Origin of the sequence: Streptomyces sp. SCPE 10 (genome assembly GCF_051980735.1) — a bacterium.
GTDB lineage: Bacteria > Actinomycetota > Actinomycetes > Streptomycetales > Streptomycetaceae > Streptomyces > Streptomyces misionensis.
The window spans coordinates 2,313,895-2,537,097 of the sequence record NZ_CP197069.1 but is presented as its reverse complement, the minus strand read 5'-3'; the positions used below and the strand labels follow the sequence as shown (position 1 = coordinate 2,537,097).

Annotated in this window: 217 protein-coding genes, 1 tRNA gene, 1 other RNA gene and 1 pseudogene (2 of these 220 cut by a window edge); 108 read left to right on the top strand and 112 right to left on the bottom strand. The window is 72.6% G+C overall.

Annotated features, from left to right (window positions below):
- The 3 genes from ACSP97_RS11965 to ACSP97_RS11955 all read left to right on the top strand — a co-directional run.
- Positions 1-71: the 3' portion of a cysteine hydrolase family protein gene (locus ACSP97_RS11965; protein ID WP_355144392.1), read on the top strand. Its footprint begins 523 nt before the window's first position; the window shows 71 of its 594 coding nt (coding positions 524-594); the start codon falls outside the window, past its left edge; it ends in the stop codon at positions 69-71.
- Positions 68-787 (top strand): cysteine hydrolase family protein, encoded by a 720-nt coding sequence (locus ACSP97_RS11960; protein ID WP_355323854.1) that lies wholly within the window; start codon positions 68-70, stop codon positions 785-787. The genes ACSP97_RS11965 and ACSP97_RS11960 overlap by 4 nt, the downstream gene beginning before the upstream one ends.
- Positions 788-956: 169 nt before the next feature.
- Positions 957-2,084, top strand: a complete 1,128-nt coding sequence (locus tag ACSP97_RS11955) for a hypothetical protein (protein WP_358675363.1) — start codon at positions 957-959, stop codon at positions 2,082-2,084.
- A gap of 58 nt (positions 2,085-2,142) precedes the next feature.
- Here the strand turns inward: ACSP97_RS11955 and ACSP97_RS11950 are convergent, their stop codons facing one another.
- Both ACSP97_RS11950 and ACSP97_RS11945 read right to left on the bottom strand, forming a co-directional pair.
- Positions 2,143-3,120: an aldose epimerase family protein gene (locus tag ACSP97_RS11950; RefSeq protein WP_358271395.1), complete on the bottom strand. Its 978-nt coding sequence runs from the start codon at positions 3,118-3,120 to the stop codon at positions 2,143-2,145.
- 15 nt (positions 3,121-3,135) lie between these two features.
- Positions 3,136-4,047 carry an SGNH/GDSL hydrolase family protein gene (locus ACSP97_RS11945; RefSeq protein ID WP_355529330.1) on the bottom strand — a complete coding sequence of 304 codons (912 nt, stop codon included), beginning with the start codon at positions 4,045-4,047 and terminating at the stop codon, positions 3,136-3,138.
- 256 nt (positions 4,048-4,303) lie between these two features.
- Between ACSP97_RS11945 and ACSP97_RS11940 the strand changes: the two genes are divergently transcribed.
- Complete coding sequence (locus tag ACSP97_RS11940) at positions 4,304-4,798, top strand: DUF3145 domain-containing protein (RefSeq protein WP_355144382.1); 495 nt, start codon at positions 4,304-4,306, stop codon at positions 4,796-4,798.
- A gap of 66 nt (positions 4,799-4,864) precedes the next feature.
- Here the strand turns inward: ACSP97_RS11940 and fabF are convergent, their stop codons facing one another.
- From fabF to ACSP97_RS11915, 5 genes are all read right to left on the bottom strand, one after another.
- Entirely contained in the window at positions 4,865-6,127 is a 1,263-nt protein-coding gene (gene fabF / locus ACSP97_RS11935; protein ID WP_146467778.1) for a beta-ketoacyl-ACP synthase II, read from the bottom strand.
- A 95-nt stretch (positions 6,128-6,222) separates the two neighbouring features.
- Entirely contained in the window at positions 6,223-6,471 is a 249-nt protein-coding gene (locus ACSP97_RS11930; protein WP_070027634.1) for an acyl carrier protein, read from the bottom strand.
- A gap of 81 nt (positions 6,472-6,552) precedes the next feature.
- The gene (locus ACSP97_RS11925; protein ID WP_355144378.1) at positions 6,553-7,584 is read right to left on the bottom strand and encodes a ketoacyl-ACP synthase III; all 1,032 of its coding nucleotides are present in this window, start codon (positions 7,582-7,584) and stop codon (positions 6,553-6,555) included.
- A gap of 17 nt (positions 7,585-7,601) precedes the next feature.
- Complete coding sequence (locus ACSP97_RS11920; RefSeq protein ID WP_355144376.1) at positions 7,602-8,528, bottom strand: ACP S-malonyltransferase; 927 nt, start codon at positions 8,526-8,528, stop codon at positions 7,602-7,604.
- Between the two features lie 89 nt (positions 8,529-8,617).
- Entirely contained in the window at positions 8,618-9,823 is a 1,206-nt protein-coding gene (locus ACSP97_RS11915) for a PucR family transcriptional regulator (RefSeq protein WP_355144374.1), read from the bottom strand.
- Between the two features lie 190 nt (positions 9,824-10,013).
- Here ACSP97_RS11915 and ACSP97_RS11910 point away from each other — a divergent pair, with 190 nt between their 5' ends.
- Positions 10,014-10,667, top strand: coding sequence for a pirin family protein (locus ACSP97_RS11910; protein ID WP_355145082.1), 654 nt, complete (start codon positions 10,014-10,016; stop codon positions 10,665-10,667).
- A gap of 80 nt (positions 10,668-10,747) precedes the next feature.
- Here the strand turns inward: ACSP97_RS11910 and ACSP97_RS11905 are convergent, their stop codons facing one another.
- Together ACSP97_RS11905 and ACSP97_RS11900 are read right to left on the bottom strand one after the other, a co-directional pair.
- Entirely contained in the window at positions 10,748-11,575 is an 828-nt protein-coding gene (locus ACSP97_RS11905) for a serine hydrolase domain-containing protein (protein WP_440557434.1), read from the bottom strand.
- Between the two features lie 19 nt (positions 11,576-11,594).
- Positions 11,595-12,068, bottom strand: coding sequence for a GNAT family N-acetyltransferase (locus tag ACSP97_RS11900; protein ID WP_355144370.1), 474 nt, complete (start codon positions 12,066-12,068; stop codon positions 11,595-11,597).
- A 97-nt stretch (positions 12,069-12,165) separates the two neighbouring features.
- Between ACSP97_RS11900 and ACSP97_RS11895 the strand changes: the two genes are divergently transcribed.
- Positions 12,166-12,630, top strand: a complete 465-nt coding sequence (locus ACSP97_RS11895; protein WP_355144368.1) for a MerR family transcriptional regulator — start codon at positions 12,166-12,168, stop codon at positions 12,628-12,630.
- Positions 12,627-13,643: an aldo/keto reductase gene (locus tag ACSP97_RS11890; protein WP_355144366.1), complete on the top strand. Its 1,017-nt coding sequence runs from the start codon at positions 12,627-12,629 to the stop codon at positions 13,641-13,643. The genes ACSP97_RS11895 and ACSP97_RS11890 overlap by 4 nt, the downstream gene beginning before the upstream one ends.
- Here ACSP97_RS11890 and ACSP97_RS11885 read toward each other — a convergent pair whose 3' ends face one another.
- The 3 genes from ACSP97_RS11885 to ACSP97_RS11875 form a co-directional block, all read right to left on the bottom strand.
- Positions 13,644-14,492: a DUF4429 domain-containing protein gene (locus ACSP97_RS11885; RefSeq protein WP_358271401.1), complete on the bottom strand. Its 849-nt coding sequence runs from the start codon at positions 14,490-14,492 to the stop codon at positions 13,644-13,646. It abuts the gene before it with no gap.
- 65 nt (positions 14,493-14,557) lie between these two features.
- Positions 14,558-15,778 (bottom strand): alpha/beta hydrolase, encoded by a 1,221-nt coding sequence (locus ACSP97_RS11880; protein ID WP_358271403.1) that lies wholly within the window; start codon positions 15,776-15,778, stop codon positions 14,558-14,560.
- Between the two features lie 184 nt (positions 15,779-15,962).
- The gene (locus ACSP97_RS11875; RefSeq protein WP_355144360.1) at positions 15,963-16,589 is read right to left on the bottom strand and encodes a TetR family transcriptional regulator; all 627 of its coding nucleotides are present in this window, start codon (positions 16,587-16,589) and stop codon (positions 15,963-15,965) included.
- 253 nt (positions 16,590-16,842) lie between these two features.
- Here ACSP97_RS11875 and ACSP97_RS11870 point away from each other — a divergent pair, with 253 nt between their 5' ends.
- A complete protein-coding gene (locus tag ACSP97_RS11870) occupies positions 16,843-18,330 on the top strand; it encodes an MFS transporter (RefSeq protein WP_382011695.1) in 1,488 nt (495 codons plus the stop codon).
- A gap of 236 nt (positions 18,331-18,566) precedes the next feature.
- Here ACSP97_RS11870 and aceE (ACSP97_RS11865) read toward each other — a convergent pair whose 3' ends face one another.
- Entirely contained in the window at positions 18,567-21,314 is a 2,748-nt protein-coding gene (gene aceE, locus ACSP97_RS11865) for a pyruvate dehydrogenase (acetyl-transferring), homodimeric type (protein WP_355528368.1), read from the bottom strand.
- Positions 21,315-21,775: 461 nt separating this feature from the next.
- Between aceE (ACSP97_RS11865) and ACSP97_RS11860 the strand changes: the two genes are divergently transcribed.
- The 6 genes from ACSP97_RS11860 to ACSP97_RS11835 all read left to right on the top strand — a co-directional run bounded on the left by ACSP97_RS11860 (position 21,776) and on the right by ACSP97_RS11835 (position 26,203).
- On the top strand, positions 21,776-22,213 hold the full coding sequence (locus ACSP97_RS11860; RefSeq protein WP_070027621.1) for a DUF3052 domain-containing protein: 438 nt from the start codon (positions 21,776-21,778) through the stop codon (positions 22,211-22,213).
- 120 nt (positions 22,214-22,333) lie between these two features.
- Entirely contained in the window at positions 22,334-22,792 is a 459-nt protein-coding gene (locus ACSP97_RS11855; protein ID WP_440557429.1) for a peroxiredoxin, read from the top strand.
- A 140-nt stretch (positions 22,793-22,932) separates the two neighbouring features.
- The gene (locus tag ACSP97_RS11850) at positions 22,933-23,508 is read left to right on the top strand and encodes a TerD family protein (protein WP_355144352.1); all 576 of its coding nucleotides are present in this window, start codon (positions 22,933-22,935) and stop codon (positions 23,506-23,508) included.
- Positions 23,509-23,607: 99 nt separating this feature from the next.
- Complete coding sequence (locus tag ACSP97_RS11845; RefSeq protein ID WP_355144350.1) at positions 23,608-24,186, top strand: TerD family protein; 579 nt, start codon at positions 23,608-23,610, stop codon at positions 24,184-24,186.
- A 63-nt stretch (positions 24,187-24,249) separates the two neighbouring features.
- Positions 24,250-25,389, top strand: a complete 1,140-nt coding sequence (locus tag ACSP97_RS11840) for a DUF475 domain-containing protein (RefSeq protein WP_355323826.1) — start codon at positions 24,250-24,252, stop codon at positions 25,387-25,389.
- Between the two features lie 88 nt (positions 25,390-25,477).
- A complete protein-coding gene (locus tag ACSP97_RS11835; protein WP_355144346.1) occupies positions 25,478-26,203 on the top strand; it encodes a TerD family protein in 726 nt (241 codons plus the stop codon).
- Between the two features lie 15 nt (positions 26,204-26,218).
- Here the strand turns inward: ACSP97_RS11835 and ACSP97_RS11830 are convergent, their stop codons facing one another.
- A complete protein-coding gene (locus ACSP97_RS11830) occupies positions 26,219-26,956 on the bottom strand; it encodes a TerD family protein (RefSeq protein ID WP_355323823.1) in 738 nt (245 codons plus the stop codon).
- A gap of 178 nt (positions 26,957-27,134) precedes the next feature.
- Here ACSP97_RS11830 and ACSP97_RS11825 point away from each other — a divergent pair, with 178 nt between their 5' ends.
- Genes ACSP97_RS11825 through ACSP97_RS11815 form a run of 3 tightly spaced genes read left to right on the top strand, consistent with a single transcriptional unit; the run spans position 27,135 to position 31,592 of the window.
- Entirely contained in the window at positions 27,135-28,301 is a 1,167-nt protein-coding gene (locus tag ACSP97_RS11825; protein WP_440557427.1) for an HpcH/HpaI aldolase/citrate lyase family protein, read from the top strand.
- A 16-nt stretch (positions 28,302-28,317) separates the two neighbouring features.
- On the top strand, positions 28,318-30,777 hold the full coding sequence (locus ACSP97_RS11820; RefSeq protein ID WP_358303377.1) for a phosphoribosyltransferase: 2,460 nt from the start codon (positions 28,318-28,320) through the stop codon (positions 30,775-30,777).
- Positions 30,777-31,592, top strand: coding sequence for an HAD family hydrolase (locus tag ACSP97_RS11815; RefSeq protein WP_388310436.1), 816 nt, complete (start codon positions 30,777-30,779; stop codon positions 31,590-31,592). The genes ACSP97_RS11820 and ACSP97_RS11815 overlap by 1 nt, the downstream gene beginning before the upstream one ends.
- Before the next feature lie 42 nt (positions 31,593-31,634).
- On the opposite strand, the gene ACSP97_RS11810 is transcribed toward ACSP97_RS11815, so the two are convergent.
- Complete coding sequence (locus ACSP97_RS11810) at positions 31,635-31,844, bottom strand: FmdB family zinc ribbon protein (protein WP_440557425.1); 210 nt, start codon at positions 31,842-31,844, stop codon at positions 31,635-31,637.
- A 170-nt stretch (positions 31,845-32,014) separates the two neighbouring features.
- Here ACSP97_RS11810 and ACSP97_RS11805 point away from each other — a divergent pair, with 170 nt between their 5' ends.
- From ACSP97_RS11805 to ACSP97_RS11795, 3 genes are all read left to right on the top strand, one after another.
- Positions 32,015-34,219, top strand: a complete 2,205-nt coding sequence (locus ACSP97_RS11805) for a transglycosylase domain-containing protein (RefSeq protein ID WP_440558407.1) — start codon at positions 32,015-32,017, stop codon at positions 34,217-34,219.
- A gap of 48 nt (positions 34,220-34,267) precedes the next feature.
- Complete coding sequence (locus ACSP97_RS11800; protein ID WP_355144334.1) at positions 34,268-35,563, top strand: hypothetical protein; 1,296 nt, start codon at positions 34,268-34,270, stop codon at positions 35,561-35,563.
- A 174-nt stretch (positions 35,564-35,737) separates the two neighbouring features.
- Positions 35,738-36,919, top strand: a complete 1,182-nt coding sequence (locus ACSP97_RS11795) for an amidase domain-containing protein (RefSeq protein WP_440558405.1) — start codon at positions 35,738-35,740, stop codon at positions 36,917-36,919.
- Between the two features lie 64 nt (positions 36,920-36,983).
- Here the strand turns inward: ACSP97_RS11795 and ACSP97_RS11790 are convergent, their stop codons facing one another.
- Positions 36,984-37,595: a DUF4383 domain-containing protein gene (locus tag ACSP97_RS11790; protein WP_355528377.1), complete on the bottom strand. Its 612-nt coding sequence runs from the start codon at positions 37,593-37,595 to the stop codon at positions 36,984-36,986.
- 110 nt (positions 37,596-37,705) lie between these two features.
- A complete protein-coding gene (locus ACSP97_RS11785) occupies positions 37,706-39,133 on the bottom strand; it encodes a hypothetical protein (RefSeq protein ID WP_440557422.1) in 1,428 nt (475 codons plus the stop codon).
- A 385-nt stretch (positions 39,134-39,518) separates the two neighbouring features.
- On the opposite strand from ACSP97_RS11785, the gene ACSP97_RS11780 reads away from it, so the two are divergent.
- Positions 39,519-39,590: transfer RNA gene (locus tag ACSP97_RS11780), tRNA-Val, on the top strand.
- A gap of 45 nt (positions 39,591-39,635) precedes the next feature.
- Here the strand turns inward: ACSP97_RS11780 and ACSP97_RS11775 are convergent.
- The 3 genes from ACSP97_RS11775 to helR form a co-directional block, all read right to left on the bottom strand.
- The gene (locus ACSP97_RS11775; protein ID WP_440557420.1) at positions 39,636-40,376 is read right to left on the bottom strand and encodes a lysoplasmalogenase family protein; all 741 of its coding nucleotides are present in this window, start codon (positions 40,374-40,376) and stop codon (positions 39,636-39,638) included.
- Positions 40,377-40,430: 54 nt separating this feature from the next.
- On the bottom strand, positions 40,431-40,775 hold the full coding sequence (locus ACSP97_RS11770) for a hypothetical protein (RefSeq protein ID WP_355323796.1): 345 nt from the start codon (positions 40,773-40,775) through the stop codon (positions 40,431-40,433).
- Between the two features lie 68 nt (positions 40,776-40,843).
- A complete protein-coding gene (gene helR, locus ACSP97_RS11765; protein ID WP_440557418.1) occupies positions 40,844-42,988 on the bottom strand; it encodes an RNA polymerase recycling motor ATPase HelR in 2,145 nt (714 codons plus the stop codon).
- 387 nt (positions 42,989-43,375) lie between these two features.
- Here helR and ACSP97_RS11760 point away from each other — a divergent pair, with 387 nt between their 5' ends.
- The 3 genes from ACSP97_RS11760 (at position 43,376) to ACSP97_RS11750 (ending at position 45,117) form a co-directional block, all read left to right on the top strand.
- On the top strand, positions 43,376-43,630 hold the full coding sequence (locus tag ACSP97_RS11760; RefSeq protein ID WP_358271425.1) for a DUF2277 domain-containing protein: 255 nt from the start codon (positions 43,376-43,378) through the stop codon (positions 43,628-43,630).
- A gap of 275 nt (positions 43,631-43,905) precedes the next feature.
- Positions 43,906-44,364: a DoxX family protein gene (locus ACSP97_RS11755; RefSeq protein ID WP_355144318.1), complete on the top strand. Its 459-nt coding sequence runs from the start codon at positions 43,906-43,908 to the stop codon at positions 44,362-44,364.
- A gap of 138 nt (positions 44,365-44,502) precedes the next feature.
- On the top strand, positions 44,503-45,117 hold the full coding sequence (locus ACSP97_RS11750; protein ID WP_355323787.1) for a DedA family protein: 615 nt from the start codon (positions 44,503-44,505) through the stop codon (positions 45,115-45,117).
- Positions 45,118-45,202: 85 nt separating this feature from the next.
- Here ACSP97_RS11750 and ACSP97_RS11745 read toward each other — a convergent pair whose 3' ends face one another.
- Positions 45,203-45,847, bottom strand: coding sequence for an HNH endonuclease family protein (locus tag ACSP97_RS11745; RefSeq protein WP_355323784.1), 645 nt, complete (start codon positions 45,845-45,847; stop codon positions 45,203-45,205).
- Between the two features lie 376 nt (positions 45,848-46,223).
- On the opposite strand from ACSP97_RS11745, the gene ACSP97_RS11740 reads away from it, so the two are divergent.
- Both ACSP97_RS11740 and ACSP97_RS11735 read left to right on the top strand, forming a co-directional pair.
- Positions 46,224-46,805 carry a TMEM165/GDT1 family protein gene (locus tag ACSP97_RS11740; RefSeq protein ID WP_440557416.1) on the top strand — a complete coding sequence of 194 codons (582 nt, stop codon included), beginning with the start codon at positions 46,224-46,226 and terminating at the stop codon, positions 46,803-46,805.
- A gap of 170 nt (positions 46,806-46,975) precedes the next feature.
- The gene (locus ACSP97_RS11735; protein ID WP_355144312.1) at positions 46,976-47,644 is read left to right on the top strand and encodes an HAD-IA family hydrolase; all 669 of its coding nucleotides are present in this window, start codon (positions 46,976-46,978) and stop codon (positions 47,642-47,644) included.
- Between the two features lie 6 nt (positions 47,645-47,650).
- Here ACSP97_RS11735 and ACSP97_RS11730 read toward each other — a convergent pair whose 3' ends face one another.
- Positions 47,651-48,619, bottom strand: coding sequence for a peptidoglycan-binding protein (locus ACSP97_RS11730; protein ID WP_440557414.1), 969 nt, complete (start codon positions 48,617-48,619; stop codon positions 47,651-47,653).
- Positions 48,620-48,803: 184 nt separating this feature from the next.
- On the opposite strand from ACSP97_RS11730, the gene ACSP97_RS11725 reads away from it, so the two are divergent.
- Positions 48,804-50,843: an MDR family MFS transporter gene (locus tag ACSP97_RS11725; RefSeq protein ID WP_388289485.1), complete on the top strand. Its 2,040-nt coding sequence runs from the start codon at positions 48,804-48,806 to the stop codon at positions 50,841-50,843.
- On the opposite strand, the gene ACSP97_RS11720 is transcribed toward ACSP97_RS11725, so the two are convergent.
- Positions 50,836-51,333, bottom strand: a complete 498-nt coding sequence (locus ACSP97_RS11720; protein ID WP_382072501.1) for a GNAT family N-acetyltransferase — start codon at positions 51,331-51,333, stop codon at positions 50,836-50,838. The genes ACSP97_RS11725 and ACSP97_RS11720 overlap by 8 nt on opposite strands.
- Before the next feature lie 138 nt (positions 51,334-51,471).
- Here ACSP97_RS11720 and ACSP97_RS11715 point away from each other — a divergent pair, with 138 nt between their 5' ends.
- Positions 51,472-52,044, top strand: coding sequence for a hypothetical protein (locus tag ACSP97_RS11715; protein WP_355144306.1), 573 nt, complete (start codon positions 51,472-51,474; stop codon positions 52,042-52,044).
- 22 nt (positions 52,045-52,066) lie between these two features.
- On the top strand, positions 52,067-52,810 hold the full coding sequence (locus tag ACSP97_RS11710) for a hypothetical protein (RefSeq protein WP_440557412.1): 744 nt from the start codon (positions 52,067-52,069) through the stop codon (positions 52,808-52,810).
- 40 nt (positions 52,811-52,850) lie between these two features.
- Here the strand turns inward: ACSP97_RS11710 and ACSP97_RS11705 are convergent, their stop codons facing one another.
- Positions 52,851-53,273 carry a J-domain-containing protein gene (locus ACSP97_RS11705; RefSeq protein WP_355144302.1) on the bottom strand — a complete coding sequence of 141 codons (423 nt, stop codon included), beginning with the start codon at positions 53,271-53,273 and terminating at the stop codon, positions 52,851-52,853.
- Between the two features lie 100 nt (positions 53,274-53,373).
- On the opposite strand from ACSP97_RS11705, the gene ACSP97_RS11700 reads away from it, so the two are divergent.
- Positions 53,374-53,766 (top strand): FHA domain-containing protein, encoded by a 393-nt coding sequence (locus ACSP97_RS11700; protein WP_355144300.1) that lies wholly within the window; start codon positions 53,374-53,376, stop codon positions 53,764-53,766.
- Between the two features lie 9 nt (positions 53,767-53,775).
- On the opposite strand, the gene ACSP97_RS11695 is transcribed toward ACSP97_RS11700, so the two are convergent.
- A complete protein-coding gene (locus ACSP97_RS11695; protein WP_355144298.1) occupies positions 53,776-54,447 on the bottom strand; it encodes an O-methyltransferase in 672 nt (223 codons plus the stop codon).
- 95 nt (positions 54,448-54,542) lie between these two features.
- Positions 54,543-55,328 carry a TetR/AcrR family transcriptional regulator gene (locus tag ACSP97_RS11690; RefSeq protein WP_355528395.1) on the bottom strand — a complete coding sequence of 262 codons (786 nt, stop codon included), beginning with the start codon at positions 55,326-55,328 and terminating at the stop codon, positions 54,543-54,545.
- Between the two features lie 186 nt (positions 55,329-55,514).
- Between ACSP97_RS11690 and ACSP97_RS11685 the strand changes: the two genes are divergently transcribed.
- Complete coding sequence (locus tag ACSP97_RS11685) at positions 55,515-57,227, top strand: MFS transporter (RefSeq protein WP_355528397.1); 1,713 nt, start codon at positions 55,515-55,517, stop codon at positions 57,225-57,227.
- A 94-nt stretch (positions 57,228-57,321) separates the two neighbouring features.
- Here the strand turns inward: ACSP97_RS11685 and proP are convergent, their stop codons facing one another.
- Complete coding sequence (gene proP, locus ACSP97_RS11680; RefSeq protein ID WP_382072488.1) at positions 57,322-58,695, bottom strand: glycine betaine/L-proline transporter ProP; 1,374 nt, start codon at positions 58,693-58,695, stop codon at positions 57,322-57,324.
- A 393-nt stretch (positions 58,696-59,088) separates the two neighbouring features.
- On the opposite strand from proP, the gene ACSP97_RS11675 reads away from it, so the two are divergent.
- Positions 59,089-61,143 (top strand): bifunctional glycosyltransferase 87/phosphatase PAP2 family protein, encoded by a 2,055-nt coding sequence (locus ACSP97_RS11675; RefSeq protein ID WP_440557409.1) that lies wholly within the window; start codon positions 59,089-59,091, stop codon positions 61,141-61,143.
- Here the strand turns inward: ACSP97_RS11675 and ACSP97_RS11670 are convergent.
- From ACSP97_RS11670 to ACSP97_RS11635, 8 genes are all read right to left on the bottom strand, one after another.
- Positions 61,140-62,309 carry a steroid 3-ketoacyl-CoA thiolase gene (locus tag ACSP97_RS11670; RefSeq protein ID WP_358675307.1) on the bottom strand — a complete coding sequence of 390 codons (1,170 nt, stop codon included), beginning with the start codon at positions 62,307-62,309 and terminating at the stop codon, positions 61,140-61,142. The two genes, ACSP97_RS11675 and ACSP97_RS11670, sit on opposite strands and share 4 nt — an antisense overlap.
- Positions 62,310-62,487: 178 nt before the next feature.
- The gene (locus tag ACSP97_RS11665; RefSeq protein ID WP_440557407.1) at positions 62,488-63,189 is read right to left on the bottom strand and encodes a YoaK family protein; all 702 of its coding nucleotides are present in this window, start codon (positions 63,187-63,189) and stop codon (positions 62,488-62,490) included.
- 266 nt (positions 63,190-63,455) lie between these two features.
- Positions 63,456-63,869, bottom strand: coding sequence for a transglycosylase SLT domain-containing protein (locus ACSP97_RS11660; protein WP_355144286.1), 414 nt, complete (start codon positions 63,867-63,869; stop codon positions 63,456-63,458).
- 344 nt (positions 63,870-64,213) lie between these two features.
- On the bottom strand, positions 64,214-65,053 hold the full coding sequence (locus tag ACSP97_RS11655; protein WP_440557405.1) for an ECF transporter S component: 840 nt from the start codon (positions 65,051-65,053) through the stop codon (positions 64,214-64,216).
- Positions 65,050-66,759, bottom strand: coding sequence for an ABC transporter ATP-binding protein (locus tag ACSP97_RS11650; RefSeq protein WP_440557403.1), 1,710 nt, complete (start codon positions 66,757-66,759; stop codon positions 65,050-65,052). Before ACSP97_RS11650 ends, ACSP97_RS11655 begins: the two co-directional genes overlap by 4 nt.
- A complete protein-coding gene (locus ACSP97_RS11645; RefSeq protein ID WP_382072476.1) occupies positions 66,756-67,805 on the bottom strand; it encodes a CbiQ family ECF transporter T component in 1,050 nt (349 codons plus the stop codon). Before ACSP97_RS11645 ends, ACSP97_RS11650 begins: the two co-directional genes overlap by 4 nt.
- 215 nt (positions 67,806-68,020) lie before the next feature.
- Positions 68,021-68,680 (bottom strand): SCO2322 family protein, encoded by a 660-nt coding sequence (locus tag ACSP97_RS11640; protein WP_440557400.1) that lies wholly within the window; start codon positions 68,678-68,680, stop codon positions 68,021-68,023.
- A complete protein-coding gene (locus ACSP97_RS11635) occupies positions 68,677-69,888 on the bottom strand; it encodes a prenyltransferase/squalene oxidase repeat-containing protein (protein ID WP_355323751.1) in 1,212 nt (403 codons plus the stop codon). Before ACSP97_RS11635 ends, ACSP97_RS11640 begins: the two co-directional genes overlap by 4 nt.
- A 308-nt stretch (positions 69,889-70,196) precedes the next feature.
- Between ACSP97_RS11635 and ACSP97_RS11630 the strand changes: the two genes are divergently transcribed.
- From ACSP97_RS11630 to ACSP97_RS11610, 5 genes are all read left to right on the top strand, one after another.
- Entirely contained in the window at positions 70,197-70,868 is a 672-nt protein-coding gene (locus tag ACSP97_RS11630) for a phosphotransferase (RefSeq protein ID WP_422130206.1), read from the top strand.
- Positions 70,869-71,070: 202 nt separating this feature from the next.
- The gene (locus tag ACSP97_RS11625; protein ID WP_358271574.1) at positions 71,071-71,619 is read left to right on the top strand and encodes a toxin; all 549 of its coding nucleotides are present in this window, start codon (positions 71,071-71,073) and stop codon (positions 71,617-71,619) included.
- On the top strand, positions 71,616-72,752 hold the full coding sequence (locus ACSP97_RS11620; RefSeq protein WP_440557398.1) for an MAB_1171c family putative transporter: 1,137 nt from the start codon (positions 71,616-71,618) through the stop codon (positions 72,750-72,752). The genes ACSP97_RS11625 and ACSP97_RS11620 overlap by 4 nt, the downstream gene beginning before the upstream one ends.
- 16 nt (positions 72,753-72,768) lie before the next feature.
- Positions 72,769-73,950 (top strand): MAB_1171c family putative transporter, encoded by a 1,182-nt coding sequence (locus ACSP97_RS11615; RefSeq protein WP_440557396.1) that lies wholly within the window; start codon positions 72,769-72,771, stop codon positions 73,948-73,950.
- Positions 73,951-73,991: 41 nt separating this feature from the next.
- A complete protein-coding gene (locus tag ACSP97_RS11610) occupies positions 73,992-75,389 on the top strand; it encodes an FAD-dependent oxidoreductase (RefSeq protein ID WP_440557394.1) in 1,398 nt (465 codons plus the stop codon).
- A gap of 21 nt (positions 75,390-75,410) precedes the next feature.
- Here the strand turns inward: ACSP97_RS11610 and ACSP97_RS11605 are convergent, their stop codons facing one another.
- Both ACSP97_RS11605 and ACSP97_RS11600 read right to left on the bottom strand, forming a co-directional pair.
- Positions 75,411-75,860, bottom strand: coding sequence for a nuclear transport factor 2 family protein (locus ACSP97_RS11605; protein ID WP_355528414.1), 450 nt, complete (start codon positions 75,858-75,860; stop codon positions 75,411-75,413).
- Positions 75,861-76,037: 177 nt separating this feature from the next.
- On the bottom strand, positions 76,038-76,661 hold the full coding sequence (locus tag ACSP97_RS11600; protein ID WP_358271448.1) for a TetR family transcriptional regulator: 624 nt from the start codon (positions 76,659-76,661) through the stop codon (positions 76,038-76,040).
- Between the two features lie 221 nt (positions 76,662-76,882).
- On the opposite strand from ACSP97_RS11600, the gene ACSP97_RS11595 reads away from it, so the two are divergent.
- From ACSP97_RS11595 to ACSP97_RS11580, 4 genes are all read left to right on the top strand, one after another.
- Entirely contained in the window at positions 76,883-78,415 is a 1,533-nt protein-coding gene (locus tag ACSP97_RS11595) for a glycosyltransferase family 4 protein (RefSeq protein WP_355528418.1), read from the top strand.
- Positions 78,409-79,155 carry a class I SAM-dependent methyltransferase gene (locus ACSP97_RS11590; protein WP_355144263.1) on the top strand — a complete coding sequence of 249 codons (747 nt, stop codon included), beginning with the start codon at positions 78,409-78,411 and terminating at the stop codon, positions 79,153-79,155. The genes ACSP97_RS11595 and ACSP97_RS11590 overlap by 7 nt, the downstream gene beginning before the upstream one ends.
- Positions 79,152-80,222: a prenyltransferase gene (locus ACSP97_RS11585; protein WP_355144261.1), complete on the top strand. Its 1,071-nt coding sequence runs from the start codon at positions 79,152-79,154 to the stop codon at positions 80,220-80,222. The genes ACSP97_RS11590 and ACSP97_RS11585 overlap by 4 nt, the downstream gene beginning before the upstream one ends.
- A 108-nt stretch (positions 80,223-80,330) precedes the next feature.
- Positions 80,331-80,912, top strand: coding sequence for a hypothetical protein (locus ACSP97_RS11580; protein WP_355323731.1), 582 nt, complete (start codon positions 80,331-80,333; stop codon positions 80,910-80,912).
- A 116-nt stretch (positions 80,913-81,028) separates the two neighbouring features.
- On the opposite strand, the gene ACSP97_RS11575 is transcribed toward ACSP97_RS11580, so the two are convergent.
- The 3 genes from ACSP97_RS11575 to ACSP97_RS11565 form a co-directional block, all read right to left on the bottom strand.
- A complete protein-coding gene (locus ACSP97_RS11575) occupies positions 81,029-81,820 on the bottom strand; it encodes a hypothetical protein (protein WP_355144257.1) in 792 nt (263 codons plus the stop codon).
- A gap of 82 nt (positions 81,821-81,902) precedes the next feature.
- Positions 81,903-82,811: an N-acetylmuramoyl-L-alanine amidase gene (locus ACSP97_RS11570; RefSeq protein WP_440557390.1), complete on the bottom strand. Its 909-nt coding sequence runs from the start codon at positions 82,809-82,811 to the stop codon at positions 81,903-81,905.
- 431 nt (positions 82,812-83,242) lie between these two features.
- Positions 83,243-83,413 carry a hypothetical protein gene (locus ACSP97_RS11565; RefSeq protein ID WP_440557388.1) on the bottom strand — a complete coding sequence of 57 codons (171 nt, stop codon included), beginning with the start codon at positions 83,411-83,413 and terminating at the stop codon, positions 83,243-83,245.
- Between the two features lie 182 nt (positions 83,414-83,595).
- Here ACSP97_RS11565 and ACSP97_RS11560 point away from each other — a divergent pair, with 182 nt between their 5' ends.
- The 6 genes from ACSP97_RS11560 (at position 83,596) to ACSP97_RS11535 (ending at position 87,971) form a co-directional block, all read left to right on the top strand.
- Positions 83,596-84,327: a DUF6879 family protein gene (locus ACSP97_RS11560; protein ID WP_358675287.1), complete on the top strand. Its 732-nt coding sequence runs from the start codon at positions 83,596-83,598 to the stop codon at positions 84,325-84,327.
- Between the two features lie 10 nt (positions 84,328-84,337).
- Positions 84,338-85,177: a helix-turn-helix domain-containing protein gene (locus ACSP97_RS11555; RefSeq protein ID WP_355144249.1), complete on the top strand. Its 840-nt coding sequence runs from the start codon at positions 84,338-84,340 to the stop codon at positions 85,175-85,177.
- A gap of 285 nt (positions 85,178-85,462) precedes the next feature.
- The gene (locus tag ACSP97_RS11550; RefSeq protein WP_440557385.1) at positions 85,463-85,720 is read left to right on the top strand and encodes a hypothetical protein; all 258 of its coding nucleotides are present in this window, start codon (positions 85,463-85,465) and stop codon (positions 85,718-85,720) included.
- An 11-nt stretch (positions 85,721-85,731) separates the two neighbouring features.
- Positions 85,732-86,064: a hypothetical protein gene (locus tag ACSP97_RS11545; RefSeq protein ID WP_440557383.1), complete on the top strand. Its 333-nt coding sequence runs from the start codon at positions 85,732-85,734 to the stop codon at positions 86,062-86,064.
- A gap of 420 nt (positions 86,065-86,484) precedes the next feature.
- Positions 86,485-86,937, top strand: coding sequence for an NUDIX domain-containing protein (locus ACSP97_RS11540; protein WP_440557381.1), 453 nt, complete (start codon positions 86,485-86,487; stop codon positions 86,935-86,937).
- Between the two features lie 20 nt (positions 86,938-86,957).
- Positions 86,958-87,971, top strand: coding sequence for a hypothetical protein (locus ACSP97_RS11535; RefSeq protein ID WP_440557379.1), 1,014 nt, complete (start codon positions 86,958-86,960; stop codon positions 87,969-87,971).
- Positions 87,972-88,029: 58 nt separating this feature from the next.
- Here ACSP97_RS11535 and ACSP97_RS11530 read toward each other — a convergent pair whose 3' ends face one another.
- The 3 genes from ACSP97_RS11530 to ACSP97_RS11520 all read right to left on the bottom strand — a co-directional run bounded on the left by ACSP97_RS11530 (position 88,030) and on the right by ACSP97_RS11520 (position 90,790).
- Entirely contained in the window at positions 88,030-88,248 is a 219-nt protein-coding gene (locus ACSP97_RS11530) for a hypothetical protein (protein ID WP_355323716.1), read from the bottom strand.
- 47 nt (positions 88,249-88,295) lie between these two features.
- Positions 88,296-88,946, bottom strand: a complete 651-nt coding sequence (locus ACSP97_RS11525; RefSeq protein WP_440557377.1) for a class I SAM-dependent methyltransferase — start codon at positions 88,944-88,946, stop codon at positions 88,296-88,298.
- Positions 88,947-89,044: 98 nt separating this feature from the next.
- The gene (locus ACSP97_RS11520; RefSeq protein ID WP_355323714.1) at positions 89,045-90,790 is read right to left on the bottom strand and encodes an MFS transporter; all 1,746 of its coding nucleotides are present in this window, start codon (positions 90,788-90,790) and stop codon (positions 89,045-89,047) included.
- 222 nt (positions 90,791-91,012) lie between these two features.
- On the opposite strand from ACSP97_RS11520, the gene ACSP97_RS11515 reads away from it, so the two are divergent.
- Positions 91,013-92,443, top strand: coding sequence for an MFS transporter (locus tag ACSP97_RS11515; RefSeq protein WP_355144233.1), 1,431 nt, complete (start codon positions 91,013-91,015; stop codon positions 92,441-92,443).
- A 7-nt stretch (positions 92,444-92,450) separates the two neighbouring features.
- On the opposite strand, the gene ACSP97_RS11510 is transcribed toward ACSP97_RS11515, so the two are convergent.
- Genes ACSP97_RS11510 through ACSP97_RS11490 form a run of 5 tightly spaced genes read right to left on the bottom strand, consistent with a single transcriptional unit; the run spans position 92,451 to position 96,457 of the window.
- Positions 92,451-93,068, bottom strand: coding sequence for a response regulator (locus ACSP97_RS11510; protein WP_440557376.1), 618 nt, complete (start codon positions 93,066-93,068; stop codon positions 92,451-92,453).
- A 43-nt stretch (positions 93,069-93,111) separates the two neighbouring features.
- Entirely contained in the window at positions 93,112-93,513 is a 402-nt protein-coding gene (locus tag ACSP97_RS11505) for a GNAT family N-acetyltransferase (RefSeq protein ID WP_355144229.1), read from the bottom strand.
- 25 nt (positions 93,514-93,538) lie between these two features.
- Positions 93,539-94,765 carry a sensor histidine kinase gene (locus tag ACSP97_RS11500; protein WP_440557375.1) on the bottom strand — a complete coding sequence of 409 codons (1,227 nt, stop codon included), beginning with the start codon at positions 94,763-94,765 and terminating at the stop codon, positions 93,539-93,541.
- Between the two features lie 13 nt (positions 94,766-94,778).
- On the bottom strand, positions 94,779-95,495 hold the full coding sequence (locus ACSP97_RS11495; RefSeq protein WP_355144225.1) for an ABC transporter permease: 717 nt from the start codon (positions 95,493-95,495) through the stop codon (positions 94,779-94,781).
- Positions 95,495-96,457 (bottom strand): ABC transporter ATP-binding protein, encoded by a 963-nt coding sequence (locus ACSP97_RS11490; protein ID WP_440557372.1) that lies wholly within the window; start codon positions 96,455-96,457, stop codon positions 95,495-95,497. The genes ACSP97_RS11495 and ACSP97_RS11490 overlap by 1 nt, the downstream gene beginning before the upstream one ends.
- Before the next feature lie 140 nt (positions 96,458-96,597).
- On the opposite strand from ACSP97_RS11490, the gene ACSP97_RS11485 reads away from it, so the two are divergent.
- On the top strand, positions 96,598-97,458 hold the full coding sequence (locus tag ACSP97_RS11485; protein WP_440557370.1) for a MaoC/PaaZ C-terminal domain-containing protein: 861 nt from the start codon (positions 96,598-96,600) through the stop codon (positions 97,456-97,458).
- A 91-nt stretch (positions 97,459-97,549) separates the two neighbouring features.
- Here the strand turns inward: ACSP97_RS11485 and ACSP97_RS11480 are convergent, their stop codons facing one another.
- Positions 97,550-97,708, bottom strand: coding sequence for a hypothetical protein (locus ACSP97_RS11480; protein ID WP_355144219.1), 159 nt, complete (start codon positions 97,706-97,708; stop codon positions 97,550-97,552).
- A gap of 96 nt (positions 97,709-97,804) precedes the next feature.
- On the bottom strand, positions 97,805-99,079 hold the full coding sequence (locus tag ACSP97_RS11475; RefSeq protein ID WP_440557368.1) for a hypothetical protein: 1,275 nt from the start codon (positions 99,077-99,079) through the stop codon (positions 97,805-97,807).
- A gap of 186 nt (positions 99,080-99,265) precedes the next feature.
- On the opposite strand from ACSP97_RS11475, the gene ACSP97_RS11470 reads away from it, so the two are divergent.
- From ACSP97_RS11470 to ACSP97_RS11460, 3 genes are read left to right on the top strand one after another with little or no spacing between them, the layout of a single operon-like run.
- Positions 99,266-100,105, top strand: coding sequence for a Nif3-like dinuclear metal center hexameric protein (locus ACSP97_RS11470; RefSeq protein ID WP_355528451.1), 840 nt, complete (start codon positions 99,266-99,268; stop codon positions 100,103-100,105).
- Positions 100,106-100,118: 13 nt separating this feature from the next.
- Positions 100,119-100,862 (top strand): zinc ribbon domain-containing protein, encoded by a 744-nt coding sequence (locus ACSP97_RS11465; RefSeq protein WP_355145070.1) that lies wholly within the window; start codon positions 100,119-100,121, stop codon positions 100,860-100,862.
- 11 nt (positions 100,863-100,873) lie between these two features.
- The gene (locus ACSP97_RS11460) at positions 100,874-102,145 is read left to right on the top strand and encodes a bifunctional RNase H/acid phosphatase (protein WP_440557367.1); all 1,272 of its coding nucleotides are present in this window, start codon (positions 100,874-100,876) and stop codon (positions 102,143-102,145) included.
- Here ACSP97_RS11460 and eda read toward each other — a convergent pair.
- Both eda and yaaA read right to left on the bottom strand, forming a co-directional pair.
- The gene (gene eda / locus ACSP97_RS11455) at positions 102,120-102,752 is read right to left on the bottom strand and encodes a bifunctional 4-hydroxy-2-oxoglutarate aldolase/2-dehydro-3-deoxy-phosphogluconate aldolase (RefSeq protein ID WP_355144211.1); all 633 of its coding nucleotides are present in this window, start codon (positions 102,750-102,752) and stop codon (positions 102,120-102,122) included. The genes ACSP97_RS11460 and eda overlap by 26 nt on opposite strands.
- 105 nt (positions 102,753-102,857) lie before the next feature.
- Entirely contained in the window at positions 102,858-103,640 is a 783-nt protein-coding gene (gene yaaA / locus ACSP97_RS11450) for a peroxide stress protein YaaA (RefSeq protein WP_358271576.1), read from the bottom strand.
- 201 nt (positions 103,641-103,841) lie between these two features.
- Here yaaA and ACSP97_RS11445 point away from each other — a divergent pair, with 201 nt between their 5' ends.
- From ACSP97_RS11445 to ACSP97_RS11430, 4 genes are all read left to right on the top strand, one after another.
- Positions 103,842-105,272 (top strand): RNB domain-containing ribonuclease, encoded by a 1,431-nt coding sequence (locus ACSP97_RS11445; protein WP_440557365.1) that lies wholly within the window; start codon positions 103,842-103,844, stop codon positions 105,270-105,272.
- Between the two features lie 171 nt (positions 105,273-105,443).
- Positions 105,444-105,845: RNase P RNA component class A (gene rnpB, locus ACSP97_RS11440), an RNA gene on the top strand.
- Positions 105,846-105,931: 86 nt separating this feature from the next.
- Positions 105,932-106,288: a hypothetical protein gene (locus ACSP97_RS11435; protein WP_391869967.1), complete on the top strand. Its 357-nt coding sequence runs from the start codon at positions 105,932-105,934 to the stop codon at positions 106,286-106,288.
- 34 nt (positions 106,289-106,322) lie between these two features.
- A complete protein-coding gene (locus ACSP97_RS11430) occupies positions 106,323-107,444 on the top strand; it encodes an epoxide hydrolase family protein (protein ID WP_355144205.1) in 1,122 nt (373 codons plus the stop codon).
- 102 nt (positions 107,445-107,546) lie between these two features.
- Here ACSP97_RS11430 and ACSP97_RS11425 read toward each other — a convergent pair whose 3' ends face one another.
- From ACSP97_RS11425 to ACSP97_RS11410, 4 genes are all read right to left on the bottom strand, one after another.
- Entirely contained in the window at positions 107,547-108,182 is a 636-nt protein-coding gene (locus ACSP97_RS11425) for a TetR/AcrR family transcriptional regulator (RefSeq protein ID WP_355144203.1), read from the bottom strand.
- Between the two features lie 78 nt (positions 108,183-108,260).
- Positions 108,261-109,679: a pyridoxal phosphate-dependent decarboxylase family protein gene (locus ACSP97_RS11420; protein WP_358303466.1), complete on the bottom strand. Its 1,419-nt coding sequence runs from the start codon at positions 109,677-109,679 to the stop codon at positions 108,261-108,263.
- A 172-nt stretch (positions 109,680-109,851) separates the two neighbouring features.
- On the bottom strand, positions 109,852-110,151 hold the full coding sequence (locus ACSP97_RS11415; protein WP_440557363.1) for a putative quinol monooxygenase: 300 nt from the start codon (positions 110,149-110,151) through the stop codon (positions 109,852-109,854).
- Positions 110,152-110,528: 377 nt separating this feature from the next.
- Positions 110,529-111,083 carry a winged helix-turn-helix transcriptional regulator gene (locus tag ACSP97_RS11410; RefSeq protein ID WP_355144197.1) on the bottom strand — a complete coding sequence of 185 codons (555 nt, stop codon included), beginning with the start codon at positions 111,081-111,083 and terminating at the stop codon, positions 110,529-110,531.
- 151 nt (positions 111,084-111,234) lie between these two features.
- On the opposite strand from ACSP97_RS11410, the gene ACSP97_RS11405 reads away from it, so the two are divergent.
- The 7 genes from ACSP97_RS11405 (at position 111,235) to ACSP97_RS11375 (ending at position 120,565) form a co-directional block, all read left to right on the top strand.
- Positions 111,235-112,149 carry an NmrA family NAD(P)-binding protein gene (locus ACSP97_RS11405; protein ID WP_355144195.1) on the top strand — a complete coding sequence of 305 codons (915 nt, stop codon included), beginning with the start codon at positions 111,235-111,237 and terminating at the stop codon, positions 112,147-112,149.
- A gap of 8 nt (positions 112,150-112,157) precedes the next feature.
- Positions 112,158-112,925, top strand: a complete 768-nt coding sequence (locus ACSP97_RS11400; RefSeq protein ID WP_355323676.1) for an SDR family oxidoreductase — start codon at positions 112,158-112,160, stop codon at positions 112,923-112,925.
- An 86-nt stretch (positions 112,926-113,011) separates the two neighbouring features.
- Positions 113,012-116,527 carry a carboxylic acid reductase gene (car, locus tag ACSP97_RS11395; RefSeq protein WP_440557359.1) on the top strand — a complete coding sequence of 1,172 codons (3,516 nt, stop codon included), beginning with the start codon at positions 113,012-113,014 and terminating at the stop codon, positions 116,525-116,527.
- 13 nt (positions 116,528-116,540) lie between these two features.
- Complete coding sequence (locus ACSP97_RS11390; protein WP_440557357.1) at positions 116,541-117,098, top strand: hypothetical protein; 558 nt, start codon at positions 116,541-116,543, stop codon at positions 117,096-117,098.
- 231 nt (positions 117,099-117,329) lie between these two features.
- On the top strand, positions 117,330-117,938 hold the full coding sequence (locus ACSP97_RS11385; protein ID WP_355144191.1) for a toxin-antitoxin system, toxin component: 609 nt from the start codon (positions 117,330-117,332) through the stop codon (positions 117,936-117,938).
- Between the two features lie 40 nt (positions 117,939-117,978).
- Positions 117,979-119,169: an MAB_1171c family putative transporter gene (locus ACSP97_RS11380; protein ID WP_440557355.1), complete on the top strand. Its 1,191-nt coding sequence runs from the start codon at positions 117,979-117,981 to the stop codon at positions 119,167-119,169.
- A gap of 52 nt (positions 119,170-119,221) precedes the next feature.
- The gene (locus ACSP97_RS11375; protein ID WP_440558402.1) at positions 119,222-120,565 is read left to right on the top strand and encodes an NAD(P)/FAD-dependent oxidoreductase; all 1,344 of its coding nucleotides are present in this window, start codon (positions 119,222-119,224) and stop codon (positions 120,563-120,565) included.
- 10 nt (positions 120,566-120,575) lie between these two features.
- Here ACSP97_RS11375 and ACSP97_RS11370 read toward each other — a convergent pair whose 3' ends face one another.
- On the bottom strand, positions 120,576-120,917 hold the full coding sequence (locus ACSP97_RS11370; protein WP_355144185.1) for a MazG-like family protein: 342 nt from the start codon (positions 120,915-120,917) through the stop codon (positions 120,576-120,578).
- A 108-nt stretch (positions 120,918-121,025) separates the two neighbouring features.
- Entirely contained in the window at positions 121,026-121,589 is a 564-nt protein-coding gene (locus tag ACSP97_RS11365) for a DoxX family membrane protein (protein WP_355528471.1), read from the bottom strand.
- A gap of 131 nt (positions 121,590-121,720) precedes the next feature.
- Between ACSP97_RS11365 and ACSP97_RS11360 the strand changes: the two genes are divergently transcribed.
- On the top strand, positions 121,721-122,047 hold the full coding sequence (locus tag ACSP97_RS11360; RefSeq protein ID WP_355528473.1) for a nuclear transport factor 2 family protein: 327 nt from the start codon (positions 121,721-121,723) through the stop codon (positions 122,045-122,047).
- Positions 122,048-122,124: 77 nt separating this feature from the next.
- A complete protein-coding gene (locus ACSP97_RS11355) occupies positions 122,125-123,420 on the top strand; it encodes a D-alanyl-D-alanine carboxypeptidase family protein (RefSeq protein WP_440557352.1) in 1,296 nt (431 codons plus the stop codon).
- Between the two features lie 172 nt (positions 123,421-123,592).
- Here ACSP97_RS11355 and ACSP97_RS11350 read toward each other — a convergent pair whose 3' ends face one another.
- Positions 123,593-124,351 (bottom strand): SDR family oxidoreductase, encoded by a 759-nt coding sequence (locus tag ACSP97_RS11350; RefSeq protein WP_440557351.1) that lies wholly within the window; start codon positions 124,349-124,351, stop codon positions 123,593-123,595.
- A 157-nt stretch (positions 124,352-124,508) separates the two neighbouring features.
- Between ACSP97_RS11350 and ACSP97_RS11345 the strand changes: the two genes are divergently transcribed.
- The 4 genes from ACSP97_RS11345 (at position 124,509) to ACSP97_RS11330 (ending at position 128,924) form a co-directional block, all read left to right on the top strand.
- Positions 124,509-125,810: a multidrug effflux MFS transporter gene (locus tag ACSP97_RS11345; RefSeq protein WP_355144175.1), complete on the top strand. Its 1,302-nt coding sequence runs from the start codon at positions 124,509-124,511 to the stop codon at positions 125,808-125,810.
- Positions 125,750-126,931, top strand: a complete 1,182-nt coding sequence (locus ACSP97_RS11340; protein WP_355528478.1) for a serine hydrolase domain-containing protein — start codon at positions 125,750-125,752, stop codon at positions 126,929-126,931. Before ACSP97_RS11345 ends, ACSP97_RS11340 begins: the two co-directional genes overlap by 61 nt.
- Positions 126,932-127,004: 73 nt before the next feature.
- Positions 127,005-127,988 carry a small ribosomal subunit Rsm22 family protein gene (locus ACSP97_RS11335; RefSeq protein WP_440557349.1) on the top strand — a complete coding sequence of 328 codons (984 nt, stop codon included), beginning with the start codon at positions 127,005-127,007 and terminating at the stop codon, positions 127,986-127,988.
- Positions 127,989-128,189: 201 nt separating this feature from the next.
- Positions 128,190-128,924 (top strand): bifunctional DNA primase/polymerase, encoded by a 735-nt coding sequence (locus ACSP97_RS11330; protein ID WP_355144168.1) that lies wholly within the window; start codon positions 128,190-128,192, stop codon positions 128,922-128,924.
- A gap of 15 nt (positions 128,925-128,939) precedes the next feature.
- Here the strand turns inward: ACSP97_RS11330 and ACSP97_RS11325 are convergent, their stop codons facing one another.
- The 5 genes from ACSP97_RS11325 to efeO all read right to left on the bottom strand — a co-directional run bounded on the left by ACSP97_RS11325 (position 128,940) and on the right by efeO (position 133,954).
- On the bottom strand, positions 128,940-129,617 hold the full coding sequence (locus tag ACSP97_RS11325) for a TetR/AcrR family transcriptional regulator (protein ID WP_440557347.1): 678 nt from the start codon (positions 129,615-129,617) through the stop codon (positions 128,940-128,942).
- A gap of 114 nt (positions 129,618-129,731) precedes the next feature.
- Positions 129,732-130,724, bottom strand: a complete 993-nt coding sequence (locus ACSP97_RS11320; protein ID WP_355323652.1) for a hypothetical protein — start codon at positions 130,722-130,724, stop codon at positions 129,732-129,734.
- Complete coding sequence (efeU, locus tag ACSP97_RS11315; protein ID WP_355144162.1) at positions 130,678-131,556, bottom strand: iron uptake transporter permease EfeU; 879 nt, start codon at positions 131,554-131,556, stop codon at positions 130,678-130,680. Before efeU ends, ACSP97_RS11320 begins: the two co-directional genes overlap by 47 nt.
- A gap of 2 nt (positions 131,557-131,558) precedes the next feature.
- Positions 131,559-132,806, bottom strand: a complete 1,248-nt coding sequence (efeB, locus tag ACSP97_RS11310) for an iron uptake transporter deferrochelatase/peroxidase subunit (protein WP_355144160.1) — start codon at positions 132,804-132,806, stop codon at positions 131,559-131,561.
- Positions 132,803-133,954, bottom strand: a complete 1,152-nt coding sequence (gene efeO / locus ACSP97_RS11305) for an iron uptake system protein EfeO (RefSeq protein ID WP_358675230.1) — start codon at positions 133,952-133,954, stop codon at positions 132,803-132,805. Before efeO ends, efeB begins: the two co-directional genes overlap by 4 nt.
- 206 nt (positions 133,955-134,160) lie before the next feature.
- Here efeO and ACSP97_RS11300 point away from each other — a divergent pair, with 206 nt between their 5' ends.
- Positions 134,161-134,805, top strand: coding sequence for a PhzF family phenazine biosynthesis protein (locus ACSP97_RS11300; protein WP_355144156.1), 645 nt, complete (start codon positions 134,161-134,163; stop codon positions 134,803-134,805).
- 250 nt (positions 134,806-135,055) lie between these two features.
- Here the strand turns inward: ACSP97_RS11300 and ACSP97_RS11295 are convergent, their stop codons facing one another.
- On the bottom strand, positions 135,056-135,703 hold the full coding sequence (locus ACSP97_RS11295) for a heme oxygenase (biliverdin-producing) (RefSeq protein WP_355528485.1): 648 nt from the start codon (positions 135,701-135,703) through the stop codon (positions 135,056-135,058).
- A gap of 159 nt (positions 135,704-135,862) precedes the next feature.
- Positions 135,863-136,720 carry a type I methionyl aminopeptidase gene (map, locus tag ACSP97_RS11290; protein ID WP_355144152.1) on the bottom strand — a complete coding sequence of 286 codons (858 nt, stop codon included), beginning with the start codon at positions 136,718-136,720 and terminating at the stop codon, positions 135,863-135,865.
- A 59-nt stretch (positions 136,721-136,779) separates the two neighbouring features.
- On the opposite strand from map, the gene ACSP97_RS11285 reads away from it, so the two are divergent.
- Complete coding sequence (locus ACSP97_RS11285) at positions 136,780-137,010, top strand: hypothetical protein (RefSeq protein WP_355144150.1); 231 nt, start codon at positions 136,780-136,782, stop codon at positions 137,008-137,010.
- Here the strand turns inward: ACSP97_RS11285 and ACSP97_RS11280 are convergent, their stop codons facing one another.
- On the bottom strand, positions 137,011-138,288 hold the full coding sequence (locus tag ACSP97_RS11280; RefSeq protein ID WP_440557344.1) for an MFS transporter: 1,278 nt from the start codon (positions 138,286-138,288) through the stop codon (positions 137,011-137,013).
- A gap of 116 nt (positions 138,289-138,404) precedes the next feature.
- On the opposite strand from ACSP97_RS11280, the gene npdG reads away from it, so the two are divergent.
- Both npdG and ACSP97_RS11270 read left to right on the top strand, forming a co-directional pair.
- On the top strand, positions 138,405-139,109 hold the full coding sequence (npdG, locus tag ACSP97_RS11275) for an NADPH-dependent F420 reductase (RefSeq protein WP_355144146.1): 705 nt from the start codon (positions 138,405-138,407) through the stop codon (positions 139,107-139,109).
- 49 nt (positions 139,110-139,158) lie between these two features.
- Positions 139,159-139,398: a hypothetical protein gene (locus ACSP97_RS11270; RefSeq protein WP_180331348.1), complete on the top strand. Its 240-nt coding sequence runs from the start codon at positions 139,159-139,161 to the stop codon at positions 139,396-139,398.
- Here the strand turns inward: ACSP97_RS11270 and ACSP97_RS11265 are convergent.
- Positions 139,388-140,188 carry a site-2 protease family protein gene (locus tag ACSP97_RS11265; protein ID WP_355144144.1) on the bottom strand — a complete coding sequence of 267 codons (801 nt, stop codon included), beginning with the start codon at positions 140,186-140,188 and terminating at the stop codon, positions 139,388-139,390. The two genes, ACSP97_RS11270 and ACSP97_RS11265, sit on opposite strands and share 11 nt — an antisense overlap.
- A gap of 103 nt (positions 140,189-140,291) precedes the next feature.
- On the opposite strand from ACSP97_RS11265, the gene ACSP97_RS11260 reads away from it, so the two are divergent.
- Both ACSP97_RS11260 and ACSP97_RS11255 read left to right on the top strand, forming a co-directional pair.
- Positions 140,292-140,738 (top strand): DUF6578 domain-containing protein, encoded by a 447-nt coding sequence (locus ACSP97_RS11260; RefSeq protein WP_440557341.1) that lies wholly within the window; start codon positions 140,292-140,294, stop codon positions 140,736-140,738.
- Positions 140,739-140,772: 34 nt separating this feature from the next.
- Positions 140,773-144,216 carry an AfsR/SARP family transcriptional regulator gene (locus tag ACSP97_RS11255; RefSeq protein WP_440557339.1) on the top strand — a complete coding sequence of 1,148 codons (3,444 nt, stop codon included), beginning with the start codon at positions 140,773-140,775 and terminating at the stop codon, positions 144,214-144,216.
- 13 nt (positions 144,217-144,229) lie between these two features.
- On the opposite strand, the gene ACSP97_RS11250 is transcribed toward ACSP97_RS11255, so the two are convergent.
- The 3 genes from ACSP97_RS11250 to panB form a co-directional block, all read right to left on the bottom strand.
- A complete protein-coding gene (locus ACSP97_RS11250; protein WP_355323637.1) occupies positions 144,230-145,051 on the bottom strand; it encodes an ABC transporter permease in 822 nt (273 codons plus the stop codon).
- On the bottom strand, positions 145,048-146,073 hold the full coding sequence (locus ACSP97_RS11245) for an ATP-binding cassette domain-containing protein (protein WP_355144136.1): 1,026 nt from the start codon (positions 146,071-146,073) through the stop codon (positions 145,048-145,050). Before ACSP97_RS11245 ends, ACSP97_RS11250 begins: the two co-directional genes overlap by 4 nt.
- Positions 146,074-146,239: 166 nt before the next feature.
- Positions 146,240-147,106, bottom strand: coding sequence for a 3-methyl-2-oxobutanoate hydroxymethyltransferase (panB, locus tag ACSP97_RS11240; protein WP_355144134.1), 867 nt, complete (start codon positions 147,104-147,106; stop codon positions 146,240-146,242).
- A 228-nt stretch (positions 147,107-147,334) separates the two neighbouring features.
- Between panB and ACSP97_RS11235 the strand changes: the two genes are divergently transcribed.
- From ACSP97_RS11235 to ACSP97_RS11220, 4 genes are all read left to right on the top strand, one after another.
- A complete protein-coding gene (locus ACSP97_RS11235) occupies positions 147,335-148,921 on the top strand; it encodes an MFS transporter (RefSeq protein ID WP_355144132.1) in 1,587 nt (528 codons plus the stop codon).
- 104 nt (positions 148,922-149,025) lie between these two features.
- Positions 149,026-149,661, top strand: coding sequence for a TetR/AcrR family transcriptional regulator (locus tag ACSP97_RS11230; protein ID WP_355144130.1), 636 nt, complete (start codon positions 149,026-149,028; stop codon positions 149,659-149,661).
- 259 nt (positions 149,662-149,920) lie between these two features.
- Positions 149,921-150,889 carry an endonuclease/exonuclease/phosphatase family protein gene (locus tag ACSP97_RS11225; protein WP_382014902.1) on the top strand — a complete coding sequence of 323 codons (969 nt, stop codon included), beginning with the start codon at positions 149,921-149,923 and terminating at the stop codon, positions 150,887-150,889.
- Positions 150,890-150,980: 91 nt separating this feature from the next.
- Complete coding sequence (locus ACSP97_RS11220; RefSeq protein ID WP_440557336.1) at positions 150,981-152,195, top strand: MFS transporter; 1,215 nt, start codon at positions 150,981-150,983, stop codon at positions 152,193-152,195.
- A 69-nt stretch (positions 152,196-152,264) separates the two neighbouring features.
- Here ACSP97_RS11220 and ACSP97_RS11215 read toward each other — a convergent pair whose 3' ends face one another.
- From ACSP97_RS11215 to ACSP97_RS11205, 3 genes are all read right to left on the bottom strand, one after another.
- Positions 152,265-152,744 carry an RICIN domain-containing protein gene (locus ACSP97_RS11215; RefSeq protein WP_355144124.1) on the bottom strand — a complete coding sequence of 160 codons (480 nt, stop codon included), beginning with the start codon at positions 152,742-152,744 and terminating at the stop codon, positions 152,265-152,267.
- A gap of 183 nt (positions 152,745-152,927) precedes the next feature.
- Positions 152,928-153,413: an ATP-binding protein gene (locus tag ACSP97_RS11210; RefSeq protein ID WP_358304764.1), complete on the bottom strand. Its 486-nt coding sequence runs from the start codon at positions 153,411-153,413 to the stop codon at positions 152,928-152,930.
- Positions 153,410-153,631, bottom strand: a complete 222-nt coding sequence (locus tag ACSP97_RS11205) for a hypothetical protein (protein ID WP_355144120.1) — start codon at positions 153,629-153,631, stop codon at positions 153,410-153,412. The genes ACSP97_RS11210 and ACSP97_RS11205 overlap by 4 nt, the downstream gene beginning before the upstream one ends.
- A 163-nt stretch (positions 153,632-153,794) precedes the next feature.
- On the opposite strand from ACSP97_RS11205, the gene ACSP97_RS11200 reads away from it, so the two are divergent.
- From ACSP97_RS11200 to ACSP97_RS11170, 7 genes are all read left to right on the top strand, one after another.
- On the top strand, positions 153,795-154,628 hold the full coding sequence (locus ACSP97_RS11200; RefSeq protein WP_440558400.1) for a helix-turn-helix domain-containing protein: 834 nt from the start codon (positions 153,795-153,797) through the stop codon (positions 154,626-154,628).
- On the top strand, positions 154,600-154,818 hold the full coding sequence (locus tag ACSP97_RS11195; RefSeq protein ID WP_440557333.1) for a DUF397 domain-containing protein: 219 nt from the start codon (positions 154,600-154,602) through the stop codon (positions 154,816-154,818). The genes ACSP97_RS11200 and ACSP97_RS11195 overlap by 29 nt, the downstream gene beginning before the upstream one ends.
- Before the next feature lie 99 nt (positions 154,819-154,917).
- Entirely contained in the window at positions 154,918-155,352 is a 435-nt protein-coding gene (locus ACSP97_RS11190) for a MarR family winged helix-turn-helix transcriptional regulator (protein WP_440557332.1), read from the top strand.
- Positions 155,353-155,424: 72 nt separating this feature from the next.
- Complete coding sequence (locus ACSP97_RS11185; protein WP_440557330.1) at positions 155,425-156,348, top strand: SDR family NAD(P)-dependent oxidoreductase; 924 nt, start codon at positions 155,425-155,427, stop codon at positions 156,346-156,348.
- 218 nt (positions 156,349-156,566) lie between these two features.
- Entirely contained in the window at positions 156,567-156,989 is a 423-nt protein-coding gene (locus ACSP97_RS11180; protein ID WP_440557328.1) for a hypothetical protein, read from the top strand.
- A gap of 102 nt (positions 156,990-157,091) precedes the next feature.
- The gene (locus tag ACSP97_RS11175; protein ID WP_440557326.1) at positions 157,092-157,847 is read left to right on the top strand and encodes a hypothetical protein; all 756 of its coding nucleotides are present in this window, start codon (positions 157,092-157,094) and stop codon (positions 157,845-157,847) included.
- Positions 157,848-158,185: 338 nt separating this feature from the next.
- Positions 158,186-158,674 carry a hypothetical protein gene (locus ACSP97_RS11170; protein ID WP_440557325.1) on the top strand — a complete coding sequence of 163 codons (489 nt, stop codon included), beginning with the start codon at positions 158,186-158,188 and terminating at the stop codon, positions 158,672-158,674.
- A gap of 151 nt (positions 158,675-158,825) precedes the next feature.
- Here ACSP97_RS11170 and ACSP97_RS11165 read toward each other — a convergent pair whose 3' ends face one another.
- From ACSP97_RS11165 to ACSP97_RS11155, 3 genes are all read right to left on the bottom strand, one after another.
- The gene (locus tag ACSP97_RS11165) at positions 158,826-160,781 is read right to left on the bottom strand and encodes a S53 family peptidase (RefSeq protein ID WP_355144109.1); all 1,956 of its coding nucleotides are present in this window, start codon (positions 160,779-160,781) and stop codon (positions 158,826-158,828) included.
- A 238-nt stretch (positions 160,782-161,019) separates the two neighbouring features.
- Positions 161,020-161,655, bottom strand: coding sequence for a DUF305 domain-containing protein (locus tag ACSP97_RS11160; protein ID WP_355144107.1), 636 nt, complete (start codon positions 161,653-161,655; stop codon positions 161,020-161,022).
- Positions 161,652-162,356, bottom strand: coding sequence for a DUF3105 domain-containing protein (locus ACSP97_RS11155; RefSeq protein ID WP_358271511.1), 705 nt, complete (start codon positions 162,354-162,356; stop codon positions 161,652-161,654). Before ACSP97_RS11155 ends, ACSP97_RS11160 begins: the two co-directional genes overlap by 4 nt.
- A gap of 141 nt (positions 162,357-162,497) precedes the next feature.
- Between ACSP97_RS11155 and ACSP97_RS11150 the strand changes: the two genes are divergently transcribed.
- A complete protein-coding gene (locus ACSP97_RS11150) occupies positions 162,498-162,947 on the top strand; it encodes an RrF2 family transcriptional regulator (RefSeq protein WP_440557322.1) in 450 nt (149 codons plus the stop codon).
- Between the two features lie 109 nt (positions 162,948-163,056).
- On the opposite strand, the gene ACSP97_RS11145 is transcribed toward ACSP97_RS11150, so the two are convergent.
- On the bottom strand, positions 163,057-164,244 hold the full coding sequence (locus ACSP97_RS11145) for a globin domain-containing protein (RefSeq protein ID WP_440557320.1): 1,188 nt from the start codon (positions 164,242-164,244) through the stop codon (positions 163,057-163,059).
- Between the two features lie 267 nt (positions 164,245-164,511).
- On the opposite strand from ACSP97_RS11145, the gene ACSP97_RS11140 reads away from it, so the two are divergent.
- Positions 164,512-165,873, top strand: a complete 1,362-nt coding sequence (locus ACSP97_RS11140) for a glutamine synthetase family protein (protein WP_355144099.1) — start codon at positions 164,512-164,514, stop codon at positions 165,871-165,873.
- Between the two features lie 101 nt (positions 165,874-165,974).
- On the opposite strand, the gene ACSP97_RS11135 is transcribed toward ACSP97_RS11140, so the two are convergent.
- A complete protein-coding gene (locus ACSP97_RS11135) occupies positions 165,975-166,574 on the bottom strand; it encodes a hypothetical protein (RefSeq protein WP_358271517.1) in 600 nt (199 codons plus the stop codon).
- Positions 166,575-166,703: 129 nt separating this feature from the next.
- Between ACSP97_RS11135 and ACSP97_RS11130 the strand changes: the two genes are divergently transcribed.
- The gene (locus tag ACSP97_RS11130; RefSeq protein WP_440557318.1) at positions 166,704-167,333 is read left to right on the top strand and encodes a hypothetical protein; all 630 of its coding nucleotides are present in this window, start codon (positions 166,704-166,706) and stop codon (positions 167,331-167,333) included.
- A 54-nt stretch (positions 167,334-167,387) separates the two neighbouring features.
- Here the strand turns inward: ACSP97_RS11130 and ACSP97_RS11125 are convergent, their stop codons facing one another.
- Positions 167,388-168,272 (bottom strand): alkaline phosphatase family protein, encoded by an 885-nt coding sequence (locus ACSP97_RS11125; RefSeq protein WP_355145064.1) that lies wholly within the window; start codon positions 168,270-168,272, stop codon positions 167,388-167,390.
- Positions 168,273-168,397: 125 nt separating this feature from the next.
- Between ACSP97_RS11125 and ACSP97_RS11120 the strand changes: the two genes are divergently transcribed.
- A complete protein-coding gene (locus tag ACSP97_RS11120) occupies positions 168,398-169,288 on the top strand; it encodes a DUF72 domain-containing protein (protein ID WP_440557316.1) in 891 nt (296 codons plus the stop codon).
- Positions 169,289-169,376: 88 nt separating this feature from the next.
- Here the strand turns inward: ACSP97_RS11120 and ACSP97_RS11115 are convergent, their stop codons facing one another.
- Positions 169,377-169,829: a hypothetical protein gene (locus ACSP97_RS11115; RefSeq protein ID WP_440557314.1), complete on the bottom strand. Its 453-nt coding sequence runs from the start codon at positions 169,827-169,829 to the stop codon at positions 169,377-169,379.
- Positions 169,826-170,425, bottom strand: coding sequence for a TetR/AcrR family transcriptional regulator (locus ACSP97_RS11110; RefSeq protein WP_358304802.1), 600 nt, complete (start codon positions 170,423-170,425; stop codon positions 169,826-169,828). Before ACSP97_RS11110 ends, ACSP97_RS11115 begins: the two co-directional genes overlap by 4 nt.
- A gap of 118 nt (positions 170,426-170,543) precedes the next feature.
- Between ACSP97_RS11110 and ACSP97_RS11105 the strand changes: the two genes are divergently transcribed.
- The 3 genes from ACSP97_RS11105 (at position 170,544) to ACSP97_RS11095 (ending at position 175,309) form a co-directional block, all read left to right on the top strand.
- Positions 170,544-171,293: an SDR family NAD(P)-dependent oxidoreductase gene (locus ACSP97_RS11105; protein WP_440557312.1), complete on the top strand. Its 750-nt coding sequence runs from the start codon at positions 170,544-170,546 to the stop codon at positions 171,291-171,293.
- Between the two features lie 14 nt (positions 171,294-171,307).
- The gene (locus ACSP97_RS11100) at positions 171,308-172,057 is read left to right on the top strand and encodes an SDR family oxidoreductase (protein ID WP_355144085.1); all 750 of its coding nucleotides are present in this window, start codon (positions 171,308-171,310) and stop codon (positions 172,055-172,057) included.
- Positions 172,058-172,309: 252 nt separating this feature from the next.
- Complete coding sequence (locus ACSP97_RS11095; protein WP_440557310.1) at positions 172,310-175,309, top strand: bifunctional [glutamine synthetase] adenylyltransferase/[glutamine synthetase]-adenylyl-L-tyrosine phosphorylase; 3,000 nt, start codon at positions 172,310-172,312, stop codon at positions 175,307-175,309.
- A gap of 15 nt (positions 175,310-175,324) precedes the next feature.
- Here ACSP97_RS11095 and ACSP97_RS11090 read toward each other — a convergent pair whose 3' ends face one another.
- Positions 175,325-176,179 carry a phosphatase PAP2 family protein gene (locus tag ACSP97_RS11090; protein WP_382014808.1) on the bottom strand — a complete coding sequence of 285 codons (855 nt, stop codon included), beginning with the start codon at positions 176,177-176,179 and terminating at the stop codon, positions 175,325-175,327.
- 120 nt (positions 176,180-176,299) lie between these two features.
- Positions 176,300-177,334 (bottom strand): LacI family DNA-binding transcriptional regulator, encoded by a 1,035-nt coding sequence (locus tag ACSP97_RS11085; RefSeq protein WP_355144079.1) that lies wholly within the window; start codon positions 177,332-177,334, stop codon positions 176,300-176,302.
- 377 nt (positions 177,335-177,711) lie between these two features.
- Here ACSP97_RS11085 and ACSP97_RS11080 point away from each other — a divergent pair, with 377 nt between their 5' ends.
- The 6 genes from ACSP97_RS11080 to pulA all read left to right on the top strand — a co-directional run bounded on the left by ACSP97_RS11080 (position 177,712) and on the right by pulA (position 190,061).
- Positions 177,712-178,983 (top strand): extracellular solute-binding protein, encoded by a 1,272-nt coding sequence (locus ACSP97_RS11080; protein ID WP_355144077.1) that lies wholly within the window; start codon positions 177,712-177,714, stop codon positions 178,981-178,983.
- A 101-nt stretch (positions 178,984-179,084) separates the two neighbouring features.
- Complete coding sequence (locus ACSP97_RS11075) at positions 179,085-180,089, top strand: carbohydrate ABC transporter permease (protein WP_355323591.1); 1,005 nt, start codon at positions 179,085-179,087, stop codon at positions 180,087-180,089.
- A 19-nt stretch (positions 180,090-180,108) separates the two neighbouring features.
- Positions 180,109-181,014 (top strand): sugar ABC transporter permease, encoded by a 906-nt coding sequence (locus ACSP97_RS11070; protein WP_355144073.1) that lies wholly within the window; start codon positions 180,109-180,111, stop codon positions 181,012-181,014.
- A gap of 200 nt (positions 181,015-181,214) precedes the next feature.
- Positions 181,215-182,954, top strand: coding sequence for a glycoside hydrolase family 13 protein (locus tag ACSP97_RS11065; RefSeq protein WP_355528518.1), 1,740 nt, complete (start codon positions 181,215-181,217; stop codon positions 182,952-182,954).
- 134 nt (positions 182,955-183,088) lie between these two features.
- A complete protein-coding gene (locus ACSP97_RS11060) occupies positions 183,089-184,459 on the top strand; it encodes an alpha-amylase (RefSeq protein WP_440557307.1) in 1,371 nt (456 codons plus the stop codon).
- Between the two features lie 193 nt (positions 184,460-184,652).
- Positions 184,653-190,061 carry a pullulanase-type alpha-1,6-glucosidase gene (pulA, locus tag ACSP97_RS11055; protein ID WP_440557306.1) on the top strand — a complete coding sequence of 1,803 codons (5,409 nt, stop codon included), beginning with the start codon at positions 184,653-184,655 and terminating at the stop codon, positions 190,059-190,061.
- Here the strand turns inward: pulA and ACSP97_RS11050 are convergent.
- The 11 genes from ACSP97_RS11050 to glnII form a co-directional block, all read right to left on the bottom strand.
- Positions 190,058-190,747, bottom strand: coding sequence for a TetR/AcrR family transcriptional regulator (locus ACSP97_RS11050; RefSeq protein ID WP_355144065.1), 690 nt, complete (start codon positions 190,745-190,747; stop codon positions 190,058-190,060). The genes pulA and ACSP97_RS11050 overlap by 4 nt on opposite strands.
- Positions 190,748-190,815: 68 nt before the next feature.
- A complete protein-coding gene (locus ACSP97_RS11045; protein WP_440557304.1) occupies positions 190,816-191,865 on the bottom strand; it encodes a PDR/VanB family oxidoreductase in 1,050 nt (349 codons plus the stop codon).
- Positions 191,865-192,779 (bottom strand): metal-dependent hydrolase, encoded by a 915-nt coding sequence (locus tag ACSP97_RS11040; protein ID WP_355528524.1) that lies wholly within the window; start codon positions 192,777-192,779, stop codon positions 191,865-191,867. The genes ACSP97_RS11045 and ACSP97_RS11040 overlap by 1 nt, the downstream gene beginning before the upstream one ends.
- Before the next feature lie 78 nt (positions 192,780-192,857).
- On the bottom strand, positions 192,858-194,774 hold the full coding sequence (locus ACSP97_RS11035) for a hypothetical protein (RefSeq protein ID WP_440557302.1): 1,917 nt from the start codon (positions 194,772-194,774) through the stop codon (positions 192,858-192,860).
- Between the two features lie 49 nt (positions 194,775-194,823).
- Complete coding sequence (locus ACSP97_RS11030; RefSeq protein ID WP_440557300.1) at positions 194,824-195,330, bottom strand: tetratricopeptide repeat protein; 507 nt, start codon at positions 195,328-195,330, stop codon at positions 194,824-194,826.
- Positions 195,331-195,378: 48 nt separating this feature from the next.
- Positions 195,379-196,038, bottom strand: coding sequence for a response regulator transcription factor (locus tag ACSP97_RS11025; protein ID WP_355144055.1), 660 nt, complete (start codon positions 196,036-196,038; stop codon positions 195,379-195,381).
- A complete protein-coding gene (locus ACSP97_RS11020; RefSeq protein ID WP_440557299.1) occupies positions 196,023-197,282 on the bottom strand; it encodes a sensor domain-containing protein in 1,260 nt (419 codons plus the stop codon). The genes ACSP97_RS11025 and ACSP97_RS11020 overlap by 16 nt, the downstream gene beginning before the upstream one ends.
- Before the next feature lie 31 nt (positions 197,283-197,313).
- Positions 197,314-198,354, bottom strand: a complete 1,041-nt coding sequence (locus ACSP97_RS11015) for an NAD-dependent epimerase/dehydratase family protein (RefSeq protein WP_440557297.1) — start codon at positions 198,352-198,354, stop codon at positions 197,314-197,316.
- A 62-nt stretch (positions 198,355-198,416) separates the two neighbouring features.
- On the bottom strand, positions 198,417-198,992 hold the full coding sequence (locus tag ACSP97_RS11010) for a winged helix-turn-helix domain-containing protein (RefSeq protein WP_355144049.1): 576 nt from the start codon (positions 198,990-198,992) through the stop codon (positions 198,417-198,419).
- A 119-nt stretch (positions 198,993-199,111) separates the two neighbouring features.
- Positions 199,112-199,234, bottom strand: a complete 123-nt coding sequence (locus ACSP97_RS11005; protein WP_257585698.1) for a hypothetical protein — start codon at positions 199,232-199,234, stop codon at positions 199,112-199,114.
- 299 nt (positions 199,235-199,533) lie between these two features.
- The gene (gene glnII / locus ACSP97_RS11000; protein ID WP_355144045.1) at positions 199,534-200,565 is read right to left on the bottom strand and encodes a glutamine synthetase; all 1,032 of its coding nucleotides are present in this window, start codon (positions 200,563-200,565) and stop codon (positions 199,534-199,536) included.
- 196 nt (positions 200,566-200,761) lie between these two features.
- Between glnII and ACSP97_RS10995 the strand changes: the two genes are divergently transcribed.
- Positions 200,762-201,625 (top strand): alpha/beta fold hydrolase, encoded by an 864-nt coding sequence (locus tag ACSP97_RS10995; RefSeq protein ID WP_440557295.1) that lies wholly within the window; start codon positions 200,762-200,764, stop codon positions 201,623-201,625.
- 268 nt (positions 201,626-201,893) lie between these two features.
- Here the strand turns inward: ACSP97_RS10995 and ACSP97_RS10990 are convergent, their stop codons facing one another.
- Positions 201,894-202,268 (bottom strand): arsenate reductase family protein, encoded by a 375-nt coding sequence (locus tag ACSP97_RS10990; RefSeq protein WP_364724845.1) that lies wholly within the window; start codon positions 202,266-202,268, stop codon positions 201,894-201,896.
- Between the two features lie 165 nt (positions 202,269-202,433).
- Here ACSP97_RS10990 and ACSP97_RS10985 point away from each other — a divergent pair, with 165 nt between their 5' ends.
- On the top strand, positions 202,434-202,748 hold the full coding sequence (locus ACSP97_RS10985) for a hypothetical protein (protein ID WP_355144039.1): 315 nt from the start codon (positions 202,434-202,436) through the stop codon (positions 202,746-202,748).
- Here the strand turns inward: ACSP97_RS10985 and ACSP97_RS10980 are convergent.
- A complete protein-coding gene (locus ACSP97_RS10980; RefSeq protein WP_440557293.1) occupies positions 202,736-203,497 on the bottom strand; it encodes an alpha/beta hydrolase in 762 nt (253 codons plus the stop codon). The genes ACSP97_RS10985 and ACSP97_RS10980 overlap by 13 nt on opposite strands.
- A gap of 86 nt (positions 203,498-203,583) precedes the next feature.
- Positions 203,584-203,688: pseudogene (locus tag ACSP97_RS10975) on the bottom strand (aminotransferase class III-fold pyridoxal phosphate-dependent enzyme); the annotation flags it as partial.
- A 96-nt stretch (positions 203,689-203,784) separates the two neighbouring features.
- On the opposite strand from ACSP97_RS10975, the gene ACSP97_RS10970 reads away from it, so the two are divergent.
- Complete coding sequence (locus ACSP97_RS10970; RefSeq protein WP_391878510.1) at positions 203,785-204,015, top strand: hypothetical protein; 231 nt, start codon at positions 203,785-203,787, stop codon at positions 204,013-204,015.
- A 45-nt stretch (positions 204,016-204,060) separates the two neighbouring features.
- Here the strand turns inward: ACSP97_RS10970 and ACSP97_RS10965 are convergent, their stop codons facing one another.
- Positions 204,061-205,044 carry a GlxA family transcriptional regulator gene (locus ACSP97_RS10965; protein WP_440557290.1) on the bottom strand — a complete coding sequence of 328 codons (984 nt, stop codon included), beginning with the start codon at positions 205,042-205,044 and terminating at the stop codon, positions 204,061-204,063.
- Between the two features lie 69 nt (positions 205,045-205,113).
- Here ACSP97_RS10965 and ACSP97_RS10960 point away from each other — a divergent pair, with 69 nt between their 5' ends.
- Complete coding sequence (locus ACSP97_RS10960) at positions 205,114-206,430, top strand: MFS transporter (protein WP_440557289.1); 1,317 nt, start codon at positions 205,114-205,116, stop codon at positions 206,428-206,430.
- 33 nt (positions 206,431-206,463) lie between these two features.
- Here ACSP97_RS10960 and pspAB read toward each other — a convergent pair whose 3' ends face one another.
- From pspAB to ACSP97_RS10945, 3 genes are all read right to left on the bottom strand, one after another.
- Positions 206,464-207,048, bottom strand: a complete 585-nt coding sequence (pspAB, locus tag ACSP97_RS10955) for a PspA-associated protein PspAB (protein ID WP_440557287.1) — start codon at positions 207,046-207,048, stop codon at positions 206,464-206,466.
- 56 nt (positions 207,049-207,104) lie between these two features.
- A complete protein-coding gene (htpX, locus tag ACSP97_RS10950) occupies positions 207,105-208,031 on the bottom strand; it encodes a zinc metalloprotease HtpX (RefSeq protein WP_355144027.1) in 927 nt (308 codons plus the stop codon).
- 144 nt (positions 208,032-208,175) lie between these two features.
- Positions 208,176-208,433, bottom strand: a complete 258-nt coding sequence (locus ACSP97_RS10945) for an SCO2583/SCO2584 N-terminal domain-containing protein (protein ID WP_355144025.1) — start codon at positions 208,431-208,433, stop codon at positions 208,176-208,178.
- 325 nt (positions 208,434-208,758) lie between these two features.
- Between ACSP97_RS10945 and ACSP97_RS10940 the strand changes: the two genes are divergently transcribed.
- Positions 208,759-209,013, top strand: a complete 255-nt coding sequence (locus ACSP97_RS10940; protein ID WP_355323559.1) for a hypothetical protein — start codon at positions 208,759-208,761, stop codon at positions 209,011-209,013.
- 289 nt (positions 209,014-209,302) lie between these two features.
- Here the strand turns inward: ACSP97_RS10940 and glnA are convergent, their stop codons facing one another.
- Complete coding sequence (gene glnA, locus ACSP97_RS10935; protein WP_355323553.1) at positions 209,303-210,712, bottom strand: type I glutamate--ammonia ligase; 1,410 nt, start codon at positions 210,710-210,712, stop codon at positions 209,303-209,305.
- A 233-nt stretch (positions 210,713-210,945) separates the two neighbouring features.
- On the opposite strand from glnA, the gene ACSP97_RS10930 reads away from it, so the two are divergent.
- Complete coding sequence (locus tag ACSP97_RS10930; RefSeq protein ID WP_355144019.1) at positions 210,946-211,413, top strand: RDD family protein; 468 nt, start codon at positions 210,946-210,948, stop codon at positions 211,411-211,413.
- A gap of 81 nt (positions 211,414-211,494) precedes the next feature.
- Here the strand turns inward: ACSP97_RS10930 and ACSP97_RS10925 are convergent, their stop codons facing one another.
- The 4 genes from ACSP97_RS10925 to lipB form a co-directional block, all read right to left on the bottom strand.
- Positions 211,495-212,196: a DUF4191 domain-containing protein gene (locus ACSP97_RS10925; protein ID WP_355144017.1), complete on the bottom strand. Its 702-nt coding sequence runs from the start codon at positions 212,194-212,196 to the stop codon at positions 211,495-211,497.
- A 74-nt stretch (positions 212,197-212,270) separates the two neighbouring features.
- Positions 212,271-212,468 carry an SCO2195 family GlnR-regulated protein gene (locus ACSP97_RS10920; RefSeq protein ID WP_440557285.1) on the bottom strand — a complete coding sequence of 66 codons (198 nt, stop codon included), beginning with the start codon at positions 212,466-212,468 and terminating at the stop codon, positions 212,271-212,273.
- A gap of 242 nt (positions 212,469-212,710) precedes the next feature.
- Positions 212,711-213,676, bottom strand: a complete 966-nt coding sequence (gene lipA, locus ACSP97_RS10915; RefSeq protein ID WP_355144013.1) for a lipoyl synthase — start codon at positions 213,674-213,676, stop codon at positions 212,711-212,713.
- Positions 213,677-213,791: 115 nt separating this feature from the next.
- Positions 213,792-214,589, bottom strand: coding sequence for a lipoyl(octanoyl) transferase LipB (lipB, locus tag ACSP97_RS10910; protein ID WP_180331403.1), 798 nt, complete (start codon positions 214,587-214,589; stop codon positions 213,792-213,794).
- A 229-nt stretch (positions 214,590-214,818) separates the two neighbouring features.
- On the opposite strand from lipB, the gene ACSP97_RS10905 reads away from it, so the two are divergent.
- Positions 214,819-216,294, top strand: a complete 1,476-nt coding sequence (locus ACSP97_RS10905; RefSeq protein WP_355144010.1) for a regulator — start codon at positions 214,819-214,821, stop codon at positions 216,292-216,294.
- 18 nt (positions 216,295-216,312) lie between these two features.
- Here the strand turns inward: ACSP97_RS10905 and ACSP97_RS10900 are convergent, their stop codons facing one another.
- Entirely contained in the window at positions 216,313-217,677 is a 1,365-nt protein-coding gene (locus ACSP97_RS10900; RefSeq protein WP_355144008.1) for an NAD(P)/FAD-dependent oxidoreductase, read from the bottom strand.
- 278 nt (positions 217,678-217,955) lie between these two features.
- On the opposite strand from ACSP97_RS10900, the gene ACSP97_RS10895 reads away from it, so the two are divergent.
- On the top strand, positions 217,956-218,444 hold the full coding sequence (locus tag ACSP97_RS10895; protein ID WP_440557282.1) for an N-acetyltransferase family protein: 489 nt from the start codon (positions 217,956-217,958) through the stop codon (positions 218,442-218,444).
- 16 nt (positions 218,445-218,460) lie between these two features.
- On the opposite strand, the gene ACSP97_RS10890 is transcribed toward ACSP97_RS10895, so the two are convergent.
- Positions 218,461-219,642 (bottom strand): MarP family serine protease, encoded by a 1,182-nt coding sequence (locus ACSP97_RS10890; RefSeq protein WP_440557281.1) that lies wholly within the window; start codon positions 219,640-219,642, stop codon positions 218,461-218,463.
- Positions 219,643-220,007: 365 nt separating this feature from the next.
- Between ACSP97_RS10890 and ACSP97_RS10885 the strand changes: the two genes are divergently transcribed.
- Positions 220,008-220,766, top strand: coding sequence for a peptidoglycan recognition protein family protein (locus ACSP97_RS10885; protein ID WP_440558399.1), 759 nt, complete (start codon positions 220,008-220,010; stop codon positions 220,764-220,766).
- Here ACSP97_RS10885 and ACSP97_RS10880 read toward each other — a convergent pair.
- The 3 genes from ACSP97_RS10880 to aceE (ACSP97_RS10870) all read right to left on the bottom strand — a co-directional run.
- Positions 220,733-221,251: a DUF4240 domain-containing protein gene (locus ACSP97_RS10880; RefSeq protein ID WP_355144001.1), complete on the bottom strand. Its 519-nt coding sequence runs from the start codon at positions 221,249-221,251 to the stop codon at positions 220,733-220,735. The two genes, ACSP97_RS10885 and ACSP97_RS10880, sit on opposite strands and share 34 nt — an antisense overlap.
- Before the next feature lie 54 nt (positions 221,252-221,305).
- Positions 221,306-222,289 carry a helix-turn-helix transcriptional regulator gene (locus tag ACSP97_RS10875; protein ID WP_355143999.1) on the bottom strand — a complete coding sequence of 328 codons (984 nt, stop codon included), beginning with the start codon at positions 222,287-222,289 and terminating at the stop codon, positions 221,306-221,308.
- An 83-nt stretch (positions 222,290-222,372) separates the two neighbouring features.
- Positions 222,373-223,203, bottom strand: the end of a protein-coding gene (aceE, locus tag ACSP97_RS10870) for a pyruvate dehydrogenase (acetyl-transferring), homodimeric type (RefSeq protein ID WP_355143997.1). Its footprint extends 1,872 nt past the window's final position; the window shows 831 of its 2,703 coding nt (coding positions 1,873-2,703); its start codon lies beyond the right edge, outside the window; it ends in the stop codon at positions 222,373-222,375.

The window sequence follows — 223,203 nt, the reverse complement described above, 5'->3', positions numbered from 1 at the left end:
TCAGCGCCCTCGCCACCATCGCCGACCTGTACGGGGTCGTCGTCCCGTCCCAGGAGGAACTCGGCCGATGAGGTCAACGCGTCGCATCGCCGCGCTCGGCACCGCCGCCCTCCTCACCGCCACGCTCGCCGCGTGCGGCTCCGGCTCGCCGGACTCCTCCTCCGGGAAGCCGGCCGCCGCGCCCGCCGCACGGACGAACGCCGCCGCGGACACCACGACGCTGCGCGAGCTCAACGGCTTCGACGAGACCCCGGCCACGCTCTCCGACGCCACGCTCATCCTGGTCGACTACCAGAACACCTACACCGACGGTGTCATGGAACTCGACGGCTGGAAGCCGGCCGTGGCCAACGCCAAGGCCCTGCTGAACCGGGCCCGCGCGGCGGGCACGCCGGTCATCCACATCGTCGACAAGGGCTACGACCTCTCGTCGAAGGCGGGACGGATCATCCCCGACCTCAAGCCCGCGAAGGGCGAGCCGGTCGTCCGCAAGAGCGTTCCGGACGGCTTCCACGGCACCGATCTCGCGCAGCGGGTCGAGCAGGCCGGGCGCAAGAACGTCATCGTCGCCGGCTTCATGACCAACATGTGCGTCCTGTTCACCACGCAGGGCGCCTTCCTGGCCGGCTACCACCCCACCGTCGTCGCCGACGCCTCGGCCACCCGGCCGCTGCCGCTGAAGGGCGACCCCGAGGGCGTCCCCGCACGGCAGGTGCACGAGGCCGCCCTCGCCACGGTCCAGGACCTCTACGGCGTCGTGGTGCCGTCGCAGAAGTCCCTGACCTGAGCCGCCGCGGCGTACGCCGCCGGTGCCCCCGGGCACCCATGGACCGGCCGGCCCGCCGGCGACCGGACACACCGGCAGGCCGGCCCACCCCCACGAACCCCCCCCACGCCCCCCACGCCTTTCCCCCCACCCCACGAAGAACCGATCACCGATCACGGAAAGACGGGGCATGACCACTCGCAGAGGATTTCTGGGGACCGTTTCCGCCGTAGGGGCAGCCACCCTGCTGATGGAGACCCAGGCGGCCACCAACGCCTCGGCCGCGACCACCGCGACCGACGAGAAGGCCGCGCGGGACGCGATACGCGGCGTCAACTCCGGGATGCGCGCCAACTACGCGTCCCTGAAGGCAGAACTGATCAAGCATCTCAGCCCGGTCGTCGTCGTGCAGAACAACGCCGTCGGCGGGCGCTTCACCCTGATCGACAAGGGCGTCCAGGTCGAGACGGTGGACCCGGTGCCCGAGTACTTCGAACTGGCCAAGTCCATCGCCCACGTGCCCCTCGGCATCTACTCGGTGATCGCCGCCTACCTCGGCGGCAAGGTGCCGAACATCCCCAACGCCGACCGCATCGACCCGCACGACCTGGCCATGGTCGCCTTCAAGGCCGCGGGCGACACCGGCTGGATCACCCCGCTGACCAGCTTCCGGGCCACGCTCAACGCGGCCCGCACCAAGCTGCCCACGGCGAACCTCCCCGCCGACCTGGAGACCTCCAGCAACACCATCCTCACCGAGGCCATCCGGTTCATCGACACCGCCCTCGGCGCCAAGTCCTTCGACATGGTGGCCTTCAACCAGTTCGCCGCCACCGTGTACCCGTCCATCCGGGTCAACATGACCTTCGCCTCCACCGCGCAGATCACCGGCATCGAGGCGCTGATGAAACGGTGGCGGGCGCTGATCGGCGAAACCGCGTGGAGCGACCTGTACGTCATGGTGCTGTCGATCTGGACGACCGCCGAACTGAACCAGGCGTCCATCATCATCCGGCGCACCATGAACCAGGCGAAGGTGGACACCCACCTCGTCGACCTGCCGACCGCGGAGACCCCCGCGGACCCGATCGGCGTGGCCCTGGACAACCTCGCCCGCATCGTCCAGGACAACGTGGCGGCCGAGATGGTCTTCAACTCCGCCCTGGACGTCGCCGACGCCCTCAAGGGCAAGGAGGACCTGCTCTCCAAGGAGATCCTCAAGCAGCTCGACGGCACCGCGCCCGCCGCCAGGACCGCCGCCCTCGGCGCGGCGGCGGCCGCCACCTGCCCGGTCACCGGACGGACCGCCACCGTCTGACCGCCCCGGCGTCCCCCGGCCCGCACCGGCCGGGGGACACTCGGCGCGTTCCGCGCGTTCAGCGCGTCGAGAACGCGTACACCGTCTCCGAGCGGTACACCTCGCCGGGCCGCAACACCGTGGAGGGAAAGGCGGGGTGGTGCGGGGAGTCGGGGAAGTGCTGCGTCTCCAGGGCGATTCCGGCCCCCGGGCTGAACGGCTCCGGCAAGTGGTCGCCCGTGTAGAGCTGGAGGCCCGGCTCGGTCGTCGAGACGGTGAGCGTGCGCCCGGAGCCGGGGTCGTGCAGCTCGGCGACCTCCTGCGCCGTCCGCGTGACCCCCTTGTCCAGCACGTAGTTGTGGTCGTAGCCCGAACCCACCTTGCGCGCCGTACGGAAGTCGAGGCGCGAATCCGCCACGTCCCGCAGCTCGCCCGTCGGGATCAGCCCCTCGTCGACCGGGGTGAACCGGGAGGCGTCGAGCCGGAGTTCGTGCCCGCCCGCGGAACCGGACTCGGCACCGGCCAGGTTGAAGTAGCTGTGGTTGGTGAGGCTGAGCACCGTCGGCGCGTCCGTCGTCGCCTCGTACGAGATCCGCAGCGCGCCCGACGCGGACAGGGAGTACGTCACCGCCACCTCCACGGTGCCCGGGAAGCCCTCCTCGCCGTGCGGGCTCACCCGGCTCAGCCGCACCCCGTGCTCGACCGGCGCCGCCGCCCACACCCGCTTGTCGAAGCCCCGCGCACCGCCGTGCAGCAGGTTCGGCCCCTCGTTCGGCTCCAGGGCGTACACCCGGTCGTCCAGCGGGAACCGCGCGCCCGCCAGCCGGTTGGCGTAACGGCCGATCAGCGCGCCCAGATACGGGTCCGGATGCGCGAGGTAACCGTCCAGGGCGGCGAACCCCAGCGCCACCTCGGCCGGCCGGCCCTCCCGGTCCGGCACCCGCACCGACCGCACGACCCCGCCATAGGTCAGGACCTCCACCCGTGTCCCGCCCCGCTCCAGCGTCCAGCGATGGACCTCGGTGCCGTCGGGAAGTGTGCCGAAGAGTTCACTCATGCGGAAAACCCTAGGTCACCGTTGATCCAGGGCCTCTCGTTTGGATCGTGCCGGATCCGGTCCGGTGACGGTCCGGTAGGCGATCGCCGCGAGCCGCGCCTGGCCGTCCCTGCTGGGGTGGAACCAGTCCCAGTGGCTCAGCTGGTCGGTGCCGAACCGGTAGTCGTACACCGCGTTCCCGTCGAAGCGGCAGCGCCGGTCCTGGGCGCAGACCTCCTTGAGCACCTTGTTGTACGCCACCACCCGCTCCTGCACCCGGTCCCGCCGGCGCGCCGCCGACTCGCCCAGGTCGTCCGCGTCACCCAGCATCGAGGGGCAGATGCCGAGCTTCCAGACCTCCTTGCCCAGCGGATTGTCCCGCCCCTGCTCCCACAGCCGCTTCAGGTTCGGCACGCTCGCCACGTACACCTGCGTCGTCGGACGGGTCGCGCGCAGCGCCCGCAGCGCCTCCTCGAAGTCCGCGCGGAACCCGGCCACCGGCGTCATCGCCCGGGTGGAGGAACGGCAGGCGTCGTTGGCGCCCACCATCACCGTCACCAGCTCCGGGTCCCGCGCCGCCGCCTCGCGCATCTGCCGGGTGAGATCCGCCATCCGGGCGCCGGTCATCGCGTAGTTCCAGCTGTGCGTCGCCGCCCCGGTCGCACCGAGCAGCCGTACCGCGAGCGAGTCCACCCTGGCGTCGCTGCCCGTCGCCCACGACACCTCCGGACAGTCCGACAGCACCGTGCACGCGTCGAAGCCCCGGGTGATGGAGTCGCCCACCGCGGCGATCGAGGCCGGCGTGCGGTTCCACACCGGGGCCCGCACGGCCCGCGCCCTGGTGCCCTCGGCCGCGGGCGAGCCCCCGGCGTCACATCCGGCGAGGCCCAGCACGGCGGCCGCCGCGACGGCCAGCGCGGCCCGCGCACGGTGGCTTCGCTTCCGCATTCCCGCAGATCTCCTCGCTCGATGTCGGGTGTCTCCCCCCATCACAACGTGCGAGGGTTCCCGGCGCCCGGCCCGCTGGAACGAACGGACCCCGTACAAGCGTCCCCCTGGGTGAATGGCGGAGGATTCCTGGCGCCTGGACCGACGGTACGTCACACTCCTTGCGCCGCCGCAGGGTAGCCTCGCCATCAGTGCGGCCGTCGCGCCACGGCCGCCGGCCAGCCAGCAAGATGTCCCGCTCTGCCCGGAGGTTCCGGTGACGACACGTGGAGTTCTGTACGTGCACTCCGCGCCGCGCGCGCTGTGCCCGCACGTCGAGTGGGCCGTCGCGGGGGTGCTCGGCACGCGCGTCAACCTGGACTGGATCCGGCAGCCCGCGGCCCCCGGCACCTGGCGCTCCGAGTTCTCCTGGCAGGGCCGGGCCGGCACCGCCTCCCAGCTCGCCTCCGCGCTGCGCGGCTGGCACCTGCTGCGCTTCGAGGTCACCGCCGAGCCCTGCCCGACCGCCGAGGGCGAGCGCTACAGCTGCACCCCCGAGCTGGGCATCTTCCACGCCGTCACCGGCATCCACGGCGACATCCTCATCCCCGAGGACCGGCTGCGCGCCGCCCTCACTCGCGCCCAGCGCGGCGAGAGCGACCTGGCGGCCGAACTGGCCAAGCTCCTGGGCAAGCCCTGGGACGACGAACTGGAACCCTTCAGGTACGCGGGCGAGGGCGCCCCGGTGCGCTGGCTGCACCAGGTGGTGTGAGAGGGCGCGCGACCCGGACGTACGAGAAGGGCCCCCACCGGCCGGTGGGGGCCCTTCTCGCATGTCTCAGAGGGTGCGGAACGCCAGGGCCACGTTGTGCCCGCCGAACCCGAACGAGTCGTTCAGCGCGGCGATCCGGCCCTCGGGCAGCCGGCGCGCCTCGCCCACCACGATGTCCGCGTTCACCTCGGGGTCGAGGTCCGCGACATTGATGGTCGGCGGCGCCGTACGGTTCACCAGCGCCAGGATCGACGCCACGGTCTCGATACCGCCGGCACCGCCGAGCAGATGACCGGTCATCGACTTGGTCGCGGAGATCGCCATGTGCTCGACGTCGTCGCCGAACACCTTCCACAGCGCCTTGATCTCGGCGACGTCACCCTGCGGGGTGGACGTGGCGTGCGCGTTGACGTGCACGATCTCGGCCGGCTTCAGGTCCGTGTTGTCCAGCAGGTTCTGCAGCGCGTGCGCGATGCCGTTGCCGGACGGCTCCGGCTGCGTGATGTGGTGGCTGTCGGCGGAGATGCCCTGGCCGACGGCCTCGACGTAGATCCGGGCGCCGCGGGCCTTCGCGTGCTCCTCGGACTCCAGGATGATCACACCGGCGCCCTCGCCGAGCACGAAGCCGTCACGACCGGAGTCGAACGGCCGGGACGCGCCCGCCGGGTCGTCGTTGTTCTTGGACATCGCCATCATGTTGCCGAACGCGGCGATGGGCAGCGCGTGGATCGCGGCCTCGGTGCCACCGGCCACGACCACGTCCGCACGCCCGGTGCGGATCATCTCGATCGCGTACCCGATGGCCTCGGCGCCCGAGGCGCAGGCCGACACCGGGGTGTGCACACCGGCGCGGGCGCCCAGCTCGATACCGACGTTGGCCGCCGGGGAGTTGGGCATCAGCATCGGCACGGTGTGCGGGGAGACGCGGCGCACACCCTTCTCGCGCAGCACGTCGTACTGGTCCAGAAGCGTGGTCACGCCGCCGATCCCGGAGGCGATCACCGTACCGAGACGGTCGGGGTTCACGGACGCGTCCTCGCCGGCCCGGGCGGTGAAGCCGGCGTCCTGCCAGGCCTCCCGGGCGGCGATCAGCGCGAACTGCGCCGAACGGTCCAGCTTGCGGGCCTGCGGCCGGGGGATGATCTCACCCGGCTCGACGGCGACCCGGGCGGCGATGCGGACCGGGAGGTCCGCCGCCCAGTCCTCCTCCAGCAGACGGACACCGGACGTGCCGGCGACCAGGGCCTCCCAGAACGAGGATGCGTCGCCACCCAGCGGTGTGGTTGCGCCGATACCGGTGACGACCACGGTGCGATTGGTCGGGCTCACGGGAATTCTTTCTCCAACGGATGCGGGAATCTACGGCGCCACCGCCGGGTGGCGGGGCTGTACAGCCTGACGGCCGTGCGGCCTCAGCGAGTGGCTCAGGCCTGGTGCTTGAGGATGTACTCGGTCGCGTCGCCGACGGTCTTGAGGTTCTTGACGTCCTCGTCGGGGATCTTCACGTCGAAGCGCTCCTCGGCGGCGACGACGACCTCGACCATGGACAGCGAGTCGACGTCCAGGTCGTCGGTGAAGGACTTGTCCAGCTGGACGTCCTCAACCGGGATGCCGGCGATCTCGTTCACGATTTCGGCGAGACCTTCGACGATCTCTTCCTGGGTGGCGGCCATGTCAGGCGCTCCTTCTTCGATAATCCAGACGGTTTGTGGCAGTTGTCCCCTTGCCGAACCGCATGATCCGGCACGGAGTGCCTAGGGGAGGGTAACGACCGTGGCGGCGTAGACGAGACCCGCCCCGAATCCGATGACGAGCGCGGTGTCGCCGCTCTTCGCCTCCCCGGTCGCCAGGAGCCGCTCCATGGCGAGCGGGATCGAGGCGGCCGAGGTGTTGCCGGTGGTACGGATGTCGCGGGCGACCGTGACATGCTCCGGCAGCTTGAGAGTCTTCACCATCGAGTCGATGATCCGCACATTGGCCTGGTGCGGGATGAAGACATCCAGGTCGTCCGGCGAAAGCCCGGCGGCGTCCAGCGCCTCCTTGGCGACCTTCGCCATCTCGAACACGGCCCAGCGGAACACCGCCTGGCCCTCCTGCGTGATCGCGGGGAACTTGACGTTGCCCTCGCTGTCCACGGGAAGCTCGGACACGTCGCCGATCCGGAAGCGGTCCCACGGGACGGTCTGCTTGATGGTCTCGGCCTTGTCGCCCTCGGAGCCCCACACGGTCGGGCCGATGGCCGGCTCCTGGGAGGGGCCCACGACGACCGCGCCCGCGCCGTCGCCGAACAGGAAGGCGGTCGCCCGGTCCTCCAGGTCGGTCAGGTCGCTCAGCCGCTCCACGCCGATGACCACGACGTACTCGGCGGAGCCCTCCACCACCATGCCCTTGGCCAGGGTGAGGCCGTAGCCGAAGCCCGCGCAGCCGGCCGAGATGTCGAACGCGGCCGCCTTGTCGGTGCCGAGCTTGTCGGCGATCTCGGTGGCGATGGCCGGGGTCTGGCTGAAGTGCGACACGGTGGAGACGACGACCGCGCCGATCTGCGACGCGTCGATGCCGGCGTCCGCGATCGCCTTGCCGGCCGCCTCGACCGACATCGCGGAGACCGTCTCCTCGGGGCCGGCCCAGTGCCGGGTCTCGATGCCGGAGCGGGAGCGGATCCACTCGTCGGACGAGTCGATCTTCTCCAGGATCACCTCGTTGGGCACGACCCGGGTCGGGCGGTAGCCACCGACGCCGAGAATGCGGGCGTACGGGGCTCCCTTGCTGGGCTTGATCTTCGCCATCTACGGCTCCTTAGGCGTCAGGCGTCGACGTGCTCGGTGATGAGCGCACGGGCCGCGTCGAGGTCGTCAGGGGTCTTCAGGGCCAGCGTCTTGACGCCGGGCAGCGCCCGCTTGGCCAGTCCGGTCAGCGTGCCGCCGGGGCACACCTCGATGAGCGCGGTGACGCCCAGCTCCTTGAAGGTCTCCATGCACAGGTCCCAGCGCACCGGGTTGGCGACCTGACCGACCAGGCGGTCGAGGACCTCGGCGCCGGTCGCGACGGCCTTGCCGTCCTTGTTGGAGACGTAGGCGATGCGCGGGTCGGCGGGCGACAGCTCCGCGGCGGCCGTGGCCAGCGTCTCGACCGCCGGGGCCATGTGCCGGGTGTGGAAGGCGCCGGCGACCTTCAGCGGGACGACCTTGCGGACGCCCTCGGGCTTGTCCTCGTTCAGCGCGGCCAGCTGCTCCAGCGTGCCGGCGGCGACGATCTGGCCCGCGCCGTTGATGTTCGCCGGGGTCAGCCCCAGCTTCTCCAGGTGCGCGATCGAGGTCTCCGGGTCGCCGCCGAGCAGCGCCGACATGCCGGTCTCGGTGATCGCGGCGGCGTCCGCCATGGCCAGGCCACGCGTGCGGACCAGGCCCAGGGCGGCGGCGTCGGACAGCACGCCCGCGAAGGCGGCGGCGGTGATCTCACCGACGCTGTGGCCGGCCACCGCGCCGGGCGTGAACTCGGTGGTGGCACCGAGTGCCGCGCCGGACAGGATCCCGGCGGCGACCAGCAGCGGCTGGGCCACGGCGGTGTCCCGGATGGCGTCGGCGTCGGCCTTGGTGCCGTAGTGCACCAGGTCCAGACCGATGGCGTCCGACCAGGCGGCGACACGGTCCGAGGCACCGGGGAGTTCGAGCCAGGGGGTCAGGAAGCCGGGCGTCTGGGCGCCCTGGCCGGGAGCGACGAGTACGAGCACTCTCACACTCTCTCTTGGGGACGGGCGCGGCCGCCCGTGGGGACAGGGACGAATAACACGAAGGGCTTTTGTTGAGCTCCGACAAAACCCTATGCCTGGGCGTCGCCGTCGACCAGACGCCCCAGGATCAGCGCGATCCGCAACGTGAACGCGGATCGTACATCCGAAGGCGACCAACCGGTGACGTCTGTCACACGTCGGAGCCGGTAGCGCACGGTGTTCGGGTGAACGAAGAGCATCCGCGCCGCGCCCTCCAGGCTGCTCGCCTGCTCCAGGTAGACACTCAAGGTCTCCAGCAGCGCCGACCCGGCCTCTTCGAGCGGTCTGTAGATCTCCTCCACCAACTGCTCACGCGCGCTCGGATCACCCGCGATCGCGCGCTCCGGCAGCAGATCGTCCGCCAGCACCGGCCGCGGCGCGTCCGGCCACGCGGTGCACGCCTTCAGGCCCGCGGCGGCGGCCTGCGCGGACCGGGTGGCGGCCAGCAGGTCCGGCACGACGGGACCGGCCACCACCGGCCCGGCCGCGTACGGCCCGATCAGCGACTTCGCCACGGCCAGCGGGTTGGGGCTGCCGCCGGCGATCACCACCAGCCGGTCCCCGAGGACCCCGGTGAGGACCTGGAGCTTGGCGTGCCGTGCGGCCCGCCGGATCGCCTCCACGGTCAGTTCGCTGTCCCCGTCCGGGGCGGTCCCGAGCAGCACGCACACATGCTCGGGTGAGTTCCAGCCCAGCGCGGCGGCCCGGCTCACGGCACCCTCGTCGGCCTCGCCGCTGAGCACGGCGTTGACCACCAGCGATTCGAGCCGCGCGTCCCAGGCGCCGCGGGCCTCCGCGGCCTGCGCGTACACCTGGGCGGTGGCGAAGGCGATCTCCCGCGCGTACACCAGCAGCGCCTCGCGCAGCACCCGCTCGTCGCCCGGGGCGGCCACCTCGTCGATGGCGCTCTCCATGACCTCGATGGTGGTGCGCACCATCTCCACGGTCTGACGCAGCGTGATGGCCCGGGTCAGCTCGCGCGGCGCGGTCCCGAACACATCGGTGGAGATCGCCTGCGGGGCGTCCGGCCGCCGGAACCACTCGGTGAACGCCGCGATGCCCGCCTGCGCGACCAGCCCGATCCAGGAACGGTTCTCCGGGGGCATGGCCCGGTACCACGGCAGGGTCTCGTCCATCCGCGCGATGGCCTGCGCGGCGAGATTCCCGGAGGACTTCTCCAGCCGTTTCAGGGTCGCGGCGTGCGTATGGACGTTCGATGCTGCGGGATCACTGCTGTGGGATTCGGGTTCGGGCACGGGGACAAGAGTGCCTTATCCGGACGGCACCATGCGCCGCCGGGTCACCGGTGGAGACGGGCGGGGGACACGGGGGCGATCCCGGGGGCGGGTGGGGCCGGTGCTGCCGGGGCGGGGTGCGGGGGAGTCACCCCGGCCCGCGGGCCGGGGGTGATCCGGCGGGCGGCGCGGGGATACGGTGGTGATCGTGATGGACGTACGGCGCGCCGCCGAGCGCTACCCGGGCGGGGACCCGGCGGCCGGGATCGAGACCCGCCACGCCTTCTCCTTCGGCCCGCACTACGACCCGGACAACCTGGCCTTCGGCCCGCTGATCGCCTGCAACGAGGAGCGCCTCGCGCCGGGCGCCGGATTCGGCGAACACCCGCACAGCCACACCGAGATCGTCACCTGGGTGATCGAGGGCGAGCTGACCCACCGCGACTCCGCGGGCCACGAGACGACGGTGCGCCCGGGGGACGTCCAGCACCTGAGCGCCGCGGCCGGCGTACGGCACGTGGAACGCAACGACGGCGAGGGCCCGCTGGCCTTCCTCCAGATGTGGCTGACGCCCCGGGAACCCGGCGGCGACCCGGCGTACACCGTCGTTCCCGGCATCGCCGACGCCACCCCCTACGCCGTTCCGGCCGCCGGCGCGACGCTCCACGTCCGCCGCCCGGCCGAGGGCGCGCGCACCGCCCTGCCCGACGCGCCCTGCCTCTACGTCCATGTCGTGCGCGGTGAGGTGCGGCTGGCCGGCGAGCGGCTGCACCCCGGCGACGCGGCCCGGATCACCGGCGCCCGCGGTCTGACGGCGGTGGCGACGACCCGGGCGGAGCTGCTGGTCTGGGAGATGACCGGCTGAGGCCCGACGCGGCGTCCACGCGGAGGTGAACCGCCTCCCGGGCGGGCGGCGTTGGCGGACGCCGGCGGGCCGGGCGACGGTCAGCGGGCGGTGCGCGTCTCGGCCAGCACCGAGTCCGTGAACACCGGCCAGGCCTCGATCGCCCACGGACCGAAGGCGCGGTCGGTCAGGGCGGCGCAGGCGAGGTTCGCGTCCGGGTCGACCCACAGGAACGTACCGGACTGGCCGAAGTGCCCGAAGGTGCGCGCGGAGGACGAACCGCCCGTCCAGTGCGGGGACTTGGAGTCGCGGATCTCGAAGCCCAGCCCCCAGTCGTTCGGGTTCTGGTGCCCGTACCCCGGCAGCACGCCCTTGGTGCCCGGGAACTGCACCGTCATCGCCTCCGCCACCGTGCGCGGGTCCAGCAGCCGGGGCGCCTGCAACTCCGCCGCGAACCGCAGCAGGTCCTCGACCGTCGACACCCCGTCCTTCGCCGGGGAGCCCGCGAGCGAGGTGGCCGTCATGCCCAGCGGCTCCAGCACCGCCTGCCGCGCGTACTCGGCGAACGGGATGTCCGTCGCCTTGGCGACATGGTCCCCGAGCTGCTCGAACCCGGCGTTGGAGTACAGCCGCCGCTCCCCGGGCGGGGCCGTCACCCGGTGCTCGTCGAAGGCCAGGCCCGAGGTGTGCGCGAGCAGATGGCGGACCGTCGCCCCGGGCGGGCCGGCCGGCTCGTCCAGCTCGATCGCCCCCTCCTCGTACGCCACCAGCGCCGCGTACGCGGCCAGCGGCTTGGTGACCGAGGCGAGGGGGAAGCGGTGGGCGACGGGGCCGTGCGTCCCGAGGACGGTCCCGTCGGCTCGTACGACACCCGCCGCCGCGGCGGGCACGGGCCAGTTCTCGATCGACGCCAGGCTGCTCAACGACATGCGCACGAGCCTATGCGGCTCACAGCGACAGCCGCATCGCCGGGTCGGGCTTGCGGACGAAGCCGAGCGACGCGTACAGGGACTCGGCCTGCGCGGACGCGGTGAGGTCGACCTGCCGCACGCCCTGCGCCCGGAACCACTCCAGCAGCTCTTGGACGCACGCCCGCGCGTACCCGCGCCGCCGCGCACCGGGGTCGGTGGCCACGCTGAACACGTGCCCGACCCGCCCCTGCGGGTTCCCGGCCCGGCCGATGCGGTACTCCACGGTCCCGCAGGCCAGCGCGGCCAGCGCGGCCGGCCGGTCCGGATGGTCCACGACGAAGGCCGCGAAACCGCCGCCCGGGTCGGCCAGCCGGTCCCGCAGCACCGGAAGCGAGTCGGCGTGCCAGTCCGTCGGCCCGCCGCCGTCCGCGGACATCGAGTCGATCATCACCTGCCGCAGTCGCAGGACTTCGCCGGCCTCCTCGGGCAGTGCCCGCCTCACTGGACTCATGAACCCGTACGCTAACGACCGGCACCGCCGCCGGTCCTGCGGTTTTCTTACCGGCTCCGCTTGCTTGGAGTGCACTCCAAGGTCATAGCGTTGAGGCATGACGGTGATGCAGACCACGCCTGCGACGCTCGAGGAATCCCACCCCGCCGACATCTGCTCCGCCCGGCCCGCGCGCCACCCGCGCCCCGACGGCCAGGACCGCTACACGATCAGTGAGGTCGTCGCCTTCACCGGTCTGACCGCGCACACCCTGCGCTGGTACGAGCGGATCGGGCTGATGCCGCACGTCGACCGCTCGCACACGGGACAGCGCCGCTACAGCAACCGTGACCTGGACTGGCTGGACCTGGTGACCAAGCTGCGGCTGACCGGCATGCCGGTGGCCGACATGGTCCGGTACGCGGAACTGGTGCGCGCGGGCAGCAGCACGTACCGGGAGCGGCAGGAACTGCTGGAGCAGACCCGCCGGGACGTCCTCGGGCGGATCGCCGAACTGCGCGACACGCTCGCCGTACTCGACCGCAAGATCAGCTTTTACGCCACAGAGGGGACCACTCGATGACCGACGCCAGGATTCCGACGGCACGCCTGGGAGCGCAGGGGCCGGAGGTCGGCGTGCAGGGCCTCGGCTGCATGGGCATGAGCTTCGGCTACGGCCCCACCGACACCGAGCAGGCCCGCGCGGCCCTCGACCGGGCGCTGGAGCTGGGCGTGACCCTCTACGACACCGCCGACGCGTACGGCGCCGGGGAGAACGAGCGGTTCCTCGCCCCCTTCTTCCGCGCCCACCGCGACGAGGTGGTGATCGCCACCAAGTTCGCCCTGTCCATCCCGAAGGACGACCCGACCAAGCGGATCATCCGCAACGACGCCCCCTACATCCGCGAGGCCGTCGAGGGCAGCCTCCGGCGGCTCGGCGTGGACGTGATCGACCTTTATTACATGCACCGCCGCGATGTGAACGTGCCGATCGAGGAGACCGTCGGCACGATGGCGGAGCTGGTGCGCGAGGGCAAGGTCAAGCACCTGGGCCTCAGCGAGGTCACCGCCGAGGAGCTGCGCGCCGCGCACGCCGTGCACCCGATCGCTGCCGTGCAGTCGGAGTGGTCCCTGTTCAGCCGGGACATCGAGGCGCACGTGGTGCCGGCCGCGCGGGAGCTGGGCGTCGCCCTGGTGCCGTACTCGCCGCTCGGGCGGGGCTTCCTCACCGGTGCCTTCGCCAATGCCGACCAGGACCTGACGGCCGACGACTTCCGCCGTCAGCAGCCCCGCTTCACCGGCGACAACGCGGCGGCCAACGCGGCCCTGCTCCAGCCCCTGCGCGCCATCGCCGAGGCCCACGGCGCCACCCCGGCCCAGATCGCCCTGGCCTGGGTGCAGCAGCGGGCGGCCGTCGACTCGCTGGCGGTCGTCCCGATCCCGGGCACCCGCAAGGCGAGCCGGGTGGCGGAGAACGTGGCCGCCACCCGCATCACCCTGACCGAGGCGGAGCTGTCCCAGCTGGAGCCGATCGCGGGCAAGGTCGCCGGCGAGCGGTACGCGGACATGAGCTTCACCTCGGCGGGCCGGGAGTAGTCACAGTTCCGCGAGCAGCTGCGCCTTCTTGCCGGCGAACTCCTCGTCGGTGACCAGCCCGGCCTGGTGCAGCTCCCCGAGGTGGCGGATCCGTTCGGCGATGTCCGCTGGGTCGCGGCGGCACGGCGGCACCGCCGCCGGCACCGGACGGCGCGAGCGGATCGCCGCCAGCACCGCGGCGGCGAACGGCAGCGACTCGTGCACCGGACCGTAGCCGAGCCCGAACACCACCGCCGCCGGATCCTGGTCGGGCTCGGGCGTCTCGTCCGGTGCCGGACCGGCGGCGCGCAGCCGGAGATAGCCCGCCAGGGCCTCCGGTGAGCGCCACTCCACCCCGCACAGGTCGGCGACCGGATAACTCTGGTCGCCGGCCTTCCACTTGGCCGACGACGCGCCCGTCCACGACCACCGGAACCGCACCGACGTGCCGTCGAAGGCGGCCTTCCCGTCGTACGCCTTGAACTGCAGCGGCGCCTCGGGCGCCGCCACCAGATAGCGGTCCGCCGGCCCCGACTCGGTGAGCCGCGACGTCAACTCCTCGGCGCGGGACGCGGCCTGCGACTCCCGCTCGGCCGGCAGGACCAGCCGGTAGGGATCGGAGCCCTCCTTCAGCTGGCCGTCGGCCGCCTCCATCAGCGGATCGGCACCCGCGCGGGGCAGCAGCCGCAGGACCACGGTGCCGCGCCGGCCCGGAGCGAGCCGCACCTCCTCGACCGCGGACAGCGGGATCCGCCGCTCCCCGAGCGCCTGGAACAACTTCGGTGTTCGAATCCCCCGTTCGTAACGGATGAGCACGGAGTCGGACTCGAACTCCCAGACGGCATGAAAACCCGCCAGTACGTCACCCATGCGGCTCATCGTATGCGGCACGTCCCCCTCCGTCGCCTCCTTCGCGGACCGCACTTCCTGCTGTTTTACGCGCGTTGGGCCGTCTTCGTGCCGGGCAGGTCCGCCCGGCACGCGGCGGTACCGCCGGCGCAGATCACGTCGTCGTAGGCGCCCGTGCCGACGTCGGCGAGGTTGCGCAGGCTGTCCGTGCCCGGCTGGAAGTAGCCGGCGTGACCCTGCGCGTCCTCGGCGGACAGCACCCGGGCGCCGAAGGCGGCGGAGACCGGGTCGGCGCCGTGCCCGAGCCCGCCCAGCTCCAGGTAGGGCACGTCCTGGATCCAGTCGGTGGCGTCCCGCATGGCCCACACCCGGGCGGCGGTGTCCAGGTGGGCGGCCTTGGAGACCCGCATGCCGGGGCTGGCGGCGACCGCTATGTCGGTGACCCGCCGGGGCATCCCGGGCGCGGCCACCCCGCAGAGCACCGAGCCGTAGCTGTGGCAGAACATCGACACCGGGGCGCTGCCGGGCAGGGCCCGCAGCAGCGCGTTCAGCCGCAGGGAGCCCTCCGCCGCGCGCAGCCCGGTGGCCGCGTCCACGCCGAGGCCGTCGGGGGAGGTGTAGTCGGCCCAGGCGATCACCGCCGTACGCACCGCGGGACGCGTCGCGCGCTCCTGCGCGTACAGCGCCTTGGCCATGCCGACCGGGGCGGTGTACGGGCGGTTCGTCTTCTGGAAGGTGAGCAGGTCGGTGTCGACACCGGGGACGACGACCGAGATCCGCTCGGCCCTGGTCAGGTTCCCGAAGACCTCGGAGATGCGGCCGGTGCCCTCCGGGTCGAAGGAGAGGATCTGCCGGCCGGGGGTCAGCAGCGACTCGTAGCGGCGCATACGGCGGCCCGCGTCCTGCTGGCCGGCCGTGCTGAGCCGGCTGTCGTGCATGCGCTCGCGCTCGGTGTCGCGCTCCTGCTCCAGTGCCAGGTGGTTGGCCCGGTAGCGCAGGTCGACCGGCGCGCCGTTCATGTTGCCGACGGCGAGCGGGTAGCGGTGGACGAGGCGGCTGCGGTCGTGGGCGGAGAGGGTGGCGAAGAAGCGGGTGAGCCGCGTGGGGCCGGCCTCCGGATCGGGCAGGCGCAGCCCGTGGAGGCTGCCGTGTCTCCACTTGTCGAGCGAGGCCTGCAGCTCGCTCGACTCCCGGTGGGTGCGCATCGCGGTCCATCCGGTGGTGGCGAGCATCACGAACACCACGGCCAGCGCCAGCATCGCGCGCCAGACGTTGAGTTGCGGGGAGGAGGTGTCGAAGGAAGTCACTGGGAGGACACACTAGGAGAACGAGACGGTCTCGCGGTAACCGGGTGACCGGGATCACGTTTCGGCGGAAGTCGAACACGCCGTGAACGATCTTTCGAACCCGGCGAAGTGGATCTGCCGGACACCGCGTCGGCGCTCGCCCGGGCCCGGTTCGGACGATCTTTCCGGCGTGCCGTCAACGGCCTCAGGCCGAGCGCCAGTTCCCCCTGAGCGCCGAAGTCACCTGATCGAGGTACGAGACGGTGAGCTTCCGGACGGCTTCCAGGCTGCAGTCACGCCCCGAGCACCACTGGCGCTCGGTGACCCTTATCACCCCGCCGAACACCGCCACCGCGAGCCGCGGCCGGGGATCCGTCTCCACGTCCACGCCCTCCCGCTCGGCCAGCAGCCGCGCCATCGTCTCCTCGGCCGCGGTCGAGCGGCGCAGATGGGCGGCGAGCAGCGCGGGCGTCGACTCGATCGTGCGGTACATGCGCAGGTACAGGTCGACCGGCACGGCCGACTCCAGGTTGCCCCGGACCGCGTCCCAGCCCTCCAGGACCGCCTGCCGCAGCGCCTCCATCGGCGGCTCGTGCGGCGGTCGCGCGCGCAGGGCGGCGAGGAAGAGCGCCTGCGCCCGCTCCTGCAGGGCGAAGGCCGCGTCCTCCTTGCCCGCGAAGTAGCGGAAGAAGGTGCGCTGGGAGACGTCGCAGGCCGCGGCTATCTCGTCCACGGTCGTGTGCTCGTACCCCCGGGTGGTGAACAGCTCCAGAGCGGCCCGCAGCAGCGCCTCCCGGGTACGCCGCTTCTTGCGCTCGCGCAGCGTCTCCATGGCCCTCGACGGCCCCTCTCATGACGTTCGGCCAGCTCAGCAGTCTATATGTGCTCCTTGTCAGTTACCGACTTATGAAATTGTTTGTCAATTGTCAGTGGCTGTCACTAGTCTCGAACGCATGACTGGTCAGACCACCATCGACACGACAGGGCCGGGTGACGGAGCCCCGGCGGCCCCGGCGGAGCGGATCCCGGACGCGGGGCTGCGCGGCCACCCCTGGCTCACCCTGATCACCGTTGCCGTAGGGGTCATGATGGTGGCCCTGGACGGCACCATCGTGGCCATCGCCAACCCGGCCATCCGCGACCATCTGCACGCGAGCTTCGCCGACGTGCAGTGGATCACCAACGCCTACTTCCTCGCCCTCGCGGTCACCCTGATCACCGCGGGCAAGCTCGGTGACCGCTTCGGCCACCGGCAGACCTTCCTCATCGGCGTGACCGGCTTCGCCGCCGCCTCCGGGGCGATCGGCCTGTCGCACACCATCGCCACCGTCATCGTCTTCCGGGTCTTCCAGGGCCTGTTCGGCGCGCTGCTGATGCCGGCCGCGCTCGGCCTGCTGCGGGCCACGTTCCCGGCCGAGAAGCTCAACATGGCCATCGGCATCTGGGGCATGGTGATCGGCGCGTCCACCGCGGGCGGCCCGATCCTCGGCGGCGTCCTCGTGCAGCACGTCAACTGGCAGTCGGTGTTCTTCATCAACGTGCCGGTCGGCGCGATCGCGCTGGTCCTCGGTCTGCTGATCCTGCTCGACCACCGGGCCCAGAACGCGCCGCGCTCCTTCGACGTGCTCGGTATCGCGCTGCTGTCCGGTGCGATGTTCTGCCTGGTCTGGGCGCTCATCAAGGCCCCGTCCTGGGGCTGGGGCGACGGCAAGACCTGGGGCTTCATCGCCGCCTCGGTGCTGCTCTTCGCGTTCTTCGCGTTCTGGGAGACCAAGGTCGCCGAGCCGCTCATCCCGCTCGGCCTGTTCCGCTCGGTGCCGCTGTCGGCCGGTGTGGTCCTGATGGTCCTCATGGCCATCGCCTTCATGGGCGGCCTGTTCTTCGTGACGTTCTACCTGCAGAACGTCCACGGCATGTCCCCGGTCGACGCGGGTCTGCACCTGCTGCCGCTCACCGGCATGATGATCGTCGCCTCGCCGCTCGCCGGCGCCGCGATCACCCGGTTCGGCCCGCGGGTGCCGCTGGCCGGCGGCATGGCCGCGACCGCGATCGCCATGTACGGCATGTCCACCCTCAAGGCCGGCACCGGCAGCGGGGTGATGTCCCTCTGGTTCGCCCTCCTCGGCCTCGGCCTCGCGCCGGTCATGGTCGGCGCGACGGAGGTCATCGTCGGCAACGCCCCCATGGAGCTGTCCGGTGTGGCCGGCGGTCTCCAGCAGGCGGCCATGCAGATCGGCGGCAGCCTCGGTACGGCGGTGCTCGGCGCGGTGATGGCCTCCAAGGTCGACAGCTCGCTGGAGGGCAACTGGAAGGCGGCCGGACTGCCGCCGCTGACCCCGGCCCAGCTGGACCAGGCATCCGAGGCGGTGCAGGCCGGTGTGGCACCGGTGCAGAAGGGGATCCCGGCACCGATCGCCGCGAAGATCACCGAGGTGGCCCACCACACCTTCATCTCCGGTATGAGCCTCGCCTGCCTGGTGGCGGCGGGCGTCGCGGTGGTCGCCGTCCTCGTCGCCTTCCTCACCAAGCGGGGCGACAACGCGGAGGCGGGGGCGGGCGTGGGTCATATCTGACCGCGGTCGCCCGGCCGGGTGACTCGGCCGGGGTTCCCTGGCGCGGCGCGCATCGCGCGCCGCAGAGTGGATCACGCCCGGGCGCACGCTGCAGGAGGGGAACAGCGTGCGCCCTGCGGGCCTTTGACCGGGCACGACTCGCCGCCGGGGGCCCACCGGCGGGTGCCGCCGGGGCCGGCCTGTGAGGGCAGCCCCTCCGGGGTGCCCCTTGTCGCGGGGCACCCCGGCGCCGGCGGTCAGGCGTCGCCGCCGGCCGCTCCCGGATGGGCCGCCGTGACGTCCAGGACCTGGTAGCGGTCGAGCGCCTGCTTCAGGGCCGAGCGGTCGATACGGCCCTCCCGCGCCAGCTCCGTGAGCACGGCCACCACGATCGACTGCGCGTCGATGTGGAAGAACCTGCGCGCCGCGCCCCGGGTGTCGGCGAAGCCGAAGCCGTCCGCGCCGAGCGACTGGTACGGCCCCGGCACCCACCGGGCGATCTGGTCCGGCACCGACCGCATCCAGTCGGACACGGCCACGAACGGCCCCTGAGCGCCGCTCAGTTTGCGCGTCACATAGGGGACGGTCTGCTCCTCCTCCGGATGCAGCAGGTTGTGCTGCTCGCAGGCGACGGCCTCCCGCCGCAGCTCGTTCCAGGACGTCGCGGACCACACGGCCGCCCGCACGTTCCAGTCCTCCGCGAGGATCCGCTGCGCCTCCAGCGCCCACGGCACCGCCACCCCGGACGCCATGATCTGCGCCGGGATCTCCCCGCCGGGACCGTCGGAGAGCTTGTGGATGCCCTTGACGATGCCCTCGACGTCCACGTCGGACGGCTCCGCCGGGTGCCGGATGGGCTCGTTGTAGACGGTGAGGTAGAAGAAGACGTCCTCGCCGTGCGGGTGTTCGGGCGAGCTGCCGTACATCCGCCGCAGACCGTCCTGCACGATGTGCGCGATCTCGTACCCGTACGCCGGGTCGTAGGCCACGCACGCCGGGTTCGTCGAGGCCAGCAACTGCGAGTGCCCGTCGGCGTGCTGGAGGCCCTCGCCGGTCAGCGTCGTACGGCCCGCGGTCGCGCCGAGGACGAATCCGCGCGCCAACTGGTCGGCCATCTGCCAGAACTGGTCACCCGTGCGCTGGAAACCGAACATCGAGTAGAAGACGTACACCGGGATCAGCGGCTCGCCGTGCGTGGCGTACGCCGAGCCCGCCGCGATCAGCGAGGCCGTGCAGCCCGCCTCGGAGATGCCGTCGTGCAGCATCTGCCCGGTCGGCGACTCCTTGTAGGCGAGCAGCAGTTCCCGGTCCACCGACTCGTACTGCTGCCCGAGCGGGTTGTAGATCTTCGCGCTCGGGAAGAAGGAGTCCATGCCGAACGTGCGGTACTCGTCCGGCGCGATCAGCACGAACCGCCGACCGATCTCCTTGTCCCGCATGAGGTCCTTGAGCAGCCGCACAAAGGCCATCGTCGTGGCGATGGACTGCTGACCCGTTCCCTTCTTCACGGTCGCGTACGTCTTTTCGTCCGGCAGCGCGAGCGGCTTGGAGCGTACGACGCGGGTGGGGACGTAACCACCGCAGCCCTTGCGGCGGTCGTGCATGTACTGGATCTCCTCCGAGTCCCGGCCCGGGTGGTAGTACGGCGGCAGGCCGGACTCCAGCTCCCGGTCGGAGATCGGCAGGTGCAGCCGGTCCCGGAAGCGCTTGAGGTCGTCGACCGTCAGCTTCTTCATCTGGTGCGTGGCGTTGCGGCCCTCGAAGTTCGGGCCCAGCGTCCAGCCCTTGATCGTCTTGGCCAGGATCACCGTCGGCTGGCCCTTGTGCTCCTTGGCCGCTTTGAACGCCGCGTAGATCTTGCGGTGGTCGTGCCCGCCGCGCCCGAGGTGCAGGATCTGGTCGTCGGTCATGTTCTCGACCATGGCGCGCAGCCGGTGGTCGTCGCCGAAGAAGTGCCGGCGGATGTAGGCGCCCGACTCCGTGGCGTACGTCTGGAACTGCCCGTCCGGGGTCATGTTCATCTTGTTGACCAGGACGCCGTCGCGGTCCTGCGCGAGCAGCGGGTCCCAGCTGCGGTCCCAGATCAGCTTGATCACGTTCCAGCCGGCGCCCCGGAAGACCGACTCCAGCTCCTGGATGATCTTCCCGTTGCCGCGCACCGGCCCGTCCAGGCGCTGGAGGTTGCAGTTGACCACGAAGGTCAGGTTGTCCAGGCCCTCCCGGGCGGCCAGCGTGAGCTGGCCCAGCGACTCGGGCTCGTCCATCTCGCCGTCGCCGAGGAACGCCCACACGTGCGACCTGGAGGTGTCCGCGATCCCGCGCGCCTCCATGTAGCGGTTCATCCGCGCCTGGAAGATCGCGCCCAGCGGGCCGAGGCCCATGGAGACCGTCGGGAACTCCCAGAAGTCCGGCATCGAGCGCGGGTGCGGATAGCTGGACAGGCCGTTCGGGTACTTCGACTTCTCCTGGCGGAAGCCGTCCAGCTGCTCCTCGGTGAGCCGGTCCAGCAGGTAGGCGCGCGCGTAGATGCCGGGGGAGGCGTGGCCCTGGAAGAAGACCTGGTCGCCGCCGTCGCCCTCGTCCTTGCCGCGGAAGAAGTGGTTGAAGCCGACGTCGTAGAGCGAGGCGGAGGAGGCGAAGGTGGCGATGTGGCCGCCCACGCCGATGCCGGGCCGCTGGGCGCGCGAGACCATCACGGCCGCGTTCCAGCGCGTCGCGTTGAGGATCTTGCGCTCGATCTCCTCGTTGCCCGGGAAGAACGGCTCGCTCTTGGTGGGGATGGTGTTGACGTAGTCCGTGCTGCGCATCTCGGGCACGGCCACGCGCTTCTCGCGGGCCCGCTCGATCAGCCGCAGCATGAGGTAGCGCGCCCGCTCCCGGCCGCGCTCGTCCACGACCGCGTCGAGGGAGTCGAGCCACTCCTGGGTTTCTTCGGGATCGAAGTCAGGAACCTGACTCGGAAGGCCGCCAATGATGATCGGGGTGCGATCGGATCCGGAAGCCACGCTGTTCCTTACCTGTCGGAGGGCCGGTTGTCGCTCGTAACTCTGCTCGCTGCTCGTACCGCTACTCGTGCCTACTGTTCGTGCCCGCGCCGTTCCCCATCGTGTACCGGCGGAGCACGCCCGTCATCTCCACCGGCGGCTCCCCGGCGTACCGCCGGAGCACACCGCCGGTCAAAACGCAACGATACGCCCGGGGTGTGACGCGCTTGGCAAAGTTGTTCGATGGTTCCATCCATGGATGATTCCGGGCCGTGCAAACCGGGCACATCGGGGTGATGTGGGTGGAGCGGAATCGAGATACGGTGCCAGGAGTTGCGGCGACACGGCCGGGATCGTCACCGTTTCGGCGGTCGGGACCGCCGGGTACTTGCGCGATCCGCCCCGCCCGTGTGGACTACGGCCAATGCTTCGCGCACGCGCGTGGCTGAGATACTCACCAAGACATGATCAGGAGGCACCCCGTGAGCGCGACCGCGGACCACGCGGAGGAGCGGACGAACCCTGCCGCCAGGCTGGGGTTCCAGCCCGGGCAGGTGGTCCAGGAGATCGGCTACGACGACGACGTCGACCAGGAACTCCGCGAGTCCATCGAGGAAGCCATCGAGGGCGACCTGATGGACGAGGAATACGACGACGTGGCCGACGCCGTTGTGCTGTGGTTCCGTGATGACGACGGCGACCTGACGGATGCGCTGGTGGATGCCACCACGTACATCGAGGAGGGCGGCGCGATTCTGCTCCTCACGCCGAAGACGGGTCGTGACGGGTACGTGGAGCCGAGCGACATCCAGGACGCCGCCACGACGGCCGGGCTGACCGCGGCCAAGAGCGTGAGCGTCGGCAAGGACTGGAGCGGCAACCGGCTGGCCACGCCGAAGGCGGCCAAGTCGAAGCGGTGACCGCCGCCCGGGCGGGCCGGATCCCACCGGCCCGCCCGGAACCCCGGTGATCGCTGCGTAGGGTGGATCCGAGCGTTTGCTGTGCTCTCACCCGAACAGCCCACCGAAGGGAAGCACGACATGGCGATCCAGGTCGGCGACAAGGCGCCCGATTTCGAGCTCAAGGACAACCACGGCCGCACCGTGCGGCTCGCCGACTTCCGCGGCGAGAAGAACGTGGTCCTGCTCTTCTACCCCTTCGCCTTCACCGGCGTGTGCACCGGCGAGCTGTGCGCGCTGCGCGACAACCTGCCGAAGTTCACCGACCGCGACACCCAGCTGCTCGCCGTCTCCAACGACTCCATCCACAGCCTGCGCGTCTTCGCCGAGCAGGAGGGTCTGGAGTACCCGCTGCTCAGCGACTTCTGGCCGCACGGCAACGTCTCGCGCGTCTACGGCGTCTTCGACGAGGACAAGGGCTGCGCGGTGCGGGGCACCTTCGTCATCGACAAGGACGGCGTGGTGCGCTGGACGGTGGTCAACGGTCTGCCGGACGCGCGCGACCTGAACGACTACGTGAAGGCGCTCGACACCCTGTAAATCGGCCGGTCGGCCTACATCCGGGAACCTTCGGGTCCAGGGTCTGCGGGGGGCGGGAACCCGTCACTAGGATCGGTTCGTTGATCCCATATCCGAAGCACGACGGGGCTCCCCGCCCCTCGACACCACATGGAGGACTCGTGGGAGTCAGCCTCAGCAAGGGCGGCAACGTCTCGCTGACCAAGGAGGCCCCGGGCCTGACCGCCGTCATCGTCGGTCTGGGCTGGGACGTGCGGACCACGACCGGCACCGACTTCGACCTCGACGCGAGCGCGCTGCTGCTGAACACCTCCGGCAAGGTCGTCAGCGACCAGCATTTCGTCTTCTTCAACAACCTCAAGAGCCCCGACGGCTCCGTGGAGCACACCGGCGACAACCTCACCGGTGAGGGCGAGGGCGACGACGAGGCCATCAAGGTCGACCTCGCCGCGGTCCCGGCCGACGTGGACAAGATCGTCTTTCCGGTGTCGATCTACGACGCCGAGAACCGCCAGCAGTCCTTCGGCCAGGTCCGCAACGCCTTCATCCGCGTCGTCAACCAGGCCAACCGGCAGGAGATCGCCCGCTACGACCTCAGCGAGGACGCCTCCACCGAGACCGCCATGGTCTTCGGCGAGCTGTACCGCAACGGCGCCGAGTGGAAGTTCCGTGCCATCGGCCAGGGCTACGCCTCCGGCCTGCGCGGCATCGCCCAGGACTTCGGCGTCAACGTCTGACGCCCGCGGTCGCGGCACTCCGTCCGGCGCCGAGCCGTTTACGGCCGGCGCCGGACGCGCAGGACAACAGGGAAGCACCGTCAGGGGAGGACCAGCATCATGGGCGTCACGCTCGCCAAGGGAGGCAACGTCTCCCTCTCCAAGGCCGCACCGAACCTCACCAACGTCATGGTCGGGCTCGGCTGGGACGCGCGGTCCACCACCGGCGCCCCCTTCGACCTGGACGCCAGCGCGCTGCTGTGCGGTGCGGGCAACCGGGTGCTGGGCGACGAGTGGTTCGTGTTCTACAACCAGCTCACGAGCCCCGACGGCTCCGTGGAGCACACCGGCGACAACCTCACCGGTGAGGGCGAGGGCGACGACGAGTCCATCCTGGTGGACCTCGCCAAGGTGCCGCCCCAGTGCGAGAAGATCATCTTCCCCGTCTCCATCCACCTGGCCGACGAGCGCGGGCAGACCTTCGGCCAGGTCTCCAACGCCTTCATCCGCGTGGTCAACCAGTCCGACGGCCAGGAACTCGCCCGCTACGACCTCAGCGAGGACGCCTCCACCGAGACCGCCATGATCTTCGGCGAACTCTACCGCTACCAGGGTGAGTGGAAGTTCCGTGCGGTGGGCCAGGGGTACGCGTCCGGATTGCGCGGCATCGCTCTAGACTTCGGAGTCAACGTTTCGTAAAGCCGTGCTCGGCGCGGGGGAGACCCTCATGGGAGGCGCCCCCACAACACGATGGGGTAACCAGTGCTTCTGAAAACCTTCGGCTGGTCGTTCGCGGTGACCGCGCTCGGCCTGGTCGCCGCCGTCTTCTACGGGGGCTGGGAGGCCTTCGGGGTCGTGGCGATCCTCGCCGTCCTGGAGATCTCGCTGTCCTTCGACAACGCGGTGGTCAACGCCGGGATCCTGAAGAAGATGAACGCCTTCTGGCAGAAGATCTTCCTCACGGTCGGCGTGCTCATCGCCGTTTTCGGCATGCGACTGGTCTTCCCCGTCGTGATCGTCGCCATCACCGCCAAGCTCAACCCGGTCGACGCGGTCCACCTGGCCTTCGCCGACAAGGACCGCTACCAGCAGCTGGTCACCGACGCCCACCCGGCGATCGCGGCCTTCGGCGGCATGTTCCTGCTGATGATCTTCCTGGACTTCATCTTCGAGGACCGGGACATACAGTGGCTGCGCTGGATCGAGCGGCCCCTGGCCAAGCTCGGCAAGGTCGACATGCTGTCGGTCTGCATCGCCCTGATCGTGCTGCTGATCACCTCCTTCACCTTCGCCACCCAGGCCCACCAGCACGGCGGCATCCACGCCGACAAGGCGCAGACGGTCCTGATCTCCGGCATCGCCGGCCTGATCACCTACATGGTCGTCGGCGGTCTCTCCGGCTTCTTCGAGGAACGCCTGGAGGAAGCGGAGGAGCGCGAGCACGAGGAGGAGGAAGAGGCCGCCCGCACCGGCAAGAAGAAGTCGGCCGTCCTGCTGGCCGGCCAGGCCGCGTTCTTCATGTTCCTCTACCTGGAGGTCCTGGACGCGTCCTTCTCCTTCGACGGCGTGATCGGCGCCTTCGCCATCACCAACGACATCGTGATGATGGCCCTCGGCCTCGGCATCGGCGCCATGTACGTCCGCTCGCTCACCGTCTACCTGGTCCGCCAGGGCACCCTGGACGACTACGTCTACCTGGAGCACGGCGCCCACTACGCGATCGGCGCCCTCGCCCTGATCCTGATGGTGACCATCCAGTACGAGATCAACGAGGTGATCACCGGCCTCGTCGGCGTCATCCTGATCGCCCTGTCCTTCTGGTCCTCCGTGCGCCGCAACCGGGCCCTCGCGGCGGCCGGTGCCGGCAGCGGGGAGAAGGCCGAGGTCTCCTCCGGGGTGTGACACCCTGACCGGTGAGGAACGCTTCGTTCGGGGCGGCGGGCACGGCCGGCCGCCCCGACGGCATGCGGACGACGACCTGGGGGCGGCAATGGGCTTCTTCGACGGGCTGCTGGGCGCACGCGCGGTCGACTTCGACTCGGGCGGCGCCGGCAACGCCATCGAACTCACCAAACGGCACCAGACGGTGTCCCTCAGCAAACAGGGCGCGGCCACCGGCCATCTGCGCGTCAACCTCACCTGGCGGATGCGCAGCTCCGACTTCGGCATGCAGCGGCCCAGCCTGCTGCGCCACCCCCTCAAGGCCCTGAAGCCGCCGGAGATCCAGGGCCACGGGCAGAGCATGGTCGACGTCGACCTCGACCTCGGCTGCCTGTACGAGCTGGCCGACGGCACCAAGGGCGTCGTCCAGCCGCTGGGCGACTACCTGGGCGACGTCAACGCGGCCCCGTACATCAAGATCAGCGGCGACGACCGGTTCGGCTCGGGCTCCGGCGAGACGATGTACATCAACCTCGACCACCGCGAGTCCATCAAACGCGTCCTGGTCTTCGTGTACATCTACGACCAGACCCCCGCGTTCGACCGCACGCACGCCATCGTCACCCTGTACCCCAGCAGCGGCCCCCGCCTGGAGATCAGCCTGGACGAGCGCCACCCCCAGGCCCGCTCCTGCGCCGTCCTGCTCATCGAGAACGTCAAGGGCGAGCTGATGGTGCGCCGCGAGGTCAAGTTCGTCTACGGCTTCCAGGCCGAGCTGGACCGCCTGTACGGGTGGGGCCTGCAATGGGGCCGCGGGTACAAGACCAAGGCGTAGCCCCGGGCGTGCCGATCACCGCCCGATGAACTGCGGCCCCTGCGGCGGCAGCCGGAACCCGGGGTCGGGCGCCGACGGCACCGGCTGCGGATACCCGTACGCGGGCGCGGACGTCGGCTGCGGGTAGCCGTAGGCCGGCTGGGGCGGCACCGCCGTCGCCGGCTGCTCCGGAGGCAGCGGCCGGGACACCGTCGCCGGCTCCTCCGGCTCCGACTCGTCCACCGAGATGCCGAAGTCCGTGGCGAGGCCCTTGAGCCCGTTGGAGTAGCCCTCGCCCAGCGCGCGGAACTTCCAGCCCTCACCGCGCCGGTACAGCTCCCCGCAGATCATCGCGGTCTCCGCGCCGGTCTCCGGCTTGATCTCGAACGTCGCCCACGGCTCACCGTCGGCCACCGCCGCGTCGTACACCAGGATGCTCAGGTCCGGCACCCGGTCGAAGGCGACCCCGTCCGCCGAGGCGACCAGCAGGATCCGCCCGATCTCCGGCTCGACGCCCGCGAGGTCTGTCTGGATCGTGTCGGTGAGGCCCTCGGTGATGCGCTTCTTGCCCAGCCGCCACACCGTTCCCGACGGATGCCGGGGCTGGTTGTAGAAGACGAAGTCCTCGTCCGAGCGCACACGGCCGTCGGGGCCCAGCAGCAGCGCCGAGGCGTCCACGTCCGGGACCGACTGCCCCGGTGTCCAGCGCAGCACGGCGCGCACCGTGGTGGCCTCCAGCGGGACGTTCGAGCCCTTCAGCATCGCGTGCGTCATGCCGTCATCCTGCCCTCTCGGCCCTGGCCACGACAATGCGGGGGGTATCGGCCGCCGACACGGCCGGGTCACCGGAAATTAACGTCCACAGGGAACTCCGGACAGGTGTTCCTACGTACTATTACCGGCCACCTTTTACCGAATCCAGGGGTTCGGCACGCGTCTTCGAGGGAGTCCTATGCGTCATTTCGGGCACGTCGCCCCCGAGGTGCGGCAGCGCCTCTTCCACCGGGAGCCCCGCGCCTTCACCGCGGACTCCCCGGCCCGGCTGCTCGCCACCGCCCTCGGCGCCACCCTCTACAGCCCCGCCACCCGGCCCAGCCTGGCCGACGACATCCTCAAACAGGCGGGCAACGGCGTGGTCTCCATGGTGCTGTGCCTGGAGGACTCCATCGACGACGCGGACGTGCCCGCGGGCGAGGAGAACCTGGTCCGGCAGCTCGCCGACCTCGGCTCCCGGCCCGCCGCCGAGCCCCCGCTGCTGTTCATCCGGGTGCGTGCCCCCGAGCAGATCCCCGACCTCGTGCGCCGCCTCGGCGACTCCGTGCGGCTGCTGTCCGGCTTCGTGCTGCCCAAGTTCACCGAGGAGCGCGGCCTGCCCTTCCTGGAGGCCCTGACCGCCGCCGAGACCCACACCGGCCGCCGCCTGTTCGCCATGCCGGTCCTGGAATCCCCGGAGCTGCTGTACCGCGAGTCGCGCGTGGACACCCTGGAGGGCATCTCCCGCGCCGTCGACAAGTACCGCGACCGGGTCCTCGCGCTCCGCCTCGGCGTCACCGACTTCTGCTCCTCCTACGGGCTGCGCCGCGCCCCCGACATGACCGCCTACGACGTCCAGGTCGTCGCCTCCGTGATCGCCGACGTGGTGAACATGCTGGGCCGCGCCGACGGCACCGGATTCATCGTCACCGGCCCGGTGTGGGAGTACTTCCGCCACTCCGAGCGCATGTTCAAGCCCCAGCTGCGGCAGAGCCCCTTCCTGGAGGTGCAGGCCGTCGAACTGCGCGAGAGGCTGCTGGAGCACGCCATGGACGGGCTGCTGCGGGAGATCTCCCTCGACCAGGCCAACGGCCTGCTCGGCAAGACCTGCATCCACCCCTCCCACGTCCTGCCGGTGCACGCGCTGTCCGTGGTAAGCCACGAGGAGTTCAGCGACGCCCAGGACATACTGCGGCCCGAGCGGGGCGGCGGAGGCGTCCTGCGGTCCGCGTACACGAACAAGATGAACGAGGTGAAACCGCACCGCGCCTGGGCCGAACGGACCCTGCTGCGCGCGGAGGCGTTCGGCGTCGCCCACGAGGACGTCGGCTTCGTGGAACTGCTCGCCGCCGGCATACCCGGCTGACCTCTCCAAGGAACGCATGAACAACGCAGTGAACGACGCGGTCTGGTCCGGCAGTTGGGTCGCCGAGCGGCTCGGGGTCGAGCTCCGCGGCGACGCGGGGCTGCCGGCCCTGCTGGGCCTCGCCCTGCGCCGCAACCCCAAGCGGGCCCACCTGCTGGTCTCCAACGTCCTCGGCAAGCACGTCCCGCAGGCGCCCTCGGTGGTGTACGGCCACGGGGTGCGGCTGGGCCGGCGGGTGGCCGAGCGGCTCGGCGGGGAGGCGGCCCGCGCGGTCGTCCTCGGCTACGCGGAGACCGCGACGGGACTCGGGCACGCCGTGGCCGACGGCCTCGGTACGGCGCCCTACCTCCACTCCACCCGGCGGCCGGTCGCCCGGGTCGCCCCCGCGGGCGGGTTCGAGGAGTCCCACTCCCACGCCACGTCCCACCTGCTGCTGCCGGCGGACCCCGCACTGCTGGCGGGCGAGGGGCCGCTGGTGCTGGTGGACGACGAGTTCTCCACCGGGAACACGGTGGTGAACACCATCCGTGACCTGCACGCGCGACACCCGCGCCGCCGGTACGTGGTGGCCGCGCTCGTGGACATGCGGTCGGCCGAGGACACCGCCCGGATGGCGCGGTTCGCCGAGGAGATCGGGGCACGGGTGGACCTGGTCGCCGCGGCCTCGGGCACGGTGCTCCTCCCGGAAGGCGTACTGGAGAAGGGGCGGGAACTGGTGGCCCGCCACGAGTCCGCCGGACCCCGGCCGCACGCGCGGCCGGCCGCCGCCGCGCGCCGCGCCCCCGTGACGGTGGACCTGGGCTGGCCCGCCGGCCTCCCCGACGGAGGCCGGCACGGGTTCACCCCCGCCCACCGCGCCCGTCTCGAAGCCGCCCTGCCCGCCATGGCCGAGCGGATCGCGCAGGCGCTGCCCGCCGGGGCCCGGCGGGTGCTGGTCCTCGGCTTCGAGGAGCTGATGTACGCCCCGCTGCGGCTCGCCCACCAGCTGGAGCGGACCGTGACGGCCCAGGTGCGGTTCTCGACCACCACGCGCTCGCCCGTGCTCGCGGTGGACGACCCGGGGTACGCCATCCGCAGCCGCCTGGTCTTCCCGGCGCACGACGACCCGGCCGACGGGCCCGGCGAGCGGTACGCCTACAACGTCGCGGGCGGCGGCTTCGACGCCGTCGTCGCGGTGGTCGACTCGGCCGGCGACACCCCCGCGCTGCACGCGCCCGACGGACTGCTGGCACACCTCGCGGCGCAGGTGCCGCACGTACTGCTCGCGGTCGTCCCCTCCTACGTCCCCGCGCCCCCGCGCGCTCCCGAAAGGCCGGCCATGCTGCCCGAGCCCCTCCGCGGCCCCGCGTTCTCCTCGTACGCCCCCGAGGAGGTCGGCTGGCTGCTCCAGGACCTCTCGGACGTCGCCCTGGAGGCGCCGACCGAGGAGCGGGAGGAGGCCGTGCAGAGCGGCGGGGCGCACTACGCCGAGTCGCTGCCCGTGGAGTACCAGCCCAGCGCCCGCTACCAGGAGCTGTTCCACGCGGCCCTGGACGCCTCGGCCGCACGGATCGCCCGGGCCGTCGGCGTGGTGACCGAGACCGTCCTCGGCGAGCGGTCGCCGCGCCCGGTGCTGGTGTCGCTGGCCCGCGCCGGGACCCCGGTCGGCGTGCTGATGCGCCGCTGGGCCGCGTTCCGGCACGGCCTCGAACTCCCGCACTACGCCGTGTCGATCGTGCGCGGGCGGGGCATCGACGCCAACGCGCTGCGCTGGCTGGCCGCCCACCACGACCCCCGGGACGTGGTGTTCGTGGACGGCTGGACCGGCAAGGGCGCCATCACCCGCGAACTCGCCGCGGCCGTCGAGGAGTTCGCCCAGAAGACGGGCGTCACCGGCTTCGACCCGCAGATCGCCGTGCTCGCCGACCCGGGCTCCTGCGTGCGCACCTACGGCACCCGCGAGGACTTCCTCATCCCCTCCGCCTGCCTCAACTCCACCGTCTCCGGACTGATCTCCCGCACGGTCCTGCGCGCCGACCTGGTCGGCCCGGACGACTTCCACGGCGCCAAGTTCTACCGCGAACTCGCCGGCGCCGACGTCTCGGTGGCCTTCCTCGACGCCGTCGCCGCCCGCTTCCCGGAGGTCGCCGACACCGTCGACGAGGCGGTCAAGGAGCTGTCGGCCGAGGACCGCACCCCGACCTGGGCGGGCTGGCGGGCCGTGGAGCGGATCAGCGAGGAGTACGGCATCCACGACGTGAACCTCGTCAAGCCCGGTGTTGGCGAGACCACCCGGGTGCTGCTGCGCCGGGTGCCCTGGAAGATCCTCGCGCGCGAGGGCGCCGGCCGCGACCTGGACCACGTCCGGCTGCTCGCAGGGCAGCGCGGGGTACCGGTCGAGGAGGTCGCCGAACTGCCCTACAGCTGCGTCGGGTTGATCCACCCCAGGTACACGCGCGGGGCCACCGGGGCCGACGGCAGGGCGGTGCGCGTCTGATGCCGGTGCTGGTGGCGAGCGATCTCGACCGTACGCTGATCTACTCCTCGGCGGCCCTCGCGCTGACCATGCCGGACGCGCGGGCCCCCCGGCTGCTGTGCGTCGAGGTGCACGAGGGCAAGCCGCTGTCGTACATGACGGAGACGGCGGCGCGGCTGCTGGGCGACCTCGCGGACACGGCCGTGTTCGTGCCGGCCACGACCCGGACCCGCAAGCAGTACCAGCGCGTCAACCTGCCCGGCCCGCAACCCCGTTACGCGATCTGTGCCAACGGCGGCCATCTGCTGGTCGACGGGGTCACCGACCACGACTGGCACGCCCGGGTGCTGGCCCGGCTCGCCGAGGAGTGCGCGCCGCTGGCGGAGGTCCGGGACCATCTGACGCGCACCGCCGACCCGGTGTGGCTGCGCCGGCAGCGGGTCGCCGAGGACCTGTTCGCCTACCTCGTGGTGGAGCGCGAACTGCTGCCCGAGGAGTGGGTGAAGGAGCTGACGGCCTGGGCGGACGGCCGCGGCTGGACGATCTCCCTCCAGGGCCGCAAGCTCTACGCCGTGCCCGGACCGCTCACCAAGAGCGCCGCGCTGCGCGAGGTGGCCCGCCGTACCGGCGCCGGCCTCACCCTCGCGGCGGGCGACTCCCTGCTGGACGCCGACCTCCTGCTCGCCGCCGACCAGGGCTGGCGCCCGGGCCACGGCGAACTGGCGGACACCGGCTGGTCGGCCCCCGGGATCGGCGCGCTGCCGGAGCGGGGAGTCCTCGCGGGCGAACGAATCCTGGGCGAATTCCTGAGGGCGACGCGCGCCGCGACTTCCTAGACGCGCGCCGCGACTTCCCAGGAGAGACCGGCGCGCGGGCCGTCAGCCGCAGCAGCCGCCGCCGCAGCAGCCCCCGCCCTGGGGCGCCGGGGCCGTGGCGCCCGCGGTACCGCCCACCGCGACCGTGGACAGCAGCTTGACGGTGTCCTCGTGCCCGGCGGGGCACACCGCGGGCGCCGCCGACTCGGACATCGGCCGGCTCAGTTCGAACGTGTCGCCGCAGCTGCGGCAGCGGTACTCGTAGCGAGGCATGAGGTCAGGGTAACCGGGGCGCCGAAGGTGGCGTCTCAATGTTTGATGAGTGTTGGGATACACCCGACACTCGTGCGGAGGAATCGAAAACTTCGCTGATAACTTGTGAACGCCGTTGCGAGGACGCTCAGCTCACCGCGCGAGCAAGAGCGAGTGCGGAGGGGAGACGCATAGTGACCGATGCGTCGCAGGGGGAGGGCCGTTCCACGAGGGGCGGCGGCGATGAGCAGCCGCTCGACTCCGACAGGACCCTGCATCTGAGAGTGGAGGGCCTGCGGGCCGACGAGACCATGCAGTTGCGCGTGCCCGCGCCGCCCGAGCCGCCCCCGGCGGGCGGCCGGGCCGAGCGCCGGCGCAGCACCCGGCCCTCGGGGAAGAAACGCGTCGAAGGCGCGGCCGTCCGCGCGCTGGGGCCGCTCGCCCCGTACGCGCGCCGGCTCGCGCCCTACGCGCGCCGCCTCAAGCCGGCCTATCCGCGCCCCGGCCGGAGCGGCTGGCGGCGCTGGGTGCCCTCCTGGCGGCAGTGGCTGGGCGGCGTCCTGGCCTCGTTCGGCCTGCTCGGCGCCTTCCTGGTGACCGCGTACGCGGTCACCGACATACCCACCGACCTGAACACGTACGCGACCCAGCAGGACAACGTCTACTTCTGGTCCGACGGCACCCCGATGGCCCGCACCGGATGGGTGCAGCGCCAGGCGATGCCGCTGAAGGACATACCCCCGGACGTCCGCTGGGCGGTCCTCGCGGCGGAGAACGAGACCTTCTACTCGGACCCCGGCATCTCCGTGAAGGGCATCAGCCGGGCGCTGTTCCGCACCGTGGGCGAGGGGGACACCCAGGGCGGCTCCACCATCACCCAGCAGTACGTCAAGAACGTCTACCTCAACCAGAACCAGACGGTCAGCCGCAAGTTCACCGAGGCGATGATCTCCCTCAAGCTCGACAACAAGATGAGCAAGGACAAGATCCTCGAGGGCTACCTCAACACCAGCTGGTTCGGCCGCGGCACCTACGGCATCCAGCGCGCCGCCCAGGCCTACTACGGCAAGGACGTCAGCGAACTCAACGTCTCCGAGGCCGCGATGCTCGCCGGGCTGCTCAAGGGCGCCGGGCTGTTCGACCCCACCCTGAGCAAGGCCAACCACCAGCGGGCCGAGGAGCGCTGGTCCTGGATCCTCGACCGCATGGTCAAGATCCACAAACTGTCGCCGCAGGAGCGCGCCAAGTACACGACGTTCCCCGAGCCGCTGAAGTCCAACCCGCTGTACAACACCGGCGAGCAGAGCGACTACCTGGTGGAGCTGGCGTCCCAGTACGCCAAGAAGGCCGCCCACCTGACCGACCAGCAGTACGACCTGGGCGGCTACCAGATCTACACCACGTTCGACCGCAAGCGGGAGAACGCGCTCACCGGCGCCGTCACCAAGGCCCGCCAGCAGGCGAAGCAGGACAACCCCGTCGCCGCGAAGAACGGCCACTACGGCGCCGCCTCCGTCGCCACCGACGGCCGGATCCTCGCGGTCTACGGCGGCCCCGACCACCGCACCCAGGGCTACAACGAGTCCAACGCGACCACCGTCCCGGCCGGTTCCGCCTTCCTGCCCTTCGTGTACGCCGCCGGGCTCGAACACGGCGTCCACAAGACGCGCGGCGGGCCCGCCACCCCCGTCACCCCGGACAGCGTCTACGACGGCGACGACGGCGTCCCCGTGACCACCCCCGAGGGCCCCTACTGGGACCGCAGCGGCAAGAAGGTCGCCGCGCACAACGACGGCAACAGGTCCTACGGGAAGATCACCCTGCGCGAGGCCCTCGCCAAATCGGTCAACACCCCGTTCATGCAGCTCGGCATGGACACCGGCCTCGCCCAGGTACGGCAGACCGCCCAGGCCGCCGGACTGCTGTCCTCCAGCATCGGCCCCCAGGTGCCCGCCCTCTCCCTCGGCAGCTCCACCCCCAGCGCCATCCGGATGGCCAGCGGATACGCCACCTTCGCCGCCGACGGCACCCACACGGAGCCCTACTCGGTCAGCCGCATCACCCGCAACGGCGCCCCCGTCGCCCTCGCCACCCCGCGCCCGACCCGAGCGGTCGAGCCCCAGGTGGCCAAGGACGTCGACCAGGCCCTCACCGACTCCTTCCGCGCGGCCCACCCGGACGTGACCGAGCCGGGCCTGTCGGGGAAGGCCGGCACCGCCGACAAGGACACCGCCGCCTGGTACGCCGGCACGGACGACTCCGTGTCGACGGCGGTCGTCGTCTACCGCATCGACCTGGCGAAGTCCCTGGAGCCACTGCCGCTGAAGGGCCTCGCGGGCAGCTCGCCGGACAACGTGCCCTACCGCCTCTGGTCGGCCGCCATGGGTCTGGACTGACCGCCCGGACCCCCGACCCCCCTCGCCCACACGGAGATTGAGCCGCGCATGTCCCGCAAGAAGTCACCGAAAGGCCGGCGTCGCGCCCCCGGCCGCCGCCGCGTCCCCGCCGCCACCCGCCCGCAGGTCATCACCCTCGCCGCCCTCCTCGTCGTGGCCTCCCTGGTGGCCGGCTACCTCGCCCTGAGCCGCCCGGACGACACCACGCCGACCGCCGCCTCCGGCAAGGGCGCGGGCACCGCCGTCCCCAAGCCCTCCGCCACCCCGAAGTGGGACGGCAAGACACACGTCCTCGGCGACGGCTCCACCTCCTACACCGGCCCGCAGAAAGGCACGTTGAAGCCCGTGCCGCTCAAGCCCGGTGAGAAGCCGCCCCAGTTCGTCGTCTTCTCCTGGGACGGCGCCCTGGAGGGCGACGACCACCTCTTCTCGCACTACCGGGAGATGGCCAAGGAGTACAACGCCCACATGACCTTCTTCCTCACCGGCATCTACCTGCTGCCCAAGAGCAAGAAGGACCTCTACCACGGGCCGATGCACCAGCCCGGCGACGCCGCCATCGACTACCCCACCGACGAGCACATCCGCACCACCCTGGAACAGCTCCGCCTCGCCTACGAGCAGGGCAACGACATCGGCACCCACTTCAACGGCCACTTCTGCGAGGCGAAGGGCGGCGGCGACTGGAGTGTCGACCAGTGGAAGAGCGAGATCGACCAGTTCTACTCCTTCGTGGAGAACTGGAAGACCAACACCGGCTACAAGGACATCCCGCCGCTGCCCTTCGACTTCAAGCAGGAGGTCGCCGGCGGCCGCGCGCCCTGCCTGGAGGGCCAGCCCAACCTCCTGAAGGCCATCAAGAGTTACGGCTGGCGCTACGACGCCAGCTCCCCGGGCGACTTCCAGATATGGCCCACCAAGAAGAACGGCGTCTGGGACTTCCCGCTGCAGATGCTCCCGTACGAGAACGGCAAGTTCCAGGGCCTGTCCATGGACTTCAACTTCCTCTACAACCAGTCCGGCGGCGAGACCGACGGCGACCCCGCCAAGTACCCGCAGTGGCTCCAGCAGACCGTCGACTCCTACATGGCCGGCTTCAACCGCGTCTACTACGGCAGCCGCGCCCCGCTGTTCATCGGCAACCACTTCGAGCACTGGAACGGCAGCATCTACATGAAGGCCATCGACCAGATCATCCCGAAGATCTGCACCAAAAAGGGCGTCAAGTGCGTGTCCTTCAAGGAGCTCGCCGACTGGATGGACGTCCAGAAACCGTCCACCCTCGCCGCGCTGCGCACCCTCGACCCCGCCCAGTCCCCGGACTGGTCCACGGTCGTCAAGTGACGTAAACGCAGGCCAGGTTCCGCTTGTGCAACCCCCTTCACATCCGCCGCGCGCGGCATGCGAAGATGCCCCATCCCGGTAGGTCTACCGGAACAGAGGGGAACATCATTGAAGTCGAGAAAACTGAGCCGTAAGCGGCGTCGGGCCACCGTCGTCGGCGCCTCGGCCGCCGCCGTGGTCGCCGGCGTGGCGCTCATACCCAACTGGAGCGCGGGCGCGGCCGTCACCGACGACCCGACCGTGGACGCGTCCACCAAGGCGACCTTCCAGAAGCTCGCCGACGCGGTCTTCACCGACCGCACCCAGGCCCTGGTGGACGGCTCCACCAGCGCCCACACCCACCACACCGCGGGCTTCTCCGGGTCCGTGCGCCTCTCCGGCGGCCAGACCCGCGAGCAGTCCTCCGCCCTCGGCAAGCTGCGCGCCCGCAAGACCCTCCTCGCCAAGCTGGGCGAGAAGTACAGCGCCGGCGACACCAAGGTGACGCTCGACGCCACCGAGGTGCACGGCCGCAGCGCCAAGGTCGCCGTCACCGAAACCACGACGCTGACCTACAAGAAGGGCACCGTCCCGGCCAAGGGCCCGAAGACCACCGGGTTCCAGGCCCACCACGAGCTGACCTTCAAGGCCGGCCGGCACGGCGACTGGCAGCTCACCGGCATCCACGACACCGACGACGGCTACCTCGCCGTCAACCAGGTCGAACCGCCGGCCACCTCGTCGACGCCGACCACGCCGCCCACCGGCGGCACCTCGCCGTCGCCGACCGCGACGCCCACCGGCACCCCGTCGTCGCCCTCCGACGACGGCCCGCCGGACGCGCCCCGCGCGGCCACCAGCTACCCCGCGCCGGCCAACCCCAAGCAGCTCACCGGGGGCGCCTACGACTACAAGGCGATGGTCGCCTACGCGCAGAAGTACTGGAACCACTACAACCCGGACTACCCCGACTACAACGGTGCGGGCGCCGGCGGAGACTGCACCAACTTCGTCAGCCAGGTGCTGAAGGCCGGCGGCTGGAAGCACGTCCCCGGCTACACCGACGACTACACCAAGTGGTTCGGCAACGCCGACATCCAGTCCGACTCCTTCGTCGGCGTCAACGAGTTCTCCTGGTTCGCGCTGTCCTCCAAGCGCGTCACCCCGCTCGCCAACGTCTACCAGGCGGACCTCGGCGACGTGATCCAGATGGACTTCGACCGGGACGGGTCCAAGGACCACTCCATGGTCGTCACCTACCGCGACGGCTCCGGCGTGCCCTACGTGACCTACCACTCCACCAACACCTACAACAGGTCGGTGGCCAGCCTGGTCGCGTCGTACCCGACCGCGTACTTCTACGCCTACCGCACCTGATCGGAACGGCCGCCCGGGGCGCCGGCACGGGCACCCCGGGCGGCCGGACGGGCCGTGGCGCGGGCTACACCGACCCGCGCGGATCGTTCCCCGTGTCCCGCGCGTCCTTCGCGCCGGGCCACGGCATGGTCACCGGCGGCGTCCCGGTCTCGTGTTCCCGCCCCGGGGGCTCACCGCCCTCCGGGTGCCGGGCCCGCCAGTACGGATTGTCGTGCGGCAGCGCGTGACCGACCCGCCCGTACATGCCGAAGGTCATCAGCAGCAGCCCCACCACGAAGCTGAACAGCACGTTCTGGATCCGGAACGCGAGGAAGTTCTGCGGCGTGTCCAGCAGGGCCAGGAACAGGAACCCGTTCAGCAGGAACAGGATGCCCAGCACCATGTTCAGCGTGGACGCGATGTTCCCGCCGATCACCATGCCGACCAGCAGCAGCGCCCCGATGCAGATCGACAGCACGCTCAGGGTGCCGTTGGTGTTCAGCCCGGCGACCGTGGCGCCGCCGATGTCGAAGAAGCCGATGTGGTTGATCAGGCCCAGAACGCCGAAGACGACGAGGAACGCGCCGATCAGCCCCGCGCCGATCCGGTACACCAGGTTCAGCCGGTGATCGGTCGGCAGATGCTGATCGAACTGGATCCGCCGCTTCTGCCTCGTGTGCACTGCGTGTGTGGCCATATCCGCCCCCTTAGGCGCTAGCGGAGGCCATTCATCCCAAAACGGTCCATATCAATATCCGCCCGATCCGGGTCCCCCGGCAACACATCGCCACGCCACCGGCCCCGCTCTCAGTGCGCGATCCCCCCACGCTCCTCGCGGATGCTGGCCACCACCCGCGCGACCGTCTGCCGCACCGCGTCCGCCTCCGTGAGGAAGTGCCAGTAGTCCGGATGCCGACCGCCCTCCAGCGTGCCGATCGCCCGCTCCAGCCGGGCCACCGCCTCGTCCAGCGGCCGCGCATGGCGCGGATCCGGCGTCGTACGGCCCGACATCGCCAGCCGCTGCGCGTCCCGGATCGCGAACCGGGTCTTCTCGATCTCCGCCTGCGGATCCTTCTGCACCGCGTTCAGCCTGGTCAGCCGGTCACCGGCGGCCGAGACGGCGTCATCGGTCGCGTTCAGCAGCGCCCGCACCGTGGACAGCAGCGAGGTGGCGTCCGCCCAGCGCTGGGCGTCCCGCGCCGACTGCGCCTCCCGCAGCTTCCGCTCCGCCTGCCCCACGTTCTCCACCGCCTGCGCCGGCACCTGCTGAAGGTCCTGCCAGCACGCCGCCGAGAACCGCCGCCGCAACTCGCTGAGCACCGGCTCGACCTGCCCCGCACGCGTGGTCAGCGCCTGGGCCCGGGTCCGCAGCGACACCAGCCGGTGATCGATCTCGGCCGCCTGCCGCGGCAACCGCTCGGCCTCGGCCCGGATCGCCCCGGCCTCCCGCTGCACCCGCTCGGCCCGCTCCACCGTCTGCCGCACACCGTGCCGGCCCGCGCCCTCGTTCAGCTTGGTCAGCTCCGGCGCCAGCGCGGCCAGCCGCCCCGCCAGGTCGTCGGCGCGCAGCCCCTGCTCCCGGACGCCGTCCAACGCGTCGCTCGCCGCCAGCAACGCCTGCCGGGCCCGCTCCACGGCCGGTGCCACCCGCGCCAGCTGCGTCTCCGCCGAGCCCAGCAGCGGACCGAGCGAGGCACCGAACCGGTCCAGCTCCTGCTTGACCTGCACGAGTTCGTCCCGCGCCGCCGTCAGCTCACCGCGCGCCCGCGCCGCCGCCCCGGCCTCCAGATCCGCCCGGTCCAGGTCGTGCGCGTCCACCGCCTGGATGTACCGCCGGCTGACCTCGTCGATCCGCGCGCCCAGCGCCTCGAAGTCCGAGACCGCGCGCCGGGCCGCGGGCGTGTCGTCCACCGCCGTGATCGTCTCGACGGAGATCCGCAGGTCCCGCTGCGCGGTGTCCAGCTCGTAGAACGCGGCCGCCGCCGCGTCCTTCGCCGCCTGCGCCTCCGCCCGCTGACTCTCCGCCCGGCCACCGAACCAGCGCCGGGTACCGCCCCCGGCGAACGCCCCCGGCAACGCGAGCGCGACCAGTACCGGCAGACCCATCAGCGCGAGCGTGTCCCGCAGGGCCGCGCCCCCACGCGCGCCCCCGCCCGGCCCCCGTGTGCGCCGGGTCCGCGCGAGGGACGACGGCGGGTACGGCTGTGTCACTGGCGTGCCCGGTCTCGCCGTCACATCCCTCTCCCGTGCTGTGGTCCGCTGGGGGTGCCATTCTCCCACCCGGTACGGACGAAAACACGGGCCGGTCGGTTCGCGGTGCGCACCGTGACCTTCCCGTCGGCGGAGCCCGCGGTCACCCGGCGCGCGCCGGCGGAGTCCCGGGGCACGGACACCTGCACGCCCCCGTCGCGCGACGCCGCCTCGACGCGGTATCCGGCGCGGGGCGGCACGATCGCCGGATTCCCGTCGTCGCTGCCGGTGTCCACGCCGTCCGGTCACGGACCCGTCGAACCACCGCGCCACCGCGACGTCCCGCCCCTGGTTTCCGCCCGTTCGGGTTTGCCGTGCACCGCCCGCGGCAAGGTAGGCTGTCGACTCGACCTGGGCGGCGCCCGGGCGCGGGTGCGTAGCTCAGGGGTAGAGCGCCTGCCTTACAAGCAGGATGTCGGCGGTTCGAAACCGTCCGCGCCCACCGGAGAAGCAGAGCCCCCGGCCGTATGGTCGGGGGCTTTCTGGTTCAGGCCGGTCGGGCGGCCGGCAGCCGGGGGGTGAAGGCGGTGGCCAGGAGGGTCAGGGCCGAGGCGTAGGTCAGCATGACCAGGATGCCCCGGCCGGGGAAGTCGAGGCCGGCGGCGCCGAGGCCCACCAGGGAGTCGGAGGCGACGAAGACGAGGCCGCCCCACAGGGCCCGCGGGCCGAGGACGCGGGCGGTCAGGGCCATGGTGAGCAGGGCCAGGGCGTAGAGGGCGACCGCGCAGCCCAGGGCCGGGCCGAGGGCCGGGGCGAGGGCGGCGACGGCGCCGGCCCAGACGACGAGGTGCGCGGCGCAGACGAGGCGGCGGGGCCGCAGATGGCCGAGGGCGCCGGCCCGGAGGAACGCCGAAATCCAGCAGAGCTGGGCGCCCAGGAAGAACGCGAGGCCGGTGGCGAAGGCCGCGGTGCCGGGCAGCAGCAGGGCCACGTCCCCGGCGGCGGCGAGGACGAGACCCGCCAGGACCGGGGTGTGCCGGGTGCCGGTGCGCCGCCACAGGTGCAGGGCGAGGACGGGGGCCAGCAGGGGTTTCGCGACCCACTCCAGGGCCGGCCGCCCCGCCGCCACGCCGGCGATGTCCGCGGCGGCCAGGGCGGCGAAGAGCAGGAGCAGCGGCACTGCCGCCGGTCCCGCGGACCGCCCGCCCGCCGCCGGCGCTGTCCCGGGGGAACTCCCGTGGTGCGGCGGGGTGTTGACCGCCTCGCTCGATATCCGTCCCTCAGCCATGGCGATCAGGGTGGGACTGCCGGGGGCAGTGGTCAACTGGTTGGACCAGATCGGTTACGACTGCTCCCCGGCCGGCTCCTCGTGGACGTGCTTCAGTTCGCTGCGGGCCCGCACGCGCTGGTCGGCCGCGACCTCGGCCCAGAAGCGGTGGGTGCTGATGAAGACCGCGAGTTCGTGCTCACGGCGGCGGAGCTTCTCCACCTCGGCCTGTTCGTCGGCCGTCCAGCCCGGGGAGGCGGGGCGCTCCACCTTGCGCCAGCCGTTGTCGTCGCTGAAGCCGTCCATCGGCTCGACCGACCAGGGAAGCCGCCTGAGCAGGGCCGACAGCTCGGCCCGGACCTGATGCAGCTCCTCCTGACCGGCGAGGAGGTCACTGGGGAATTCATAGGTCGTAGCCACACGGCAATGCTACGCCTGTTCGATTTACGGTCGCGAGCTCGGCCGTGAGGTTCAGCCGAACGGGCGTTTCAGGCGGTGGTGAGGACCACCAGTTGCCGGGTCGCCCGCGTCATGGCCACATAACGGTCCACCGCGCCCTCGATCCCCTCGCCGAACCGCTCCGGGTCGACCAGGACGACCAGGTCGAACTCCAGCCCCTTCACGAGCCCGGGGGGCAGGGAGCGGACCCGGGGTGTCCGGGGCCGGTAGGCGGGGGCGCCGATCACGCAGGCGGTGCCCTCCGGGTGGCCGGCCTGCCAGGTGTCGAGGATCGCGTCCAGGTCGGATGCGGGGCCGCGGAGCACCGGCAGCCCGTTGCCGCGGATCGAGGTCGGCACGTTGGCGTCCGGGAGCGCGGCCCGGACGACCGGCTCGGCCTCCGCCATGATCTCCCGTGGTGTGCGGTAGTTGACCGTCAGGGCGGTCAGCTGGATCCGGTCGAAGCCGACCCGCTCCAGCCGTTCCCGCCAGGACTCCGTGAACCCGTGCCGGGCCTGCGCGCGGTCCCCGACGATGGTGAAGCTGCGCGACGGGCACCTCGACAGCAGCATCTGCCACTCGGCGTCGGTCAGTTCCTGCGCCTCGTCCACCACGATGTGCGCGAACGGCCCCGCCAGCGCGTCCGGTTCGAGGGCCGGCACGGCCGACTCGTCGACCAGCGCGTCCCGCAGGTCCTGTCCGCGCAGCATGGTCACCGCGCCCTCCCCGTCGTCGTCCGCCGCCAGCACGTTGTCGATCACGTCGGCCATGCGGGCGCGCTGCGCGGCGACGGCCGCCTTGCGCCGCCGTTCGCGCACCGCCGCCCGGGGGTCGCCGAGCCGTTGCCGCGCGGCGTCCAGGAAGGGCAGGTCGGACACCGTCCACGCCCGGGGGTCCGGGCGCCGCAGCCGTCGTACCTCCTCGGGGGTGAGCCAGGGCGCGCACAGCCGCAGGTACGCGGGTACCGTCCACAGGTCTCCGACCAGGTCGGCCGCCTCCAGCAGGGGCCAGGCGCGGTCGAAGGCGGCGCGCAGTTCCCGGTCGCCCTCCAGTGACCGGCGCAGCGTCTGCGCGGGGGCCTCGCCGTCGTGTGCGCCGGTCAGGACGTCGAGCAGTTCCTCCCAGACCTGCTCGCGCGCCTCGTTGTGCGGGGTGCCCGGTTCCGCCGCGTCGAACGCCGTTTCCCAGTCGGCGGCGGTCACGACGAGGTCGCCCCAGTGGGTGGTGACGGTCAGCGGCTCGGTGGGCGGCTCCTCGTAGAAGCGCACGGCCCGTTCGATCGCCCCGACCAGCCGTGCGGACGACTTCAGCCGGGCCGTCTCCGGGTCGGTCTCGGGCTGTGCGGCGGCGCCCTCGGTGACGAGGTCGCGCAGGACGCAGGTGCGCACGCCGTCCTCGCCGAGGCTCGGCAGGACGTCGGAGACGTACGCGAGGTAGGGGCGGTGCGGGCCGACGAACAGCACCCCGCCGCGGCGGTGGCCGAGGCGCGGGTCGGAGTGCAGGAGGTAGGCGGAGCGGTGCAGGGCGACGACCGTCTTGCCGGTGCCGGGGCCGCCGTCCACGACGAGGGCGCCGCGCGAGCCGGCCCGGATGATGGCGTCCTGGTCGGCCTGGATGGTGCCGAGCACGTCGCGCATCCGGGGCGAGCGGTTGCCGCCGAGGCTCGCGATGAAGGCGGACTGGTCGTCCAGCGCGGCGTGCCCGGCGAGGGCGTCCGGGACGAAGACCTCGTCCCAGTAGTCGGCGACGCGGCCCTGCGTCCAGCGGTACCGGCGGCGGCTGGCCAGCCCCATGGGGTTGCCGTGGGTGGCGCCGAAGAACGGCCGCGCGGCGGGGGAGCGCCAGTCGAGCAGCAGTCGGCGGCCGGTGCTGTCGGTGAGTCCGAGCCGGCCGATGTAGACCGGCTCGTCGGGGTGGTCCGCGTCGACCATGCGGCCCAGGCACAGGTCGAGGCCGAAGCGGCGCAGGGTGCGCAGCCGTGCGGTCAGGCGGTGCACCTCGGTGTCGCGGTCCAGTGCCTGGCGGCCCAGGCCGCCGGGGGACCTGCGTTCCTTGTCGAGCTGGTCCTCCACCTCGGCGATCGTCTGCTCCAGGCACTCGGCGATCGCCGTGAAGTGGTGCTCGTCGGCGCTGATGAGGGCGGGGTCGGCTTTGGCGGAGAGGCGGGCGGGGAGGGCGAAGGCGGAGGTGGGCAAGGGGCTCCGATCAGGAGGGCGCGGTGGTCGGGGTGGGGGTGGAGGTCGCCGGTCGGCGGGGTCGTGGGGGCGGGCCCCGCCCCGGGCGGTGGGGCGGGCGTGTTCGGGTGGCGGGGTCTGTCCCGTCGGCGGGCGTGCCCGGTGTGGGGGGTGTGTCCCGTCGGCGGGGCGTGCCCGCCGCGGCGGGAGCGTGCCGGCACGGGGCCTGGCCCCGTCCCGGCGGATTTCCAGGTCAGGCGGGAGATTCTGCGGCATCCGGGGGGCCTTGCCGCAAGGCCCCCCGTGCGCTATACGTTGAGAGTGGCAAGGAGTCCTTTGGGCTTCCTTGCCTTTGCTTTTGTCTCCCGCCTCTCTCGCCCCTCGCGCCCTGCGCGTGACACTGAGGGCATGTGCCGGAGCATCAAGACCCTGCGTCCGCCCGTGCTGCCCGGCGAGGCCACGGAGGAGGACATCCGCGCCGCCGCGTTGCAGTACGTGCGCAAGATCTCGGGCTTCCGCGCGCCCGCCGCCCACAACCGCGAGGTCTTCGACGCCGCCGTGGACGCCGTCGCGCGTGCCACGGCCGAACTGCTGGCCGGGCTGGAGGTGCGGGGGCGGGCCGCCCGCAAGGAACCGTTCACACGGACACCGGCTCGCTCGTAACACGGCGCCCGTAACGTCCGGCACGCGGTGCCACGCGCCCGGGCCAAGGAGGGATCCGGCCATGTTCCGGAACGCCGGCGCGAGGGCGCGCGTGGCCCTACATGCAGTCGGGTCAGGGCGAGGGCCCGCTACCTGGAGTGGGACTTTGGCCAAAACTTGAAGTTGCAAGTACTACTAAAGGTCACCTAACCTAGGCCTCTCGTTCGGTACCGCCGCCCCCACCGGCCCGTCCGTCCCCGACGGGCTCGCTCGCCACCGAAAGGGAGAAACTCCCCATGCTCTCCGCTCGCCTCCATTCCGCGCAGCCCTATGCCCTCGGGCTCTTCCGCGTCGTCGTCGGCCTGCTCTTCACCGCGCACGGCGCCGCCTCGCTCTTCGGCGTCCTCGGCGGCGCCATGGGCACCAACGGCGGCACCATCGCGGCCGGCACCTGGCCGGGCTGGTACGCGGCCGTGATCCAGCTGGTCGCCGGCGCCCTGGTGCTGATCGGCCTCGGCACCAGGGGTGCCGCGCTGATCGCCTCCGGCTCGATGGCCTTCGCGTACTTCGACATCCACCAGCAGCACGCGCTGTGGCCCATCCAGAACGGCGGCGAGCCCGCGGTCATGTTCTGCTGGGCGTTCCTGCTGCTGGTCTTCACCGGCTCCGGCGCCTTCGGCGTCGACCGGCTCCTGGTCCGGCGCACGGCGGACCAGGGCGAGGCCGTCGCGGAGCAGGCCCCGATAGCCGCCTGACCGCCGCACCCGTACGGCACCCCTCCCACCTGGGCACGGGGTGCCGTACGGCCCGCTCGGCGCGGCCCCCGCGCACCTCCCTGTCACACCCCCGGCGTACGCTGTACGGCTGTTATCGGGGGAGTATCAGGAGAAAACGTGTTCGAGAGTGTGGGGTCGCTGGCGGCCGGGCCCTGGATCTATACCGCGGTGGCCGTGTCCGTGCTGCTGGACGTGTTCCTGCCGGTGCTGCCGAGCGGTGTGCTCGTCATCACGGCGGGCACCGCGGCGGCCGCGGGCTCGGGCGCGGCGACCGGCCGGGTCCCGCACGGCGTGCCGGGCATCCCGGCCCTCATACTCTGCGCCGCCACCGCCTCGCTCCTCGGCGACCTGGTGGCCTACCGGCTGGCCTGGCGGGGCGGGGAGCGCCTCGACCGGGCGATAGCCCGCTCCCGGCGGCTGACCACCGCGCAGGAGCGTCTCGGTGACGCGCTGGCCCGGGGCGGCGGCGCGCTGGTCGTGCTCGCCCGCTTCGCCCCCGCGGGGCGCTCGGTTGTCTCCTTCTGCGCCGGCGCCGCCCACCGCCGGGCCCGCGACTTCCTGCCCTGGTCCGCGCTGGCGGGCCTGTCCTGGGCCGCCTACAGCGTGGCCCTCGGCTACTACGGCGCCCGCTGGCTCGGCGCCACCTGGCTGGCGACCGGCGTGTCCCTGGCCGCGCTGTTCGGGGCGGGTGCGGCGGCGGGCTTCCTGATGCGGCGGCGCCCCGCCTCCTGAGGACGCCGAGGACGCCGAGGATGCGACGGCGAGGCGGGGTCCGGCCGGAACGCTCCGGCCGGGCCCCGCCGCTTTTCCGGGTCCCTCAGCAGCTCGCCAGGTAGTTCTGGAGCGCGCTCTTCTCGGCCGAGTCGACCGACAGGTCGTAGTAGTACTTCACCTGGACCCAGGCGCGCACATAGGTGCAGACATAGGCGGAGCGGGACGGGACCCAGGTGGCCGGGTCCTGGTCGCCTTTGGACTGGTTGACGTTGTCGGTGACCGCGAGCAGCTGGGGGCGGGTGACGTCGTTGGCGAACGCCTGCCGCTGGGCCGTCGTCCACTTGCCCGCGCCCGAGTCCCAGGCCTCGGCGAGCGGCACGAGATGGTCGATGTCGACGTCGGAGGCGGCGGTCCAGGTCGCGCCGTCGTACGGCGAGTACCAGCTGCCGCTGGTGGCCTTGCAGGCGGAGTCGGTGACGACGTTGGTGCCGTCCCGCTTGAGGATCCACTCGCGGGTGTCGCAGGTGCCCTCGATGGTGATCCAGGTCGGGAACTTGTCGCGGCTGTAGCCGGTGCGGTTCTCGGTGGCGACGGTCAGCTGGGAGAGGTAGCTGCGGGCGGTGGCGGCGCTCACCGGTGTGGGCAGGGCGGCGGAGGCGGCGGGGGAGTTGAACAGCGCGGCGGTGGCGATCATGCCGGTGAGCCCGGCGAGCAGGCTCAGGCGTCGACGCGCGTAGAACTTGGGCATGGAAGAACTCCCTTGCGGGGGTGGGGTGTTGGGCCACGAGTCAGGGAATGCTCGCGGTGTGGTCTTGCCGGAGGGTGAGCGCCCGGTAAGAAGTTAGTGACGTGATCATGTCAACGCAAGGTTCAATGGTGGACTTTGCCGTCCCGTATCATCGGAGGCGCAGAAGGGGAGTAGCTCTTCGCCGGACCGTCGACATACTGCTCAGCCAGCCTGAGCCGGCGCCCGGAGGCGGCCCTGCGGGTGCCGCCAGCGAGACCTTCGGCAAGCAGTGCATGTCCGCGTCCACCGGCGCGGACGCCGAGTGTGCTGCCGTGCCGAGGTGCCTCGTGTGACGTACCGCACTCTCGGCGGGGTGGCCCCGACCGATTGAGGAACCTTGATCAGCATCACCGTGACGGCGCTCGTCTTCGGCGTCATCTTCCTCGCCGAACTGCCGGACAAGACCGCGCTCGCCGGTCTCGTCCTCGGCACCCGCTACCGGGCGAGCTACGTCTTCGCGGGTGTCGCCGCCGCCTTCCTGGTCCATGTGGTGCTCGCCGTCGCCGCCGGCAGCGTGCTCACCCTGCTGCCCCAGCGCATCGTGCACGCGGTCACCGGACTGCTCTTCCTCGGCGGCGCCGCGATGCTGCTGCTGAGCAAGGGCGAGGAAGAGGAAGAAGTCAAGAAGCTCGCCGACCAGACCTTCTGGAAGGTGGCGGGCACCGGCTTCATGCTCATCCTGGTTGCCGAGTTCGGCGATCTCACCCAGATCATGACCGCCAACCTCGCCGCCCGCTACGACGACCCGATCTCCGTCGGGCTCGGCGCGGTGCTCGGCCTGTGGGCCGTCGCCGGACTCGGCATCGTGGGCGGAAAGGCCCTGATGAAGAAGGTTCCGCTGCGGCTGATCACGCAGATCGCGGCCCTGCTGATGCTGGCCCTCGGCGCCTGGAGCCTGTACGAGGCGGTCGCGGGCTGAGCCGGACGCCGGCGGACGCCCGCCGGGGTGGTGGCGGGAAGGGCCCCGGTTTTGTACCGTGGAGGAACAAAGTGGCTCCCGCCCGTTTTCCCTGACCGGCGGGCGGGGCCGCCTTGTCCCTCCCCCGCGGCCCCTCCGTACGGGGTCTTTCGTCCCTGGAGTCACCGCCGATGACGGCCACCGCAACGCCCACCGTCCTGACCGCCCGCGCCCTGCTGCTGGACATGGACGGCACCCTCGTCAACTCGGACGCCGTCGTGGAGCGCATCTGGCGGCGCTGGGCCGCCCGGCACGGGCTGGACGGCGACGAGGTGCTGAGCGTCGTGCACGGCAGGCAGGGGCACGCCTCCATGGCCGTACTGCTGCCCGACCGGCCGCGGGAGGAGAACCTCGCGGACAACGCGCGCATGCTCGCCGAGGAGACCGCCGACATGGACGGCGTGGTCGAGGTCCCCGGCGCCGCCGCCTTCCTGGCCGCGCTGCGGGACCTGCCGCACGCGCTGGTGACCTCGGCGGACGTCGCCCTGTCCACCGCCCGGATGAACGCGGCCGGGCTGCCGCTGCCCGAGGTCCGGATCACCGCCGAGTCGGTCGGCGCGAGCAAGCCCGACCCCGAGGGCTTCCTCAAGGGCGCCGCCGAGCTGGGCGTCGCGGCGGCCGACTGCGTCGTCTTCGAGGACTCCGGCGCGGGCATCGCGGCGGGGCGCGCGGCCGGCATGACCGTGGTCGGCGTCGGACCCCGCGCGGGCGCGCACGGCCCGGACGTGGTCGTCCCCGACCTCACCCGGGTCCGGGTGGAGGGCCTGCCGGACGGCACGATCCGGCTGCACCTGGGCTGATCCGCCTCAGCGTCCCGACGTCTCCGCCTCCAGGGCGGCCCGGGTCGCCGGCCCGTACACGCCCGCGGGATCGCCCTGCACGCCCCGCGCCAGCTGGTAGGTGCGCACGCCGTTCTCCACCGAGCGGGTGAAGACGCCGTCGAAGGCGCCCTGGTAGAGGTTCAGCTGCCACAGCCGGAACTGGAGGTCCGCGACCCGGGGCCCGACGTCCCCGCGCCGCAGCGCCGGGGCATCGGCCGGGGTGGTGGGCGGGGCGGTCGTCGCCGAAGGGGTGGGAGAGACCGCCCCGGACGGCGCACGGCTCGCGGTCGGCGTCGCGGACGGCGCGGAGGGCGACGGCGAGGACGTGGCGCTCGGCGGCACCGACGGCAGCGGGGAGCGCGCGGCCGACAGGGAGGGCGCGGGGGCGCCGTGGACCGGTGTGTCCGACGGATCCGGCGGGGGCAGGTCCGGGACGCTCTCCCTGATGTCCGGGGCCGCGTCGTCCCGGGACGGCGAGTGGTACGAGAACAGCGCGAAACCCACCGCCGCGACGGCCGCCGCTCCCGTGCCCGCGGCGGCGACCAGCGCCGTACGGCGCAACCGGCGCCGCCCGCCCACCGCTCCCGGCAGCTCGGCCACCGAGGGCTCCGGGGGCGCCGAGGGCTCCCCGCCGTCCGGAGCCACCGGAGCCGTCGGGGACGCGAAGGGCCGCCCGTCCGGCCCGGCCGGTCCGTCCACCGGGCGCGGCGGCAGCGTGGCCACCACGGGCGGCACCGGCCGGGTCGCGTCCGGGTCGTCCGGCCCCACCTCCACGTACGGGCGTATCCGCAGCGGGTCGAAGTCCTCCGCCGCGGCCGCCTCCGCCTCGCGCGTCTCGCGCAGCGCCTCGGCCGCGCGTTCGGCGCAGTCGCAGGACGGGGCGCCCGCCGCGCTCCTCGGCCTGCCGCACTCCGGGCAGGGCGTGCCCCGCTCCCCGGTCGCGTCCCCGCTCACGCTCGTCCCCTCCCCTCGGGACCCCCGGAGGCCCCCCGCCCCGTGAGTCCCGCCTTCCTCCGAAGCTTCAGAGCGTATGCCCATCTCCTCCACATCCCCAGGAGTCGACAGGCCATAAATGGTGACACCGACCAGGATGGAAGAGGCGCACCCCAGCCTCAGGCCCCAGCTCCGGGAGGTCTCCATGGCCCTGGACACGCACGGTGCGGTCAAGGACGTGAGCGGTGACGACCACGTGGCGCGGGGCGTGTTCGTCTCGATCGGCGCCCTGCTGCTCGGGCTGCTGCTCGCCGCACTCGACCAGACCATCGTGTCGACCGCGCTGCCCACCATCGTCAGCGACCTCGGCGGCCTCGAACACCTGTCCTGGGTGGTGACCGCCTATCTGCTGGCCTCCACCGCCGCGACCCCGCTGTGGGGCAAGCTCGGGGACCAGTACGGGCGCAAGAAGCTGTTCCAGACCGCCATCGTGATCTTCCTGGTCGGCTCGGCCCTGTGCGGCATGGCGCAGGACATGCCCCAGCTGATCGGCTTCCGGGCGCTCCAGGGCCTGGGCGGCGGCGGGCTGATGGTGCTGTCGATGGCGATCGTCGGCGACATCGTGCCGCCCCGCGACCGGGGCCGCTACCAGGGCCTGTTCGGCGCCGTGTTCGGGGCGACCAGCGTGCTCGGCCCGCTGCTGGGCGGGCTGTTCACCGAGCACCTGAGCTGGCGCTGGGTGTTCTACGTCAACCTGCCCGTCGGCGTCGTCGCGCTCGCCGTGATCGCCGGCGCGCTGCGCATACCGGTGCGCAGCGCCCGCCACGTCATCGACTACCTGGGCACCTTCCTGATCGCCGCGGTCGCCACCTGCCTCGTCCTCGTCGCCTCGCTCGGCGGCACTACCTGGGCCTGGGCCTCGCCGCAGATCATCGGCCTCGCGGTGCTCGGCGTGCTGCTGGCGCTCGCGTTCGTGGCCGTGGAGCGCCGGGCCGCGGAACCGGTGCTGCCACTCGACCTGTTCCGCATCCGCACCTTCACCCTCGCCGCCGTCATCAGCTTCATCGTCGGCTTCGCCATGTTCGGCGCGATGACCTATCTGCCGACCTTCCTCCAGGTGGTGCACGGCGTCTCCCCGACCGTGTCCGGGGTGTACATGCTGCCGATGGTGGTCGGCCTGCTGCTGTCCTCCACCGTCTCCGGGCAGATCGTCAGCCGCACCGGCCGCTGGAAGGTGTTCCCGGTCGCCGGCACCGCCGTCACCGCCATCGGGCTGCTCCTGCTGCACCGCCTGGACGAGCACAGCGCGACCGCCGAGATGAGCGTCTACTTCTTCGTCTTCGGTCTGGGACTCGGCCTCGTGATGCAGGTCCTGGTGCTCATCGTGCAGAACGCCGTCTCCTACGAGGACCTGGGCGTCGCCACCTCCGGCGCCACCTTCTTCCGCTCCATCGGCGCCTCCTTCGGCGTCGCCATCTTCGGCACGGTCTTCGCGAGCCGCCTCGGCGACAACCTCGCCGCCGCCTTCCGGGGCGTCCAGCTGCCGCCCGGGGTGAACGCCGACGCGCTCGAGTCCGACCCGCGCGGCATCGCCGCCCTGCCGCCCGCGCTGCGCCCCGCCGCGCTGGGCGCCTACGCCTCGTCCATCACCGACGTCTTCCTCTACGCCGCCCCCGTCGCCCTCCTCGGCTTCCTGCTGGCCTGGTTCCTGAAGGAGGACCGGCTGCGCGGCTCGGTCACCGCGCCGGACGTCTCCGAGACCCTCGCGCCCAACCCCGTCGAGCGGTCCTCCTACGACGAGGTCTGCCGCGCCCTGTCCGCGCTGGGCACCCGCGAGGGCCGCCGCGAGGTCTACCGGGACATCACCGAACGGGCCGGGTACGACCTGCTGCCTGCCGCCAGCTGGGTGCTGCTGCGCATCCGCAGGCACGGCTCCGTGGAGCCGGGCGTGCTCGCCGAGCGCAGCCCCGTCCCACTGGAGGCCGTGCTCGCCGCCGCCCGGCAGGTCGAGGAGCGGCGGCTGGCCGAACGCCGGGGCCTGGACCTGTATCTGACCGCGTCCGGCCGCGAGGCCGCCGAGCGGCTCGCCGCCGCCCGCGAGGAGTCGCTGGCCGAACTGCTCGGCGACTGGTGGCAGCCCGGCCGCAGCACCGATCTGACGAAACTGGTCAAGGAGCTGTCCGCCGAACTGTGCGGCGCGGACAGCGAACGCCCGCACACGGCCGGGCGGACCGGGCTCAGCTGACCAGCTCCTTGCGGAACCAGTGCTCCGCGTACGGGTCCTGGTTGTGCGGGCCGGTCTCGGTGTAGCCGAGGCGGGCGTACAGGGCGCGGGCCTCGACCAGATCGTCGCGGGTGTCCAGGACCAGCCGCCGGGCGCCGAGCGCGCGGGCGGCCTCCTCGGCGGCCGCCACCAGCAGCGGGGCGCCGCCCCGGCCACGCAGGCCGGCGTGCACGAACACCCGGGTCAGCTCCGCGGTCTCGGCGTCGAGCAGCCGTACGCCCGCGGTCCCGGCCGCCGTGCCGCCGTACCAGCCCACCAGCAACCGCCCCGTGGGCGGCGCGAGTTCGGCGCCCGTGACGGCCGCGATCTCCCGCTCCAGCTCGGCCGGATCGGTGCGGCGGCCCTCGTACCGCAGATACCAGCGGTCGCTGACCTCGGTGTAGTACGCGCGCCAGAGCGCTGCCGCGACCGGCGAGCCGGGCTCCTGCGGGCTGATCGTCCACGTCGTCATGCGGGTCATTGTGGGGCGCCGTGCCCGGCCGGTCCGAGCGGTTTTCCGGGCCGGGCCGCACCGCCGCCGTTTGTGGGCGGGGTTCCGGGTGACCCGGGAGGAGAGCCGGCCGGCGGGGCCGGACCGACGGAGGAACCAATGTCCACAGGCTTGATCATCTTGCTGGTCGTGATCGTGGCGCTGGTGGTCGTCGCCGCGCTCGTCACCGTGCTGCTCGGCCACCGCGGCGGCGGAAGCGGCCTGAAGCGGCGCTTCGGACCCGAGTACGAGCGGACCGTGGCCGCCCACGGCGGGGACACCAAGGCCGCCGAGCAGGAGCTGAACGAACGCGTCGAACGCCACGGCGACCTGCGCGAACGACCGCTCGACCGGGACGAGCAGGAGCGGTACGCGGCCCGCTGGGCCGGCGTCCAGGAGCACTTCGTGGAGTCCCCGCGGCAGGCGGTGGCCGAGGCCGACCGGCTGCTCGGCGAGGTCGCCGCCGTACGCGGCTACCCGGACGGCGGGCGCTACGACGAGCAGCTGGCCGCGCTGTCCGTGCACCACGCCGAGCACGTCGACGGCTACCGCCGGGTCCACCGGATGGCCCACGCGCAGACGGGCGGCGCCGACACCGAGGAGATGCGCTCCGCCCTCGTCGGGGCCCACGCCCTCTTCGACGACCTGACCCGCGCCGGCAGCGGCGCAACGCCCGGCCGCCACCGGGCCTGACCCAGCAGAAGGGACGAGCACCATGCCGGACAGGATGCGAGGCCCGGGCGACGAGCGGCAGCCCAGCAGCCGCTACGCCCGCCCGCCGGACGACGAGTGGATGCCGGAGGCCGAGAACACCGAGCGGCCGGAGACGGGCGAGCGCCCGACCAGAAGGCCAGGGCCGGCCGAACGGCTGCCCGGGGAGCCGGGCGGCGCACCGCCGCCCCCGCCCGGACCGGCGGCGGACCGGGCACACGGCACGGAAGGGCTGCGCCCCGGCACCGAGGGCCTGGGCACGGCCGAGCGGGACCGCTCCCTGCGCACGGGCGGTGAGTCCGACCTCGGCACGTCCGCGCCGAACGCCCCGATGCCCGACGACGGGCTCGGCGCGCCCGCGCCCGGGGACCTCAGCGCCCGGGAGGCGCGCACCACCGAGGGCACCGCACCGGACGCCTGGCCGAGCGCGCCGGGGACCGCCGAGTCGCCCTCGGGGACGGGCGCCCCGCTGCTGCCGCACGAGGAGAACGAACGCTGGGAGCAGCGGATACGGGAGGTCACGGCCGGTTTCGTGGACCGGCCCCGGGCGGCCGTGGAGGAGGCGGACCGGGCCGTGGAGGAGATCGCCGCCCGGTTCACCGAGGCCGTCACCCGGCGCCGCCGCACCCTGCGCATGTCCTGGGAGGACACCGACGAGCGCGGCTCCGCCGCCGAGACCGACACGGAGCAGCTGCGGCTGGCCCTGCGCGACTACCGCGACCTGGCCGAACGGCTGCTGCACAGCTGACGGCGGGAGCGGGCCGGGCCGGGTCACCGGTCCGGCCCGCTCACCCCTCCGGCTTCCGCACGCCCTCCCTCAGCCGGCGCCACTCGCGTACGACCTCCTCCACGTCGTACGGCTTCCTGCCCAGCGGGGGGCCCGGCGGCGGCTTGAACATCATGTCGCGGATCTTGACGTTGACGTCCTCGATGATCTTCCGGGCGATCCGCTCCGACGGCGCCGCGTACGCCGCCGTCAGCGCGTCCTCCGCCTCCTTGCGCAGCGCCAGCGCGGGCGGCAGCACCGACAGCCCCTCGCGCGCCATCTTCCGCTTGACCCACCACAGTTCGTCGTAGGTGGAGTCGACCTCGGCGGGCAGCGGCTCACCCGCTCCGGACAGCCTCTCGAACTCGCCGCGCGCCTGTGCGTCCCGGATCTGCTTGTCGACCCAGGACTCGAACGGCACGCCGGGTGGCTTGCGCTCGGTCATGGCCTCATTGTGCCGGACGGGGCCCGGCGGGGCGTTCTATCATGCGGCGGCGGCGCACGGCGACCGCCGGGGCGCGCGACGAGGTTCAGGGGGAACGCAGGTGCTCGAACTCACCATGGCCGTCGTCTCGGCGGCCGACGCGGGGGCCACCGCCGGGATGACGATGGCGCAGGCGCCGAGCGAGCCGGGCGCCGTGCTGCGGGTCGGCCGGGACGCGGCCGGGTGCCGGCTGGTCGTGCCCGAGGACTGGCTGTTCGTCTCCCGCGTCCACCTGGAGTTCTCCTGCGGACCCGACGGCACCTGGCGGCTGACCTGGCTGCGCGGCTCGCAGCCCGACCCGGCCGCCGAGGTCCGGCTGACCGCCGGGGGCACCACCCGGCCCCTGGGCTACGGCGCGACCGTGCCGCTGCCGCGCGGCGCGTCCGGCGAGGTCGTCGTGCAGGACCGCGCCGCCCCGCGCAGCGTCAACGTCGGCTTCTTCCACGAGGCGTGAGCGGCCGGGTCAGCCCAGCACCCGGGCGAGGGCGAAGCCGTCGTAGCCCTTGGCGCCGACCGTCTGGATCGCGGTCCCGCTGAGCCTCGGATGGGAGGCGATCAGCTCGATCGCGGTCCGGGTGCCGACCACGTCCGGCTCGGTGCTGTCCGCGTCCGCGACCCGGCCGCCGCGCACCACGTTGTCCAGCACGATCAGGCTGCCCGCGCGGGTGAGCCGCAGCGCCCACTCGACGTAGTGGCCGTTGTTGGCCTTGTCGGCGTCGATGAAGACCAGGTCGAAGGGGGCCGGGTTCTCGTCGGCGAGCTTGGGCAGCGACTCCAGGGCCGGGCCCACCCGCACCTCGGCGATCCGCTCCAGGCCCGCGCGGGCGATGTTGCGGGTGGCCACCTCGGCGTGTCTGGCGCTGTACTCCAGCGACACCAGCCTGCCGTCCTCGGGCAGGGCGCGGGCCAGCCAGATCGTGCTGTAGCCGCCCAGTGTGCCGATCTCCAGCACCGTGCGCGCCCCCTGCACCTGGGCGAGCAGCTGGAGCAGCTTGCCCTGGGCGGCGGTGACCGCGATGGCGGGCAGCCCGGCGGACTCGCTCTCCCGCAGGGCGGCCCGCAGCGCCTCGTCGTCGGGCGAGAGGTTGCTGATGAAGTAGTCGTCGACGTCGTCCCAGAGCTGCTGCCCGCTCATCGCCTGCCGCCTTTCCCGGATGCCTGCTGCCCCTCCGATCATCTCAGCCGAGGGCCGGGGAGGCGGGGAGCGGCCGCGGACACGCGGGGGCGCGGTCAGCGATCGTCGTCACCGGGCGCCGCGTCCGGCAGATAGCTCGCCAGACCGCGCAGGATGATCTCCAGACCGGTGTCGAACCTCTCGTCGGAGGAGCCGGACACCATCAGCCCGGACAGGGCGCGCAGGTTCGGGAAGTCCCCCGCGGGCAGGGAGGCGAAGTAGTCCCGCATCCGGTCGGCCATCTCGTGCCAGTCGGGGCGGGCCAGGGACGCCTCCTCGCCGTCCGCGCGGGCCGCCCGGTCCTGCCACATGCCCTCCTCCAGGACGAACCCGTCGATGTAGGTGGAGATGAGGTCGCCGGCCTCGGCCGCGATGTGGTCGGGCAGCCCGGCGGCGCGGAAGATCGCGAGCAACCCCTCGACATGCGGCAGCAGTTCGGCGGTGAAGGGGACGTGGGCCATGGAGATCCGGGCCATGTCCCGGTGCGACAGCAGGCGCCGGCGCCCGGCGTGCGCGAAGTCCCGCAGCTGCTCCCGCCACCGCTCGGGGTCCGGCTCGGGCAGCTCGAAGCCGTCGAAGAGCCGGGTGTACATCAGCTCCAGCAGGTCGTCCTTGGAGCTGACGTGGGCGTACAGGGCGGAGACGGTCACGCCCAGTTCGGCCGCGACCCGGCGCATCGACAGCCCGTCGAGCCCCTGGTCGTCCAGGACGGTGAAGGCGGCCTCGACGACCCGTTCCCGGGACAGCGGCACGCGCGCGGGGGCGGCCTGGGCGCGAGCGCGGCGCCTGCGGTCCCAGGGGGACGGAGGGGGTGCGGGGGTGCCCGGGGCCGCGTTGCTCATGGTCCCGAGTCTAGGACGCGGGGAGAACGGTGTTCTCCGGTGCGCCGTGGGACCCGCACACACGCCCGCCCGGACGCGATATAGCTTGTCTGTCGCGGATGATTGCGCTATATCTTGATGAACAGCGTTCATATGGTGATCGGCGTTCTGTATGGTGAACACCGTTCTCTTCCCTAGGAGTCTCCCATGTCCGTCACAGGTGTCGCGTCCGACGAGACGCCCACCCATGCGCAGGCGCCCTACCGGTGGCGCTGGGCCGCGCTCTTCGTGATCCTCGCGGCGGAGGTGATGGATCTCCTCGACGCCGTCGTCACGAACATCGCCGGCCCCTCCATGCGGGCCGACCTGGGCGGCGGCGCCTCCACGCTCCAGTGGCTGGCCGCCGCGTACACCCTCTCGATGGCCGTCGGGCTCGTCACCGGAGGCCGGCTCGGCGACATCCACGGACGCCGCCGGATGTTCCTGGTGGGCGCCGCGGGCTTCACCGTCGGCTCCCTGCTGTGCGCGGTGTCCGTGTCGCCGGGGATGCTGATCACCGCGCGCGTCGCCCAGGGGCTGTTCGGCGCCGTGATGCTGCCCCAGGGCCTCGGCATGATCAAGGAGATGTTCCCGCCGAAGGAGTCGCAGAAGGCCTTCGGCATGTTCGGGCCGGTCATGGGGCTGTCCGCGGTGGGCGGGCCGATCCTGGCGGGCTGGCTCGTCGACGCCGACTACTTCGGCACCGGCTGGCGGATGATCTTCCTGATCAACCTGCCGCTGGGCGCCGCCGCCTTCCTCGGCGCCCTGCGCTACCTGCCCCGGGGCCGGTCCGGCAGCCGGCCGGACCTGGACATCCCCGGCATGCTCCTGGTCTCGCTGGCCGCGCTGCTCATCATCTTCCCGCTGGTCCAGGGCCGTGAGTACGGCTGGCCCGTGTGGACCTTCGTGATGATGGCCGCCTCGCTGGCCGTCTTCGCCGCCTTCGCCGCGCACGAGTCGCGCCGCAGCAGGGCCGGCCTCGACCCGCTGGTCGTCCCGAGCCTGTTCCGCAAGCGCGGCTTCAGCGGCGGCATGGCCCTCGGGCTGGTCTTCTTCTCGACCATGCAGGGCTTCATGCTGGTCTTCAACCTCTACACCCAGATCGGCCTCGGCTACTCGCCGCTCAAGGCCGGCCTGGTGATGGTGCCCTGGTCGGGCGGCATGATCGTCGGCTTCGGGATCGCCCAGGGCGTCGCCCGGTTCGGACGCGCCGTGCTCCAGGCGGGCGCGCTGGTGATGGCGCTCGGCGTGTTCGGGGTGTGGCTGACCCTCGACCGGGTCGGCGGCGGCGTCGGCCCCTGGCAGCTGCTGCCCGCCCTGCTCGTCACCGGCATCGGCATGGGCCTGCTCATGGCGCCGTTCTTCGACATCGTGCTCGCGGGTGTCGAGCAGCACGAGACGGGCTCGGCGTCCGGCACCATGACCGCGATGCAGCAGCTCGGCGGCGCCTTCGGCGTGGCCCTGCTCGGCACCGTCTTCTTCGGCCTGCTGGGCGGCGGGATCGCCACCGCCGTCGACCACCACGCGGGCGACCTGCGGCACCGGCTCGCCGCGGTGCGGGTGGCGCCCGCCGCTCAGGACCGGGTCGTGGCCGACCTGCGTGCCTGCGCCTCGGACCGCGCCGTGGCCAAGGACCCGGAGGCGACCCCGGCGTCCTGCGCGCGCCTGGAGAAGGACGCACGGTCCGCCGCCGCCTCGCCCGAGGCCGGCGCCCGGGTCCCGGCCGCCCTGGCGGCCACCACGACCTCGGCCTTCCGCAGCGGGTTCGGCACGGTCATGAAGACGGTGCTGTGGATCGTCGACGGCATGCTCGCGCTCACCTTCCTGCTCGCCTTCCTGCTGCCGCGCCACGCACGGCCGCAGGGGGAGGCGGGCCACTGAGCCCGGCCGCACCGGCACCGGAAGACGGGAACGGCCGGACAGCCCGCGAACGGGGCTGTCCGGCCGTTTCGGTCCCGGCAGGCGGCGCCGGCGGTTACCGCTTCTCGACCGCGGGGGCGGAGCCCGGCAGCGGGCGGCCCGCGGACTCCGACATCCGCCACACCGCGAAGCCGCCCACGACGGCCGCGGCCATCATGTAGTAGGCGGGCATCATCATGTTGCCCGTCGCCCCGATCAGCGCCGTCACCACCAGCGGCGTCGTCCCGCCGAACAGCGACACGGACACGTTGAAGCCGATGGACAGGGACCCGTAGCGCACCCGCGTCGGGAAGAGCGCGGGCAGCGCGGCCGGCATGGCGGCCGTGAAGCAGACCAGCAGCAGGCCCAGCGCGCCCATGCCCAGCGCGACGGCGAGCAGGCTGCCCTGGCGGATCAGGAGCAGGGCCGGGACGGACAGGAAGAGGAAGCCCGCGCACCCGGCGGCGATCACCGGCCGGCGGCCCACCCGGTCGGTCAGCGCACCGGCGAACGGCTGCACGATCATCATCAGCGCCATCACGCCCAGCACCACCAGCAGCCCGTGCGTCTCGTCGTACTTCAGCTCACTGGTCAGATAGCTCGGCATGTACGACAGCAGCATGTAGTCGGTGACGTTGAAGACCAGCACCAGGCCCATGCAGAGCAGCAGCGTCTTCCACTGGCCCGTCACCATCTGCCGCAGCGGCACCTTCGGCCGGGACTTCTCCGCCTTCTCGACCTCCGCCGCGAACGCCGGGGTCTCCTCCAGGCGCATCCGCAGGTACAGGCCGATGATGCCCATCGGGCCCGCGATCAGGAACGGGACGCGCCAGCCCCAGGAGAGCAGGTCGCCGGACGACAGCAGCGCCGTCATCAGCGTGACCAGGCCCGCGCCGCCGATGTAGCCCGCCAGCGTGCCGAACTCCAGCCAGCTGCCGAAGAAGCCGCGCTTCTTGTCGGGGGCGTACTCGGCGATGAAGGTGGAGGCGCCCGCGTACTCGCCGCCGGTGGAGAAGCCCTGCACCAGGCGGGCGGCCAGGAGCAGCAGGGGCGCGCCGACGCCGATCGAGGCGTACGAGGGGATCAGACCGATCGCGAACGTGCCGACCGCCATCATGATCATGGTGAGCGCGAGGACCTTCTGCCGGCCCACACGGTCGCCGAGCGGGCCGAAGACCATGCCGCCGAGCGGGCGGACCAGGAACGCCGCCGCGAAGGCGCCGAACGTCGACAGCAGCTGGGCGGTCGGGTTACCGGACGGGAAGAAGACCTTGCCCAGGGTGACCGCGATGTAGCTGTAGACACCGAAGTCGAACCATTCCATCGCGTTGCCCAGCGCGGCCGCCTTGACGGCGCGCCTGACGAGCGCGGGATCGGTGACGGTGACATCGCGCAAGGCGGCGGTCTCGCGGCCCTTGACGTGCGGGGTGACGGCTGTGACGGTCGCCAAAACGGGGCTCGCCTACCTTTCGACGGGGACAGGGACCCGACCCGGACGGCGGCGGTGACGTGCGACGGGCCGAAAATCGACCATAGGCACGGAATCGGCCGTTACGTCCCGTACGCATATGAGTGCGCAGGGCAGCCAAAGGGCGCCTGTACAGGCACGTCTGCCCGCTCGCGCGCCGGTGTACCGGCCGCCGGCTGTGATGCTTCTCGCGCCCCAAAGGCGCAACCGGAGGCCCCGGGCACTATCGTCATCCGGACAAAAGGACGGGGAACGCCAGGTGATCCGGGGGTTGCCTGCGTCCCTGTTCAGGGGGTCTGCGAGCCTCGTAGAGTTTCGCGGAACGATCCGGCGCGCACCGCGCCGGGGACGGACGGGGCGGGAGGCCGACGAGGCGTGGCGAACGTGGAGCACAGCGGGGGACCGGGGGACGGTCTCGGCACGGCTGACGCGGAGGGACGGCTGCGCGCGGCGCGGTTCGCGCTGTGGGCGGTGGCCGCCGTCCTCGCGGTCCGGCAGGTGGCCACCGTCCTGACCAGCCCGAGCGGCAAACGCCTCACCGACCTGGAGACCTGGGTCGGCCCGAACGGCGTCCTGCACGTCAAGGGCTCCCTCTACGACTCCACGCAGTTCACCGGCACCCCCTTCGCCGGGCTCGTGCTCAAGCCGCTCACCCGCGCCGCCGAGGCCGCCCTCGGCTGGGGCTGGACCTTCGGCAGCCTGCTGCTGGTCGTCGCGCTCGGTCTGATCGCCGCCCGCGCGCTGCCCCAGCCGGTCGGCCGCCGCACCTCCCTGCTGGCCGCGCCGGTCGCGATCAGCCTGCTCATGGTCTCGCTGCCGGTCCGCAACGCCCTGTGGCTCGGCCAGACCAGCATCCTGCCGGTGCTGTTGGTGCTGGCCGGCTGCTTCGCCGTGCGCGGGCAGCGGGCCAGCGGGGTGTGCATCGGCCTGGCGGCGGCCCTCCAGCCCACCGTGCTGCTCTTCATCCCCCTGCTGTGGTTCACCGACCGCCGCCGGGCCGCGCTGACCGGCACCGGCACCTTCGCCGCGCTGACCGCGCTCGCCTGGGCGGCGCTGCCGCACGACTCGGTCACCTACTGGCTGCGCCACCCGGCCGGAGTGGGCCTCGGCGGCAAGGCCGACGCCCTCGGCAACCAGTCCCTGCACGGCGCCCTGCTCCGCCTCGGCCTCACCGGCCCCCTGGAGATCACGCTCTTCCTGCTGCTCGGCGCGGCCGTCGCGGTCCTCGCCCTGCGCCGCGCGGTGCGCTACGCGCACGACGGGCAGCTGCTGCTCGCCGTGGCCGTCACCGGCTGCGCCGCGGTGGCCGTGTCGCCCACCACCTGGCAGCACCAGCTGCTGTGGCTGCTGCTCGCGGTGGTCGGACGGGTCGGGCGCCGGGCCTCCGACCGCAGCGTGTGGCCGGTGGCGGTGGTGCTGGTGACCACCCTGCCGGCGAAGATGATGCTGCCGAACACCCCGGCGCTGTACGCCCTGCGCGACGACCTGGTGCTGGTCGCGGCCCTGGCCGCCGCCGTCGCCGTACCGTTCCTGTCCCGCACCTCGCCGTACTACCAGTCCCCCGTCCCCACCGAGTACGCCCCCGCGGTCCCCGCCCGCTGGAAGCACGTACCGCTGCTGCCGTTCCTGCGCCGGGTCCTCACCCGCCCCAACCTGCTGTTGGAACTGCTGCTGATCCGGGTCGTGTACGCCGCCTACGCGAAGGTCCGGCTGGCCGCGGGTGCCGGCGGGGACGACCGGGGCCGGGACGCCGCCGAACACCACGGGCGGATCGTCGTCGACATCGAGCGGTTCCTGCACATAGACATCGAGCACTGGCTCAACCACACGGTCGCGGGGATCGGCTGGCTGCGCGGCTTCTTCGACTTCTACTACGAGTCGTTCCACTTCGTGCTGCCGCTCGCCGTGCTCGCGGTCCTGTACTGGCGCCGCCCGGTGGACTACCGCTGGGCCCGCACCTCCCTCGGCTTCGCCACCTTCCTCGCCCTGATCGGCTTCTGGCTCTTCCCGCTGGCCCCGCCGCGGCTGATGCCGGGGCTCGGCTTCATCGACACCGTGCACGGCACCCAGGACCTCGCCCACCCCGACTACGGGGCGATGACCGCGCTCACCAACCAGTACGCGGCGATGCCGTCGCTGCACTTCGGCTGGTCCCTGTGGTGCGGCATGGTGATCGTGATCCTGGCGCCCAGGTGGTGGATGAAGGCCCTCGGCCTCCTGCACCCCTTCTTCACCGTCTCGGCCATCCTCGCCACCGCCAACCACTGGGTGCTGGACGCGGTGGGCGGCGCCGTGGTGGTCACCGCCGGCTTCGGGCTGTCGTACCTGGTGCAGGGGCCGCGGGTGCGCACCGTGCTCCAGGCCGCCCACGCCGGGGAGCGGAAGACGGGAGCGGTGGCCGTCGGCAACCTGCCCGGACAGGGCACCTAGAGCCGCTGGAGGATCGTCCCCGTGGCCAGGCCGCCGCCCGCGGACATGGTGACGAGCGCGAACTCCTGGTCCGTGCGCTCCAGTTCGTGCAGGGCGGTGGTGATCAGCCGGGCGCCGGTCGCGCCCACCGGGTGGCCGAGGGCGATCGCGCCGCCGTTGACGTTGACCTTGCCCAGGTCCTGCTCGAAGACCCGGGTCCAGCTGAGCACCACCGAGGCGAAGGCCTCGTTGATCTCCACGAGGTCGATGTCCTTCAGCGACATCCCCGCCTTGCCCAGCACCGCGCGCGTCGCGTCGACCGGGCCGTCCAGATGGAAGTGCGGGTCGGCGCCGACCAGCGCCTGGGCGACGATCCGCGCCCGCGGCCGCAGCCTCAGCGCGCGGGCCATCCGCTTGGACGCCCACATGATCGCGGCCGAGCCGTCGGAGATCTGCGCGGAGCTGCCCGCGGTGTGCACGGCCCTCGGCATCACCGGTCTCAGGTCCGCCAGCGCCTCCATGGACGTGTCGCGCGGCCCCTCGTCCTTCTCGACCAGCCGCCACATGCCCTGCCCCGCGTACTGCTCCTGCTCGGTGGTGGGCACCTGGACGGCGAAGGTCTCCCGCTTGAAGCGTTCCTCGGCCCAGGCGCGGGCGGCCCGTTCCTGCGAGAGGACGCCGAGCGCGTCGACGTCCTGCCGGGTCAGCCCGCGGTGCCGGGCGATGCGCTCCGCCGCCTCGAACTGGTTGGGCAGGTCCACGTTCCACTCGTCGGGGAGCGGCTTGCCGGGGCCGTGCCTGGAGCCGGAGCCGAGCGGGACGCGGGACATGGCCTCGACACCGCAGCTGATGCCGACGTCGATGACGCCCGCCGCGATCATGTTGGCCACCATGTGCGCGGCCTGCTGGGAGGAGCCGCACTGGCAGTCCACGGTCGTCGCGGCGGTCTCGTACGGCAGGCCCACGGCCAGCCAGGCGGTGCGCGCGGGGTTCATGGACTGCTCGCCGGCGTGGGTCACCGTGCCGCCGACGATCTGCTCGACCGCGTCGGCGGGCAGGCCGGTGCGGCCGAGGAGTTCGTGGTAGGTCTCGCCCAGGAGGTGGGCGGGGTGCAGGCCGGCGAGCGCGCCGCCGCGCTTGCCGATCGGGGTGCGGACGGCTTCGACGATCACGGGTTCGGCGGCCATGCGTGCGGGTCCTCTCCGGGAGGGCTCTCCTCAGAACGAGAACGCGTACTGGTGCTGGGGTGCAGTCTGCGGACGCGGTGCCCGCCGCCGCAAGGGTCGTGCAACGGTGGAAGCCGTGATCCGCACGGCGTGCGGCAGCGGGGTCGGGGAGCCGCGGGGGCCACCGGCCGGGCGGGCGCTACTCGCGGCCGGAGGCGGTCACCGCCGGCACCGCCGATCCCACGGCCGCGAGCAGCAGTGGAACGCCCAGGCCGTGGTGCAGTACCAGCCAGGCGCCCAGAAAGGCGCCGGCGAGCATGGCGAGCACCGAGGCGGCGCGGCGCGGGGAGCGGAGCCCGGTGCCGTTGCCGAGGCGGGAGTCGGCGACCAGCCCGGTCAGGGTGCCGGTCAGTACCGTGGTGGTCAGGTCGGCGATCCCGAGCTTGCGGACGGTGGCGTTGCGCAGGCCCATCGCGAGGGCGGTGAGGGCGATGAGCACGTAGGCGGCGCCCGCGTCGTGCGGCCAGGTGAAGGCCACCGCCGCGGACAGTCCCACCAGGGCGGCCTCGGCCGCCAGGCTCAGCCGGGCCCAGCGGCGCCGGGACCCGCTGCGGAACCGGGCCGCGACCCGGCCGCCCACCACGGCGCCGAGCAGGAAGCAGCCCAGCGAGGTCGCGGTGTGCGGTACCGAGAACCCGGGCGCCCCCGCCGCCGCGAAGCCCAGCACCACGACGTTGCCGGTCATGTTGGCCGTGAAGACCCGGCCGAGTCCGAGGTAGCTGACGGCGTCGATCAGGCCGCTCACCACGGTCAGCGCGAGCAGGACGACGACCAGCCGCAGTCCGCGTGCCTCCGGGTCCGGTTCGGCCCCCGCCGGTTCCGCTGTCTTCGGCGTCGTCATCGTTCCTCCGGTTCGCCGGACGGACAGGGCGAGGACAACTCCACCACGGGGGCGGGGGAAAACGGGGGAAAGCCGGGTTGGGTGGGCGGGGACAACCGAACGGCACGGGCGCGGGCATGCGAACGCACCCTCGCCGCGCGGGGGGCGAGGGTGCGGTCGTCCGACCTGGGCGCCGTCGACCGCCAGGGGGCGGGACGGGCCGGCCGGGATGGCGCGCTGGTTCGGTGCCGGAGCGGGGTGAGCGGTCCGGTGGTCGTGGGAGCGGCTCAGTACCAGCCGTTCGCCTGCCAGAAGGACCAGGCCTTGACCGGGCTGCCGTAGCGGGAGTTCATGTAGTTCAGGCCCCACTTGATCTGGGTGGCCGGGTTGGTCTTCCAGTCGGCGCCCGCGGAGGCCATCTTGGAGCCCGGCAGGGCCTGGACCAGGCCGTAGGCGCCGGAGGAGCTGTTGGTGGCGGTCGGGTTCCAGCCGCTCTCCCGCTCGACGATCTTGCTGAACGCGTTGAACTGCGCGGCGTCCGGGATCATCTTGTGCGCGATCGCCTGGGCGGAGGAAGCGGAGGCGGGGGCGGCCTGGGCGGGGGCCGCGGACAGCGCCATGCCGGAGGTGGCGGCGGCCACGGCGGCGACGGTGAGGGCCTTCTTCGGGGAGGCGATGCGACGGATCACGGAAACGGACACGGAGAACCTCTTGCGTCGGGGACAAGGAATCGCCGCGCACGAGCCCCTGGGGGCGGGCCGCGTTCTCGCGACCGGCATGCGTCGGCGCCGCGACCCTGAGGGCCCGTGGCGCCTGGCGACGCCGACCAGATAAGCAGCCCGGACAACCGCCCGCAATCACCGCATTTACTAGTTGCGGCCGGATGGGCGCGCCCTGTCCGCTATGTGGCGCAAGCCGCAAACCGCAGGTCAAAGGGGGTGCGGGTCGTCGTACCTGGGCTGAACGGGGGTACGGCCGTCATTCGTAGGTGAACTGCGTCATGTGGGGTGCTTCACCGACCCGTTCACCGCACGGGTACGGCCCCTCACCCGACGGGGCCGTCGAAGGTGACCGGGGTCTCGAAGGCGGCCCGGCGGGTGGCCCGGCGCAGCGCGCGCAGCACCGCCGGGCCGAGCGCGAAGGTCAGCACCAGCGTGCACAGGGCCCGGCCCAGGTCCCAGCCGAGGGAGGTGGCCAGGCAGTAGGCGACGAAGCGGGCCAGATTGGCGGCGACCGAGTCGCCCGGGTGGAAGGAGATGCCCGACGCGGTGGCGCCCATGAAGGGCCAGCCGGCCAGGTTCATGACGGTGCCGTAGGCGAGGGAGGCGAGGAAGCCGTAGCCGGCCAGGAGCAGCAGTTCGGCCCTGCCGCGCAGCCGTACCGGGCCCGGCAGCAGGCCCGCGCCCATCGCGAACCAGCCCATCGACAGCATCTGGAACGGCAGCCAGGGGCCGACCCCGCCGGTCAGCAGCGCGGACGCGAACATCGTCACCGAGCCCAGCGCGAACCCGAAGCCGGGGCCGAGGACGCGGCCGCTGAGCACCAGCAGGAAGAACATCGGCTCGATCCCGGCCGTGCCCGCGCCGATCGGCCGCAGCGCGGCGCCGGTCGCGGCCAGCACGCCGAGCGTCGCGACCGCCTTGGGCCCGAGGTCCGACTCCGAGATGGTGGCGGCGACCACCGCGACCAGCAGGATCAGCAGGCCCGCGAAGAGCCAGGGGGCGTCCTGGGCGTGCGCGCCGAGCCGGGAGTCGGGCGGGGCGAGGAAGGGCCAGCCGAAGCCGACCGCACCGACCGCGGAGACCAGGACCAGGGCGGCGACGGACCGGGGGCCGAGGCGGACGGCGCGCACCCGGGGGGCCCGGGTCGCGGGGGAGGGGCTCATCCCAGGGCCTCCCGCACCTCGGCCACGGTCAGCCACCGCTGGGGGGCCAGGATCTTCGTCACCTGCGGGGCGAAGGACGGCGACGACACCACGATCTGGGCCGTGGGACCGTCCGCGATCACCTCGCCCTCGGCCAGCAGCACCACCCGGTGCGCGACCTCCGCGGCCAGCTCCACGTCGTGCGTGGCCAGCACGATCGCGTGCCCCTCGGCGGCGAGGCCGCGCAGCGTGGTCACCAGCCGGGCCTTCGCCGCGTAGTCCAGGCCGCGGGTGGGCTCGTCCAGCAGGAGCAGCGGCGGGCGGGCGGCCAGCACGACGGCCAGCGCCAGCGCCAGGCACTGTCCCTCGGAGAGGTCGCGGGGGTGGGTGTCGTCGGCGATGCCCGGCAGCAGCCGGGACAGCAGGGCGCGGCAGGTGCCGGGGTCCGCGCCCGCGTCCTGGTCGGCGGCGGCGCATTCGGCCGCCACCGTGTCGGCGTACAGCAGGTCGCGCGGTTCCTGCGGGACCAGGCCGACGTGCCGGATCAGCTCGCGGGGCGCGGTGCGGTGCGGGGCGGCGCCGCCGACGGTCACCGTGCCGGAGGTGGGTTCGAGCAGGCCGACGAGGGTGTTGAGGAGGGTGGACTTGCCGGCGCCGTTGCGGCCCATGAGGGCGATGGTCTCGCCGGGGGCGACGGTGAGCGAGAGGCGGTCGAGGGCGGTGACGTGGGCGCGGCGGACGGTGAGGGCGTCCGCGGTCGCCAGCGGGGCGGGCCCGGTGGCGGGGGCGGTCTTGGGGCGGCGGCCGAACAGGCGGCCCGTGCCCCGGCCGGCCGGGGCGGGCACCGTGTGCGCGGGCGGGTGGGGTGCCGCCGTGCTCCGCGTCGGTTCGGCCGTGCGGCCGTCCGCGGCCGCGGACAGTCGTTCCCGCAGTTCCCCCGCCCTGCGGCGGGCGTCCCGGACGGTCAGCGGGAGGGGGGACCAGCCGGCCAGCCGGCCCAGGGCGACCACCGGGGGATGGACCGGCGAGACGGACATGACGTCGGCCGGGGTGCCGGTGACGGGGGGCCGGCCGGGAGCGGGGAGGAGGACGACCCGGTCGGCGTAGTGGACGACGCGTTCGAGGCGGTGTTCGGCCATGAGGACCGTGGTGCCCAGGTCGTGCACCAGGCGCTGGAGCACGGCCAGTACCTCCTCCGCGGCGGCCGGGTCCAGCGCGGAGGTCGGCTCGTCCAGGACGAGCACCCGGGGGTGGGGGGTGAGGACGGAGCCGATGGCGACGCGCTGGCGCTGGCCGCCGGAGAGGGTGGCGATGGGGCGGTCCCGCAGGCCGGCCAGGCCCAGCAGGTCGAGGGTCTCCTCCACCCGGCGCCGCATCACGTCGGGGGCGAGGCCCAACGACTCCATGCCGTAGGCGAGTTCGTCCTCCACGGTGTCCGTGACGAAGTGGGCGAGCGGGTCCTGGCCCACCGTGCCGACGACATCGGCGAGTTCGCGTGGTTTGTGGGCGCGGGTGTCGCGGCCGGCGACGGTGACCCGGCCGCGCAGGGTGCCGCCGGTGAAGTGCGGGACCAGGCCGCTGACCGCGCCGAGCACCGTCGACTTGCCGACCCCGGACGGGCCGACGAGGAGCACCAGTTCGCCCTCCGGCACCTCGAAGTCGACGCCGCGCACGGTGGGTTCGGCGGCGCCGTCGTACGTCACGCTGACATCCTCGAAGCGGATCACGAGTGCTCCCTGGGGACGGCGAAGGCGGGCAGCAGGGCGAGGAGGACCGCGGCGGCGGGCCACAGGGGCAGGGACGGCGCGGTCAGCGGGACCACGCCCGGGTGCAGCGCCTCCGGGGCGCGCGCCGAGGCGAGGGTGAGCAGCGCGGCCACGGCGACGCCGGAGCCGGTGACCAGCCAGGCGCGGGCGTCCCAGCGGTCGGGGCGGTAGCGGGTGCGCAGCGAGCGGCGGCCGCCCAGGCGCAGTCCCGCAAGGGCGGCGGCGACCCCGGCGAGCAGCAGCGGGATCCCGTACCCGCCGCCCTCGGCGGTGAGCAGCCCGTAGGTGCCGGCGCAGACGCCGAGCAGCCCGCCGAGGGTGAGCGCGGCGGTGGTGCGGCGGACCCGGGCGGGGACCTCGGCGGCGCGGCCGTAGCCGCGCGCCTCCATCGCGGCGGCGAGGGCGACCGAGCGCTCCAACGCGCCCTCCAGGACCGGGAGTCCGACCTGGAGCAGGCCCCGGACGCCGCGGTCGGGGCGGCCGCGCAGCCGGCGGGCGGCGCGCAGCCGCTGCACGTCGGCGATCAGGTGCGGGGCGAAGGTCAGGGCGACGACGACGGCGACGCCGGTCTCGTACAGGGCGCCGGGGAGGGACTTCAGCAGGCGCGAAGGGCTCGCGAGGGCGTTCGCGGCGCCCACGCAGATCAGCAGGGTGGCCAGTTTCAGCCCGTCGTAGGCCGCGAAGACGAGGGCCTCCGCGGTGACCTCGCCGCCCAGGCGGATGCCCTGCGCCCAGTGCGGCAGGGGGATCTCCGGGAGGGTGAGCAGGGTGTGGGTGCCGGGGATCGGGGAGCCGAGTACCACCGCGAACACGAGGCGGACGAGGAGGACGGCGAGGGCGAGCCGGGCGAACGCGGTGTAGGAGCGGGCCCAGGGGGCCGCGGAGCGGTGCGTGGCCACGACGTACGCCGACGCGGCGATGAGCAGGGCGAGGAGCAGGGGGTTGGTGGTGCGGGTGGCGGCGGTGCCCAGGGAGGTCGCCCAGAGCCACCAGGCGCCGGGGTGCACGGTGGCACCGCCGGGCCGCCGGGAACGCGCAGGCGCCGGGACGGGCGGAACCGCGCGAGCGGCCGTGGACGGGCCGCGTCCGGTCCCCGATGTGCCGGTCCCGGTCCCGGCCGGGCGCCGGCCGGGTGCGGCGGCCGGTGCGGGACGGTCGCCGTCGCCCGGCGTCCGCCCGCGGGGAACCGCGCGACCGGTCCCGGCCCGGCCCTTCGGCGGAGTCATCCGCGTCGCCGTCGCGACTGCCACACCGCCGCGCCCGCGAGCAGCACGACGACACCCGCGCCGATCGGCAGCCCCAGGGACGGGCCGCCGGACGAGGCGGCCGGCTTCTCGGTGGCGGCCGGACCGGCGGAGCCCGCCGAGCCGTCCGTGGAGACCTGCTCGCCGCACCCCTTGCGGGGATACCCGGAGATCGCGCACAGCAGGGCGTTGGTGTCGTACCGCAGCGGCTTGGCCACGGCGGCCAGCGCCTGCGCGGCGGACGCCGACGGCGCGACGCGGGCGCAGGCCGTGCGGCGGGCCGGCGGGGTCTCGCCGGACGGCGCGTCGGCCTCGACGCCGAAGTCGAGGACCAGCGCCACCCGCTTCGTGCCGGCCTTCGCGGGCGTGTGCGCGCAGATGGTGCCGAAGTCCGCCGTGCCGCGCGGCTCGCTCGCGTCCGCGGAGTCCGCGCTCACGGAGAACCGGAAGCCCTCCACCGCGCCGTCGTCGGGGCGGGCGAGCGAGGGGCCCTGGGTGGCGTACGTCCAGTGGTCGCCGGAGCGCTCCCAGAAGGACCAGTAGCGGTAGCCCGCGGCCTGCGCCTGCCCGGCCCCCGCGGCCGACAGCAGCGCCAGGGCGGCCAGCAGCACCGGCACGGCACGGCGGACGGCGGTCACGACTGCTGCTTCTTCCGGGTGCTGAGCAGGAAGCCGATGCCGATGCCCGCGACGAGGCAGATGCCGACGCTCCACCAGACCCCCGCGTGCGAGCCGCCGTCGGCGGCCTTGGTCCGGTTCTCGGTGTGGCCCGCCACCACCGGGGCCGGGCCGAGGGCGGCGAGGGAGGTCACCAGGCTGGTGCCGCCGAAGTCGCCGGGCTGGGCGCCGACCGCGTGCGCGGCGAGGATCAGCTGGGCGTACGCGGCCGGGCCGGTCTGCGTGGCCCAGGGGCCCGCGTGCTTCTCCAGCCAGGCGTACGCCTTCTTGGCCGGCTCGGTCCGCCCGTCCGCGGCGAGCGCCACGACGGTGTCGGCGGTGTTGCCGTAGTCGGGCTGGTTCTCGGCGCCGGGGAGCGTGGAGGTGAGGTGACCGCTCCCGGCGACGGCCGCGGAGAGGTAGGCGCCGCCGTTGTCGGCGACCTGCGCCGGGGTGGGGTGGCCGGTCCCGGCGCAGGCGTCCTGCGCGGGGGGCTTGCCCTCCTCGGCCACGAAACCCTTGCCGAGCGCGCCGAGCACACCGGCCGCGGTGGCGTCCGCGTTGGCGGCCAGCTTGCCCTTCTTGTCGGGCTGGTAGGCGAGCGCGCCGCCGCCGTCCTGGTCGCAGGGGATGGACCAGCCGGCCAGCGCGTCGTAGGGCGACTTGCCGGACTTCTCGACGTGCGCCGGGTCGGCGCCGGTCGCGGCCAGCGCGCCGATGACGACGGAGGTGGAGTTGGCGTCGCTCGGGCTGCCGGGGTTGTAGCCCCAGCCGCCGTCCGTGTTCTGCGCCGACTTCAGCCAGCCGACCGCCTTGGTGACGGCGGCGTCGTGGCCGCCGACGGCGTGCAGTGCCTGTACGGCGGCGGCCGTGCTGTTGGTGTCCACCGTGGTCTTGGCGTCGCAGGCCTTGGCGGGGTCGGCGCGGAACGCGGCGAAGGCGCCGTTCGCGCACTGCTGGCCGGTGAGCCAGTCGACGGCACCGGCGGCCGGCCGGTAGCCGAGCGTGTGCAGGGCGGTCAGGGCCAGGGACTGGCGCCACACGCCGTCGTACGTGGGGTCCGACTTGCCGTAGAGCCCGGAGGGGACCGAGACCTTGGGGGAAGGGGACGGGCCGGCGGCCACGGCGGGTGCGGCGGCTGCCAGCACGCCTATGGCGGCGAGAGCCGCGGCATTGCGGCGGACGTTCATGGTCGGCGACTGCCTCTCCCTGCGGGGAGCCGGGCAGCGCACGGGAGGGCCCCGGGCGGCTCGACTCCGTAAACCTCGACGGTGCTGTGCGCGGCGGCGGCCGGCGCACACGAGCCGGTCAACGTGCCCCCCGGGGCGTTCCGGCTCGCCGCTCCGCGGGGAGACGGCTCACGGTTGCGGGTCAGCGCCGGAATTGCACCGGCTTTCCCCCGTACGGGTGTGATGACGACCCCGCCACTTTACCGGCAGCCCCACGGCCCCCGGGGAGTGGCCGTCGGCACGAGGTCCCGGTGATTAGGGTCACGGCCATGACAACCACCGGAAGACTGCTGGGCTCCGGCCGCTCGGCGGACGTCTACGAGATCGACGCCGACTGGGTGCTGCGCCGCGACCGCGAGGGCTGGGGGGACGCGGCGGCCGAGGGCGCCGTGATGACGTACGTACGGCGGCACGGCTATCCGGCACCCCGCGTCCGCCCCACCGGCTCACGCACCGAGCTGGTCCTGGAGCGGCTGTCCGGCCCCACCCTGCTCGGCGCCCTGACGCAGGGCCGGGCGGAGCCGGCGCGGGCGGGGGCGCTGCTCGCCCGGCTGCTGCGCCGGCTGCACGCCGTGCCGGGCCGGGACCCGCGCGACCCGGACGCGCGGGTGCTGCACCTGGATCTGCACCCCGACAACGTGATGCTCACCCCGGACGGGCCCCGGGTCATCGACTGGTCCAACGCCGAGGACGGGCACCCCGGACTGGACTGGGGCATGTCCGCGGTGATCCTCGCCCAGGTCGCCGTGGCCCCCGGCGCCCTCGCGGCGCCCGCCCGCGCGATGCTGACCGCCCTGCTGGCCGACCCCTCCGGGCTGACGGAGGAGGGGCTGGCGCAGGCGCTGCGGCGGCGCGCGGACAACCCGACGATGAGCGCGGCGGAGACCGGGCTGCTGGGGGAGGCGGGACGGCTGGTACGCGAGACCGGGCAACTGGCCTAGGCTTGCTTTCCGGTTGGCTGAAAAAACCGGAGACCGTCGCGCCCGAGGCGTTCGTTTCGGCCAGTCGGCGGGGTGGGCGGCAGCCCGTTTCTGACGTACGTCCCTTTCGTGACGTACGTGCCCGATCGGTGAAGCTGGCTGAAGCGGCGCGGAGTTGGCATATTGCGGTCAGACGTGACCGCTTGCAGCCTCCGGGGGAATGGTGCGAACAACCAGGAAGATGCGCCGGTTCGCCAACGAGCTGATCGATCCCCTCCGAGTGCCGATCCCCGCCGACCCCGGCGACCTGCTGGACGCGCTGGTCGAGTCCGCCACCCGCTGGCGCGGCCGGCCCATCGTCGTCCACCTCGCGAACTTCCCGCCGCAGACCTCCGCGACCGGCCTGTGGATCGACCGCGGCACCCGCGACGACATCGTCATCGAGGCCGACGCCCCGCCCTGGATGAAGCTGGTGATCCTGGGCCACGAGCTGTGGCACATGGCCGACGACGACCCGGCGCACCGCGCCGCGCACGCCGAGGGCGCCCTCGTGCCGGCCGGCGCCGACGACGCGCCGCCCACCGCCGCCCGCACCCGCTTCCTGGAGGCCGCCGAACAGCGGGCCGACCTGTTCGGCATGCTGATCGGCGACCGGCTGCGGCCCTGGCTGAAAGCATCCCCCGATTCCGTGTACGCGGCGCACACCTCCGGCCACGACGACCTCGCCGGACGCATCGGCGCGGCCCTCAACTACCGCGGGGCCGGCAGGTGAGCGACCTGATCAACTACGTCAGCTGCGGGCTGCTGTGGCTGGGCCTGCTGACCAAGGCGCCCGACCTGGCGCGGCGCTGGCGGGACCCCTTCCTGCTCACCCTCAGCACCGTGCTGGCCCTCTCCTCGCTGTGCTTCCTGTTCGGCGCCCCCGACACGGTCGGCTTCGTCAACGACGTCAGCGGCGTACCCAACCTGGCCGCCCCGCTGACGTACGGCACCATCACCGCCTACGGCGCCGCCTCCCTCGCGCTCGTCATGCGCTGGCGCGGCGGCCCCGGCACCACCCGCGCGATCCGCCGCTGGACCCTCGGCTACACCGCCGTACTCGCGGGCATCGCCGCCCTGTTCGTCCTCGGCGACGCCTCCGTGGAGCGCCGTACGGACTTCGACACGTACTACGCCACCACGCCCTACATCGGCGAGATGATCGTCCTGTACCTCGCCGCGCACCTGACCGCCGCCCTGGTCACCGCCTACCGCTCGCTGTCCTGGGCCCGGCGGCTGCGCGGCCCGCTGCGCGCCGGTCTGGTGACCATGGGGGTGGGCACCGTGGCCGGGTGCGGCTACAGCGCCGCCAAACTCGTGGCCGTGGGCGCCCGGTGGGGCGGACACGACTGGTCCGCGCTCGGCACGACCTTCGCGTCCGCCTGCGCCGGGCTCAGCGCGGCGCTCACCGTCGTCGGCATCGTGATCCCGCTCTTCGCGCCCTTCCTGGCCGAGCGGGTGTGCTGCTGGCGGACGTACGCACGGCTCGGCCCGCTGGAACGGGCGCTCACCGGACTGCTCACCCGCGAGGCCCTGCGCGTGCCGCGCCCCCGGTGGCCCTCCGCCACCCGCTGGCTGACCTGGCGGCAGAGCTCCATCTACAACGGGCTGCACTACCTGGGGCGTTACCTGGACGAGGGGCTGTACCGGCAGACCTACGCCGACCAGCTGCGCGCGGGCGGCGACCCGCACGAGGCCCAGGCCGCCGCGTGGGCCGCCGCCATCGCCGCCGCCACCCGGGCGCCGCAGGAGCGGCGCGCGGAAGCGGCCGTACCGCTCGCCGACCGCCCCGACCTCCCGGCGCTGCTGCGCATCTCCGACGCGCTCGCCGACGGCACGGGCGACCGCGCCCTGGCCGTGGCCTGAAGGGAGCCGTCGCGCCATGAGCCTGATCGTCTACACGGTCGCGAGCCTGTTCACCGCGACCGCCCTGCTGGTCTTCCGCAGGCCGCGGCTCGCCCTGCGGGACCCGCTGACCGCCTCCACCTGCATGTCGATCTTCCTCGGCGGACTGTGCTTCTTCTGCTCGGCCCCCGTCACCCTCGGCGCGGTGAACCACCTCACCCGCATCCCCAACTTCGGCGCCCCGATGACCTACAGCGTCATCTCCGCCTACAGCGCCTCGCTGCTGATCCTGCTGATCAACTGGCGCGGCGGACCGGCCGAGCGGGTACGGCGCCAGGCGATGCGGGTGATCACCGTGTACAGCCTGGTGATCATCGCCGTGATCACCCTGTTCGCGCTGGCCGACGCGCCGGCCGAGCGGCTGCGGGACCTGGACACCTACTACGCCAACACCCCGTACATGCGCGAGATGATCGTGCTGTACCTCCTCGGACACGGCGCCTGCGCGCTGATCACCATCTATGTGTGCCTGCGCTGGTCGCGGGAGGTCACCGGCATCCTCCGGGTCGGGCTGCGGCTGATCATGGCGGGCCTGGCCGTGGACGTCACCGGCTTCGAGGGCGCCAAGCTGACGGCGGTGGCGGCCCGCTGGGCCGGGCACGACCTGGACCGGCTGTCCACCGGCCTCGCCCCGCGCGCCGCCGCCCTGGGCGCGCTGCTGTGCGCGGCCGGCTTCGTGCTGCCCCGGCTGCTGCCCGCGGCCCTCGCCCAGTGGCACAGCGTCTGGGACTACCGGGCGCTCGGCCCCCTGTGGGCGGAGCTGCGCGGCGTGCCGACCGCCCCCAAGCCCGCACCGCCGCGCTGGCTGCTGCCGCGCGGCCGGCTGTACTACCGCGAGCTGCGCATCCTCGACGCGCTGCTCGCTCTCCAGTCCCGCTGCGACGGCCGGGTGCGCGAGACGGCGTACCAGCGGGCCCGGGCCCAGGGCAGCCCGCCCGGCGAGGCGCACTTCATCGCGGCCGCCGCCATGGTCGTGGACGCCGCCCGGCAGGCCCGGCTGCCCCACCCGGCCGAGAGCGCCGGACCGGAGGGCACCGACCGGCTGCACACGGCCCTCTTCTCGGACACCCGGGAACTCGTACGGCTCGCCCGGGCGTTGGCCGGATCACCCGTCGTCGAGGCGGCTCGGCAGGGCGCGGCACGGACCGCGGGCGGCTGAGGCCGCCCGGTGCGGACGTCCGAGCGGAGGGAAGAGGAAGCGTGAACGCACGAAGAGCCGTTGTCATCGGGGCCGGACCGGCCGGTCTGCTGGCCGCCGCGGCGCTGTCGCCGGCCGTGGACGAGGTCGTCGTCCTCGATCGCGACGAGCTGCCCGAGGGGCCCGAGCACCGCACCGGGGTGCCGCAGTCCCGGCACGCCCATCTGCTGATGCCCGGCGGCATGGACGCGATGGAGGAGCTGCTGCCCCGGGCCGGCCTGCGGGCGGAGCTGCTGGCGGCGGGCGCCCGGGAGACGGCGCTGAGCCGCGACATGGTGGCGCTCACCCCGGTGGGCTGGTTCCGGCGCTGGCGGCACCGTTCGCACGTCACGATCACCTCCAGCCGGCCGCTGCTGGAGTGGGTGGTGCGCCGGGCGGTGCTGCGCTGCGGCGAGAACGTGCGGATCCGGCGCGCGCAGGTGACCGGGCTGCGCGGCAGCGCCCGCCGGGTGACCGGGGTGCGGCTGGCCGGCCCGGACGGCGGCCCCACGCAGGACCTGGACGCGGACTGGGTGGTGGAGGCCGGCGGCCGCGGCACCCGGCTGCTGACCTGGCTCGACACCATCGGCGTGCACGGCGTCCGCGAGCGCGGCGTCGACAGCGGCCTGGCCAACGCCACCCGGGTCTACCGCGTCCCGGACGGGGCCCGCGACTGGCCGATGACCCTGATCCAGGCCGACCCCTGGAGCGGGCGGCCCGGCCGCAGCGCCATGATCGTGCCCATCGAGCACGGCAGGTGGATGGTGAGTCTCGGCGGGATGCGCGGCAGCGAGCCCCCGAAGGACCCCGAGGGCTTCGTCGACTACGCGCTGGGCCTCCCGAGCCCCCTGGTGGGCCGGCTGATCCGGGCCGCCGAGCCCCTCGGCCCGGTGCACGTCAGCCGCAGCACCAGCAACTCCCGCCGGTACCTGGAGGACGCGCCCGTGTGGCCGGAGGGCTTCGTGGTGCTCGGGGACGCGGCGGCCACGTTCAACCCGATCTACGGGCAGGGCATGTCGGTCGCGGCGCACGGCGCCCTGGCCCTCGCCCGGGCACTGCGCGAGGACGGCATCGGCACCCCCGGGCTGGCCCGCCGGGTCCAGCGCGCGGTGGGCCGGGCCGCCGACGGCGCCTGGACGATGGCCGTCAGCACCGACGTCCTCTACCCCGGCGTGGAGGGCGGCCGGGCGACCCCCGGGGACCGGATGGCCGCCGCCTACTCGCAGCGGCTGACGCGGGCGGCCACCGGGTCGTACACCGCGGCCGCCGCGCTGTGGGACGTCACCACCCTGCGCACCCCGCCGTCCCGGCTGTTCCGCCCGGACGCCCTGCTGCACAGCCTCGCCGGGCCGCCGCTGCCCGCCCTCGCCGGGCCGCCGCTGACCGCGGCCGAACAGGCCTTCCTGTCCGGCCTCGGCTGAGCCGGGCCGTCCCGCGCGGCCTCAGCGGACCGAGGGGGTGGGGCCGCCGAAGGGCAGGCGCAGCACCCGGGAGGCCAGCAGCCAGCCGTCGCCGGTCCGCCGGAAGGTGTCCTCGTAGTGCCCGACCTGGACCGGTGGCCCGGCGGGCACGAGGCCGCCGGTGCAGCCGTCGACGCGGTGCGTCGAGAAGTACGAGACCGCCGTCGCCGTCTCCGCGGAGACCACCGTGACCAGGATGCTGGACATCAGACGGCGCGAGAGCCGGTCGGCGGGGCGGGCGCCGAAGTACTCCCCGAGCGCCGCCCGCCCCCGCACCCGGCGTCCGTCCCCGGGCGGCGGCCACTCCCAGCTGCCGTCCTCGGTGAACAGCTCGGCCACCGAGGCCGGTTCGCCGAGGTCGAGGCGGTGCACGAAATCCACGATCAGGCGCTCGCAGGCGCGTTCGGCGAGCAGCCGCTGCACAGGGTCCATGGGGCCGCTGTGTACCGGCCCGCGCCCGTCGCGGCCACCGGGAACCACACCGCCGCGTACGTCACCGGATCGCTCCCCGGCGCCGGTTCCGCGCGACCCGCCCGACGAGGTGGCGACACGGCGGCGGCCGGGACCCGTCCGGGGGAGGCCGTCTCGATCCCCCCCGGGGCCCCGCCGTCAGCGGTCCGCCGCGGCCGGGTCCGGCAGGTCGATCAGCCGGCAGACCGTCTCGATGTCGATCCGCACCTGGGCGATGGAGGCCCGCCCGGACAGCCAGGTGATCAGGGCCGAGTGCCAGGTGTGCTCGATGACGCGGACCACGGAGAGCTGCTCGTCGGTGGGGTCTTCCAGGCCCATGGCGTCGAGGATGATCGCCGTCGTCCGGCGGGAGACCTGGTCCACCTCCGGGCTGACGCTGCGGTCCGCGAAGGTCAGGGCGCGGACCATGGCGTCGGCCAGCTGCGGCTCGCGCTGGAGCGCGCGGAAGGCCCGCATCAGCGTCCGGGCCACCCGCTCGGCGGGCGCCTCGCCCGCGGGCGGCCTGCGGCGCAGGGCGCCGTGCATGCGCTCCAGCTGGTCCTGCATGGTGGCCACCAGGAGGTGCACCTTGGACGGGAAGTAGCGGTACAGCGTGCCGAGGGCCACCTGGGAGGACTCGGCCACCTCGCGCATCTGCACCGCGTCGAAGCCGCCCCGGCCGGCCAGCTGCGCGCTCGCCTGCAGGATGCGGCGGCGGCGGGCCTGCTGCCGTGCGGTGAGGGGTGGCGAGGCGGGACGCGACGTACTGGCTTGCGCAGGCATGGGTCCCCGTTCCGTGACAATCGGTGAGGGTGTCGGTAGAGCACGTGATCGGACAGCACGGCAGGACCGCGCGCCGTGGCGCGAATCACCTGATCCACTGCTCACAGCGCCCCTACCTGCCGGTAGATTCGGAGCCTCTTGAACGATCAAGTCTGAAACTTGTTCTAGATTAGCGTCCCGTCGTAGTCTCGCGGGACAGTGCTGGCAGAAGGGGGCACGGAGTGACCGCTGAGGCCCGGGAAGCGGGTGCCCGCGAGGACTCGGCCGCCGACGGCGGGAAACCGCTCGACATCGCGCTCCTCACCTACAAAGGGAACCCGTTCTGCGGCGGGCAGGGCGTCTACGTACGGCACCTCTCGCGCGAACTGGCCCGCCTCGGACACCGCGTCGAGGTCATCGGCTCCCAGCCCTACCCGGTGCTCGACGAGGGATACCCGGCGCTCACCCTGACCGAGCTGCCCAGCCTCGACCTCTACCGCCAGCCCGACCCCTTCCGCACCCCGGGCCGCGACGAGTACCGGGACTGGATCGACGCCCTCGAAGTCGGCACGATGTGGACCGGCGGCTTCCCCGAACCGCTGACCTTCTCGCTGCGCGCCCGCCGTCATCTGCGGGCCCGGCGCGGCGAGTTCGACGTCGTCCACGACAACCAGACCCTCGGCTACGGCCTGCTCGGCGACATCGGCGCGCCCCTGGTCACCACGATCCACCACCCCATCACCGTCGACCGGCAGCTGGAGCTGGACGCGGCCGAGGGCTGGCAGCGCCGGTACTCGGTGCGCCGCTGGTACGCCTTCACCCGGATGCAGAAGCGCGTCGCCCGCCGGCTGCCCTCGGTGCTCACCGTCTCCGGCAGCTCCCGGCAGGAGATCGTGGACCACCTCGGGGTGCGACAGGACCGCGTGCACGTGGTGCACATCGGCGCCGACACCGACCTGTTCGCGCCGAACCCGGCCGTCCCCGAGGTGCCCGGACGCATCGTCACCACCTCCAGCGCCGACGTCCCGCTCAAGGGGCTGGTGTTCCTGGTGGAGGCGCTGGCCAAGGTGCGCACCGAGCATCCGGCCGCCCACCTCGTCGTCGTCGGCAAGCGTCCCACCGAGGGGCCGGTCGCCCAGGCGATCGAGCGGTACGGCCTCGACGGCGCCGTGGAGTTCGTCAAGGGCATCTCCGACGCCGAGCTGGTCGACCTGATCCGGTCCGCCGAGGTCGCCTGCGTGCCCTCGCTGTACGAGGGGTTCTCGCTGCCCGCCGCCGAGGCGATGGCGACCGGCACCCCGCTGGTCGCGACCACCGGCGGCGCGATCCCCGAGGTGGCGGGACGCGACGGCGAGACGTGCCTGGCCGTGCCGCCCGGCGACGCGGGGGCGCTGGCCGCCGCGCTCGGCCGGCTGCTCGGCGACCGCGAGCTGCGGCTGCGGCTCGGCGACGCGGGCCGCGAGCGGGTGCTGGCCAACTTCACGTGGGCGCGCGCGGCCCAGGGCACGGTCGCCCGGTACCGGGAGGCCATCGCCCGCTCCGCGCACCGGGCCCGCGCCGACCGCCCCGCGCGCTCCCCGGGCGCCGCCGGACGCCCCGGGCCCGCGCGGGATCGTTCCGCGCCCGGTGGCGACCGCTCCCCGGCCGGCGCACCCGCCGTGGCCCCCGAGCCCCCCGCGTCCGGTGGCGACGGCTCCGCGCCCCGGACTCCCGGCCGCTCCGCGGCCCCGGCAAACACCGCAGGCGTCTCTTCCGAAAGCAGGGCCACGTGCTGACCGTCGACTTCTCCCGGTTCCCGCTCGCCCCCGGCGACCGTGTCCTGGACCTCGGCTGCGGGGCCGGCCGGCACGCGTTCGAGTGCTACCGGCGCGGCGCCCGGGTCGTGGCCCTGGACCGCAACGCCGAGGAGATCCGCGAGGTCGCCAAGTGGTTCGCGGCGATGGAGCAGGAGGGCGAGGCCCCCGAGGGCGCCACCGCCACCGCCATGGAGGGCGACGCGCTCGCGCTGCCCTTCCCCGACGAGTCCTTCGACGTCGTGATCATCTCCGAGGTGATGGAGCACATCCCCGACGACAAGGGCGTGCTCGCCGAGATGGTGCGCGTGCTCAAGCCGGGCGGCCGGATCGCGATCACCGTGCCCCGCTACGGCCCGGAGAAGGTCTGCTGGGCGCTGTCCGACGCCTACCACGAGGTCGAGGGCGGCCACATCCGCATCTACAAGGCCGACGAACTGGTGGCCAAGGTCCGCGAGGCCGGCCTCAAGCCCTACGGCAGCCACCACGCGCACGCCCTGCACGCCCCCTACTGGTGGCTGAAGTGCGCCTTCGGCGTCGACAACGACAAGGCGCTGCCGGTGCGCGCGTACCACAAGCTCCTGGTCTGGGACATCATGAAGAAGCCGCTGGCCACCCGGCTGGCCGAGCGGACACTCAACCCGGTGATGGGCAAGAGTTTCGTGGTCTACGCGACCAAGCCGCACCTGCCCCGCCTCGCCGAGGAGGCGGCCGCCCGGTGACCACCCCCCGGACAGAACACCTCGTCCTGCCCGGAGTCCTCACCGCCGAGCAGGCCGCCGCGACCGTACGCGGCATCCTGGCCGGTCAGCGGGAGGACGGCGCGATCCCGTGGTTCCGGGGTCACCACCTGGACCCGTGGGACCACACCGAGGCCGCCATGGCCCTGGACGCCGCCGGTGAGCACGAGGCCGCCGAACGCGCCTACCTCTGGCTCGCCCGGCACCAGAACCAGGACGGCTCCTGGTACGCCGCCTACGCCGACGGCGCCCACGACGAGGTCACCGACCGCGCCCGCGAGTCCAACTTCGTGGCCTACATAGCCGTCGGGGTCTGGCACCACTACCTCTCCACCGGCGACGACACGTTCCTGGACCGCATGTGGCCGTGTGTGTACGCGGCCGTGGAGTGGGTGCTCGCCCTCCAGCAGCCCGGCGGGCAGATCGGCTGGCGGCGCGAGGACGACGGCACGCCGTCCGCCGACGCCCTGCTGACCGGCAGCTCCTCCGTGCACCACGCGCTGCGCTGCGCCCTCGCCATCGCCGAGCAGCGCGAAGAGGCGCAGCCCGACTGGGAGTTGGCGGTGGGCGCGCTGCGGCACGCGATCCGCCGGCACCCGGAGCGCTTCCTGGACAAGGACCGCTACTCGATGGACTGGTACTACCCGGTCCTCGGCGGCGCCCTGACCGGAGCGGAGGCCGAGGCGCGGATAGCCCGGGACTGGGACCGGTTCGTCGTGCCCGGTCTCGGCGTGCGCTGTGTCGTGCCCAACCCGTGGGTGACCGGCGGCGAGTCCAGCGAACTGGCGCTCGCGCTGTGGGCGGTGGGCGAGTCCGACCGGGCGCTGGAGATCCTGAAGTCCATCCAGCACCTGCGGGACCCGGAGTCCGGCCTGTACTGGACCGGCTACGTCTTCGAGGACGACGCCGTCTGGCCGCGGGAACTGACCACCTGGACGGCGGGTTCCCTGCTGCTCGCGGTCGCCGCGCTGGGCGGACACGAGGCCACCTGCGCGGTGTTCGGCGGCGACCGCCTCCCGTCCGGCCTGGACCCGGACTGCTGCCGCTGACCGCGGCGGCGGGCCGGGGCCGTGTTCCCCCGAGTGGCGTAACCGCCCGCGCGGAGTGACGCTGGCTGAGGAAGCCCCCCACTCGGAAAGACACGCCGGGAGGACCCCGTGCCTGTACCGATACGGCGCCTCTGCGTGGCGCTGACCCTGTGCTGTGCCCTGGTAGCCGGTGCCACGGCCTGCGGAAACACCAACGCCGGTTCCCATGCCGGTAGCAAGACCGTCACCGCGGCGGCGCTCGACCAGCGCGCGGCCACGCCCAGTCCCACCACGCCCGCCGAGCGGCAGAAGTTCGCCAAGACCCGGTTCGTGGCGAACGCGGGCCTCGCGGCCGGAGCCACCTACCAGTGGATCGTGAAGCCGTGGAAGGCCGGCAAGTTCAAGAAGGGCGCGCACGGCCGCAGGACGGCCCTGGTGAAGGCCGGTGTCGCCGGTCTGTTCACCTACAACCGGCTCAAGGCCGCCGAGCGCAACGCCAAGGGCGACCCCACGCTGTCCAAGGCGCTCGCCCCGCTGAGCAAGAGCATCGAGAACCTGCGCGACCTGCCGGCCAAGCTGCGCGGTGGCGACACCAACGCGGCGAACAGCTTCAACGACGTCATCAACAACGTGAAGGACGCGGGCAAGAGCGCGGGCGCGCCGGTGCAGAACAAGGTGCCGTCCGCGGGCGAGCTCAGGAGCGGTTCCTGAACTCCTGGACGGCACATGCTTCCTGACGGACATTCAGGAAGCAGCCGGGAGACGACGGTACGACAACGGCCCCCCGCCCGGAAGGGCGAGGGGCCGTACGCCCGGGAGCTTCGGGCTCAGCCGCGCTGGATGCCCGAGGTGTCCTGGAGCACGCCGCGGCGGCCGTCCTGGGTCTGCGCGACCAGCGCGGCGCCGCGCTGTTCGACCGCCAAGTACCAGGTGCCCGGCGCCAGTTCGGCGATGGGCGTGGGCGAGCCGTCCTCCGCGAACAGCGGCCGGGTCACCGGCACCGCGAACCAGAACGGCGAGAAGTCCGCCGGTGCGGGCTGCGGCGCGGCGGCCTGCCCGGCGGCCGGCTGCGGCTGCCCGTACGGCTGCCCCTGCTGCTGCGGCTGGGCACCGTACGGCTGCTGCTGGACGCCCGGGTACCCGTAACCCGCGGGCGGCTGCGCGCCGTACGGCTGCGGGGCGACCGGCTTGGGGGCCGGGATCAGCGCGCCCTGCAGGGGCGGGAGCAGGGGGGTGGCGATGGCGGCGGCGGCGAGGACCAGGGCCGCGATGAAGCCGAGCACCAGGCCGGCGCCCGCGTCGATGTGGTCCGGCACGTCCACCAGCGTCCAGAACAGGGTCCACGCGGCGAGAACCGTGAACCCCGTGCCCACCATGCCGAGATCGAGGCCCAGCACCTTGCGCTGCTGCGGCATGCAGCGGTTGAGGACGATCAGCGCGGCACCGATGACGGCCCCCATGTACGTGCCGAGGCCCGTCCCCAGGTTGTCCCACACGCTCTGGCTTTCCGAGAAGCCGGAGGCCGAGTAGGAGTAGAGGTTGAGGAACGACGCGATGAACAGCAACACCGCTGCTCCGATCACCACGCCGTCGCCTCTAGTGAGGGAGCGGATGTTCACTTCAGGTCCTTCGTGAGTCGTCTCGTCGTCGCTAGACACTACCGTCCGCGAGATCCGGCTGTCCGGCTGGTCACGGCCCTGGTCAGGACCCGCGCAGGAAACTCACGATTCCCTCGGAGATCCCCTGCGCGGCCTTCTGTCGCCAGCTGCCGCTGGTCAGCAGTGCCGCGTCCTTGGTATCGCGCATGTTGCCGCACTCGATGAACACCTTGGGAACCGTTGACAGATTGAGACCGCCGAGATCGGTGCGGGTGTCCAGCGCGGTGCCGTGGCCGATGTAGTTGGACGGCGGCTCGCCGGTCGCCCGCAGGAAGCTCCCCGCGACCCGCTTGCCGAGGTCGCGGGAGGGCTCCACGATCGGCCGGGTGTCGGCGGCGCCCGCGTGCACCGCCCCCGGCAGGATCACGTGGAAGCCCCGGTCGCCGGCCGGCGCCCCGTCGGCGTGGATCGAGATCGCCGCGTCCGCGTGCGCCTTGTTGCCGATCGCGGCCCGCTCGGTCACGCACGGCCCCCAGTCCGGGCCCTTGTCGTCATGGGTCAGCCGCACGGTGGCGCCCTGCCGCTCCAGCAGCGCCCGCAGCCGGTGCGCCACGTCGAGGGTGAACGACGCCTCCGCGTAACCGCCGTCGGTGGCGGTCCCGGTGGTGTCGCACTCCTTCAGGTTGCTGCCGATGTCCACCTTGCGGTTGATCTCGGCCGGGTGCCGGAAGTTGTCCGGGTTGTGCCCCGGGTCGATGACGACGACCTTGCCCGCGAGCGGTGCGGCGGCCTTGCCGTCGGCGCCGGACGACGCGGACGCGGACGCGTGGTCGGAGGGGGAGGGCGAGGAGGGGGCGGCGGTGTCGGTGTGGCCGCCACCGCCGCCCGCCGTCTCGTACGCCAGCCAGCCGGCCAGCGCGCCGGCCACCAGCGCGGCGAGCGTCACGACGAGCGGTCCGCGCCGGGGGCGGCGCTGCTGCGGGGGTTCGAGCTCCGGGCCTGTGTATGACACGTCAGCCACCCTAACGGCCGTCCAGGGGGTCCACGACGGCCCTACGGGCGGCCCTGTCGAGCGGTTCCCGGCACCCGTCCGTCCGCATGGTCTGTGAGAGATATGTGAGACGAATCGCTCTGGTGAAGCTCAGTGGCCCGAGGGGGTGAACCGCTTTGGTCGGCCGCCCTTTCGGGCCCGTCGCTCCGTGAGTTCACGCTCGGCCTTTTCGAGGTCTGCACGATCCTCGTCTGTCCCGTGTTCGCGGATCCGGTCCTTCATGTGGTCGAGGAGATCGTTGGCCCGATCCGTGTCGAGCCGTTCGCAGACGCGCCCGTAGGCCTGCCAGAGCGGATCCGGGACCCGGATAGGCCGGGGCGTCGTGTGCCGCCTCGCCCCCTCGCTGGGCTGCTGTGTGCCGTAGACGGTCTGTGGCACCCTGACAGCGGGGTCTACTTCTCGCGATGCCAGGGGCGCTCGCCCGGCTCCGAGCTGCCCTTGCCGGTCTGCTGCCGGCGCGCGGCCGTCGTCACCATGACCCCCAGGAGCACCGCCCCGAACACCCAGAGCAGCACCGGCCAGTCCTTGGCCACGCTCACAAACAGCGGCACTAGTGCCGTCACGAACACTCCGGCGTCCACAGCGCCGTTGCTCCCCTAGCTCATCAGCCCCCCAGCGTTGAGTGCGCACACCGTACTGCCGTACCTGTCGGCATGCACAGCAGTACGGCCCGCCTGCGCACTGTTCCTCCAAGGCCTTCCCGGACTACCGTGCGCGCCACCTGACCCCAGAAAGGGAAGACGCCATGACCCGCAAGCTGTGGAAGGTCGGCACCAACAGCGGTAACAACGGCTGCCCCACCCTGTACACGACGCCGTCCGGCGACTACGTCGTCCAGGGCGACCGCGTCACCGACCCGGACGAACTCGACCAGCTCCACAACCTGACCGACGACGAGGGCGCGGTCGTCGTCCCGCGCGAGTTGCTCGCCAACTTCGGCCCGCGCGAGGCTGCCCACGTGCCTCAGATGATCAGCTTCGAAGAGTTCGACGGTATGTTCACCACCCTGCGCCACTCCGCATGGCGGCTGGAGACGCGCCGCCGTTACGCCTGGGACGAGCAGCAGGACACCTACCGCGAGTTCCTCACCGCCGGCCGTGTCGACTGGGACCTCAAAGACGCGTGGTGCCGCGAGCGGCGCGAGCAGGTAGCCCTCGGGAAGCGGTTCGAACGGGTGCGGATCCTGGACGAGCCGCCCACCGAGGGCCAGCGCTACCTGCTCGACAACGCCCGCCGCAACACGACCGCTGGCGAAGCCATCCGCGTGCTGACCCGCAGCAAGGCCGACGAACTCCAGCTCCCCGGGGAAGACTTCTGGATCTTCGACGCGCGCGTTGTCGCCCTACTGCACTTCAACGACGCTGACGACATGACCGGTGTCGAACTGATCACCAACCCGGTCGAGGTACTCCGCTACGCCCAGGCCCGCGAAGCTGCCTGGCACCACGCCATGCCGTACGACCAGTTCCGCGGGTAACTTCCCCAACGTGACCACGGACTTTCAGCAGGCCCGCGAGGCGCTCGGCCGCCGGCTCCGCGAGCTGCGCGGCCAGTGCACGCAGCGCGAACTGGCCGCCCTGCTGGGCTGGCCGCAGGCCAAGGTGTCCAAGCTGGAGACCGGCCGGCAGACGGCCACCCCCGAGGACGTCACCGCCTGGTCCAACGCCAGCGGCCATCCCTCCACCGCCGAGGAGCTCGTCGCTCGCCTGCAAGGGCTGGAGACCCACACCCGATCGTGGCGCCGCCAGCTGCGTGCCGGGCACCGGCCCGTGCAGGATGTCCTGACCATCGAGTACGAGCGCTCTATCCACCTGCGGGCGTGGGAAGGGGCCATGGTCGTCGGGATGCTCCAGACTCCGGAGTACGCCCGTCACGTCTTCTCCCGCTACGCCGAACTCCACCAGGCGCCCCGGGACATCGAGGACGCCGTCCGCGCCCGTGTCGCCCGCCAGACACTGCTGTACGAGCCCGGCCGGGTGTTCCACATCCTGCTGTGGGAAGCGGCCCTGTACGCCGCTGTGGCGCCCCGCGACGTCCTCGCCGGGCAGATGGACCGGCTCGCCTCCGTCATCGGCCTGGACACCGTGCAACTGGGCATCGTGCCGTTCGGCGCGCACCTCACCATCCCACCAGCCAATGGATTCTGGCTGTACGACGACCGCCTGACCATCGTTGAGGACTGGCACGCCGAGTTGTGGCTGAACGACGCCGAGACCATCGCCCTGTACCGTCGCGTATGGGACACGCTCGCCGCGTCGGCCGTGTACGGCACGCACGCCCGGCGCCTGCTCGCCCGTGCCCGCGCGCAGGCCGCCGACCTCGCCTGAGCATCACAGCGAATCCGCCGTAGCCGCAGGCGAATATTCGCGAATCACACCGGACCCTGATTCTCAGCGCTCCCTAACGTGCTGGTCATGCCTTCACACCCTTCCCTCGACCTGGCCCGTGGGGACAAGCGTGGCTGCTGTCCTGCGCCCCTGATCCAGCCGCAGTGCAGCGCGCGTGGGACGTAGGGCAGTCGGCTGCGATCCCCACCGGTCCGTACTGGCGGGTGGCCGAGGCGCCCCTGCCACGCTCCCTCGAAGCGTTCCGCCGGATGGAGGCCGCCCCCCATGGCCGTCCTCGCGGACACCAGCCGCGCGATGGCCTGGTGGCTGCTTCCTCCCGGCCTCGCCGACGAGCTGGACGATGTCGCCGGCCTCACCGTGCATCCGGCCGGATGGGAGCTGGAGTGCCCGCCCGTCATCCGCTTTCTGGGCGGTAGGTGGTGGGCGGAAGCACCCGACGGCACGGGCCAACTCACCGACCCGACACTCCTCGCCGCGGCCTTCGGGCCCGGCGGCTACCGCCGTGAAGCGAAGACCTCATGAAGAGTGACACCGTGAGCAGCCCACCGAGCGCCGCCGCGCTGCTCGCCCACCTGGAGCTCCCGGCGCCGTCCCAGCTGACGGCCCCGCAAGTACGGGGCGCTCACTGCGTCTGGTGCGACATGCGGCTCGAAGGCGCCACCGCATTGGACCTCGGCCAGCGGCGTGAGGAGATCGGCGGCGTCGTCAGCCGCTGGTTCCCGCGCGGGTGCCGCCGGTGCGCCGAGCGAGAGGTGCCGAAGGCGCTGGTGGAGCACGGCCAGACGTGCGAGCAGTGCGTGGACGACCGCACCCAATGCCCCACGGGCCTCAGCCTGGTCCGCGCGGTAAGGGCGGCCCGCCGATGATGTGCGCCCGCTGCGACAAGCAAATCGAGGTGAGCCGCTCCCGGTCATCATCGAGACCGGCACCAGCGTGAGCGGCACCATCTACATCTGCCCTACGCCATGCCGACCCGCCCGACAGCAGACGTACCCCGAGAAGTAACCCCTGAGCCGCGGCCTCGCCGACCCCCTGGAGGGGAGGCCGCACGGTCCCGCCGCCGACACCCCCGTCCCGCCGCCGACACCCCCGTCCCGACGGCGGGACCGCCCAACCAGCGCACCACCATTAGCTCCGCTGCCGATCCAGCCAGACCACATGGCAGCGGCTACGGCCGCCCATCCGCGCCCCGCAGCTGGGCAGCCCCCACCCCGCCCACGCAGGTAGTTGGTCATGACGGGAGAAAGCCGCCAATATGGCGGATCTCCTACCGGAAAGGTCCACCGATGAAGCGACTGATCCTTCCCGTATGGCGTGCGATCCGGGGCCCGCTCCAGTGGCGCGTCCTCTGGTTCGCTCACGCCAAGTTCATGGTCGGAGTGACCGGAGTCGTGTGCGACGACGCCGGCCGGGTTCTCCTGCTCCGCCACCGCATGTGGCCGCCCGAAAAGCCCTGGGGCCTTCCCACCGGCTACGCCGACAAGGGCGAGGAGTTCCCCAAGACCATCGTGCGGGAGGTGAAGGAGGAGACCGGCCTCGATGTGAAGGTCGGCCGCCTGGTGCACCTCAAAAGCGGCTACAAGCTGCGCATCGAGGTCGCCTACGAAGCGCTCGTCGTCGGTGGCTCCCTCGACCTCGACAACTTCGAGATTCTGGAGGCCCGATGGTTCACGCCCACGGAGCTGCCGGAGGGGATGCAGGACTCCCACCGGCAGCTCATCAACGGCTCGACGGCCTGAACCTGCTCGCTCCCAACGAGGTGCTCGTCGGCGACCGGCCGGCGGTCGCCAACGCGCTCGCCGCGTGGCGCACCGACCCCTCACCGCTGACCCATAGCAGTGAACACACCGCTCACACCTTCCGCAGCCTGGCCGAACGGCTGGATGCATGGGAGGAGGCAGACATCGACACCGCGCCCGTGCACGGCGGACTTCGGCGCGCTCGCATCCGCTACGCCGAGGTCGGCCTCGACCAGCTGCTGCCGCTGGACCGGGTACTCGTCGGCGCGGAGTCGGCGCGGCCCGGCGCCTGGGGAGGCTTCCACCACCCCAACCAGGGATACCGGCACATGCAGATGGCCGCCGTCATCACCATGTACGGGCCGATGCACCGGGCGGCCCCCGCGGACCCTGGTCTGGCCATGCTCGACCTGGTCCGGGCCTACGCGCACGACTCTCTGCACTACGGGTCCGCGCGCCGGTACGTCCTCCTCGACGGACAGGTGGCGCGGACGCAGTACGGCATCAACTGGCGCCGCCCGGACGGCCGCTCGTACTCGGCGGCCGACCCGCACGACGCCCATCACACCCGGAACCTGGGGGTCGTCATGGAAGGAGCCTGCGACCGGGAGGCCAGACGCATCACCCGGTACGTGGCCAGCCGGTACGGAATTACCAGCCCCGAATCTCCGAGCGATCCGGGATGGTGGGCCTACCGGGACGTGACCGGGCAGCTCGGCGCCGCGGAGGTCCCGAGAGACCTGGACACCCAGATCGGTGGAGAGGCCGGCGCCTACGTTGCCTCGCTCTGCCGGTACGAGAAAAGCGTGAACCACCGATACGAACGCTGGCTCGGCGAGTTCGGTGTGGGCGAGCCGGAGGAGCTGCACGACCTGGTCGTGGCTGCGATTGTCAGCGGCGACACGGTCAGGTTGTGCCGGTGGCTCGATGACCGGCACGGTCCGGGGGCGTTTGCTGGCATGTTCCAGGCCGGTGGCTACCTCGGCGCGCCGCCTCAGGTGATGGTGTCTGGCGTCTCGCATCGCCGTAGGTGACGCCCGGCCACGTAAGGCCCCTGTGGCGGGAGAGAACCGCCCAGGGGCCTTACAGGGGTCACCGGCCGCGGGGCGGCGCGAAGGTGGCTTCGATCGAGCCCCTGGTCTTGACCGCCTTGCGTAGTTCGCTGACCAGGAACTCCGTGTACCGGCCGCTGTCGCCCGCCCGGATTTCCAAGATGATCCGCTGAGGCTCCGAACTGGGCGGCGCGACCACCGGAGCGGTGGACGCGCGGCGCGGTGCGTTGAGCATGGACGCCCACGGGGTCTGCACCATCCGCTGCGAGTCCGGGTTCGACCACACCCGCGACTCTAACCGGGGCCTCAGACCCCCGTCCCCGTGCGTCGCAGCACCCGCAGCGAGCCGCTCACCGCCACCTCGGTGAACGCGCCGGAGCCGAGCGCCCGCAGGTACACCCGGTAGGGCGCCTGCCCGGTGAACTCGTCCGCGGGCTCGGGGAACACGTCGTGGATGGCCAGCAGGCCCCCCTCGGCCACGTGCGGCGCCCATCCCTCGTAGTCGGCGCCCGCGTGCTCGTCGGTGTGGCCGCCGTCGATGAACACGAACCCCAGCGGGGTGCCCCACACGCTCGCGACCTGCGGCGACCGCCCCACCAGGGCGATCACGTGGTCCTCCAGGCCCGCCTTGAACAGCGTCCGCCGGAAGGCGGGCAGCGTGTCCATCAGACCGACCTCGGGATCCACGGTCTCGGGGTCGTGGTACTCCCACCCCGGCTGCTGCTCCTCGCTGCCCCGGTGGTGGTCCACGGTCAGCGCGGTCACCCCCGCCGACCGGGCCGCGTCCGCGAGCAGCACGGTGGACCGCCCGCAGTACGTCCCCACCTCCAGCAACGGCAGTCCCAGCGCGCCGGCCTCGACCGCCGCCGCGTACAGGGCCAGCCCCTCGTCCACGGGCATGAACCCCTTGGCCGCCTCGAACGCGGCGAGGATCTCGGGCTTGGGGACGGTGGCCATGGGGACGCCTTCCAGTTCAGGGACACGGCAGCATGCGGGCCCCCATGCTGCCGCACCCGTTCGCGCCGGGGCGCACGGGGGCGCCCCCACCCGGCGCGCTACACGCTCACCGCCTCGCCCGGCAGGGCGAGGTCCACCTCGACGGTCCGCTCCTCGCCGGAGTGCGTGGCGGCGGAGGCCAGCGGCCCGTATCCGGCCGCCCGCGCGGCGAGGACGTACGCCCCCTGCCCGGGTACGGCCAGCTCGTAGGCGCCGTCGTCGGCGGAGACCGCCGATCCCGCCTGCCGGCCGCGCCGGTCGATGAGCGTCACCTTGGCCCGGGCCACGGGGACCCCGGCCGGGTCCAGCACCCGCCCCCGGAAGCCCCGCAGCACGTCCTCGGCCCGCTCCAGCACGGCGTCCTCCTCGCTGCTGGCGCGCAGCTGCACGTGCTGCTGCGGCGCGCGGCCGGTCCTCGGCAGGCACAGCGCCATCACCAGGCCGACCGCCACCGCGCCGGTGGCGATGAGGAAGGACACCCGGAACCCGTGCATCGTGGGGATCGCGAGGCCCCCGACCGTGTGCGCCGTGTTGGCCAACACCATGCCGATGACGGCGCTGGACACGGAGGTGCCGATGGACCGCATCAGCGTGTTGAGGCCGTTGGCCGCGCCGGTCTCCGACGCCGGGACCGCGCCGACGATCAGGGCGGGCAGCGAGGAGTAGGCGAGACCGATGCCCGCGCCGAGGATCACGGAGGTGAGGATCGTCTCCCAGGGCGCCTCCATCAGGCCGAGCCCGCCGCCGTAGCCGACGGCGATGATCAGCAGGCCGATGATGAGGGTGGTCCGGGGCCCGTAGCGGGCGGAGAGGCGGGCGTAGACCGGCGCGGTGAACATCATCGTCAGGCCCAGCGGGGCCACGCACAGACCGGCGACGACCATGGACTGGCCGAGGCCGTACCCGGTGGCCTTCGGCAGCTGGAGCAGCTGGGGCAGGACCAGCGAGACGACGTAGAACGCGACACCGACCATGATCGACGCCAGGTTGGTGAAGAGCACGGCGGGCCGGGCGGTGGTGCGCAGATCGACCAGCGGTGCTCCGGCGCGCAGCTCGTACAGGCCCCACAGGACGAGCACGACGACCGCGGCGAGGAACAGGCCGAGGGTGGTGCCGGAGGCCCAGCCCCAGTCGCTGCCCTTGGTGATGGGCAGCAGGAACAGCACCAGACCGGCGGAGAGGCCGAGCGCGCCGGGCAGGTCGAAGGAGCCCCGCGCGCGCATCGGGGACTCGGGGACGACGAGGAGGGTCAGGGCGATGGCGAGCACGCCGAGGCCGGCGGCGCCGTAGAACAGCGCGTGCCAGTCGGTGTGCTGGGCGACCAGGGCGGCGGCGGGCAGGGCGAGGCCGCCGCCCACGCCTATGGAGGAGCTCATCAGGGCCATGGCGGAGCCGAGCCGTTCGCGCGGCAGCATGTCCCGCATCAGGCCGATGCCGAGGGGGATCGCGCCCATCGCGAAGCCCTGGAGGGTGCGGCCCACGATCATGGTGAGCAGCTGGCTGGTGAAGGCGCTGACCAGGGCGCCGATCACCATCACGGCGAGGCTGGCGATCAGCATGCGCCGCTTGCCGTACAGGTCGCCGAGCCGGCCCATGATCGGGGTGGCGACGGCGCCGGACAGCAGGGTCGAGGTGAGCACCCAGGTGGCGTTGCTGGGTGCGGTGTGCAGCAGTTGCGGCAGGTCTTTGATGACCGGCACGAGCAGGGTCTGCATCACCGCGACCACGATGCCCGCGAAGGCGAGTACCGGGACGACGGCCCCGCTCGCCTTGCCTCGCGGTTCCTCGGTCGTCGTGTGGGTCATTGAGTGCGGCCTCCCGTAGACATAAGTGCCGGGTAAACCTCGTATGCGCACGCAACTATTCCGTTGCTTCGGGCTTCTAATGTTTATTTGACCATCCCATTGGTTTCTGACGCGGCGTCATGAAGGGTCCTGTGGTGGAGCACCTAGTCCGCGACGTAGTCCGCGCGGAGTAGGTCCCGTGGTCCGAAATGCCGATGCAAGGACCGCAAGCGGCCTGAGACCATGACAGCCATGCTGGAGACCGCCGACACCCCGCCCCTCATATCCCGCCGTACGACACCCCCCACCTGGCTGGTGGTGGCGCTGGCCTGCGCCGGACAGTTCCTGGTGGTGCTGGACGTCTCCGTGGTGAACGTCGCCCTGCCGTCGATGCGCGCGGACCTCGGCCTCAGCCCGTCCGGACTGCAATGGGTGGTCAACGCCTACGCGATCGCCTTCGCCGGTTTCATGCTGCTCGGCGGCCGGGCCGGCGACCTCTACGGCCGCAAGCGGATGTTCCTCGTCGGCCTCGGCCTGTTCACCCTCGCCTCGCTGGGCGGCGGCCTCGCCCAGGAGGGCTGGCAGCTGCTGCTCGCCCGCGCCGCGCAGGGCCTCGGCGCGGCGGTCCTCGCACCCTCCACGCTCACCCTGCTGACGGCCGCGGTGCCGGAGGGCCCCGCCCGGGCGCGGGCCATCGCGACCTGGGCCGCGGTGGGAGCGGGCGGCGGCGCCGCGGGCGGACTCGTCGGCGGGGTGCTGGTGGACGCGCTGTCCTGGCGCTGGGTGCTGCTGATCAACGTGCCGGTGGGCGCGGTGGTGCTGGCCGGCTCGGCGCGCTGGCTCACCGAGAGCCGGGCCGGGGACGGACGGCGCCTGGACCTGCCGGGCGCGCTGCTGGTCACGGCGGGCCTCGGCACGCTGGCGTACGGCATCTCGCGCACCCAGGAGACCGGCTGGACGTCCGCGGCCACCCTGGTGCCGCTGGCCGCCGGGGTGCTGCTGATCGCGCTGTTCCTGCTGACCGAGGCGCGCACCGCGGCCCCGCTGATGCCGCTCGGACTGCTGCGGCGGCGCGCGGTCGCGTCGGCCAACGCGGCGATGCTGGTGTCCGGTTCGGCGATGTTCTGCATGTGGTACTTCATGACGCTGTACGCGCAGAACGTCCTCGGCTACTCCCCGCTGGAAGCCGGCGCCGCGCTGGTGCCCAGCTCCCTCGCGGTGGTCCTCGGCTCCAAGCTGGCGCCGCGCCTGATGCGGACGGCGGGCCCGCGCGGCGTGGCGGTGCTGGGCACGCTGGTGGCGGTGGCCGGGTTCGGCTGGCAGTCGACGATGAGCGCGCACGAGGCCTACGTCACCGCGATCATGTGCCCCGGCATCCTGATGATGCTCGGCGGCGGCCTGGCGATGACCCCGCTGGCCGCGCTGGCCACCTCGGGCGCGGCGAGCGGCGAGGCGGGCGTCGTCTCCGGCCTGATCAACACCTCCCGCACCATGGGCGGTTCGCTGGGCCTCGCGGTGATGTCGACGGTCGCCGCGACCGGCACCGGCACCGGCACCGACCCGCAGTCCCTGACCGAGGGCTACGCCCTGGCCTTCCGCGCCTGTGCGGCCGTCCTGCTGGCCGGGGCGCTGCTGATGCTGCTGTGGCTGCCGCGCCGCCTGGGGCACAAGTGACGGCGGCTCACAGCCACCCCTGCTGCCGGGCCTCCCGCACCGCCTCCGCGCGGTTGCGGGTGCCGGTCTTGCCGATGGCGGACGACAGGTAGTTGCGGACCGTCGACTCGGACAGCCGCAGCCGGCCGGCGATGTCCGCGACGGTCGCCCCGTCCACGGACGCGGTCAGCACCTCGCGCTCCCGGGCCGTGAGCGGATTCGGCCCGGCGCTGAGCGCCGCCGCGGCCAGCGCCGGATCCACCACGCTCTCCCCGGCGAGCACCCGCCGGATCGCCGCCGCCAGCTCCTCCACCGGCCCGTCCTTGACCAGGAACCCCGCCGCTCCGGCCTCCATGGCCCGGCGCAGGTACCCCGGCCGCCCGAACGTCGTCAGGATCAGCACCCGGCACCACGGCGCCTTCTCCCGCAGCTCCTCCGCCGCGTCCAGCCCGCTCCCGCCCGGCAGCTCGATGTCGAGCAGCGCCACATCGGGCCGCCGGTCGAGCACCCCGGGGACGATCGCGTCCCCGGCGGCCACCTGGGCGACGACCTCGATGTCCTTCTCCATCCCGAGCAGCAGCGCGAGCGCGCCGCGCATCATCCCCTGGTCCTCGGCAAGCAGAACCCGGATGGGCACCTCGTCCATGCGCCCAGCGTACGGGGGCCCCGGTTCCGGCTCCCCGACGTGCTCACGTCGGGGAGCCCGGTGCGTGCCTCATGACGTGGTCCGGGGTCGTGACGAAGCCGAGGGGTTCGTAGAAGGGGACGACGTCGGGGGCGGCGATGAGCACGGTGGTGCGGATCCCCCGGGCCGTGGCCCGGGCCACCAGGGCGTCGACCATGCGGCGGCCCAGTCCCGCGCCCTGGTGGTCCGGGTGGACGGCGACGTCGACGACGACTCCGTACACGGCCCCGTCGCCGATCAGCCGCGCCATGCCCACGGCGCGGCCCCCGTGCCGGGCGACGACCGCGAAGCCGGTGGCGTCGAGGGCCCGCCGGCAGACCGCCTCGTCGGGGGACGCCCAGCCCACCGCCGTGCGCAGCGCGCGGTACTCCGCCACACTCGGCAGCGCCGCTTCCACCTGGTACATGGCCGCGCATGCTACCCGGTGCCGGTCAGCCCGTGACGGCCGTCGGCCGCAACTCCTCGGCGACGGCCGGGAGTTCCGCGGTCACGGTGAAGCCCCCGCGCGGGGACACGCCCGCCGTCAGGGTGCCGCCGGCCGCGGCGAGGCGTTCGGTCAGCCCCTTCAGGCCGGTTCCGGTGCCGGGCGCGGAGGGCTTGGCGGGGCCGTCGTCCGCGACGGTGAGGCGGACGCGTTCGGCGCCGCCGCTCACCGTGATCTCGCAGCGGCTCGCGGCGCTGTGGCGGACGACGTTGGTGACCGCCTCCCGCACCACCCAGCCCAGCAGCGCCTCGGTCCCCGGGGCGAGCGGCGTGCCGGACCGGCGCACCACCGGTTCCACCCCGGCCGCGGACAACGCCGAGCGCGCCCGGTCCAGTTCCGTCGCCAGACCGCCCTCGCGGTAGCCGGTCACCGCCTCGCGGATCTCGGTCAGCGCCTGCCGGCCCACCGACTCGATGTCCGTGATCTGGCCCAGCGCCGCGGCCAGGTCACGGGGGGCCAGCCGGCGGGCCGCCTCCGACTTCACCACGATCACCGACAGCGTGTGGCCCAGCAGATCGTGCAGGTCGCGGGAGAAACGCAGCCGCTCCTCCGCCACCGCGCGCCGCGCCAGTTCCTCCCGGGCGGCCCGCAACTCCCGTACCGCCTCGGACAGTCCGAGGATCGCCGCGGTCACCATGGCGGAGATGAACGTGGCGTACCCGATGGTCGACGCGTCGTCCCAGCCGCCCCGGACGTAGGCGACCGCCCCCGCGTACACCGCGAGCAGCACCCCCGCACGGCCCAGCAGGGGGCCGCGCAGCGCGGCGCCCGCGGCCAGGCCGAGCAGCGGGAAGAACGACAGCCAGGCACCGCCGTACCCGAGCGCGAGCCCCGTGGTGAGCAGGGCCATCAGCAGCAGGGCCAGCCGGGTGCGCCGCGCCTCGCGGCGGGCGCGGTCGAAGGAACGGAACGTCACATAGATGTAGAGGGAGTTGAAGACGAGCAGGCCGAGGCCGCCGACCAGGGGGTTCGGCGTGCTGCCCTGGAGGAGGTTGGAGAGGGCTCCCAGACCCACCAGCAGCCAGGGCAGCAGGGTGAAGCCCGTCGCCGGCGGGCCCGCGTGCCGGGCGTCCGCCTCCGCGCAGTCCTTCCGGGCCGCCCGGCGCGCGGCCCACGCGGACACGCGCCCCTCCCGCGGCCGTCGCCGCTCCGCCGCTTCCCGCCACCACGCCATCCCTCGCCCCCGATCAGATCGTGCCCGCCGTACGGCGGTAGGACAGCACGGCGTACGCGCCGAACAGCAGCAGCCAGGCCGACAGCACGACGATGGCAGCGGCCCCCGGGGCGTGGCCCCGCGCGACCGCGTCGCCCAGCTCCGCGAACCGGTTGGTGGGGGTGTACGCCGACACCGCGCGCAGCCAGCCGGGGAACAGCGCGACCGGGAACCACAGACCGCCCAGCACCGCGAGCCCCAGGTTGCACACCATGTTGGCCACCCCGGTCGCGGGCCCGGTCAGCCGGTAGCCGTTGCCGAGGCCCAGCAGCGTGAACGGGACCGAGCCCGCCCACAGCAGCAGCGCGATCACCGCCCACTGCCACAGCGCCAGCCGCACCCCGTTGACCAGACCGCCCGCCGCGAGGACGGCCACGATCGCGGGCAGCACCGTCACCACACCGGTCAGCGCGCGCCCGCACACCACCTCGCGCGGGGTCATCGGCGTCACCCGCAGCTGGCGCAGCCAGCCCACCGCGCGGTCCTCGGCGACCGCGCCGCCGGTGTTCAGCGCGGAGCCGACGGCGCCGTACGCCGCCATGCCGACCATCGCGGCGGTGCGCCAGGCCCCGTCGGCGCCGCCGATGTTGGTGAACAGCAGGTACATCATGACCGGCATCCCGATGCCGCCGATGACGAAGCCGAGGTCGCGCAGGGTGCGGCGGATCTCCAGACGGACGTAGGCGAGCATCACGAGGCCTTCGCGGTGGGGGAGTGGTCGAGGGGTGCGGGCGCGCGGCGGCCGGCCGGGCCGTCGTCGCCGGGCGGCGAGGTGAGCGCCAGGAAGGCGTCGTCCAGCGACGCGGGCGCCACCTCCAGCCCCCGTATCGCCCCCAGTTCCGCCAGCGCGACCACCGTCGCGTCGGAGTCGTCGGTGCGCAGCCGGGCCCGGTCGCCGTGCACCTCCAGGGAGCGGACGCCGGGCAGCAGGGCGAGCCCGTCCGGGTCGCGGCCCGCGAGGGACACCGTGACCAGGCTGCCGCCCGCCGCGCGCCGCAGCTCCTCGCCCGTGCCGTCGGCGACGATCCGGCCCCGGTCCATGACCACGATCCGGTCGGCGAAGTCGTCCGCCTCCTCCAGGTAGTGGGTGGAGAAGACGACGGTGTGGCCGCGCCGGGCGTAACCGCGCATCGCCTCCCAGAACACGTGCCGCGCCTCCACGTCCAGCGCCGCCGTCGGCTCGTCCAGCACCAGCAGCGACGGATCGCCGGCCAGCGCCACCGCGAACCGCACCCGCTGCACCTGCCCGCCCGACAGCCGGTCCACCCGGCGCCCGGCCAGCGCGGCGATCCCGGCCAGCTCCAGCGCCCGGCGCACCGGCATCGGCGCCGGATAGCGGGAGGCCACGAAGCCGACCAGCTCGCCCACGGTGACCCGGGGCACCGGCCGGGCGTCCTGGAGCATCGCGCCCACCCGCCCGGCCCGCACCGCCCGCTCCGGCTCGGTGCCGAACAGCTCCACCCGGCCGGCGTCCGGCGGGTACAGCCCCAGCAGCAGGCCGATCGTGGTCGACTTGCCGGCCCCGTTGCGGCCCAGCAGGGCCACGGTCTCGCCGCGCCCGATCCGCAGATCCACCCCGTCCACGGCGCGCACGGACCCGTAGGTACGGACCGCCCCCGTGAAGGACACGGCGGTGTCCTCGTTCTCCGTCATGGCTATGACAGTACGAGCAGGACCCGGCCGCCCGGCAGATGCGCATGTACGGACCCGGGCAGTACAAATGTCACGGCCCGGCGCGACCGACGCACCGTGCGGAAGGCCGCGCAGCGGTCCCGACACCCCTCAGGAGCCCCATGCCCATCGACGCAGCCAAGGCCCTCGCCGCCGAACCCCGCTCCGAACCGATCACCTGGACCGCCAAGGACGTGCAGCTCTACCACCTGGGCATCGGCGCCGGCACCCCCGCCACCGACCCGGGCGAGCTGCGCTACACGCTGGAGTCCCGGCTGCACGTGCTGCCGAGCTTCGCCACCGTGGCGGGCGCCGGCGCGCCCGGGGTGATCGCCGGGCTGTCCATGCCGGGCGTCGACGTCGATCTGGCCAAGGTCCTGCACGGCGGGCAGACCCTGCGCCTGCACCGGCCCATCCCGGTGACCGGCGCCGCCACCGCCACCTCCCGCATCGCCGCCGTGTACGACAAGGGCGAGGCCGCCGTCCTCGTCCTGCGCACCGACGTGGCCGACGAACAGGGGGCGCTGTGGACGAACGACGCCCGGATCTTCGTGCGGGGGGAGGGCGGCTGGGGCGGCGAGCGGGGCCCCTCGGCCCGCACCCGGGAGCCGGCCGGCCCGCCGGACCGGGTGGTCGAGCGACCCGTCCGCCCGGACCAGGCCCTGCTCTACCGCCTGTCCGGCGACGACAACCCGCTGCACGCCGACCCCGAGTTCGCCGAGCGCGCCGGGTTCGACCGGCCCATCCTGCACGGGCTGTGCACCTACGGCATGACCCTCAAGGCCGTGGTCGACACCCTGCTCGACGGCGACGTGGACCGGGTGCGGTCGTACGGCGCCCGGTTCGCCGGCGTGGTCTACCCCGGCGAGATGCTGCGCATCCGCATGTGGCGCGAGGAGGCGGGCCGGGTCCGGGTCGCCGTGGGCGCCGCGGAGCGGGACGACGCGCCCGTGCTCGCCGACACCGTCGTGGAGCACTCCTGACACCCGGCCGATGCCCGTCCTCACGTCGGGCCGACCGAACGGAAAGAGGGGGCACCGGCCGGTGCCCCCTCTTTCCTGTCCGCTGTCCGGCTCAGGCGGCCGCCTCGGCGGTCTCCGCGGCGGGCCTGCGGTGCCGGCCGTGGGGAGCCGTGTCGCTCTCCTTGGCCGCGACCTCACCGCGATGCCGGCCGTGGCCGGCGTTCTCCGCAGAGTCGGCAGACAGCTGCTGTGTCGTGCTGGTGTCGCTCATCGGACGTATTCACCCCGTCAACATCATCTTTCGTACAGCCGGGCGAGTTTAACCGGCCCACCGCAGGGCGAATCCAGGCGTACACGCCAACCGGCACTAGTTCGTTACAAGACGTTCCAGAGGCGCCTGCTGCAACGGCACCGGACGCCGCGAAGCCGGCTCCCCGGGGGCCGCCACCGGCTCCGAAGAGCCCGGTTCCGCCGCCCGCCCGGACACCGCGCCGGGCGTCCGGGCGAGGGCGCCGTCCGGAGCCGGGCCCTCCGGCCCGGGGTCCCCCGCCTGCCCCGCTTCCACCGCTTCCCCCGGCCGCTCGGCCGCCGCGCCCGCCGGCCGTTTCGCCCGCGGCTCGCGCTCGGGCATCCGCAGCTCCGCCACCCCGCACGGCGTCTCCCGGGTGGCGTACGGCAGCCGCAGCACCCCGTCCGCGGTCCACAGCCCGGCCCCGGTCAACCAGCCCTTGGGGGCGGGCAGGTGCCGCACCCGGCGCTCGGCCGGCCGCCACAGCCCCACCCAGGTGCCCACCGGGCCGTCGATGCGCAGCGCCACCGCGCAGCCCTCCGGCTCCAGCACCTGTCCCGGCTGGATCGCGAACGGCACCGCCGTACACTCCGGCAACCGCAGCGACGTGGGAAAGCGCACCGGCAGGGTGGAGCCGAGGACGCCCCAGCCCAATCGTTCCCGCCCCGGCGAGGGGGCGTCCGAGGAGATCAGCAGCAGCCCGCTGTCGAGGTCGGCCAGCAGCAGCCGGTCGTCGCTGTCCGGCGCGATCTGGAGCAGCGGCGAGACCTCGCCCCGCTCCAGGTCCACGACGACCGTCTTGGTGCGGCCCTCCAGCTCCCGGTCCAGCGCCAGCAGCCGCCCGGCGCGGTCCAGCCAGACCCCGCCCGAGCAGCGCCCCGGCACCTCCGCGAGCCGCGCCGGACCGAACGACCCGCCCGCCACCTGCCACACCGTGCTGGAGCGCGCGCCGACCGAGACGGCGTACGCCCGCGCCCCGCCCGGCACCGGGGGCAGCAGGGTGAGCCGGGTGCCGGGCGCCGCGCACTCCATTGCGCCCAGCGGCAGTTCCCCGGTGCCGGGACCGGTCGGGTACAGCAGCGCGAAGAGGTGCCGCCGCGCCGCCCGCCGGTGGATCAGGACCCGGCCGTCGCCCAGCGGCTGCAACTCGGTGCCGGGCTCCTCCGGCTGGTTCCCGGGCAGCGGCACCGCGTACGGCTCCGGGCCGTCCAGCGTCCAGCGCTCCGGGAACCAGGAGTCACCGCTGCGCGCGAGCCGGGCGGCGTACGCCCCGTCCGCCGTGAGCACGCAACCGCGACCCGGCGAGCGGTCGTCCTCGCCGACGGACCGGGATTCGATGGCACAGACCGTCATTCTTCGGTCACCTCCGGCGACGAAGCTAGTTTTCCGCGCACGGCCGTGCGGGGGGCCGCCCGCCGCTTCACACATACGGGTGGCGCAAAAGCGATTCCTCTGAGGAAGCGGCGGCGACTGTGCTGCGCCGGGCCGGGAGCGGCGGATGCGGTTCAGCCCCGCCGAACAGCCAGGTAGCCTTTTCCCGTGCCCCGTCTGTCTGAAGTCATCGCCGCGCTGGAGAACCTGTGGCCCGCCGAGCGGGCCGAGTCCTGGGACGCGGTCGGCACGGTCGTGGGCGACCCCGACCAGGAGGTCACCCGGGTCCTGTTCGCCGTCGACCCCGTGCGGGAGATCGTCGACGAGGCGGTGCGGCTCGGCGCCGACCTGCTCGTCACCCACCACCCGCTCTATCTGCGGGGCACGACCACGGTCGCGGCCTCGCACTTCAAGGGCCGGGTCGTCCACACGCTGATCAAGAACGACATCGCGCTGCACGTCGCCCACACCAACGCCGACAGCGCCGACCCGGGCGTCTCCGACGCCCTCGCGGGCGCGCTCGACCTGCGGGTCGTGCGCCCCCTGGTCCCGGACCCCACCGATCCGAACGGCCGTCGGGGCCTCGGCCGGGTGTGCGCCCTCGACCACCCGCTCACCCTGCGGGAGCTGGCCGCGCGCGCCGCGAAGCGGCTGCCCGCCACCGCGCAGGGCATCCGGGTGGCCGGCGACCCCGAGGCCGTCATCCGCACCGTCGCCGTCAGCGGCGGCTCGGGCGACAGCCTCTTCGACCAGGTCAGGGCGGCCGGGGTGGACGCCTTCCTCACCGCCGACCTGCGCCACCACCCGGCCTCCGAGGCCGTCGCGCACGGTCCGCTCGCGCTGCTCGACGCCGCGCACTGGGCCACCGAGTGGCCCTGGTGCGAACTGGCCGCGAGCCAGCTCGACGAGATCTCCGACCGCCACGGCTGGGACCTCCGCGTCCACGTCTCCAAGACGGTCACCGACCCCTGGACCGCCCACGCGGCGTCCTCCGTCACCACTAGCTAATGGGAGCCCCCAACTGAACGCCGCGCCCGCCGACCAGATCCGACTCCTCGACGTCCAGGCCCTGGACGTCCGCCTGCAGCAGCTCGCGCACAAGCGGAGGTCCCTGCCCGAGCACGCCGAGATCGAGACGCTGACCAAGGACCTCACCCAGCTGCGCGACCTGCTCGTGGCCGCGCAGACCGAGGAGAGCGACACCGCCCGCGAGCAGACCAAGGCCGAGCAGGACGTCGACCAGGTGCGTCAGCGCGCCACCCGCGACCAGCAGCGCCTCGACTCCGGCGCCGTCACCTCGCCCAAGGACCTCGCCAACCTCCAGCACGAGATCGCCTCGCTCGCCAAGCGGCAGGGCGACCTGGAGGACGTGGTCCTGGAGGTCATGGAGCGCCGCGAGTCCGCGCAGGAGCGGGTGAACGAGCTGACCGAGCGGGTCGCCTCCGTCCAGTCGAAGATCGACGACGCGAGCGGGCGCCGGGACGCCGCGTTCGAGGAGATCGACCGCGAGGCCGCGGCGGTGACCAAGGAGCGCGAGGTCGTGGCGGCCTCCGTCCCCGCGGACCTGCTCAAGCTGTACGACAAGCTGCGCGAGCAGCAGGGCGGCATCGGCGCGGCGAAGCTGTACGCGCGCACCTGCCAGGGCTGCCGCCAGGAGCTGGCCATCACCGAGCTGAACGAGGTCCGCGCGGCCGCGCCCGACACGGTGCTGCGCTGCGAGAACTGCCGCCGGATCCTGGTGCGCACGGCCGAGTCGGGCCTGTAGGGGCGCACGGCGTGCGGGAGTTCATCGTCGAGGCGGACGGCGGGTCACGGGGCAACCCGGGGCCCGCGGGCTACGGCGCGGTGGTCCGCGACGCGGCGACGGGCCGGACGCTGCTGGAGACGGCCGAGTACCTCGGCATCGCCACCAACAACGTCGCCGAGTACCGGGGCCTGCTGGCCGGCCTGCGCGCCGCCCACTCCCTGGACCCCACCGCGCGGGTCCACGTGCGGATGGACTCCAAGCTGGTCATCGAGCAGATGTCGGGCCGCTGGAAGATCAAGCACCCGGCGATGAAGCCACTGGCAACGCAGGCCCGCGCGGTGTTCCCGGCGGACCGGGTCACCTACGAGTGGATCCCCCGCGCCGAGAACAAGCACGCCGACCGCCTGGCCAACGAGGCGATGGACGCGGGGGCGCGCGGCGAGCAGTGGTCCGCGACGACATCGACGGCGGAGCTGGAGGTGGCTGACGTGGAGGCACGCGCGGGGGAGCCGGAGGCGGCTGACGTGGGTGCGGGTGCGGGTGCGGGTGCGGGCACGGGCGGGGTCGAGGTGTCGGGGGCGGTGGGTCCGGTGGGTCCGGTGGGTCCGGCCGGGACCGAAGCGCAGGCCCGTACCCCCGGTGCCGCCGCCCGTGGCTGGAGCGCCGCCCCCGACCTCGGCGCCCCCGCCACCCTCGTCCTGCTCCGGCACGGCGAGACCCCCCTCACCCCGCAGAAGCGCTTCTCCGGCAGCGGTGGCACCAACCCGCCCCTCTCGGACATCGGCCGGGAGCAGGCCCACCGGGCGGCCGAGGCGCTGGCCGCGCGCGGCACCATCGAGACCGTCCTCGCCTCCCCCCTCGCCCGCACCCGGCAGACCGCCGAGATCGTCGCCGCCCGGCTGCACCTGGACGTCCACATCGAGGACGGCCTGCGGGAAACGGACTTCGGCGCCTGGGAGGGCCTGACCTTCGGCGAGGTCCGCGACCGCTACCCGGACGACCTGAACACCTGGCTCGCCGACCCGGAAGCGCGCCCCACCGGCGGCGGCGAGAGCTTCGCCGAGACCGCCGCCCGTATCGAGGCCACCCGCGACCGGCTGGTCACCGCGCACGCGGGCCGCACCGTGCTGCTGGTCACCCACGTCACCCCGATCAAGACCTTCGTCCGTCTCGCCCTCGGCGCCCCGCCCCAGTCCCTGTTCCGCATGGAACTGTCGGCGGCCTCCCTGTCCGCGGTGGCGTACTACGCGGACGGCAACGCCAGCGTCCGCCTCTTCAACGACACGTCCCACCTGCGCTGAGCCCGGCCGCGCCGCGCGCCAGCGCCTCGATCCGGGCCCAGTCCCGCTCGGCCACCGCATCCGCCGGCACCATCCAACTCCCGCCCACACAGCCGACGTTGGGCAGCGCCAGATACTCCGGCGCGGTCGCGGGGCCGATCCCGCCGGTCGGGCAGAACCGGGCCTGCGGCAACGGCCCCGCCAGCGACCTCAGATACTCCGTGCCGCCCGCCGCCCGCGCCGGGAAGAACTTCATGTCCCGCACCCCGCGCTCCAGCAGCGCGACCACCTCCGAGGCGGTCGACACCCCGGGCAGGAACGGCACCCCGGATGCCCGCATGGCGTCCAGCAGCGACGGCGTCCACCCCGGACTCACCAGGAACCGCGCCCCGGCGGCGACACAGGCGTCCACCTGCTCCGCCGTGATCACCGTGCCCGCGCCGACCACCGCCTGCGGCACCTCGTCGGCGATCGCCCGGATCGCGTCCAGCGCGCCCGGGGTGCGCAGCGTCACCTCGATCGCGGGCAGCCCCCCGGCCACCAGGGCCCGGGCCAGCGGTACGGCGACGGAGGCGTCCGGCAGCACCACCACGGGCACGACCGGCGAGAGGTCCAGCACGGAGATCATGCCCCTCATCGTGCCGAGCCGCTGCACCACCCGCAATCACCGTTGCGCATAGTGCAACGACCCGTAGGGGACGTCTCCTACTGGACGTCCCCTACCGGACGCCTCCTAGTGGACCTCCTCCACCAGCACGTCCAGCGCCCACGCCTTCCCGGCGCGCTCCGGCGCCTGCGCCTCCACGGCGTACCCCAGCTCCCGCAGCGCTTCCACCAGCTCCGCGGGGTCCGCCGGCGTCACCCCGGACGACAGCAGCGCCCGTACGATCCGCCCCTTCGTCGCCTTGTTGAAGTGGCTGACCACCTTCCGCGTCGGCGCGTGCAGCACCCGTACCGTCGCCGTCCGCTCCGCGACCTCGCCCTTCGGCTTCCAGGCCGCCGCGTACGCCGCCGAGCGCAGGTCCAGCACCAGTCCGTCCCCGGCCGCCTCCGGCAGCACCTCGGCCATCGGCGCCCGCCAGTGCCCGGCCAGCGCCCCGAGCCCGGGCAGCCTGATCCCCATCGAGCAGCGGTAGGAGGGGATCCGGTCGGTCACCCGCACCGCGCCCCACAGCCCGGAGAACACCAGCAGCGAGCGCGCCGCCCGCCGCTTCGCCGCCGCGTCCAGGGAGGCCAGGCCGAGGGCGTCGTACAGGACACCGGTGTAGATCTCCCCGGCGGGACGGGCGCCGGCCGTGCGCAGCGCCGCGTTCTTGGCGACCTCGCCGCGCAGCCCCTCGCTGAGCCCCAGCACCTCGCGCGCCTTCTCCTCGTCGCCCGCGCACAACGCGACCAGCTCCCCGAGCACGGCCTCCCGCGCGGCGGTCAGCCCCGGCAGGGACAGCGACTCCAACCGCAACGGGGCGCCCTTGCCCGAGTCGGCCTTACCTTCCGAGGGCGGCAGCAGGACCAGCAACACGTACTCCTTCTCTTGCGCTCGCGGCCAGCGTACGGGCTCCCCGGCGGGGGCGGCCGGGGGCGGCTGGGCCGGCGGGGCGGCCGGGGACGGGGGTGCCCCGGCTCCGCGCTTTGTACGGACGCGGGCAGCGCCCGTCCGGGGACGCTCCCCGCCCCCGTACGGGGTGCTGCCCGCCTCCCCTCGCCCTAGGCTCGACACATGCCCCCGCGCAAGATCCGCGTGACCGGCGCCCCCGAGGCACCCCTGAGGGCCGCGCTCGCCGCCCTGCGCGCCGGCCTGGGCATCCCCGAGGACTTCCCGCCGGTGGCCAGGGCCGAGGCCGAGCGGGCCGCGAAGGCCCCGCCCCCGCCGTCGTACGACGCCACGGACGTCCCGTTCTTCACCCTCGACCCGCCCGGCTCCCCGGACCTCGACCAGGCCGCCCACCTGTCCCGGCAGGGCACCGGCTACCGGGTGCGGTACGCCATCGCCGACGTCGCCCACTTCGTCGCACCCGGCGGTGCCCTGGACGCGGAGGCGCACCGGCGGGTGAACACCCTGTACCTCCCCGACGAGCGGGTGCCGCTGCACCCCGTCGTGCTCAGCGAGGACGCGGCCAGCCTGCTGCCCGGCCGGATTCGGCCCGCCGTGCTGTGGACGCTCGACCTGGACGAGCTGGGCCGGACGATCGCCGTCGACGTGCGCCGCGCCCTGGTCCGCAGCCGCGCCCGGCTCGACTACGCGGGCGTGCAGCGCGCGATCGACGCGGGCACCGCCGAGGAGCCGGTCGCCCTGCTCGCGGAGATCGGCCGGGCCCGGGAGCGGCAGGAGGCCGAGCGCGGCGGCATCTCCCTGGCCGTGCCCGAGCAGCAGATCACCGAACGGGACCACACCTACGCGCTGTCGTACCGCGCGCCGCTGCCCGCCGAGGGCTGGAACGCCCAGCTCTCGCTGCTCACCGGCATGGCCGCCGCCGATCTGATGCTCGCCCTGGGCACCGGCATCCTGCGCACCCTGCCCGCCGCCCCGGACGGCGCGGTCGCCCGGCTGCGCCGTACCGCGCGGGCCCTCGGCATCGACTGGCCGCACCATGTGCCGTACGCGGCCGTGATCAGCGCCCTCGACCCGCGCGAACCGCACCACGCGGCCTTCCTCCAGGAGTGCACCACCCTGCTGCGCGGCGCCGGCTACACGGTCTTCCGCGACGGCGCCCTGCCCGCGATCACCACGCACGCCGCCGTCGCCGCCCCCTACACCCACTGCACCGCCCCCCTGCGGCGCCTCGCCGACCGCTACGCCCTGGAACTCTGCCTGAGCGCGGTGTCCGACCGGCCCCCGCCCGACTGGGTCCTCGCCGCGCTCGACGCCCTGCCGCACCGGATGGCCGACGGCGCGCAGCGCGCGGGCGCGGTGGAGCACGAGGCCATCGACATCGTGGCGGCGGCCCTCCTGAAGAACCGGGTCGGCGAGGTCTTCGACGCCTGCGTGGTCGACGTGGACGAGCACCGGGAGATCGGCACCGTCCAACTGGCCTGCCCGGCGGTCATCGGCCGTATCCAGGGTCCCGACCTGCCCCTGGGCGAACCCCTGCGGGTCCGCCTGGCCCAGGCCGCCCCCGGCAGGGCGAAGCCCCTGTTCAGGCCCGCGTGAGGGCCTGGACGAGCGCGCCGGGGCCGTCGGCGTACAGCCGCACCACGCGCACTACCGCACCACGCGCACTTCCTTGCGACGGCCGAGCCGTTGACCGCCCGGCCCGCGGGACGCGGTGGCCGCCGGTCCGTGCCCCCACGCGGGGACCGGTACCATGGTCGGCACGGCAGACGAGCCGGGCGGGCGGCCGCGTGGAGTCCCTCAGGGGGCTTCCCGAGGAACGTCCGGGCTCCACAGGGCAGGGTGGTGGCTAACGGCCACCCGGGGTGACCCGCGGGACAGTGCCACAGAAAGCAGACCGCCGGGGACCTCGGTCCTCGGTAAGGGTGAAACGGTGGTGTAAGAGACCACCAGTGCCCAGGGTGACCTGGGCAGCTAGGTAAACCCCACCCGGAGCAAGGTCAAAAGGAAACACCCCGGTGTTTCTGCGCGGACGATCGAGGGCTGCCCGCCCGAGTCCGCGGGTAGACCGCACGAGGCCGGTGGCAACACCGGCCCTAGATGGATGGCCGTCGCCCCGGGCCCCGCGAGGGACCCGGGGAACAGAACCCGGCGTACAGCCCGACTCGTCTGCCGCCTAGGTCACTGACCTGCAAGAACCTCGCTAGAGCCGTCCATCGAACGGGGGCTGGGGAGAATCTGGGGAGAATCGGAAGCCATTGAGAAGGCATCCGACCTGGCCGATCCCGGTCGTCCTCGGCACGGCCCTGACCGTGTGCGGGTTCGCCGGCGCCCAGGCCGTACTGGTGAGCCTCGCGCCGGACCTGGTCGCCGCGGACGACCGCCACACCGCACAGGGCCTGCTCGACTTCATGAACGCCCTGGGTGGCGGGATCGGTCCGGCCGCTGTCGCGGGTCTGTCCGGCATCGTGCCGGGGCCGGTGGCCCTCGCCGTGCTCGCGGCGCTCCCCCTGTCCGGACTCGTCCTCGGTCTGACCCGGCGCCCTGCCGCCGACCGCCGCCCCGAACCCGGTGCCACGCGTGGGAGCCCGCGCCGACGGCCCACCCGCAACTGATCCGACAACGCCTCGACCAGCAAGGAGCCTTGCCATGTCCGCCGAGCCATTCGAGGTCAGCATCACCGAAGCCGAGATCGCGGACCTGCGTGAACGACTGCGACGGACCCGGTGGCCCGAGCGCGAGCCGGTGGACGACTGGTCACAGGGGCTGCCGCTGGCGTACGCACAGGAGCTGTGCCGCAGCTGGGCCGAGGACTACGACTTCGGGTTCGCCGAGCGGCTGAACGTGTTCCCGCAGTACCGCGACACCATCGACGGGCTGGGCATCCACTTCCTGCACGTCCGCTCGCCGGAGCCGGACGCGTTCCCGCTCGTGCTCACGCACGGGTGGCCGGGTTCGGTGCTCGAATTCCTGGAGGTCCTCGGCCCGCTGACCGACCCGCGCGCGCACGGCGGTGACCCGGCGGACGCGTTCCACGTGGTCGCGCCGTCGTTGCCCGGGTACGGCTGGAGTGACAAGCCGTCGACGACCGGGTGGGGCGTCACTCGCACCGCGCGCGCCTGGGACACCTTGATGGTCTCGCTGGGTTACGAACGGTACGGCGCGCAAGGCGGTGACTGGGGTTCGGCGGTGTCCGGGGCGCTGGGCGAGGTGGCACCCGAGCGGGTCGCCGGCGTCCACCTGAACCTGGGCTCCGTGGCGGCGGGCACGTTCGACGACCCGACTCCCGCGGAGCTGGCGAATCTCGAGGCCGAGAAGGAGATGCGGCGCACCGGCCGGGGATACTCGGCGATCCAGGCGACCCGGCCGCAGACGCTCGGCTACGGCCTCACCGACTCCCCGGCCGGTCAGGCGGCCTGGATCGCCGAGAAGTTCTGGGCGTGGACGGACAACGACGGTCATCCCGAGGACGCGTTGTCGCGGCGGACGATCCTCGACGAGATCTCGGTCTACTGGTTCACCGCGTCGGCCACGTCGTCGGCGCGTCTGTACTGGGAGAGCTTCGCCGACTTCCGGGACAAGGTGACCGCGCCGTCCGGGCTGTCGGTCTACCCGCGCGACATCACCCGCCCGTCGAGGCGGGAGGCCGAGCTTCGGTTCACCGACCTGCGCTGGTTCGAGGAGTTGCCGCACGGCGGCCACTTCGCCGCGCTGGAGCAGCCGGAGTCGCTGGTCGAGCAGGTGCGCGGGTTCTTCCGCCTGTTCCGCTGACTGTCCGTGCCCCACAACGCGACTCGTCTGCCGCTACCCGCGGTGTTGCTTCGGAAGAAGCCGGACAGGGGGAGCCTTGCCGGTTTCCGGGAGCTTCGCCCGCTACGCGGACGCCGTCTGGTGCTCCTGTCCGTGGGGGCGCCAGCTGCTCGCGAAGTCGCGCAGCGCGTCCAGCTGTGCCCGCAGTTCGGGGCTGTCGGGTGCGGCTCGGGCAATGGTCAGGGTGCCCAGCACCGCCGCGGTCATGATGTTGGCGGCGGTCGTGGGGTCCGGTACGGCTTCCCCCAGGTCACGGGCGCGCGCGGCCACCGCGGTGAATCCCGCGCGCAGATTCTCGCGGTACTGGTCCGTAGCCTTGGCGACGTGCGCGTCGACAGGCGCCGTCATCGCCGTGGTGGCCATGCAGCCGAACTTGCCCTGTGCGCTGTCGAGGACGGCTTCCAGCCGGGCGACCGTCTCCAGCACGTCCTCGCTGCCTCTCGTGCCGTGTCGGAGGGGTTCGAAAATGGACTCCATGCGCCGCAGATACGCGTCCATGGCCTCGCGGTAGATCTCGATCTTCGTGCCGAAGGTGTTGTACAGGCTTGAGGTCGACAGACCGGTCGCGGAGGCCATCTGCTGCTGGCTCACCCGGTCGAACCCCGTCTTCCAGAACAACGCCATGACCCGGCCGAGCGCCTCGTCGCGGTCGAAGCCCAGGGGGCGACCGGAACGGGGTGCTTCTGATGGTGAGTTCACCGGCTCAGTATCCGCCGACGTCACGGCCGGACCAAGCGGCCCCCTGACCAGGTCCGGCCGCGGGGGTGCCGGAGGTGGTCACCTGATGGTGAGGCGTGCGTGTCGCAGGAGGGCTTCGACCGCACGGTCGACGTCGTCCTCGTCGGTGGCCCAGTCGGAGACGGAGATCCGCATCAGGCGTTCGCCGCGGTAGGTGGTGCCGGTGAAGAAGGCGGTGCCTTCGGCGCGGACGCCGGCCATGATCGCGTCGGCCAGCCGCCCGTTGTCTCCGTCCGGGCTCTGCCAGCGGACGAGCACCTGGTTCGACACGACGTCGTTGACGATCTCCGCGTACCCGCTCGCGCGCAGTGCGTCGGCGAAGCGACGCGCCAGGCTCGTGGTGCGTTCGACCAGTTCGATCACGCCGTCACGGCCGAGGGACCGAAGGGTGGCGTACACCTGGACCCCGCGGGCTCGCCGGGAGAAGTCGGGACCCCAGTCGAGCGGGTCGCGGGCGCCGGTGTCCTGTTCGAGGTAGGCGGCGGTCACGCTCATCGCGGCACGGTGGGCGGCGGCGTTGCGGCAGATGGCGATGCCGCAGTCGTAGGCGACGTTGAGGAGTTTGTGGCCGTCGGTGGACCAGGAGTCCAGGCGGTCGAGTCCGGCGACCTTGTCGGCCATCGAAGGGGCTGCCGCGGCCAGCAGCATGATGGCTCCGTCGACGTGGACCCAGGTCGGGTTGCCGGCCGCGCGGTGGGCGTCCACGAGGTCGGCCACGGCCTCGAAGTCGTCGAAGGAACCCGTGTTGACGTTCCCGCTCTCCACCACGACGACCGTGGGGCCCTCGATCCCGGCCAGCGCCTCTTCGAGCAGATCGGGGCGCATCCGGTCCTCGTCGTCGCAGCCCACGCGGACCAGGGCCTGCTCGCCCAGGCCGAGGAGGCGCAACGCACGCGGCACCGTGGCATGGACTCCGGTCTTGACCACCACCGTCAGGGGTGGCGCTCCGGGCAGGCCGCGCGCCTCGACGTCCCATCCCACCTCTCGCAACAGCTCGTGGCGAGCCGCGGCCAGACATGTGAAGGTCGCCATCTGCCCGCCGGTGACGAATCCCACCGAGCTCTGCGGCGGCAGGCCGACGAGATCGACGAACCAGCGCGCCGCGAGTTCTTCGGCCACGGCCACTCCCGGTGTGGCGGCGAACATCGGGGCGTTCTGGTCCCACGTCGAGACGAGGAGTTCCGCCCCGAGAGCCGCCGGATGCAGACCACCCACGACGAAGCCGAAGTAGCGTCCACCGGCCTGCGCGGTGATGTGGGGGCGCAGGTCGCTCGCCAGCTCGCCGACGACCTGCGCGGCGTCGATGCCGGCCGGGCCCGGCGGGCGGTCGAGCAGGGACAGGATCGCCTCGTGATCCGCCGTCGCCGGGAGTACTGGACGCTCGGGGAGGGATTCCAGGTGCTCCAGGGCCGCGGCCGATGCCGCGTCCACCACCCGTTTCCAGTCTGTCCGTCGCATGGCGTCCATTTCCGTCGATCTTGCTGGGGTGCCGATGGTCCAGCCTGGCGAGTCGATTCTGAGTTGACGGACTCAGAATGTCAACGGCCTGGCTGAGGGCGGTCGCCCGTGGGGCGAGGTCGAGAAGATCGCGGAACGGTTCGCCCCGGTGGGTGTGCGCCGGCCTTGCGGCTCAGGCGGGCTGTTCGAGGATGTTGCCCTTCATCAGCCAGGTCGGCCCTTCGGCGTACTTACTGGCTTCGGCGAAAAATGTCGTGAAGTACGGGCCTTCGGTGTGAGCCCGGAAAGCGGCTTCGTCGGCGTAGGTCTCGTTCAGGTAGAAGAGGTTCGGATCGGCTTCGTCCGCGACGACGGTGAAGTCCTTCGAGCCCGGCTCGTTGGCGAGTGAGTCGCGGCCCGTCTTCAGGGCGATGTCGACGAAGTCGTCCCGGTGATCCGGATGGACGGTGAACGAGGCAAGGAACGTGTACATGAGAGGTCCCCTCGGCGATGTGACCGGGCGGCCGGCGAGGCGCTGCCCACGAACCCGATGGTTCAGTCACTGAACTGACCGTAGCACGCGTCCCCGGCAGGGCACACCTTGAAGGAATACGGCCATCCGGCGCGTGCCGGATGGAATTGCCCTCTCGCTCCACGTCCATGAGTGAGCGCGCCCGGGTGGCGGTCCTCTCCGCCGGGCACCCACTCGCCGCGGGCCGGCCACCGCGGGCGATTCCCGACGGTTCACCGTGGCACGCGGCGCCGGACGCTCGGGCCCGCGCCGCCCCGGCCGGCATGAGACGTTTTCCTCGCCGTGGACGCGGGGCCGACGGGGAATGTCGAATCGCGGATGTCGAATCGCGGACCGGATCAGGTGCTGCTCGCGTCGGCCTGACGTGACGCAGACGTCGCGAGCGGTTCGAGAAGGCGGCGAGGGGTGTTGAGCAGGGCCGACACCGAGTCGGTGGGGGATTTCGACGGATCGAACCCGGGGCCGGGTTCGATCCGGATCTCCGGGACCGGCGCGACCGCGCCGCATTCCTGGCAGCGGCCCTCTCCGTCGAGCAGGCCCCCGTCCCGGTCGTGGCGCAGGGCCCGCTTCACCCCGGCCGGGGAGTAGAACGCGTCACCCCAGGCCATCATGGTGCGCACGACCGGCCACAGCGCGGTGCCCTTGTCGGTCAGCCGGTACTCGACGACCCCGGCCCCGTCGTCGTCCCGCGCGAGCACGCCCTCACGGACCAGAAGCTTCAGCCGGTTGGTCAGAACGGCGCGCGGGATCCCGAGCTGGGTGGCGAAGTCCCCGAACCGGCGGACCCCGTAGAACGCGTCACGGACGATGAGCAGCGTCCACCGCTCCCCGATGACCTCCAGGGCTCGCGCCAGCGAGCAATTGCGCTCCGGATAGGTGCTGGGAAGAGTCATGTCCACACCCTACTCCGGCGGTTTGCTCACTGAACTGCCCGGTGCTAGCTTGGACGTAGTTCATTGACCGAACTGAAGTCCCGGCCGGCTTCGGCCTTCTGCCCGCGCGCAGTTCCGGTTCCCATGCGGTCCGCCCACTGGAGGGGTGCATATGACCGACGACGACAGGTTGTTCCTGATCACGGGAGCGACCGGCAAGACCGGCAGCGGAGCAGTCAGGCTGCTGCTGAAGCGTGGTAACCGCGTCCGGGCGCTGGTGCACCGTGAGGACGAGCGCTCCCGTGCCCTGGCCGAGGCCGGCGCCGAGATCGCCGTGGCGGACCTGCACGACCTGGGCGCCGTGACAGCGGCCGTACAGGGTGTCACCGGCGCCTACTTCTGCCACCCGATCCTCCCCGGGCTGGTCGAGGCGACCGCCTACTTCGCCCAAGCGGCGAGCGAGGCGGGCGTGCACTCCGTTGTCAACATGTCGCAGATCTCCGCCCGCCGCGACGCGGGCAGCGACGCCGCCAGGCAGCACTGGGTGTGCGAGCGGCTGCTGGACAGAACCGATCTGCTCACCGCGCACATCCGACCGACGTTTTTCGCCGAGTGGCTCACGCTGTGGTGGGAGCGGCGGGGCGACGAGGGGTATCTCCGGCTCCCGTTCGGCGACGGCCGCCACGCCCCGGTCGCCGCGGCCGACCAGTCCCGTGTGATCGCCGCCCTGCTGTTGGACCCCGAGCCGCACGACCGCGCCGTCTACACCCTGCACGGCCCGGTCGAGATGAACCACCACGACATCGCCCGGGCCATGTCCGCGACGCTCGGCATCCCCGTGCACTACGAGCCGATCAGCATCGAGGAGTTCGCGGCGGCCATGGAGGAACGCCGGATGCCCGCGCACCGCATCCAGCACTTCCGCAACGTCGCCGTCGACTACCAGCACGGCGTTTTCGCCGGCACGAACGACAACGTCGAGCGGCTCGGCGGCCGCGTACCCCTGTCTGTCGAACAGTTCGTCATCGAGTGCAAGCGCGACTTCGACACCAGCGGCCCCTACTTCGCCCCGGCACCCGGACGGTGAGACACACCATGTCGTCCGTGCTCATCACCGGCGCGTCCAGAGGAATAGGCAAAGCCACCGCGATCGAACTGGCACATCGCGGCCACCGGGTGATCGCCACAGCCCGCCGGCCGGAAACCCTGGCCGGCCTCCCCGTGCACCAGCGGCTGCGCCTCGACGTCACCGACCAGGACAGCGTCGACCAGGCACTCAGAGCTGCCGGAAGGGTCGACGTGCTGGTCAGCAACGCCGGCGCGACCGTGCGAGCACCGCTGGAAAGCGTCCCCCTCGCCGAGGTCGAACGTCTCTACCAGCTCAACACCATCGGCGCGCTGCGCGTTACGCAGGGGGTGCTGCCGGGGATGCGGAAACGCGGGTCCGGCCGCCTCGTCTTCGTTTCCAGCATCCAGGGACGGCTGGTGCTACCGATCATCGGACCGTACGGCGCCAGCAAGTGGGCCCTGGAGGCACTCGCGGAGACTCTGGCCATCGAGACGGGCCACTTCGGCGTCCAGGTGAGCATCGTACAGCCGGGCGCGGTGGCCACGGACGGTGCCGAGCAGGCCGGCGCGTTCTTCGCCCAGGACGATCCCTACGCGCCGCTGCTCCGGCAGCTGGGCGCTCTGCGCGGCGAGGTCATCACCGCCGAGGAGGTGGCCGCCGTGGTGGCCGACACGATCGAGCGACCTGACCCTCCGCTGCGCGTGCCCGCCGGCGCTGCCGCCGAACGGGCCCTGAGAGCACGCAAGGAGGCTCCCGAGGACGAGCCGTTCCTGCCGGCCGGGATCGACTGGTAGTGGTCCGGCCCGGTCCGCGGGTCGGCTCAGCACTAATTTCCGGGTCGGCTCACCGTCGACCGCACACGTTCGAGGAGGCGGCACGGATGACCGGTCCACAGCCGGACGGCGTTCACGACCAGTACGAGCAGCGGATGGCGGACTTATGCCGAAGCGACCCTCAGATCCGTGACGCGATGCCACGGCAGGAAGTCCGCGCGGCTGCCTTCCGGGAGGACCTGTCCCTGGCCGAGACCATGGACATCCTCATGAGCGGCTATGCCGACCGGCCCGCGCTCGGTGAGCGCGCCACCGAGATCTTCACCGATCAGGTGACCGGCAGGACGGAATCGCGGCTGCTTCCCCGCTTCGACACGATCACCTACGGTGAGCTCCGGGCGCGAGTGAGCGCTGTGGCGACCGAGTGGTGGCACGACGCTCACTCGCCCGTGCGCAGGGGCGATGCCGTCGCCACTCTGGGCTTCGTGAGCAGTGACTACGTCACGGCCCAGTTGGCCTGCGTCAGGCTCGGTGCGTTGTCGGTTCCGTTGCAGGCAGCGGCCGGTACCCGTGTTCTGCGGCCTGTTCTCGACGAGACCGGTGCCCGGCTGCTCGCCGTCAGTACGGAGAACCTCGGCACGGCCCTTGATCTCGCCATCGAGAGCCAGTCGGTGCGCAGGCTGATCGTCTTCGACTACCTCGACGACCTCGACCTCCACCGCGACAGTGTCGAAGCCGCGCGAACGCGGCTCTCGGCGACCGATCGTGACATCACGCTCGACGTCCTGCCCGCGGTTCTCGGCCGTGGCTCGCTTCTTCCGCCGGTTCCTGCCGCCACGGTGGATCCCGCCGATCCCGATCCGCTGTCGCTGCTGCTCTACACCTCCGGCAGCACCGGAACCCCCAAAGGCGCGATGTACACCGATGGGTTGGTGAAAAAGCTGTGCTCCGCATTCATGCCGGGCAGGGACCACCCCGTTGTCGGACTCACCTACCTGCCGATGAGTCACGTCACCGGGCAGGGCGTGCTGCTGAGCACCCTGGGCGCCGGCGGGACCGCCTACTTCGCGGCCAAGAGCGACCTGTCGACACTCATGGAGGACTTCTCTCTGGTGCGGCCGAGCGAGCTCGCGGTGGTGCCACGCATCTGCGACATGCTGATCCAGCAGTACCGCGGTGAACTCGACCGGAGGATCACGGAGTCCGGTCATCACACCGGCCTGGAGGACGAGGTGAAGGCGGACCTGCGGGAGAAGATCCTCGGTGGGCGGATCCTGTGGGCCGGCTGCGGGTCCGCTCCTCTCTCAACGGACTTGACCGCCTTCATGGAGTCCATGCTGGGCGTACCGATGCACGACGGCTACGGCGCCACCGAAACAGGCGGCATCGTGCTGATCGACGGCAGGATCTGGCGGGAGCGGGTGTCCGCGTACAAGATCGTCGACGTTCCGGAGCTGGGCTACTTCTCCACCGATTACCCCCAGCCCCGCGGCGAACTCCTCATCAGGGCCGACACCCTTGTGGCCGGGTACTACCGGAGGCCGGACGCCACGGCCGAGGCGTTCGACCAGGAAGGCTTCTACCGCACCGGCGACATCATGGCGGAGCTGGGGCCGGACGAACTGGCCTACGTGGACCGGCGGAAGAACGTGCTCAAGCTCGCGCAGGGCGAATTCGTGGCGGTGTCCCGGCTGGAGGCGCTGTACACATCGGCACCCTCGATCCGGCAGATCTACGTCTACGGCAGCAGCGAGCGCTCCTACCTGCTGGCGGTGATCGTGCCGGCACCGGAGGTGCTGGCGAGCACGGGCGTCGAGGACGCGCGGCTGCGGCGGCGGCTGCGCGAGTCGCTGCAGCAGGTGGCGAACGAGGCGGAGCTGAACTCCTACGAGGTCCCACGCGACTTCCTCATCGAGACCGAGCCGTTCACCACCGACAACGGTCTGCTCACCGGTGTCAAGAAGTTGCAGCGGCCCGCGCTGAAGCGCCACTACGGCGATCGGCTGGAATCCCTGTACGCGGAGATCACCGACCGCGAAGGCGGCGAACGGCGGCAGTTGCGGCGGATCGCCCGTGAGCAGCCCGTGGTCGAGACGGTGACACGGGCCGCGGAGATGCTGTTGGGTATGTCTTCGGCCGGCCTGGGACCCGACGCCCGCTTCACCGACCTCGGCGGCGACTCGTTGTCGGCGGTGTCCTTCTCGAAGCTGTTGAGTGACACCTTCGACGTCGAGGTTCCCGTGCCCGTGCTCATCGGCCCAGCGAGTGACCTCCGGGCGATCTCGCGCCACATCGAGCAGGCTTTGCGCGCGGAGACGAACCGTCCCACGTTCTCCACCGTGCACGGCGCGGGCAGCACCGTCGTTCATGCGGCCGATCTCACCCTCGACAAGTTCATCGACGCACAGGCGCTCGCCGCGGCGAAGAAGCTGCCTCGTCCGACCGGGACCGTTCGCACGGTCCTGCTGACCGGTGCGAACGGCTACCTCGGCCGGTTCCTCTGCCTCGAATGGCTTGAACGTCTCGCCGAGACGGGAGGCAAACTCGTGTGCCTGGTGCGCGGGAGCAGCACCGAGGCGGCCCGGGCGCGGCTGGAAAGGGCATTCGGCGAGGGAGATGCCAAACTCCTGCAACACTTCCGGGAGCTGGCCGCCGATCACCTGGAGGTACTGCCCGGTGACCTCGCGGCGCCCGCGCTGGGCCTCCGGGAGTCCGACTGGCAACTGCTCGCCGACACCGTCGACCTCATCGTGCACCCGGGCGCCATGGTCAACCACGTGCTGCCCTACGACCAGCTCTTCGGCCCCAACGTGGTGGGCACGGCGGAGCTGATCCGGCTGGCGATCACCTCACGGCTCAAGCCGATCAGCTACCTCTCGACCTTCGCCGTGGTCGCGGCCCAGGGTGCGGCAGGCGACGAGGTGTCGGACATCCGCGAGACGATCCCTTCCCGTGCACTCGACGACACCTACGCGAACGGCTACGGCACCAGCAAGTGGGCCGGCGAGGTCCTGCTTCGCGAGGCGCACGACGCGGTGAGCCTGCCCGTGACCACGTTCCGCTCGGACCTGATCCTCGCGCACAGCCGCTACCCCGGGCAGCTGAACGTGCCCGACATGTTCACGCGCCTGCTGCTGAGCCTGATCGTGACGGGCATGGCACCGCGTTCGTTCTACCGCGCCGGGGGGCCTGCCCACTTCGACGGGCTGCCTGTCGACTTCACGGCCGAGGCCATCACAACGCTGGGCCTGGAGACCGAGGGATACCGCACCTACAACGTTCTGAACTCGCATGAAGACGGCGTCTCGCTCGACACCTGCGTCGACTGGCTCATCGCGGCGGGCCGGCGGATCCGTCGCATGGACGACTACACCACCTGGCTCGCTCGCTTCGAAACGGCGATGCGGGCGCTACCGGAGAGGCAGAAGCAGTACTCGCTGTTGCCCCTGCTCCACGCCTACGCGGAGCCGGCCGAACCCCTTCCCGGGGCTTCCGTCCCGGCCGAACGGTTCCGCGCGGCCGTGCGGGCCGCCGGTCTCGGAGCTGACGGAGACATCCCGCACGTGACCGCCGCTCTGATCGAGAAATACGCCTCCGACCTCGCGATGCTGGGACTGATCTGACAAGGGGGACAGTGTGCTCGATTCCGCTTCCTGGCAGGCCGGTCTGCTGGAACTGTTCGGGGGGACCTTCGCCTTCGCGGCGGCAGGGCCCCGAGCCCACGAGGACTGGCGCCGCGATGTCCAGGCGGTCATGACGCTCGGGGTCGAGGATCCGCGTACGTGGAACACCCTGGTTTCCACCCCGCCGACCAGCGGTGCGGCGAGGGCCGAGGAGAAGCCGTTCGCCGATCTCCGCCTCGATGAATTCGACAGGCTCCTGCACCCCGTGGGCAGGGAATCCGCCACGCAACTACTGGTGGCACTGCAAGGGGAGTTCTACCAGTCGGCCAACATCCCGGACTTCGCCATGCGCAAGGACCGGCTCTTCGAATGCGCCGGGGAGATTCTTTCCCGGTTCGGCGACAAGGCTGATCACTATACGAACGCGGTCGAGGCCCGGGACGATCCGAACGCCGATCTGACGAACCCTGACACCGAGTGGAACTGCCTGTCCGAGTTCACCACGGACTGCGGTCTCGTCGTCGTCTCCGACTCCGAAGTCGGGGTCTTCTGGGCCTTTTCCGAGGACTGAGATGCATCATGCGTGCCCGCGGGCCGGTCAGCCGTCTCTCCACCCGCCAAGAACCCCCTGTCCACAAACCGCCGTTGAGCCCGTGCAACGCCTCCGGTAGGGTGCCCTGCGCACGTCAGCCGAAGTCGTTGCGCATTCTGGGAGTACGCCGGTGGAGTCCGTCCCGTCTCTTCCGATGGCGCCGCGGGGCCGGGGGAGGGGAGGCCTCTTCCGTCGTTCCCGGGGAGCGCGGTGAGCTCCGGGACCAGGGCGATGCGCAGGCTCGGTTCACGGTTGTTCGCCGCGCTCGACGTGCCCGACAGCGACGACACCCTCCTGCCCGCCGTCGGCAGGGCCGTCGCGCAGGTACGGGGGAGGCCCGTGCGGCTGCACGCCGTGGCGTTTCCGCCCGAGCTCGCCAGCGGGCTGTGGATCGACCGCGCCGGCCAGGACGTGATCGCGTACGAGCGGAACACCGACCTCGACCACCAGTTGGTCATCATCGGGCACGAGGTCTGGCACATGTTCGAGGGGCACTGCGGCTCCCCGACGGCACACGGCCCGGCCGCCTCCCGCGCGCTCGGCGACGCGCTGCCGGACGCCCTGCGCGAACTGGTCGCGGGCATCTGTGCCGACGGTTCGGCCGGGACTCCCGAGGAACGGATGGACCTCGGCTTCCACATCGCCCTGCGGGCCGACGACCCGGCCGTCGTCCGCCAGGAGGAGGAGGCCGAGTTCTTCGGCTACCGGTTCGCCACCGGAGTGCGCGAGGCGCTGGCCGAGGCGCGGTCGCTCGCCGACCCCGAACGGCTGGAGGGCCGTATCCGGGTGTCGCTGGTCCACCGCATCCGCGGCTCCTGACCCCGGACACGACCGAGCTGCCCGAGGAGCCCCCGCCGCCGTGAGCCACGGACCCGACAACACCGTCTTCTACCTCTGCGGCGCGCTGCTGCTGCTGATCTGTCTGCTGAAGGTGCCCGCGCTGCTGCGCCACCGCCGCGACCTGCTGCTCGGCTCCGTGGTCCTGCTGCTCTTCGACGGCGCGCTGGTCTTCTTCTTCGCCGCGCCGGACTCGATCGCCGAGATCAACCGGGTCACCGGGGTGCCCAACTTCGCCGCGCCGATGGCGTATTCGGCGCTGGCCGTCTTCGGCGGCGCCAGCCTGCTGCTGATCATCAACTGGCGTCCGGCGCCCGCCGAACGGACCCGGCGCGCCTCGCGGGTGTGCGTCCTCGTCTACAGCCTGGTCGTCGTCGCCATCAACGTCCTGTTCTGGGCCGGGCGTGCCCCGGTGGAGCAACTCACCCTGTTCGACGGGTACTACGCGAGCACCCCGTTCATCCGCGAGATGATCCTGACCTACCTCGTGGCCCAGGGCGTGGGCACGATGGCCACCAGTGTCCTGTGCTGGCGCTGGTCCAAGCAGGTCCACGGCTCGCTGCGGGCCGGACTGCGCATCCTGGCGCCCGGCTACCTGCTGCACGTGTGCTACGACGTCGTCAAGCTCGTGGCGATCGGCGGCCGTTGGGCCGGGCACCGGTGGGACTTCCTCATCGACCAGGTGGCCCCGCAGACCGCCGCCCCCTCCGCCGCGTTCGTGGTCTGCGGCTTCGCGGTGCCCCTCGCCGGGCCGCCGCTCGCCCAGGCGGTGCGCTCGCTACGGCAGTTGCGCCGGCTGACGCCCCTGTGGGAGGAACTGCGGGACGTGCCCACGCCCGGCGCGGTCCGCACCTCCCTGCCCTGGTGGTCATCCCCCGCGGTACGGCTCACCCGCCGCAGGACCAGCATCTACGACGCGCTCCTCGCGCTGGCCCCGCACTACGACCCCGCCGTGCGCGAGCGGGCGCTGCGCGCCGCCCTCGATCGCGGCGACGACGCGGACACCGCCGAGGCCACGGCGCAGGCGGCCATGGTCGTCGTGGCCCGCACCCGGCGGTTCCGGGCGGGAGCCGACCCCGGGCGGGCCGCGGCCCCACCGCCCCGGCACCCGCGTGATCTGATCCCCCTGTCCCGGGCCCTGTCCTCGCCCGTCCTGTCCGCCCTCCGTGAGCGCTCCCGCGCCGCCCAGGCAGAAAGCAGCCACCGTGACTGAGCCCCGTCCGCAGCCCACCCGCGCCGTCGTCATCGGAGGCAGTCTCGCCGGCATGCTCGCCGCGGCCGCCGTCAAGGACGCCGTCGACGCCGTCGAGATCATCGAGGCGCACGAGCTGCCCGCCGGGCCCGAGCCCCGCACCGGTGTCCCGCAGGCCGCGCACGTCCATCCCCTGCTGTCCGGCGGCGCGGACGCCATCGAGGCCCTGCTGCCCGGCACCGTCGGGCAACTGGTGGCGGCGGGCGCCAACCGGGTGCCCATGACGACCAACATGGTCTACCTCTCGGCCGAGGGCTGGTACCGGCGCTGGCGCAGGAACACCCAGTACCTGATCGCCGCCGGCCGCGATCTGACCGACCACGTGGTGCGCCGGCAGGTGCTCGCCGACCCCCGGGTCGGGGTGCGCGCGCACTGCCGGGTCGTCGGACTGCTCGGCGGGCGCGGACGGGTCACCGGGGTGCGGCTGCGCGCCGCCGACGGCACCGAGACCGAACTCGCCGCGGACCTCGTCGTCGACGCCTCGGGCCGCTCCTCCCGCACCCCGCGCTGGCTGGCGGAACTCGGCGTCACCGGGCTCGCCGAGGACCGCATCGAGTCCGGACTGGCGTACGCCAGCAGGATCTACCGCGCCCCGGTCGCCACCGACGGCTGGCCGGTGGTCAACGTGCTGGCCGACCCGCGGCGTCCAGGCGGCGCGGGAACCATCGTGCCCATCGAGGGCGACCGCTGGCACGTGAGCTTCTACGGACCACCGGGCGCCCAGCCCACCGCCGACGCCGACGCGTTCGAGGCGTACGCGCGCGGTCTGCGCCACCCCCTGGTCGCCGAACTGCTGGCCCGCGCCGAACCGCTCACCGACGTCACCGTCACCCACACCACGACCAACCGGCGCCACTACTACGAGCGTCTCGGGAACTGGCCCGAGGGGCTGATCGCGCTGGGCGACTCGGTGGCCGCGTTCAACCCGATCTACGGGCAGGGCATGTCGGTGGCGGCCCAAGGCGCCCTCGCGCTGCGGCGGTTGACGGCCGGCGGACTCACGGACGGACTGGCCCGGCGGGCCCAGCGCGCCATCGCCCGGCCCGTCGACGTCGCCTGGTCCCTCGCCGTCGGGCAGGACGTGCACTACCCCACCACCGAGGGCAAGCGGCCGAACCTCGGCGACCGGCTCCTGCACCGCTACGTGAGCCGGCTGTCGTACACCGCGATCGGCAGCTTCCGCGTCGCCACGGCCCTCACCGAGGTGCTCACCCTCCAGGCCCCGCCCGCCGTCCTGGTCCGTCCGGACGTGCTCCTCGCGGCGGCCCTCGGGCCCCGGCGGCCGCTGACGAACGGGCCGACGTTCACACCCGACGAGCGCCGCCGGCTGGAAGGCGCGGGCGTGCCGCTGACCTGACCTGTCGGCGCTACGCCGGCGGCTGCTGCGGCCGGTCCCGCACGCCCGCCAGATGCCGTTCGAACACCTCCGGGGCGTCGGGGGTCAGGGTGCGCAGGGCCATCAGGGCGGTGATGGCCACGTCGCACAGCTCCGCCTGGACGTCGTCCCAGGTGTGGGAGAAGCCCTTGCGGGGGTTCTGCCCGGTGGCCCCGATCACCGCCTGCGCGACCTCGCCGACCTCCTCGGACAGCTTGAGGATGCGCAGCAGCAGGCCCTCCTGGCCGGAGTGGACCCGGGTGGCCTCCAGGCGGGAGAACAGTTCGTCGACGGTGGGCCAGAGCGGGGCCGGGGCGGGAAGCTGGTCGGTCATGCCCCGCAGGGTGCCACGCCCCGGCGGCACGCCGCCTCCCCCCGCAGCCGATCCGGCCTGATCCGGCGGCCGGGCCCCGCGAACCCGGCCTGATCCGAACGAGAGACCCTAGTCCTCCTTGACGCTCTCCTCCTCGAACAGGGCCTCCTGTTCCCCCGCCGCCTTCGCCCGCACCCGCCTGGTGCGGGCTCCCACCACCAGGGCCGTGCCCGCCGCCGCGGCCGCGAGGGCGGCGGGGACCATCCAGCCGCGGTCGAGGAGGTGGCCGAGGGCGTGGTCGAGGGAGAGCCGGCCCGGGCCGGTGACGGCGAGGCCGGCGGCGGCCAGGCCCAGGGTGGCCGCGTGCTCGTAGCCGCCCTCCTGGGCGAAGAAGCCGTTGGGCGCGTGCACCGCCGCCGCGCCGGCCATCGCGCCCGCGGCCGCCGCGCCCGCCCCCGGCGTGCCCAGGCCCAGGGCGAGCAGCGCGCCGCCGCCCGCCTCCGCGAGGCCCGCGGCCGTCGCGCTGGCCTTGCCGGGGGAGTAGCCGACGGACTCCATGAACTGGCCGGTGCCCTCCAGCCCGTGTCCGCCGAACCAGCCGAACAGTTTCTGCGCGCCGTGCGCCGCCAGTACCCCGCCGGTCCCCAGCCGGAGCAGCAGCAGGCCCAGATCACGCCGGTCGTAACAGGTCACGGTGACTCCCCAACGGAATGTGCGGTACAAGGCCCCTCCCCGTGTTACCACCGTCACGGCGGTCACACCATCGGGCCGTCCCGCCGCCCGCTCCGGTGGCGGCGGCCGGGCGGCGGTGTGAGCCTGGCGCCATGACCATTTCGCCGGCCAAACTCAGCGATCCGGCCGTCCGGGCCTTCGTCAACGCCGTCAACGCCCATGATCGCGACGGCTTCCTGGCCCTGCTCGCGCCGGACGCCACCATGTCCGACGACGGTTCCGACCGCGATCTCGACGACTGGATCGACCGGGAGATCTTCTCGTCCAACGGCCACCTGGACGTCGAGGGCGAGGGCCGGGACGGCCGTTCGCTGGTGGCCCGCTACCGCAACGACGCGTGGGGCGAGATGCGCACCCGGTGGAGCTTCACCGTGGACGAGGAGGGGCGGATCGCGCGGTTCGAGACCGGCCAGGCGTGAGGTCGCTCACGTCACGCAGCTCACGTTATCCGGTCAGATTTTCATAACGTGGCAAATTCCCTGCCGGTCACCCCCCGATGGTGCGGAATCCGCTGCTCGGCGCGGTGTACCGTCCCGGGGTGCGCGAATCCTCCCGGCTCAGTCGGCGTGCCGTCCTCGGGCTGACGGCCGCCGCCCTCCCCCTGTCCGCGGCCGCCCCGGCCTTCGCCGAACCCACCGCCGTCGGCGGCGCCCGGCTGGCCCGGCGCGGGGTCCAGACGAACGGCGCCCCCGCGCTCCCGAAGTCGCTCACGGCCCGCGCATGGCTTCTCGCCGACGGTACGACGGGCGAGGTGCTCGCCTCCTTCAACGCCCACCAGCGCCTCGCGCCCGCGTCCACGCTGAAGATGCTGTTCGCGGACACCGTGCTGAAGAAGTTCGACCGGACCGAGAAGTACACCGTCAAGGACTCCGACATCGCGGACGTCCCGGCCGGCTCCAGCCTCGTCGGCATCAAGGCCGGCATCACCTACACCGTCGAGCAGTTGTGGCAGGGCGTGTTCCTGCGCTCCGGCAACGACGCCGTGCACGTCCTGTCGCACATGAACGGCGGCATCGCGAAGACCGTCGCCGAGATGCAGGCCAAGGCGCGGGACCTCCAGGCCCTCGACACCCATGTGGTCAGCCCCGACGGCTTCGACCACCCGGGCCAGCTGTCCTCGGCGTACGACCTCACGCTGTTCGCCCGGCACGGGTTGCAGGACCCCGACTTCCGGGGCTACTGCGGCACGCGCGTAGCGGACTTCCCGGCGGGCGGCAAGAAGACCTTCCAGATCCAGAACACCGACCGCCTGCTGACCGGCGCGTGGGGGCTGAAGACGTACGACGGCCTGATCGGCGTGAAGAACGGTTACACCAGCCACGCCGGCAACACCTTCACCGGCGCCGCCACCCGCGGCGGGCGCACCCTGCTGGTCACGGTCATGCACCCGGCCACCGGCAGCAACGCCGTCTACGAGCAGACCGCCGCCCTGCTCGACTGGGGCTTCACCCACGGCGGTTCGGTCCAGCCGGTGGGCACCCTGGTCAAGCCGCTCAGCGAGGGCGGCGCGGCAGCCACCCCGGCGCCCGGGCACGCGGGCGGACAGGCGGCGGCCGGGGCGTCGGGCGCACCGGCCAAGGGCCCTTCCACCGGGCGCCTGGTGGAGGGCGCGGCGGGCACCGCGGCGCTGCTGGCCGTCGCGGGCGGCTTCCTGGTACGGCGCCGCCGGCAGGCGCTCGCGGCCCGCGGGGCGGCCGCGGCGGCCGGTACGCCGCGGGTGCCGCACCAGGCGGACGCGGGCCCCGAGGAGCCCCCGGCCCCCACGGAGCCGTCCGGCCGGCACCGGCGCTGAACGGTACGGCGGCCGTTCCATCCCGGGTGTGGTGGAACGGCCGCCGCCTCCCCCCTCGGTGTGGTCCTGGAAGCCACGGCCCCAACTGTGGAGCTTTCGTGGAGAAGAGTGGACCACGGAGCCTCGACCGGCCGCAATACCGCGGACGTTCACATTCCGTCCGGCCGGATCGTCAGCCCCGCCCGATGTACGGCATCCCCGTCGCCAGCACCGTCGCGAACTGCACGTTCGCCTCCAGCGGCAACTCCGCCATGTGCCGTACGGTGCGCGCCACATCGGCCACGTCCATCATCGGCTCGGGCGCCGTCTCCCCGTTCGCCTGGAGCACGCCGGACCGCATCCGCCGCGTCATGTCGGTGGCCGCGTTGCCGATGTCGATCTGCCCGACCGCGATCCGGTACGGACGCCCGTCCAGGGAAAGGGACTTGGTGAGGCCGGTCAGCGCGTGCTTGGTCGCGGTGTAGGCGACCGAGTGGGGGCGGGGCGTGTGCGCCGAGATCGAGCCGTTGTTGATGATCCGGCCGCCGCGCGGATCCTGCTCCTTCATCGTCCGGTACGCCGTCTGCGCGCACAGGAACGCCCCGTTGAGGTTGGTGTCCACCACGTGCCGCCAGGCGTCGTAGGGCAGGTCCTCGACCGGGACCCCGCCCGGCCCGAACGTGCCCGCGTTGTTGAACAGCAGGTCCACCCGGCCGAAGCGGTCCACGGTCGCCGCGAACAGCGCCGCCACCTCCTCGGGCCGGGAGACGTCGGTGGGCACGACGAGCGAGGGCGCCCCGGCCGCGAGCGCCGCCGTCTCCCGGAGCGTCCCGGCGCGCCGGCCCGCCAGCGCCACCGACCAGCCGGTGCGCAGCAGTTCGAGGGCGACGGCCCGGCCGATCCCGGAACCCGCGCCGGTCACCACCGCGATCTTCGATTGCGTATCGGTCATGCCACCGCAGGGTAGGGCCGATGTCCGTCATACGGAATCATCCGTCCGCCATGCGGTTGCGTGGCGCGTCTGCGTCCCCTGTTCGCTCACACGTTCCCCGGTGGACCGTGCGAGCTGGGAACATGGTGGCCGTACGACAGACACGGGAGGGGACTTCATGCCCGAGCACGCGGCGGCACCGATACCGCAGACGCAGGACACCGCAGGACCGCCCGCGACCCCCGCCGCCCGCCGCACCGGTCTCCTCGTGACCTTCGTCCTGGGCGGCCTCACCGCGACGCCCCCGCTCGCCATGGACATGTATCTGCCGTCGCTGCCGGAGGTCACCCGCTCCCTGCACGCGCCCGCGGCGACCGTCCAGCTCACCCTCACCGCCTGCCTGCTGGGCATGGCCCTCGGCCAACTGGTCGTCGGCCCGATGAGCGACCGCTGGGGCCGCCGCCGGCCGCTGCTGGTCGGGCTCGCCGTCAACGTCGTCGCGACCGCGCTGTGCGCCGTCGCCCCCAACGTCGAGACCCTGGTCGCCTTCCGGCTGGCGCAGGGCCTCGCGGGCGCGGCCGGCATCGTCATCGCGCGGGCCGTCGTCCGCGACCTCTACGACGGCGTCGCCATGGCCCGCTTCTTCTCCACCCTGATGCTGATCTCCGGCGTCGCGCCGGTCGTGGCCCCGCTGATCGGCGGTCAGATCCTGCGGGTGACCGACTGGCGCGGGGTGTTCATGGTGCTCACCGTGGTCGGGGCGCTGCTCGGCGCGCTGGTCTGGCTGCGGCTGCCCGAGACCCTGCCGCCGGGCGACCGGCACGGCGGGGGAGCGGGCCACGCGCTGCGCTCGATGCGGGCGCTCCTCGCCGACCTGCCCTTCACCGGCTACATGCTGGCCGGCGGCTTCGCCTTCGCCGCGCTGTTCGCCTACGTGGCGGCCTCGCCGTTCGTGATCCAGGAGATCTACGGCGCCTCCCCGCAGACCTTCAGCCTGCTGTTCGGCCTCAACTCGGTCGGCCTGGTGATCGCCGGTCAGGTCAACGGCAAGGTGCTGGTCGGCCGGGTCAGCCTGGACAAGGTGCTGGCCACCGGGCTCGTCGTGATCGTGCTCGCCGCAACGGCGCTGCTGCTGCTGGCCGGCGGCGTCTTCGGCGAGGCCGGACTCGTCCCCGTGGCGGTCGCGCTGTTCGTCCTGATGTCCGCCATGGGCATCACCCTGCCCAACGCCCAGTCCCTCGCCCTGCTGCGCACCAGACACGCCGCCGGGTCCGCCTCCGCGCTGCTCGGCACCTCCTCCTTCCTCGTCGGCGCGGTCGCCTCACCGCTCGTCGGGATCGCCGGCGAACGCACCGCCGTCCCGATGGCCGTCGTCCAACTGGTGGGCGCGCTGGTCGCGGGGGCCTGCTTCGTGGGAATGTGCCGTCCCTGGAACACGCGGGAGCACTTCCGTGCGGGGTCGGAAGGAGACGAGAACTGAGCGCCCCGAAACTGCGCGCCGGCACACCGGAACGGGCCGGGCTCGACCCCGCCGCGCTCGGCCACCTGGTCGGCGAGGTGCACGCCCTCACCGAGGGGCCGCGCCCCTGGGCGCCCGGCGCGGTCGTCCTGGCCGGACGCGGACCCGTGATCGCCGTGGCGGAGGCCGCGGGCTGGGCCGTACGGTACTCCGCCTGCGACCCCGGGACCGGCGCCGGCGTCGAACTGCCGCCCGCCGACCGGGTCCCGGCCACCGTCGGCACCCCCTTCGACCTGGCCTCGCTGACCAAGCTGTTCACCTCGGTCGCCGCCGTGCAGCAGATCGAGCGCGGCACCCTGGGGATGGACGCCGAGGTCGGCCACTACCTGCCCGAGTTCCGCGGCGCCGCCGAACACGGCATCACCGTGCGGCAGTTGCTCACCCACACCTCCGGCCTGCGGCCCGAACTGCCGCTGTACGACTGCCCGGACCGCGCCGCCCGGCTGGCGATGCTGCGCGCCGAGGCGCCGACGAGCGCGCGGGGCGGCTACCGGTACTCGGACCTGAACATGCTGCTGCTCCAGTTCGTCCTGGAGCGCGTCACCGGACACCCCCTCGACGTCCTCGTGCACCACTGCATCACCCGGCCGCTCGGCATGACCGCCACCCGGTTCGGACCCTGCCCGGGGGCCGCGGCCACCGAGGACCAGTGGCGGCCGTGGGCCAAGGCCGACCGAGGGATGCTGCGGGGCGTCGTCCACGACGAGAACGCCTGGGCGCTCGGCGGGGTGGCCGGGCACGCCGGGCTGTTCTCCACCGCGGGCGACCTCGCCGTCTTCTGTCGCACCCTGCTCGCGGGCGGCTCCTACGGCACCGCGCGCATCCTCGGCCCGGACTTCGTGGACCTGCTGCTGTCCCCGCCCGGGCTGGGCTTCGCCGTGGACCAGCCCTGGTTCATGGGCGAGCTGGCGGGCCCGGACGCGGCGGGGCACACCGGGTTCACCGGCACCTCCCTGGTCGTCGACCGGGCGACGGACACCTTCCTGGTGCTGCTGGCCAACGCGGTGCATCCGCGCAGGCGGCCGGCGGACAGCCTGCCGCGGGCGCGGATGGCGACATGGCTGGCGAGAGCCGTGGTGTGAGCCCCGGCGCGAGCCGTGGTGTGAGCAGGTCGCGGCGGACCGGCGCGCACGGCGGGCGCCATAGAATCACCGGGTGAACGACCCCGTACAACCGGCCGAAGCCCTGCGCAGGAGTCTCGCCGAGCTGCTCGACGGGCTGCCGCCTACCCAGGCCGCGGGCGCCGTCGACCGGCTGATCGCGACCTACCGCGGCGACACCCCGACGCACGCGCCGATCCTCCGCGACCGCGCCGACGTCGCCGCCTACGCCGCCTACCGGATGCCGGCCACCTTCGAGGCGGTGCGCTCGGCCCTCGCGGCGTTCGCGGACGCGGTGCCCGGCTGGGCGCCCGGCAGCCATGTGGACGTCGGTGGCGGCACCGGGGCGGCCACCTGGGCGGTGACCGACATCTGGGCCGGCGAGCGGCCCGTGACGGTGCTCGACTGGGCCGAGCCCGCGCTCGCCCTCGGCCGGGAGCTGGCCGCCGCCAACCCGGCCCTCGCTGGTGCCCGCTGGCAGCGCGCCCGCATCGGAGCGGGGCTCGAACTGGAGCCGGTGGACCTGCTCACCGTGTCGTACGTGCTCAACGAGCTGACCGAGGCCGACCGCGCGGCGCTCGTCGACGCCGCCGCGGACGCCGCGCGGTCCGTCGTGATCGTGGAGGCCGGTACGCCCGCCGGGTACGCACGGGTCATCGAGGCCCGCGACCGGCTGGTCCGGGCCGGGTTCCGGGTCGCCGCGCCCTGCCCGCACAGCGCCGCGTGCCCGATCGTGCCCGGCAGCGACTGGTGCCACTTCGCCGCGCGGGTCGGCCGCTCCTCCCTGCACCGGCGGGTCAAGGGCGGCTCGCTGGCGTACGAGGACGAGAAGTTCTCCTACGTCGCCGCGACCCGGCTGCCGGCCGAGCCCGCCGACGCCCGGGTGGTACGGCGGCCCCAGATCCGCAAGGGCCAGGTGCTGCTGGACCTGTGCGAGCGGGACGAGGCCCTGCGCCGCACCACGGTCACCAAGCGCCACGGCGACCTGTACCGGGCGGCGCGGGACACGGACTGGGGCGCGGCCTGGCCTCCGCGGTGACCCTCCCGGCCGGGCGCCCCGCAGGCGCGGCGGGCGGCGGCGCACTTCCGTCCCGGGGGTGTGCGCCGGCGCGTCCGGGCCGTCACCCGGTGTGAGGTACGTCTCGCCGGAATCCCTCCCGTATCCGCCTGCGGCCCCCCGAAGGGCACGAAGGTGGGACCATGAGGCATGCTGTCCGCACACAGCGAGGCGAGGGGATAGATGAGCGGGACGTTCGGCGGCCGGAGCGGCCGGCAGGGCAAACTCTCCCAGTGGCTGCGTGGACGCCGCCCGAAGGAGGCCGCCGACGACGGCGGCCGTGAGGCCCTGCTGCTCGCCGCCGCCGGCGCGGGACTGCCGCTGGCGCCCGCCGCGCACCCCGCGCCCGGCTACGGGTGCTCCTGCGACCGCGTGGGCTGTCCCACGCCGGCCCGGCACCCGGTGTCGTTCGCCTGGCAGACCCAGTCCACGACGGATCGCGCCCAGGTCGAGCGGTGGGCCCGGCACCAGCCGGAGGCCAATTTCATCACCGCCACCGGTATGGTCCACGACGTCCTGGACGTACCGCTCGAAGCCGGGCGGGAGGCGCTGGAGCGGCTGCTCGCGGAGGGCGTCGAGGTCGGTCCGGTGGCCGAGAGCGACGACGGCCGGATGCTGTTCTTCACCCTCACCCGGGGCACCCCCGAGGACGAGGACGAGTGGTGGCCCTGCGAACTGGACTGCCACCCCGAGACGATGGCCGAGCACCCGGGGCTGCGCTGGCACTGCCGGGGCTCCTACGTCCTCGTCCCCCCGGCCCGCCTCCCCGGCGACGACCAGGGGGTCCGCTGGGTACGCGGCCCCGAGCACCCGCTCCCCGAGCCGCTGACCCTGCTGGAGGCGCTCACCGACGCCTGCGCCCGCCACGCCGGCGACGGCTCCCCGCACCTGGACCCGGCCTGGCCGCTGCGCCACTGAGCCCCTGGGGAGTCGTCACCGCGCTGCCGCGCGTGCCAGCGTGCCCGCTGCCAGGGTGGCCAGCACCTCCCGCAGGGCGGGAGTGAACTCCAGGCGCAGTTCGGCCAGGGAAGGGTCGGCGTCGTAGGCGTCGAGCATGGCGGCGGACGGGCGGGCATGTGTCCATACCGTGCCGGCCATCATGACGAGCTGGGCGCAGAACGCCACCGCGCCGTCGCTCAGTTCGGGGAGCCGGCGGCGCACCAGTGCGGCCATGGCACCGACGTTGCCGATCGCCGTCCGCTTCCAGCGGCCGGCCACTTCGGCGGAGACGTTGCGCTCCAGCACACCCGCCTGGGCGCTGAAGAGGTCGCACAGGACCCGGCGCCCCTCCAGCGATCGGGCGAGGACGTCGGCGAGCCGGTCACCGCGCTCCTCGACGGGAGCGCCCGGGTCGATCTCGGCGGCAAGCAACGCGGGCAGATCGTCCAACCACTGCTTCCACGCACGGTCCAGCAATTCCAGCAGGATGGCCTCGCGCGACTCGAAGTAGCGCAGCACGTTGGACTTGGCCAGCCCGACACGTCGACTCAGCTCGTTGAGACTGACCTCGCCGACCGGCATCTCGTCGAGCATCGCGGCCGTGGTGTCAAGGATCGCCCGTCTCCGCAGCTCACGCTGCTCCTCGCTGCGAGCGCGCTGGAACGTCGACATCCCTCCATGCTACAGACCTTCGGTCTTTTGGTATCAGACCAGCGGTGCCTTGGATTCCCCGAGATCCGTCCCGCACCGCTCGATGAATCCACTCCCGCGAAGGGAAACGGTGTCCTACTCCCCCTTGGCGGCGGTGAGCCCCTGCACTCGTCCCAGCATCGAGATCTTCCCCTTGCCCGCCGGGTCGAGGGCCACCTCGTTGGCTATCGACTCCAAGGTCAGCGACTGGTGGATGTCGCCGGTGGTCAGGGCCTGGACCGCCTTGCTCGGAGCGGGGACCGAGGTGCCCGCGGCGGCCGTCTGCTTCTCGTAGTGGTGGGTGGTGAAGAAGACCAGCGCGCCGCCGTCGGCCGTGCGCAGGGCGAGAGGGGCGTAGTCGCCGCGGGTCAGGGGCTGGTCGATGTACTGGCGGACCAGGCCCGGCTTGCGCGCCATGTTCGTGCGGTAGGCGCGCAGCGTGCTCGTGTTCGGCCCGTCGGCGAAGCCGTCGCCGCCCTTCTTCAGGTAGGAGACGTAGGCGCGGCTCAACTCGGCCGGTGCGGCGGCCAGTCCGGCCGATTCGGCCGGGACCGCCTCCGCCCAGCCGTCCTCGTCCTTCTTGAACTCCGGTACGTCGCGCGGCGCGACGAGCGTCAGGTACGCCACCCGCCAGCGCTCGCCCAGGTCCGCCCGGGTGAACACCAGCAGCCAGCGGTAGTCGCCCCCCTTGTTGCCGCGCGCGTCCGCCACGAACCAGCGGGGCCAGCCGGCCTTCTTGGGGATGGTGATCTTCACGTCCGTCAGCTTCAGCGGGACGTGACTCGCGTTGCCCGACGGGCTGTTGATGTGCCCCGCCTTCAGCCGGGCACCGTCGATGTCGGCGAGCGGGCCGGTGACGTAGGGCGCGTCGAGGGAGCGGTCGTACGCCTTGTCGGCCTTGTTGTAGGCGTCGGTGAAGGCGGCCACCGCCTTCGTCGCCTCGGCCCGGGTGGCACCGGGCAGCACCTCGCGCTCCCCGTGCACCACCACGCACCCGCTCGCCGTGAAGGACATCGCGGCCAGCGTGGCCGCCGTCAGTGCGTCACGGCCGCGCAGGCGAAGCCGTCGAGGACTGCGTTCCCTGGTCATCGGGCTCCTTCACCTTCCCCTTCCCGGAGGCGAACCCTACCGGGGCGAGGAACACCGTGAGCACCGGGACCAGGTACAGCGCCCACACCGTGACCTGGACGACCGTCGGGTCCGGCTGGAAGTTGAACACGCCCTTGAGGAGCGTGCCGTACCAGCTGTCCGGCGCGATGGTGCCGCTGATGTCGAAGGCCAGGTGGTTGAGGCCGGGGATCCAGTCGGCCTCCTGGAGGTCGTGCACGCCGTAGGCCAGTACGCCCGCCGCGACCACGACCAGCATGCCGCCGGTCCAGGTGAAGAACTTCGCCAGGTTGATCCGCAGCGCGCCCCGGTAGAACAGCCAGCCCAGCAGGACGGCCGTGGCGATGCCGAGGGCGACGCCGATCAGCGGGCGCGGGGTGCCGTCGCCGGCCGCGTGCACCGAGGCCCACACGAACAGCGCGGTCTCCAGTCCTTCCCGGCCGACCGCGAGGAACGCCGTGGCCACCAGCGCGCCGGTGCCCATGGCGAGCGCCGCGTCCAGCTTGCCGTGCAGCTCCGACTTCAGGTGCCGGGCGGTGCGCCGCATCCAGAACACCATCCAGGTCACCAGGCCCACGGCGATGATCGACAGGGAACCGCCCAGCGCCTCCTGCGCCTGGAACGTCAGCTCCTGCGAGCCGAATTCGAGCGCGCAGCCGAAGCCCATCGCCAGCGCGATCGCGATGCCGATGCCGGTCCAGACCGGCCGCAGGGCGTCCCGGCGGCCGGTCTTGACCAGGTACGCGATCAGGATGCAGACGACGAGCGACGCCTCCAGCCCCTCCCGCAGGCCGATCAGGTAGTTGGAGAACACGGCTACGCCTCCTTCGAGAACAGCGAACGGCCCCACCAGTCGGCGGCGTCCCGGACCCCGGGCGGGATCGCGAAGACCGCCGAACCCACGTGCTGGATGTACTCGTTCAGCGCGTCGTGCGCCGCCAGCCTGCGCTGCAACGGGATGAACCCCTCGCGCACGTCGCGCTGGTAGGCCAGGAAGAACAGGCCCGCGTCGAGACGGCCGAGGCCGTCGGTGCCGTCGGTGAAGGAGTAGCCGCGGCGCAGGATGGTGATCCCGCCGTTGGCGTCCGGGTGCGCGAGGCGCACGTGCGCGGTGGGCTTCATCGCCTTCAGGAACGGCTCGTCGTGCTCGCCCGCCTTGCCGACCGGCGCGCCCTCGCGTTTGTCCCGCCCGAACACGTCCTCCTGCTCCTGGAGCGAGGTGCGGTCCCAGGTCTCGATGTTCATCCGGATGCGGCGGGCGACCAGGTAGGACCCGCCGGTCATCCAGTCCGGGCCGTCCCCTTCGCCGACCCACACGAACTTCTTCAGCCGGTCGGTCTCGGTGCCCGCGATGTTGCGGGTGCCGTCCTTGAAGCCGAACAGGTTGCGCGGGGTCTGCGCGTCCGGGGTGGTGGAGGAGGTCTTGCCGAAGCCGAGCTGGGACCAGCGCACGGCGACCTTGCCGAAGCCGATCCGGGCCAGGTTGCGGATCGCGTGCACGGCGACCTGCGGGTCGTCCGCGCAGGCCTGGATGCACAGGTCGCCGCCGGTGCGGGCCTTGTCCAGGTTGTCCCCGGGGAAGTGGGGCAGGTCGGCCAGGGCGGCGGGCCGCTGCTCGCGCAGCCCGAACCGGTCGAAGAGGGACGGCCCGAAGCCGATGGTCAGGGTCAGCCGGGACGGGCTGAGGCCCAGCGCCTCGCCGGTGTCGTCCGGCGGGGCCTCGGCGAGCCCGCCGTAGGCGCCCTCGCCCACCGCCTTGCCCGCGGTCATCCGCCGGGCCGCGGCCGTCCAGTCCTTCAGCAGCTGGACGAACTCCGCGCGGTCCTCGGTCTTCACGTCGAACGCGGCGAAGTGCAGCCGGTCCTGGACGGGGGTGGCGATACCGGCCTGGTGGGCGCCGTGGAACTCCACCGCGCCGTCCGTCCCGGCCGCCCGCGCGGTGCCGGAGCCGGCGTTGGTCAGCGCCACCGCTCCCCCGGCGGCCACGGCCCCGAGCGCGATCCCGGCTCCGCCCCAGCCGATCAGCGCCCGGCGCGAGGGCCTGGTCTCCTGAGCCTCGGTCATCGGTCCCGCTCCTGCTTCACGACCGCGGCGGCGAGCTTGGACAGCGGCTCGGCGAGCGCGTTCACCGCGTCCGACAGCTCCTTGCGCTGCTCGCCGGTGACCTTGTCGTAGGAGACGAAGTCGTACGAGGTCTTGTCCGCGCGGTACTTGTCCAGCACGCCGTCGAGCGCGGCGAACTGCTTGTCCAGCTCCTTGACGAGCGCCGGGTCGTTCTGCACGGCGACCGGCTTGAGCAGCTGGTACGCCTTCTGCGCGCCCTCGACGTTGCCCTTGAAGTCGACCAGGTCGGTGTGCGCGTAGCGGTCCTCCTCGCCGGTGACCTTGCCGGTGGCGACCTCGTCCAGCAGCTCCTTGGCGCCGTTGGCCATGGAGGTCGGGGTGATCTCGGCGGTGCCGACCCGCTTCTGCCAGTCCGTCAGGTCGGTCACCAGCTGCCCGGCGAGGGTCTTCTCCTCGGCGCCGATCTTCTTGTCGGCCCACAGGGCCTTCTCCAGCCGGTGCCAGCCGGTCCACTTCTGGCCCTTCTCCAGGCCGTCGGCGCGGGTGTCCGTCTTGGGGTCGATGTCACCGAAGGACTCGGCGACCGGCTCGGTGCGCTCCCAGCCGAGGCGGGAGGGGGCGTAGGCCTTCTTCGCGGCGTCGAGGTCGCCCGCCTTGATGGCGTCGGCGAACTTCCGGGCGAGCGGCACGGTGGCGTCGGCCTGGTCCTGCGCGTACTGCCGGTACTCGGCGACGGCCTTGTCCAGCCGGGGGTCGCGCTTCGCCGCCGCGGAGCCGCCGGTGACGGTGAGCGGCTGCCGGACGCCGTGGCCCTTCATGCCGGGGCGGCAGGCGATCTCGTACGAGCCCGCCTTCACCTCGGCGGTCAGCGTGTACTTGGTGCCCGGGCCGATGTTCTCCTTCTCGGAGACGATCCGGTCGTCCGGGAAGAGGATCTCCACCTCGGTGGCCTTCGAGCCCTTGTTCTCTATCCTCAGCGTGACCTGACCCGCGGGAACCGACTTCGCGGAGGTGTCGCAGGTGGAGTCCGCGGCGGTGACCTGGACCGCCTCGCCGTCCTCGGCCTCGCTCTTGGCGGTGCAGGCCGACAGGGCGGTCAGTGCCGCCGCGGTGGCGGCGGCGACGACGGTCAGACGGACGGCACGCATGCGGACTCCCTGCGATCCAGTTTGGTGAGGCTGCCCTAACTTACCTGAGCCTTACTCTTCTCATACCCTTGGGGACGCGTGATCCGGATCTCACGCAGGGGAGGCGCCAAGCGGAGCGGCGGCGGCCCGTACGCGTTCCCGGCCCCTCGTCGGCGGCGTCCCCGTCTGGGACGCGCTCGCCGCGCGGGCGGTGTTTCAATGCCCGGGTGACTGACTACGACGTACTGCGCGTCTTCTGCGGCCCGACCGGCGGCTACGGCAACGAGCTGGGTGTCGTCCGCGACGGCTCCGCGCTGCCCGAGCGCGCCGACCGGCAGGCGCTCGCCGCCAAACTCGGCTTCAGTGAGACCGTGTTCGTGGACGACCCCGAGCGCGGAGTGATCGACATCTACACGCCCTCCGTGCGGCTGCCGTTCGCCGGGTACCCCTGCGTCGGCACCGCCTGGCTGCTGGACGTCCCCGAACTGGTCGTCCCCGCCGGGGTGGTGGGCGCCCGGCAGGACGGCGAGTTCTGCTGGGTCGAGGCCCGCCCGGAGTGGCCCGAGCCGCGCACCCTGCGCCAGTACGCCACCCCCGCCGAGGTCGACGCGCTCGACGTGCCGCCGCCCGGCGAGTGGGTGTACGCCTGGGCCTGGGAGGACGAGGCCGCGGGCCGGGTGCGCGCCCGCGCCTTCCCCGGCCGGGGCGACGGCATCGAGGAGGACGAGGCGACGGGCGCGGCCGCGCTCCAGCTCACCGCCAGGCTGGGCCGCGCCCTCAACATCACCCAGGGCAAGGGCTCCCAGCTGCTCACCGCACCCCAGCCCGAGGGCTGGGTGGAGGTCGGCGGCCGGGTCTTCCTCGAACGCTGAACGCTGAACGCTGAACGCCGGACGCCGGGAGCCGGGGGTCCGACGCCGGACGCCGATCACCGGGCAACGCCGAGCGTCGATCGCCGGGCCCTGAGTGCCGGGCGCCGGACGCCGGTTCCCGGACCCTGAACGCCGGACGCCGGGCCCCGGACGCCGGGCCCTGAACACCAACCGCCGGGCCCCGAACCCCGGCCCCTGGACGCCGGACGCCGGGCCCCGAACGCCGAGCGCGAGCGCCGTGCGCCCGGCGTCAGGCGCTCAGCCGGAACTCCTCGCCCAGCGCCCCGAACACCGCGGTGTTCAGGGCGAACGCCCGCCCGCACTCCCCGGCCACCCGCTGCTTCTCCAGGTCGTCCATCGCGATCGCGTCCAGCAGCTCCCGGTAACTCCGTTTGAACGCGGCCGGGTTGGCGATCTCCTCGAAGACGTAGAACCGCACCCCGTCGCCCTTCCGGTCGAAGCCCCAGGTCCGCTCCGCGCGGTCCCGGATGACCTGGCCGCCGGAGAGGTCGCCGAGGTAGCGGGTGTAGTGGTGGGCGACGTAACCGCCCGGCCACCGCTCGGCGCACTCGCGTATCCGCTCCGCGTACGCCCGCGTCTCGGGCAGCGGGTCGAGCCCCGCCCGCCACCGCGGCCCGCGCAGATGCGCCAGGTCCCGCTCCAGCGCGGTCAGCCGGTGCAGCTCCGGCCGGATGAAGGGCCCCGCCACCGGATCCGCCGCCAGCCGCCCGGCCGCGCCCTCCAGCGCCGCGTAGACGAACCACAGCTGCTCCGTGTAGCGCGTGTACGCGTCCACCCCCAGCCGGCCGCCGAGCAGGTCGCTCATGAAGGTCGAGGTCTCCGCCGCCGCGTGCTGCTCGTGGGTGGCGGTGCGGATCAGCGTCGAGAACGACTCCATGGGGCACTCCTCGGTTTGCCGACGTGGTGTCGGTAAGTTTACCGACAGTGTGTCGGAAAGACATCAGGGGAGTGCGACGGGCATGCGGAAAGGGCCCGCCCCCGGGTCGGGGGGCGGGCCCTTCTCGCGCCGGTACGACGCCTGCGGCGTCCACGGCGTCTACGGCAGGGTCAGGATGTCCGCGCCGTCGTCGGTCACCACCAGCGTGTGCTCGAACTGCGCGGTCCGCTTGCGGTCCTTGGTCACCACCGTCCAGCCGTCCTCCCACAGGTCGTACTCGTGGGTGCCCAGCGTCAGCATCGGCTCGATGGTGAAGGTCATGCCGGGGCGCATCACGGTGGTGGCGTGCGGGCTGTCGTAGTGCGGGACGATCAGCCCGGAGTGGAACGAGGTGCTGATGCCGTGCCCGGTGAAGTCCCGGACCACGCCGTAGCCGAAGCGCTTGGCGTACGACTCGATGACGCGGCCGATGATGTTGATCTGCCGGCCCGGCTTGACCGCCCTGATCGCGCGGTCGAGGGCCTCGCGGGTGCGCTCGACCAGCAGCCGCGACTCCTCGTCCACGTCCCCGACCAGGTAGGTGGCGTTGTTGTCGCCGTGCACCCCGCCGATGTACGCGGTCACGTCCAGGTTGACGATGTCGCCGTCCCTGAGCACGGTCGAGTCCGGGATGCCGTGGCAGATGACCTCGTTGACCGACGTGCACAGCGACTTCGGGAAGCCGCGGTAGCCCAGCGTGGACGGGTAGGCGCCGTGGTCGCACATGTACTCGTGGGCGACCTTGTCCAGCTGGTCCGTGGTGACGCCGGGCGCGATGATCTTCGCGGCCTCCTCCATCGCCCGCGCGGCGATGCGGCCGGCGATCCGCATCGCCTCGACGGTCTCCGGGGTCTGCACCTCCGGCCCGGTGTACGGCGCCGGCGCGGGCTTGCCGACGTACTCGGGGCGACGGATGTTGCCCGGGACGGAACGGATGGGGGACTGTTCCCCCGGTACGAGCAGCGACTGGCCAGACATGCCGGCGAGTCTATCGAGCGCACATGGGGGAACATGTCGTTGGCGAGAGGAGCTGATCCATGGCCCTGTTCAAGAAGCGCACCGCGGGCAAGCCGGGTGAGTGGTACTACTGCCTGGAGCACAAGAAGGTCGAGGAGGGCCCGGACTGCCCGGGCAAGGACCGCTTCGGGCCGTACGCCTCGCCGCAGGAGGCCCAGCGGGCGATGGAACTCGCCGCCGAGCGCAACCTCCAGTGGGAGAACGACCCCCGCTGGCACGACGCGTCCAGGACGGACGCCGACGAGGACTGATCACGCCTCCCCGGGCACGGGCGCGGCCCGCCGCTCCCGCATCCGCACCGCGTGGACGTTCGTCCGCGCGTCGTACCTCATGAGTCCCGGCAGGCACAGCGCGAGCAGGCCCACCGCGCCCGCGCAGGCCAGCCCGCCGGAGACGACGGAGGCGCGCAGCCCGGTCAGGGCGGCGAGGCCGCCCGCGCGGCCTCGGCCCAGCTGGGGCCCCACCGAGTAGGACAACAGTTCGATCCCGGCGAGCCGGCCGCGCAGCTCGTCGGGGATCGTCTGGTTCCACATGGCGGACCGGAAGATGCCGCTGACCATGTCGAAGGCGCCGCCGACGGCCAGCAGGAGCAGCACCAGCCAGACGTTCCGGGCCAGTCCCGCCCCCGCGACCGCGAGGCCGAAACCGGCCGCCGACAGCACCACCATCAGACCGTGCCGGCGCACCCGCGAGGCCCAGCCGCTGGTCAGGCTCACCAGCAGGGAGCCCGCCGGGATGCTCGCGTACATCAGCCCGAGCGACCAGGCCGCGCCCAGGTCGTCGGCGAGGAACGGCAGCACCGCGAGCGGCATGGCCAGCGACATCGCCGCGAGGTCCACGACGTAGGTGCCCAGCAGCTCCTTGCGGCTCCACGCGTACCGGGCGCCCTCCGCGACGGCCCGCAGCGACGGCTTCGCGGCCTCGTGGGCGGCGGGGGAGGCGGCGATCGGCACGATGTACGCCAGCGAGACCGCGAAGGTCAGCAGGTCGGCGGCGTACGCCCAGCCGAGGCCCGCGTAGGCCACGACCACCCCGGCGAGCGCCGGACCCGCCACCCCGCCGACCGTCCAGCGCAGTGAGTTCAGCGAGGCCGCGGCGGGCATGTCCGCATGGGCGACGATCCGCGGCCACAGCGAGTCCAGGGCCGGGCGCTGCACGGCGCCGAGGGCGGAGGACAGGGCGGCGACCGCGTACAGCGGCCAGATCGCGGGGCCCGGCAGCAGGGCGTTGAGCAGTAGCGCCGCGCTGAGCAGGCCCTGGCCGGCCTCCGTCCACAGGATCAGGCGCCGTTTGTCCAGCGCGTCGGCGAGCGCGCCGCCGTACAGCCCGCACACGATCAGCGGCAGCAGCTCGACGGCGCCGATGGCGCCCACGGCGGCGGTGGACCCGGTGAGGTCCTTCATCTGGACGGGCAGTGCCACGAAGGTGAGGAAGCTGCCGAAATTGCTGATCAGCCCGGACTTCCACAGCCGCCGGAAGTCCGCGGAGGCCTTCCAGGGGGAGAGGTCGGGGAGCAGGGCGGAGGTCACCCGGGCATGCTCGGGCGGCGGCGGTGCGGCGGCAACTCCTTTTCCGCTCCCGGCCGTCCGCGCCCCCGCCTCCCGCCCCGGCCGCCCGCCCGCACCCGGCGACGTAGAGTCGCACCATGACCACTAGCGACAGCGCACAGAAGGCCCCCGCCAAGGACCCCTGGGACCTGCCCGACGTCTCCGGACACGTCGTCGGCGTGCTCGGCGGCACCGGGCCGCAGGGCAAGGGACTCGCCTACCGGCTCGCCAGGGCCGGGCAGAAGGTGATCATCGGCTCCCGGTCCGCCGACCGCGCCCGGTCCGCCGCCGAGGAACTCGGGCACGGCGTCGAGGGCGCCGACAACGCCGAGGCCGCGCGCCGCAGCGACATCGTGATCGTCGCCGTGCCGTGGGAGGGCCACGGCGACACGCTGAAGTCGCTCGCGGGCGAGCTGGCCGGCAAGCTCGTCGTGGACTGCGTCAACCCGCTCGGCTTCGACAAGAAGGGCGCCTACGCGCTCAAGCCCGAGGAGGGCAGCGCCGCCGAGCAGGCCGCCGCGCTGCTCCCCGACTCCCGGGTCACCGCCGCCTTCCACCACCTGTCGGCCGTGCTGCTCCAGGACCCGGAGATCGAGCGGATCGACACCGACGTCATGGTGCTCGGCGAGCAGCGCGCCGACGTGGAGATCGTGCAGGCGCTCGCCGGGCGCATTCCCGGCATGCGGGGCGTCTTCGCGGGCCGGTTGCGAGGCGCCCATCAAGTCGAGTCACTGGTCGCCAACCTGATCTCGGTCAACCGCCGCTACAAGGCGCACGCGGGGCTCCGGCTCACCGACGTGTGACCTTCGTCCGGCGAGCCCGGGCCGACCTTCCTATGGGCCGCGCCCGGCCATGGGGGACACTGTTCGCCGTAGCAGTGTCCCCCGACAGGAGCCACCCGTCATGCCCCGCATCGCCCTCTACACCCTCGTCGTCTGCGTGCTCTCCGTGGCCGCGGCCGTCGTCTCCTTCGTCCAGGGCAGCTGGCTGGGGATCGTGTGGGTGCTGCTCGCGGGCCTGTCGTCCAACATGACGTGGTACTACGTCAAGCGGGCCCGCGCCGCCGCGCAGGACGGGCCGGTCACGGGCTGAACGTGCACACCTCGGGGGTGCCGTTCCAGAACCGGTACAGCCAGTAGCCGCAGTCGGAGAACGCGGTGTCCACGCCCAGCCCGCGCAGGATCGTGTCGATCAGCGAGAAGAACGCGGTGTTCAGCGACGGCACCCACAGCAGCGCGAACACGAACAGCAGCCCGAACGGCGCGAACGGCTCCACCTGCCGCTTCACCCGGTACGACAGCCAGGGCTCCAGCACGCCGTAGCCGTCCAGACCCGGCACCGGCAGGAAGTTCAGCAGCGCCGCCGTCACCTGGAGCAGCGCTAGGAACGCCAGCGCGTACCGGAAGTCGCGCGGCACGCCGTCCAGCGCGTGCAGCCAGAACGGGGCGGTGCACACGGCGGCGAACAGCGCGTTCGTCAGCGGGCCCGCCGCCGAGATCAGACTCAGCCGCGCGCGGCCGCGGACGCGGGACCGCTCGATGAACACCGCGCCGCCCGGCAGCCCGATCCCGCCCATGATCACGAACAGCACCGGCAGGACGACGCTCAGCAGCGCGTGCGTGTACTTCAGCGGGTTCAGCGTCAGATAGCCCTTGGCGCCGACGGTGATGTCGCCGCTGTGCAGGGCGGTGCGCGCGTGCGCGTACTCGTGCAGGCACAGCGAGAGGATCCAGGCGGCGGTCACGAACAGGAACACCGCGACGCCCGGCCGCGCCGCGTAGCCGGTCCAGGTGGCCCAGCCGGCCACCGCCGTCACGGCCAGGATCCCGACGAACACCGGACTGATCCTCCGGTCGCCGGGTCGGATGGTGGCGGTGGTCATGGGCGGCTCCTGCTGCTGCGACGGGCGGACGGGTCCGGGAAGATCCCGGCGGACACGGGGAAAACGTCTCGCCCGCGCCGTCCGGTTCCTGGACAGTGGACGAATGCCACGGAAGAGGGTGTTCTACGAGGACTGGCAGCTGGAGTGCTGCGGCACGCCGTTCGCGGTGGGCGACGAGGTGACCTGGACACTGGTCGCCTGCGCCGGGACGGACCGCCGGTACGGCGCCGAGGCATGGGTGGAGAACCACGGCGGGACCGGCGGGCGGACCGCGGGGCGGGTCCGGGAGATCGAGCTGGTGCACCAGGAGTACACCTGCCGTCCCGCCGCCGTCGAGCCCCCGGGGCCCGGGCGGGGGCTCGTCCTGCGCGCCGCGGGCCGCGGGCCGGAACCGGTGCCCGGCTCCGTGACCCGGGAACCCGTCGACCGCTGCCCGGGGTCCTTCCAGGAGCGCGACCTCGGCACGGCGGACGGCCGAAGCCGCATCCGTCGTACCGTTGGCGTCCTCGTCACCCTCGACCCCGACGGGGCGACCGGCCCCGGCCGGTGACCGCCCCCTGACCGCTTCCCGAGCCTCGGAGACAATGAACCCCGTGCGTTACCGCCTCCTCGGCCCCACCCAGGCGCTCCGCCCCGACGGCACGGCCGTTCCGGTCGGCGGGGCGCGGCTGCGTGCGCTGCTCAGCGTGCTGGCGCTGCGGGCCGGGCGGACCGTGCCGGCGGGTGTGCTGGTGGACGAGGTGTGGGGCGCGGACCCGCCCGCCGACGCCGCCGGGGCGCTCCAGGCGCTGGTGGGCCGGCTGCGCCGGGCGCTCGGCGCGGACGCCGTCGCCTCCGCCGAGGGCGGCTACCGGCTCGCCGCCGCCGCGGAGGACGTCGACCTCACCCGCTTCGACCGGCTCACCGGCGACGGCCTCGCCGCCCTGGCCGAGGGCGACGCTCCCAAGGCGGCCGCCCTCCTGGACGACGCCCTCGCGCTGTGGCACGGCCCGGCCCTCGCCGACCTGCCCGACCACACCGCCGAGGCCGCCCGCTGGGAGACCCGCCGCCTCGACGCCCGGCGCGCCCGGCTCACCGCCGCCCTCGCCCTCGGCCAGGCGGAGACGGCCCTGCCCGAGCTGACCGCCCTGTGCGACGCCCACCCGCTGGACGAGCCGCTCCAGGCACTGCGCCTGCGCGCCCTGCGCGACCTCGGCCGCCCGGCCCAGGCACTCGCCGCCTACGAGGACGTCCGCCGGCTGATCGCCGACCGCCTGGGCTCCGACCCAGGCCCCGAACTGCGCGCCCTGCACGCCCGGTTGCTGGGCCCGGACGACGGCGACGGACGAACCCCCGGCCCACCGCGGACCGGCCGCTCCGGCCGGGCCACGGACGACGACCGGGGCCGCGGGAGCGACCGGGACGGTGCGGACGGCCGGTACGGCGAGAGCGCCCCCGATGGTGAGGGCGACGGCGGCCGGGACGGGCACGGTGGTCCCGGCGAACCGAGTGGCCGGGGCGGCCGGGCCGGCGGGTCCGGGCAGGGGAACATTCCCGCCCGGCTTACCTCCTTCGTCGGCCGGGAGGCCGATCTCGCGGCGATCGGGGCCGACCTCGAAACCGCCCGCCTGGTCACCCTGCTCGGGCCCGGCGGCGCCGGGAAGACCCGGTTGTCCCAGGAGGCCGCCGAGGCGGTACGGGACTTTGTGCGCGACGGGGTCTGGCTGGCCGAACTCGCCCCCGTGGACGACCCGGACGCCGTGCCGCAGGCCGTGCTCACCGCCATCGGCGCCCGTGAGACCGTGCTGCACGGCGCCGGCGCCGAGGGCATGCGCGCCGTGGTCGACGGGCACGACCCGCTGGACCGGCTGGTGGAGCACTGCGCCCGGCGCCGGATGCTGATCGTCCTCGACAACTGCGAGCACGTCGTCGACGCCGCCGCCCGGCTGGCCGAGCGGCTGCTGGCCCGCTGCCCGGGGCTGACCGTCCTCGCCACCAGCCGCGAACCCCTCGGCGTGCCGGGGGAGTTGGTGCGGCCGGTGGAGCCGCTGCCCGAGCCCGTCGCGCTCCGGCTGTTCGCCGAGCGGGGCGCCGCGGCCCGGCCCGGCTTCCGCGTCGAGGACGACCCCGAGGCCTGCGCCGAGATCTGCCGCCGACTGGACGGACTGCCGCTCGCCATCGAACTGGCCGCCGCCCGGCTGCGGATGCTGTCGCCGAGGCAGATCGCGGACCGCCTCGACGACCGGTTCCGGCTGCTCACCTCCGGCAGCCGCACCGTGCTGCCCCGCCAGCAGACCCTGCGGGCCGTCGTGGACTGGTCCTGGGACCTGCTGGACGCCGACGAACGCGACGTCCTCGCCCGGCTGTCCGTCTTCGCGGGCGGCTGCGACCTGGCCGCCGCCGAGGCCGTGTGCGGGCCCGTCGCCCTGGAAGCCGTCGGTTCCCTGGTCGACAAGTCCCTGGTGGTGGCCGCCCCCTCGGCCGACGGCACGATGCGCTACCGGCTGCTGGAGACCGTCGCCGAGTACGCCGCCGAACGGCTCGCCGAGGCCGGCCGGCGCACCGAGGCGGAGCGCGCCCATCTGACGTACTACCGCGAACTGGCCCGCACCACCGACCCGTTGCTGCGCGGCCCGGAGCAGCGCGCCGCCATCGCCCGGATCCAGCTGGAGTACGAGAACCTGCGCACCGCCCTCAGACACGCCGTCGCCGCGCGCGACGAGCAGGAGGCGCTGTGCCTGGTGCTGTCCCTGGTGTGGTTCTGGCAGATGCGCGACCAGCGGATCGAGGCCCGCACCTGGTGCCGCGAGGTCATGACACTCGGCCCGGACCCGTTCACCGAGCCGGTGCGCCGCGCCGAGCCGGTGTGGCAGCGCTGCACCGACACCCCGCCGCCGTACACCGGGGAACTGCTCCACGAGGCGCGGCGCGGTCTCCACCTCGCCCACATGGCCTGCATGGACACCGAGTTGGACGCCTGGCAGAGCCCCGAGGCGCTGGCCAAGCTGCGCAGCGTCGCGCAGGTCTACGAGGCGGGGATGCCGCAGACCTGCCGGGCGCCCGGCATGGTGTGGTTCTTCGCGGTGATGCTCACCGGCGGGGCCGAGCGGATGCGGACGATCGTCGACGCCAATGTACGGACCTGCCGGGAGACCCCCGGCTTCGAGTGGGAACTGGCCGGTGCCCTCCAGTGGCGGGCCAACCTCCTGGCCAATCGTTCCGCCTGGGCGGGTGACGCCACCCGCGACGCGGACGAGGCGCTCGCCCTGTACCGCCGTCTCGGCGACGACTGGGGCACCGCCGAGGCCTTGTCCGCGCGCGGCGAGGCCCGGGAGCGTAAGGGCGCCTACCGGGAGGCCGCCGTCGACTACCGGGCCGCCATCGAACACGCCGAACGGCTCGGCGCCCGTGCCCAGACCGCCGTGCTCAGCGCCCGCCTCGGCAGCGTGCTCATGGAGTCGGGCGAGCTGGAGGAGGGCGAGCGGCTGCTGCGGGAGGTCGTCGCGAGCCAGGAGAACACGCACAGCGAGGCCATGCCCGCCGCCCGGCTCTTCCTCGCCTGCTGGCTCGGCCTGACCGGGCGGACCGCCGAGGCCCGGGAGCAACTCAGGCTGCTGCGCGAGGAGTTCAGGGTCGCCAACTTCGTCGTCTTCGATGCCGTGATCCTCTGCCAGGAGGCCCTGCTGGACGCGCTGGACGGCCGTGAGGAAGAGGCCCTGGGCCGGGTCCGCACGGCGATCCGGCACGCCGGGGACCCGCTCGCCGAGGCCGTCATCCCGCAGCTGCCCTCCATCGCCCTCACCGCCGGCGCCATGGCGCTGGCCCGGGCCGCCCGGGCCGCCCGCGGCGCCCGCGCCGCCGACGCCGCCCGCGCGCTGGCCGCCGCCGACGCCCTGCTGCCGGACGGGCACATCCTGTCCGGCATGGAACAGCGGGCCCGCGCCATGGCCGAGGACCGCATCCGTCAGGCGCTGGACGAGCGGGCCTACCGGTCGGCCTACGCCGAGGGGGGTGGCCTCTCCCTCGCGGAGGCCACCGCCCTGCTCTGAGCCACGGCGGACGTCAGCTCTTCGTACGGAACTTGTGGATCGCGACCGGCGCCATCACCGCGGTGATCGCCACCGCCCAGCCCACGGTCACCCACAGGTCGTGCGCCACCGGGCCGCCCACCATCAGGCCGCGGGCCGCGTCGGCGAGCGTGGACAGCGGGTTGTAGTCGGTGAAGGCCCGGAGCCAGCCCGGCATCGACGCGGTGGGCGCGAAGATCGAGGAGCCGAACTGGAGCGGGAACAGCACCAGGAAGCCCACGCCCTGCACGGACTGCGCGCTCTTCAGGATCACGCCGAGGGTGAGGAACACCCACATGATCGAGGAGGCGAACAGCGCCGACAGGCCCACGGTCGCGAACAGTCCGGGCCAGTTGGTGATGTGGAAGCCGACCAGCACGGCGACGACCATCAGCACGGCGGTCGCGAACAGCATCCGCCCCAGCTCCACCGCGATCTTCGCGAAGAGCACCGAGCCGCGCCCGATCGGCAGCGACCGGAACCGGTCCATCACCCCGCTGTTGAAGTCCTGGCTGAAGCCGGTGCCGACGCCCTGGGACAGGGTCATGCTCATCATCGCCAGCATGCCCGGGATGACGTACTGGACGTACCGCTCCTGGCCGCCGCCGAGCGCCTGCCCGATGGAGCCGCCGAAGACGTACACGAACAGCAGGGTGAAGACGATCGGCATCAGCAGGGCGTCGAACATCGACTCCGGGTCCTGCCGGATCCACAGCAGGTTGCGGCGGATGAGCGCGCCGGTGTGCCGCAGGTGCCCGCGCAGCGGGATGCGGACGTCGGCGGCGGCCGGTGTGGCGTTGGTGGTGACGGCGCTCATACGGCGGCCTCCTGACGGGCGTCGGCGGGCGTGGTGTCCTGCGGGGCACCGGCGCGGTGGCCGGTGAGGGACAGGAACACCTCGTCCAGGCTGGGCAGTTCGGTGGTGATGGAGGAGAGGGTGATGCCGCGCGCGGTGACCGCGCCGACCACGGCCGTCAGCTGCTCGTCGCTGAGGATCGGGACGAGCAGGGTGCCGGACTCGTTGTCCACGGTGGTGGTGGCGAGGCCGGTGATGCCCAGCTCGTCCAGCATCGTGGCGAGCGGGCCCAGCTCCAGCGGGTCCACCGGGCGCACGCGCAGCGTACGGCCGCCGACGCGGGCCTTCAGCTCCTCGATGCCGCCGGTCGCGATCACCTTGCCGCGGTCCACGACGGTCAGCTCCGAGGCGAGCTGTTCGGCCTCCTCCATGTACTGGGTGGTGAGCAGCACGGTGACGCCGTCGCCGACCATGGCCTGCACTTCGTCCCAGACCTCGTTGCGGGTGCGGGGGTCGAGGCCGGTGGTCGGCTCGTCCAGGTACAGCACCGCGGGGCGGCCGATCATGGAGGCGGCGAGGTCGAGGCGGCGGCGCATGCCGCCGGAGTACGTGCTCGCCGGGCGCTTGGCGGCCTCCGTGAGGGAGAACCGCTCCAGCAGCTCGTCGGCGCGGGCGCGGGCGTCCTTGCGGGACAGGTCGAGCAGCCGGCCGATCATGTACAGGTTCTCCCAGCCGGGGAGCTTCTCGTCGACCGAGGCGTACTGCCCGGTGAGGCCTATGACCTTGCGCAGCTGCCGGGGCTGGCGCACGACGTCGTAGCCGGCCACGGTCGCCTGGCCGGCGTCCGGGGTGATCAGGGTGGACAGGATGCGTACGAGGGTGGTCTTGCCGGCGCCGTTCGGGCCCAGCACGCCCATCACGGTGCCCTCGCGCACGTCCAGGTCGACGCCGTCCAGCGCCTTGGTCTCGCCGTAGTGCTTGACCAGCCCCCGCACGCTCACGGCGTTCCGTCCGCCGCCGGGGTTCTCATCGATTCGCGTCATGGGGACGACCATGTCAGCCCCCGCCGACAAACCGCCGACAGCGGGCCGACAGCCCACCGACAGCCCGCCGGTGCCGGTCCCGGCGGGGGCGGCGGACACGGGACAGCCCCGCCGACGGGGGAAGATCGACGGGGCTGCCGGTGGTGCCGTGATGGCTAGGGCCTCTCTAGTGGACGGAGTGCTCCTCCAGCGGGAACGTTCCGCCGACGACGTCCTCCGCGAAGGACTTCGCCGCGGATCCCATGACCTCGCGCAGGTTCGCGTACTTCTTGACGAACTTCGGCACCCGGCCGGACGTGAGCCCCAGCATGTCCGTCCACACCAGGACCTGCGCGTCCGTCTCGGGACCGGCGCCGATGCCGACCGTGGGGATGTGCAGCGTCCGGGTCACCTCGGCCGCCAGCTCGGCCGGCACCAGCTCCAGGACCACCGCGAACGCCCCCGCGTCCTGCACGGCCTTGGCGTCGCGCAGCAGCTGCGCCGCCGCCTCCTCGCCGCGCCCCTGGACGCGGTAGCCCATCGCGTTGACGGACTGGGGGGTCAGGCCGATGTGCGCCATGACCGGGATGCCGGACTCCACCAGCAGCCGGATCTGCTCGTGCGAGCGCTCGCCGCCCTCCAGCTTGACCGCGCCGACCCCGGCCTCCTTCACCAGCCGGGTCGCCGAGCGCAGCGCCTGCACCGGGCCCTCCTGGTAGGAGCCGAAGGGCAGGTCGGCGACGATCAGGGAGCGGCTGGTGCCCCGGACGACGGCCGCCGACAGCATCGTCATCTCGTCGAGGGTGACGGGCACGGTGGTGTCGTACCCGAGGTGACAGTTGCCCGCCGAGTCGCCGACCAGGAGGACCGGGATGCCGGCCTCGTCGAAGACGGACGCGGTCATCGCGTCGTAGGCGGTGAGCATGGGCCACTTCTCGCCCCGCTCCTTGGCGAGGGTGATGTCGCGGACCGTGATGCGGCGGGTGCCCTTCCCCCCGTACAGCGCCTTGCTGCCGTCGGAGGGCTTGTTCTGGGCAGCCGAAAGCTGCGTCATGGCAACGGCTCCTTCAGGTCATCTCGAAGCGCCCTTACGGCGTCTCCGGATCGAGTCCATGGTGGCACCTCGTGCCATTCGGGGCCAGAGCACCCCCTGTGATCGTTGCCGCCACCCGAAGCCACCCTTCCGCTTCGAGCAAAGTCAAGCCCCCGGACGGGTAAGTTTTCGGCAAATTGATTAAGATACGAGACGGTTCCGTATCGGAATCTGCTTAGGCTCGAACACATGACTACTTCCGTCCCTGCCTCCCGGATACCCGAGGCGGTGCACCGCCGCCGCTGGGCCATCCTCGGCGTGCTGATGTTGAGCCTGCTCATCGTGGTGCTCGACAACTCGATCCTGAACGTCGCCATCAAGACCATCTCCACCCCGGCCCCGACCGGCCTGGGTGCCACGCAGAGCCAGATCGAGTGGGCGATCAACGCCTACACCCTCGTCTTCGCGGGCCTGCTGTTCACCGCCGGACTCATCGGCGACCGCCTCGGCCGCAAGAAGGTGCTGCTCGGCGGCATCGCCCTGTTCGGCATCGGCTCCGCGCTCGCCGCCGAGTCCGGTTCCCCGGGCCAGCTGATCGCCTACCGCGCCCTGATGGCCCTCGGTGCCGCCTTCGTCATGCCGGCCACCCTCGCCGTCCTGATGAACGTCTTCGAGCGCGACGAGCAGCCCAAGGCCATCGGCATCTGGGCCGGCGGCGTCGGCCTCGCCATCGCCATCGGCCCGATCACCGGCGGCGCCCTGCTCGACCACTTCTGGTGGGGCTCGGTCTTCTTCATCAACGTGCCGATCGTGATCGTCGCGCTCGGCCTGATGCTCTGGCTGGTCCCCGACTCGCGCGACCCCAACCCGGGCCGCCTCGACCCGATCGGCGTCGTCCTGTCCGTCGTCGGCCTGGTGCTGCTGGTCTACGGCATCATCAAGGGCGGCCAGCTGGCCGACTTCACCGACCCGACCGTGCTCGCCACGATCGCCGCCGGCGTCGTCGTGCTCGCCGCCTTCGTCCTCTTCGAGAAGCGCAGCGACCACCCGTCGCTGGACGTCAGCTACTTCAAGAACAAGGTGTTCTCGGCCGCCATGGCCGCCATCGCGCTGGTCTTCTTCGCGCTGATGGGCGTCACCTTCTTCTCGGTCTTCTACACCCAGAGCGTGCGCGGTTACTCGCCGCTCAAGTCCGGCGTGCTGATGCTGCCGCTGGCCGCCGCGCAGATGATCTTCGCGCCGCGTGCCCGCCTGGTGGTCCAGCGGTTCGGCAACAAGGCCACCACCACCGTCGGCCTGGTGGTGATCGCGGGCACGCTCGCGACCTTCGCCACCTTCGACGCCGACACCCCGATCTGGCTGCTGGAGGTCATCTTCTTCCTGATGGGCGCCGGCATGGCGCACATCATGACGCCGACCTCGGTCGTCATCATGCAGGCGCTGCCGCGCGAGAAGGCCGGTTCCGCCTCCGCGCTGAGCAACACCTTCCGCCAGGTCGGCGGCGCCCTCGGCATCGCCGTCCTCGGCTCGGTGCTGGCCACCGCCTACCGCAACGGCATCGAGGACAAGCTCGGCCCGCTGCCCCCCGCCCTGCGCGACAAGGCCGGCGACTCCATCGAGGCCACCCTCGGCATCGCCCAGAAGCTCGGCCCCCAGGGCAAGCTCCTGGTCGGCCCGGCCGACGACGCGTTCCTGCACGCCATGCACGTCACCGCCCTGTGGGGCACCGGCGTCGCCCTGATCGGCGCCCTGGTCACGGCGCTGTTCCTGCCGGGCAGGCAGAAGCCGGACGAGCAGCAGAACGAGGAAACGGAACTGGTCGCCGCGATGGACTGAGGGCGCCGGCCGCACGGCCGACGAACCGGTGTCCACCGAGGCTCGACGGGGGGAGGAGGCGGCTGCGGGACAATTCCCGCAGCACACCGAGAGGACGGAATGACGTGAGCCTTGCCGACAACCAGCCGGGAGCGGCCGGCCCCGCCCGGGGCCGGCCCCGCAGCGAGGCCGTGGAACAGGCCATCCTGGAAGGCGTGATGCAGCTCCTGGAGGACGGCGTACCGCTCGCCGAACTCTCCATCGAGCGCATCGCCCGCACGGCGGGAGTCGGCAAGGCCACCATCTACCGCCGCTGGAGCGGCAAGGAAGAGCTGTTCGTCGACGTGCTGCGCGCCGCCGAACCGCCCGACCCCGAGCTCCCCGGCACCTCCATGCGCGACGACCTGGTCGTCCTGCTGGAGTCCCTGCGCCGGCGCGGTCTGGTCAGCCGCGCCTCCGCGATCCTGCACAACGTCTACGTGCAGATGAAGTCCAGCCCCCGGATCTGGGCGGCCTACCACGCGAGCGTCGTCGCGCCCCGCCGCGCCCTGATGCTGGAGGTGCTCCGGCGCGGGCAGCGCGACGGCGAGCTGCGCACCGACATCGACCTCGAACTGGCCAACGACATGTTCGTCGGCGCCATGCTGGTGCGCACCACCATGCGTCCCGACGGCGACCTCCCCGAGGACCTGGCGGAGCGGATCGTGGACACGACCCTCGAAGGACTACGGCCCGTCAGCTCCGGTACGACATCGCACTAATGTGCCCGTTCTGTCACAGACGCCCGCCATCGGGCGCCTGACCGGAACTCCCCGCACCGCATGTTCGTCCTCGTCTTGCGTACGGCCGTCATGGGACGGTGGAACGGAGCCGATCATCCCCTAGGGTCGGAACCCAGGGGGGCGAACGGTGTGCACGGCAGGCAGTGAGGCAGACGGTATGGCGCAACAGGCGTACATGACGGAGACGGCTGACGGCGGCTCGGGGCCCGAACGCCCGGGGTCCCGGCTGCGGCGCCTGATGCACCGTCTGCTCGCCCCCTGGCGCGGCGATGCGGGCATCTGGCGCCGGGGCGCCGTCCTCGCCGGTTTCGCCCTGCTCCTCGCGCTGGTGATGCTGCTGCACGCGCACGTGCCCAACACCGTGGGCAACCTCGGCAGCCTCACCGAGACCTTCCTGCCCTGGCTCGGCGTGTTCGTGCCGGTCCTGCTGCTGCTCGGCCTGTGGCGGAAGTCGGCGATCACGCTGATCGCCGTGCTCCTCCCGGCGATCGTCTGGCTCAACCTCTTCGGCGGACTGCTCACCGACAAGTCGAACGGCGGCGGCGACCTGATGGTGGCCACGCACAACGTCAACGCCGACAACCCCGACCCGGTCGGCACCGCCCGTGCGGTGGCCTCCTCGGGGGCCGACGTCCTCGCGCTGGAGGAGGTCCCCGCCGGCGAGGTCTCGGTCTACGCGCGGGCGCTCGCGCCGACGTACAAGTACCACGCGGTCGAGGGCACGGTCGGGCTGTGGAGCAAGTACCCGATGAGCGGCGTGCGGGCCGTGGACATCAAGCTCGGCTGGAAGCGGGCGATGCGCGCCACGGTGGCCACACCCGAGGGACCGGTCGCGGTGTACGTCGCCCACATGCCCTCGGTCCGGGTGAAGCTCAAGGCCGGGTTCACCGCGCGGCAGCGGGACACCAGCGCCGACGCGCTCGGCGAGGCCGTCGCCGACGAGACCCTGCCGCGGGTCATCCTGCTCGGTGACCTCAACGGTACGATGAACGACCGCTCGCTCAACGGCGTCACCTCCCAGCTGCGCTCCACGCAGGGCGCGGCGGGCAGCGGCTTCGGGTTCAGCTGGCCGGCGTCGTTCCCGATGGCCAGGATCGACCAGATCATGGTCAAGGGCGTGGCACCGGAAAGCAGCTGGACGCTGCCGCGCACGGGCAGCGACCACCTTCCGGTGGCGGCCCGTGTGAACCTGGACACGCGCTCGTAACCTGCTGGAATAGCGGGCCTGGGAGACTTTGTTCACCAGCTGAACAATTCAGTTGCTCTCCCCTTCCCTTTTGAAAGGCACAGGCCCCTCCATGCCCCTGGCCCTGCTCGCCCTGGCCGTCGGCGCTTTCGGTATCGGCACCACCGAGTTCGTGATGATGGGACTGCTCCCCGACGTCGCGGACGACCTGCACATCTCCATTCCGTCCGCCGGCCATCTGGTCTCGGCGTACGCGCTGGGCGTCGTCATCGGCGCCCCGCTGCTGGCCGCCGCGACGGCCCGGATGTCCCGGCGCACGGTCCTGATCGCGCTGATGGCGCTGTTCGTCGCGGGCAACGCGCTGTCGGCGTTCGCCCCCGGCAACGGCTCGCTGCTGGCGGCCCGCTTCGTCAGCGGCCTGCCGCACGGGGCGTTCTTCGGGGTGGGCGCCGTCGTCGCGACGACCATGGTCCCGCCGGAGCGCAAGGCTCGCTCGGTGTCGCTGATGTTCCTCGGCCTGACGGTCGCCAACATCGCGGGCGTCCCGGCGGCCACGCTGATGGGCCAGCACCTGGGTTGGCGGGCGACCTTCCTGGGTGTGAGCGCGATCGGCCTGGTGGCGATAGCCTCCCTGGCCTTCCTGATCCCGCGCGACCACACCCACGCGCCCTCGACGGGCCTGCGCGGCGAACTGGCGGCGCTGCGGTCCCTGCCGGTGTGGCTGGCCCTCGGTACGACGGTGGCGGGCTTCGGCGCGCTGTTCGCGGCGTACAGCTATGTGACGCCGATGCTGACCGGGGCGGCGGGGTACGCCGAGACGAGCGTGACCCTGCTGCTGGCGCTGTTCGGCGTGGGCGCGACGGCGGGCAATCTGCTGGGCGGCCGGCTGGCGGACCACTCGCTGCGCGGCACCCTCTTCGGCGGCCTGGTCTCCCTCGCCGCGGTCCTGGCCCTGTTCCCGCTGCTGATGCGGACGGAGTGGAGCGCGGCGCTGGCGGTGACGCTGCTGGGCACGGCGGCGTTCGTGACCGGTTCCCCGCTCCAGCTGATGGTGATGGAGAAGGCCTCGGCCGCCCCCTCGCTGGCCTCCTCCGCCAACCAGGCCGCCTTCAACCTGGCCAACGCGGGCGGCGCCTGGGTGGGCGGGCTCACCCTGGCGGCGGGCTGGGGCGCGACCTCCCCGGCCCTCGCCGGAGCGGCGCTCGCGGTGCTCGGCCTGGGCGTGGCTGCGGCGGCGTACACGGTGGACCGCCGCCGGGCCACTCCGTCGGCGGGACGGGTGGTCACCACGCACGTGCCGGAGGGGTCGACGGCGTTGCACCGCTGACGTCCCGCTCTTCCGGCCGGCCCGCCCGGACCTCGGTCGGGAGGTCCGGGCGGGCCCGCTCCCGGCGGATCAGGCGTAGGTCAGGCTGATCTGGGTGCCGTTGATCGTCCAGTGCTGGCCGCGGTCGAAGCCGTCACAGGGCCGGGTGCGGACCTCCGGGGTGTTCCAGGTGTTCGCGAGGCAGTAGCCGGACGCGTAGGTCAGGCCGATCTGGGTGCCGTTGACGGTCCAGTGCTGGCCGCGGTCGAACTTGTCGCAGGGCCGGGTGCGGACCTCGGGGGTGTTCCAGGTGTTGGCGAGACAGTAGTCGGGCGCGTAGGTGAGCCGGACCATGTCCCCGTCGATCGTCCAGTGCTGGCCGCGGTCGAAGCCGTCGCAGGGCCGGGTGCGGACCTCCGGGGTGTTCCAGGTGTTGGCGAGGCAGTAGTTGCCCGCCGCGGCGCGGGCGCCCGCGCCCGGCTCGGCGGCCGTGGCGCCGGCGGACGGCAGGAACGAAGCCGTCACCGCGAGAATCGCCACAGCGACGGCCTTGCGAAGTCCGAGGGTCATGGGCATCACCTTTCACACCGGCCAGGTCGAGCGGCCCACCCGTGTGGGCCGTGCGGTAGTTTTCCGACCCATCGGACGACAAACCGTGACACGCGCGCGGTCACCTGAACGGCCCAGCGGCGTCAGTCGGCCGTGTGACACCGGGCGCCCGTCCGCCCCCGCCCGGCGCCCGGTCGCCGGCTCTCAGCCGGACTCGTGCGGCACGCCCGGCTGCTCCGTGTCCCCGGCGGTCACGGCCCGCCCGGCGAGGACCCGGACCTGTTCACCGCCGAGATCGCCGCACACCTCGCCCGGGTCGGCCGCGTCCCGGTCCGGGGCCAGCTCGCACCAGACCGTCTTGCCGCCCGGCCCGTGTTCCACCCCCCAGCGGTCCGCCAGCGCGGAGACGAGGACCAGCCCCCGCCCGCACTCCGCGGTCTCCGCGGCCGACCGCACGGTGAGCACGGCGCGCGGGTCCGGGTCCGTCACCTCGACACGGACCCGGCCCGGCTCCCCGGCTCCGGCCACCCGGACCCCGACCGGCGCTCCCTCGCCCACGTGCCGGACGACGTTGGTCAGCAGTTCGGTGACGCACAGGCGGACGTCGTAGTCGTACTCCCGCAGCCGGTGACGCACCTCCGGAACGGCCCCCGGTGTGGCCCGCACGCGCAGTTCGACGGGCCGCGTCACTCGCCCGCCGCCTTCCTGAGCACGGCGGCGAGCGCCCGCGCCGTGGTCGTGTTGCAGTTGCCCAGCGCGACGAGCCCCGTGGTCTCCCCGTACCTGGCCGCGAAGCTCGGCAGGTGGAGGCTGAGCGACGGCAGCGTGATGCCGTGCAGGGCGAGGGCGGCGCGCAGTTCCTCGACGCAGAGGGTGACGTCGTAGGTCGTGGGGGAGTGGTCCGACATGGGGTTGCTCTGCCTTCTGTGCGGTGTGTGACGAACACCTCACAGAGTGTCGCCCGGTTCGCTACCGTGGAAGCGGTTTCGCGTCCACGACGCGAACGGCGGAATCAGCACGGTGAGTTACGGCGGTGAGCGCGTGGTGCGGCGTAAGGACATCGACGGCTCGATGAGCGTCCCGACCTTCTACGGCAAGGAGCTGCGGTGGAAGCGGGAGGCGGCGGGCCTGTCGCTGGAGGCGTTCCTGGAGGGCAGCTTCTACGGCAAGTCCTACCTCAGCGACATCGAGCACGGCCAGCGCCGGATGCCACTCGACCTGGCCCGGCACGCGGACCGGGTGCTGGGGACGGACGGGTTCTTCGAGAGGCATTGCGAGGATGTGCGGAAGGCGAGGCGGGCCGGGCATCCCGCTTATTTCGAGAAGGTCTTGGAGGCGGAGAGGTACGCCCTGGCCATCGAGGAATGGTGCCCGATGATCTTCCCCGGGCTGCTTCAGACTCCGGCCTACGCGCGGGCCATCATCCTCGCGGGTCTACCGCTGTCTGCCGACGCCGAGGTGGAGGAGAAGGTCACGGCCCGAATGGCGCGCGCCGAACTCTTCGAAGCGGACCACCGGATCCCGGAGTACTGGGCGATCCTGCACGAGTCGCTGATCACCGAACCGCTCCTTGCGGCAAAGGACATGGCCGCCCAACTCGACCGCATCGCGGAGCTGGCGGACCGGCGACGGATCACTCCGCAGATCGTTCCGCGGACGCAGAGGGCGTACCCCTTGATGGCCGCCTCCATCATGACTATGACGTTCCCGGATGCCCCACCCTTGGTGTACACCGAGGCGTCCTACAGCGGAGACACCGTTGACGATCCGGCGCTCGTGGAGCGATACCGCAAGGCATACGATCGGCTCAGGGCCGTAGCGCTGTCCCCAGACGCGTCCCTCGCCATGATCAAGGCCGCCGCAGAGGATTACCGAAATGGCAAGCAACCGGATCGACTTGAGTGACGCTCTCTGGTTCAAGAGCAGCTACAGCAATGAAGACGGAGGCAACTGCGTCGAACTTGCCCTCAACGTGTCCAACCTCGTCCCCGTCCGGGACTCCAAGGTGCCCCATGGCCCCGCCCTTCTCCTCTCCGCCACCGCCTGGGCCCCCTTCGTCGCCTCGCTGAAGTCGGACCAGCCTGGCCGCCGCTGAGGACCTCGATCATCCGGCGGTGATCTCGCCGGCGAAGGCGCGGAACCCCGGCCCCGGGATCGCTTGACGCCCGATTGTTGTAGGTACAACATGGGAGAGGTGAGTACCTCGGTCGATGAAATCGTGCAGGACTGCCTGGCGGTGCGTATCCGGTTGATAGGCCGGGCGGTCACCAGTCTCTACGACGGCGCTCTTGAGCATCACGGGGTGACGATCGCCCAGGTCAACCTGCTGGCCGCGCTGGGCAAACTGGGGCCCTGTCCGCCGGGCAGGCTCGGTGAGGTGCTCCAGCTGGAGAGGTCCACGGTCAGCCGGAACCTGCGTCTGCTGCTGCGGCAGGGCTGGATCGAGGCCGCGGCGTCCGACGCGAAGGGCCTGCGCGAGGTCGTCCTGACCGGTGTCGGCCGAGCCAAGATCGAATCCGTGCTGCCGGACTGGCGGCGGGCCCAGGAGCAGGCCGCCCGCCTGCTGGGGGCCGGTGTGCCGACGGTCCGGGAAATCGCGAGCGACATGGGTTATCCGCCCGGCGTGTGACGCCGAGGGCACGGCCGGTCCCCGGCCCACCCCATGTGCCCACGTTGTATATACAACAAGAAGGGAATTGTCATGAGTGTCTCTCTCGTGAACCGGGTCGTACTGATCACGGGCGCGTCCCGGGGAATCGGCCGGGCTGTCGCGCTGGCCTTCGCCCGGGAAGGGGCTCGGCTGGTTCTCGCGGCCCGCTCGGCCGAGGGTCTGGCCGAGGTCGAGGCCGAAGTGCGCGCTCTTGGATCGGAAGCGCTGTCCGTCCCGACCGACGTGACCTCTCCCGAGGCGGTGACAGCCCTGGTGGACGCCGCGGTGGCCCGATTCGGGCGGATCGACGTGCTGGTGAACAATGCCGGGATCGGGAAGGTGGGCGGTGTCGAGTCGGCGGCGTTCGAGGACGACGTCCGTCAGACGATGCGGGCGAGCCTCTTCGGAATGATCAACGTGACGCAGGCCGTGCTGCCGGTGCTCCGGCGGCAGGGTTCCGGCGCGATCGTGAACATGTCGTCCGTGATGGGGCGCAAGGCGTTCGCTCGGTTCGGCTCGTACGCGATCGTGATGCACGGGGTTTCCGCCTTCTCGGACAGCCTCCGCCAGGAGCTGGCCGGCGCCGGGATCGGCGTGTCGGTGATCCATCCGGCGCTCACCGCCACCGACCTGCTGCGGGAGGCGAAGGAAGCGGAGATGCCGCCCCCGTTCCGGCACATGACGCCGCTGTCGGCGGACGACGTGGCCCGAGCCGTGCTGGACGCGGTCCGGCGCGGGAAGCGACGGGTGGTGCTGCCGCGCAGGGCGAACATGCTGCTGCTCGGCGAGGCGTTGTCGCCCCGCGTCGGCGACCTGATCGCGACCGCTCTGACCAAGCGGCGCATCGCCAGCCTGCTCAGGATGGGCGGCGGGAAGACCTATCACGAGACGATCGCGGGACACCGGCCCGATGAAGCGACGCCGGTACGCGACCCGTACGTCATCGAGGGAACTGCCCGCGGCGGCCAGAGGTGAGCAGGCCGGGCCGCGAGCGGCCGCCCGGCAACGGCATCCGGCGCGTCGACAGCCTCTTCGGCGGCCCAACCGACCCGGTTCTCCTTCCGTGCCGTGCCCCGTACGTCATGGTTCCGTAACACCCCCGGGCGGGACACAACCGGACGAAGCGGCCCCTCATCTCAACGACCGGCGGGGCGCGATCCGGCGCCTTCGCGATCCACGGGAGGGGAAAACTCATGATCAGGACGGAGAAGTCCGGGGCGAGGGCGCGGGGCGTCCGGGCGGCCGTGATCGGCGCGCTGGGTCTGGCCGCGGTGACGCTGGCCGCCGTTCCGGCGTTCGCCAAGGGAGACGTGGACATCACGGCACCTCGTACGGCGCACGTCGGCAAGACGTTCACGATCACCGCGCACGGTGACGACGACAGCGCCGGCTACCTGCACCAGCTCTGCCTGGAGGAACGCGCGGGCAAGCAGCCGTGGCACCAGGAGAACTGCACCACCGCGGCCAAGGCCGGCGCGCGGCTCACCTCGCACGGCTCGGCCGCGCACCGCGGCGACCTGCAATTCCGTGCGGTGCTCTACGGATTGAAGGGCAAGCACGACCGCCACCCCGTGCGGCTGCACGTCTCCGACGTCGCCACGGTCCACGTCCGCTAGCCCGGACGCGCGGCTGGGAAACCGGCCACCGGCAACGGCGAGCCCGCGCCGGTGGCCGTCCCGCGCGGACGGACTGTCACAGGCGGCTGGCACTCTGGACCCGTGCGGATACACGGTTTCGAGAACGCCCCCCTCGTCGACGGGGAGGAGCTGCCGGCGCTGCCCGGATTCTGGGCGGCGTACCTGCTGTGGCTGAGCCAGACGGAGGAGTACGAGCCCGTCCCGGAGTGGTTCGGTGCCGACGGCGCCGACACCGACGCCGCGTGGCTCGCGCTGACCGACGAGGACCGGTGGCCGGTGTTCCGGATCCCGTTCGGCGGCGGCCACACCGCGGTGGTCCTCGGCTGCAACCTCCCCGACGACCCGGGCACGGAGTACCTCGTCACCCACCCCGAATGGGACCGCACCGGCCATCTGGCCTCCGTCGGCGGCCACCAGGCCGGGCCGGGCCTGTCCTGGCGGGAGCTGGTCCACATCGCCCGCACGCCGGACCCCGGCGCCCCGGGAATCCACGCGGAGTACGCGCGCCTGCTCCTGCTGCTGCCCGCCCTCGGCGACCAGGACCTGCCCGCGGAGGCCGCGGACGTCGTCGCCGACGCGCTGGAGCGGGCGGGCATCCCCGTTGAACTGGCCCCGGGCCTCGCCGAAGCACTCCTCGCGGACCACCCGCTGTGGGAGCCCGCCGCGTGGACGCCCACCACGGCCTCCCCCCTCTCGGGCGGCCAGGAGCCCGTCCTCGGCATCCTGCACTGCGACGAACCGATGAGCCCGCGCTTCGGCGTCCGCCTCGCCCAGGGCATCACCCACGCCCAGAGCGACCGCCTGGCCCGCGCCCTCGGCACCTGGCCAACGCCCTGACCCCGACGCGGGCCCGGCCGCCCCGGTGGCCGGATCGGCACCGAACCGGAGGTGCGGCCCGGCCGTACCCGACGCACCGAGGCGTCCGGGCATGCCCCGGAGCGAACGGGGCGCGGCGCCTTCCCGGCCGCCCGGAGGCTACGGCGTTCCCCGCGCCTCCGATGGCGGCAGCCGCTCCCGCCGTCGAGCCGGCCGGCGCTGCCCTCCGTGAAATCGAGCACGGTGGGCGCTGTCGGTATCGGGGTCCCTGCAGGAAGGGGAATCACGTGCACGTCGACTACTACAACAAGTGGGGCGAGATTTCCCACACGGAGCACTACGGATGGTAGAACCCGGCCATGGCTGAAGAGACCGCGGACGACCTGCTCACCCTCGCCGACGCACTGGCGGACGCGGTGCGAGTGCACGCACTCCAGCTGCACGCCGACGCGGACGACTCGGTAGCCGTCATGTCGGCGGTCAACGCGGTGACCGACGCGGTACGGAAATACGCGGACGCCTGCTTCACGGCAACCCGCTGGGGAAATCCGTTCGCCGTCCGCAAGGAGGAAGAAGATCCTTCCCCGGAAAAGAGCCCGAAGGGAAAGAAGAGCACGACAGTCACTGTCGAAGCGAAATACCGCATCGGTGTGCGGGACCTGCGCGCCGCGAGGAATCTCCTCGCCCGTCGTGGGGCGCCAGGGGACCCGTGCCTGTCCGAGGTCTCGGACAGCCCCGTCGATGTGGTGACCGCGCTGTTCCTCGACGACGGCTGGAACCCCTCGACGTACGATCAGTCCGTCATCGAACTGATCGACGAAGAGTGGTCCTGCAAACCGCAGCGGTAACCGCGCACCGGTAGATGGAACCGGGTGCCCTCGTCAGCCGAACCGGCGAACGCGGGCACCCGCGACCGCGATCCTGGAACGCGAAGGGGGCGTGGGGCCCGTCAGGACCCCACGCCCCCTTCCGCCCGGCCCGTCGGGCCCGGCGGCAGCGTCAGTGCCGCTTCTGGGCGCCCTTCGTGAACGACTTGACGTAGCCGTCCGCCGGGGAACCCACGCCCGTCACGTCGTCGTAGCCCTTGGTCGCGGACAGCGAACTGTCCTTGCCGAGGCTGCGGACGGAGTAGAGCAGGCCCTTGCTGTCGTCCACGCTGTTGGCGTAGTCGACGCGGACGACCGCGAGGCCGTGGCCCGTCGGGTTGTCCGTGACGTCGTGGTAGACGCCCTTGTCACCGAACTTGGCGTAGATCGACGGGTTGGCGAAGCCGATCGCCGCGCCGCCGCGCGCCTCCTGGGCCAGGGCCTGGACACCCGCGATGGTCGGCGCGGCCAGCGAGGTGCCGCCGATGCGGTACTCGCTGTACTGCTGCGACCCGTCGGGGAAGGTCTGGGTCTGACCGACCAGGAAGCCGGTGTTCGGGTCGGCGATGGCCGCGATGTCCGGGACGACGCGGTTGCCGGAGGCGTTGTTCGCCTTGGCGAGCGCGTCCGGGACGACGCCCTTCTGGTAGTACGGCTCGGCGACCGTGCTGCTGGTGCCGCCGCCCGCACCGGAGTTGAAGGCGCCGGGGAAGCCCGTCCAGCTCTTGCCGTCGGCCGACAGGGTCGCCTTCTCGGTGCCCCAGCCGGTCTCCCACAGGTACGTGTCGTTCTTGCCGACCGCGAGGGACGTACCGCCGACGGCGGTCACCCAGGCCGAGTTGGCCGGCGTGTCGACCTGCTTCACACCGGTGTTGGCGACCTGGTCGCCGTCGTCACCGGAGGAGAAGTAGAAGCCGATGCCCTGCACCGCGCCCAGCTGGAACACCTGGTCGTAGGCGGCCGCGAGGTCCGGCGTCTGGTTGGCCTCCACGTCGCCCCACGAGTTGGAGACGATGTCGGCCAGGTGGTTGTCGACCACCTTGCTCAGCGAGTCGAGCAGGTCGTCGTCGTAGCAGGACGCCGCACCGACGTAGGTCACGTCGGCGTCGGGCGCGACCGCGTGCACGGCCTCGACGTCGAGGGTCTCCTCGCCGTACCAGCCGGCGGCACCGCACTCGTCCGTCTTGGTGTACGCGTTCGGCAGCACCTGGTGCAGCTGGCTGGTCTTCCACGCCTTGTCGCCGTTGTTCGCCGCGTACTTGCCGGCGTCGTAGGCGATGGTCGGCGAGGCGTAGGCGTCGGTGATGGCGACGCGGACGCCCTTGCCGGTGTACTTGCCGGCACCGTAGGCGGCGCGCAGCTGCTTGCCGGTGTAGCCCTTGACGGCGTACGGCTGCTTCTGGCCGTACGCGCTCGGCAGCGTGCTCGCGATGTTGGAGCCGTAGTACGAGGAGAACGGCCCGGCGTTCTTGAACACGGCGTCCGGCGGCGGCAGCGTGTCGTCGTGGTTCGCCTTGTGCGGGGCGCTGTCCAGACCGGTGACGGTCAGGACGGTGCCCTTCAGGGCGGCCGGGACGGAGGCCGTCTGCGCCGGGGCGCGGTAAGTCTTCGAGCCCTTGGCGAAGTTGTGCAGCTGGGTGCCGAACGCCTTCTCGGCGGCGGCCACGTCACCGGAGACGGCGACGTAGTGCTGGGTGACCTCGGTGACCTTCAGACCGGACGCCGTCAGCCAGGACTTGACGGCGGCCACCTGGGCCTTGGTGGCGCCGAAGCGGGACTGGGCCTGCTTGGCGCTCAGGTACTTGCCGTACTGGGGCGAGCTGGGGTCGGACACGGCCTTCGCGTAGGCGGCGAGGCCCGACGCGTCCTTGCCGGCGAGGTAGACCCGGGCCTTGACCTGGGCGCCGTTCGAGGCGGCGCCCTTGTCCGCCTTGGCGGTGGCCCACAGCGGCTTGGTGCCCTTCAGCACGTCACGAGCGGGGCTGTCCGCGGCGTGGGCCGCGGGTATGCCCAGCGCCAGCGCACCGGCGATCATGGGCAGTGTCGCTGCCATGCTCACGGCGCGCGTCTTGGCGCGGTTGGATCTCATAGAACCCCCTGCGATGCGATACGCATGCACGTAGTAGGTAGGTGCACCGCGGCTCCGTGCACCGGCCCGCGGCGGTGGTGTCGGCCGGCGAATGGATCACACGATGGGGGCAACTCTGGCCGATGAACCGTTCATGCCAGGGGAACGTAATGGTCAAGAGAAACTCAAGTAACCGTCACGCAGGGGGATTTGAGCGGTTTTTCCTTACAGCTGTGTTACGAAGTGACTTGTTCCCTGGTCACGAAAGCGGCCTGGCACCCCGCTCCTTGAGCATCCCGGCCATCACCTGCAGCTCCGACTGCTGCGCGTCGACCATGCCCTGGGCCAGCCTCTTCTCCACGCCCACCGTGCACTTGGCGACACAGCCCTCCGCCATGTGGATGCCGCCCTTGTGATGGTTCGTCATCAGCTGGAGGTAGAAGATCTCCGCCTGCTTCCCGCTGAGCGTCCGGAGCTTGTCCAACTGGGTGTTGGTCGCCATGCCGGGCATCAGCGAACCGTCCTTGGCGGTGACCATGCCGCCCATGCCCATCCAGGTCATCGGCGGATCGGCCGACACCTTCGGCAGCCCCCACAGATCCAGCCAGCCCAGCAGCATCCCGCGCTGGTTGGCCTGCGTCTGCGCGATGTCGTAGGCGAGCCGCCGCACGTCCTCGTTCTTCGTACGGTCCCGGACGATGTACGACATCTCGACGGCCTGCTGGTGGTGCACGGCCATGTCCCGCGCGAACCCGGCGTCCGCCGAGTCCGCGCCCGGCGTCCTCGGCGCCGCCGGGCCGCCACCGGAATCGGCGACCGCGTACGTGATCCCGCCGGCCGCGACGAGCGCCGCCGCCGCGGCACCCGCCGCCCAGCCGATGACGCGCCGGCTCACTTCATCACTCCACCGGTGCAGGAGGCGCCCGGCTCGGGCGTCTGCGGCCCCTGGACGAAGTCCGAGAAGAACTTGTCCACTTCGGGGTCCTTGGCGCTCTTGACGACCACCTGGTGGCCCCACGCGGACAGGATCAGCGGCGCGGACTGGCTCTCGTAGGGGCTCATCAGCGAGTACGGCGTCTGCTTCACCTTCGCCGCCAGCGCCTCGACATCGGCCTTGCTCGCCTTGTCGGTGTACGTCACCCAGACCGCGCCGTGCTCCAGCGAGTGCACCGCGTTCTCGTCCTGCAACTGCCGGGTGTAGACGTCGCCGTTGCAGTCGGCCCACACCGGGTTGTGGTTGCCGCCGACCGGCGGGTGCATGGGGTACGACACCTTGGTCGTCACATGGGTCCGCGCCAGCGTGCCCTTCCAGGTGCGCACGCCGTCCTTGCCGGTGGTGAAGTGCCCGGAGTCCCCGGAGCTCTTGCTGTCGACGTTCTTGCCGTTGTCGCCGGCGGCCGCCGCGGAGTCCTTCTTGCCGCTGTCCGAGCCGGAGTCCACGAGGGCCACACCGCCGACCACGAGCCCGGCGACGACCACCACGGACGCGCCGATGATCAGCGCTCGGTTGCGGCGCTCGCGGGAGCGCTCGGCGCGCCGCATCTCCTCGATGCGCGCCTTGCGCGCCGCGTTGCTGCTGTTGTTGGCGGAACCCATGAGGCGTTGTCCTTCTGGGGGAAAGGGGCGGACGGGGGGTGGGGCCCGCTGATCGTAATGGCGCGATGGAGGGCTGCCGTAGACCGCGTGCGACAATCGGGAATATTTGCACCGCGGATGCATATTATTTACGCTCGCGATATGCGGCTGCTGCGCTCCACCGACCTCGCCCTGCGCATCCTGATGCGCCTCGCCGTCACCACCGATGACACGCCCGCGACCCGCAAGGTCGCCGAGGACATGGGCGTGCCCTACACGCATGCCGCGAAGGTGGTCGCCGAGCTCCAGCACCTGGGTCTGGTCGACGCCCGCCGCGGCCGCGGCGGCGGCCTGGCGCTCACCGGGCGGGGCCGTACCGCGTCGGTCGGCGCGGTGGTCCGCAGCTTCGAGGGCGAGGACGAGGTGGTGGAGTGCGAGGGCCCCACCCCCTGCCCGCTGCGCTCGGACTGCCGGCTGCGCGGCGCCCTGCGCCGGGCCCAGGACGCCTTCTACTCCTCCCTGGACCCGATCACCCTGGACCAGATCGTCGAGGACCCCACGGGCCCGGTCCTGCTGGGCATCGCGACGGGCCCCTCCGGCACCCCCCTTTGACGGGCCCCTCCGGCGCCCCCCTTTCCTGACATCCCGCTGTCGCCCGGCGCGCGGGCGAAGCGAAGGACCGCCCGCCGGTCTCCCCGGTGGACGGCCCTTCGCGGTGCGCTCAGTTGCCCGAGGCGAGCCACAGGTCGGGCCCGAAGACCTCGTAGTGGATGTCGGCCGGGGCCACACCCTTCCCGATCAGCTGGGCGCGCACGGCGCGCATGAAGGGCAGCGGGCCGCACAGGTAGGCGCGGGTGCCGGAGGCCACGGGGATGCCGGACAGGTCGACCAGGCCGGTGCGGGTGCCGGGCTCGGCGTCGCGCTCGTAGAAGAAGTGGGCGGCGCAGTCCGCGAGCTTGCCGGCGTAGGCCCGGTGGTCGTCGCGCAGCGCGTGGTCGGCGGGGGAGCGGTCGCCGTGCACCACGGTGACCGGGGCGTCGTGCCCGTCGGCCGCGAGCGCGGCCAGCATCGCCACCATGGGGGTCACGCCGATGCCGGCGGAGGCGAGCAGCAGGGGCCGCCCGGCGATGTCGTCGAGCACCAGGTCGCCGTACGGCTCCGACAGTTCGAGCACGTCGCCCACGCGGACATCGGCGTGCAGGTGGTGGGAGACCTCGCCGTCGGGGGTCGGGCCGCCGTGCACCCGCTTGACGCTGAACCGCCGCACCGACTCGCCGGGGGCGCCGGTCAGGCTGTACTGGCGTATCTGGCGGGCGCCGTCGGCGAGCTTCACCCCGACGGAGACGTACTGCCCGGCCCGGAACTCCCGCACCGGGGCGCCGTCGGCCGGGCGCACCCGGAAGGTGACCACGTCGGCGGTCTCCTCCTCGCGGCCCACGACCTCCCAGGCGCGCAGCTCCTTGGAGCCGCTCTCCGCGTAGAGGCGCTTCTCGATGGCGATGAGGGCGTTGGCCATCAGCCAGTAGACCTCGGTCCAGGCCTCGGCGACCTCGGCGGTCACGGCGTCCCCCAGGACCTCGGCGATGGCGGCGAAGAGGTGCTCGTGCACGATCGGGTACTGCTCGGGCAGCACGCCCAGGGAAGCGTGCTTGTGGGCGATGCGGCTCAGCATCACGTCCGGACGCTCGTCCGGGTGCTCCACCAGGTGACCGGCGAACGCGGCGATGGAGCCCGCGAGGGCCGACTTCTGGGCGCCGGACGCCTGGTTGCCGCGGTTGAACAGGTCACGCAGCAGCTCCGGGTGCGCCGTGAAGAGGCGCGAGTAGAAGCGATCGGTGATCCGCTCGATGGCCGCGCCCACGGCGGGGAGGGTGGCGCGGACGGTGGCGGCGGACTGCTCGGACAGCATCGCGGGCTCCTTGCGATCTCGGTTATTCGAACGCTATGAAAACTTGCATCAAAGATGCAAATTAAACGGGCGTGTTCTGCCCCACCTCGCGACCGGGCCCGGCCATGACGTATCCCGGCCCCGGCAGGCAAGATGGGCGACAGGGCAGTACACCTGCCGTAGAGGAGGCGTTCAGAACGCGGACGCCGGGGCGATCGAGGTCCGCAACACGCACGAAACGCGGTTGTGGTGGGATGCTCCTGACCAGCAAGGATGGGGAATCGGAAGATGGACAAGCAGCAGGAGTTCGTGCTCCGGACCTTGGAGGAGCGCGACATCCGGTTCGTACGCCTGTGGTTCACGGACGTGCTGGGCTTCCTCAAGTCCGTGGCCGTGGCCCCCGCCGAGCTGGAGCAGGCCTTCGACGAGGGCATCGGCTTCGACGGCTCGGCCATCGAGGGCTTCGCCCGGGTCTACGAGTCCGACATGATCGCCAAGCCGGATCCGTCCACCTTCCAGGTGCTGCCGTGGCGCGCGGAGACGCCCGGCACGGCCCGGATGTTCTGCGACATCCTGATGCCGGACGGCTCTCCCTCCTTCGCCGACCCGCGCTACGTCCTCAAGCGCGCCCTGGCCCGCACCTCCGACCTGGGCTTCACCTTCTACACCCACCCCGAGATCGAGTTCTTCCTGCTGAAGGACCGCCCGCTGGACGGCTCCCGCCCGACCCCGGCCGACAACTCGGGCTACTTCGACCACACGCCGACCAGCGTCGGCATGGACTTCCGCCGGCAGGCGATCACCATGCTGGAGTCGATGGGCATCTCGGTGGAGTTCTCCCACCACGAGGGCGCGCCGGGCCAGCAGGAGATCGACCTGCGCTACGCGGACGCCCTCTCCACCGCCGACAACATCATGACCTTCCGCCTGGTCATGAAGCAGGTCGCCCTGGAGCAGGGGGTCCAGGCCACCTTCATGCCCAAGCCGTTCTCCGAGCACCCGGGCAGCGGCATGCACACCCACCTCTCCCTCTTCGAGGGCGACCGCAACGCGTTCTACGAGTCGGGCGCGGAGTACCAGCTGTCCAAGGTCGGCCGCTCCTTCATCGCCGGCCTGCTCAGGCACGCGGCGGAGGTCTCCGCGGTCACCAACCAGTGGGTCAACTCCTACAAGCGCATCTGGGGCGGCTCCGAGCGCACGGCCGGCGCGGGCGGCGAGGCACCCTCGTACATCTGCTGGGGCCACAACAACCGCAGCGCCCTGGTCCGCGTCCCGATGTACAAGCCCGGCAAGACCGGCTCGGCCCGCGTCGAGGTCCGCTCCCTCGACTCCGGCGCCAACCCCTACCTGGCCTACGCCGTCCTGCTGGCCGCCGGCCTCAAGGGCATCGAGGAGGGCTACGAGCTGCCCCCGGGCGCCGAGGACGACGTCTGGGCCCTGTCCGACGCCGAGCGCCGCGCCATGGGTATCGAACCCCTCCCGCAGAACCTCGGCGAGGCCCTCACCCTCATGGAACGCAGCGACCTGGTGGCCGAGACCCTGGGCGAGCACGTCTTCGACTTCTTCCTGCGCAACAAGAAGTCGGAGTGGGAGGAGTACCGCTCCGAGGTGACGGCGTTCGAACTGCGGAAGAACCTGCCGGTGCTGTAGGGGCGGGGGCTTTTGCCGGATGGATCCCTGGGGCCGCCGGTCGTGGACCGGCGGCCCCGAGGTGTCTCGCCGGGCGGTGCGCGGGACGGCCGCGTTGGTGCTCAGCGGCCCGGTTCGGGCCAGGTGTCGACCAGGGCTCGCAGGTTCGGGAAGCGGGGGCCGGGGACCGGTTCGTCGGTCGGTTCGCCGTTCAGCCAGCGCACCTGCTGGGTGCCGCCGTCCCCGGTGTCGAACAGGCAGCACGCGGCGCCGGCGGCGGCGGTGAGGCCGGTGAACACCTCCCGGACGGCGGCCGACCGCGCGAACATGCGGCTCATCGCCGACGTCGCCGCCCAGAACTCCATCGACGCGTAGTCGGGGTGCAGCGGGGACTCGAACCGGACGGTCAGATAGACGTACCCGATCGCGACCCGCCCGTCCGCCTCGGGCTCGTGGCCGCACCGCCGCGCGTACGCGCCCACCACGTCGTCGACGGCGAACAGGAGGGACGTGTCGAGGTCGAGGGTGCCGCCCGCGGAGCAGTCGACCGGCTCGCTCTCGAACCGGGACGTGAACGGGAGGGCGAGCCGGTCGCCGCCGGGCAGCGTGAGCGCGAGCGGAGGCACGTCGCGGGACGGCGGCGCCAGCGCGGCCAGCGCGGTCAGCGCCCGCGTGACGTTGCGGGGGCGCAGATGGATGTCGTAGCCGTAGGTCAGTCCCATGTCGTCCCCCTCCGCCGGGCCGGAGCGCACCTTCTCATGCCCCTGGGGATCGGCGCCCGGGAATTACCGGCTCCCCGCCCGGCCGCCCCTGCGAGAATCGCGGCACGCCACCGATACCGAAGGAGTGCCGTGAAGGACGCGACGGAGCTGATCAGGGCCCTGACCGGACTGGCCTGGCCGCTCATGGCGGGCCTGGTGCTGTGGCGGCTCTTCCCGCTGATCAAGGAGATAGCCAGGTCCAGAGGCTTCACCATCAAGGTCGGGGAGGCCCAGCTGTCGGTCCAGGAGTACTCGGAGAGCCTGATCCGGACCACGGCCGACATCCAGGGCAGGCTGGCGGCCGTCAGCGCGCCGGCGGCCGCCCGCACCCTGGACTCGGTGCTCTGGGTGGACGACCGCCCCGAGAACAACGCCACCGAGGTGGCGCAGCTGCGCGCGCTCGGCGTCGAGGTCGCCCTGGCCCGGTCGACCGACGAGGGACTGCGGGCCCTCTCCCGCGGCCACCGCTCCTTCGACGCCGTCATCTCGGACCTGAGCCGCACGGAGCGCGGCCGCACCAACCGCACCGCCGGCCTCGACCTGATCCGGGAACTGCGGGCCCAGGGCGACACGATCCCGGTCTTCGTCTACGCGACCTCGCGCGCGCTCGCCCAGCGCGCGGAGATCGACGTGGCGGGCGGGAACGGGGTGGCCGCGTCGTCCACGGAACTGTTCGAACTCCTGCGGGGCGTCGGCGAGTTCCCGGCCCAGCGGAGCTGAACCGGCCCGGCGGAGCCGGGCCGGGACGGTCGGAGCCGGGCCGGGACGGCCGCCTCAGGAGGCCCAGACGCCGCTGATGTCCTTGCCGGAGGCCGCGTTGCCCGCGTGCGTGCTCAGGCCCTGCGTGTCCTCCAGGGTGCGCAGCACGTCGTAGTGGTTGTAGGTGGTGGAGCTGGACGACCCGGCGGCCACCGGCTGGCCGTAGAGCACGGTCGGGATGCGGTTCCCGCTCTTCGAGTCGTCCTCGTCGAAGGTGACCACGAGCAGGCTGTTGTGGGTCTTGGCCCAACTCGCGTAGCCGCCCAGGTTGTTCTTCAGCCAGGTGTCACCGGTGGACACCGAGCAGTCGTGCATGTCGCTGCACAGGTTCGGGGTCACGAACGACAGTTGGGGCAGCGTCGAGTAGTCGGACGGGAACTGGGCGAAGGTCTTCGCGCTCGACGTCGGCACGTTGGAGAACCCGAACCAGGGGCTGTGCTTGCGCGCGTACGAGCCGCTGCTGCACGTGGTCGAACCCTGGCTCGGCAGCGACTCGTTGTAGCTGGCCCAGCTGCGCCCGGCGGCGATCAGCTCCGAGGCCAGGTTGGGGGCGGAGGAGAAGCCGGGGGTGTAGCAGCTGTCGTCCGTGATGCCCTGCGTGGCCCCGGAGAACAGGTCGAAGTAGTTCGGCTGGCTCGGGTGCGTCAGCGCGTACGACTGGGTCAGGTTGGCGCCGCCCGACTTCAGCGAGTTGATGTACGGCGCGCTGGAGGAGCCGATGACCTGGCTGTACGAGTGGTTCTCGAAGACCACGACGACCACGTGGTCGGGGCTGGGCACGGCGCCCGCGGCCTGCGCGGCCGCGCCGCCGGGCCCGGCCCACAGGCCGGCCGCGGCGGCGAGGGCGACGGCGGCCGTCACGACGGTGCGGGCGCGGCGGAACGGGGAACTGCCGGACACATCGACCTCCGAGGGAAGCGGGACTGGCGGTACCGACTAAGCATGCACACGCCAAAATAGCGTTCTCTTGCCATGGCCGACCCCGCGCGTGAAGACCGGATGAACTACTGGGTACCCCCGCCTCCATGGCGAACATCCTCATCGGCACCTGCGGCTGGACCGACCGCGCCCTCCTCGCCTCCGGCTGGTACCCGCCGGGTCACCGCGACACCGAGGGCCGTCTGCGTCACTACGCCACCCGCTTCCCCGTGGTGGAGGCGGACTCCCCGTACTACGCCCTGCCCTCGGCCGGCACCACCGCCCGCTGGGCCGAGCGCACCCCGGACGGCTTCCGCTTCGACGTCAAGGCGCACGCCCTGCTCACCGGCCACCCGACCCGCCCCGCCGCGCTCCCCGCGGACCTGCGGGGCCGGCCCCGCGACGACGCCCTCCTGGCCGAGGTGTGGGCCCGCTACGCCGAGGCGCTGGAACCGCTGCGCCGCGCCGGCCGCCTCGGCACACTGCTCTTCCAGTACCCGCCCTCCCTCACCCCCGCTCCCCGCGCCGAGGCCTTCGTCCGCGCGGCCCGTGAACGGGCCCGCGACTGGCCCTTCGCCGTGGAGTTCCGCAACCCCGCCTGGTGGCACAGCGACCGCACCGCCCCCTTCCTCGCCGACCTGGACGCCACCGCCGTGGCCGTGGACACCGTCCGGGACCTCCCCGGCTCGCTCCCCCCGGACGCGCCCGTCACCACGCCCCGGCTCGGCCTGGTCCGCTTCCACGGCCGCAGCCCGCACTGGGGCACCGGCACCAAGGAGGACCGCTTCCGCCACGCCTATTCCGCGGCGGAACTGGCGGAATGGCTGCCGCGCATCCGCCGCCTGGCCGACCGCACCGACGAAGTCCACCTGCTCTTCAACAACTGCTGCGGGGACGCGGCCGTCCGCGCGGCGGAGACGATGCGCACCCTCCTCGCCGGCGCGCTGCCGGGGCCGCGCGCGGAGATCCGCTCCTTCGAGGCGCCGGGTCCCATCTAGGGTCTTTCGTTTGGATCGGGCCCGCGAGCCCGGCACGATCCAAACGAGAGGCCCTGGCTTTTGTCGACGGCGAGTTCGCCGTTCAGGATCACCATGCGCAGGTCGCGGAGACCGTGGCGGCGGGGTGGCCGTCGCGGCCGGTGATGCCGCAGCCGGTCGCCGGCAGTCGCGGTCCCCGCAGGGTGCCCGCGGCGATCCCGGCCCGGGTGTCCAGGATCGCGTCCGTCGGATCGCCCACCGACTTGATGGTGCTGATCCCGTGCTCCAGGAACAGCCCGAGCCGCCCGGGAAGTTCGTTCTCCTCGAAGGCCCGCAGCGAATCGGGGCCGGTGACGGCGTGCACGTCGTAGAAGTGGATGTGGGTGTCGATCAGCCCCGGCACGACCCAGCCGCCGGCCGCGTCCACCTGCTGTCTGCCCCTGAGCGGCTCGGGCGACACGGCGGCGATCTCCGCGCCGTCGACGGCGACGTCGTACCGGCCGGTGAGCGCCCGGTGGCCGTCGAAGACACGTGCGCGGCTGATCACGAGGTCGTGGGTCACGCGCGCAGCCCGTCCACCGCCGCGTCGACCGCCGCCAGGGCCGCGGTCCTGTCGAGCCCCGCCCTCGACACCAGCGACAGTCCTTGGACCAGGTAGAGCAGCATCTGGGCCTGGGCCTCGGGGCGGGCGCCGTCCGTGACCTCGCCGGCGGCCTGGGCGCGGCGGAGCGCGTCGGCGACGATGTCGGTGAACCGGCGGTACGAGCGGGTGACGACGTCCGTGGCCTCACTGTCCTGGGGGACGAGTTCGGCGGTCGTGTTGCCGACCAGGCAGCCCTGCGGCACGCCCGCGTCGGAGACCAGTTCGTCCAGCCGCACGGGATGGGACAGGATCTCGCGCAGGGCGGGCAGGAGCGGGCTGGTGTCGAGCGCGGCGGTCAGGTGCCGCTCGTACACCTCCCAGTAGAGCCTGACGGCTTCGAGGTAGAAGCGGCGCTTGTCGCCGAACGCGCCGTAGAGGCTGCCGCGCTCGACACCGAGTGCGTCGACCAGGTCCTGGATCGACGTCGCCCCGTATCCCCGGGACCAGAACAGTTCGAGCGCGCGCTCCAGCGTGCGGTCCTTGTCGAACTCGCGGGGGCGTCCGGTTCGTGCCATGAGCGTGATCCTACGACTTCTTGACTGGCCGTTCAAGAAGTCGTAGCTTCCGTTGCGGATACTTCTTGAACGCATGCACAGAAGTCGGCCGCTCCGGCCGGCGTGAAGGGCGAAAGCAATGGAATTCGCAGGCAAGACGGCACTCGTCACCGGGTCCGGCGCGATCGGCGGACTCGGACACGCGACGGCCAGGGTGCTGGCCGCGGGCGGGGCCGACCTGATCCTGACCGGCACCGATCCGCAGCGCGGTGCCCAGGTCGTGGCAGACCTCCGCGCGGCCGGCGGCGAGTCCGCCGCATCGGTGCGTTTCGTCGCCGCCGACGTGTCCGACCCGGCGGGCGTGCGACAGCTGGCCGAGGGCGCCGGAGCCGTCGACATCCTGGTCAACAACGCGAGCGTCATGACGTTCTCCCCGACCACCGGGCAGGACCTTACGAGCTACGAGGCCGCCTTCGCGGTCAATGTGCGCGCTCCGTTCCTGCTCACCGCCCTGCTCGCGGAGAAGATGGCCGCGAGCGGCGGCGGCAGCATCGTCAACGTCAGCTCCACCGCGGCCGGGCTCGGCATGCCGGGCATGGCCGTCTACGGCGCCACCAAGGCGGCCCTCGAATCGCTGACCCGCACCTGGGCGGCGGAATTCGCCGGGTCGAACGTGCGGGTCAACGCCGTCGTCCCGGGCCCGATGCGCACCGCGAAGGTGGTCGAGGCGATGGGCCCGGACATGGGCGGCATGGGCCTGACCACCGCGCTCAAGCGCACCTCCGACCCGGCCGAGGTGGCCCAGGTGATCGCCTTTCTCGCCGGCGACCGGGCCAGCTACATGACCGGCGCGATCGTGGCCGCCGACGGCGGCCGCACCGCGATCTGAGGGGAGACAGGATCATGGATCGTCTCGCGGGAAAACACGCGCTGATCACCGGGGGGACGAGCGGGATCGGGCTGGAAACGGCCCGGGAGTTCCTCGCCGAGGGAGCGACCGTCGCCATCACCGGCCGGTCACGGGAGAGGCTGGACGCGGCAGCCCGGCAACTGGACGGCCCGCTGCTGACCATCGTCAGCGACGCCGGCGACGTACCCGGTCAGGCGGTGCTCGCGGCGCGGCTGCGGGAGGAGTGGCCGAAGCTCGACATCCTCATGAGCAACGCCGCCGACGTCACCCACCTGCCGATCGAGGCATGGACCGAGGAGGCGTTCGACCGGCTCCTCGCGACCAATCTCAAGTCGCCGTTCTTCCTGATCAGGGACCTGCTGCCGCTCTTCTCCGCGCAGTCCTCGGTCATCCTCGTCGGCTCGGTCTCGGCGTACATCGGACACGAGAACGCGACGGTCTACGGCGCGGCCAAGGCGGGCCTGCTCTCCTACACGCGCGGGCTCACCCATGAGCTGAAGGACCGGGGCATCCGCGTCAACGGACTGAGCCCGGGCCCGACGGTCACCAACGTGTTCGCGTCCCTCGGGCCCGAGCGCCGGGCCGCCCTCTACGAGGAACTCCGGCGGACCGTGCCCCTCCACCGCCTCGGAACCGCCACCGAACTGGCGAAGGCGGCGGTCTATCTCGCCTCGGACGAGTCCGCGTACACCGCGGGGACCGTACTGCGCGTCGACGGCGGCATCGGGCAGCTCGCGTACTAGGCCATTCCTGGAAAGGCCCAGGCATCGTCCGGCACAGGAGAGGTGTCCCCCGCAGCGGACGGCGACGCGCTGCCCGAGAGGCTTCGGCCCCTCGGGCGGGGCGTCGCCGGCGGGTCCCCCGGCCTCCGGGCCGGGGGCGATCCGAGCGGGACGGCACCGGCCGTGATCACCGCGTGCGGCACCTCCCCCGGCACGGCCCGGCGCGGGCGACTACGCTCCACCCAGGACCAGTGACCCGAGGGGAGCCCCAGAATGACGCCGGGCCGCAGAAGCAGCACCTTCACGCGCCTGCTCCGACACGGCTTCACCGACGCCACCGCCGCCGAGCGGCTGCTCGACACCCCCGAACTGGCCCCCGTCCGCAACGATCCCTTCCTGCTGGAAGCCCTGGGCGCCACCGCCGACCCCGACCTCGCCCTGCACGGCCTGGTCCGCCTCCTGGAGGCCCAGCCCACCCCCGCCGCCCGCCGCGAACTCCTCGACACCCTGATCGCGGCCAAGCCGCTGCGGGACCGCCTCCTCGGAGTGCTGGGCGCCTCCGCCGCCCTCGCCGACCACCTCGCCCGCCACCCCGGCGACTGGCAGGCCCTGGTCACCTACGAGTCCCAGGACCTCCACCCCGGCGTCGGCGAGTTCGAACGCTGCCTGGCCGGGGCCGCCGATCCGGTCGCCCTGCGCATCGCCTACCGCCGCTGCCTGCTGTCCATCGCCGCACGGGACGTCTGCGGCACCACGGACGTGGCCGAGACCGCCGCCGAACTCGCCGACCTCGCCACCGCCACCCTGCGTGCCGCGCTGGCCATGGCGCGGACCGAGGCGCCGGCCGACGCCGCCGCCTGCCGCCTCGCCGTGATCGGCATGGGCAAGTGCGGCGGCCACGAACTGAACTACGTCTCCGACGTGGACGTGATCTTCGTGGCGGAGGCGACGGAGGGCACCGACGAGACCAAGGCCCTCACCGCCGCCACCCGCCTCGCCTCCCACCTGATGCGCATCTGCTCGGAGACCACCGTCGAGGGCTCCATCTGGCCGGTGGACGCCAACCTCCGCCCCGAGGGCCGCAACGGCCCCCTGGTCCGCACCCTCTCCTCCCACCTCGCCTACTACCAGCGCTGGGCCAAGACCTGGGAGTTCCAGGCCCTGCTCAAGGCCCGCCCGGTGGCCGGCGACCAGGACCTCGGCCAGGCCTACCTGGACACCCTGCACCCCCTGGTCTGGCAGGCGGCCGACCGGGAGAACTTCGTGGCCGACGTGCAGCAGATGCGCCGCCGCGTCGTGGACAACATCCCGCCCACCGAGGTCGAACGAGAACTCAAGCTGGGCCCCGGCGGTCTCAGGGACGTCGAATTCGCCGTACAGCTCCTCCAGCTGGTGCACGGCCGCACCGACACCACGCTGCGCAGCGGCACCACCCTCAAGGCCCTCGCGGCGCTGGCCGCCGGCGGCTACGTCGGCCGGGAGGACGCCGCCCGCCTCGACGAGGCCTACCGCTTCCTGCGCACGATGGAACACCGCATCCAGCTCTACCGCCTGCGCCGCACCCACCTCGTGCCCGAGGCCGAGGAGGACCTGCGCCGCCTCGGCCGCTCCCTCGGCCTGCGCGCCAACCCGGTCACCGAGCTGACCCGGGAGTGGAAGCGGCACACCACGGTCGTCCGGCGCCTGCACGAGAAGCTGTTCTACCGCCCGCTGCTGGACGCGGTCGCCCAACTCGCCCCCGGCGAGACCCGCCTGAGCCCCGAGGCCGCCCGCGAACGCCTGGTCGCCCTCGGCTACGCCGACCCCGCCGCCGCCCTGCGCCACCTGGAGGCGTTGGCCTCCGGAGTGACCCGCAAGGCGGCCATCCAGCGCACCCTGCTGCCCGTCCTCCTCGGCTGGTTCGCCGACTCGGCCGACCCGGACGCGGGCCTGCTCAACTTCCGCAAGGTCTCCGACGCCCTCGGCAAGACCCCCTGGTACCTGCGGCTCCTGCGCGACGAGGGCGCCGCGGCGGAGAACCTGGCCCGTGTGCTGTCCGCGGGCCGCCTCGCCCCCGATCTGCTGATGCGCGCCCCCGAGGCCGTGGCGCTCCTCGGCGACGGCGACGGAGCGGGCCTCTCCCCCCGGGGCCGCGCGGCCCTGGAACAGGAGATCCTCGCCGCCGTGGGCCGCGCCGAGAACGGCGAGCAGGGCGTCACCGCCGCCCGCGGGGTGCGCCGCCGCGAACTGTTCCGCACCGCCGCCGCGGACATCGTCGGCTCGTACGGCACCGAGGCCAGCCCGGTCGAGGCCGACCAGGGCGCCCTCGTGGACCTGGTCGGCGCGGCCGTCTCCGACCTCACCGCCGCCACCCTCGCCGGCACGCTGCGCGCCGTGGTCCGCTCCGGCTGGGGCGACACCCTGCCCACCCGGTTCGCGATCATCGGGATGGGCCGCTTCGGCGGGCACGAACTGGGCTACGGCTCCGACGCGGACGTCCTGTTCGTGCACGAGCCGCAGGAGGGCGTGGACGAGCACGAGGCCGCGGCGGCCGCCCACAAGGTCGTCTCCGAGATGCGCCGACTGCTCCAGCTGCCCAGCGCCGACCCGCCGCTGCTGATCGACGCCGATCTGCGCCCGGAGGGCAAGTCGGGCCCGCTGGTGCGCACCCTGAAGGCGTACGAGGCGTACTACCGCCGCTGGTCCCTGGTCTGGGAGTCCCAGGCGCTGCTGCGCGCCGAGCCGGTGGCCGGCGACCCGGAACTGGGCCGTCGCTTCACCGAGCTGATCGACCCGCTGCGCTACCCGGCGCGGGGCCTGACCGAGGACGCCGTACGGGAGATCCGGCGGCTGAAGGCGCGGATGGAGTCGGAGCGGCTGCCGCGCGGCGCCGATCCGAGGCTGCACACCAAGCTGGGCCCCGGCGGCCTGTCGGACGTGGAGTGGACGGTCCAGCTGCTCCAGATGCGGCACGGCCACGAGATCGAGGGCCTGCGCACGACCCGGACGAGGGCGGCGCTGGCGGCGGCACGGGACGCGGGACTGCTGGGCGAGGAGGAGACGGCGATCCTGGACGAGGCCTGGGTGCTGGCCACTCGGGTCCGCAACGCGGTGATGCTGGTCCGGGGCCGCGCGGGGGACACCTTCCCCACCCAGCCCCGGGAACTGGCCGCGGTGGGCCGCTACCTCGGCTACGGCGAGGGCCACGTCGGCGACATGCTCGACGACTACGGCCGTACGACCCGCAGGGCCCGCGCCGTCATGGAGGAGCTGTTCTACGACGACGTGCACTGAGCCGCGCCGGGGCCGTCAGGGCCGGGCCGGCTCGGGCGCGGGTCCGGGCGCCACCACCCGCGGCAGGGCGTACGGCACGGCGCCGTACCAGGCGCGGGCCACCAGGAACCCGAACGACAGGCACAGCACGCCGCCCACCGCGTCCAGCCAGAAGTGGTTCGCGGTGGAGACGATCACCAGCAGGGTCAGCGCCGGGTACAGCAGCCCCAGCACCCGCACCCACGGCACCGACGCCAGCGCGAAGACCGTCAGCCCGCACCACAGCGACCAGCCGATGTGCATGGACGGCATCGCCGCGTACTGGTTGGACATGTGCTTGAGGTCCCCGGAGGCCATCGAGCCCCAGGTGTGGTGCACCATCACGGTGTCCACGAAGTGCCCGCCGCGCATCAGCCGGGGCGGCGCAAGCGGGAACAGGTAGTAGCCCACCAGCGCGCCGCCCGTGGTCGCGAAGAGCGCCAGCCGGGCGGCCGCGTACCGGCCCGGATGCCACCGGTACAGCCACACCAGCACCGCGATGGTGATGACGAAGTGCAGGGTGGCGTAGTAGTAGTTCATGCCGATGATCAGCCAAGTCACCGAGTTCATGGCGTGGTTGACCGATCGCTCGACGTCGATGCCGAGCGCGCCCTCCGCGGACCAGATCCAGTCCGCGTTGCGCAGCGCCTTGCCCTTCTGCTCCGGGACGGCGTTGCGGATCAGCGAGTACGTCCAGTAACTCACCGCGATCAGAAGGATCTCGAACCACAGCCGGGGTCTGCGCGGCCGTCGCAGCCTGCCCAGCACACCCCGGCTGTCCCTGTCCGTGACGGCCTGCGGACCGGCCTGTTCCTCGCGACCTTCCCACTGCGTCACGGTCGAGTCACTCATGGACATCAAGTCTGCCAGAAAAGACTTCTTCGCCCGATCATCCCAAGGTCGGGTCCGTACCGCACCTTCTACGACGTACGGACGAGTGCGGACGTACGGACGCGCGCGGCGCCCGCCCCGTCAGGAGGCCCGCAGCGCGTGCGGCGCCGAGGCCGTCGAGCCCCGCACCACCAGCTCCGGCATGAACACGAACTCGCTGTGCGGGGCGGGCGTACCGCCGATCTCCTCCAGGAGCGTGCGCACCGCGGCCTGGCCCATCGCCGGGACCGGCTTGCGGACGGTGGTGAGCGGCGGGTCCGTGAAGGCGATCAGCGGGGAGTCGTCGAAGCCGACCACCGAGAAGTCCGTGGGCACTTCCAGGCCCCGCTGGCGGGCGGCCCGTATGGCGCCCAGGGCCATCATGTCGCTGGCGCAGACGACCGCGGTGCAGTTCCGGTCGATCAGCGCCGACGCGGCCGCCTGGCCGCCCTCCAGGGTGTACAGCGAGTGCTGCACCAGCTCCGACTCCACGACCTCCGCGCCGAGCCCCAACTGGTCCTGCACCGCCCGCACGAAGCCCTCGATCTTGCGCTGCACGGGCACGAACCGCTTCGGTCCGAGCGCGAGCCCGATCCGGGTGTGGCCGAGGGAGACCAGGTGGGTCACCGCAAGCGTCATCGCGGCCCGGTCGTCGGGGGAGATGAACGGCGCCTGCACCAACGGCGAGAACCCGTCCACCAGCACGAACGGCACGCCCCGGGCGCGCAGTCGCTCGTAGCGCTGCATGTCCGCGGTGGTGTCCGCGTGCAGCCCGGAGACGTAGATGATGCCCGCGACCCCGCGGTCCACCAGCATCTCCGTGAGTTCGTCCTCGGTGGAGCCGCCGGGGGTCTGGGTGGCGAGCACGGGGGTGTAGCCCTGGCGGGTCAGCGCCTGGCCGATGACCTGCGCCAGGGCCGGGAATATCGGGTTCTCCAGCTCCGGCGTGATCAGGCCTACCAGGCCCTCGCTGCGCTGCCGCAGCCGTACCGGGCGCTCGTAGCCCAGCACGTCCAGGGCGGCGAGCACGGACTGGCGGGTGGTGGCGGCGACGCCCGGTTTCCCGTTGAGGACCCGGCTGACGGTCGCTTCGCTCACCCCCGCCTGCGCAGCGATGTCGGCAAGCCGTGTGGTCACGCCACTGGACTGTACCGGCCGTCTCCCGCCTTGCCCACCGCCCGGGCGCCGGGCGCGCCCGGTCGGACGTCCCGCTACGGGTTGCTGCCTCATCGCGCTCCCTGGAGTTGGTGGTGGCAAGAGCTTGCAGAGTCTTGCACAAGTCGGCCGACGTCGCCTCACCCGCTTCATTCCACGGTTGCCGGCCGGTCGAGGCCGGGTTACGGCGCGATAACCATCGTGTCCCCTTGCACTTTTTTTCTGCAAGGTCTTTCGCGGCGCTTACAACGCTGTTACGTTCCTGGTCGCCCGGCCGCGGCAACGGCGCAGTCGGCAAGTCGCAGGGGCGGGCGGGACCGCCCCCTGTACCACTCGGGCTTTACCCTCAAGGAGAACTCATGCGGCGTGGCATAGCGGCCTCCGCGCTGGTGGCGTCCCTCGCCCTGGCGGCGACGGCGTGCGGCGGCGGGAGCGGCGACGGCAAGTCGGACGGCCCGGTGACCATCACCTGGTGGGACACCTCCAACGCCACCAATGAGGCGCCGACCTACAAGTCCCTGGTGCAGCAGTTCGAGGCTGCCAACAAGGACATCAAGGTCAAGTACGTCAACGTCCCGTTCGACCAGGCGCAGAACAAGTTCGACACGGCCGCGGGCGCCACCGGTGCCCCCGACGTGCTGCGCTCCGAGGTCGGCTGGACCCCCGCCTTCGCCAAGAAGGGCTACTTCCTGCCGCTGGACGGCACCGAGGCCCTCGCCGACCAGTCCAAGTTCGAGCCGAACCTGATCAAGCAGGCCCAGTACCAGGGCAAGACCTACGGCGTGCCGCTGGTCACCGACACCCTGGCCCTGATCTACAACAAGGCCCTGTTCAAGAAGGCCGGCATCACCACGCCGCCCAAGACCTGGGACGAGCTGAAGTCGGACGCCGCCAAGGTGCAGGACAAGACCGGCGCCTACGGCTACTGGGGCTCCACCCAGGGCTACTACGGCCAGCCGTTCCTGTACGGCGAGGGCAGCGACACCGTCGACGCCGCCGCCAAGAAGGTCACCATCGACACCCCGGCCGCCAAGAAGGCGTTCGGCACCTGGCTGAGCCTGTTCTCGGGCAAGGGCCTGCACAAGGCCGACACCACCCCGGACGCCTACGCCCACATCCAGGACGCGTTCGTCAACGGCAAGGTCGCCTCGATCATCCAGGGTCCCTGGGAGGTCACGAACATCTACAAGGGCAGCGCCTTCAAGGACAAGTCCAACCTGGGCATCGCCGTCGTCCCGGCCGGCTCCACCGGCAAGGCGGGCGCCCCGACCGGCGGCCACAACCTCTCGGTCTACGCCGGCTCCGACAAGGCGCACCAGGCCGCGGCCCTGAAGTTCGTCAAGTTCATGACGTCGGCCTCCTCCCAGGAGACGATCGCCCTGAAGAACGCCACCCTGCCCACCCGTTCCGACGCCTACACCGCGAAGGTCACGGCCGACCCGGGGATCGCCGGCTTCCAGGGGGTGCTGTCCGCCGCCCAGCCCCGCCCGGCGCTGCCCGAGTACGGGTCGCTGTGGGCTCCGCTGGACACCGAGCTGCCGAAGATCGCCAGTGGCAAGGAGTCGCTGGACACGGGCCTGAACAACGCCGGTGTCGCCATCGGCAAGCTGGTCCCCGACTTCAGCAAGTGAGCCCGGCAGGCCGTCGGTCGCCCCCACCCACGAGGGGGGCGACCGACGGCCGCCGCCCTGCGCCCGGCCCCCCGTTCTTGAACCATTGAAGGTGTCGAACCATGACAGTCGCCATCGACCGCGCGACCGGCAAGCGCCGCGGTGACCGCGCGCCTCGGCCCGGGCTGGGGCAGCGCATCAGAAACGGCTACCAGAAGTACTGGTACGCCTACGCGATGATCGCCCCGGTGGTCGTCGTGCTCGCCGTCCTCGTCGGCTACCCGCTGGTGCGGGGCTTCTACCTCACCCTGACCGACGCCAACAGCCTCAACTCGGCGCGCACCATCGGCGTCAACCACATCGCGGCGACCTACAAGTTCGTCGGGCTGTCCAACTACAAGGAAATCCTGTTCGGCCCGCTGTCCTACGACCGGTTCTGGTCCCACTTCCTGTGGACGATCGTCTGGACGGCCGCCTGTGTGACCCTGCACTACACCATCGGCCTCGGCCTCGCGATGATGCTCAACCAGAAGCTGCGCGGCCGCACCCTGTACCGGGTGCTGCTGGTGCTGCCCTGGGCCGTGCCGACCTTCGTGACCGTGTTCTCCTGGCGGATCATGCTCGCCGACTCCGGCGCGCTCAACCAGGTCCTGCACGCGCTGCACCTGCCGCAGCCGCAGTGGCTGGAGGACACCTTCTGGCAGCGCTTCGCCGCGATCATGGTCAACACCTGGTGCGGTGTGCCGTTCATGATGCTGTCGCTGCTCGGCGGCCTCCAGTCCATCGACTCCTCCCTGTACGAGGCGGCGAAGATGGACGGCGCGAACGCCTGGCAGCGCTTCCGGCACGTGACCCTGCCCGGTCTGCGCGCGGTCAGCTCCACCGTGGTCCTGCTCGGCGTCATCTGGACCTTCAACCAGTTCGCCATCATCTTCCTGCTGTTCGGGCCGACCAGCGCCCCGGACGCGCAGATCCTCGTCACCTGGTCCTACTACCTGGGCTTCGGCCAGCAGCCGCGCGACTTCGCCCAGTCCGCCGCCTACGGCGTGCTGCTGCTGTCCATCGTGACCGTCTTCACCTCCTTCTACTTCCGCTGGCTGAAGCGCAATGACCAGCTCGCCGTCTGACGCCGCAGGAGCCGCCGCCATGAGCACCACCACCCTCGACACGCCGGCCGACGCACCGGCCCCCGCCGCCGAGCCCGCCCCGCGGGGCCGCCGGCCGGGCGAGCGCGGCCCCCTCGGAACCGTCCTGCTGCACGCGGGCCTGGTCGTCGCGAGCCTGATCGCGCTGGCCCCGGTGGCCTGGCTGATCTACCTCTCGCTCGGCCCGGCCAAGGACGACTACCTGCACCCGGGCAAGATCGCCGGGAAGATGAGCTTCTCCAACTACGGCTTCGTGCTGCAGCACACCGAGTTCTTCGACTGGTTCAAGTCCACGATGATCGTGGCCCTCGGCACCACCGTGGTCGGCGTGCTGCTCGCCGCGACCACCGGCTACGCGGTCTCCCGGATGCGGTTCCCCGGCTACAAACAGCTGATGTGGGTCCTGCTGCTCACCCAGGCGTTCCCGATCGCCGTGCTGATCGTGCCGATGTACCAGATCTTCAGCGACCTGGGGCTCATCGACTCCTACTGGGCGCTGATCCTCGTCAACTGCACCACCGCGGTGCCGTACAGCGCCTGGCTGCTCAAGGGCTACTTCGACACGATCCCCTTCGAGATCGACGAGGCCGGCCGGGTGGACGGGCTCACGCCGTTCGGCACCTTCTTCCGGCTGATCCTGCCGCTGGCCCGCCCGGGTCTGGCCGTCGCCGCCTTCTACAACTTCATCACCGCGGTCGCCGAGGTCGCCTTCGCGACCACCTTCATGCTGGACGACTCCAAGTACACCTTCTCCGTCGGCCTGCAGACCTTCGTCAGCCAGCACGACGCCGAGTGGAACTACATGGCCGCCACCGCGGTGCTGATCGCGATACCCGTGGCGGTGTTCTTCTACCTCGTGCAGAAGAACCTGGTCACCGGTCTCACCTCCGGCGGCACCAAGGGCTGACGCCCGAGCACACGAGGCTCCCGCGCGTCCCACCGCGCGGGCAGGCGGCCGCGGTGCCCTTCCGACCCCGCCGGCACCGCGGCCGCCTCGTTCCGTCCCCCCGGTCCGCCGCCACCGCCGCGACCCCACGGGCCCGCCACCGCGGGCGCCCGTGGCACCCGCGCGTCCACGACCCGTTTCCCGTCACCACCAAGGAAGCCATGAGCCAGCAGCACTCTGCAGCCCCGGCCACCGACTCCGCCACCGCCGCCGTCGCCGCGCGCCGCCGCGACTGGTGGCGGGAGGCGGTCATCTACCAGGTCTACCCGCGCAGCTTCGCCGACAGCAACGGCGACGGCATGGGCGACCTGGAGGGTGTGCGCTCCCGCCTGCCGTACCTGCGCGACCTCGGCGTCGACGCGGTGTGGCTGAGCCCCTTCTACGCCTCCCCGCAGGCCGACGCCGGCTACGACGTCGCCGACTACCGCGCGGTCGACCCGATGTTCGGCACCCTGCTGGACGCCGACGCGCTGATCCGCGACGCCCACGGACACGGCCTGCGCATCATCGTGGACCTGGTGCCCAACCACTCCTCCGACCAGCACGAGTGGTTCAAGCGCGCCCTCGCCGAGGGACCCGGCTCCCCGCTGCGGGAGCGCTACCACTTCCGCCCGGGCAAGGGCGAGAGCGGTGAACTGCCGCCCAACGACTGGGAGTCCATCTTCGGCGGCCCGGCCTGGACCCGGGTCACCGAGCCCGACGGCACGCCCGGCGAGTGGTACCTGCACCTCTTCGCCCCCGAGCAGCCCGACTTCAACTGGGAGCACCCGGCCGTCGGCGACGAGTTCCGCTCCATCCTGCGCTTCTGGCTGGACATGGGCGTGGACGGCTTCCGCATCGACGTGGCCCACGGCCTGGTGAAGGCCGAGGGCCTGCCCGACCTGGGCTCCGGCGACCAGGTGAAGCTGCTGGGCAACGATGTCATGCCGTTCTTCGACCAGGACGGCGTGCACGCCATCTACCGGCAGTGGCGGACCATCCTCGACGAGTACGCCAATAAAATGGGGCCCGAAGGGCCTTCGTCAGAAGGGCGGTGGTGGGAGACGGGTGGGCGGATCTTCGTGGCGGAGGCGTGGACGCCGACCGTCGAGCGCACCGCCCACTACGTCCGCCCGGACGAGCTGCACCAGGCGTTCAACTTCCAGTACCTGTCGACCGCCTGGGACGCGGACGAGCTGCGCGCGGTCATCGACGGCACGCTGGAGGCGATGCGCCCGGTCGGCGCCCCGGCCACCTGGGTGCTGTCCAACCACGACGTCACCCGGCACGCCACCCGCTTCGCCAACCCGCCGGGGCTCGGCACCCAGATCCGCACGGCCGGCGACCGCGACCTCGGGCTGCGCCGGGCCCGCGCCGCCACCCTGCTGATGCTGGCGCTGCCCGGCTCGGCCTACCTCTACCAGGGCGAGGAACTGGGCCTGCCGGACGTGGTCGACCTGCCCGACGAGGTGCGCCAGGACCCCGCGTACTTCCGCGGCGCGGGCCAGGACGGCTTCCGCGACGGCTGCCGGGTGCCGATCCCGTGGACCCGCACCGGGCCGTCGTACGGCTTCGGCGACGGCGGCAGCTGGCTCCCGCAGCCGGAGGTCTGGGGCGAGCTGAGCGTGGCCGCGCAGACCGGGCGGCCCGGCTCCACCCTGGAGCTGTACCGCGCCGCGCTCGCCGTGCGCCGGGCGCAGCCGGACCTCGGCGCCGGGGACGCGGTGGAGTGGCTGCGCGCCCCCGAGGGCGTACTCGCCTTCCGCCGGGGCGAGTTCGTGTGCGTCACCAACACCACGGGGGAGTCGGTGACGACCCCGGCGTACGGCCGGGTGCTGCTCGCCAGCGACGAGGTGGCCAGGGCCGGCGACGAGGCGAAGACGCCCGCCGACACCACCGTCTGGTGGACCACGGCGGTCTGACGGCCGTGTGAATTTTCTTGCAACAACTTCTCGGCGGCCCGCTGCCTTTTCCGGCAGCGGGCCTTTAACATCTGCGTCACCGCAAGGTTTCAGCAACCTTGCGCAAGCCCCTTCAGCGACGAAGGAACCCCCACATGGTGCGCAGAATCCTTTCCGGAGCGGTCGCCCTCGCGGCCGCCCTTGTCATGACCCCGACTACCGCCCACGCCTCCCCGCCCGGCACCAAGGACGTCACCGCCGTCCTCTTCGAGTGGAACTACGCCTCGGTGGCCCGCGAGTGCACCAACACCCTGGGCCCCGCAGGCTACGGGTACGTGCAGGTCTCGCCGCCCGAGGAGCACATACAGGGCTCCCAGTGGTGGACCTCGTACCAGCCCGTGTCGTACAAGATCGCGGGCCGGCTCGGCGACCGGACCACCTTCAAGAACATGATCTCGACCTGTCACGCGGCCGGGGTGAAGGTCGTGGTGGACACCGTCATCAACCACATGACCGCGGGCAGCGGCACCGGCACCGGCGGCACGCAGTACACCAAGTACAACTACCCCGGCGTGTACTCGGACTCCGACTTCCACACGTGCCGGACGTCGATCGACAACTACCAGGACCGCTCGAACGTCCAGAACTGCGAACTCGTGGGCCTGGCCGACCTGGACACCGGCGCGGAGCACGTCCGCGCGACCATCGCCGGGTACATGAACGACCTGCTGTCGCTCGGCGCCGACGGCTTCCGGATCGACGCGGCCAAGCACATCGCGGCCGCCGACCTGGCGAACATCAAGAGCCGGCTGACCAACCCCAACGCCTACTGGAAGCAGGAGGTCATCTACGGCGCGGGCGAGGCCGTCCAGCCCACCGAGTACACGGGCAACGGGGACGTCCAGGAGTTCCGCTACGGCTACGACCTCAAGCGCGTCTTCAACAACGAGAAGCTCGCCTACCTGAACAACTTCGGCGAGGGCTGGGGCTATCTGCCCGGCAACGTGGCCGGCGTCTTCGTGGACAACCACGACACCGAGCGCAACGGCGCCACCCTGAACTACAAGGACGGCGCCAACTACACCCTGGCCAACGTCTTCATGCTGGCCTGGCCCTACGGTGCGCCCGACATCAACTCCGGCTACGAGTGGAGCGACGCGGACGCCGGGCCGCCCAACAACGGCCAGGTCAACGCCTGCTGGCAGGACGGCTGGAAGTGCCAGCACGCCTGGCCGGAGATCAAGTCCATGGTCGCCTTCCGCAACGCCACCCGCGGCCAGGCGGTCGCCAACTGGTGGGACGACGGCAACAACCTGATCGCGTTCGGCCGCGGCAGCAAGGGCTATGTGGTGATCAACCACGAGGGCACGACGGCCAGCCGCTCGTTCCAGACCTCGCTGCCCGCCGGCACCTACTGCAACGTGCAGAACAACACCACGGTGACGGTCAACTCCACCGGCTGGTTCACCGCGTCGGTGGCCCCGAACACCGCGCTGGCGATCTACGCCGGCAAGTCCTCCTGCTGAACCGGCACCCGGCCCGCACCGCACCCCCATGGCGGTGCGGGCCGGGTGCTCCTGAAATCCCTTGCCGATGTTTTCACGACTCTTGCTGCAACCCTTTCGCGGGCGGTACGGTCGCGCGGGCGCCCGGCATCGAGGCCGAGCCGCGGCGTGGGGTCGGACCCGAACTGAGCCGTCATCGCTAGGAGTTCCACCTGTGATACCGAGATGGCCGGCGTCCCCCGGGCGCCGCACCACCCGCCGCGCACGAGCCGCGGCCCTCGTCGCCGCCGCCCTCACGGCCGCCCTCGTGCAGCCGCTCACGGCCCACGCCGACCAGGCCGCCGCCCCGCCCCCGCCCCCGTCGGACGCGGCCCTCGCCGCCCAGCCGGCCCGGCACGACGACACCCGTGAGCAGTTCTACTTCGTCATGCCGGACCGCTTCGCCAACGGCGACCGGGCCAACGACAAGGGCGGCCTCACCGGTTCGCGCACGACGACCGGCTACGACCCGACCGACAAGGGCTTCTACCAGGGCGGCGACCTCAAGGGCCTGACCCGGAAGCTGGACTACATCAAGGGCCTCGGCACCACCGCCCTGTGGCTGGCACCGATCTTCAAGAACATCCCGGTGCAGGGCACCGGGGCCAACGCCTCGGCCGGGTACCACGGTTACTGGATCACCGACTTCACCCGGGTCGACCCGCACTTCGGCACCAACCAGGACCTCAAGCGCCTCATCTCGACGGCGCACGCCAAGGGCATGAAGGTCTTCTTCGACGTCATCACCAACCACACCGCCGACGTGGTGACGAACAAGGAGAACTCCGCCGACTACCGCTCCAAGGGCGCCTACCCGTACCTCACCGAGGACGGCAGGCCCTTCGACGACGCCGACTACGCCGACGGCGGCCGGGCGTTCCCCGCCGTCTCCGCCGCCTCCTTCCCGTACACCCCCCGGGTCACCAGCCGGACCAAGGTCCCGGCCTGGCTCAACGACCCGACGATGTACCACAACCGGGGCGACTCGACCTTCGCCGGCGAGTCCGGCACCTACGGCGACTTCTCCGGCCTGGACGACCTGTGGACCGAGCGCCCCGAGGTCGTCCACGGCATGGAGCGGATCTACGAGCGGTGGGTGAAGGACTTCGCCGTCGACGGCTTCCGCATCGACACCGCCAAGAACGTCGACATGCCCTTCTGGACCCAGTGGGCCACCGCGCTCGACTCCTACGCGGCGGCGCACGGCCGGAAGAACTTCTTCCTGTTCGGCGAGACCTACGACACCGACACCTCGGTCACCGCCCCCTACGTCACCCAGGGCCGCCTCGACGCCACCCTCGACTTCCCCTTCCAGGACGCGGCCCGCGGCTACGCCTCCCAGGGCGCGAGCGCGCGGAAGCTGGCGAACGTCCTCGGCGACGACTACAAGTACACGACCGACAAGGCCAACGCGTACGAGCAGGTCACCTTCCTCGGCAACCACGACATGGGCCGCATCGGGTACTTCCTGGGGCAGGACAACCCCGGCGCCTCCGACGCCGAACTGCTGAAGAAGGACCGGCTCGCCAACGAGGTGATGTTCCTCAGCCGCGGCAACCCGGTCGTCTACTACGGCGACGAACAGGGCTTCACCGGCTCCGGCGGCGACAAGGACGCCCGCCAGACCATGTTCGCCTCCCGGGTGCCCGACTATCTCGACGACGACGAGATCGGCACCGACCGCACGGCCGCGAGCGACTCCTACGACACGAGCGCCCCGCTCTACAAAGACATCGCCGCCCTGTCCGCGCTGCGCAAGGCCAACCCGGCCCTGACCGACGGCGTGCAGAGCGAGCGGTACGCGGCCGACGGCCCCGGGATCTACGCCTTCACCCGCACCGACGCCAGGACCGGCCAGGAGTACGTCGTCGCGTTCAACAACGCGGCCGACGCCAGGTCCGCGACCTTCGCCACCGGTTCGGCCCGGATGCCGTACCGGGGTGTCTACGGCGCCGACGGCACCCTGACCTCCGACGCCGACCACAAGGTCACCGTCACCGTCCCGGCCGAGTCCGCGGTCGTCTACAAGGCGTCCGGCCCCCTCGACCAGCCGGCCGTCAAGCCGTCCCTCACCCTGAACCCCCCGGCCGCCGGGGCCACCGGCACCGTGACCGTCGGCGCCGACGTCCGGGGAGGGCAGCTGAACCGGGTGGTCTTCGCCGCCCAGGCCGGCAACGGCCCGTGGCAGGTCCTCGGCTCCGCCGACCACGCGCCCTACCAGGTCACCCAGACCCTGGCCGGCAAGCTCCCGGCCGGGACCGCCCTGCGCTACAAGGCCGTCGTGATCGACAGCGCCGGGCACACCGCGAGCGCCCTGGCGAGCAGCACCACCGGCACCCCGCCCACGCCCGCCCCGCCCACCGCGTCCTCCCGCGGCTACGCGATCGTCCACTACCGGCGCGCCGACGGCGACTACGCCGACTGGAACCTGTACGCGTGGGGCGACATCGCCGACGGCGAGGCCACCACCTGGCCGGCCGGCCACCCCTTCGTCGGCCGCGACGCCTGGGGCGCCTTCGCCTACGTCAAGCTCAAGCCGGGCGCCTCCAGCGTCGGCTTCCTGGTGGTCGACAAGAACGGGAACAAGGACGTCTCCGCCGACCGGACCATCGACGTCACCAGGACGGGTGAGGTCTGGGTCGAGCAGGGCAGGTCCGACACGCTGACCCAGCGGCCCGCGTACCCGGCGCCGGACACCACCAAGGCGGTCCTCCACTACCACCGCGCCGACGGGAACTACGACGGCTGGGGCCTGCACGTCTGGACGGGCGCCGCGACCCCCACCGACTGGTCGGCCCCGCTGAAGCCGGTGAAGACTGATGCCTATGGCGCGGTCTTCGAGGTCCCGCTCGCCGCGGGTGCCACCAGTCTCAGCTACATCATCCACAAGGGCGACGAGAAGGACCTCGCCGCCGACCAGTCCCTGGACCTCGGGGCGGACGGCCACGAGGTGTGGCTGTTGAGCGGCCAGGACGAGCACCTGCTGCCGCAGCCCGCGGGCAGCGCGGCCGCCCTCGACCCGACCACCTCCAAGGCGGTCTGGATCGACCGGGACACGGTCGCCTGGAACGGCGTGGACGGCGCCGCCTCCACCCAGCTCCTGTCCTCCCGCGACGGCTCGATCACCGTCAAGGACGCCACGCTGACCAGCGACGACGAGCGCTGGCTGCGGCTGGAGAAGACCACCCTGACCGACGCCCAGAAGGCGAAGTTCCCGTATCTGAAGGACTACACCGCCTGGTCGGTGGACCCGCGTGACCGCGACCGGGTGCGCACGGCGCTGACCGGTCAGCTGGTCGCCTCGCAGCGCGCCGCGAACGGGGCCGTGCTGGCCGCGACCGGGGTGCAGACCGCGGGCGTGCTGGACGACCTCTACCCGGCCGCCACCAAGGCCCGCCTCGGCCCGGTCTTCCACGACGGCAGGCCCACCCTGTCCGTGTGGGCGCCGACCGCCCAGAGCGTGTCCCTGGAGCTGGACGGCGCCATCAAGGCCATGCACCGGGACGACACCACCGGTGTCTGGTCGGTCACCGGCCCGGCGTCCTGGAAGGGCGGCCGGTACCGGTACGTGGTCAGGGTCTGGGCGCCCAGCGTCGGCCGGATGGTCACCAACAAGGTCACCGACCCCTACTCGGTCGCCCTCACCGCGAACTCCGAGCGCAGCGTCGTCGCCGACCTGGACGACCGGTCCCTCGCCCCGGCCGGCTGGTCCGCGCTGCGCAAGCCCAAGGCCGTGCCGCTGAAGGACGCCCAGATCCAGGAGCTGCACGTCCGGGACTTCTCGGTCGCGGACCAGACCGTCCCCGCGAACGACCGGGGCACCTACCTCGCCTTCACGGACAAGAACAGCGACGGCTCCGAGCACCTGAGGGAACTGGCGAAGTCCGGGACGTCGTACGTGCACCTGTTGCCCGCCTTCGACTTCGCCACCGTGCCGGAGAAGAAGGCCGACCAGCGCGGCCCCGACTGCGACCTCGCCTCCTACCCGGCCGACTCCGACCGGCAGCAGGCGTGCGTGGCGAAGAGCGCCGCGCAGGACGCCTACAACTGGGGCTACGACCCGTACCACTTCACGGTGCCCGAGGGCTCGTACGCCACCGACCCGGACGGCACCGCGCGCACCCGGCAGTTCCGGCAGATGGTGCAGGGGATCAACCAGGACGGCCTGCGGGTCGTGATGGACGTCGTCTACAACCACACCTCGGCCAGTGGCCAGGCGGACACCTCCGTCCTGGACAAGATCGTGCCCGGCTACTACCAGCGCCTCCTCGCCGACGGCTCGGTGGCGGACTCCACCTGCTGCTCCAACACCGCGCCGGAGAACGCGATGATGGGCAAGCTGGTCGTGGACTCGATCGTCACCTGGGCCAAGGAGTACAAGGTCGACGGGTTCCGCTTCGACCTCATGGGCCACCACCCCAAGGCCAACATCCTCGCGGTCCGCAAGGCCCTCGACGCGCTCACCCCCGAGAAGGACGGCGTCGACGGCAAGAAGATCATCCTGTACGGCGAGGGCTGGAACTTCGGCGAGGTGGCCGACGACGCCCGCTTCGTGCAGGCCACGCAGGCCAACATGGCCGGCACCGGCATCGCCACCTTCTCCGACCGGGCGCGTGACGCGGTGCGCGGCGGCAGCCCCTTCGACGCCGACCCCGGCGTCCAGGGCTTCGCCTCCGGCCTGTACACCGACCCCAACGGCTCGGCGGCCAACGGCACCCCGGCCGAGCAGAAGGCCCGGCTGCTGCACTACCAGGACCTGATCAAGATCGGGCTCACCGGCAACCTCGCCAAGTACCGCTTCACGGACACCGACGGCAAGGAGGTCACCGGCGCGGAGGTCGACTACAACGGAGCGCCCGCCGGATACGCGGCCGCGCCGGGCGACGCCCTCGCCTATGTGGACGCGCACGACAACGAGTCCCTGTTCGACGCGCTGACCTACAAGCTCCCCAAGGACACCGCCGCGTCCGACCGGGCCCGGATGCAGGTCCTGGCGATGGCCACGGCCACCCTCTCGCAGGGGCCGTCCCTCTCCCAGGCGGGCACCGACCTGCTGCGCTCGAAGTCGCTGGACCGCAACTCCTTCGACAGCGGGGACTGGTTCAACGCCATCCACTGGAACTGCGCCGACGGCAACGGCTTCGGCCGGGGCCTGCCCATGGCCGCCGACAACCAGGACAAGTGGCCGTACGCCAAGCCGCTGCTGACCTCCGTCGAGGTCGGCTGCCCGCAGATCACCGGCGCCTCGGCCGCCTACCAGGACCTGCTGCGCATCCGTACGACGCAGAAGGAGTTCTCGCTCGACACGGCCGGACAGGTCCAGGACCGGCTGTCCTTCCCGCTGTCCGGCAAGGACGAGACGCCAGGGGTGATCACCATGGAGCTCGGCGATCTGGTCGTCGTCTTCAACGCCACCCCGCAACGCCAGGAGCAGAGGGTCCCCGCGCTGACCGGGGCGCACTACCGGCTGCACCCGGTGCAGGCCGCCGGCGCGGACCCGGTGGTGAAGACCTCCGCCTACGCCGCAGGCAGCGGCACCTTCACGGTGCCGGCCCGCACGGTGGCGGTGTTCACCCGATCCTAGGAAGCCAGGGCGGACAGCCGGCCGACGAGTTCCGCGAAGGGGCCGTCGGCCGGCTCGTCCTCGAGCATGGCGCGCAGCACGTCCGCCATGCCCTCGTCCCGGGCGGCGCTGACGGCGACCAGCGCGGCGAAGTCGTGCACCAGCTGGACCTCCAGTTCCTCGCGCGGGATGCGCCGGCCGTCCAGCCAGATCAGCGCGGTGGACTCGGCCAGCGAGATCCAGGAGCGGATGACCAGCTCCAGGCGCGGCGGCGCGTCGGCGATCCCGAGATGGGCGAGCATCTGGTCGTACGCGGCCTGCCGCACGGAGTCGATCAGCGCGTTGGTGGTCGTGGAGCCCACCGCGGGGCCGCCGCGCATCAGGGCCGAGAAGCCCGGGCCGTGCTCGTCCACGTGCTCGAAGAAGCGGCTCATCACCCGCAGCAGCCGCGTCCCCAGCGGACCCTCGTGAGGCTCGGTGAAGCGGGCCTTCAGCTCCTCCGAGGCACGCTGCAACGCGGCCTCGTACAGGCTCATCTTGCCGGGGAAGTAGTGGTACACCAGCGGCCGGGAGATGCCCGCGGCCGCCGCTATCTCGTCGATGGAGACCTCGTCGGGCGAGCGGCGGCTGAACAGGTCGAGGGCGACACCGATCAGCTGCTGCCGTCGCTCCTCGACGCCCATCCTGCGGCGAACCCCGGTACCCATGCGAACACCTTACCGAGCGGATCCGGCCGCCAACGGTCCGGACCCGAACCGGTGTTCACATCACCGGGTCACAGGTCCAGCACAAGACGTCCACCCCGGGCCCTGGAGACACAGATCAGCATCGAGTCGGCACGCTCCGCGTCGGTGAGCAGCTCGTCCCGGTGCTCCACCGCGCCCTCCAGCACCCGCTGCTGACATGTCCCGCAGAACCCCTGCTCGCAGGAGTAGGCGAGGCCCGGCAGCTCCCGGCGCACGGCGTCCAGCACGCTGGTGCCGGCGGGCACGGCCACCGTCCGCCCCGTGCGCCGCAGTTCGACCTCGAACGCGGCGTCGCCGTCCGCCGGAGCGCGCGGCGCGAACCGCTCCAGGTGCAGCGCGGCGCCCTCGGGCACCCGCTCGGCGACCGCGTCCATCAGCCCCTCGGGGCCGCAGCAGTACACCGCCGTGCCCGCCGTCACATCCGTGAACAGGGCGTCCAGGTCCGGCCGCCCCTCCTCGTCCTCGGCGACGACCGTCAGCCGGTCCCCGGCCAGCTCGCCCAGCTCCGCCAGGAAGGGCATCGAGGCCCGGCTCCGCCCGCAGTACAGCAGCCGCCACTCGGCGTGCTCCGGCAGCGCGCGCAGCATCGCCAGCACCGGGGTGATGCCGATGCCGCCGGCGACGAAGACGTACGACTCCGCCTCGGCCAGCGGGAAGCGGTTGCGCGGCCCGCGCACCTCCAGCTCCATGCCCTCGGCCAGCTGCTCGTGCACCTCCCGGGAGCCGCCCCGGCCGTCCTCGACCAGCCGGGTGGCGACCGTGTACGACGAGGTGTCCCCGGGGTCCCCGCACAGCGAGTACTGCCGCACCAGCCCGGAGGGCAGCACCAGGTCGAGGTGCGCCCCGGGCGTCCAGCGGGGCAAGTCGTCGCCCTCCAGGCGCAGTCGGACGACCCCCTCGGCGATCGTCTCGTGCGCGGTGAGCAGCAGCCGCAGCGCCCGGGAGCGCGGCCGGCCGGAGAGCGGCGGGTCCAGGGCGGGCAACGGCCACAGCGGCGAGACCCGGACCCGGCGGGCGAGGGCCCGGCGGGTGAGCAGGGCGGCGCCCGCGACGAGGGCGACGGTACGCGGCTTCGGCATCACGCGGCCTCCCGCGCGGACGGCTTCGCCCGTTCCGCGGCGAGCGCGGCGGGGGACGCCTCCAGATAGGCCACGGCCTGGGCGGTGGAGAACTCGTGGGAGGGGTGGTAACCGCGGCCGAGATAGCGCGGGATGGACCTCAGCATGGCGCCGGTGGCGGGCAGCACGCCCTGCCGGCCGCGGTCGTGGAAGTCCTTCACGGAGTACCTGGGGGCGGTCAGCGTCGGGTCGTTCTCCATGAAGAAGCGCACCCCGCGCTGCCAGAGGAAGACCAGGGTGGTGAAGGCGGCCGCCCAGGTGCGCGCCCGGCGCCGGTAGCTCCCGTCGAGGTGCTGGAAGAGGTCGAAGGCGACCGAGCGGTGCTCGACCTCCTCCGCGCCGTGCCAGCGCAGCAGGTCCAGCATGGTGGGGTCGGCGCCGCGCCGGTCCAGCTCGACCGCGCCCAGCACCCAGTCGCCGAGGAAGGCGGTGTAGTGCTCGATGGCCGAGATGAGCGCCACCCGCTCCAGCAGCCACCAGCGGCGCGCCCGGCCCGGCGGCAGGGTGCGGTCGCCGAGCAGCTTCTCGAAGAACCAGTCGACCTGCGCGGTGTACGGCGTCGGGTCCAGGCCCTGCTCGCGCAGGTGCGGCAGCACCTCGTCGTGGGACTGGGAGTGCACGGCCTCCTGGCCGATGAACCCGATGACGTCCGCGCGCAGCCGCTCGTCCTCGATCAGCGGCAGCGCCTGCTTGTACACGTGCACGAACCAGCGCTCCCCGGCGGGCAGCAGCAGGTGCAGCACGTTGATGGTGTGCGTGGCGAACGGATCGCCGGGCACCCAGTGCAGCGGCGTGTTCTCCCACGAGAAGGACACGTTGCGGGCCTTGAGCGGCACGCGCTCGGACTCCACCGGCCGGGCCTGCGTATAAGACATGGCGTCAATGTACTGACGGGTACGGTGACTGAGAACCCCTTCCGCGCCGCTTGTTGACGCGGATGTCAGGAACGCCGGTCAGTGCAGCCCGTCGATCTCCCGGCCGCCCGCCAGCGAGCCCTTCAGCTCCGCCCGCGCCCCCCGGGTGGCCTTGGCGATCAGCAGCGAGCCCGGCGCGGACGCGGTGATCCCGCCGCTCGCGTGGATCGCCACGGTGTCCGGGCCGCCCGCGGCCAGCAGGTACCAGTGCCCGCCCCGGGACTTCCACAGCACTCCGGCCAGCACATGCGGATCACGCGGACCGCACGCGGTGACGTCCGTGCCCTTGGCGGTGACCGCCCCGTACCGCGCGCCGGGCGGCCGGAACTGGGCCAGCGCCGCGGTGCCGGCGCCGCGCCAGGTCTCGGCCCGGGTGCACACCCACTGGCCCGCCCCGCTGCCGTCGGGCAGCGGCTGCTCCGCGAAGTCCCAGGCGTTGACGCCGCGCACCCCCGAGGAGCGCTCGGTCGCCAGCGAGCAGGCGAACGGCGCCCACGCCTGGAGCCCCTCCGGCCCGGTGGCCTCGCCCACCGCGCCGGGCCGGCCCGCGGTCAGATGCGCCGGGACCAGCTCGCCGAGGTCGGTGGAGAGCTGGCTGCCCGCGCCGTCGGACAGCTGGAGCACGGTCCACGAGGTGCAGTTGCCGGTGCCCAGGGCGGGGCTGGTCAGCGGGGCGGTGACGCCGTCGGTGACCTTCAGGGCGCTCGGCGCGGAGGTCGGCTTCATCAGGTCCCGGGTGGCCGCCTTCTTCACCCAGGGGGCCAGCAGGTACTGCACATTGCCGTCCGAGCGGCCCAGCACCAGGGCGCTCGCCTCGGCGCCGGTCGCGCCGTCCACCCGGGCGAAGTCCAGGGCCGCGCCCTCGGTGCCGTCCGCCGGTTCGGCGTAGCGGGCGATGCGCAGCCCGTCGTAGAAGACCACCACCCGGGCGGCGTCCACCCGCCCCGCGTACAGCAGCTGGGGCGGGCCCGCCGGGCCGCCGGTCTGGGTGCCGGGGGTGGCCGAGACCCTGACGTTCCCGCCGGGTCGCGCCCAGACGGCCAGCGCGCGGCGCAGCAGGTCCCGGTCGCCGGTGAGCGCGCCGCGGGCCGGCCAGGCCGAGAAGTCGGTACGGGAGGCGGAGCGCCAGGCGGTGGGGGAGACGCGGGCCAGCCGGGCCGGGTCGAGGGCGGCCTCGGCGGCCGGGTTGCCGGCGTAGACGGGCGCGGCGGCGCCGTCCGGGCCCCAGCCGCCGCCCGGCAGCGCCACCAGCGCCCCGCACACCGCGAGGGCGGCCAGGGCGCCCACGGCCGCCCTGGTGTGCTGGCGGCGGCGCATCAGATCGGTGGGCCGGGCCTGGAGGGCGCACGGATCGAACTCGGGGGAGGCGAGCAGGCCCGGCTGCGCGGGCACGCTGTTCGCCGAGGCCAGCGCGCCGCCCGGGTCGGCCACCCCGGCGGCCTTGAGGACCTTGTGGACGGTGGCGTCGGGCAGCTGCTCCAGACCGCGCAGCACATAGGCCGCGCGGGCCGGCCCGGACAGCTTCGACAGCCGCTGCTCCAGGGCGAGTTCGTCCGCGCCGCCGGTGCGCGGGCTCAGCCGCAGGCCCCACACCCGGGGGAGCGGCCGGGGCCGGCCGGTGCGCGGACGGGCCGCCGCCAGGGCCGCGCGCAGGACCCGCTCGCGGAGGTAGGCGTACCCGGGGTCGTCGTCCGGGGCCTCGCCGGACGCGGGGGCCCGGCGCGGCGTCTGGGCCGGGATCAGGGACGCCTGCTTGCGGCCCCGGGGCAGGGCGCGCTGGGCGAGGGCGTGCGCGGTGAGCACCCGGCGCTCGCGGCCGAGGCCCGGCGGCAGCACCAGATAGGCGAGCCGGACCAGCCGTGGGTAGTGCTCCACGAGCGAGGCCTCGGCCTGCTCCAGGCCGGCCGGGCGGCCGGAGGCGGGGGCGTGACGCTGGGCTACATCCTGTGACTGCACGTCCGGGAAAACGAGCGAGCCCTTGGTAGGTCACCGTCAAGCGGCGCGCTCATGCCTCCGGATCGACCAGGGCGCGCGCGTAGTTGGCCATCGACCGCTGGTAGCGCGGAAGATGGGGGGCCAGCGCACCGAGCACGAGCGACAGCCCCTCGCGGTCCCGGCCGAGGCTGGACAGGCACAGCGCCAGGCAGGCCCGCACGGCGTCGTCCAACTCGTCGCTCGACGCGTCCAGTTCGGGCGTGAGCAGCTTGACGCCCTCCTCCGGCTGTCCGGTGTTGCGCAGCGAACTCGCCAGCTGGATCCGGGTCCGCCGCGCCCGGTAGCCGTCCAGGCCGCGCGCCAGTGCCTCCCGGTACAGCGGCACGGCGCGGTCGGAGTGCCCGGTCGAGTCGAAGGCGCAGGCCCGTTCGAAGGGAGCCAGCGGGCTGTCGTCGGGCAGTTCGGCCACGAGTTCGTCGATCAGCGCGCGGAACTCCGCGGCCCGCTCCGGCGGGTACTCGTCCCGCGCGAAGGCGGCCCAGGCGGCGGCCACGCGATCTTCCCAGTCCTGGTTCACCGCGTCACCCTCGCACACGCGTGCCGCCGGGGAAAGTGGATTCCCGTCTCAGTGGTGGCCGCCGTCGAGATACGCCAGCACCGCGAGGACCCGCCGGTTGTCGTCGTCCGACACCTCCAGGCCCAGCTTGCCGAAGATGTTGGAGGTGTGCTTGGCCACCGCCCGCTCGGTGACCACCAGTTGGGCGGCGATGCCCGCGTTCGACCGGCCCTGCGCCATCAGCTCCAGCACTTCCCGCTCGCGCGGGGTGAGCCGGTCGAGCGGCCGGTCGCCGGCCGGGCCGCCGCGGGCCAGCAGCTGCTGGATGACCTGCGGATCCATCGCCGTGCCCCCTGCCGCCACCCGCCGTACGGCGTCCACGAACTGGTCCGCGTCGAAGACCCGGTCCTTGAGCAGATAGCCGATCGCCCCGTCCCCGTCGGCGAGCAGCTCGCGCGCGTACAGCTGCTCCACGTGCTGGGAGAGGACCAGCACCGGCAGTCCCGGCCGCGCCCGCCGGGCGGCCAGCGCGCACTGGAGGCCCTCGTCGGTGTGGGTGGGCGGCAGCCGTACGTCGACCACCGCCACGTCCGGCTGCAACTCGGCGAGCGCGCGGGACAGTTCGGGGCCGGACTCGACGGCCGCCGCGATCTCGAAGTCGTACGCCTGAAGCAGCCGGACCAGTCCGTCGCGCAGCAGGAAGAGGTCTTCGGCTAGGACGACACGCACGGGATCTCCATGGTCACCATCGTGGGGCCGCCCGCGGGACTGCTGACGGCCAGGATGCCGTCGAATGTACCGAGCCGCCGCTCCACCCCGGCGAGCCCGGTGCCCGCGCCGATCGCCGCGCCGCCCCTGCCGTTGTCGGTGACCGTGATCCGCAGCCGGCCCTCGGCGTGGTGCAGGTCCACCCAGATCCGGTCGGCGCCGGAGTGCTTGACCGCGTTGGTGAGCACCTCGCTGACCGCGAAGTAGGCGGCCGACTCCACCGGCGCGTCGGCGCGGCCCGTCTGCTCCACCGTGACCTCGGTGGGCAGCGGCAGCCGCAGCGCCAACGCCCGCACCGCGTCCCCGAGACCGCGTTCGGCGAGGACCGGCGGATGGATGCCGCGCACCAGGTCGCGCAGCTCCTCCAGGGCCTTCGCGGAGTTGTGGCGGGCCTGGGCGAGCAGCGTCCGGGCCTGCGCCGGGTCCTTGTCGAGCAGCATCTCGACGGTGCCGAGGTCCATGCCCATGGCGACCAGCCGGGCCTGCGCCCCGTCGTGCAGGTCCCGTTCGATGCGGCGCAGTTCGGCGGCGGAGGTGTCCACCGCGTCCCGCCGCGTCTCGGTGAGCACCCGTACCCGCTCGGCGAGTTCGCCGTTCTCGTTGCCCAGCATCGCCCGGGTGAGCCGGAAGTGCGTGGCCAGCAGGCGCGGGACGACGCGCCGGGAGACGGCGAGGAGGACGAGGGCGAGCGCGCCCGCGCCGAGGGCACTGGCCTCCCCGGTGACCGGGACGAACGCGTACCAGTAGGTGCCGCCGTGCGCGTACGCCCGCCACAGCCCGGCCGGCAGCATCAGCCCCTCGAGGGGGTAGAGCAGCAGCAGGGCCGGGAGCAGCGCGGTGACGAAGCCGGCCGTGATGTCCACCGGCAGCCAGCGCACGTCCCGCCAGGTCTGGGGGTCGCCCAGCATCGTGAAGGTGCGGGTCCACGGTTTGGTGCCGCGCGGGATCGGCCGGTAGGCCGCCCGGATCTGCACCCCGCACCACTCGGCGGCGAGCCTGCGGCGCGTGTCCGCCAGCGCCCTGAGGCCGGTGAGCACGGCCGGAGTCGTCACGAGCCCGATGCCGAGCGGTATCAGGGCCAGGGACAACAGGGTCAGCACCAGGAAGGCCACGCCGAAGGGCAGCGTGATGAGGGACAGCACCAGCCCCCGGACGGCGGCCAGCAGGACCCGCCGGGCGCGGCCGCTCTTGTCTTCGCTGTTCATGCGGCCAGTCTCGCCGACCCCCGGCCGGGGGTCACTGGCCCGAGGCCCCCTCTGCGGGGGTGGTGCCAGGTACACCCCCGCGCAGGCCGGCCAGTACCTTCGCCGCCACCTCGGGGGCGAGCCGCGGGGTCGCGCGATCGGGCCTCAGGGGCGCCGCACCGCCGACCGCGGTCAGCCACCGCCAGGTGTCCGAGACGGTCTCCGTCACCGGCCGGCACACCAGTCCGGTGGCCAGCGCCCGGCCGACGTCGGCCCGGTGGACGGCGTCGTACGTTTCGCCGCCCGGCGGCACCCACACCGGCAGCTCGGTCCAGGGCTCGATCCCCGCCTCCAGGATGCGTTCCGGCTCGGCCCAGCACAGCTCCGCGTCCGCGCCGGTCGCCGCGACGCACGCGTCGAGCAGTGCGCCCATGGTGGTGTGCCCGGGCGGGCTCACCAGGTTGTACGGGCCGCTCAACCGCTGTTCCAGGGCGCCGAGCAGCCACTCGGCGAGGTCGCGGGCGTCGACGTACTGGATCGGCAGGTCGCGCGGGCCCGGCGCCAGGACGGGTCCGCCGCGGGCGACCTGGTCCAGCCACCAGGGCAGCCGGCCGACGTTCTCGTACGGGCCGAGGATCAGCCCGGCCCGCACCAGCAGCGAGCGATCGGCGCCGAAGGTCTCCAGGACGGCCAGTTCGCCGCCCCGCTTGTCCCGGGCGTACTCCGTCGCCCCGGCGTCCGCCGCGCCCTCGACCACCGGGGCGTCCTCGCCGGCCCCGGCCGGCCAGGGCCAGGCGTACACCGACCGGCTGGAGACGTACGCGTACCGCCCGGCGCGGTCCCGCAGCAGCCGCGCCGCCTCCAGGACCGCGCGGGGCGCCGCCGACCAGGTGTCCACCACGGCGTCCCAGTCGCCCTCGGCGAGCGCGGCGAGGCCGCCCCCGGCGGTGCGATCACCGGTCAACACCTCTGCTCCGGGCGGCGCTTGGTGACGCCCGCGGTGGAAGACGGTCACCTCCCAGCCGCGCCCGAGCGCCGCCTCCACCACGGCACGCCCCACGAACTCCGTTCCGCCCAGCACCAGAAGCCTCATGCCGGGCAGCCTGCCCGGTGCGGGCGCGGACCGCACCAGGGTCCGCCGAGGGCGGAAAGGGGTCAGCCGCCGGTCGGGGGGATGTACTTGTAGCCGACCCGGCGCACGGTCTGGATCGTCCGGCGGTGCTCGGCGCCCAGCTTGCGGCGCAGCCGGGCGATGTGCACGTCCACGGTGCGGCCGTCGCCGACATGGCCGTACCCCCACACCGTGGTGACCAGCTGGTCGCGGGTGTGCACCCGGTGCGGGTGCGCCACCAGGTGCGCGAGCAGTTCGAACTCCAGGTAGGTCAGGTCGAGTTCACGGCCGTCGACGGCGGCGGTGCGGCGCACCGGGTCGATCCGCACCAGCGGCTCGGGGGCCCGGGCCGGGTCCTGTTCGGCGGTGTCCGGCCGGTCGGGCACCGCGACCGGCGCGAACGGCGGCCGCTGGTCCGCCGGGACCAGCACCAGGTAACCGACCATCGGCGGCCGGCCGGGCAGGACGGGCAGGGTGTGCTGCGGGGCCGGCAGCCAGGTGGCGCCCGGCGGCAGGAAGTCCGCGACGTCCACCACCTCGTCCCGGTCGACGGCGCGCAGCCGGTGCCGGGCGGAAGCGGCGGGCGAGGAGGCGGGGGTGACGGAACGGGTGGTCGCCATGAGAGGTCAGCTCTTTCGCGCGAGAGGTTCGTCGGAAGGGGCGACGGCCGCGATTCGTGGTCGGGGCGCGCCGGGGACGTACGTCGTTCCGCGCTGGCCGAAGGCCGGGGTGTACGGCTTCAGAGGGCCCGCGCGGTCATCGCGCGACAACACACCCGGTCGAAGTCGTGGTGCTGGCGGGAGGGCCAGAAGGGCTCGAGGTCATGGCGACCCGTCGCGGTGATCTTCTGGAAGCTGGCCATGCGCCCATTGAAGCAGAGGCGCGCGCCGCGCACGAGGGTTCTCTCACAAGGTGGACGTGACGGTGGCGTGAAGTCGGCGTCGCGAAAGCCGCTGGAGCCGTGGTGGCGGCCCTGATCAGCGGGTTGCGGGCCCGGAAGCGACCGGATCGCTGTCTCATCATGCGGACACCGGGCGCGGGGGAGGGGCGCTCGGGGGCGTGCGGAGGGAGCGTCTGCGGGCTTGGGGGAGGGGCGCCTGCCGGGCATGCGGAAAGGGCGCCCGCCGTGACGGCGGGCGCCCCTTCGTGAACCGGGGTGGATCAGACCTGGCCGGCCTTCTCCAGCGCCGAGCAGCAGGTGTCCACCAGCAGGCGGGTCACCACGTAGGGGTCGACGTTGGCGTTCGGGCGGCGGTCCTCGATGTAGCCCTTGCCCTCCTGCTCGACCTGCCACGGGATGCGGACCGAGGCGCCGCGGTCGGAGACGCCGTAGGAGTACTTGTCCCAGGGGGCGGTCTCGTGCAGACCCGTCAGGCGCTCGTCGATGCCGGCGCCGTAGTTCTTGACGTGGTCCAGCGGCTTGGAACCCTCGCCCAGCGACTCGCAGGCGGTGATGATCGCGTCGTAGCCCTCGCGCATCGCCTTGGTGGAGAAGTTGGTGTGCGCGCCCGCGCCGTTCCAGTCGCCCTTGACCGGCTTGGGGTCGAGGGTGGCGGAGACCTTGAAGTCCTCGGCGGTGCGGTAGAGCAGCCAGCGGGCCACCCACAGCTGGTCGGAGACCTCCAGCGGGGCGAGCGGGCCGACCTGGAACTCCCACTGGCCCGGCATGACCTCGGCGTTGATGCCGGAGATGCCGAGCCCGGCCTTCAGGCAGTTGTCGAGGTGGGCCTCGACGACGTCCCGGCCGAAGATCTCGTCGGCGCCGACACCGCAGTAGTAGCCGCCCTGCGGGGCCGGGAAACCGCCCTGGGGGAAGCCCAGCGGGCGGGTGCCGTCGAAGAAGGTGTACTCCTGCTCGATACCGAAGATCGGCTCCTGCGCGGCGAACCGCTCGGCGACCTCGGCCAGCGCGGCGCGGGTGTTGGAGGCGTGCGGGGTCATGTCCGTGTTCAGGACCTCGCACAGCACCAGGACGTCGTCCCCGCCGCGGATCGGGTCCGGGCAGCTGAAGACCGGCTTGAGCACACGGTCCGAGGCGTGGCCCTCGGCCTGGTTGGTGGACGACCCGTCGAAGCCCCACACCGGCAGCGCGTCGAGACCGGCCGGGGCACCCGTGATGATCTTCGTCTTGGAACGGAGCTTGGCCGTCGGCGTGGTGCCGTCGATCCAGATGTACTCGGCCTTGAAGGTCACGGGGGGCACTTCCTTCGGGTGGTTCGGGCGCACTCGTGGGCGCTGCGGCGCGACGGCGCCGCCTCCATCTGCCGGAAGCCTGTCAACAGGCCGTTTCCCGGCCATTGCCCTTCTGTGAACCCCGTGTTACCTGGGCGTATTGTGTCCCGGATCACGAAGTGGTGGTACCGGTGCGAGACATCAGGGGGGTCGTTCGGTGACCGGTTACGACAGTGATGCCTTCGGGAGCGCGTACGAGGCGGTCCGGGCGAAGTGGCCCGCCGACCGCGAGGCGCTGAGCATACCCACACCCCACGGCACCACCCGCCTCAACGCCTGCGGCCCGCGCGACGCGCCCCCGCTGCTCCTGCTGCCGGGCGGCGGCGGGGCCACCTCTCTCAGCTGGTACGCCCAGGCCGGACCGCTGTCCGCCACCCGCCGGGTCTACGCCGCCGACCTGCCCGGCGCCCCCGGCCTCAGCGTGCCGCCGCCGGGCCGGCACCCCCGCACGGTCGCCGGCCTGACCGGCTGGCTGGACGCGGTCCTGGACGGCCTGGGCCTGGCCTCGGCCGACGTGGGCGGGCACTCGTACGGCGCCTGGATCGCCCTGCACCACGCCCTGCGCGCCCCCGGCCGGGTCCGCCGCCTGCTCCTGCTGGACCCCACCCGGTGCTTCACCGGGTACCGGCCGGGCTATCTGCTGCACGCCCTGCCGATGCTGCTGCGGCCCACGCCGGGCCGGGTCCGCGCCTTCCTGGAGTGGGAGACCGGGGGAACGGCGTCCTTGGACCCCGACTGGCTGCGCCTCCAGGAGGCCGCCGCCGGCTTCCCGGCCGCCAAGCCGGTCACCGGCCCGCTCCCGGCACCGGATGCGCTGCGCGCCCTGGAGGTGCCGGTGCTGGTGCTCGCGGCCGGGCGCGGCAAGGCCCACGACCCGCTCCGTGTGACGGCGGGCGCGAAGGCCCTGCTGCCCCACGTGACGACCGCCGTGCTCCCCGGCACCTCCCACCACGCCCTGCCCCAGTCGGCCCCACCCGACCTGGCGGCCCGGCTCACCGGCTTCCTCGACGCCTCCGACTGACCGGGACGGGGCCCGGCGCGCCGGTGCCCCGCAGGGGGCACGGTCGGTCAGGACGAGGCCCGGCGGCTCGCCGGCTCCCCCGGACGGGACCCGGCCGACCGGGGCGGGTCCCGGGGTGTGGGCGACGGCCTCCGGTACGGCTTCGCCGGCCGGGCCTGCCGGTGAGGCCGCCGGCGCTGGTGGCGGCCGGGTCCTCGATCAGGCCCCGCCCCGGGCGGAGCCGCCCGCTTCGGCCGGGCGGCTCGCCGGATCGGGGGGACCCGGTCGGTCAGGACGCGGTCCGGCCGTGGCCGATGGCCTCCTGGACGGCCTCGTCCGTGCGGGCCACCAGGGTGGTGCCGTCGTCGGCGGTGATGATGGGCCGCTGGATCAGCTTCGGGTGCTCGGCGAGCGCCTTGATCCAGCGGTCCCGGGACCCCTCGTCCCGCGCCCAGTCCTTGAGGCCCAGCTCCTTGGCGTCCGCCTCCTGGGTCCGCGTGATGTCCCAGGGCTCCAGGCCCAGCCGCCCGAGCACCGCCTTGATCTCGTCCTCGCTCGGCACATCCTCCAGATAGCGCCGCACGGTGTACTCGACCCCCTCGGCGTCGAGAGTGCTGATCGCGCTGCGGCACTTCGAACAGGCCGGATTGATCCAGATCTCCATGCCCCCACGGTACGCGGAAAACCCGTCCGCCACCCGCGCCCCGGGGGCCCCGAAAGCCCTTGTGGCCAGGGGCTTTTGTCAGTGGTCGACCGTAGAATGGAAGCAGTGTTCGAGGGTGCCGCTGGGCTCGCCGGCCGGTGCCCTGATCGCGTCAGGAGGATGCCCGTGCCCGCTGCCGCCCTACAGCCGAAGCCCTCGCCGACCCAGTCCACCGCCAAGCGTCCCGTGCTGTTCGACTCGCCGTACGAGCCCCTGGCGAAGCGGCCCCTGCCGGCCGGTCGGCCCCGGGAGTGGTACGTCACGCACAACCGGCGCCTGAAGGCCATGCGCCTGGCCATCGCCCTGCTCGACTCCGGCACCTATCTGCCGGACCAGGCGGGCAACGACACCATCCGCGCCACCGCCGAGACGATCGGCATGCGCCCGCCGTCCGACATCACGTGCCACATGGTGCGGGCGTTCATGCGCTACAACCGCTGATCCACGACGGCGCCGGGCGGCTCGCCGGCCGGGCCGCCCGGCGCCGTCAGCAGCGCGCTCACCAACCGCCGCCGGTCCCGCGCGTGTTCACGGAACCACAGGCCCAGCTTGTGGTCGGCGTCCGGGAGTTCGAGCCGGGTGTAGTCGGCGCGCGTGGACAGCGCCTCGTGCAGTGCCCGGGTCACGGCCGCCGGGATCACCGTGTCGGTGCCGGGCACGGTCAGCACCGCCCGGCCCGCGTACGCCCCGTACACCTGGAGCGCGGGGGAGTCCCGCCAGCTGTCCGGGGTGCGCAGGATCTCGGTGAACCGACCCCGGCCGTCCCCGAAGGGCAGCTCCCAGGCGTCCGCCGCGTAGACGGCGGGCGCGCACAGGGCGAGCCCCGCCACCCGGCCGCCGTAGTGGCGCACCAGGTCGGCGACCGTCTGCCCGCTCATGCTGAAGCCGACCAGAAGCAGCGGATCGGCCGCCGGCGCGTGCGCGTCGATCACCGCCACCGCCTGCTCGAACCGGCGCCGCAGACTCAACCGCGCGAGCGTGCCGCTGCTTTCGCCGTGGCCCGAGAAGTCGAATGCCAGCGCGTGACAGCCGGCGGCGGCGAACTCGGCCGCCAGCGGCAGCAGACGCTCCTTGCTCCCGTTGCCCGCGCCGTGCAGCAGCACCGCCGTGGCCCGCCCGCCGGGCCCGCCACGCACCCCGCTGAGCCGCTCGCCGTCGTACTCCCCGGTGAAGCCCCTGAGTTCGCCCATGGGGGCCATTCACTCACGTGTGCGCTTGCTGTACTTCTCCGGCGGATGAACCCACTGGGTCCCGGTACGGGACGGGCAAGCGAGAGGCTCTCCGGCCCTGAAGTCTCGATGAGCAGGCCGAGTTCGAAGGCGCGTTGCGCGATCAGCCCGGCGCGACTCTTGTCGTGGAACTCCAGGCCCCAGACCAGGCCGCCATTCTGACCGGCTACTTCCGCCCCGAGCAGCCCGACACCTATCTGGTCTGGCAGGAGGCCGCCAGGCCCCGGCACGGCATTCCGATGCTCGGGGTGCAGCTCTTCGAGCGGGCGGCCGAGCGCGCGGTCGCCCAGGGCGCGCGCTACATCGAGGCGACCGTGTCGGCCGACAACAAGGCCATCATCATGGTGCTGAAGAAGTGCGCCAAGCGGTACCAGGCCCCCGTGCACACCGAAGTGCTGTTCCCCGCCTCCCTCTTCCCCGAGGCGCACCACGACGAGGTGCTCTACCGGATCGGCCCCATCGAACCGGTCCCCGGCTGAGCCGGCAGGCGGTTCCGTCGAGGCGGTGTCACCGCGCGCGTGCCCTCACGCTTCCCCGCGGAAGGTGTTGCGGTACGCGCGCGGTGACACGCCCAGCGTCTCCCGGAAGTGCTGACGCATCGCTGTGCCCGTGCCGAAGCCGGCCTCGGCGGCGATCCGGTCCACCGGCTCGTCCGTGCGTTCCAGCAGCCGACGGGCGTACTGCAGGCGCTGCTGGGCGAGCCACTGCATCGGTGGCATCCCCGTCTCCTGCCGGAACTTGCGCGTCAACGTCCGCACGCTCGTGGCCGCCCGGTGCGCCAGGTCCTCCAGGGTGAGGCCCTCACCGAGGTGTTCCAGGGCCCAGGCGCGGGTGGCAGCGGTGGAAGTGTCGCCGGGTTCGGGCACGGGACGGTCGATGTACTGGGCCTGACCGCCTTCGCGGTGCGGGGGGACCACCGTGCCGCGGGCGACGGTGTTGGCGACGTCGGCGCCGTGGTCACTGCGGATCATGTGCAGGCACAGATCGATTCCCGCGGCCACACCCGCGGACGTGAGCACACCCTTGTCATCGGTGTAGAGCACGTCCGGGTCCACATCGATCTCCGGGTAGAGGGCGGCCAGTTCGGGACAGGACTTCCAATGCGTCGTCGCCCGCCGACCCGTGAGCAGGCCCGCTGCCGCCAGCACGAACGACCCGGTGCAGATGGAGGCCAGGCGCGCCGTCGGGGGGATCTCCGCAAGTGCCGCCCGCACAGGCGGGCTCAACCGGCCACGCCGCTGCGGGCGGTAGTCCTCGATCGCGGCGGGCACGATCACCGTGTCCGCGTCGCGCAGCGCTTGCGGTCCCAGCGGCACGTTGACGGTGAAGTCGGCGTCCGTGCGTACCTCACCCGGTTCCACGGCACACGTCACGACCGAGTACAGCGGCCGGCCGGCCGCATCCGTGGCGGTCCCGAACAGACGGTGCACGATCCCCAGCTCCATGGGCAGGAGACCGGAACGCACCAGAACCGCCACCCTGTGCGGTGACTCGTCACCCACCGTCATGTCCAGATTCTTTCACTAGCTGACCAAAGGCCACTGGTTCCGGGTTCCCTCTCGCTGAAGGATGAAGATATGGATGACGCGATCGGCCAGCACACGAAGGATGCCGGGCATCGTGCCTGGTGGGTGGCCGCCGTCGCCGGAGTGGCGATCGTCGTCGCGGGCGCCTTCTCCACCATGCCGGGCATTCTGCAGGACCCCCTGCGCGAGGAATTCCACTGGTCCCGCGGCTCCATCAGCCTGGCGGCCTCGGTCAACATGGTGCTCTACGGCCTCACGGCCCCCTATGCCGCCGCCCTGATGGACCGGTTCGGCATCCGCCGGGTCGTCGTCGCGGCGCTCGCGACCGTCGCCGCCGGAGCGGCCCTCACCACGATGATGAGCGCCGCATGGCAGTTCACGCTCTTCTGGGGTTTCCTCGTCGGCCTCGGGACCGGATCGTTGTCGATGACCCTCGGCACCACCGTCACCAACCGCTGGTTCACCGCCCGCCGCGGCCTTGTGACCGGCGTCCTCTCCTCCGGCAGCGTTCTGGGGCAGATGGTCTTCCTGCCCGCGCTGTCCTGGACCATCGACCACTACGACTGGCGGCCCGCCCTCGTCACCCTCGCCCTCGCCGCCGTCGCGGTCACCCCCCTGGTCCACCTCGTGCTGCGCGACCATCCCGCCGACATCGGACGACGCCCCTACGGCAGCGACACCTTCACCCCCCGGCCCGACCCCGTTCCCGGCGCCGCCCGCCGCACCGTGACCGTGCTGTGCGACGCCGCGCGGACCGTTCCCTTCTGGCTGCTCGCCGCCACGTTCGCCATCTGCGGCGCGTCCACCAACGGCATCATGTGGACCCACTTCGCCCCCGCGGCCCACGACCACGGCATGCCCGTCACCACGGCCTCGACCCTGCTGGCGTTCATCGGCGTCTTCAACGTGGCCGGCACCATCGTCTCCGGCTGGCTCACCGACCGCCGGGACGCCCGCCGGCTGCTCGCCGTCTACTTCCTGCTGCGAGGCCTGCTCATGGTCAGTCTGCCGCTGATCATGACGGCCACCGTCAGCCCGCCCATGCTGATCTTCGTGGTCGCCTTCGGCCTGCTCGACCTGGCGACCGTGCCGCCGGTCATCGCCCTGTGCCGGACCTTCTACGGCGAGGACAGCGCCATCGTCTTCGGCTGGACCAATGCGGCACACCAGATCGGCGCGGCGTCGGCCTCCTTCCTCGGCGGCGTGGCCCGTGACACGTTCGGCAGCTACGACCCGGTCTGGCTCGCCCTGGGCGCCGCCTGCGCGAGCGCCGCCCTGCTGTCCCTCTGCATCCGTGTCCACCGTGCGCCCACGCCCCCGGCCGAGGCCGACGAGACGACGTACGCGTCGTCGACCCCGCGACGGTGACAACGGCCGCCCCGGCACGCCGGTATGGCGGATTCACAGTCCGGGCGCCCCCCACACCGGGAACCACCGGCCCAGATCCTGCTCGATCCGCAGATCGCTCGCGAGCGTGGACTTCACCTGGAGCTCCAGCGCGTTGTCCCGCCGCTCGTCGCTCCCGGCCAGCGGGGCGAACGGGTAGAAGGCGGCTCGCTTGTACAGGTACACCAGGGCGAGCCGGCGCCCCGAGTCGTCGGTGAAGCCGGCCAGCGAGCACAGCAGCTGCGGGCCGAAGCCGTTGATCTCCATGGAGCTGTTCACCGCGTGCAGATCGTTGACGAGCTGCGGCAGCTGGTCGGGGGAGCGCCGGGAGACCAGCCACGAGTAGCCGTAGTCGTCCCGGCACAGCTCCACCGGCGACCCGGCGCGCTCGGCGTCCGCGTCCAGCAGCGCCTGCACCTCCCGGTGGGTCTGCTCGAAGGCCGCGCCCTCCACCGAGGCGAAGCACACCGCCCCGGTCCCGGTCGGGGTGAAGCCCATCGCGGCCTGGAGCGTGACGGCGGCCGAGGGCAGCGCGAACAGCTGGTCGAGATCGGGGGCGACGGGTTTGGTGCGCCCCAGCAGGATGTCCAGCAGCCCCAACGCTCAGCCCGCCTTCCGCCGTACCGTGCCGTTTTCCGGCCTGTCCTGTGCCGTGCTCACGCCCGGTCGGCCTCCCCGGGTACGGCCGCCTCGCCCAGCTCGGCCGAGATCCGGCCCAGCTGCTCCAGCCGCTGCTCCAGCGTGGGGTGGGTGGAGAAGAACCGCTCGATGCCGGGCTCCTTGCCGGTGGCCGGGCTGAAGTAGAAGGCGTTGAACGCCTGGGCCGTGCGCAAGTCCTTGGTCGGGATGCGGGCGATGTCCCCGGTGACCTTGGTCAGCGCCGACGCCAGCACCGAGGGCCGGCCGGTCAGCAGCGCGGCGGCCCGGTCGGCGGCCAGCTCCCGGTACCGGGACAGGGCCCGGATCAGCAGGAAGCTGATCGCGTACACGGCCGCCGAGACACCCATCACGCCGGCGAAGACCAGGGCCGTGTTCTGGTCCCTGCGGCCCCCGCCGAACAGCTGCGAGTAGAAGGCGAAGCGGACGATCAGCCCCGCGATCACGCCCAGGAAGGAGGCGATGGTGATCACGGCGACGTCCTTGTGCGCCACGTGGGACAGCTCGTGCGCGAGCACGCCCTCCAGCTCGGCGGGCTCCAGGCGGCGCAGCAGGCCGGTGGTCACGCAGACCACGGCGTGATCGGGGTTGCGTCCCGTCGCGAACGCGTTCGGCATGTCCATGCTGGATACGGCGACCACCGGTTTGGGCATGTCGGCCATGGCGCACAGCCGGTCCACCACCGCGTGCAGCTCCGGATACTCCTCGCGCTCCACGACCCGCCCGTGCATGGCGAACATCGCGATCCGGTCGGAGAACCAGAACTGGGCCACGAACATCGCGCCCATCACGACGACGACCAGCAGCCAGGACTTCAGCAGCACGAGCAGCGCGGCGATGAAGGCCACGTACAGCAGTCCCAGCAGGAACATCGTGACCGTCATCCGCACGGTCAGTCGCCGGTCGCTCCTAAAGCGGCTCCGCATCTCGCATCACCCCGCAGTCAGGCACTCGTCCCGCTGTCCAGTGTGCACCTGCCGCCTCCCATGAACAGGTCCCGTACGTCCCTGTTGCGGGCAAAGCTTCCCGGTGGGAGCGGTGCCGGGCCCCCCACCGGGAAGCCGGCGCGCTCAGTAGCCGTTGCGTATCCGGGCGTATCCCACCAGGAGGATCACCGCGGCCACGCAGCCCAGCACCACCGCCGTCGACACCCAGGAGGGGCGCTCCGGGCGGACGCTGTCCGGGTCGGCGCGGAACGGGGCCGGGTCCGGGGGGTTCTCCTTCCAGCGGGCGGCGAGCATCCGGGCCCGGGCGGAGGGCTCCTTGTGCTCGGCGGAGTTCGCCCAGCGTTGATCGAACTCCCGCTCCCACTCGTCCTGTTCTGCCATTCCCCGGTCGACCTCTCTCGTTCGGCGTGTGCGGGGAGCATGATCCCCGGAAGTAGGAATCACGGGAAGGCCGAAAGGTTGCACAGCCTCCCCGCCGGGGCCGCCTCGCGTCCGGATGCCGGGTCCTCACCCGGCCGCTAGCATTTTCAGCAGAGCCGCGCCGCAGGGTGCGCCGGACGTGCGCCATCCCCGCCGACCAGGGGAACGTCAGCCCTGCTTCCTGAATCCAGGCGGCACCACCCAGACCGCGTCCCGCCCACGGCGGGGTCGCGGCCGTCTTTCCGCGCCCGAGGCGGCGCGGGAGGAATGGAAGGAGGGCAGTTCGATGAAAGCACAGCGCGCGAGGCGTCTCGCCGCGGTGTCCGCCGTCGGCGTTCTGCTGGCAGGCGGAGCCACCATCGCCACCGCCGGATCCGCGTCGGCGGCCACCCAGACCCACGTGACGACCAACCGGGGCTGCTACGGCCACAACTGCTTCGGCTTCAACCGGGGCTTCAACCGCGGCGGATTCTTCTTCAACAACGGCTTCAACCGCTTCGGCTACGGCAACACGCCGGTCGTGGTGGTCGTGGTGCCCTGACCGGCACCGAACGGTCGCGCGGACAGCCGCACAGACACGGCCGGGGCCGCCTCCCACGGGAGGCGGCCCCGGTGTGCGTGGGGGTCTGCCACCCGTCGAAGAAGCGCTCGCGGTCCAGCTCGGATCACCTCGTTGGCAGGGTTCTCGGCAAACCGGTCCTCTTCGAGAGCAGCCTGGTAGCGGCCCGGGGGCAAAAAGGCCGTGGGCCGGCACTCCCGTGCTGGGAGAACCGGCCCACGGCCCACAGACGGCCCAGGGGAGCGGTTATCCGCTCTGACCTGGGGCGATATCACACGTCGAAGTACAGCTCGAACTCGTGCGGGTGCGGGCGCAGGGCCAGCGGGGCGATCTCCTGGGTGCGCTTGAGGTCGATCCAGGTCTCGATCAGGTCGGACGTGAAGACGTCGCCCTGGAGCAGGAACTCGTGGTCCGCCTCCAGCGCGTCGAGGACGGCGCCGAGGGAGGTCGGGACCTGGGCGACGCTCGCGTGCTCCTCCGGAGCCAGCTCGTAGAGGTCCTTGTCGATCGGCTCGGCCGGCTCGATCTTGTTCTTGATGCCGTCCAGGCCCGCGAGCAGGAGGGCGGAGAAGGCCAGGTACGGGTTGCCGGAGGAGTCGGGCGCGCGGAACTCGACGCGCTTGGCCTTCGGGTTGGAGCCGGTGATCGGGATGCGCATCGCGGCGGAGCGGTTGCGCTGCGAGTACACCAGGTTGATCGGCGCCTCGAAGCCCGGCACCAGGCGGTGGTAGGAGTTCACCGTCGGGTTGGTGAAGGCCAGCAGCGACGGGGCGTGCTTGAGGATGCCGCCGATGTAGTAGCGGGCCGTGTCCGACAGGCCCGCGTACCCGGCCTCGTCGTAGAACAGCGGGTCGCCGTTGCTCCACAGCGACTGGTGGACGTGCATGCCCGAGCCGTTGTCACCGAAGATCGGCTTCGGCATGAAGGTCGCGGTCTTGCCGTTGCGCCAGGCGACGTTCTTCACGATGTACTTGAAGAGCTGGAGGTCGTCGGCGGCGGCGAGCAGCGTGTTGAACCTGTAGTTGATCTCGGCCTGGCCGGCCGTGCCCACCTCGTGGTGCTGGCGCTCCACCTTCAGGCCGGACTTCTCCAGCTCCAGGGAGATCTCGGCGCGCAGGTCCGCGAAATGGTCCACCGGCGCGACCGGGAAGTAGCCGCCCTTGTAGCGGACCTTGTAACCGCGGTTGTTCTCCACCGCACCGGTGTTCCAGGCGCCCGCCTCGGAGTCGATGTGGTAGAAGGACTCGTTGGCGCTGGTCTGGAAGCGCACCGAGTCGAAGACGTAGAACTCGGCCTCGGGGCCGAAGAACGCGGTGTCCGCGATGCCGGTGGAGGCGAGGTAGGCCTCGGCCTTGCGGGCCACGTTGCGCGGGTCACGGGAGTACTGCTCGCCCGTGATCGGGTCGTGGATGAAGAAGTTGATGTTGAGCGTCTTGTCCCGGCGGAACGGGTCGACACGCGAGGTGGACAGGTCGGCACGCAGCGCCATGTCCGACTCGTGGATGGCCTGGAAGCCGCGGATCGACGATCCGTCGAAGGCCAGCTCCTCGTCCGGGTCGAACGCCTCGACGGGCACCGTGAAGTGCTGCATGACGCCCGGCAGGTCGCAGAAGCGGACGTCGACGAACTTGACGTCCTCGTCCGCGATGAACTTCTTGGCCTCGTCGGCGTTCTGGAACATCCAGCTCCTCCTACTCCCGACCGTCCTCGCCGGGGTGGTAGATCGTTCGTGCGGCCAGTGCGGTGGCACACGTTCGTCCTGACCCTAAGGACGGGTGATTTCTCCGGCGTGACCCGATTGTTTCGCAGAAGTTAACCGGCCACGCTTCCCACCGTAGCCCCGGGACACCCGGCGTCCCCGGGTCATATACCCCGGCGTCCGAGGGTCATATACGGACGCAGTACCGTGGTCGGGTGGACAACAGGCAGGCAATCGGATCGTGGCTCTCCGGCCCGCGCGCGGCCATGGAAGAGGCCGGCGCGGACTTCGGGTACCGAGGCGAACAGCTGGGTCTGCCCGAGGACGGGCCGAACTCCCTCGCCCGGCCCGGCAGGCGGCTCGGCGCCATCGCGGTGGACTGGGGCCTCAGCGTCCTGATCGCATACAGCCTGATCACGCACGGCTACAGCCAGGCCACCAGCAACTGGGCACTCGGCGTCTTCTTCGCGATGAGCGTCCTGACCGTCGGCACCATCGGCTTCACTCCGGGCAAGCGCCTGTTCGGCATCCGGGTCGTGGCCCTGGAGACCGGCACCGTCAACCCGCTGCGTTCGCTGCTGCGCACGGTCCTGCTCTGCCTCGCCATCCCCGCCCTGGTCTGGGACCGCGACGGCCGCGGCCTGCACGACCGGCTCGCCGGGACCGTCGAGGTCCGCGCCTGAGCGGCCGTACCCGCGAAGCACGACGAAGGGGGCGCCCGGTGTCACACCGGGCGCCCCCTTCGTCGTAACGCGTTCCGACGCCTAGCGGCCGCGCTGGCCGCCCTTCGGCAGCTTCATGCCCTTGGGCATCGGGCCCTTGGGCACCGGCATGTTGCTCATCAGGTCGCCCAGGGCGCGCAGCCGGTCGTTGGTGGCGGTGACCTGGGGGCCGGTGAGCACGCGCGGGTACTTGAGCATGGTGGTGCGCAGCTTCTTCAGCTCGACCTGGCCCTCACCGTTGCCCACGATGATGTCGTGCACCGGCACGTCGGCGACGATGCGGTTCATCTTCTTCTTCTCGGCGGCCAGCAGGCTCTTCACCCGGTTCGGGTTGCCCTCGGCGACCAGCACGATGCCGGCCTTGCCGACCGCGCGGTGCACGACGTCCTGGCTGCGGTTCATCGCCACCGCAGGGGTGGTGGTCCAGCCCCGGCCGACGTTGTCCAGCACCGCCGCCGCGGCGCCCGGCTGGCCCTCCATCTGACCGAAGGCCGCCCGCTCGGCCCGGCGGCCGAACACGACCGCCGTCGCCAGCAGACCGACCAGCAGACCGAAGATGCCCAGGTACACCGGGTGGCCGATCAAGAAGCCGATCACGAGGAACACCGCGAGCGTGCCGAGCCCGACGGCCGCGAGCACCAGGCCGATCTTGGTGTCGACCTTGCGGGTCATCCGGTACGTGAGGGCGATCTGCTTCAGTCGCCCGGCATTCGCGGCGTCCGCCGCGGTTTCCTTCCTCGCCATGCCACGAAGTCTACGTGGCCCCGGGAGCGCGGACGACGGCAGTGCCCGCGGGGGCGGCCCGGGCGGGCGGGGCGTTACCGGCGGTCCGCGGACCGCTCCAGGAAGGCTTGCGCCTCCACCCGGTCCCTGGCCCGGCGGCGGTCCTCCAGGACGGAGTTCCACGCGTTGCGGCGGGCGGTGCGCTGACCGCCGCTCATCAGCAGCGACTCGACGACGCGCAGGGCGTCGGTGAGGGACGGGAGGGCGGTGGCGCGAACCGGCGGGGCCTGCATGACCGGGATACCCCCTGGGAGCGGGCGGTGTACGAATCGTGATAAGAGCGTCACTGAACGGTGTTACCAGGGCGTGTCCGACCGGTCAAACGCGGATGAAGCCTCGATGGGGCGGCCGCGAACGCCGACGCGGCCCTGACGGGTGCCCTCATCAGCGAGGACGGACAGGACCGCGTCGAGTCGGCCACTACTGGCCGGTAATTACTTGTGCGCGAATTCACACGCCCGGAACCGGGCGCCGCTCACACCGCCTGGCCGGCGACGTAGCTGCCCCGCTTCTCGATCGCCATCCGGTACAGGCGGCCGGCGCGGTACGAGGAGCGCACCAGCGGGCCGGACATCACACCGGAGAAGCCGATCTGCTCGGCCTCCTCCTTCAGCTCCACGAACTCCTGCGGCTTGACCCAGCGCTCCACCGGGTGGTGGCGCACGGAGGGGCGCAGGTACTGGGTGATGGTGATCAGCTCGCAGCCGGCCTCGTGCAGCTGCCGCAGCGCCTCGCTGATCTCCTCGCGGGTCTCGCCCATGCCGAGGATCAGGTTGGACTTGGTGACCAGGCCGAAGTCGCGGGCCTCGGTGATCACCTTCAGGGAGCGCTCGTAGCGGAAGCCGGGGCGGATCCGCTTGAAGATCCGGGGCACGGTCTCCACGTTGTGCGCGAAGACCTCGGGGCGGGACTCGAAGACCTCGGCCAGCTGCTCCGGGACCGCGTTGAAGTCCGGGGCCAGCAGCTCGACCTTGGTGCGGCCGCCCTCGCGGCCGGCCGTCTGCAGGTGGATCTGGCGCACCGTCTCGGCGTACAGCCAGGCGCCGCCGTCCGCCAGGTCGTCGCGGGCGACACCGGTGATGGTGGCGTAGTTGAGGTCCATGGTGACCACGGACTCGCCGACGCGGCGGGGCTCGTCGCGGTCCAGCGCCTCGGGCTTGCCGGTGTCGATCTGGCAGAAGTCGCAGCGCCGGGTGCACTGGTCGCCGCCGATGAGGAAGGTCGCCTCGCGGTCCTCCCAGCACTCGTAGATGTTGGGGCAGCCGGCTTCCTGGCAGACCGTGTGCAGGCCCTCGCTCTTCACGAGGTTCTGCATCTTGGTGTACTCGGGGCCCATTTTCGCCCGGGTCTTGATCCACTCGGGCTTGCGCTCGATGGGGGTCTGGCTGTTGCGGACCTCCAGGCGCAGCAATTTGCGTCCGTCGGGTGCGACTGCGGACACGACCGGCTCCCTCAGCTTTGATTCTTCGGCGTTCCCCAGGGTACGCCCGTGTTCTTCACGCCCTGGCGATGAGGCAACCTCATGACCGCAGGGCACATTCCCTCGGCGGGGTCGGTCAGGCCGACGCCTTCTCGATCGGCCTCGGCCGCAGGTCCGCGTTCTCCAGGACCTCCCGCAGGTGCTTCTCCACCACCGGCACGACCTCCTCCACGGTGACCTCGCGGCCCAGCTCCCCGGCGAGGGAGGCCACGCCCGCGTCGCGGATGCCGCACGGGATGATGCGGTCGAACCACTTCATGTCGGGATTCACGTTGAACGAGAAGCCGTGCATGGTGACGCCCTTGGCGACGCGGATGCCGATCTGGGCGATCTTGCGGTCCTCGCGGCGCTGGCCCGCGTTGGACGGGGCGTACTCGGGGCCGTTCAGCCGGGGGTCGAACTCCTCGTCGGTCAGCCGCGGGTCGAAGTCGAGGGAGAGGCCGCCGAGCGAGGGCCGCTGCTCGACGGGGTCGCCGAGCACCCAGACGCCGCTGCGGCCCTCGACCCGGGTGGTCTCCAGGCCGAACTCGGCGCAGGTGCGGATCAGGGCCTCTTCGAGGCGCCGTACGTGCGCGACCACGTCCACCGGGCGCGGGAGCTGCTGGATGGGGTAGCCCACCAGCTGGCCCGGACCGTGCCAGGTGATCTTGCCGCCGCGGTCCACGTCGATGACCGGGGTGCCGTCCAGCGGGCGCTCGCTGTCCTCGGTGCGCCGCCCGGCCGTGTACACCGGCGGGTGCTCCAGGAGCAGCACGGTGTCCGGGATCTCACCGGCGAACCGGGCCGCGTGCACGCGGCGCTGCTCGTCCCAGGCCTCCTGGTAGTCGACGGCATCCGCGCCGAACCCCATGCGGACGAACCGCAACTCACTCACGGCAAGCGCCTCCCTCGGTGTCAGGCATGTCACGCGCCCACGCCACTGTACGTCCGTCCGTGGCACGTCAGCTCTGCGGGCGGCCCTCACACGAACGGATGAATGAACGCCGAAGCATCCGGGCCGGTGTTCACTCTCCGCTACATTCACGCCGTTCGTACGGCCAAATGGGCTGCTCACAGGCAAACCCGGCACTTCACTGGCCCGGAGGCAGGAGACCGCACCACAGATGACGGACCGACCCGCGCAGCGCACCCCCAACCGTCAGCTCGCCGCGCTCATCGCAGAGGCGGGGTTCTCCAACGCGGGTCTGGCCCGGCGCGTCGACCAGCTCGGCCTCGAACACGGGCTGGACCTGAGATACGACAAGACCTCCGTCACCCGCTGGCTGCGCGGTCAGCAGCCCAGGGGCACCACCCCGGCCCTGATCGCCGAGGTCTTCACCCGCCGGCTCGGCCGTCGGCTCACGGCGCAGGATCTCGGTCTGGACGCGTGTGCGCCGGTGTACGCCGGGCTGGAGTTCGCGGCCAGCCCGGAGGAGGCCGTGGACATCGTCAGCGGGCTGTGGCGCAAGGACTCCGGCAGCCACGCCGAGCTGCGCAAGATCGCGTTCACCCCGGCGGGGCTCGTCGTGCCCAGCCGGGACTGGCTGATCGGCCGGCCCGACGACCGGGTGGCCCGGGAGCCGGCGCCCCGGGTGCCCGCGCAGGGGCGGCCGGCCGGGGTCAGGACACCGGTGCGGGGCCCGGCGGCGCCAGTGGCCCGCACCCGGGCGCGCGGACCGCTGGAGCGCGTCCCCGGCCACCGGGTCGGCGGCGGCGACATCGCGGCGCTGCGCTCGGTGGGCGAGCTGTTCCGCGCCCTGGACGACCGGTTCGGCGGCGGGCACGCCCGGCAGGCGCTGGTGCGGTACCTGGAGCACGAGTGCGAGCCGATGCTGCGCGGCAGCTACGACGAGCAGACCGGGCGGCGGCTGTTCGCGGCCGCCGCCGATCTGACCCGGCTCGCGGGCTGGACGTCGTACGACATCGCCGCGCACGGGCTGGCCCAGCGCTACTTCGTGCAGGCCCTGCGGCTGGCCCAGGCCGCGGGGGACCGGCCCTACGGCTCCTTCGTGCTGGTCACCATGAGCCGGCAGGCCGTCTACCTCGGGCACGGCAGGGAGGCGGTGCAGCTGGCGCGGGTCGCCCAGCAGGGGATCGGCACCGGCGGGCCGCCGGCGGTGCAGTCCCTGCTGCACGCCGCCGAGGCCCGGGCGCACGCGGTGCTCGGGGAGGTGCGGGCGTGCACCGCGGCGCTGGTGCGGGCCGAGCGCGCCCTGGAGGCGGCCCGGCCCGGGGACGAAGTGCCGTACTGGGCGCGGTTCTTCGACGAGGCGCAGCTCGCGGACGAGCTCGGACACTGCCACCGCGACCTCCAGCAGTACCGGGCGGCCGCCCAGCACGCCGAGCGCTCCCTCCAGTTGCGGTCCCCGGCGTACGCCCGCAGCCGGCTGTTCTGCCGGGTCGTGCTCGCCACGGCCCGGCTCGGCCTCGGCGAACTCGACCAGGCCTGCGCGCTGGCGGCCGAGGCCGCGGCCCAGGCGGCCGACATGCGCAGCGCCCGGGCCATCGAGTACATCCGCGACTTCGAACGCCGCCTGGAGCCCCACAAGGACGCCGCTCCGGTCAGGTCCTACCGGGAGAAGGCGGCGGTGCTGGGCTGATGCCGTTGCGCCGCCGGCTCAGGCCGCCTCGGGCAGCGTGGGCGCCGGGTCGGCCCGGTGGATGGAGCCGGCGGCGCCCAGATCGCTCAGCAGGGCCCGCACCGCCCGGTGGGAGGAGTGCAGGGCGCCCTGGACGGTGCTGGTGTCGCGGTGGTCGCCGCAGACGTAGAGGCCGGCCAGGAGCCGTACCGGGCGGCGCAGGTCGTGCGGCGGGCGCATCACCGGTATCGCCTCCGGAGTGTGGTGCACGGCCAGCGTCTCCCAACGGCGCGTGGAGGTGCCGTAGAGCCGCGAGAGGTGGATGCGCACCGCCGTGTCCACGCCCTCCGGCGGGGTGCCGAGCACCGTCGAGGAGATCAGCACCCGCCCGGCCGGCGCCCGGCTCGGGTCCACGTTGCTGAGCACCGAGGTGTGCGCCACCGGCCCGCCCCGGTCCGCGTCCAGCAGCAGCGACGACCCGGTGGCGAAGGCCGCCGCGGGCTCGTCCGTGGTGTGGTGGACCACCGTCACCGGGTGGAACTCCGGCACCCTGAGCCCCGGCAGCAGTTCCGCCGCGGCGCGCGCGTCGGTCGCCAGCAGCACCGCCCGGCAGCGGATCTCCCCGTGCTCGGCGGTGGCCACCGAGGTCGTGGAGACCGAGGTGACCCGCACCCCGGTGTGCACGGTCCCCGGCGGCAGGGCCCGCGCGAGCAGCTCCGGCAGCACCTCCGCGCCGCCCTCGGGCACACACAGCCGCCCGCTCGCGAAGGCGCGCAGCGCGAGGTCGGCGCACCTGCTGGAGGTGGTCAGCCCGGGGTCGCACAGCAGCGCGGCGAGCAGCGGCCGCAGAAAGCCCTCGACGGTGCGGGCCGGCACGCCCCGGGCCGCGAGCGCCTGGGCGGCGGGCAGTTCCGGACGGGCGAGGAGCCGTTCGACCGGTGTCGCGGCGATCCGGCTCAGCGCCGCGCCCAGCCGCGCCTGGTCCATCGCCCCGCCCACCGGCGCCCCGCCCCGGCCGGGCGGCGCCGCGGCACCCCTCGGGGCGCTCGCCAGGGCGCGCACCGCATGGAGTGCGCCCCTTGCGCTCCCTCCGCCCGCCGGCGCGCCCGCCCGGTGCACGCGCCCGTCGCGGTGCAGCAGGACGCCCGGCGCGAAGCGCCGCAGGACCAGGGAGTCCAGCCCCGGCGTCAGCCGGAGTGCGGGATACGACGTGGACAGCAGCTGTCCGATGCGGTCGAGCCGGAAGCCGTCGACCTTCTCCGTCGACATACGGCCGCCCGCGTAAGGGGCGGCCTCCAGGACTGCGGTCGTTACTCCTGCGCTGGTGAGCCGGTGTGCCGCCGAGAGACCGGCGATTCCGGCTCCCACGATGACGACGTCCACCTGGTTCGCGGGCTCAAGCACGAGGCCCCTCCTGCTGTGGTTGCGCGGCCGGTGGAGGCGTCACGCCCCGACCGGCCCCAGGGATACCCGAGTTCGCGTCGAGTATCAGTGCCGTGATCGGTCGTAAGGAGTCGCGCATCGGCAGGGCACGGTCGCATAGAGGTCGCATTCAGTCACATCCGTTCCGCGGGCCGCAGAGCATCCCCCGCGCGCCACGGCAGAGCCCTCGCAGAGTGCCCCCCGCCGCCGGTGCGGAAACCCGGTGGGCCGCCGGGAACCGCCGCCTTAAGGTGATCACCATGCCCGAGCCGCACATACGCCCCGCCGTGCCCGCCGACGACGAGCACCTCGCCCTCCTCGACGGGTCCCTCTGGTCCACCCTGCACGCGGTCACGCCCCGCTTTGAGCCGCCGTACCCGCCGTTCTTCGGCGAGCGCCACCCCGCCGAGGAGTTCCTCGTCGCCGAGGTGGACGGGCGCGTGGCCGGCTACGTCCGCCTCACCCAGACGATCCCGCTCGCCTCCCACACCCACGTGCTCAGCATCCAGGGCTTCGCGGTCGCCGAGCAGGCCCGCGGCCGGGGAGTGGGCCGCGCGCTGATCCGGGCCGCCGTCGCCGAGGCCCGTGCGCGCGGGGCGCGCCGCCTCACCCTGCGCGTGCTCGGCCACAACACCCCGGCCCGGAAGCTCTACGAGTCCGAGGGCTTCGCCGTGGAGGGCGTCCTGCCCGGCGAGTTCCTGCTCGACGGCGCCTACGTCGACGACGTCTGCATGGGCCGCTCCCTGTGACGCCACGGGCGCCGCGTCAGCCCACCAGCGCGCCCGTGTCCACCGGTTCGGTCGCCGTGGCCGCCCGCCGGGCGTCCTGCGCCACCTCGGCCGCCGTCAGCACGTACCCCGTCTCGGCGTCCGAGGTGGAGCGGGCGAAGACCACCCCGAACACCCGCCCGTCCGTGGTCAGCAGCGGGCCGCCGGAGTTGCCCGGCCGGACCGTGGAACGGATCGAGTAGATCTCCCGGGTGACCGCGCCGTCGCTGTAGATGTTCTGCCCGGTCGCCCGCACCAGGTTCCCCACCGTCGCCGCCTGCAGGTTCAGGCCGCCGTCCTGCGGATAGCCCGCCACCACGGCCGAGTCCCCGCGCGAGGCACCGGTGTCGAAGCGCAGCACCGGCGCGCGCAGCCCCGGTACGTACAGCACCGCCACGTCCCGGTCGGGGTCGAAGAGCACCACCCGGGCCGGGTACGCCATCCCGACCCCGCCCACCCGCACGCTCGGGTGCGCGATGCCCGCCACCACGTGCGCGTTGGTCATCACCCGCTCCGAAGCGAAGACGAAGCCGCTGCCCTCCCGGCCCTCGCTGCCCGAGACGCCCTCGATCTTCACCGTGCTCAGCTTGGCGGCGGTCGCCGCGGCGGCCGTCACACTGTCGCCGGTGGGGCGCGGCACCCGGGCCGTCGACTCGTTCTCGAACGGGTTGAAGACCTGCGGGAAACCCGCGTCCGTCAGCGCCGAGGTGGCCCGCGAGAACCAGGCGGGGGTGGTGTCCGGCATCGTCCGCTGCACCGCGCCCAGCAGCGAGGAGTCCCGGATCGCCGTGGTCAGCGCGGGCGAGGGGGCCGCGCTGAGCACGCTCGCCGCCACCCAGGCCACGAGCAGCACGGCGACCGCGTTGGCCGCCGCGCCCCCGATCCCGTCCACCACCCGCAGCGGGCCCCGGTCCAGGCCGCCGCGCAGCCGCAGCGCGAGCCGGCCCGCCAGTTCGTGCCCCACCGCGGCGGGCACCAGCACGGTCAGCACGGCGAGCACCGTCGCCGCCGCCGAGCCCCGGGCCACGTGGCCCGTCACCCAGGGCAGCGCCCACACGCCGACGACCGCGCCGCCGACGAACCCGGCCAGCGACACACAGCCGGCCACCAGGCCGCGCCGGTACCCCGACGCGGCGTACAGCAGGATCACCAGCACCAGCAGCAGGTCGAGCAGGTCCACGGAGCCGCCTTTCTCTCGGGCACCGGCACGCGCCGTCGGGCCCGTCGAACGGTCACAGGTACATGATCGGCCGCCGGAGGCGAACCGGCCACGCGTGCCGGTACCACCGGAAACGTCCCGGACCGGGACGATGGTTCCGCCAGGTGGCACAGCGCACATCGCGGGCGCGGGTGGGCGGCCCGAGAGTGGGGGCCATGCCCCTCGTCCGAAGAGCCCGAACAGCCCGGGTCAGGTGCCCGGGAGACCGGGGAGACCGGAGGGCCCCCCGGCCCCGGAAGGCCCGGGGAACCCGGTCGGTGCCCGCCGCGCGGCGGCCCCGGCTCCCCGGACCGCCGCTGGTGCTGGTGGGCTCCCTGCCCGGCCTGATGGCCCTCCTCGTGGTCGCCCTGTACGCGTGGGGCGGATCCCGGCCCACCCGGATCCCGCCCGACCGGCCCGCCGCCCTCGACCTCGGGCGCACGGCCGCCGTCCACCGCGCCGGCCGGCCGCTCATCGTGCCCCGCTCCGTCTGGGCCGGCGCCACCGCCGGGCACTCCCAGCCGCCGCCGCGCTACGACGACAAGGTGATCGCGGTCTTCGTGCACCACACCGACTCGCCCAACGACTACCGGTGCGCCGACACCCCCGAGATCATCCGCCGCCTGTACGCCGGGCAGACCGGCCAGCGGCGGTGGGACGACATCGGCTACAACTTCCTCGTCGACCGCTGCGGCACCGTCTACGAGGGCCGCGCCGGGGGCACCGACCGGCCCGTCGTCGGCGCCCACGCGCAGGGCTTCAACCACCGCACCGCCGGGATCGCCGCCATCGGCACCTTCACCGCGGGCGTGCCGGTGCCGCGCGCCCTGACCGACGCCATCGCCGCCCTGGCCGCCTGGAAGCTGGGCCTGTCCGACGTCGATCCGCGCGCCCGGGTGCGCCTGGTCTCCAGCAACGGCCTGAGCCGCTTCCGCGCCGGCACCACCGCCGTCCTGCCCGCCGTGTCCGGACACAACGACGGCTTCATGACCAGCTGCCCCGGCGCCGCCCTCACCGCCCGCCTGCCCGAGATCAGACAGACGGCCGCGCGCCTCCAGGGCCGGACCGGGCCTCAGCCCCTGAACCGGTCCCACAGCCGCGGGTAGCGCGCCGCGAGGGCCGACTCGTCCTCGAAGTCGACCGGGGCGCCGGCCGGTTCCGCGGGCGCGGGCGGCAGACCCAGGTCCGCCGCCACGGTGCCGGTGAGTTGCTCGTACGCCTCGTCGGCCGCGTAGCCCAGCTCCTCGCCGTCGCCGTCGACCTCCTCGTCGAAGTCGTCCAGCAGCTCCGCCAGCGCGTCCGGGTCCTGGAGGGCGCCCTCGAACACCTCCCGGCCCTGGCCGATCAGCCAGCACCGGAAGAAGTCGAACGCGTCGTCGCTCGCCCCGTCCAGCAGCACCCAGGCGGCGCCCCACAGGTCCCAGCGGTAGGCGCGGTTGTAGCGGGCCTCGAAGTGACGGGCGAAGTCCAGGACCTGCTCCGGGTCCAGCTGGACCAGCCGGTCCACCAGGAGTTCGGCCTGGTCCTCGGGATCGCCCTCGGCGGCCTCACGGGTGGTGTCGACCAGCGCCCAGAACTCCGTCTCGTCCATCACCGCTCCAGCATCGGGCCTCGGCCCCCCGGACGCACGCGGAGGTAAGGCCGCTCACGCCCCCGCGCCCCCGTACAACTCCGCGAGCCGGGCCGCGTCCCGCGCGAACCGCTCCCGCAGGCTCCGCGGCGCCAGCACCTCCACCTCCGGCCCGAGCGCGGTCAGCTGGGCGTGCGCGATCTCCTCCGACTCCACGGGCAGCGTCACCGTCACCCACCCCGCCTCGTCGGGCTCCCCGGCATCCGCCAGCCCCTCCCGCGCCGACAGCGCCTCGACGGCGTACGGCAGCCTGCGCACACCCTCCGGGGACAGCCGCACCACCGCCTGGGCGCGCAGGATCGACCGTGCGAACCGCTCCGCCTGGGCCGCCCAGTAGCCGGGCAGGTCGAAGTCCTCGTCGCGCCGGAAACGGGTGTCGGCCGGCACGACGGCGGTGAAGCGGTCGACGCGGTACGTACGGAAGGCGTCCGCGTCCGGCACCCGGGCGCACAGGTACCAGGCGCCCGCCTTCAGCACCAGCCCGTACGGCTCCAGCAGCCGCTCCACCTCGCCGTCGCCGCGCCGGTAGCGGGCCGTGACGCACAGGTCGTCCCACACCGCCTCGGCGACCGCCGGCAGCAGCGCGGGGGTCTCGGGCTCGCGGAACCAGCCGGGCGCGTCCAGGTGGAAGCGCTGGGCCGCCGTGCGCGGGGCGTCCCGCAGGGCGGGCACCAGCGCAGCCGACACCTTCAGCCGGGCCGCCGACGCCGCGTCCGCGAGCCCCATGTCCCGCAGCGCGCCCGGCACCCCGCTGAGGAACAGCGCCTCGGCCTCGCTGCGCCCGAGCCCGGTCAGCCGCGTCCGGTACCCGCCGACCAGGCGGTACCCGCCGGCCCGGCCCCGGTCCGCGTACACCGGCACCCCCGCCTCGGACAGCGCCACCGCGTCCCGCGTCACCGTGCGCTCCGACACCTCCAGCTCCCGCGCGAGTTCGCCGGCGGTCATGGACGCCCGCGCCTGGAGAAGCAGAACCATCTTGATGAGCCGCGCCGCACGCATGGGGACATCATGCCGGGCGGCACCGACAAGGAAGGGGCACGGCGATTCGCCGTACCCCTTCCCCCGCTTGTGCCGACCGGTGACTACAGGCCGTACTTCTCCCGGGCCTCCTTCACCGCCGTCGCCTTGACCTCGCCGCGCCGGGCGAGCTGGGCGAGGGCGGCGACGACGATGGACTCCGCGTCCACGCCGAAGTGGCGGCGGGCCGCCGGCCGGGTGTCGGAGAGGCCGAAGCCGTCCGCGCCCAGCGAGGACCAGTCCTGCTCCACCCACTGCGCGATCTGGTCCGGGACCTGGCGCATGTAGTCGGAGACCGCGAGGACCGGGCCCTCGGCACCCTGGAGCGCCTGGCGTACGAACGGCACGCGCTCCTCGCCGCGCAGCAGGGCGGCGTCCGCCTCCATCGCGTCACGGCGCAGCTCGGACCAGGAGGTCGCCGACCAGACGTCGGCCGCGACGCCCCACTCCTCGGCGAGGAGCTTCTGCGCCTGGAGCGTCCAGTGGATCGCCGTGCCGGAACCCAGCAGCTGGATGCGCGGGGCGTTGGCCGGGACGGTGACGCCCGCCGACTCCGCCGTGTTGAAGCGGTACAGGCCCTTGACGATGCCCTCGTCGATGCCCGCGACGCCCGGCTTCGCCGGCTGCGGCAGCGGCTCGTTGTAGACGGTCAGGTAGTAGAAGACGTTCTGGTCCTCGCCCGGCTGCGCCTCGCCGTACATCCGGCGCAGACCCTCGCGCACGATCACCGCGATCTCGTAGGCGAACGCGGGGTCGTACGTCAGCGCCGCCGGGTTGGTCGCGGCGATCACCGGCGAGTGGCCGTCGGCGTGCTGGAGGCCCTCGCCCGTCAGCGTGGTACGGCCCGCCGTCGCACCCACCAGGAAGCCGCGGCCGAGCTGGTCGCCGAGCTGCCA

Bases quoted from the DNA above. Each gene is read 5' to 3' on its own strand.
- ACSP97_RS11480 (WP_355144219.1), bottom strand. From the start codon at position 97,708: ATGAGCGACACCAGCACGACACAGCAGCTGTCTGCCGACTCTGCGGAG.
- eda (WP_355144211.1), bottom strand. From the start codon at position 102,752: ATGATCTCCGTGCTGGACCTCTCGCCGGTCGTGCCCGTGGTGGTGCTG.
- ACSP97_RS11375 (WP_440558402.1), top strand. From the start codon at position 119,222: ATGCTCGCCGCGGCCGCCGTCAAGGACGCCGTCGACGCCGTCGAGATC.
- ACSP97_RS11500 (WP_440557375.1), bottom strand. From the start codon at position 94,765: ATGGCGTGGTGGCGGGAAGCGGCGGAGCGGCGACGGCCGCGGGAGGGG.
- ACSP97_RS11630 (WP_422130206.1), top strand. From the start codon at position 70,197: ATGACAACCACCGGAAGACTGCTGGGCTCCGGCCGCTCGGCGGACGTC.
- ACSP97_RS11270 (WP_180331348.1), top strand. From the start codon at position 139,159: ATGGGGGACACTGTTCGCCGTAGCAGTGTCCCCCGACAGGAGCCACCC.
- ACSP97_RS10905 (WP_355144010.1), top strand. From the start codon at position 214,819: ATGACGGACCGACCCGCGCAGCGCACCCCCAACCGTCAGCTCGCCGCG.
- ACSP97_RS11020 (WP_440557299.1), bottom strand. From the start codon at position 197,282: ATGAACAGCGAAGACAAGAGCGGCCGCGCCCGGCGGGTCCTGCTGGCC.
- ACSP97_RS11105 (WP_440557312.1), top strand. From the start codon at position 170,544: ATGGAATTCGCAGGCAAGACGGCACTCGTCACCGGGTCCGGCGCGATC.
- ACSP97_RS11225 (WP_382014902.1), top strand. From the start codon at position 149,921: ATGCACCGTCTGCTCGCCCCCTGGCGCGGCGATGCGGGCATCTGGCGC.
- ACSP97_RS11600 (WP_358271448.1), bottom strand. From the start codon at position 76,661: ATGCCTGCGCAAGCCAGTACGTCGCGTCCCGCCTCGCCACCCCTCACC.
- panB (WP_355144134.1), bottom strand. From the start codon at position 147,106: ATGACGCAGCTTTCGGCTGCCCAGAACAAGCCCTCCGACGGCAGCAAG.
- ACSP97_RS11905 (WP_440557434.1), bottom strand. From the start codon at position 11,575: ATGTCGTTGAGCAGCCTGGCGTCGATCGAGAACTGGCCCGTGCCCGCC.
- ACSP97_RS11295 (WP_355528485.1), bottom strand. From the start codon at position 135,703: ATGGAGTCGTTCTCGACGCTGATCCGCACCGCCACCCACGAGCAGCAC.
- ACSP97_RS11755 (WP_355144318.1), top strand. From the start codon at position 43,906: ATGCTCTCCGCTCGCCTCCATTCCGCGCAGCCCTATGCCCTCGGGCTC.
- ACSP97_RS11360 (WP_355528473.1), top strand. From the start codon at position 121,721: ATGACCATTTCGCCGGCCAAACTCAGCGATCCGGCCGTCCGGGCCTTC.
- ACSP97_RS11540 (WP_440557381.1), top strand. From the start codon at position 86,485: ATGAAGCGACTGATCCTTCCCGTATGGCGTGCGATCCGGGGCCCGCTC.
- ACSP97_RS10920 (WP_440557285.1), bottom strand. From the start codon at position 212,468: ATGCAGGCCCCGCCGGTTCGCGCCACCGCCCTCCCGTCCCTCACCGAC.
- ACSP97_RS11520 (WP_355323714.1), bottom strand. From the start codon at position 90,790: ATGACCCACACGACGACCGAGGAACCGCGAGGCAAGGCGAGCGGGGCC.
- ACSP97_RS11710 (WP_440557412.1), top strand. From the start codon at position 52,067: ATGCCGGACAGGATGCGAGGCCCGGGCGACGAGCGGCAGCCCAGCAGC.
- ACSP97_RS11695 (WP_355144298.1), bottom strand. From the start codon at position 54,447: ATGAGCGGGCAGCAGCTCTGGGACGACGTCGACGACTACTTCATCAGC.
- ACSP97_RS11925 (WP_355144378.1), bottom strand. From the start codon at position 7,584: ATGGCGAAGATCAAGCCCAGCAAGGGAGCCCCGTACGCCCGCATTCTC.
- ACSP97_RS11170 (WP_440557325.1), top strand. From the start codon at position 158,186: ATGGCTGAAGAGACCGCGGACGACCTGCTCACCCTCGCCGACGCACTG.
- ACSP97_RS11790 (WP_355528377.1), bottom strand. From the start codon at position 37,595: ATGGCCACACACGCAGTGCACACGAGGCAGAAGCGGCGGATCCAGTTC.
- efeO (WP_358675230.1), bottom strand. From the start codon at position 133,954: ATGCGTGCCGTCCGTCTGACCGTCGTCGCCGCCGCCACCGCGGCGGCA.
- ACSP97_RS11345 (WP_355144175.1), top strand. From the start codon at position 124,509: ATGCCCGAGCACGCGGCGGCACCGATACCGCAGACGCAGGACACCGCA.
- ACSP97_RS11155 (WP_358271511.1), bottom strand. From the start codon at position 162,356: ATGGGTTCCGCCAACAACAGCAGCAACGCGGCGCGCAAGGCGCGCATC.
- ACSP97_RS11220 (WP_440557336.1), top strand. From the start codon at position 150,981: ATGCCCCTGGCCCTGCTCGCCCTGGCCGTCGGCGCTTTCGGTATCGGC.
- ACSP97_RS11410 (WP_355144197.1), bottom strand. From the start codon at position 111,083: ATGACTCTTCCCAGCACCTATCCGGAGCGCAATTGCTCGCTGGCGCGA.
- ACSP97_RS11560 (WP_358675287.1), top strand. From the start codon at position 83,596: ATGACCCGCAAGCTGTGGAAGGTCGGCACCAACAGCGGTAACAACGGC.
- ACSP97_RS10990 (WP_364724845.1), bottom strand. From the start codon at position 202,268: ATGGAGATCTGGATCAATCCGGCCTGTTCGAAGTGCCGCAGCGCGATC.
- ACSP97_RS11015 (WP_440557297.1), bottom strand. From the start codon at position 198,354: ATGAGGCTTCTGGTGCTGGGCGGAACGGAGTTCGTGGGGCGTGCCGTG.
- ACSP97_RS10965 (WP_440557290.1), bottom strand. From the start codon at position 205,044: ATGACGGTGGGTGACGAGTCACCGCACAGGGTGGCGGTTCTGGTGCGT.
- ACSP97_RS11195 (WP_440557333.1), top strand. From the start codon at position 154,600: ATGGCAAGCAACCGGATCGACTTGAGTGACGCTCTCTGGTTCAAGAGC.
- ACSP97_RS11070 (WP_355144073.1), top strand. From the start codon at position 180,109: ATGAGCACCACCACCCTCGACACGCCGGCCGACGCACCGGCCCCCGCC.
- ACSP97_RS11605 (WP_355528414.1), bottom strand. From the start codon at position 75,860: ATGGACCCTGTGCAGCGGCTGCTCGCCGAACGCGCCTGCGAGCGCCTG.
- ACSP97_RS11800 (WP_355144334.1), top strand. From the start codon at position 34,268: ATGTCCCGCAAGAAGTCACCGAAAGGCCGGCGTCGCGCCCCCGGCCGC.
- ACSP97_RS11910 (WP_355145082.1), top strand. From the start codon at position 10,014: ATGGACGTACGGCGCGCCGCCGAGCGCTACCCGGGCGGGGACCCGGCG.
- ACSP97_RS11815 (WP_388310436.1), top strand. From the start codon at position 30,777: ATGCCGGTGCTGGTGGCGAGCGATCTCGACCGTACGCTGATCTACTCC.
- ACSP97_RS11140 (WP_355144099.1), top strand. From the start codon at position 164,512: ATGGACAAGCAGCAGGAGTTCGTGCTCCGGACCTTGGAGGAGCGCGAC.
- ACSP97_RS11900 (WP_355144370.1), bottom strand. From the start codon at position 12,068: ATGAGTCCAGTGAGGCGGGCACTGCCCGAGGAGGCCGGCGAAGTCCTG.
- ACSP97_RS11120 (WP_440557316.1), top strand. From the start codon at position 168,398: ATGGCGAACATCCTCATCGGCACCTGCGGCTGGACCGACCGCGCCCTC.
- ACSP97_RS11845 (WP_355144350.1), top strand. From the start codon at position 23,608: ATGGGCGTCACGCTCGCCAAGGGAGGCAACGTCTCCCTCTCCAAGGCC.
- ACSP97_RS11060 (WP_440557307.1), top strand. From the start codon at position 183,089: ATGGTGCGCAGAATCCTTTCCGGAGCGGTCGCCCTCGCGGCCGCCCTT.
- ACSP97_RS11075 (WP_355323591.1), top strand. From the start codon at position 179,085: ATGACAGTCGCCATCGACCGCGCGACCGGCAAGCGCCGCGGTGACCGC.
- ACSP97_RS11745 (WP_355323784.1), bottom strand. From the start codon at position 45,847: ATGCCCAAGTTCTACGCGCGTCGACGCCTGAGCCTGCTCGCCGGGCTC.
- ACSP97_RS11245 (WP_355144136.1), bottom strand. From the start codon at position 146,073: ATGACGCGAATCGATGAGAACCCCGGCGGCGGACGGAACGCCGTGAGC.
- ACSP97_RS11490 (WP_440557372.1), bottom strand. From the start codon at position 96,457: ATGACGGAGAACGAGGACACCGCCGTGTCCTTCACGGGGGCGGTCCGT.
- ACSP97_RS11495 (WP_355144225.1), bottom strand. From the start codon at position 95,495: ATGCTCGCCTACGTCCGTCTGGAGATCCGCCGCACCCTGCGCGACCTC.
- ACSP97_RS11180 (WP_440557328.1), top strand. From the start codon at position 156,567: ATGATCAGGACGGAGAAGTCCGGGGCGAGGGCGCGGGGCGTCCGGGCG.
- ACSP97_RS11400 (WP_355323676.1), top strand. From the start codon at position 112,158: ATGTCGTCCGTGCTCATCACCGGCGCGTCCAGAGGAATAGGCAAAGCC.
- ACSP97_RS11475 (WP_440557368.1), bottom strand. From the start codon at position 99,079: ATGACGGTCTGTGCCATCGAATCCCGGTCCGTCGGCGAGGACGACCGC.
- ACSP97_RS11875 (WP_355144360.1), bottom strand. From the start codon at position 16,589: ATGGAGACGCTGCGCGAGCGCAAGAAGCGGCGTACCCGGGAGGCGCTG.
- ACSP97_RS10895 (WP_440557282.1), top strand. From the start codon at position 217,956: ATGCCCGAGCCGCACATACGCCCCGCCGTGCCCGCCGACGACGAGCAC.
- ACSP97_RS11960 (WP_355323854.1), top strand. From the start codon at position 68: ATGAGGTCAACGCGTCGCATCGCCGCGCTCGGCACCGCCGCCCTCCTC.
- ACSP97_RS11420 (WP_358303466.1), bottom strand. From the start codon at position 109,679: ATGCGACGGACAGACTGGAAACGGGTGGTGGACGCGGCATCGGCCGCG.
- ACSP97_RS11760 (WP_358271425.1), top strand. From the start codon at position 43,376: ATGTGCCGGAGCATCAAGACCCTGCGTCCGCCCGTGCTGCCCGGCGAG.
- ACSP97_RS11830 (WP_355323823.1), bottom strand. From the start codon at position 26,956: ATGACGCACGCGATGCTGAAGGGCTCGAACGTCCCGCTGGAGGCCACC.
- ACSP97_RS11810 (WP_440557425.1), bottom strand. From the start codon at position 31,844: ATGCCTCGCTACGAGTACCGCTGCCGCAGCTGCGGCGACACGTTCGAA.
- ACSP97_RS11215 (WP_355144124.1), bottom strand. From the start codon at position 152,744: ATGACCCTCGGACTTCGCAAGGCCGTCGCTGTGGCGATTCTCGCGGTG.
- ACSP97_RS11185 (WP_440557330.1), top strand. From the start codon at position 155,425: ATGAGTGTCTCTCTCGTGAACCGGGTCGTACTGATCACGGGCGCGTCC.
- ACSP97_RS11205 (WP_355144120.1), bottom strand. From the start codon at position 153,631: ATGTCGGACCACTCCCCCACGACCTACGACGTCACCCTCTGCGTCGAG.
- ACSP97_RS11705 (WP_355144302.1), bottom strand. From the start codon at position 53,273: ATGACCGAGCGCAAGCCACCCGGCGTGCCGTTCGAGTCCTGGGTCGAC.
- ACSP97_RS11320 (WP_355323652.1), bottom strand. From the start codon at position 130,724: ATGACCAGGGAACGCAGTCCTCGACGGCTTCGCCTGCGCGGCCGTGAC.
- ACSP97_RS11285 (WP_355144150.1), top strand. From the start codon at position 136,780: ATGGCCCTGTTCAAGAAGCGCACCGCGGGCAAGCCGGGTGAGTGGTAC.
- ACSP97_RS11100 (WP_355144085.1), top strand. From the start codon at position 171,308: ATGGATCGTCTCGCGGGAAAACACGCGCTGATCACCGGGGGGACGAGC.
- ACSP97_RS11530 (WP_355323716.1), bottom strand. From the start codon at position 88,248: ATGGTGCAGACCCCGTGGGCGTCCATGCTCAACGCACCGCGCCGCGCG.
- ACSP97_RS11145 (WP_440557320.1), bottom strand. From the start codon at position 164,244: ATGCTGTCCGAGCAGTCCGCCGCCACCGTCCGCGCCACCCTCCCCGCC.
- ACSP97_RS11820 (WP_358303377.1), top strand. From the start codon at position 28,318: ATGAACAACGCAGTGAACGACGCGGTCTGGTCCGGCAGTTGGGTCGCC.
- ACSP97_RS10945 (WP_355144025.1), bottom strand. From the start codon at position 208,433: ATGGCAGAACAGGACGAGTGGGAGCGGGAGTTCGATCAACGCTGGGCG.
- ACSP97_RS11945 (WP_355529330.1), bottom strand. From the start codon at position 4,047: ATGCGGAAGCGAAGCCACCGTGCGCGGGCCGCGCTGGCCGTCGCGGCG.
- ACSP97_RS11670 (WP_358675307.1), bottom strand. From the start codon at position 62,309: ATGGCCGCCGAACCCGTGATCGTCGAAGCCGTCCGCACCCCGATCGGC.
- ACSP97_RS11725 (WP_388289485.1), top strand. From the start codon at position 48,804: ATGGCCCTGGACACGCACGGTGCGGTCAAGGACGTGAGCGGTGACGAC.
- ACSP97_RS11635 (WP_355323751.1), bottom strand. From the start codon at position 69,888: ATGAACGTCCGCCGCAATGCCGCGGCTCTCGCCGCCATAGGCGTGCTG.
- ACSP97_RS11720 (WP_382072501.1), bottom strand. From the start codon at position 51,333: ATGACGACGTGGACGATCAGCCCGCAGGAGCCCGGCTCGCCGGTCGCG.
- ACSP97_RS11655 (WP_440557405.1), bottom strand. From the start codon at position 65,053: ATGAGCCCCTCCCCCGCGACCCGGGCCCCCCGGGTGCGCGCCGTCCGC.
- ACSP97_RS11885 (WP_358271401.1), bottom strand. From the start codon at position 14,492: ATGGGTGACGTACTGGCGGGTTTTCATGCCGTCTGGGAGTTCGAGTCC.
- ACSP97_RS11510 (WP_440557376.1), bottom strand. From the start codon at position 93,068: ATGGACGAGGTGCCCATCCGGGTTCTGCTTGCCGAGGACCAGGGGATG.
- ACSP97_RS11110 (WP_358304802.1), bottom strand. From the start codon at position 170,425: ATGGCACGAACCGGACGCCCCCGCGAGTTCGACAAGGACCGCACGCTG.
- efeB (WP_355144160.1), bottom strand. From the start codon at position 132,806: ATGACCGAGGCTCAGGAGACCAGGCCCTCGCGCCGGGCGCTGATCGGC.
- ACSP97_RS11080 (WP_355144077.1), top strand. From the start codon at position 177,712: ATGCGGCGTGGCATAGCGGCCTCCGCGCTGGTGGCGTCCCTCGCCCTG.
- ACSP97_RS11515 (WP_355144233.1), top strand. From the start codon at position 91,013: ATGACAGCCATGCTGGAGACCGCCGACACCCCGCCCCTCATATCCCGC.
- ACSP97_RS11855 (WP_440557429.1), top strand. From the start codon at position 22,334: ATGGCGATCCAGGTCGGCGACAAGGCGCCCGATTTCGAGCTCAAGGAC.
- ACSP97_RS11095 (WP_440557310.1), top strand. From the start codon at position 172,310: ATGACGCCGGGCCGCAGAAGCAGCACCTTCACGCGCCTGCTCCGACAC.
- ACSP97_RS11355 (WP_440557352.1), top strand. From the start codon at position 122,125: ATGGTGCGGAATCCGCTGCTCGGCGCGGTGTACCGTCCCGGGGTGCGC.
- ACSP97_RS10875 (WP_355143999.1), bottom strand. From the start codon at position 222,289: ATGCGTGCGGCGCGGCTCATCAAGATGGTTCTGCTTCTCCAGGCGCGG.
- ACSP97_RS10980 (WP_440557293.1), bottom strand. From the start codon at position 203,497: ATGGGCGAACTCAGGGGCTTCACCGGGGAGTACGACGGCGAGCGGCTC.
- ACSP97_RS11665 (WP_440557407.1), bottom strand. From the start codon at position 63,189: ATGACGACGCCGAAGACAGCGGAACCGGCGGGGGCCGAACCGGACCCG.
- ACSP97_RS11835 (WP_355144346.1), top strand. From the start codon at position 25,478: ATGGGCTTCTTCGACGGGCTGCTGGGCGCACGCGCGGTCGACTTCGAC.
- ACSP97_RS11930 (WP_070027634.1), bottom strand. From the start codon at position 6,471: ATGGCCGCCACCCAGGAAGAGATCGTCGAAGGTCTCGCCGAAATCGTG.
- ACSP97_RS11955 (WP_358675363.1), top strand. From the start codon at position 957: ATGACCACTCGCAGAGGATTTCTGGGGACCGTTTCCGCCGTAGGGGCA.
- ACSP97_RS11735 (WP_355144312.1), top strand. From the start codon at position 46,976: ATGACGGCCACCGCAACGCCCACCGTCCTGACCGCCCGCGCCCTGCTG.
- ACSP97_RS10940 (WP_355323559.1), top strand. From the start codon at position 208,759: ATGAAAGCACAGCGCGCGAGGCGTCTCGCCGCGGTGTCCGCCGTCGGC.
- ACSP97_RS11685 (WP_355528397.1), top strand. From the start codon at position 55,515: ATGTCCGTCACAGGTGTCGCGTCCGACGAGACGCCCACCCATGCGCAG.
- ACSP97_RS11485 (WP_440557370.1), top strand. From the start codon at position 96,598: ATGCCCATCGACGCAGCCAAGGCCCTCGCCGCCGAACCCCGCTCCGAA.
- ACSP97_RS11260 (WP_440557341.1), top strand. From the start codon at position 140,292: ATGCCACGGAAGAGGGTGTTCTACGAGGACTGGCAGCTGGAGTGCTGC.
- htpX (WP_355144027.1), bottom strand. From the start codon at position 208,031: ATGCGGAGCCGCTTTAGGAGCGACCGGCGACTGACCGTGCGGATGACG.
- ACSP97_RS11065 (WP_355528518.1), top strand. From the start codon at position 181,215: ATGAGCCAGCAGCACTCTGCAGCCCCGGCCACCGACTCCGCCACCGCC.
- ACSP97_RS11165 (WP_355144109.1), bottom strand. From the start codon at position 160,781: ATGAGATCCAACCGCGCCAAGACGCGCGCCGTGAGCATGGCAGCGACA.
- ACSP97_RS10885 (WP_440558399.1), top strand. From the start codon at position 220,008: ATGGCCCTCCTCGTGGTCGCCCTGTACGCGTGGGGCGGATCCCGGCCC.
- glnA (WP_355323553.1), bottom strand. From the start codon at position 210,712: ATGTTCCAGAACGCCGACGAGGCCAAGAAGTTCATCGCGGACGAGGAC.
- ACSP97_RS11005 (WP_257585698.1), bottom strand. From the start codon at position 199,234: ATGGCCAGCTTCCAGAAGATCACCGCGACGGGTCGCCATGACCTCGAG.
- ACSP97_RS11505 (WP_355144229.1), bottom strand. From the start codon at position 93,513: ATGTACCAGGTGGAAGCGGCGCTGCCGAGTGTGGCGGAGTACCGCGCG.
- ACSP97_RS11895 (WP_355144368.1), top strand. From the start codon at position 12,166: ATGACGGTGATGCAGACCACGCCTGCGACGCTCGAGGAATCCCACCCC.
- ACSP97_RS11775 (WP_440557420.1), bottom strand. From the start codon at position 40,376: ATGGCTGAGGGACGGATATCGAGCGAGGCGGTCAACACCCCGCCGCAC.
- ACSP97_RS11715 (WP_355144306.1), top strand. From the start codon at position 51,472: ATGTCCACAGGCTTGATCATCTTGCTGGTCGTGATCGTGGCGCTGGTG.
- ACSP97_RS11045 (WP_440557304.1), bottom strand. From the start codon at position 191,865: ATGCCGAAGCCGCGTACCGTCGCCCTCGTCGCGGGCGCCGCCCTGCTC.
- car (WP_440557359.1), top strand. From the start codon at position 113,012: ATGACCGGTCCACAGCCGGACGGCGTTCACGACCAGTACGAGCAGCGG.
- ACSP97_RS11525 (WP_440557377.1), bottom strand. From the start codon at position 88,946: ATGGCCACCGTCCCCAAGCCCGAGATCCTCGCCGCGTTCGAGGCGGCC.
- ACSP97_RS11090 (WP_382014808.1), bottom strand. From the start codon at position 176,179: ATGAGTGACTCGACCGTGACGCAGTGGGAAGGTCGCGAGGAACAGGCC.
- ACSP97_RS11250 (WP_355323637.1), bottom strand. From the start codon at position 145,051: ATGAGCGCCGTCACCACCAACGCCACACCGGCCGCCGCCGACGTCCGC.
- ACSP97_RS11430 (WP_355144205.1), top strand. From the start codon at position 106,323: ATGTCCGCCGAGCCATTCGAGGTCAGCATCACCGAAGCCGAGATCGCG.
- ACSP97_RS11870 (WP_382011695.1), top strand. From the start codon at position 16,843: ATGATGGTGGCCCTGGACGGCACCATCGTGGCCATCGCCAACCCGGCC.
- ACSP97_RS11615 (WP_440557396.1), top strand. From the start codon at position 72,769: ATGAGCCTGATCGTCTACACGGTCGCGAGCCTGTTCACCGCGACCGCC.
- ACSP97_RS11890 (WP_355144366.1), top strand. From the start codon at position 12,627: ATGACCGACGCCAGGATTCCGACGGCACGCCTGGGAGCGCAGGGGCCG.
- ACSP97_RS11235 (WP_355144132.1), top strand. From the start codon at position 147,335: ATGACTACTTCCGTCCCTGCCTCCCGGATACCCGAGGCGGTGCACCGC.
- ACSP97_RS11265 (WP_355144144.1), bottom strand. From the start codon at position 140,188: ATGACCACCGCCACCATCCGACCCGGCGACCGGAGGATCAGTCCGGTG.
- map (WP_355144152.1), bottom strand. From the start codon at position 136,720: ATGTCTGGCCAGTCGCTGCTCGTACCGGGGGAACAGTCCCCCATCCGT.
- ACSP97_RS11010 (WP_355144049.1), bottom strand. From the start codon at position 198,992: ATGGCGACCACCCGTTCCGTCACCCCCGCCTCCTCGCCCGCCGCTTCC.
- npdG (WP_355144146.1), top strand. From the start codon at position 138,405: ATGACCACTAGCGACAGCGCACAGAAGGCCCCCGCCAAGGACCCCTGG.
- ACSP97_RS11040 (WP_355528524.1), bottom strand. From the start codon at position 192,779: ATGTCTTATACGCAGGCCCGGCCGGTGGAGTCCGAGCGCGTGCCGCTC.
- ACSP97_RS10960 (WP_440557289.1), top strand. From the start codon at position 205,114: ATGGATGACGCGATCGGCCAGCACACGAAGGATGCCGGGCATCGTGCC.
- ACSP97_RS11330 (WP_355144168.1), top strand. From the start codon at position 128,190: ATGAGCGGGACGTTCGGCGGCCGGAGCGGCCGGCAGGGCAAACTCTCC.
- ACSP97_RS11325 (WP_440557347.1), bottom strand. From the start codon at position 129,617: ATGTCGACGTTCCAGCGCGCTCGCAGCGAGGAGCAGCGTGAGCTGCGG.
- ACSP97_RS11415 (WP_440557363.1), bottom strand. From the start codon at position 110,151: ATGTACACGTTCCTTGCCTCGTTCACCGTCCATCCGGATCACCGGGAC.
- ACSP97_RS11405 (WP_355144195.1), top strand. From the start codon at position 111,235: ATGACCGACGACGACAGGTTGTTCCTGATCACGGGAGCGACCGGCAAG.
- ACSP97_RS11370 (WP_355144185.1), bottom strand. From the start codon at position 120,917: ATGACCGACCAGCTTCCCGCCCCGGCCCCGCTCTGGCCCACCGTCGAC.
- ACSP97_RS10925 (WP_355144017.1), bottom strand. From the start codon at position 212,196: ATGGCGAGGAAGGAAACCGCGGCGGACGCCGCGAATGCCGGGCGACTG.
- ACSP97_RS11050 (WP_355144065.1), bottom strand. From the start codon at position 190,747: ATGGGTACCGGGGTTCGCCGCAGGATGGGCGTCGAGGAGCGACGGCAG.
- ACSP97_RS11690 (WP_355528395.1), bottom strand. From the start codon at position 55,328: ATGAGCAACGCGGCCCCGGGCACCCCCGCACCCCCTCCGTCCCCCTGG.
- ACSP97_RS11445 (WP_440557365.1), top strand. From the start codon at position 103,842: ATGCCCCCGCGCAAGATCCGCGTGACCGGCGCCCCCGAGGCACCCCTG.
- ACSP97_RS11135 (WP_358271517.1), bottom strand. From the start codon at position 166,574: ATGGGACTGACCTACGGCTACGACATCCATCTGCGCCCCCGCAACGTC.
- ACSP97_RS11255 (WP_440557339.1), top strand. From the start codon at position 140,773: ATGAACCCCGTGCGTTACCGCCTCCTCGGCCCCACCCAGGCGCTCCGC.
- ACSP97_RS11550 (WP_440557385.1), top strand. From the start codon at position 85,463: ATGGCCGTCCTCGCGGACACCAGCCGCGCGATGGCCTGGTGGCTGCTT.
- ACSP97_RS11825 (WP_440557427.1), top strand. From the start codon at position 27,135: ATGCGTCATTTCGGGCACGTCGCCCCCGAGGTGCGGCAGCGCCTCTTC.
- ACSP97_RS11350 (WP_440557351.1), bottom strand. From the start codon at position 124,351: ATGACCGATACGCAATCGAAGATCGCGGTGGTGACCGGCGCGGGTTCC.
- ACSP97_RS11200 (WP_440558400.1), top strand. From the start codon at position 153,795: ATGAGCGTCCCGACCTTCTACGGCAAGGAGCTGCGGTGGAAGCGGGAG.
- ACSP97_RS11150 (WP_440557322.1), top strand. From the start codon at position 162,498: ATGCGGCTGCTGCGCTCCACCGACCTCGCCCTGCGCATCCTGATGCGC.
- ACSP97_RS10880 (WP_355144001.1), bottom strand. From the start codon at position 221,251: ATGGACGAGACGGAGTTCTGGGCGCTGGTCGACACCACCCGTGAGGCC.
- ACSP97_RS11950 (WP_358271395.1), bottom strand. From the start codon at position 3,120: ATGAGTGAACTCTTCGGCACACTTCCCGACGGCACCGAGGTCCATCGC.